The sequence below is a fragment of the Gemmatimonadota bacterium genome, assembly GCA_016719105.1.
GTDB lineage: Bacteria > Gemmatimonadota > Gemmatimonadetes > Gemmatimonadales > Gemmatimonadaceae > SCN-70-22.
In genome coordinates, this window is the sequence record JADKAQ010000002.1 from 1 (window position 1) to 230686 (window position 230686).

General features: G+C 68.6%; 175 protein-coding genes, 4 pseudogenes and 3 riboswitches (1 of these 182 cut by a window edge). Of the genes and pseudogenes, 73 read left to right on the forward strand and 106 right to left on the reverse strand.

Translation table 11 applies throughout. The features are described from left to right. The 4 genes from mmsA to IPN47_03730 form a co-directional block, all read right to left on the reverse strand. Positions 1-1198: CoA-acylating methylmalonate-semialdehyde dehydrogenase (mmsA, locus tag IPN47_03715; GenBank protein MBK9407153.1), on the reverse strand; the 1198-nt coding region annotated here is incomplete at its 3' end. 126 nt (positions 1199-1324) lie between these two features. After that, positions 1325-2587, reverse strand: coding sequence for an amidohydrolase family protein (locus IPN47_03720; protein MBK9407154.1), 1263 nt, complete (start codon positions 2585-2587; stop codon positions 1325-1327). A gap of 19 nt (positions 2588-2606) precedes the next feature. Continuing rightward, positions 2607-3824: an amidohydrolase family protein gene (locus IPN47_03725; GenBank protein MBK9407155.1), complete on the reverse strand. Its 1218-nt coding sequence runs from the start codon at positions 3822-3824 to the stop codon at positions 2607-2609. 99 nt (positions 3825-3923) lie between these two features. Continuing rightward, positions 3924-5105, reverse strand: coding sequence for a histidinol-phosphate aminotransferase family protein (locus IPN47_03730; GenBank protein MBK9407156.1), 1182 nt, complete (start codon positions 5103-5105; stop codon positions 3924-3926). Between the two features lie 334 nt (positions 5106-5439). Here IPN47_03730 and gyrA point away from each other — a divergent pair, with 334 nt between their 5' ends. From gyrA to IPN47_03775, 9 genes are all read left to right on the forward strand, one after another. Further along, positions 5440-7968, forward strand: coding sequence for a DNA gyrase subunit A (gene gyrA, locus IPN47_03735; protein MBK9407157.1), 2529 nt, complete (start codon positions 5440-5442; stop codon positions 7966-7968). A gap of 42 nt (positions 7969-8010) precedes the next feature. Beyond that, complete coding sequence (locus IPN47_03740; GenBank protein MBK9407158.1) at positions 8011-9207, forward strand: 6-bladed beta-propeller; 1197 nt, start codon at positions 8011-8013, stop codon at positions 9205-9207. Positions 9208-9613: 406 nt separating this feature from the next. Further along, positions 9614-12667 (forward strand): SusC/RagA family TonB-linked outer membrane protein, encoded by a 3054-nt coding sequence (locus tag IPN47_03745; protein MBK9407159.1) that lies wholly within the window; start codon positions 9614-9616, stop codon positions 12665-12667. A gap of 38 nt (positions 12668-12705) precedes the next feature. Further along, complete coding sequence (locus IPN47_03750; GenBank protein ID MBK9407160.1) at positions 12706-14022, forward strand: hypothetical protein; 1317 nt, start codon at positions 12706-12708, stop codon at positions 14020-14022. Between the two features lie 258 nt (positions 14023-14280). After that, the gene (locus IPN47_03755) at positions 14281-15336 is read left to right on the forward strand and encodes a threonine/serine dehydratase (protein MBK9407161.1); all 1056 of its coding nucleotides are present in this window, start codon (positions 14281-14283) and stop codon (positions 15334-15336) included. Continuing rightward, positions 15329-16801, forward strand: a complete 1473-nt coding sequence (locus tag IPN47_03760; GenBank protein MBK9407162.1) for a diguanylate cyclase — start codon at positions 15329-15331, stop codon at positions 16799-16801. Before IPN47_03755 ends, IPN47_03760 begins: the two co-directional genes overlap by 8 nt. 52 nt (positions 16802-16853) lie before the next feature. Continuing rightward, positions 16854-18014 (forward strand): sorbosone dehydrogenase family protein, encoded by a 1161-nt coding sequence (locus IPN47_03765; GenBank protein ID MBK9407163.1) that lies wholly within the window; start codon positions 16854-16856, stop codon positions 18012-18014. A gap of 23 nt (positions 18015-18037) precedes the next feature. Then, positions 18038-19705: a M1 family metallopeptidase gene (locus IPN47_03770; GenBank protein ID MBK9407164.1), complete on the forward strand. Its 1668-nt coding sequence runs from the start codon at positions 18038-18040 to the stop codon at positions 19703-19705. Between the two features lie 233 nt (positions 19706-19938). Continuing rightward, positions 19939-21081 (forward strand): saccharopine dehydrogenase NADP-binding domain-containing protein, encoded by a 1143-nt coding sequence (locus IPN47_03775; protein ID MBK9407165.1) that lies wholly within the window; start codon positions 19939-19941, stop codon positions 21079-21081. A 115-nt stretch (positions 21082-21196) separates the two neighbouring features. Here IPN47_03775 and dacB read toward each other — a convergent pair whose 3' ends face one another. Together dacB and IPN47_03785 are read right to left on the reverse strand one after the other, a co-directional pair. Beyond that, entirely contained in the window at positions 21197-23047 is a 1851-nt protein-coding gene (gene dacB / locus IPN47_03780; protein ID MBK9407166.1) for a D-alanyl-D-alanine carboxypeptidase/D-alanyl-D-alanine-endopeptidase, read from the reverse strand. A gap of 47 nt (positions 23048-23094) precedes the next feature. Beyond that, the gene (locus IPN47_03785) at positions 23095-24336 is read right to left on the reverse strand and encodes a DUF5009 domain-containing protein (GenBank protein ID MBK9407167.1); all 1242 of its coding nucleotides are present in this window, start codon (positions 24334-24336) and stop codon (positions 23095-23097) included. Positions 24337-24686: 350 nt separating this feature from the next. Here IPN47_03785 and IPN47_03790 point away from each other — a divergent pair, with 350 nt between their 5' ends. Then, positions 24687-25175 (forward strand): hypothetical protein, encoded by a 489-nt coding sequence (locus IPN47_03790; protein ID MBK9407168.1) that lies wholly within the window; start codon positions 24687-24689, stop codon positions 25173-25175. A 135-nt stretch (positions 25176-25310) separates the two neighbouring features. Here the strand turns inward: IPN47_03790 and IPN47_03795 are convergent, their stop codons facing one another. From IPN47_03795 to IPN47_03825, 7 genes are all read right to left on the reverse strand, one after another. Further along, positions 25311-25640, reverse strand: a complete 330-nt coding sequence (locus tag IPN47_03795; GenBank protein ID MBK9407169.1) for a cytochrome C oxidase subunit IV family protein — start codon at positions 25638-25640, stop codon at positions 25311-25313. Positions 25641-25648: 8 nt separating this feature from the next. Further along, on the reverse strand, positions 25649-26332 hold the full coding sequence (locus IPN47_03800) for a cytochrome c oxidase subunit 3 (GenBank protein MBK9407170.1): 684 nt from the start codon (positions 26330-26332) through the stop codon (positions 25649-25651). A 76-nt stretch (positions 26333-26408) separates the two neighbouring features. Then, positions 26409-28343: a cytochrome c oxidase subunit I gene (ctaD, locus tag IPN47_03805; protein ID MBK9407171.1), complete on the reverse strand. Its 1935-nt coding sequence runs from the start codon at positions 28341-28343 to the stop codon at positions 26409-26411. 45 nt (positions 28344-28388) lie between these two features. Further along, the gene (gene coxB / locus IPN47_03810; GenBank protein ID MBK9407172.1) at positions 28389-29618 is read right to left on the reverse strand and encodes a cytochrome c oxidase subunit II; all 1230 of its coding nucleotides are present in this window, start codon (positions 29616-29618) and stop codon (positions 28389-28391) included. Positions 29619-29961: 343 nt separating this feature from the next. Next, entirely contained in the window at positions 29962-30348 is a 387-nt protein-coding gene (locus tag IPN47_03815) for a hypothetical protein (protein MBK9407173.1), read from the reverse strand. Between the two features lie 9 nt (positions 30349-30357). Next, positions 30358-32064 carry an aspartate ammonia-lyase gene (locus IPN47_03820; protein ID MBK9407174.1) on the reverse strand — a complete coding sequence of 569 codons (1707 nt, stop codon included), beginning with the start codon at positions 32062-32064 and terminating at the stop codon, positions 30358-30360. A 402-nt stretch (positions 32065-32466) separates the two neighbouring features. After that, the gene (locus IPN47_03825) at positions 32467-34551 is read right to left on the reverse strand and encodes a S9 family peptidase (GenBank protein MBK9407175.1); all 2085 of its coding nucleotides are present in this window, start codon (positions 34549-34551) and stop codon (positions 32467-32469) included. Positions 34552-34723: 172 nt separating this feature from the next. On the opposite strand from IPN47_03825, the gene IPN47_03830 reads away from it, so the two are divergent. Both IPN47_03830 and IPN47_03835 read left to right on the forward strand, forming a co-directional pair. Then, a complete protein-coding gene (locus IPN47_03830) occupies positions 34724-35653 on the forward strand; it encodes a sugar phosphate isomerase/epimerase (GenBank protein ID MBK9407176.1) in 930 nt (309 codons plus the stop codon). A gap of 161 nt (positions 35654-35814) precedes the next feature. Further along, the gene (locus tag IPN47_03835) at positions 35815-36891 is read left to right on the forward strand and encodes a N(4)-(beta-N-acetylglucosaminyl)-L-asparaginase (GenBank protein ID MBK9407177.1); all 1077 of its coding nucleotides are present in this window, start codon (positions 35815-35817) and stop codon (positions 36889-36891) included. Positions 36892-37020: 129 nt separating this feature from the next. Here IPN47_03835 and IPN47_03840 read toward each other — a convergent pair whose 3' ends face one another. Next, complete coding sequence (locus IPN47_03840; GenBank protein ID MBK9407178.1) at positions 37021-38436, reverse strand: methyl-accepting chemotaxis protein; 1416 nt, start codon at positions 38434-38436, stop codon at positions 37021-37023. 56 nt (positions 38437-38492) lie between these two features. Between IPN47_03840 and IPN47_03845 the strand changes: the two genes are divergently transcribed. Then, positions 38493-40967, forward strand: coding sequence for a leucine--tRNA ligase (locus tag IPN47_03845; protein ID MBK9407179.1), 2475 nt, complete (start codon positions 38493-38495; stop codon positions 40965-40967). An 83-nt stretch (positions 40968-41050) separates the two neighbouring features. Here the strand turns inward: IPN47_03845 and IPN47_03850 are convergent, their stop codons facing one another. Continuing rightward, the gene (locus IPN47_03850) at positions 41051-41920 is read right to left on the reverse strand and encodes a hypothetical protein (GenBank protein MBK9407180.1); all 870 of its coding nucleotides are present in this window, start codon (positions 41918-41920) and stop codon (positions 41051-41053) included. A 214-nt stretch (positions 41921-42134) separates the two neighbouring features. Between IPN47_03850 and IPN47_03855 the strand changes: the two genes are divergently transcribed. From IPN47_03855 to IPN47_03880, 6 genes are all read left to right on the forward strand, one after another. Further along, positions 42135-43142: an ornithine cyclodeaminase family protein gene (locus tag IPN47_03855; protein ID MBK9407181.1), complete on the forward strand. Its 1008-nt coding sequence runs from the start codon at positions 42135-42137 to the stop codon at positions 43140-43142. Next, the gene (locus IPN47_03860) at positions 43139-44101 is read left to right on the forward strand and encodes a pyridoxal-phosphate dependent enzyme (GenBank protein ID MBK9407182.1); all 963 of its coding nucleotides are present in this window, start codon (positions 43139-43141) and stop codon (positions 44099-44101) included. The genes IPN47_03855 and IPN47_03860 overlap by 4 nt, the downstream gene beginning before the upstream one ends. Before the next feature lie 155 nt (positions 44102-44256). Beyond that, positions 44257-45075 (forward strand): MBL fold metallo-hydrolase, encoded by an 819-nt coding sequence (locus IPN47_03865; GenBank protein MBK9407183.1) that lies wholly within the window; start codon positions 44257-44259, stop codon positions 45073-45075. A 57-nt stretch (positions 45076-45132) separates the two neighbouring features. Continuing rightward, complete coding sequence (locus tag IPN47_03870) at positions 45133-45552, forward strand: hypothetical protein (protein MBK9407184.1); 420 nt, start codon at positions 45133-45135, stop codon at positions 45550-45552. Positions 45553-45666: 114 nt separating this feature from the next. Next, on the forward strand, positions 45667-46890 hold the full coding sequence (locus IPN47_03875; GenBank protein MBK9407185.1) for a PDZ domain-containing protein: 1224 nt from the start codon (positions 45667-45669) through the stop codon (positions 46888-46890). Positions 46891-47140: 250 nt separating this feature from the next. Further along, positions 47141-49381 (forward strand): TonB-dependent receptor, encoded by a 2241-nt coding sequence (locus IPN47_03880; protein ID MBK9407186.1) that lies wholly within the window; start codon positions 47141-47143, stop codon positions 49379-49381. Positions 49382-49410: 29 nt separating this feature from the next. Here IPN47_03880 and IPN47_03885 read toward each other — a convergent pair. The 13 genes and pseudogenes from IPN47_03885 to IPN47_03945 form a co-directional block, all read right to left on the reverse strand. Further along, positions 49411-51341, reverse strand: a pseudogene (locus IPN47_03885) (potassium transporter Kup). A 270-nt stretch (positions 51342-51611) separates the two neighbouring features. Then, positions 51612-52145, reverse strand: coding sequence for a PadR family transcriptional regulator (locus IPN47_03890; GenBank protein MBK9407187.1), 534 nt, complete (start codon positions 52143-52145; stop codon positions 51612-51614). A 209-nt stretch (positions 52146-52354) separates the two neighbouring features. Next, the gene (locus tag IPN47_03895) at positions 52355-53572 is read right to left on the reverse strand and encodes an ABC transporter permease (GenBank protein ID MBK9407188.1); all 1218 of its coding nucleotides are present in this window, start codon (positions 53570-53572) and stop codon (positions 52355-52357) included. A 20-nt stretch (positions 53573-53592) separates the two neighbouring features. Beyond that, entirely contained in the window at positions 53593-55365 is a 1773-nt protein-coding gene (locus IPN47_03900) for an efflux RND transporter periplasmic adaptor subunit (GenBank protein MBK9407189.1), read from the reverse strand. A gap of 95 nt (positions 55366-55460) precedes the next feature. Next, entirely contained in the window at positions 55461-56729 is a 1269-nt protein-coding gene (locus IPN47_03905) for a TolC family protein (GenBank protein MBK9407190.1), read from the reverse strand. Between the two features lie 40 nt (positions 56730-56769). Continuing rightward, complete coding sequence (locus IPN47_03910) at positions 56770-57147, reverse strand: hypothetical protein (protein MBK9407191.1); 378 nt, start codon at positions 57145-57147, stop codon at positions 56770-56772. Between the two features lie 11 nt (positions 57148-57158). Beyond that, complete coding sequence (locus IPN47_03915; GenBank protein ID MBK9407192.1) at positions 57159-57554, reverse strand: hypothetical protein; 396 nt, start codon at positions 57552-57554, stop codon at positions 57159-57161. Continuing rightward, complete coding sequence (locus tag IPN47_03920) at positions 57551-58171, reverse strand: sigma-70 family RNA polymerase sigma factor (GenBank protein ID MBK9407193.1); 621 nt, start codon at positions 58169-58171, stop codon at positions 57551-57553. The genes IPN47_03915 and IPN47_03920 overlap by 4 nt, the downstream gene beginning before the upstream one ends. A gap of 67 nt (positions 58172-58238) precedes the next feature. Beyond that, positions 58239-58835 carry an HDIG domain-containing protein gene (locus tag IPN47_03925; protein MBK9407194.1) on the reverse strand — a complete coding sequence of 199 codons (597 nt, stop codon included), beginning with the start codon at positions 58833-58835 and terminating at the stop codon, positions 58239-58241. Positions 58836-59048: 213 nt separating this feature from the next. Continuing rightward, positions 59049-60593, reverse strand: coding sequence for a DHA2 family efflux MFS transporter permease subunit (locus IPN47_03930; GenBank protein ID MBK9407195.1), 1545 nt, complete (start codon positions 60591-60593; stop codon positions 59049-59051). Between the two features lie 72 nt (positions 60594-60665). Continuing rightward, entirely contained in the window at positions 60666-61775 is a 1110-nt protein-coding gene (locus IPN47_03935; protein ID MBK9407196.1) for an HlyD family secretion protein, read from the reverse strand. Between the two features lie 64 nt (positions 61776-61839). Next, positions 61840-63219, reverse strand: coding sequence for a TolC family protein (locus tag IPN47_03940; protein ID MBK9407197.1), 1380 nt, complete (start codon positions 63217-63219; stop codon positions 61840-61842). Then, the gene (locus IPN47_03945; GenBank protein ID MBK9407198.1) at positions 63212-63979 is read right to left on the reverse strand and encodes a TetR/AcrR family transcriptional regulator; all 768 of its coding nucleotides are present in this window, start codon (positions 63977-63979) and stop codon (positions 63212-63214) included. Before IPN47_03945 ends, IPN47_03940 begins: the two co-directional genes overlap by 8 nt. A 202-nt stretch (positions 63980-64181) precedes the next feature. Between IPN47_03945 and IPN47_03950 the strand changes: the two genes are divergently transcribed. After that, entirely contained in the window at positions 64182-65276 is a 1095-nt protein-coding gene (locus IPN47_03950) for a DUF4097 family beta strand repeat protein (GenBank protein ID MBK9407199.1), read from the forward strand. Positions 65277-65402: 126 nt separating this feature from the next. Here the strand turns inward: IPN47_03950 and IPN47_03955 are convergent, their stop codons facing one another. The 6 genes from IPN47_03955 to IPN47_03980 form a co-directional block, all read right to left on the reverse strand. Then, positions 65403-65561 carry a hypothetical protein gene (locus IPN47_03955; GenBank protein ID MBK9407200.1) on the reverse strand — a complete coding sequence of 53 codons (159 nt, stop codon included), beginning with the start codon at positions 65559-65561 and terminating at the stop codon, positions 65403-65405. 23 nt (positions 65562-65584) lie between these two features. Beyond that, entirely contained in the window at positions 65585-66043 is a 459-nt protein-coding gene (locus tag IPN47_03960) for a peptidylprolyl isomerase (protein ID MBK9407201.1), read from the reverse strand. A 134-nt stretch (positions 66044-66177) separates the two neighbouring features. Then, on the reverse strand, positions 66178-67002 hold the full coding sequence (gene nth / locus IPN47_03965; protein MBK9407202.1) for an endonuclease III: 825 nt from the start codon (positions 67000-67002) through the stop codon (positions 66178-66180). Between the two features lie 109 nt (positions 67003-67111). Beyond that, on the reverse strand, positions 67112-68893 hold the full coding sequence (polX, locus tag IPN47_03970) for a DNA polymerase/3'-5' exonuclease PolX (protein ID MBK9407203.1): 1782 nt from the start codon (positions 68891-68893) through the stop codon (positions 67112-67114). A 59-nt stretch (positions 68894-68952) separates the two neighbouring features. After that, positions 68953-69402 carry a hypothetical protein gene (locus IPN47_03975; GenBank protein ID MBK9407204.1) on the reverse strand — a complete coding sequence of 150 codons (450 nt, stop codon included), beginning with the start codon at positions 69400-69402 and terminating at the stop codon, positions 68953-68955. 2 nt (positions 69403-69404) lie between these two features. Further along, the gene (locus tag IPN47_03980; protein MBK9407205.1) at positions 69405-70304 is read right to left on the reverse strand and encodes an alpha/beta hydrolase; all 900 of its coding nucleotides are present in this window, start codon (positions 70302-70304) and stop codon (positions 69405-69407) included. Between the two features lie 144 nt (positions 70305-70448). Between IPN47_03980 and IPN47_03985 the strand changes: the two genes are divergently transcribed. Continuing rightward, positions 70449-71225: a hypothetical protein gene (locus IPN47_03985; GenBank protein ID MBK9407206.1), complete on the forward strand. Its 777-nt coding sequence runs from the start codon at positions 70449-70451 to the stop codon at positions 71223-71225. A 56-nt stretch (positions 71226-71281) separates the two neighbouring features. On the opposite strand, the gene IPN47_03990 is transcribed toward IPN47_03985, so the two are convergent. Together IPN47_03990 and IPN47_03995 are read right to left on the reverse strand one after the other, a co-directional pair. Further along, positions 71282-72184: a histone deacetylase gene (locus IPN47_03990; GenBank protein MBK9407207.1), complete on the reverse strand. Its 903-nt coding sequence runs from the start codon at positions 72182-72184 to the stop codon at positions 71282-71284. 7 nt (positions 72185-72191) lie between these two features. After that, positions 72192-73523: a M28 family peptidase gene (locus IPN47_03995; GenBank protein ID MBK9407208.1), complete on the reverse strand. Its 1332-nt coding sequence runs from the start codon at positions 73521-73523 to the stop codon at positions 72192-72194. Between the two features lie 206 nt (positions 73524-73729). Between IPN47_03995 and IPN47_04000 the strand changes: the two genes are divergently transcribed. Then, positions 73730-75388 (forward strand): HEAT repeat domain-containing protein, encoded by a 1659-nt coding sequence (locus IPN47_04000; GenBank protein MBK9407209.1) that lies wholly within the window; start codon positions 73730-73732, stop codon positions 75386-75388. A gap of 89 nt (positions 75389-75477) precedes the next feature. Here IPN47_04000 and IPN47_04005 read toward each other — a convergent pair whose 3' ends face one another. The 7 genes from IPN47_04005 to IPN47_04035 form a co-directional block, all read right to left on the reverse strand. Then, the gene (locus IPN47_04005) at positions 75478-76890 is read right to left on the reverse strand and encodes a beta-lactamase family protein (protein ID MBK9407210.1); all 1413 of its coding nucleotides are present in this window, start codon (positions 76888-76890) and stop codon (positions 75478-75480) included. A gap of 95 nt (positions 76891-76985) precedes the next feature. Further along, positions 76986-78053 carry a M20/M25/M40 family metallo-hydrolase gene (locus tag IPN47_04010; GenBank protein MBK9407211.1) on the reverse strand — a complete coding sequence of 356 codons (1068 nt, stop codon included), beginning with the start codon at positions 78051-78053 and terminating at the stop codon, positions 76986-76988. 57 nt (positions 78054-78110) lie between these two features. Then, positions 78111-79028 carry an ABC transporter substrate-binding protein gene (locus tag IPN47_04015; protein ID MBK9407212.1) on the reverse strand — a complete coding sequence of 306 codons (918 nt, stop codon included), beginning with the start codon at positions 79026-79028 and terminating at the stop codon, positions 78111-78113. Further along, a complete protein-coding gene (locus IPN47_04020) occupies positions 79021-79383 on the reverse strand; it encodes a hypothetical protein (protein ID MBK9407213.1) in 363 nt (120 codons plus the stop codon). The genes IPN47_04015 and IPN47_04020 overlap by 8 nt, the downstream gene beginning before the upstream one ends. Before the next feature lie 55 nt (positions 79384-79438). Beyond that, complete coding sequence (locus IPN47_04025) at positions 79439-81121, reverse strand: amidohydrolase (protein MBK9407214.1); 1683 nt, start codon at positions 81119-81121, stop codon at positions 79439-79441. Between the two features lie 86 nt (positions 81122-81207). After that, positions 81208-81870 (reverse strand): OPT/YSL family transporter, encoded by a 663-nt coding sequence (locus tag IPN47_04030; GenBank protein MBK9407215.1) that lies wholly within the window; start codon positions 81868-81870, stop codon positions 81208-81210. A 35-nt stretch (positions 81871-81905) separates the two neighbouring features. Further along, positions 81906-82862, reverse strand: a complete 957-nt coding sequence (locus IPN47_04035; protein ID MBK9407216.1) for a DUF4349 domain-containing protein — start codon at positions 82860-82862, stop codon at positions 81906-81908. 207 nt (positions 82863-83069) lie between these two features. Here IPN47_04035 and IPN47_04040 point away from each other — a divergent pair, with 207 nt between their 5' ends. Further along, positions 83070-84914 carry a M61 family metallopeptidase gene (locus tag IPN47_04040; protein MBK9407217.1) on the forward strand — a complete coding sequence of 615 codons (1845 nt, stop codon included), beginning with the start codon at positions 83070-83072 and terminating at the stop codon, positions 84912-84914. An 88-nt stretch (positions 84915-85002) separates the two neighbouring features. Here the strand turns inward: IPN47_04040 and IPN47_04045 are convergent, their stop codons facing one another. The 16 genes from IPN47_04045 to IPN47_04120 all read right to left on the reverse strand — a co-directional run bounded on the left by IPN47_04045 (position 85003) and on the right by IPN47_04120 (position 110356). Then, positions 85003-87108 (reverse strand): S9 family peptidase, encoded by a 2106-nt coding sequence (locus tag IPN47_04045; protein ID MBK9407218.1) that lies wholly within the window; start codon positions 87106-87108, stop codon positions 85003-85005. Between the two features lie 30 nt (positions 87109-87138). Next, the gene (locus IPN47_04050; GenBank protein ID MBK9407219.1) at positions 87139-88680 is read right to left on the reverse strand and encodes an aminopeptidase P N-terminal domain-containing protein; all 1542 of its coding nucleotides are present in this window, start codon (positions 88678-88680) and stop codon (positions 87139-87141) included. A gap of 21 nt (positions 88681-88701) precedes the next feature. Then, positions 88702-89847, reverse strand: a complete 1146-nt coding sequence (locus IPN47_04055) for an acyl-CoA dehydrogenase family protein (GenBank protein MBK9407220.1) — start codon at positions 89845-89847, stop codon at positions 88702-88704. A 153-nt stretch (positions 89848-90000) separates the two neighbouring features. Beyond that, positions 90001-93135: an efflux RND transporter permease subunit gene (locus tag IPN47_04060; GenBank protein MBK9407221.1), complete on the reverse strand. Its 3135-nt coding sequence runs from the start codon at positions 93133-93135 to the stop codon at positions 90001-90003. 2 nt (positions 93136-93137) lie between these two features. Further along, positions 93138-94337, reverse strand: a complete 1200-nt coding sequence (locus tag IPN47_04065; GenBank protein MBK9407222.1) for an efflux RND transporter periplasmic adaptor subunit — start codon at positions 94335-94337, stop codon at positions 93138-93140. Further along, positions 94334-95575, reverse strand: a complete 1242-nt coding sequence (locus IPN47_04070; protein MBK9407223.1) for a TolC family protein — start codon at positions 95573-95575, stop codon at positions 94334-94336. Before IPN47_04070 ends, IPN47_04065 begins: the two co-directional genes overlap by 4 nt. A 233-nt stretch (positions 95576-95808) precedes the next feature. Further along, complete coding sequence (locus IPN47_04075; GenBank protein ID MBK9407224.1) at positions 95809-97698, reverse strand: sulfatase; 1890 nt, start codon at positions 97696-97698, stop codon at positions 95809-95811. Between the two features lie 124 nt (positions 97699-97822). Beyond that, entirely contained in the window at positions 97823-99133 is a 1311-nt protein-coding gene (locus IPN47_04080) for a HAMP domain-containing histidine kinase (protein ID MBK9407225.1), read from the reverse strand. Between the two features lie 26 nt (positions 99134-99159). Continuing rightward, a complete protein-coding gene (locus IPN47_04085) occupies positions 99160-99849 on the reverse strand; it encodes a response regulator transcription factor (protein ID MBK9407226.1) in 690 nt (229 codons plus the stop codon). A gap of 133 nt (positions 99850-99982) precedes the next feature. Next, entirely contained in the window at positions 99983-101905 is a 1923-nt protein-coding gene (locus tag IPN47_04090) for a bifunctional homocysteine S-methyltransferase/methylenetetrahydrofolate reductase (protein ID MBK9407227.1), read from the reverse strand. Beyond that, a complete protein-coding gene (locus tag IPN47_04095; protein MBK9407228.1) occupies positions 101902-105573 on the reverse strand; it encodes a homocysteine S-methyltransferase family protein in 3672 nt (1223 codons plus the stop codon). Before IPN47_04095 ends, IPN47_04090 begins: the two co-directional genes overlap by 4 nt. Positions 105574-105590: 17 nt before the next feature. Continuing rightward, positions 105591-105667: riboswitch (SAM riboswitch) on the reverse strand. A 137-nt stretch (positions 105668-105804) separates the two neighbouring features. Beyond that, on the reverse strand, positions 105805-106218 hold the full coding sequence (locus IPN47_04100) for a hypothetical protein (GenBank protein ID MBK9407229.1): 414 nt from the start codon (positions 106216-106218) through the stop codon (positions 105805-105807). A 3-nt stretch (positions 106219-106221) separates the two neighbouring features. Beyond that, entirely contained in the window at positions 106222-106494 is a 273-nt protein-coding gene (locus IPN47_04105; GenBank protein ID MBK9407230.1) for a DUF167 domain-containing protein, read from the reverse strand. 21 nt (positions 106495-106515) lie between these two features. After that, entirely contained in the window at positions 106516-107106 is a 591-nt protein-coding gene (locus tag IPN47_04110) for a YggT family protein (GenBank protein ID MBK9407231.1), read from the reverse strand. Positions 107107-107187: 81 nt separating this feature from the next. Next, a complete protein-coding gene (locus IPN47_04115) occupies positions 107188-108630 on the reverse strand; it encodes an aldehyde dehydrogenase family protein (GenBank protein MBK9407232.1) in 1443 nt (480 codons plus the stop codon). A 196-nt stretch (positions 108631-108826) separates the two neighbouring features. Continuing rightward, positions 108827-110356: a glycosyltransferase family 39 protein gene (locus IPN47_04120; GenBank protein ID MBK9407233.1), complete on the reverse strand. Its 1530-nt coding sequence runs from the start codon at positions 110354-110356 to the stop codon at positions 108827-108829. Between the two features lie 232 nt (positions 110357-110588). Here IPN47_04120 and IPN47_04125 point away from each other — a divergent pair, with 232 nt between their 5' ends. Further along, positions 110589-111287, forward strand: coding sequence for an acyltransferase (locus tag IPN47_04125; GenBank protein MBK9407234.1), 699 nt, complete (start codon positions 110589-110591; stop codon positions 111285-111287). A gap of 48 nt (positions 111288-111335) precedes the next feature. Here the strand turns inward: IPN47_04125 and IPN47_04130 are convergent, their stop codons facing one another. After that, on the reverse strand, positions 111336-111539 hold the full coding sequence (locus IPN47_04130; GenBank protein MBK9407235.1) for an acyl carrier protein: 204 nt from the start codon (positions 111537-111539) through the stop codon (positions 111336-111338). A gap of 76 nt (positions 111540-111615) precedes the next feature. Between IPN47_04130 and IPN47_04135 the strand changes: the two genes are divergently transcribed. Both IPN47_04135 and IPN47_04140 read left to right on the forward strand, forming a co-directional pair. Next, positions 111616-113427: an HAD-IIIC family phosphatase gene (locus IPN47_04135; protein ID MBK9407236.1), complete on the forward strand. Its 1812-nt coding sequence runs from the start codon at positions 111616-111618 to the stop codon at positions 113425-113427. Positions 113428-113429: 2 nt separating this feature from the next. Continuing rightward, the gene (locus IPN47_04140) at positions 113430-113855 is read left to right on the forward strand and encodes a VOC family protein (GenBank protein MBK9407237.1); all 426 of its coding nucleotides are present in this window, start codon (positions 113430-113432) and stop codon (positions 113853-113855) included. Between the two features lie 39 nt (positions 113856-113894). Here IPN47_04140 and IPN47_04145 read toward each other — a convergent pair whose 3' ends face one another. After that, positions 113895-115451 (reverse strand): lipopolysaccharide biosynthesis protein, encoded by a 1557-nt coding sequence (locus tag IPN47_04145; GenBank protein ID MBK9407238.1) that lies wholly within the window; start codon positions 115449-115451, stop codon positions 113895-113897. Positions 115452-115652: 201 nt separating this feature from the next. On the opposite strand from IPN47_04145, the gene IPN47_04150 reads away from it, so the two are divergent. Both IPN47_04150 and IPN47_04155 read left to right on the forward strand, forming a co-directional pair. Further along, positions 115653-116801, forward strand: a complete 1149-nt coding sequence (locus IPN47_04150; GenBank protein ID MBK9407239.1) for a glycosyltransferase — start codon at positions 115653-115655, stop codon at positions 116799-116801. Positions 116802-116832: 31 nt separating this feature from the next. Further along, positions 116833-118476, forward strand: coding sequence for a hypothetical protein (locus IPN47_04155; protein ID MBK9407240.1), 1644 nt, complete (start codon positions 116833-116835; stop codon positions 118474-118476). A gap of 100 nt (positions 118477-118576) precedes the next feature. Here the strand turns inward: IPN47_04155 and IPN47_04160 are convergent, their stop codons facing one another. From IPN47_04160 to IPN47_04175, 4 genes are read right to left on the reverse strand one after another with little or no spacing between them, the layout of a single operon-like run. Next, positions 118577-119914, reverse strand: a complete 1338-nt coding sequence (locus tag IPN47_04160) for a glycosyltransferase (GenBank protein MBK9407241.1) — start codon at positions 119912-119914, stop codon at positions 118577-118579. Continuing rightward, positions 119911-120573 (reverse strand): acyltransferase, encoded by a 663-nt coding sequence (locus tag IPN47_04165; protein ID MBK9407242.1) that lies wholly within the window; start codon positions 120571-120573, stop codon positions 119911-119913. The genes IPN47_04160 and IPN47_04165 overlap by 4 nt, the downstream gene beginning before the upstream one ends. Further along, positions 120563-121729: a glycosyltransferase gene (locus IPN47_04170; GenBank protein MBK9407243.1), complete on the reverse strand. Its 1167-nt coding sequence runs from the start codon at positions 121727-121729 to the stop codon at positions 120563-120565. The genes IPN47_04165 and IPN47_04170 overlap by 11 nt, the downstream gene beginning before the upstream one ends. A gap of 43 nt (positions 121730-121772) precedes the next feature. Then, positions 121773-123167: a VanZ family protein gene (locus IPN47_04175; GenBank protein MBK9407244.1), complete on the reverse strand. Its 1395-nt coding sequence runs from the start codon at positions 123165-123167 to the stop codon at positions 121773-121775. A 284-nt stretch (positions 123168-123451) separates the two neighbouring features. Between IPN47_04175 and wecB the strand changes: the two genes are divergently transcribed. The 14 genes from wecB (at position 123452) to IPN47_04245 (ending at position 140873) form a co-directional block, all read left to right on the forward strand. Continuing rightward, entirely contained in the window at positions 123452-124555 is a 1104-nt protein-coding gene (wecB, locus tag IPN47_04180; GenBank protein MBK9407245.1) for a UDP-N-acetylglucosamine 2-epimerase (non-hydrolyzing), read from the forward strand. A 72-nt stretch (positions 124556-124627) separates the two neighbouring features. Next, positions 124628-125761, forward strand: a complete 1134-nt coding sequence (locus IPN47_04185) for a glycosyltransferase (protein ID MBK9407246.1) — start codon at positions 124628-124630, stop codon at positions 125759-125761. Positions 125762-126058: 297 nt separating this feature from the next. Next, positions 126059-126148, forward strand: a riboswitch (cyclic di-GMP riboswitch). A gap of 24 nt (positions 126149-126172) precedes the next feature. After that, the gene (locus IPN47_04190; protein MBK9407247.1) at positions 126173-130231 is read left to right on the forward strand and encodes an Ig-like domain-containing protein; all 4059 of its coding nucleotides are present in this window, start codon (positions 126173-126175) and stop codon (positions 130229-130231) included. Between the two features lie 244 nt (positions 130232-130475). Next, positions 130476-131084, forward strand: a complete 609-nt coding sequence (locus IPN47_04195; GenBank protein MBK9407248.1) for an Ig-like domain-containing protein — start codon at positions 130476-130478, stop codon at positions 131082-131084. Positions 131085-131204: 120 nt separating this feature from the next. Then, positions 131205-132746: a hypothetical protein gene (locus IPN47_04200; protein ID MBK9407249.1), complete on the forward strand. Its 1542-nt coding sequence runs from the start codon at positions 131205-131207 to the stop codon at positions 132744-132746. 161 nt (positions 132747-132907) lie between these two features. Further along, positions 132908-133921 (forward strand): hypothetical protein, encoded by a 1014-nt coding sequence (locus IPN47_04205; protein ID MBK9407250.1) that lies wholly within the window; start codon positions 132908-132910, stop codon positions 133919-133921. After that, the gene (locus tag IPN47_04210) at positions 133921-134385 is read left to right on the forward strand and encodes a hypothetical protein (GenBank protein ID MBK9407251.1); all 465 of its coding nucleotides are present in this window, start codon (positions 133921-133923) and stop codon (positions 134383-134385) included. Before IPN47_04205 ends, IPN47_04210 begins: the two co-directional genes overlap by 1 nt. 162 nt (positions 134386-134547) lie before the next feature. Beyond that, positions 134548-135984 (forward strand): O-antigen ligase family protein, encoded by a 1437-nt coding sequence (locus IPN47_04215; protein ID MBK9407252.1) that lies wholly within the window; start codon positions 134548-134550, stop codon positions 135982-135984. Then, positions 135981-137186, forward strand: coding sequence for a glycosyltransferase (locus IPN47_04220; GenBank protein ID MBK9407253.1), 1206 nt, complete (start codon positions 135981-135983; stop codon positions 137184-137186). Before IPN47_04215 ends, IPN47_04220 begins: the two co-directional genes overlap by 4 nt. Continuing rightward, entirely contained in the window at positions 137186-138250 is a 1065-nt protein-coding gene (gene asnB, locus IPN47_04225) for an asparagine synthase (glutamine-hydrolyzing) (GenBank protein ID MBK9407254.1), read from the forward strand. The genes IPN47_04220 and asnB overlap by 1 nt, the downstream gene beginning before the upstream one ends. Further along, the gene (locus tag IPN47_04230; protein ID MBK9407255.1) at positions 138220-139074 is read left to right on the forward strand and encodes a hypothetical protein; all 855 of its coding nucleotides are present in this window, start codon (positions 138220-138222) and stop codon (positions 139072-139074) included. The genes asnB and IPN47_04230 overlap by 31 nt, the downstream gene beginning before the upstream one ends. A 253-nt stretch (positions 139075-139327) precedes the next feature. Beyond that, positions 139328-139621 carry a polysaccharide deacetylase family protein gene (locus IPN47_04235; protein ID MBK9407256.1) on the forward strand — a complete coding sequence of 98 codons (294 nt, stop codon included), beginning with the start codon at positions 139328-139330 and terminating at the stop codon, positions 139619-139621. After that, a complete protein-coding gene (locus IPN47_04240) occupies positions 139563-140054 on the forward strand; it encodes a polysaccharide deacetylase family protein (GenBank protein MBK9407257.1) in 492 nt (163 codons plus the stop codon). The genes IPN47_04235 and IPN47_04240 overlap by 59 nt, the downstream gene beginning before the upstream one ends. A gap of 81 nt (positions 140055-140135) precedes the next feature. Beyond that, entirely contained in the window at positions 140136-140873 is a 738-nt protein-coding gene (locus IPN47_04245) for a hypothetical protein (protein ID MBK9407258.1), read from the forward strand. On the opposite strand, the gene IPN47_04250 is transcribed toward IPN47_04245, so the two are convergent. Beyond that, a complete protein-coding gene (locus tag IPN47_04250) occupies positions 140870-142117 on the reverse strand; it encodes a glycosyltransferase (GenBank protein ID MBK9407259.1) in 1248 nt (415 codons plus the stop codon). The genes IPN47_04245 and IPN47_04250 overlap by 4 nt on opposite strands. Positions 142118-142327: 210 nt before the next feature. On the opposite strand from IPN47_04250, the pseudogene IPN47_04255 reads away from it, so the two are divergent. Then, positions 142328-143340 (forward strand): annotated as a pseudogene (locus IPN47_04255) (NAD-dependent epimerase). 61 nt (positions 143341-143401) lie between these two features. Here the strand turns inward: IPN47_04255 and cysC are convergent. From cysC to sat, 6 genes and pseudogenes are all read right to left on the reverse strand, one after another. Beyond that, a pseudogene (cysC, locus tag IPN47_04260) lies at positions 143402-144008 on the reverse strand (adenylyl-sulfate kinase). Between the two features lie 143 nt (positions 144009-144151). Next, positions 144152-144538 carry an anion permease gene (locus IPN47_04265; GenBank protein MBK9407260.1) on the reverse strand — a complete coding sequence of 129 codons (387 nt, stop codon included), beginning with the start codon at positions 144536-144538 and terminating at the stop codon, positions 144152-144154. 756 nt (positions 144539-145294) lie between these two features. Next, on the reverse strand, positions 145295-145510 hold the full coding sequence (locus tag IPN47_04270) for a hypothetical protein (GenBank protein ID MBK9407261.1): 216 nt from the start codon (positions 145508-145510) through the stop codon (positions 145295-145297). 69 nt (positions 145511-145579) lie between these two features. Continuing rightward, on the reverse strand, positions 145580-145801 hold the full coding sequence (locus IPN47_04275) for a hypothetical protein (GenBank protein MBK9407262.1): 222 nt from the start codon (positions 145799-145801) through the stop codon (positions 145580-145582). A 178-nt stretch (positions 145802-145979) separates the two neighbouring features. After that, entirely contained in the window at positions 145980-146441 is a 462-nt protein-coding gene (locus IPN47_04280; protein MBK9407263.1) for a PHP domain-containing protein, read from the reverse strand. Between the two features lie 2 nt (positions 146442-146443). Then, positions 146444-148186 carry a sulfate adenylyltransferase gene (gene sat, locus IPN47_04285; GenBank protein MBK9407264.1) on the reverse strand — a complete coding sequence of 581 codons (1743 nt, stop codon included), beginning with the start codon at positions 148184-148186 and terminating at the stop codon, positions 146444-146446. A 501-nt stretch (positions 148187-148687) separates the two neighbouring features. Here sat and IPN47_04290 point away from each other — a divergent pair. Continuing rightward, on the forward strand, positions 148688-150472 hold the full coding sequence (locus IPN47_04290) for a sulfatase (protein MBK9407265.1): 1785 nt from the start codon (positions 148688-148690) through the stop codon (positions 150470-150472). Positions 150473-150520: 48 nt separating this feature from the next. Here the strand turns inward: IPN47_04290 and IPN47_04295 are convergent, their stop codons facing one another. Continuing rightward, positions 150521-151213, reverse strand: a complete 693-nt coding sequence (locus IPN47_04295; GenBank protein MBK9407266.1) for an HAD family hydrolase — start codon at positions 151211-151213, stop codon at positions 150521-150523. Beyond that, positions 151210-152091: a UbiA family prenyltransferase gene (locus IPN47_04300; protein MBK9407267.1), complete on the reverse strand. Its 882-nt coding sequence runs from the start codon at positions 152089-152091 to the stop codon at positions 151210-151212. Before IPN47_04300 ends, IPN47_04295 begins: the two co-directional genes overlap by 4 nt. Positions 152092-152425: 334 nt before the next feature. Between IPN47_04300 and IPN47_04305 the strand changes: the two genes are divergently transcribed. Further along, a complete protein-coding gene (locus IPN47_04305; GenBank protein ID MBK9407268.1) occupies positions 152426-154432 on the forward strand; it encodes a hypothetical protein in 2007 nt (668 codons plus the stop codon). Between the two features lie 152 nt (positions 154433-154584). Here the strand turns inward: IPN47_04305 and IPN47_04310 are convergent, their stop codons facing one another. The 4 genes from IPN47_04310 to IPN47_04325 are packed head-to-tail and all read right to left on the reverse strand — an operon-like array spanning position 154585 to position 159802. After that, positions 154585-155289: a VTC domain-containing protein gene (locus IPN47_04310; GenBank protein MBK9407269.1), complete on the reverse strand. Its 705-nt coding sequence runs from the start codon at positions 155287-155289 to the stop codon at positions 154585-154587. After that, positions 155270-157900: a CotH kinase family protein gene (locus IPN47_04315; protein ID MBK9407270.1), complete on the reverse strand. Its 2631-nt coding sequence runs from the start codon at positions 157898-157900 to the stop codon at positions 155270-155272. Before IPN47_04315 ends, IPN47_04310 begins: the two co-directional genes overlap by 20 nt. Position 157901: 1 nt before the next feature. Further along, the gene (locus IPN47_04320) at positions 157902-158570 is read right to left on the reverse strand and encodes a DUF4956 domain-containing protein (protein MBK9407271.1); all 669 of its coding nucleotides are present in this window, start codon (positions 158568-158570) and stop codon (positions 157902-157904) included. A gap of 32 nt (positions 158571-158602) precedes the next feature. Next, complete coding sequence (locus tag IPN47_04325) at positions 158603-159802, reverse strand: metallophosphoesterase (GenBank protein ID MBK9407272.1); 1200 nt, start codon at positions 159800-159802, stop codon at positions 158603-158605. A 210-nt stretch (positions 159803-160012) separates the two neighbouring features. Here IPN47_04325 and IPN47_04330 point away from each other — a divergent pair, with 210 nt between their 5' ends. Further along, on the forward strand, positions 160013-161479 hold the full coding sequence (locus IPN47_04330; protein MBK9407273.1) for a hypothetical protein: 1467 nt from the start codon (positions 160013-160015) through the stop codon (positions 161477-161479). A 376-nt stretch (positions 161480-161855) separates the two neighbouring features. Next, positions 161856-162608, forward strand: a complete 753-nt coding sequence (locus tag IPN47_04335) for a glycosyltransferase family 2 protein (GenBank protein ID MBK9407274.1) — start codon at positions 161856-161858, stop codon at positions 162606-162608. Positions 162609-162792: 184 nt separating this feature from the next. Here IPN47_04335 and IPN47_04340 read toward each other — a convergent pair whose 3' ends face one another. Continuing rightward, positions 162793-164421 (reverse strand): sulfatase-like hydrolase/transferase, encoded by a 1629-nt coding sequence (locus IPN47_04340; protein ID MBK9407275.1) that lies wholly within the window; start codon positions 164419-164421, stop codon positions 162793-162795. A 371-nt stretch (positions 164422-164792) separates the two neighbouring features. Between IPN47_04340 and IPN47_04345 the strand changes: the two genes are divergently transcribed. After that, on the forward strand, positions 164793-165767 hold the full coding sequence (locus IPN47_04345; GenBank protein MBK9407276.1) for an NAD(P)-dependent oxidoreductase: 975 nt from the start codon (positions 164793-164795) through the stop codon (positions 165765-165767). On the opposite strand, the gene IPN47_04350 is transcribed toward IPN47_04345, so the two are convergent. Continuing rightward, positions 165757-166389 carry an amidohydrolase family protein gene (locus IPN47_04350; protein MBK9407277.1) on the reverse strand — a complete coding sequence of 211 codons (633 nt, stop codon included), beginning with the start codon at positions 166387-166389 and terminating at the stop codon, positions 165757-165759. The two genes, IPN47_04345 and IPN47_04350, sit on opposite strands and share 11 nt — an antisense overlap. A gap of 674 nt (positions 166390-167063) precedes the next feature. Between IPN47_04350 and IPN47_04355 the strand changes: the two genes are divergently transcribed. After that, positions 167064-167270 (forward strand): hypothetical protein, encoded by a 207-nt coding sequence (locus IPN47_04355; protein ID MBK9407278.1) that lies wholly within the window; start codon positions 167064-167066, stop codon positions 167268-167270. Between the two features lie 326 nt (positions 167271-167596). On the opposite strand, the gene IPN47_04360 is transcribed toward IPN47_04355, so the two are convergent. From IPN47_04360 to IPN47_04420, 13 genes are all read right to left on the reverse strand, one after another. Further along, positions 167597-168685 (reverse strand): metallophosphoesterase, encoded by a 1089-nt coding sequence (locus tag IPN47_04360; GenBank protein MBK9407279.1) that lies wholly within the window; start codon positions 168683-168685, stop codon positions 167597-167599. After that, positions 168682-171960, reverse strand: a complete 3279-nt coding sequence (locus tag IPN47_04365; GenBank protein ID MBK9407280.1) for a right-handed parallel beta-helix repeat-containing protein — start codon at positions 171958-171960, stop codon at positions 168682-168684. Before IPN47_04365 ends, IPN47_04360 begins: the two co-directional genes overlap by 4 nt. A 19-nt stretch (positions 171961-171979) precedes the next feature. Beyond that, positions 171980-173149 (reverse strand): hypothetical protein, encoded by a 1170-nt coding sequence (locus tag IPN47_04370; protein MBK9407281.1) that lies wholly within the window; start codon positions 173147-173149, stop codon positions 171980-171982. Beyond that, positions 173149-173835, reverse strand: a complete 687-nt coding sequence (locus IPN47_04375; GenBank protein MBK9407282.1) for a DUF4956 domain-containing protein — start codon at positions 173833-173835, stop codon at positions 173149-173151. Before IPN47_04375 ends, IPN47_04370 begins: the two co-directional genes overlap by 1 nt. A gap of 76 nt (positions 173836-173911) precedes the next feature. Continuing rightward, a complete protein-coding gene (locus tag IPN47_04380; protein MBK9407283.1) occupies positions 173912-174670 on the reverse strand; it encodes a polyphosphate polymerase domain-containing protein in 759 nt (252 codons plus the stop codon). Between the two features lie 40 nt (positions 174671-174710). After that, a complete protein-coding gene (locus IPN47_04385; protein ID MBK9407284.1) occupies positions 174711-176276 on the reverse strand; it encodes a hypothetical protein in 1566 nt (521 codons plus the stop codon). Positions 176277-176283: 7 nt separating this feature from the next. Then, complete coding sequence (locus IPN47_04390) at positions 176284-177708, reverse strand: FAD-dependent oxidoreductase (GenBank protein ID MBK9407285.1); 1425 nt, start codon at positions 177706-177708, stop codon at positions 176284-176286. Then, entirely contained in the window at positions 177701-178663 is a 963-nt protein-coding gene (locus tag IPN47_04395) for a flippase-like domain-containing protein (GenBank protein ID MBK9407286.1), read from the reverse strand. The genes IPN47_04390 and IPN47_04395 overlap by 8 nt, the downstream gene beginning before the upstream one ends. After that, complete coding sequence (locus IPN47_04400; protein ID MBK9407287.1) at positions 178660-179589, reverse strand: glycosyltransferase family 2 protein; 930 nt, start codon at positions 179587-179589, stop codon at positions 178660-178662. Before IPN47_04400 ends, IPN47_04395 begins: the two co-directional genes overlap by 4 nt. After that, positions 179582-181342, reverse strand: coding sequence for a glycosyltransferase family 39 protein (locus tag IPN47_04405; GenBank protein MBK9407288.1), 1761 nt, complete (start codon positions 181340-181342; stop codon positions 179582-179584). Before IPN47_04405 ends, IPN47_04400 begins: the two co-directional genes overlap by 8 nt. After that, positions 181339-182322, reverse strand: a complete 984-nt coding sequence (locus tag IPN47_04410; protein MBK9407289.1) for a GDP-mannose 4,6-dehydratase — start codon at positions 182320-182322, stop codon at positions 181339-181341. Before IPN47_04410 ends, IPN47_04405 begins: the two co-directional genes overlap by 4 nt. Then, positions 182319-183089 (reverse strand): glucose-1-phosphate cytidylyltransferase, encoded by a 771-nt coding sequence (gene rfbF / locus IPN47_04415; protein MBK9407290.1) that lies wholly within the window; start codon positions 183087-183089, stop codon positions 182319-182321. The genes IPN47_04410 and rfbF overlap by 4 nt, the downstream gene beginning before the upstream one ends. A gap of 4 nt (positions 183090-183093) precedes the next feature. Continuing rightward, entirely contained in the window at positions 183094-184416 is a 1323-nt protein-coding gene (locus IPN47_04420; GenBank protein ID MBK9407291.1) for a class I SAM-dependent methyltransferase, read from the reverse strand. 620 nt (positions 184417-185036) lie between these two features. On the opposite strand from IPN47_04420, the gene IPN47_04425 reads away from it, so the two are divergent. From IPN47_04425 to IPN47_04490, 14 genes are all read left to right on the forward strand, one after another. After that, entirely contained in the window at positions 185037-185837 is an 801-nt protein-coding gene (locus tag IPN47_04425) for a glycosyltransferase family 2 protein (protein MBK9407292.1), read from the forward strand. Positions 185838-185850: 13 nt separating this feature from the next. Beyond that, positions 185851-186780 (forward strand): NAD(P)-dependent oxidoreductase, encoded by a 930-nt coding sequence (locus tag IPN47_04430; protein ID MBK9407293.1) that lies wholly within the window; start codon positions 185851-185853, stop codon positions 186778-186780. Next, positions 186773-187273, forward strand: coding sequence for a hypothetical protein (locus IPN47_04435; GenBank protein MBK9407294.1), 501 nt, complete (start codon positions 186773-186775; stop codon positions 187271-187273). Before IPN47_04430 ends, IPN47_04435 begins: the two co-directional genes overlap by 8 nt. Continuing rightward, on the forward strand, positions 187266-188870 hold the full coding sequence (locus IPN47_04440; protein MBK9407295.1) for a GMC family oxidoreductase: 1605 nt from the start codon (positions 187266-187268) through the stop codon (positions 188868-188870). The genes IPN47_04435 and IPN47_04440 overlap by 8 nt, the downstream gene beginning before the upstream one ends. Before the next feature lie 342 nt (positions 188871-189212). After that, complete coding sequence (locus IPN47_04445) at positions 189213-189818, forward strand: hypothetical protein (GenBank protein ID MBK9407296.1); 606 nt, start codon at positions 189213-189215, stop codon at positions 189816-189818. Next, a complete protein-coding gene (locus IPN47_04450; protein MBK9407297.1) occupies positions 189819-190715 on the forward strand; it encodes a glycosyltransferase in 897 nt (298 codons plus the stop codon). Position 190716: 1 nt separating this feature from the next. Next, positions 190717-192237, forward strand: coding sequence for an NAD(P)/FAD-dependent oxidoreductase (locus IPN47_04455; protein ID MBK9407298.1), 1521 nt, complete (start codon positions 190717-190719; stop codon positions 192235-192237). 85 nt (positions 192238-192322) lie between these two features. Further along, complete coding sequence (locus IPN47_04460; GenBank protein ID MBK9407299.1) at positions 192323-193417, forward strand: glycosyltransferase family 4 protein; 1095 nt, start codon at positions 192323-192325, stop codon at positions 193415-193417. Continuing rightward, positions 193414-194691, forward strand: a complete 1278-nt coding sequence (locus IPN47_04465; GenBank protein MBK9407300.1) for a glycosyltransferase family 4 protein — start codon at positions 193414-193416, stop codon at positions 194689-194691. The genes IPN47_04460 and IPN47_04465 overlap by 4 nt, the downstream gene beginning before the upstream one ends. Further along, the gene (locus IPN47_04470; GenBank protein MBK9407301.1) at positions 194688-195698 is read left to right on the forward strand and encodes a GDP-mannose 4,6-dehydratase; all 1011 of its coding nucleotides are present in this window, start codon (positions 194688-194690) and stop codon (positions 195696-195698) included. The genes IPN47_04465 and IPN47_04470 overlap by 4 nt, the downstream gene beginning before the upstream one ends. Positions 195699-195704: 6 nt before the next feature. Further along, complete coding sequence (locus IPN47_04475; GenBank protein MBK9407302.1) at positions 195705-196454, forward strand: polysaccharide deacetylase family protein; 750 nt, start codon at positions 195705-195707, stop codon at positions 196452-196454. After that, positions 196451-197569, forward strand: a complete 1119-nt coding sequence (locus tag IPN47_04480; protein MBK9407303.1) for a glycosyltransferase — start codon at positions 196451-196453, stop codon at positions 197567-197569. The genes IPN47_04475 and IPN47_04480 overlap by 4 nt, the downstream gene beginning before the upstream one ends. Before the next feature lie 23 nt (positions 197570-197592). Continuing rightward, positions 197593-198015 carry a hypothetical protein gene (locus IPN47_04485; protein MBK9407304.1) on the forward strand — a complete coding sequence of 141 codons (423 nt, stop codon included), beginning with the start codon at positions 197593-197595 and terminating at the stop codon, positions 198013-198015. 20 nt (positions 198016-198035) lie between these two features. After that, positions 198036-198329 (forward strand): hypothetical protein, encoded by a 294-nt coding sequence (locus IPN47_04490; protein ID MBK9407305.1) that lies wholly within the window; start codon positions 198036-198038, stop codon positions 198327-198329. Between the two features lie 31 nt (positions 198330-198360). Here the strand turns inward: IPN47_04490 and IPN47_04495 are convergent, their stop codons facing one another. Further along, a complete protein-coding gene (locus IPN47_04495; GenBank protein ID MBK9407306.1) occupies positions 198361-199752 on the reverse strand; it encodes an oligosaccharide flippase family protein in 1392 nt (463 codons plus the stop codon). Positions 199753-199943: 191 nt separating this feature from the next. Here IPN47_04495 and IPN47_04500 point away from each other — a divergent pair, with 191 nt between their 5' ends. Further along, positions 199944-200885: a glycosyltransferase family 2 protein gene (locus IPN47_04500; GenBank protein MBK9407307.1), complete on the forward strand. Its 942-nt coding sequence runs from the start codon at positions 199944-199946 to the stop codon at positions 200883-200885. Positions 200886-201009: 124 nt separating this feature from the next. Continuing rightward, positions 201010-202185: a radical SAM protein gene (locus IPN47_04505; protein MBK9407308.1), complete on the forward strand. Its 1176-nt coding sequence runs from the start codon at positions 201010-201012 to the stop codon at positions 202183-202185. A 159-nt stretch (positions 202186-202344) separates the two neighbouring features. Here the strand turns inward: IPN47_04505 and IPN47_04510 are convergent, their stop codons facing one another. Beyond that, positions 202345-203046, reverse strand: a complete 702-nt coding sequence (locus tag IPN47_04510; protein ID MBK9407309.1) for a sugar transferase — start codon at positions 203044-203046, stop codon at positions 202345-202347. A 165-nt stretch (positions 203047-203211) separates the two neighbouring features. After that, positions 203212-204018 carry a hypothetical protein gene (locus IPN47_04515; protein MBK9407310.1) on the reverse strand — a complete coding sequence of 269 codons (807 nt, stop codon included), beginning with the start codon at positions 204016-204018 and terminating at the stop codon, positions 203212-203214. 614 nt (positions 204019-204632) lie between these two features. Between IPN47_04515 and IPN47_04520 the strand changes: the two genes are divergently transcribed. Then, on the forward strand, positions 204633-205586 hold the full coding sequence (locus tag IPN47_04520; protein MBK9407311.1) for a response regulator: 954 nt from the start codon (positions 204633-204635) through the stop codon (positions 205584-205586). A 209-nt stretch (positions 205587-205795) separates the two neighbouring features. Here the strand turns inward: IPN47_04520 and IPN47_04525 are convergent, their stop codons facing one another. Beyond that, positions 205796-208243, reverse strand: a complete 2448-nt coding sequence (locus tag IPN47_04525) for a polysaccharide biosynthesis tyrosine autokinase (protein ID MBK9407312.1) — start codon at positions 208241-208243, stop codon at positions 205796-205798. Between the two features lie 422 nt (positions 208244-208665). Here IPN47_04525 and IPN47_04530 point away from each other — a divergent pair, with 422 nt between their 5' ends. The 4 genes from IPN47_04530 to IPN47_04545 all read left to right on the forward strand — a co-directional run bounded on the left by IPN47_04530 (position 208666) and on the right by IPN47_04545 (position 213755). After that, on the forward strand, positions 208666-210192 hold the full coding sequence (locus IPN47_04530; protein MBK9407313.1) for a sigma-54-dependent Fis family transcriptional regulator: 1527 nt from the start codon (positions 208666-208668) through the stop codon (positions 210190-210192). Positions 210193-210290: 98 nt separating this feature from the next. Continuing rightward, positions 210291-211373 (forward strand): HAMP domain-containing histidine kinase, encoded by a 1083-nt coding sequence (locus IPN47_04535; protein ID MBK9407314.1) that lies wholly within the window; start codon positions 210291-210293, stop codon positions 211371-211373. Between the two features lie 217 nt (positions 211374-211590). Next, entirely contained in the window at positions 211591-212853 is a 1263-nt protein-coding gene (locus tag IPN47_04540; GenBank protein ID MBK9407315.1) for an aminotransferase class V-fold PLP-dependent enzyme, read from the forward strand. Positions 212854-213290: 437 nt separating this feature from the next. Then, a complete protein-coding gene (locus IPN47_04545; protein MBK9407316.1) occupies positions 213291-213755 on the forward strand; it encodes an EVE domain-containing protein in 465 nt (154 codons plus the stop codon). Positions 213756-213904: 149 nt separating this feature from the next. Here IPN47_04545 and IPN47_04550 read toward each other — a convergent pair whose 3' ends face one another. Then, a complete protein-coding gene (locus IPN47_04550; protein ID MBK9407317.1) occupies positions 213905-215122 on the reverse strand; it encodes a GGDEF domain-containing protein in 1218 nt (405 codons plus the stop codon). 207 nt (positions 215123-215329) lie between these two features. Next, positions 215330-216142, reverse strand: coding sequence for a sulfite exporter TauE/SafE family protein (locus IPN47_04555; protein MBK9407318.1), 813 nt, complete (start codon positions 216140-216142; stop codon positions 215330-215332). A gap of 287 nt (positions 216143-216429) precedes the next feature. On the opposite strand from IPN47_04555, the gene IPN47_04560 reads away from it, so the two are divergent. Further along, positions 216430-217770, forward strand: a complete 1341-nt coding sequence (locus IPN47_04560) for a citrate synthase (protein MBK9407319.1) — start codon at positions 216430-216432, stop codon at positions 217768-217770. Between the two features lie 103 nt (positions 217771-217873). Here IPN47_04560 and IPN47_04565 read toward each other — a convergent pair whose 3' ends face one another. The 5 genes and pseudogenes from IPN47_04565 to IPN47_04585 all read right to left on the reverse strand — a co-directional run bounded on the left by IPN47_04565 (position 217874) and on the right by IPN47_04585 (position 223151). After that, positions 217874-218674: an A/G-specific adenine glycosylase gene (locus tag IPN47_04565; GenBank protein ID MBK9407320.1), complete on the reverse strand. Its 801-nt coding sequence runs from the start codon at positions 218672-218674 to the stop codon at positions 217874-217876. 159 nt (positions 218675-218833) lie between these two features. Beyond that, positions 218834-220018 carry a molybdopterin-synthase adenylyltransferase MoeB gene (gene moeB / locus IPN47_04570; protein ID MBK9407321.1) on the reverse strand — a complete coding sequence of 395 codons (1185 nt, stop codon included), beginning with the start codon at positions 220016-220018 and terminating at the stop codon, positions 218834-218836. 2 nt (positions 220019-220020) lie between these two features. Next, on the reverse strand, positions 220021-220548 hold the full coding sequence (locus IPN47_04575; protein MBK9407322.1) for a MoaD/ThiS family protein: 528 nt from the start codon (positions 220546-220548) through the stop codon (positions 220021-220023). A 107-nt stretch (positions 220549-220655) separates the two neighbouring features. Continuing rightward, a complete protein-coding gene (locus IPN47_04580; GenBank protein MBK9407323.1) occupies positions 220656-221642 on the reverse strand; it encodes a homoserine dehydrogenase in 987 nt (328 codons plus the stop codon). 65 nt (positions 221643-221707) lie between these two features. Further along, positions 221708-221781: riboswitch (SAM riboswitch) on the reverse strand. Between the two features lie 90 nt (positions 221782-221871). Then, positions 221872-223151 (reverse strand): annotated as a pseudogene (locus IPN47_04585) (VWA domain-containing protein). A gap of 209 nt (positions 223152-223360) precedes the next feature. On the opposite strand from IPN47_04585, the gene IPN47_04590 reads away from it, so the two are divergent. Then, a complete protein-coding gene (locus IPN47_04590; GenBank protein ID MBK9407324.1) occupies positions 223361-224587 on the forward strand; it encodes an MFS transporter in 1227 nt (408 codons plus the stop codon). An 84-nt stretch (positions 224588-224671) separates the two neighbouring features. Then, positions 224672-227938: a sialidase gene (locus IPN47_04595; protein MBK9407325.1), complete on the forward strand. Its 3267-nt coding sequence runs from the start codon at positions 224672-224674 to the stop codon at positions 227936-227938. An 81-nt stretch (positions 227939-228019) separates the two neighbouring features. Here IPN47_04595 and IPN47_04600 read toward each other — a convergent pair whose 3' ends face one another. Both IPN47_04600 and IPN47_04605 read right to left on the reverse strand, forming a co-directional pair. After that, positions 228020-229984: a CocE/NonD family hydrolase gene (locus tag IPN47_04600; protein ID MBK9407326.1), complete on the reverse strand. Its 1965-nt coding sequence runs from the start codon at positions 229982-229984 to the stop codon at positions 228020-228022. 156 nt (positions 229985-230140) lie between these two features. Next, positions 230141-230686, reverse strand: the 3' portion of a protein-coding gene (locus IPN47_04605) for a creatininase family protein (GenBank protein MBK9407327.1). Its footprint extends 369 nt past the window's final position; 546 of the gene's 915 nt are visible here — the last part of the coding sequence; the start codon falls outside the window, past its right edge; the stop codon is at positions 230141-230143.

The window sequence follows — 230686 nt, forward strand, 5'->3', positions numbered from 1 at the left end:
AGATGCGCATCGCCGGCGTCACGCCATCGAAGAGGCAACCGCCCAGGAAGTAGCCGTCGTCGTGCGCGCCGTCCGCCAGGCGCAAGCCGCGTCCATCCACCACCAGCGTCGCCCCTTCCTCCACTCCCAGTTGCACGTAGCCGCTCACCTTCTCGTGATGCGCCGCCGTCACCAGCGGCCCCATCTCCATCCCTTCCGCGAGCGACGGCCCCACCTTGAGCGCGCGCACGCGCTCGGCCAGGCGCGCGACCAGTGCATTCGCCGTCTCCTCACCCACCGGGACGGCGACCGAGATCGCCATGCAGCGCTCGCCGGCCGATCCGTACGCCGCGCCCATCAGCGCGTCGGTCGCCTGGTCGAGGTCCGCGTCGGGCATCACGATCAGGTGGTTCTTGGCCCCGCCCATCGCCTGCACGCGCTTCCCGTGCTCGGCGGCCGTCGCATAGATGTACTGCGCGATCGGCGTCGACCCCACGAACGAGACGGCGTCGACGTTGGGGTGCGTGATGAGCGACTCGACCGCGACCCGATCGCCGTGGAGCACGTTCAGTACGCCGGCTGGGGCCCCCGCTTCCACCAGCAGCTCCGCCAGGCGCACCGGCGCCGACGGGTCCTTCTCCGACGGCTTGAGGATGAAGCAGTTGCCGCAGGCGATGGCCGGGGCCAGCATCCACAGCGGCACCATCACCGGGAAGTTGAACGGCGTGATTCCGACCGCCACGCCTAACGGCTGGCGCAGCGAGTACGAGTCGATCCCGGTCGACACCGAGTCGGAGAACTCCCCCTTCATCAGGTGCGGGATTCCGCAACAGAACTCCACTACTTCGAGGCCGCGCTGCACCTCGCCCCTGGCATCGAGGAAGACCTTGCCGTGCTCGCGCGAGATCAGCTCGGCCAGTTCGTCCATGTGACGCTCGATGAGTTCCTTGAAGCGGAACATCACGCGTGAGCGCTTGAGCGCCGACCAGCTCCCCCACTCGGCGAACGCCGTGAGCGCGTTGCGCACGGCCGCGTCGGCATCGTCCCGCGATGCAAACGGCACCGCGGCCGACTGCGCCCCGGTCGAGGGATTGCACACCTCACCCCAACGTTCGACAGCGCTCAGGTGACGCACGCCGCCGATGAAGTGGTGGATGAAGGGGATCGAGTCGTCGGAATCGGCGGCGGTATCGGTGGCGCCGGCAATCGTGGACGTCATGGCGAGAGCATGGTCAGGGGGAAGTGGGGCCAGGCGGCCCTGCCCGGCCGGGAGAAGATACGACTGCGCCGCCCGCGTCGCCTCGGGAGGCGGACGGGCGGCGCGAAATGGTCGAGCGTGGCGCGGCTACTTCTGGAAGACGAGTTCCCCGCCGACGTACACGCGCTGGACCCACGTCTTCACCGAGAGCGGCGGTCCGTCGAGCACGATGACGTCGGCGTCCTTCCCGGCCGTCAGGCTCCCGATCCGGTCGCTCACGCCGAGGATCTCCGCCGGCGTGAGCGTCACCGCGCGGATGACGTCGGCCTCGGCGAGCCCGTATCCTGCGGCGATTGCCGCGTCGACGAGGAGCCACTTGCTCGACCCTGCCGGTGCCAGCGTGCCGAAGGCGCGCGAGAACGAGGCGATCGCCGTCTTCACCCCCGCCTTGATGAGCGCTGTTGCCGTCCCTTCGTCGACCGGCGGGTAGTCGCTCCGGTCCGGGATCTCCTCGTTGCTCACGAACGGATGCGAGACCTGCCCGAGGATCACCGGGACGTTCCGCGCGACCAGCGAATCCTTGAAGAGCTGCGCCGAGGCGGCGCCATCGAGGACGAGGGCGAGGTTGAACTCGCGGGCCAGCCCGAGGGCGCTCCGGATGTCGATGGCGCTCGTCGCCTGGATGCGCGCCGGCAGCTCGCGACGGAGCAGCTTGCCTAACGCTTCCATTCCCAGGTCGCGCGGGAGCGCGGGGTTGGCAGCGTGGTTCCGCTCGTACTCCTGCGCCTTGATGAAGGCCTGGCGCAGCATCGCCACCTCGGCCATGCGCGTCGCCGGATCACGTTGCCGCTGGCGGGCGGCCTGCTTGGGCGGTTCGCCCAGCGTCATGTCCATGGACGCGGGCTCCCGTACGATCACCGAGGCCAGCGTCGCGCCCGCCGTCTTCACCACCGCCCCCTGTCCGCCGATGAGCGCGGCGTCGGCCGGGGCGACGTACATCGTCGTGACGCCGCCACCGAGCACTTCATCGTTGCGCAGTACGCCGGGCTTGCCGGAGCCGAAGGTCCCGAACGGATTGTACCCCTCGATCACGCGCAGTTGCGGCGCGATCGTCTCGGTGGGCTCGTTGAGGTCGGAGTTGGCCACACCCAGCGACGTCATCGCGTCGACCAGTCCGGGGAGGATGTACTTGCCGCGCACGTCCACGACCTCGGCCCCACCCGGGATCGCGACGTTCGCCCCCACGGCGACGATCTTCCCGCCGCGCATGACCACCGTTCCGTTCGGGATCGGGGCGCCGTCCACCGGGACGACCGTTCCGCCGCGCAGGACGATCGCGCGCTCCTGGGCCCGGAGCAGGGCAGGGCAGAGGGTGGCCAGCAATCCGCCAGCCGCAAGCGCCGCGCGCATGGTGCGTCTCGTCGTCATCTTACTTGCCCTCCGGGCGCGAGCGGTCGTACACCACCTGGCCGTCGCCAAAGACCATGTCGACTCGGGTCGACGGCTCGTACCAGGCCCCGTTGAAGATGACGAAGTCGGCATCCTTCCCCACCTCGAGGCTCCCCACGCGATCGGCCACGCGGGCGATCTGCGCGGTGTTGATCGTGATCGCCTTGAGCGCTTCATCCTCGGGGAGACCGTAGCGCATCGCCAGCGCCGCGCAGAGGCGCAGCCACTTCTGGTTGATCACCGGGTGGTCGGTGTGCAGGGCGATCTTCACCCCCGCCTTCCAGAGCGTCGCCGGGCCGGCCATCGCGTCGTCGGTGACGCCGATGCGCGGGCCTAACGGGAGGACGACCGCGCTCACCCCGCGCTTCGCGATCTCGGGGGCCACCTTGTACGCCTCGGTCGAGTGGTGCAGCGTGAGGTCGAACCCGAACTCGTCCTTGAGTCGCAGGAGCGTCATGACGTCGGTGGCGGCGTGCACGTGCGCGCGCACGCGCAGTCGCTTCGCCAAGACCTCGGCCATCGCCTCGTAGCCGAGGTCGCGCGCCGGCGGCGTGCCGGACTTGCCGCCATCCTCCCACTTCTTCGCCGCCGCCATGTACTCCTGCGTCTTGATGAGGTACTGCCGCAGGTTGGCGGCGACCCCCATCGCCGTCGACGGATAGGCGTCGCTGCGCTTGGGTCCCATCGCGAACTTCATCCCGCCCTTGTCGCTCACCAGTCGGCGCGAGAGCGCGTCTCCGAACGTCTTGATCACGATCGCCTGCCCCGAGACGTTCTCGCCGCTCCCCGGGCCCGTGATCACCGTGGTCACGCCGCCGCTCACCGCGTCCTTCCAATCCGGATCGCCCAGGTCGAGGGCGTCGAGGATGCGGTGTTGCGGCCCGATGATCATCGGCCGGTCATTGAGGTCCGTGGGCCGGGCGCCGATGTGCGAGTGCTCGTCGATCATCCCCGGGGTGATCACCTTCCCGGTGGCGTCGATGATGGTTGCGCCCGCGGGAATCGCGACGTCGCGCCCGACCGCGGCGATCTTCCCGTCGCGCACGAGAATCGTGGCGCCGGCGATTGGGGCGCCCGCGGCGGTATGCACCGTGGCACCGCGCACCGCGACGACGCCCTGAGCGCGCGTCGTGGTGCCTGCCGCAGCGAGGAGGGAGGCGGTGCCGACAAGGGTACCGCCGAGCCTAACGAGATTCATCGAGGGACTCCCTGGAGAGGGCGTGGGAGCGCTAAAGAGGGAGCCCGGATCGCGGCTCGGCAAGGGCATCCTGAAGGACGCCTCCCCCCGGTACGGGCCCTATCCCTTCCTCAACACCTCGGCGGCGATGGATAGCGCCTTCTGCATCTCCTCCATCGTCCCGATCGAGAGTCGCATGTGCGTCGTGAGCGGAGGGAAGGCGCGTCCCACGGCGACCCCCCGATCGCGCATCGCGGCGCGAAACGCCATCGGGTCGCGCCGGATGTCGGTGAGGAAGAAGTTCGCCTGCGAGGGGACGACGGAGAATCCGAGCTCCCGCATCGCGTTCATCGAGAAGGTGCGCACCTGCGTGTTGAGCGCCTTCTGACGCTCCACGTGGTCCGGAAGCTCGAGCGAGGCGATCGCGGCGGCCCCGGCAAACGCGCTGATCCCGCTCGGCGTGCGCCACGGTTGCAACTGCCGGATCGTGTCGGGGTGTCCGACGGCGTAGCCCGCGCGGACTCCCGCCAGCCCGTACACCTTGGAAAAGGTGCGGCTCACGATGAGGCGCGGGTTCTTCACCGCGGCGGGGATCGCCGTGCCGTACGTCGGGTCGTCGACGTACTCGAAGTACGCCTCGTCGATGAGGATATGGCTCTCCGGGGAGCGCGCGTTCACCTGCCCTACGAAGTGCAGGAGGTCGCCGATCCCGTGCATCGTCCCGGTCGGGTTGTTCGGGTTGCAGATGAAGAGGAGCCCCGCGCCACGGCACATCTCATACATGGCCTGCAGGTCGATGAACAGCGAGCCGTCGACCCGGATCTCCTCGATCGGGACTCCGTTGCGCCTGGCCACGTCGCTCGGCGTCTCGAAGGTCGGGGCGACCGTCATCAGGCGGCGCTTGGGCGAGGTCAGCGCCTGAGTAATGAAGGCGAGGATTTCCGTCGACCCGCACCCCAGGATGACCGACTCGACCGGGATCTTGTGGTGCGCGGCGATCGTGGCGCGCAACTCGTCCTCCGGCGCGTCCGGGTAGCGCGCCGCCTGCCCGAACATGTGCATCACGGCGTCGATCGCGTTGGAGGCGGGGCCGTACGGATTCTCGTTCGAGTTGAGGAGGATCAGGTCGGCGGTAGCGCCCCCTTTCGTGCGAGACGCCGCACCCGGGCCGGACGCGATGCGCCCCCCTTCGAGTCCTCGCGCCGAGAGCCAGCCCATGGCATGCGCCGCGTGCGGGGCGGCGATCGAGCCCGCGCCGGCGGCGCCGACGGCGGTGAGAAACGAGCGGCGGGAGATGGGCATCGGCATCAGGGCGAGGGTGGCGAACCGCGGTCGAATGTACCCCTCGTCCTCCACCGCGTCGACGCGCGTTCGGGCACCGATGCATCGCGCGATGACCGGCGCGACTCGGCCTTCTCATTCGCCGCCGACGCGCCCGAAACTGCGGGGCGAACAGAGGCCGAAGACCCATCGAGGGGTGGATGTCGGCAACTGGCACGGGGTGGCGGCCAAAACCTGTTCGCAAGTATCGATGCCGCAATGCGTTACGAACTGGCCCGAGAGTTGATTTCCCCCGACGGCCCGGGTACCTTTCGCCCCTCTCGACCACGTGGCTTCGTCCCCGTACTTCGGCCTCATGACTGCGCCTCACCAACGCGAGCGGATCGTCCCCCGGCTCATCGACGAAGAGATCAAGGAATCGTTCATCAATTACTCGATGAGCGTCATCGTCTCGCGCGCCCTTCCCGACGTGCGAGACGGTCTCAAGCCGGTGCACCGTCGCGTGCTGTACGCGATGAACGAGTTGGGCCTCACCCCTGGGCGCCCGTTCAAGAAGTCGGCGACCGTCGTCGGCGACGTGTTAGGCAAGTACCACCCGCACGGCGACTCGTCGGTGTACGACGCGCTTGTGCGCATGGTGCAGGAGTTCTCGCTCCGCTATCCGCTGGTGGACGGGCAGGGGAACTTCGGCTCCATCGAAGGCGACTCGGCCGCCGCGTACCGATACACCGAGGCGCGCCTCACGCAGATGGCCGTCGACATGCTGGCCGACATCGACAAGAACACCGTCGACTTCGCGCCAAACTTCGATGACCGGCTGCAGGAGCCCAAGGTCCTCCCGGCGTCGTTCCCCAATCTCCTCGTCAACGGCTCGTCAGGCATCGCCGTCGGCATGGCGACCAACATCCCGCCGCACAACCTGCGCGAGATCGTCGCCGCTACCATCGCCCTCATCGACAATCCCGAGCTCGACGCCACGGAGCTCCGCAAGTTCGTGAAGGGGCCCGACTTCCCGACGGGTGGTTTCATCTACGGCCGCGCCGGAATCAAGGACTACCAGGAGACCGGGCGCGGCAAGATCGTCATGCGCGCCCGCGCGATGATCGAGGAGAAGGAGTCGAACGGCCGCTCGCAGATCGTCATCACCGAGGTGCCCTACCAGGTGAACCCGATCCGCATCGTCGAGAGCATCGTCGAGCTGGTGAAGGAAAAGAAGCTCGAGGGGATCAGCGACCTGCGCAACGAGTCCGACAAGGACGGCATGCGCATCGTCGTCGAGCTCAAGCGGGATGCAATTCCGCGTGTGGTGCTCAACCAGCTCTACAAGCACACGCAGATGCAGGCGTCGTTTGGTGTGATCATGCTGGCGCTCGTCCCTGATCCGCACACGCGCCAGCTGGTCCCCAAGGTCATGCCGCTCAAGGACGTGCTGGCGCACTACATCGCGCACCGGCACGAGGTCATCGTCCGCCGCACGCAGTACGACCTCGACAAGGCACTCGAGCGCGAACACATCCTCGAAGGATTGAAGATCGCCGTCGACAACATCGACGAGGTGATCAAGATCATTCGCAGCGCCGAGGACACGCCGAGTGCGAGCGCGACGCTGCAGGCGCGCTTCAAGCTCTCCGAGCGGCAGGCCGAGGCGATCCTCAACATGCGCCTCGCCAAGCTCACCGGCCTCGAGATCGAGAAGCTGGAAGAGGAGCTGGCCGAAGTGCAGGCCACCATCGCCGAACTGCGCGGGATCCTGGAGTCGAAGGAACGCCGCCTGGCGTTGATGAAGTCGGAACTGTCGACCGTCGCCGAGAAGTACGGCGACGAGCGCCGCACCGAAATCACCAGCGACGACGGCGAGTTCACCATCGAGGACCTGATCGCCGAAGAAGACATGGTCGTGACCGTGTCGCACTCCGGCTACATCAAGCGCACGTCGATCTCCACCTATCGAAAGCAGCGCCGTGGCGGGACGGGCTCGTCAGGCGCCGACCTGCGCGAAGGCGACTTCATCGAACGGCTGTACGTCGGCTCCACGCACGACTACATCCTCGTCTTCACGGATGACGGGCGCTGTTACTGGCTCAAGGTCTACGAGATTCCGCAGGCGGGGCGCGCGACCAAGGGGAAGCCGATCGTCAACCTGATCAACACGACGCCTGACACGAAGATCCAGTCGATGGTCTTCGTGCGCGACTTCCCGAAGGACCAGTACCTGCTCTTCTGCACCAAGAACGGAACCGTGAAGAAGTCGGCGCTGAGCGAGTATGCCAATCCGCGCTCGACCGGGATCAAGGCGATCAAGATCGAGGAGGGCGACGAGCTCATCGACGTTCAGATCACGCACGGGACCAACGATATCGTGCTGGCCACCAAGCACGGGCTCTCGGTGCGCTTCCATGAGAGCGACGTGCGCGAAATGGGGCGCGACACCACCGGCGTGAAGGGGGTCGAGCTGCGTCCCGATGACCGCGTGGTCGGCATGGTGGTGATCAAGCGCGAAGCCACGTTGATGGTCGTCACGAGCAAGGGGCTCGGAAAGTGCTCGCACATCGACGAGTACCGCGTGCAGAAGCGCGGGGGTAAGGGCATCCTGACGCTCAACCGGACCGAGAAGACCGGCGACGTCGTCGCCCTCATGGAAGTGCTGGCCGAGGACGAGATCATGATCATCACCCGCACGGGAATGGTGATCCGCTCCCCCGTCTCGCAGGTGCGGGTGGCCGGGCGCAACACGCAGGGAGTGAAGCTGGTGAACCTCGACGGCACCGACATTGTGGTCGCGGTGGCGCGTGTGGTCCCCGACGACAAGGATGAAGCAGACGACGGCGCTGACGCGGCGGCCCCGGCCGACGGCGGGGAGCTGAAGCTGGAGAGCGAGGAGTAACAGACCGGCTTTCGGTCGGAGGCTAGCATGACCAGGCACGCGATGACCCGGCCCCTTTGGGGCCGGGTCTTCCAGGGAATTGCAACGGGGAGTTGGCTGCTGGCAACGGCGGTCTGCTCCCCGTTGTGCGCCCAGCAAGTGACGACCACCACGCTCAAAGCCCCCCTCGCCGAGCACCCGGAACCGCTGACGCAGCCAACCGCGCTCCTCGAACTCCGCGATGGTCGCGTCCTCGTCGCCGACTCCAAGGACCGACTCCTCTTCATCTATGACTTCGCCAAGGAGACCGCCACTCAGGTCTCGCGGCAGGGGAGCGGTCCACTCGAGTATCAGCTTCCGAGCGGGATCTTCGATGCGGGCGACTCGATCATCGTGCTCGACTTTCTGCAACAGCGCATGCTGATCCTCGATGACAAGGGGGGGCCGTTGCGCACGCATCGCCTGGTGCCCGCCGGCGATGCAACCGCCGCCATCATCAAGCTCGGGGCCATCTTCGGACTCGATGCCCGAGGGCGCTTCTACTCTGAGTCGCGCGGGCTGACGATGGTGCAGGGGAAGTTGCCAACCGTGAGCGACACCGTCGCCCTGGTACGATGGGCGTCGCTGGGCGGGCGCGGCGATACCCTAGCCGTTCGTGTCGAACACACGCCGCCGCCCAAGATGTCGGGCAACCCGACCGACGGCCTCAATATCAAGCTCTCGATGACCGCCTTCGAGCTTCGCGATTCCTGGGCGCTCTTCCCCAGTGGCGTCGTCGCCGTTGCGCGGGCGTCGGACTACCACACCGAATGGATCGACGCAGCGGGGCGCAAGAAGGTCGGACCCCGCGTTGCCTATACGCCGCTGACCGTGACCGAGGCCGACAAGGCCCTCGCCCGAAAGGCGACGCGTGAAGCCGCCGAGCAGGGACTCAAGCTCGGCGCTTCGATGGCCGCCGGGAGCGGCCAGAAGATGCCCCGGATCAAGATGGATGTGGAGGAGCCGGCGGCCTGGCCCACGGTCAAACCGCCATTCGCGGGCGTCCGGGCCGCGCCGGACGGGCGGCTGTGGGTGACGCGGATGATCGCCGGGGCCAGCGACATCGCCGAGTACGACGTCCTTGCGCCTGGCGGGAAGCTCGAGCGCAAGGTCCGGCTCCCCAAGGACGTCACCTTGCTGGGCTTCGGGAAGGGGGTGCTGTATGGCGTCCGGAAGGACGAGGACGATCTGCGCTACCTGCAGCGCTACCGCGCGCCGTAACGCTCTCGCCCTCCTCTCGCCCTCCTCTCGCCCTCCTCTCGCCCAACGGGCGCGGCGGAGCGGGGGGCATCGCATTCGCAGGTTTTCGGCGGGAATCCCCGCCGGGCATGGCGCACTTTGCTTCGCCTACCCGATCGAGGGGGGGGCTCCCCGGCGGTCGTGACGAGGGGTGATGGTGGAGGGACAAACGGCGCGCCGACGGTACAGGATCCGGCGTTGGGCGGGAATCTGCGACGATTGCACACTCAGATATTGCGACACCCTCGCGGAAGGCGTAGGATAGCGCGCGCTACCCGCCGTTTTTGTATACACAACGGTATGCCCCGAGAATCCGGGGGTCGCCTCCCGCGCTCACGCGCATCCGGATTCGCTTGGACACCTCTCCCCCCCAACCCCAGGAGGCGTCATGAGCAGTTCCCTTGTTCGCGGACTGATGGCCGTCGCTGCGTTGACCGGCCTCGCGACAGCGAGCGTGGGCGCCCAGCAGGGCGCCGGCACTCGCGTCACCGGCCGAGTCACCGACAAAGACGGAGGATTGCCCATCGATGGCGCGCAGGTGCGCGTCGACGGGAGCACGATCGGTACCATCACCAGTGCGGACGGACGGTTCGCCCTGCTGCGACTGCAGCCGGGCAACTACCAGCTGCGCGTGGTGCGCATCGGGTACCTGTCCGACGTGAAGTCGGTTTCCGTCACGGCGAACCAGACGACGACGGTTGACTTCGTCCTCACGAAGGCGCCGTACCAGCTCGAAGCGGTCGTCACGACGGCCACCGGTCAGCAGCTCACGCGCGAGCTGGGCAACTCGATCGCCAAGATCGACGCCGCCGAGCTCGTGTCCAAGGCGCCGATCACGCAGATGCAGGACGTCCTCAACGGACGTACCGCCGGCGTGACGATGATCGCGTCGAACGGGACGGTCGGCGGTGGCGCCCGCGTCCGCGTCCGCGGCCTTTCCTCGGCGTCGCTCTCCAACGATCCCCTCCTCATCATCGACGGGGTTCGCATGGAGCAGGGGAGCCCGGACATCTCGGGCAAGCTCGGCGACACGTACGTGGGCGGCGGCAGCCCCAACTTCCTGAACAACCTCAATCCCGACGACATCGAGTCGATGGAGATCGTGAAGGGCCCCTCCGCGGCAACCCTCTACGGCACCCAGTCGGCCAACGGCGTCATCGTGATCACGACCAAGAAGGGGCGCCAGACGGCGCCGCGCTGGTCGGTGTTCGGCAGCGGTGGCACCTCCGAGAACACCTACGATTACGGCGGCCAGTACTACAACAAGGGCGTCAACAAGGCGAACGGTCGCGAGATCGACTGTACGCTCGCCCGCGAGGCGAGCGGCGTCTGCACGCTGACGCAGCAGTACTCGCGCAACCTGTTGATGGATGCGGAGACGTCGCCGTTCAAGACGGGCAATCGCCAGTCCTATGGCGCGCAGGTGTCGGGCGGCACGGAGTCGCTGCGCTACTTCGTCAGCGGCACGTGGGAAAACGAGATCGGCGTGTTGCAGATGCCCGATGCCGAAATCGACTCGCTGATCGCGAGCCGCGGCACCCCGTCGATCCCGCGTTGGCAGCGCCTCCCGAACCAGCTGGCCAAGACGAGCCTTCGCGGCAACTTCGGCATGCCGGTGTGGGGCAACGGCGACCTGTCGCTCTCGAGCGGCTTCATCTCGTCGTCCAACATCATTCCGCAGACGGGCGACAACCTGTACGGCGTGATCGGCTCCGGCCTGTTTGGCACCGCCAACCCGGCGGCGCCGAACGCGTGGGGCTTCGCGACGCCGGGACAGGCGTTCTCGCGTGCGACGACGCGCGACGTGCGTCAGTTCATCAACTCGATCTCGGCCAACTGGAAGCCGCGCGACTGGCTCGCGACGCGCGCCATCGTCGGCCTCGACTTCATGAACTGGCAGGACGCGGCCAAGATCCGTACGGGCGAGGGCTGCCCGTTCTGCGGCGTCGAGGTCGATGGTCTTCGCGCCGTGAATCGATACAACAACGAGCGCTACTCCGTTGACGCCGGCGCCACGGTCACCAAGACCGTCTGGAACGACTTCAACAGCAAGACCGCGTTTGGTGCGCAGTGGAACCGCGACGGTCGCTTCGTGACGTTCAACAGCGCCAAGGTCCTCCCGCCGGGCGGTTCGACGATCGACGCCGGCGCCCAGAAGACCTCGGGCGAGCAGACCACCGAGTTCGTCACCTTCGGTGTGTACGTGGAGCAGCAGATCGGGTGGAAGGACAAGCTGTTCGTCACCGGCGCCGTGCGCCGCGACCAGAACAGCGCCTTCGGCCAGGACTTCGGCGCCGCGGTCTATCCCAAGGCGACGCTGTCGTGGGTGGCCCGCGAGAACAGCGGGGCCAAGTGGGTCAACAACTTCCGTCCGCGCCTTGCGTGGGGTGTCTCGGGGCAGCAGCCGACGGCCAATGCCTCGATCACCTTCCTCAACCCGGTCACGGCCACGCTGCTCAGCGGCGAGGCACCGGCCGCGGTCTTCGGGGCCCAGGGGAACAACGACCTCAAGCCCGAGCGCTCGCGTGAAATCGAGGGCGGCTTCGACTTCGCCACGCTGCGCAACCGCGTGTCGTTGCAGGTGACGTACTACGACAAGCGCACCGACGACGCCATCGTGCAGCGCGACATCTCGCCGTCGCAGACGGCCGGCCGCGCCATCTTCGACAACGTCGGCGTGGTGAGCAACAAGGGGCTCGAAGTCTCGTTCAACGCCCGCGTGCTCGACTACAACAACCTGCAGTATGACGCCCAGATCGAGGCGTCGTGGAACAAGAACGAACTCGTCTCGCTTGCACCTGGCATCAAGCCGTTCGGCGGCTTCGGCTACCAGAACGCGCCGGGGCGCCCGCTGTTCTCGAACTACTGGCCGAACATGACCGGGTTCAAGGACGCCAACGGCGACGGCGTCATCGTCCCGAGCGAAGTGACCACCACGACCGGGCCGGTCTACGGTGGCCCGAGCGTGCCGAGCCGCACGTTCGCGCTCAACAACACGGTCGGCCTGCTCAAGAACAAGCTCCGCATCAACGGGCTGCTCGACTATCGTGGTGGCAACATCATGCACCAGATCTCCGACGGCTTCGCCTGCGCGTTAGGCCCGAACAACTGCGCCGACACGCACGTGAAGGGGACGCCGCTCGATCGTCAGGCCCGCGCGGTGATCGCCGGCGCCGCCCTGGGCGCCTACTGGGAGAAGGGTGACTTCATCCGCCTCCGCGAAGTGTCGGCCACGTACACGCTGCCGAAGACCGTCACGACGCTGCTCAAGTCGCGTGAGTCGAGCATCGTCTTCTCCGGCCGCAACATCTGGATGTGGACCAAGGAGTTCTCCGGTGCCGACCCCGAGTCGCAGACGCAGGGGACCGACGCCACGCCGTACTCCTTCGTGCAGCTGGGCCAGCCGCGCTACTTCACCGTTCGCGTCAACCTGAACTACTGATGCGTTCCGACCACACGACTAACCGACTGGAGCATGACATGAACACAGTGCTTCCTCGTGTGCGCCGGACCACCGGCCACACCATGAGTCGCGCCGTCCTCGCGCTGGCGCTCGTTGCCAGCGCAGGATGCTCGACGGACAAGATCCTCAAGGTCGACCGCCCCGACATCATCGATCCGGGTGGACTCAGCAACGCCACTGGCGTCACCGCGCTGTATGCGGGCGTCATCGGCGACTTCTCGTTCCTCAACGCCGGTACCCTGGGCATCATCTCCGCCACGGGGCTGCTGACCGATGAGTTCCGGTTTGGCGCCACGCCGCCGGAAGTGCGCCAGATGGACCAGCGGGCCGCGCCCGAATCCAACACGCTCGTCGCGCAGTTCTACCTGCAGACGCAGATGCTGCGCGGGCAGGCCGATCGCGCGTCGGCGGCGCTCAAGGCCGTCAGCGCCACCGACCCGCGCGTCGGCGAAATGGAGGCGATGTCGGGCTACGCACACATCATGCTGGGCGAGATGTTCTGCTCAGGCGTGCCCCTCGGGACCCCGGGAGTCGATGGTACCCCGCAGACGACGACGGCGGTGCTGCAGGCCGGCGTCACGAAGCTGACGGCCGCCGTCACCAGCGCCGGGAGCGACGATCGCGCCAAGAACTTCGCCTCGGTGCTTCGCGGCCGTGGCCTGCTCGACCTCGGCCTCACGGACCAGGCGGCGGCCGCGGTGGCCAGCGTCCCGACGTCGTTCTCGTACACCACCCTGCACTCGCTCGCCTCTGACTATCAGAAGAACGGGTTCCAGGACTACATGAACAGCAACGATGGCATCCTCGTGTCGGATCGCGAGGGGACCAACGGCCTCAACTTCGCCACCGCGCTCGACCCGCGCGTCCCGGTGACGGGCGACGGCTCGCCGTCTGCGTTCGACAAGCAGACGCCGCGCTGGTACTACGCCAACGCGACCTCGTTCACGAGCCCGATGCCGATCGTCACCGGTGTCGAGGCGCGCCTGATCGAGGCCGAGGCGGCGCTCAAGGCGAACAACATCTCGCTGTGGCTCTCGAAGCTGAATGCCGCGCGTGCGCCTTGGGGAATGGCTGCCGTGACCGATCCGGGAACGGCGACGGCTCGCGTCGACCTGATGTTCCGTGAGCGCGCCTTCGCGCTCTTCGCGTCGGGGCATCGCCTGGGTGACCTGCGCCGCCTCGTCCGGCAGTATGGGCGTGGCGCCGAAAGCGTCTATCCGACGGGCGCATACCACAAGGACGGGCTCCAGCTCGGGACCGATCTGCAGTTCATCATCCCGTTGACGGAGAAGAACAACCCCAACTTCACGGGGTGCATCGACCGCAACGCCTAAGCGAGTTTCTCGCTGAGGTGAGGCGTTCGAGCAGCGGGGCGGGGTCCTTCGGGATCCCGCCCCGTTTGCCGTTCCGCCGCACGGCGTTACCGGGCACGGCCTTTGCGCCCTTCGTCGAATGCAACGTGGCCCTACCCGCACCCGTTGCAGGGGCGCACGCATCCACGCGACAGATCGCGCGTGACCCCGCTCACCTCGCAGCCACGCCCTGTATTCGGCGGCGCGTTGGGCAGGTACATTCCTTCGCTGCCTGAGGGGATGGCGTCGCGACTCGCGACGCACTGCTCGCCCTCTCTCTTCACGTCTCTCTCGTCCGCTGCCGTGCCTTCCGCCACGAGCGTCCCCGAATCCGCCGTCGTCTCCCTGAGTGACCTCCGCGCCGCAGCGCATGTGCTGCGTGGAGTGGCGGTGCGCACGCCGCTCCTCCCGTTCGACGCGCTGAGCGACCAGACTGGGGCGACGGTGTGGGTGAAGCCCGAGATGCTGCAGCGTGGCGGGGCCTTCAAGTTTCGCGGCGCCTACACGTTTCTCTCGCAGCTTTCGGCCGCCGACCGCGCGCGTGGGGTCATCGCGCCGTCGTCGGGAAACCACGCACAGGCGGTCGCTTATGCCGCCCGATTGTTTGGTGTTCCCGCCACAGTTGTGATGCCCACGACCGTCACTGCGGCCAAGCGCGGCGGGGCTGAGCGGCTCGGTGCCCGGATCGAATTGGCCGGGACGACGACACGGGATCGAATGGATCGGGCGCTCGAGCTGGTGGCCAACGAGGGGCTCACCCTCGTGCCGCCGTACGACGACGCGACGATCATCGCCGGTCAGGGGACGTCGGGGCTGGAGGTGGCCGAGGACCTGCCGCAGCTGACGACCGTCCTGGTTCCGGTCGGGGGTGGCGGTTTGAGCGCCGGCGTGTCGGCGGCGATCAAGTACCTCGTTCCGACCGCCCGCGTGGTGGGGGTCGAGCCGTCAGGTGCAGCGAAGTTGACGAAGGCGCGCGCCGCGGGTGAACCCGTCGTGCTGCCGCACACAGGGAGCATCGCCGACGGCCTCCTGGCGGTGCGCATCGGGACGACGACGTTCGCGCATCACCAGCGCTTCGTCGACGACGTGGTCACCGTCGACGACGCCGACATGGTGCGGGCGATGCGCCTGCTGCTCGACCGCGCCAAGCTCGTCGCCGAGCCCAGTGGGGCGATCACCGTGGCGGCACTCCTGTCGGGGCGCGTGACGCTCGCGCCGGGCGAGCAGGCGGTGTGCGTGCTGAGTGGTGGCAACATCGAGTGGGACGGGCTCCAGGAGCTGCTGGCGGATGGCTAGTGCACGCATCCTGATCGCCGATGACGATACGGCGATCGTCCAGACCATGACGTGGGTGCTCAAGGAGCATGGGTACGACGTGGTCGCCGCCCACCAGGGAGCACGCGTCCTCGAGCTGATGGAGGAGCGCACTCCCGACCTGGTCCTGCTCGACGTGATGTTTCCCGACGCCGACGGCTACCAGATCCTCGAGCGCATCAAGGGCGACGATCGCTGGCGCGACGTCCCGGTGCTGATGGTGTCGTCGCTCCCGCCAGAAGAGGCGGCGGTGCGCACGCTGGGGCTCGGGGCGGCCGACTTCGTGAAGAAGCCGTTCCGCGTGAAGGAGCTGCTGGCGCGCATCCAGGCACAGCTGCGCATGCGTGCGATCCTGCGGTCGGCCAACGATACGCTGCGCCACGTCGAGGCCGAACTCGAGCGCGTCCGCGAGGAAGCCGAGAACCGGCGGAAGCTGGTCGACATCCTCCATGACGTCACCGACGATCTCTCCTCGGACGAGATCTATCACTTGCTGGCTCGCCGCGTGGCGCGCGCGCTCGACCTCACGCATTGCTCGGTGATCCTGGCACGAGTGGGCGAGCGCCCCCGCGTGGTGGCGACCGCCTTCGAGCAGGCCTCGGCGCGCAACTTCGAGCTCGACCTCGATCGGTATCCCGAGATCCGGGCGGCGCTCGATACAGGGCGTCCGGTGCTGGTCGAGGATGTGATGACCTCGCCGCTGTACGCCGACGTGCGCCAGCGCTGGGTGCGCGACGGGACGATGGTGACCACGCGCTCCGTCATCGCGCTCCCCTTCGCCCTCGACCAGACGCAGGCCGGTGTCTTCTTCCTGCGCCGCGCGCTCAACGAACCCAAACTGACCCCCGAGGACATCGAGTTCGCCGACACCGTGGTGAAGGCGGCGGTCGCGGCGGTGCAGCGCGCCAAGGTGCTGGAGACGACGATGGCCGACAACCGTCGCCTCGAGGTGCTCGCGCACACCGACCCGCTCACCGCGGTGCTCAACCGCCGTGCCCTCACCGAGCGCCTCAACTCGGAGCTGGAGCGCGTCAAGCGCTACGAGACGCAGGTGTCGCTGCTGCTGATCGACATCGACCACTTCAAGCGGGTGAACGACAGCTACGGCCACCTGGTGGGCGACGACGTGTTGACGGACGTTGGCGCGTTGCTGCAGAGCGCGGTGCGCTCGGTGGACGTGGTGGCGCGCTATGGGGGCGAGGAGTTCGTCATCGCCCTCCCCGAGACCGGGCTCATGGGGGCGACGGTCTTCGCCGAGCGCATTCGCGAGCTGATCGAGGAGCATCGCTTCTCGCACGCCGGCGGCAGCGAGTTGCATCTGACGGCAAGCGTCGGCGTGGCCTGCTATCCGTCGCCGGGGCTCGAGACGGTCGAGGACCTGCTCGCCACGGCCGACCAGGCGCTGTACCGCGCGAAGGCCGAGGGACGGAATCGGGTCAGGACCTAGCAGTCGCGAGGCCTCTCGCCGGCGCGGCGCCTTACGTTCGACTGCACTCGTCATGCACCACACACGCGGAGCGGTCATGCATCATCGGCGGTCTGTCCTCCTGACGCTCCTGCTGGCCGGCTGCACCTCGGCCGGGACCTCGCAGGAAGCGCGCGCCCCTCACCTCACGCAGTCCACGCTCGACGGGAAGCTGTGGGTGCCGACGGGGTACGCCGTGCGCGAGTTTGCCCGCGTTCCCGGCGTGCGCTGGATGGCGCTCGGCCCCGACGGGGCGATCTACGTCTCGCGGCCGCGGGATGGCGAGATCGTGCGCCTGCTCGATGCCGACGGCGACGGCGTGGCCGAATCGCAGACGGTGGTGGTGCGCGGCCTCACGCGCCCGCACGGGCTCACCTTCCGCGACGGCTGGCTCTACATCGCGAATACCGGCGCCGTCGTGCGCGTGCGGCTCGACGCCGGCGCGGGGATGGCGGCCGTCGGGACGCCCGAGACCGTCGCGACCTACAGCGCCTCAGGCGGGCACTGGACGCGCACGGTGCTCTTCGGTCCCGACGGCGGGATGTACGTGTCGATCGGTTCGACGTGCAACCTGTGCGAGGAGAAGACCCCCGACCGCGCCGCGGTGATGCGCTTCGACGCCGATGGCAGGAACGGGCGCGTCTACTCCAGCGGACTGCGCAACGCGGTGGGGATGGCGGTACACCCTACCACCGGGGCGATCTGGGTCACGCAGCACGAGCGTGACAACCTCCGGCCGTCGCACGAGGACCTGCCGTACGAGGAGATCAACATCCTCCGCGATGGCGGGCACTTCGGGTGGCCGTATTGTCACGGCGATCGCATCCCCAATCCCGAGTACGGCGACCAGGCGCGCTGCAACACGACCCTTCCCCCGGCCTTCACCATGCAGGCACACTCCGCCCCGTTAGGCATCACCTTCCTCGACAAGGCGACCGCGCTGGCCCCCGAGCTGCGCGGGGATGCCCTCGTCGCCTTTCACGGCTCCTGGAACCGCGACGTCCCCACCGGGGCCAAGGTCGTGCGCCTCACCGTGCGCGACGGCAAGCCGGTGGCGATCGAGGACTTCATCGTGGGGTGGCAGGAGGCGTCGGGCAAGCGTTGGGGGCGACCGGTCGACGTGCTGGTGGCCGGAGATGGCGCGGTTCTCGTCTCCGATGACGTGGCCGGCGTCGTGTACCGGGTGACGCGATGAGCTGCGCTGCCGAGGGACGGCGCGTGACCGCACTCGCGCTCGCCGCGCTCGTGTCGGCGCTCGCCGCCGCGATCCCCATGCCTAACGTCGTCGAGGGGCAGCCGCGCCCGAGCCGCACCGGGGGCAGCCGACCGGGGATCGACGTCCTGCACTACGACTTCCGCGTCGACTTCTCGCCGCGCGGGCTCGACGACACGGTGCGCGTGGCGAGCGTGGTCACGATCGCGCGCACCGCGCGCGCCGACTCGCTCGTGCTCGACCTGCGTCCCGCTATGCGCGTGGATGAGACGCGGGTGAACGGCACCGTGGTGACGACGCGTCGCGACAGCGCCAGCGTCCGCATCCCGCTCCCGGCCGGCGTGCGCGACACGCTGCGCGTGGAGGTGCGCGCGCATGGGCGCCCCACCGATGGCCTCATCGTGCGGCGCGACTCGTCGGGGAGCTGGACCGCCTTCGCCGATCACTTCCCCGACCGGGCGCGCGAGTGGCTCCCCACGGTCGACCATCCGTCGGACAAGGCGACCGTCGAGTGGACGGTGCGCGCGCCGGCCGCCTATCGCGTGGTGGCCAACGGTGAATTGCAGGAGGAGACGCCCGAACCGGCCGCCGGCGGTCGCCCCGAACTGCGCCTCACGCGGTGGCGCTCGGTGCGCCCGCTGTACACCGGGGTGATGGTGATCGGCGTGGCCCCGTTCGCGACCTACGAACTCGGGCGCACGGCGTGCGGGTTGGGTGAGCTCCCGGGGTGCGTGCCGCAGAGCGTCTGGATCACCCCGGATGTGCGGGGCTACATGCCCGGCCCGTTTGGCCGCGCCGGCGACATCGTGGCCCTCTACTCGCGGCTCGTGGGGCCCTTCCCGTACGAGAAGCTCGCCCACGTGCAGAGCTCGACGCGCTACGGCGGCATGGAGAACGCCTCGGCCATCTTCTACGCCGACAAGATCTACCGCGGCCGTACCATGTCGGAGGGGCTCATCGCCCACGAGTCGGCACACCAGTGGTTCGGCGATGCGGTGACGACGCGAGAATGGCCGCACGTCTGGCTCTCCGAGGGCTTCGCCACCTATTTCGCCGCGCTGTGGAGCGAGAGTGCCCACGGCGACAGCGCCTTCCTCGACGACATGCGCCGCATGCGCGAGTCGGTGCTGGCCGACAAGATGGCGATGGAAAAGCCCATCATCGACGAGTCGTTGAGCGACCTGCGGTATGTCCTCAACGGGCTCGTCTACCAGAAGGCGGGCTTCACGCTGCACATGCTGCGGCGCGAGGTGGGAGACAGCGCCTTCTTCCGCGGCATTCGTGCGTACTACGCCAAGTACCGGCATGGCAACGCCCTCACCAGCGACTTCGTCGCGGAGATGGAGCGATCCTCCGGGGCCAAGCTCGATTGGTTCTTCGACCAGTGGATGAAGCGTCCCGGGGTCGCCGACCTCACCGTGGGCTGGCGCTGGGACGAGGTGCGCAAATCGCTGGTGCTGACCGTGTCGCAGGGGACACAGGTTCCCCCCTATCGCCTCAACGTGGCCGTGGACGTCACGGACGCGCGCGGCAAGGTCCAGCGCGTTCGCGTGACCATCCCCGCCGCGCGCGTGGCGACCATTCCGGTGGCGCTCAAGGTCGATACCCCTCCCCGGTCGGTCCGCTTCGACGCCGACGTCTCGCTGCTCGGGCGCCTCAAGGCCACGCCGTAACGACCGTTCCTGGGGGCGGGTCGGGGTTGGCCCGCAGAATGCGCAGGTGAGGCCACGGGCCACGCGTCCGGGCGGCGAGGCCGGGCAGCGCGTCCGGATCACGCGCTCGGACGCGGCGCGGCCCGCGGGACCGGCCCCTGACCCGGGAAGGGGTTTCCCCGATCTCGGATAGGACGGGCGGTCCGGTTAGCTTTACCCCTCACCTACTTCACCACGCAGGAGCACGACTTTTCATGCGGATGCTCGTCCTCGGCGCCGGCCTCCAGGGCTCGGCCTGCGCTTTCGATCTCTTACAGAACGCCGACGTGCAGGAGGTCCGGATCGCCGACCTCCGCGTCGATCATCTTCCGTCCTTTCTGACCCCGTACGTCGGCGGGCGCCTTATCCCGACCAAGCTCGACGTCCGCGATCGCGACGCCGTGCTGGCCCAGATGCGCGACTGTCAGGTCGTGATGAGTGCCATTCCGTACTACTTCAACGAGGCGCTCGCGGCCCTCGCCGTTGAGGGCGGGGCGCACTTCTGCGACCTCGGTGGCAACACCGAGATCGTCTTCAACCAGAAGAAGCTTCACGACGCCGCGAAGGCCAAGGGAGTCTCGATCATCCCGGACTGCGGCGTTGCGCCGGGAATGGTGAACATCCTGGCCCAGTACGGCATCGACCAGCTCGACTCGGTCGATACGGTGAAGATCTTCGTGGGCGGGCTCCCGCAGTTTCCCGAGCCGCCGCTCAACTACCAGATCGTCTATTCGCTCGAGGGTGTGCTCGACTACTACACGACGCTCTCGTGGGTCGTGCGCGACGGCAAGCGGACGCAGGTCAAGGCGCTCTCCGAACTCGAGACGGTCTCGTTTCCGTCGCCGGTGGGCGACCTCGAGGCCTTCCACACCGCCGGCGGGCTCTCCACCATGGCGTTCCGCTATGAGGGAAAGATCCCCACGATGGAGTACAAGACGCTGCGCTACCCTGGCCACGCCAGGATCATGGAAGCGATTCGCGACTTGGGGCTGCTGGAACTCGAGCCAGTCGACGTGAAGGGGGTGAAGGTGTCGCCGCGCGACGTTGCGGTCGCGGTCATGGGGCCCCGCCTCACGAAGAAGAAGCCCGACCTGGTCGCCCTGCGCGTGACTGTGAGCGGGACCAAGGGGGGATCGCCGGTGACGATCGCCTGGAACCTCGTGGATCGTTTCGACGAGCAGCACGGGATTTCGGCGATGATGCGCACGACGGGCTACTCGCTGGCTATCACGGGGCTCTTCCAGGGGCGCGGGCGCATCGCCGCCGGCGTCCACACCCCGGACGAGAGCATGCCGGCCGCCGACTACATCGCCGAGCTGCGCAAGCGCGGCGTGCAGATCGAGGAGACGCGCTCCTAGCGGTGTGCCACGGCGCCGCTTGCGGCGCCGGCCGGACCTGGAACGACGACGCCCCGCGGAAGCCGATGCTCCGCGGGGCGTGTTGCGTACGAGTCGTTAGGCTGATGGGGGAGCGCTACCGGCTCCACCCGGCCAGTGTGGCGCCCATGGCGTCGATCGTCTCGCGGGCATGCCAGCGGTCGCGCCCGTTGTACAGGAACGAGAATGCGAGCAGCTCGCCGTTCTGCGCCGTCACGTAGCCACCAAGGGCGATGACTTCGTTGGTCGTCCCGGTCTTGGCGTGCAGGTTCCCTGAGGCCGGCGTGGCTGTCATGCGACGGCGCAGCATCTCGGACTGTCCGGCCACGGGGAGCGACTGGTGGAACTCGCGTCCCCAGCTGGCGCGGTTGGCGTAGCCGAGCAGTTGGACGAGCGCGCGCGGCGTGATGCGATCGAGCGTCGAAAGTCCGCTCCCATCGGCCGCGTTCACCGCGTCGCCACGCGCCCCGACCCGCAGGGTGAGGAAGTCCCGCATGAGGACATTGGCCCGCTCGGCCGACCCGACACCGTCGGGCGATCCGGGACGCGCCGCGCCGCGTAGCAGGAGCTCGGCGATGTGGTTCACGCTTTCGCGGTTCATGTCGTTCGCCAGCGCCCAGAGCGGCGGCGAGCGAAACATGGCGATGCGCGTCGCGCTGACCGGCGTCTCGCCCAGGCGAAGGGCTCCGTCGACCTCGATCCCCTCGCGCTCGAGTGCCTTGCGGAAGGCGCCGGTCGTGAAGATCGCCGGGTCATCGACGACGACCTGGTAGACCTTGGGTTCGGAGCGCGACCCGATGGTTCCGCGCGCGATGATCGTCCCGTCCGGGGTACGCGAAACGACGAGTCGACCGGTGCGCCCGCCAGACGTCCGCGTATTGTTGACGACCTTGTAGGCGACCGTGGCCGGCTGCAATGTCACGACACCGGCTCCGCCCGACTTCCCCGGGGCGATGACGACGTTGAGCAGGTTCTCGTTGAGCGACAGCGACGACACGCGCGAGGCATAGGAGTCGTCGAGGTAGCGCGAGAGCCACCCGTCGGGGATGCGCTTGGCGTCGAAGGCGCCGGCATCGCCGACGATGTCGCCGCTCACACGCTTGATTCCCGCGTCGGCGACGAGGCGAGCGAGGGCGCGCATCGGTGCGTCGGGCCCTCCCGGCATGTAGCGCGGCGACATCGAGGGGTCACCGCCCCCCTTGAGATACAGCGACCCACGCAGCGATCCGTCGGCATCGACCGTCCCGTCGCGCAGGATGTCGGTCGTGAGCTGGTGGTTCGGTCCCAGGCGCTCGAAGGCGAGCGCGGTGGTGAAGAGCTTGAACGTCGACGCCGGGAGCATCGGGGCATCGGCGCGATAGGAGAAGAGCGTGTCGCCGCGCGAGAGTGACGAGACGACAACCCCCCACACCCCGTTTGTGGTCCGGGCGCCGAGCAGGGTCTGCAGGTCGGCGGCCAGGGCGATCTCTCCACGCGGCGTCGTGTGCCGGAGGACCGGGACGGCCTTCGTCACGCGACGCGCGGACTTGCCGCTCCGACTGGTGCGGCGGCGTGCCGCGCTCGTTCGCGCCGACGCGGACGTGCGTCGCTTGGCCGCAGTCGACTGCTTGGCCGCGGACGACCGCTTGGGTTTGGTCCCCTTGGCGGCGGTCGCGCTGGGCTTCTTCGTGGCGGCGCGCTTGGCAGCGCCCGTGGCGGAGCGCGCGGTCGCGCTCTCACCAGCGGCGATCACCGCGCCGCCTGACGAGTGCCTCGTCTGTCCCGGGGTGCGGGCGGCGAGTGGGGCCGGGGAGAAGGCCAGCGCGGCGGCCAGCGTCGCGGCACCCCCCAACGAGGCGAAGCGCGCCGTGCGAAGGGCGATGCCAGCGAGGCGTGCGATGCCAGCGAAGCGTGCGATGCCAGCGAAGCGTGCGATGCCAGCGAAGCGTGCGAAGGGGCGCGTGCTCATGTCGTCGAGAGCCTCTCCCGCTCCGCGCGGTCGCTGCGCGAAGCCCGTCAGACCTTGAAGAAAATTCGCTTCCGGTGCAGCGCCCCGAGGATCCCAGCCCACAGGAGGACGAAGGTGACTGCGAACAGCAACGACGCGTTGCGTGGCGCGAGCCACGGCGCGTAGAACGTTTCGTAGATCACTCGCTGGATTGGAGCCTGCTCACCATCATGGGGCACGGTGATGACCGAATATATCAGGCGGGCCATCATTCCCGAACCCACAAAGGCAATCATCGGGTTCGTGCCGAACCATGTAAAGGGGCGTGTCCACCACGTTAGGCCTAACACATCGATCACCCAGGTGCACGTGGCCAATGCCACGGCGCCCATCCCGGCGGTGAACAGCACGTAAGAGCTGGTCCAGAGGCTCTTGTTGATGGGGAACGACCAGTGCCACATCAGCCCGGCCACCATGCATAACGACCCCACCGCGAACATCCCCACCAGTCGCTCCTGCAGCGGTTTCCCAGACGCGAGCCACCGTCCCGTGATCACGCCAAGGATCACCGTCCCGATCGCCGGGACCGTGGAGAGGAGCCCCTCCGGGTCCCAGGTCTTCGCCGACCGCCAGACGTGCGAGCCGAAGACCGCACGATCGATGTAGGCCGCCAGCGACGCCGATGGGTCGTCGAGCAGCAGCGCGCCGATCCCACGACCGGGGACCGGGATGAGCGTCATCGCAAACCAGTAGCCGAACAGGAGCACGGCGACCAGCAGGACCTGGCTCTTGAGGGAGCTGCGCAGGGTCAGGAGCCCGCCGCACAGGTACGCGACCCCGATGCGCTGCAGCACTCCTGGGAAGCGCATTCCGGTGATCCGGGTCAGCGGGAAGAAGGGGAAGGCGGCGAGCAGCAGCCCGAAGAGGATGATCAAGAGCCCCCGCTTCACGATCTGCCGCACGATCGCCCCTTCATCGTCACCGCGCGCGCGCCGCGCCTCGAGCGAGAGGTGCGTCGTGATACCGACGATGAAGAGGAAGAAGGGGAAGATCAGGTCGGTCGGCGTCCACCCGTGCCAGGGCGCGTGCCCCAGCGGCGGATAGATGGCCCCCCAGCTCCCGGGATTGTTCACCAGCAGCATCCCGGCGACCGTCATGCCGCGGAAGACATCCAGCGACAGGAGGCGTTCGCGCGCGGGAAAACGACCAGCGGAAGGCGCCGGTGCGAGTGGCTCTGCTTCGGTAGAGGACGCGGGTGCCGATGGTGGGCGAGATGTCGTACTCGAGCCCGGTGGAACGGTTGCCGTCATGACGCGTGAAGCCAGCTCGGCCAGAAAGAAAGTCGCAGGAACGTCCCCGGATACTATCGCCTCGCAGCGGATGAACTGCTACCCTGAAGGGCCGCCCGCGGCTCAGCTGGCTCGAACACCGCCACGCTCCAGCGCTCCGACCGCGCCCAACGCCATCGCACCGGCACCTGCACGAACGGGTGGGAGGCGGCCCCCCGGCAAGGCGAAGCGAAAAGTCGCACCCGCAAGCAGCGTATCGGCCAGCCTGTGTCGCCCGGCGCACCGAGCGGGGAAGGAGACCCACCGCGCTGGGCGACGCGGAGAACACCCGGGTTCGTTCGTCTCGTCGTCGACCGTCAGGAGGAGGACACATGGAGCAGGGACGTGTACGTCGCGAGGGCATCGTTGTGGGGATGCTCGGCGCCACCGCAGTAGTCGTCTGGTTCTTCATCGCCGACGTCATCGCCGGACACCTCCTCTTCACTCCCTACGCGTTAGGGTCGGTGCTGCAGGGATTCTTCGGCGTCGAGACACCGGCCTCGATCCCGGCGACGATCCTCATGTACACGATCTTTCACTACCTGTCGTTCATCGCGGTCGGCCTGGTCTTCTCGGCGATCTTCAATGCCGCCGAGCGTGAACCGTCGATCCTGGCTGGCTTCGCGATCCTCTTCGTGGCCCTGGAGATCGGCTGCCTGGGGCTCACGGTGATGGTGCAGGAGTCGTCGGCGCTGCGGCAGATCGCGTGGTACCAGATCGGCGCGGCGAACCTGGTGGCCTCGGTTGCCATGGGGACGTACCTCGTCCGTCGCCACCGCCACGTCATCAGCCGCGTGGCGCTCTCGCTCAGCGGAGTCTGAGTCGGCCCGCGCCCCCTCCTCGCGAGCGGGCGCGATGAACTATCGAAGAACCAAGGGTGTGGTGCGACCAACGAAAGCGGGCGGCTCCGGTGAGGAGCCGCCCGCTTGTGTCTTGCCCTACCGAACTTCTGCGCCTCAGCCGCCGCCGGCGATGCGGATCGCGATCTTCGAAAAGAGGAAGAGCAACCCGAGCAGCGTGAGGATGGCCACCACCAGCGGCCCGGTGAACAGGGCGCGGAACAGCTTGTGGTCATACTTGAGGTGCATGTAGTACATGACGACGATCGCGAACTTGATCGCGGACATGATCAGCAGCCCCGGGACAAAGGCCTTCGATTGCACCAGTTCCGGGATGTAATAGACCCAGACCTCGACGACCGTGATGAGGAAAAGGATCAGCGCGACCCACTTGTACTCCTTCCACGTCGGGTGGTAGTGCTCGGCGTGTGCGTTGTCGTGCGCCATGAGGGGCCTCAGTCCGGAATGAGGTAGAGGAGGGTGAAGATCGCGATCCAGACGACGTCGACGAAGTGCCAGTAGAGCGCGGCGATATCGACGGCGAGGGCGTCAGACGGCTGCAGCCCTCGCTTGTAGTCGATGGCGAGGAGCGATCCCAGCCAGATCACCCCGGCGGTCACGTGTGCGCCGTGAAAGCCGGTGAGGGTGAAGAACGACGAGCCGAAGAGATTGCGACGGATCGTCAGCCCTTCGTGCACGAACGAGGTGAACTCATAGGCCTGGAAGCCGAGGAAGCCGGCGCCGAGCAGGCAGGTCATCCACAGCCAGAGCTTGGACGACGTGAGCATCTTGTCCCACGCGCCGGCCCCCGGGGGGAGCGGCTTGCCGCGGTTCTCGACCGCGGACAGGGCCAGCACCATCGCCAGCGACGACATGAGCAGGACGAAGGTCGACGCCGAGGTGACCGGGATATTGAGGATCGCCGGGAAGACCTTGCCTGACGAGGGATCGGTCCACGCGTGGTGCGGGAACGGACCGACGATGCTCTTCCCCTTGTAGATCAGGTAGGTGGAGATGAGCGAGGCGAACAGCATGCACTCCGACCCGATGAACGCCCAGATGGCGATCTTCCGGTTGTCGAGACCGGTGGTCGTGTAGTGGTGGCCGTGGCCGTTGGCTGCTTCTGCGCTATGAGACATTGAGAGAGAGCGGAAGACGGGAAGACGGGAAGACGAGAGGACGAGTGACCGCAGGCAGCGTCGCGGGCTCTCCCAGCTAGTGGTGTTCCTCCAGCGGCGTGGTCAGCCAGGCGTAAAGGAAGCCGATCCACATGGCCGCCCCGCCGAGCATGAGCACGAAGGCCGGGATCATCATTCCCTTGGGGAGGAAGAGGAGCCCGGAGAACATCACGATGATGCCTAACGCCACGAAGAACGGCTTGATGGTGGAGGAGGGCATGGGGATGCCGAGCTCCTTCGCCGTGCGCGTTTCCGTCTCGATGTGCATGGGCGCCATGTCGTGCTCGCCCGTCTGCTGGCTCGCCTCGGTCCAGCCGGTGGTGGTGTGCGGGATCTCGGATGTGCGCTCCGGGTGGGTCAGGTCCCACAGCGGGTAGCGCGACGACACCATCGGGATCTTGGCGAAATTGTACTCGGGGGGCGGCGACGGGATCGACCACTCCAGCGTCGGCGCATCCCACGGGTTGGGCCCGCACGGCTCACCCGACGTCTTTGACGAGAAGAAGTTGTAGATGAAGATCAACGTGGCCGGCGCAAGGAGGAATGCGCCGATCGTCGACATCATGTTGAACAGCTCCCACCCCTGCCCGGCATCGTACGTGTAGATGCGGCGCGGCATCCCCAGCATCCCCGAGAAGTGCATGGGGAAGAAGGTGAGGTTCATGGCGATGAGGTTGAGCCAGAAGTGCCAAGTGCCCAACGTCTCGTTCATCTTGCGGCCGTACATCTTGGGGAAATAGTGATAGATCCCCGCGAAGATCCCCATGATCGCCCCGCCAAACAGCACGTAGTGGAAGTGGGCGACAATGTAGTACGTGTCGGTCTGCTGCAGGTCGGACGGCGGCGAGGCGTGCGTGATCCCCGAGATGCCGCCGATGGTGAACATGGCGATGAGGCCGATGGCGAACTTCATCGCCGCGGTGAAGCGGACCGATCCTCCCCACATGGTGAAGATCCAGTTGAAGATCTTCACGCCGGTCGGGATGGCGATGAGCATGGTGGTGAGTCCGAAGACCGTATCGGCGATCGGGCCCATCCCCACCGAGAACATGTGATGCGCCCAGACGCCGAAGCCAAGGAAGCCGATGAGGATCCCGGAGTACGCCATCACGGGGTAACCGAAGAGCGGCTTCTTGGAGTTGGTCGGGAGCACCTCGCTCACCAAGCCGAAGGCCGGGAGGATGAGGATGTAGACCTCGGGGTGGCCAAAGATCCAGAACAGGTGCTGCCAGAGCAGCGGGTCGGCGCCGGCCGAGACCTGGTAGAACGTCGTACCGAAGAAGCGGTCGAACTGCAGGAAGACGAGGGCGATCGTGACGACCGGGAACGACAGGATGATCAGGAACTGGGTGACGAACGACATCCACGTGAACATCGGCATGCGCATCAGGTTCATCCCCGGCGCGCGCATGTTGATGACGGTGGTTGCGAAGTTGAACGAGGCGGCCAGCGACGAGATGCCGAGGATCTGGATGCCGAGGACCCAGAAATCCATGTTGGGGCCCGGCGAGTAGGTGCGCCCGGAGAGCGGGGCGTAGCCGAACCAGCCACCGTCAGGGGCAACCCAGAAGAAGATCGGCAGCGTGATGAACACACCGCCCAGCAGGAAGATCCAGTAGCTGAAGGCATTGAGGCGCGGGAAGGCGACGTCGCGCGCGCCGATCTGCAGCGGGATGAGATAGTTGAAGAAGGCGGCCGACAGCGGCATCACGGCCAGGAAGACCATGGTGGTGCCGTGCATCGTGAACAGCTGGTTGAACTGGTCCGCCGTGAGGACGGAGCCGTTCGGGCGCATCAGCTGCCAGCGCATCAGGATGGCCTCGAGCCCGCCGAGCACGAAGAAGAACAGGGACGTGTGCAGGTACAACGTCCCGATCACCTTGTGGTCGGTGGTCGTGAGCCAACTCATCAGCTTCGAGCGCGACGGCGTCGCACTGGCGGCGTAGGTCGGACTTGCGGCGACAGTAGCCATTCTTTGAGAAGACGAGAGGACGAGAAGACGAGAGGACGAGATGGGCTACTTCAGGCTCAGCAGATAGGCGGTGATGTCGGCGATCTGGTCATCGGTCAATCCGCCGGCCTGCACCGTCAGGTTCATGATGGGGTCGTGCTCGCCCTTGCCTAACGTCTGCATCAACGAGCCGGGCTTCATGGCGCGCGCGTTCTTGATCCAGTGGGCCAGGTGCTTCGGGTCGTTCGGGAAGAGGCCCCCGGCGATCGTGTAGCGCGACCCGATGTGCGTGAGGTCGGGGCCGACGATGCCGAGCGAGCTCGGGTTGCCGCGAATCTTGTGGCACCCGATGCACGCCGAGCGCGAGTAGGTCGTGAAGCCGCGCTGCGCGTCGCCAGCCGCAATCGCCGCGTCGGCAATCGTCAGCCCCGCGGGAATCGGCGTCTGCGGCATCACGTGCGGTGGGATCTTGTCCTTCGGGAACTGCCAAGGCGTAGTTGCGGCTGCCGGAGCGGACGGCGCCGGCTGCGGGGCCGCGCCCTGTGGCGCGGGGTTGCTCGCCGGACGCACCAGCGGCGCGGCGGTGTCGGCCGCCGGCACTGGCGGCGGGAAGACCGCGTTGGCCGCGTTGTGCTTCGCCCAGGTGTCGAAGTCGGCCGGCGCCACCGTGAACACGCGGAACTTCATGTTCGCGTGACTGGCCCCGCAGTACTCGTTGCAACTGCCATTGAACGCCGCTTCGCCCGTCGAGTCCGGCGTGAACCACAGATAGTTCGTCTTGTTCGAGATCAGGTCACGCTTGCCGGCCAGCGCCGGGATCCAGAACGAGTGCAGCACGTCGGCGGTGCGCAGCGCAAAGTTCACCGGGCGTCCGTGCGGGATGTACAGCTCGTTCGCCGTCGTCACCCCATACTCGGGATACCGGAACTCCCACCACCACTGGTGTCCGATCACCTCCACCTGCAGCGACTCGGCCGGGGCCTGCGCCTGCGTCCGGAAGATCGTGCGCACCGTCGGTACGGCGATGAAGACGAGAATCAGCGCAGGTGCAAGCGTCCACGTGATCTCCATCAGCGTGTTACCGTGCACGTGACGGGGCTCGGGGCCCCCGGGGCGGCGCCGGTATTTGATGATCGTAAGGACGAGAATCACTTCCACGATCACGAAGACCACTGTTCCCCAGAACATCATTCTGTTCCAGAGGGCGGTGACGTCGCGGTTGTTGTCCGTCGTGGGGAGGAACGTCGAGTTTGGATAGTTGCCGCCGGAGCAGGCGGCCAACACCAAAAGGGTCACAGCGGCCAACATCACCGCGGCCCCCCGACGCGTGCGGAGTTTCCGGAGCATTCGGATGGGAATGTGGGGCGAATGACACGAGCCCTACCCGGATGGGTGGGGTGTGGAGTCCGGACAAGCTACCGGCCTTACAGAGGCGTCGCAAGAAGCCGTACAGCTCCGGGAGTATTTGCCCCACAACGAGTTAACGTGTTCTAGCCATTCGACTCGTCGGTCCGAATCCGCGTCCGAAAATCAGGGAAAAGGGCTCGACCTTTTCCCCCCGGTCTCTGTTCGGTCCATACGCACGACCGTATGCGCGTCCCTGCGGGTCCTCGCGCCCCCCGCGACGGCCCTCCCCCCGCTACTGCCCCCCCGGCGGGGCGTCATCCTTGGGCTCCGCAATCGCGTGCTTCTCCTTGGTCTTGGTGACCGCGATCTCGAGCTGCGCCCGGATCTGGCCCACGTTCTCTCGGAGGGCGCGCACCTTCATCTGATCGCTCCCGCCGCGGGAGGAGATGAGCAGGAACGAGGTCACCACGTCGGCGATGACACCGAACTGCGGCTTGAGCAACCCCACGAGCGGCGTCCCCGCCCGCATGAGCTGCTGGCGGAACCCCCCGGTATCAGTCTGGGTCTTGACCGCCATGGCGTACCGCTCGACGATCCCGTGGAGGCGCTGCAGCTGCCCCATCGCGTCGTCGAGCGTCTGGAGCTTGATCTGCCCCGCGCCATCCAGCTGGACTGCCACGGCCTCCCCTCAGGTCCCGATCATCGCGGCCGGGTTGAGCACCTCGTCCAGCTTCTCGCGCGTCATGAGGCCGCGCGCCTGCACGATGTCATAGACCCCGCGCCCACTCTCCAGCGCCTCTTTCGCGATCTCCGTCGCCACCGCGTACCCCAGCACCGGGACCAGGGCAGTCACGATCCCGATCGACTCCTCCACGAAGCGCTTCATCCGGTCGGGATTGGCGGTGATCCCCTCGACGCACCGGCTCCGTAGCACCTCGCAGGCGTTGCGCAGCGAGTCGATTCCGCGCAGCAGGCGATAGGCGATCACCGGCTCGAAGGCGTTGAGTTGCAGCTGACCGGCCTCGGCGGCCATCGTCACCGTCATGTCGCCGCCGATGATCTCGAAGCACACCTGGTTCACCACCTCGGGGATGACCGGATTCACCTTCCCCGGCATGATCGACGAGCCAGGCTGCATCGGCGGAAGGTTGATCTCCCCGAAGCCCGTCCGCGGCCCCGAGCTCAGGAGGCGCAGGTCGTTGCAGATCTTGGAGAGCTTGGTGGCGCAGCGCTTGAGGACCCCCGAGAGCTGCACGAAGGCCCCCGTGTCCGACGTTGCCTCCACCAGATCCGGGGCAGTGATCAGCTCCAGCCCCGTCACGTCGGACAGGTGCTTCCGCACCGACTCGGTGTAGCCGGCTGGGGCGGTGATCCCCGTCCCGATCGCCGTGGCGCCCATGCTGATCTCGCGAATGAGCGAGAGCGACTCACCCAATCGGTCCACGTCCTCGAGGATCGTGTGGCCGAAGGCGCTGAACTCCTGCCCCAGCGTCATCGGGACGGCGTCCTGCATCTGCGTGCGCCCCATCTTGAGGAAGGGGGCGAACTCGCTCCCCTTGGCCTTGAAGGCCAGCGCCAGCGTCCGCATCGACTCGCGCAGCTTCTCGATCTCCCCGTGCAGCGCCAGGCGCACCGCCGTCGGATAGACGTCGTTGGTCGACTGCGAGAGGTTGACGTGCGAGTTGGGGTGCAGGCGATCGTAGTCGCCGCGCTTGGCGCCCAGCAGTTCGAGCGCCCGATTGGCGATGACCTCGTTCGCGTTCATGTTGGTCGAGGTCCCGGCCCCACCCTGGATCACGTCGACCAGGAAGTGCTCGTGATGGCGTCCGTGGCGCACCTCGTCGGACGCGCGAACGATCACGGCGCAGCGCTCTTCGTCCAGAAGCCCGAGCTCGAGGTTGGCCTTGGCCGCCGCTTCCTTCACCGCCGCCAGCGCGGCCAGCAACGCCGGAAACTCGCGAATCACGACCCCGGTGATCGGGAAGTTCTCCATCGCCCGGAGCGTCTGGATCCCGTAGAGCGCGTCGTACGGGATCTCGCGCGATCCCAGCAGGTCCTTCTCGGTCCGTGTCGCCGCGCCGGCGAAGCCCAGCCGGCGTCCGCGCCCGACCATGGTGGCGTCGGTGGCGGCCAGGCGGCGCGAGATCGCGCGCGCCGCCCGCCCGACGAGCGCCGCATACAGCGTCGGATTCTCCTTCACGATCACCTGGATGCTCGACCGGGTGAGGATGAAGGCCGACGTCTTCTCGATAGTCTTGGCCGACGTCCCGTGCGGCGTCTCGTCGAGCAGGATCCCCTCGCCCACCGCTTCGCCGGCGCCCAGCGTCGACAGCCGAGTCGGGCGCCCGTTCTGGAGCTTCTCGATCAGGACGCTCCCGCTGATCAGGAAGGCCATGCGCGATCTCGGCTCCCCCTCGGAAAAGAGCGGGGCATCGGGCTCGAACTGTTCAAGCGTCACCAGCTGGGCGAGCTGGTGGAGCGCGGTATCGGTCAGCCCCTCGAGGTAGGGGAGGGCGCGCAGCTGTTCGCGAATGCGGGAGATCTGCATGGGAGGGCGAATCGGGGCTGGAACGAAAGGGGCGCGTGGCGCGCCATGCGGTGAGAACTATCGGGGGGGGAGGCGGGCGTCCAGCCACCTCCCCACACACGCACAGCAAACGACCCGTGCGCCATTGGCGTCACGGGTCGTGTGGACGGCCTGCTGCGGGCGCCGGGCCTCCTTGCGCCTAACGGCCGCGGCCGGCGATTCCGCCAGGCGTCGTCGGCTCCGGGGCGGCGCCCTGCGCCGGGATGGCGCCTACTGCAGCACCTTCTGCTGCAAGGTGAAGCGCGCGATCCACTCGAACTCGCGCTTCATCTTGTCGGCCTGGTGGTAGTACTCGCCCAGCCCGTGTCCCTCGCGCGGATAGAAGACCAGTTCCGCCGTCTTGCCGCGGTCCTTGAGGTTGCGGAAGTACTCCATGGGCTGGCCGATGGGGACACGCTCGTCGGCACCGCCGTGCAGCATGAGCAGCGGCGTCGTCACCTTGTCCGAGTACTGGATGGCCGAGCGTGAGCGATAGAACTGCAGCGACTTGTTGTTGAGCGTCCCGTCGAGCTGGGGCATGCCGTCGTAGAAGGTGCCGATGTAGCCGGGGATGTCGGTGGTGCCGTACATGCTTTCCATGTTCACGAGTCCGGCACCCATCATGGCGGCCTTGAAGCGCCCGGTCTGTGAGACGACCCACCCGGTCATGTACCCGCCGTAGCTCCACCCCGTGACGGCGAGGCGCGTCGAGTCGGCGATGCCGCGCCTGACGAGTTCGTCGACGCCGGTCATGATGTCGCGATAGTCGCCGCCCCCCCAGTCCTTGATGTTGCCGCGCATGAACTTCTCGCCGTAGCCGGTCGAGCCGCGCGGATTGGGATAGAGCACGGCCCAACCCTGGCCGGCCCAGAACTGCCCGGCGTTCCCCCAACTGGCCTTGAAGCCGTTGGTGTGCGCGCCGGTGGGACCGCCGTGCACGTCGACGAGCAGCGGGACCTTCTGTCCGGGCCGATAGCCGACCGGCTTGAGCAGGACTCCCTCGACGCTCCAGCCATCGCTGCTCTTCCACGTGACGACTTCGGTCTCGCCCATGGAGATGCTGGCGAGCTGCGGATTGGTCGTCGTCAGGCGCAACGGGTTGCTGAACCGGTCATCGCTCACGTACACCTCGGCGGGCGACGTGGGGGTATCCATCGCGAAGGCGGCGGTGCGTCCATCGGCGGAGAACGACGGGGCGCGCACCATCGTCTCCTTTGTCAGCGGCGTGACGCGCCCCGACGCGATGTCGAAGGCGAACATCGAGCCGTACACGCGCTCCTGCGCGTTGAACAGGATGGTCGCCCCGTCGGCCGAGAAGCGCATGGCGCCGACGGAGTTGTCGAAGGCCTTGCTCGATACCTCGCGGGCGGTGCGCGTCGCGACGTCGTAGAGCGCGAGGTTCGTGTTCTTGAGCGAGCGCGGGGCGATGCCGTCACCGTTCGCCTTCCACGTCTCGGTGAGCACGCCGAAGGCGAGCGTCTTGCCGTCGGGCGACCACACGGGGGTGCTCTGCGCGATCATCGTGGCCGGGGGGACGACCTTCTCCTTCTCCTTCGAGGCGACGGTGACGAGCCACGCTTCGCGGCGTTCGTCGCGGATCATCGGCGTCGGCGAGGTCAGGAGCGCCAGGCGCGTCCCGTCGGGGGACCAGGTCGGGGCGCCACGTACCGTGAAGTCGCCGCTGGTGATCTTGGTAGCCTTGCGGGTGGCGACGTCGATGACCCAGACGTGCGACATGCGCAGGTCCCCCTCGAACGGTTTGGGGTCGTCGCGGCGGCGGAGCTTGGCTTCGGCGTCGCGCGTGAGCGAATCCGTGGTGAGGTAGGCGATGCGGCTGCCGTCCGGCGACCAGGCGTAGCCGGTGACCCCGTCGCGCGCCGTGGTGAGCGACCAGGCTTCACCGCCAGCTGCAGGGAGGATCCAGAGTTGCGGGCGCGGCCCGTCGTCGCCGGTCGCGGTCCCGCGCGCCGCGATGAAGGAGATGCGGCTGCCGTCGGGCGACCACTGCGGGGCGCTCTCGCCGCGCTCTCCAAAGGTGAGCTGCCGCTGGTCACCGCCCTGGCGCGACACCATCCACACATGCGAGCGCATGTCGTGCCGGTCGCCCTTGCTGGTGTCGCGCGCGGCGGGGTGCTCCCACGCGCTCACGGTGTACACGATGCGCGCGCCATCGGGGGAGAGGGCCACCGCCCCCACGCTGCGCAGCTCCAGCACATCGTCGAGTGTCATGGGGCGCGTTTGCGCCCCCGCGGGGGCCACGCCGGCGAGCAGGACCAGCGCGCTCGTCAGGCGAAGGAAGGGGAGTGTCGCGCGCATTGCGGCCTCGCAAGGAAGGTGATACGGTCTCGGCATCGCCTCGCGCGTGACGTTCCACGCCGCGGGCGAGCGATCGCCGGGGATTCGACACTCTACGCGCACCTCGGCCGGAGCGCTATCCGGCGGCCGGTCGCCGGCCCGCATCACGCGAACCTGAGGAACCACGGGAGCTATGAACCGTCGACGATTCGTCGGACGATGCGCCGCCACGGCGGCTGGAGTGGCGGGGCTGGGGGGCATACCGTCGTCGGCCTTCGGGGCTGGCGCCGCTGGGGGCGGGATCGATCAAGCCTTGGCCGGAGGGGCGGCGGCCTCGCTCTCCCCCGAGGGAGCGGGCGGGGCCCGGCGACTGACGCGCATCGGGTTGGAGCTGTACTCGGTGCGCGATGCCATGCGCCGCGACCCGGAACGCACCATGACGGCGGTGCGCGCCATGGGCTACACCGATGTGGAGCTGCTCTGGAGCTTCGGGAACTTCGGGCGCACGCCGCAGCAGGTGCGGGACGCGCTGACCAACTCCGGCTTGCGCGCCACGTCGGCCCACATCACTCCCGCCGCCGTCCTGGTGGGATGGGCCCGCTCGCTCGACATCGCGCGGCTCATCGGGCACGAGGCACTCGTCGTCCCCAGCTTCACCGTGGACACCGAGCGTTCGCTCGACGATTGGAAGGAGTGGGCCGATCGCTTCAATGCGGCCGGCGAGGTGGCGCGCCGTGCCGGGATCTGGCTGATGATGCACAACGAACCCGGGCACCAGAGGCCGCTGGCGGGGCGCGTGCCGTTCGAGGTCTTCGCGGAGCGCATCGATCCTCGGTACGTGCGATTGCAGCTGGACGTGGGGAACATGACGATGGGGGGTGGCGACCCGATGGCCTTCCTGGCGAAGTATGGCGATCGCTGCTGGAGCTTCCACCTGAAGGACGTGGTGCCCGATCGGAGCGGCGACACCGAATTGGGGAAGGGGACCGTCGACCTCCACCAGTTGCTCGCGGCGGTGACGGACATCGAGCGGAAGACGTTCTTCGTCGAGCAGGAAGGGGCCAAGGACTCGATGGCGAGCGCGCGGCGGGATTTCGAGTATCTCGCGTCGCTCGAATTCTGAAGACGGGAAGACGGGAAGACGGGAGGACGAGATAAGGACCCTCGGAGCGATGGACTCGCCCCCAAGGGTCTTGACCTCACTCGTCTTCTCGTCTTCTCGTCTTCTCGTCTTCCAAGCGACTCGGCCCTACCTTCGTGGGCATCTCCTTCACTCCGCCTGCAATGACTGTTTCCCGTCGAGATTTCCTCACCACCACGGCGACGACCGCTGCCGCCCTCGCGATCCCGGCGTCGCGCAGCGACGCGCTCCCGACTCCCGCTGCCGGTCGCCCGTTGGTCGGCGCCGCCTCGCGCCCCCTCGTGATCGCCTCCGCCAACGGACTCCGTGGCGTCAAGGTCGCGTACGACCAGATCGTGGCTGGCGGCGACACACTCGATGCGATCATCGCCGGCGTGAACATCCAGGAACTGGATCCGGACGACCAGTCGGTCGGGTTGGGGGGATTGCCTAACGAAGAGGGCGTCGTGCAGCTCGACGCGTCGTGCATGCACGGACCGACCCGGCGCGCTGGCGCGGTGGGGTGCCTGGAGGACATCGCCACGCCGTCGCTCGTCGCCAAGGCGGTGATGGACTACACCGACCACATCATGCTGGTGGGGCAGGACGCGCGCCGCTTCGCGGTCAAGATGGGGTTCAAGACGCAGAACCTCCTCACCGAGAAGAGCCGGCAGGACTGGTTGCGGTGGAAGGCGCGCCTGAACAAGAACGACTTCTGGCTCGACCACGACGACGACGTCAAGATCAAGTTCACCACCGGCACGATCAACATGAACGCGTTAAACGCCGGCGGTGACCTCTCTTCGGTGACCACCACGAGCGGGATGGCGTGGAAGGTGCCAGGGCGCGTCGGCGATTCGCCGATCATCGGGGCCGGGCAGTACTGCGACAACACCGTAGGCGCGGCGGGCTCCACCGGGCGTGGCGAGGCAAACATCAAGGTGTGCGGCGCGTTCCTCGCCGTCGAACTGATGCGCAACGGGGCGTCGCCCGAGGCCGCACTCCTCAAGGTCGTCGAGCGCGTGATCGCGATGACCGAGGCACGCCTCCTCGACGAGCGCGGTCGCCCCTACTTCGACCTCAACTTCTACGCCGTCAGCAAGGACGGCCGGTACGCCGGCGTCGCGGCGTACGAGGGGAGCCAGTTTGCCGTCTGTGACGCAAACGGCGCCCGTCTCGAGGCCTGCGCCTACCTCTACAAGCGCAGCGAGCGCCCCACGTCGACGCCGAAGGACAGCTAGCGATTCTCGGCCGGCATTCGCGCGGGCGCACCACGGGCGCCCGCCTCGGGGGCACCACGAGCCGAGCGGGTGCTCGCGTCGGGGGAGGGCGTCCGATCGCCGGCCGGACGCTGCGGTGTTGGCGGCTCGTTAGGCCGGCGAGAGGCGCGACGGCGTCAGCGCCGCGGCCTCACGTGAGTCGCCGGCCTCGCCGCGCGGCGCCTCGCCCGTCATGATCGCCGGGGCGTCCAGGCGCGGCGCCGCGGCCAGCACTGCCCCCTTCTGTGCGGCGCGCGCCAAGGTCCCGGCCAGCGCCGCCACATCCTGCGTGCGGGCCAGCTGCGCCCCGGCCGCCAGGTGCGCCTCGCGCACTACGCTGCCTAACGCGCTCGACTCCTCCACGAACTGGTCGAGTCGCGTCGCCAGCGCATCGGCGAGCGGCCCCGCCGACAGCGGGTCCTCGGCGCTGGCCGTTGCGCTGACGTGCCACGCGCGCTCGTGCTCGCGCAAGGAGATGATGGCGCGCGTGAGGCGCTGGTGCGTCGCCTCGAGCACGCCCCCCCCTTCCATGGCCCCCAGGCGCGAACGTTCGGTGCGCGCAAGCACGTCGTGCACGAGCGCCTCCGTGCGCTCGGCCGCCTCGGTCGAACTCTTGGCCAGCCGGCGCACCTCGCCCGCCACCACCGCGAAGCCGCTCCCCTGCTCGCCCGCTCGGGCCGCCTCCATCGCGGCATTGAGGGCGAGCAGCTTGGACTGGCGCGCCATCTTGCGCACGAGCGCGGCGAACTCGCGAATCTCGTCGGCCGACCGCGCCAACGACTCGAGGTCGCCTAACGAACCGTGCAGCGAGGCGGCGATGCCCTGCACGCGCGCGGCGCTGTCGGTGAGGTCATCGATGGTGTCGCGCACCCCGTCGGCCGAGCGCACGCCGCGTTCCACGACCGCGCGATGCTCGCGCGCCAGCGCCTGCGCGGCCTCGCGCGTGCGCGCGGCGTCGCCCTGCGCAGCGACGGCCGACTCGGCCAGCGCCACCAGCCGATGACCGGCCAACGAGAGGTGCTCGGCGGTGCGCTGCGCCGTCGATGGGAGGGCGCTCGCCTGCGTCGCCAGGTCGGTCGAGCGCGATGCGACCTCGCGCGTCTGCTCGCGCAGCGACAGCAGGAGGTCGCGCACGTGTTGCATCGCCTGCCGCACGCTGCGCGCGATAGGGGCAAAGAGCCCTTGCTGCGGCTCGGGGGTCGCGTTGATGAAGTCGTTGTGGGTCGCCGCATCGAGCGCATCGATGACGCTGCGCGCCCCCTCCCCCGCCGCCGGAGCGGCCATCGCCGCGACGATGAGCGCCGCCAGGACCAGCGCCCCACCGATCGCCGCCCCCAGGAGACCGAGCAGGGTCCACGTCCCCGCGCGCGCCAGTTCGCCGCGCATCAGCCACGCGCACGCCGAGAGCATCACGGCCCCGACGAGACCAGCCACGAGCGCGGCGTTGGACAGGTCGACCGCGGCGCGCCGCCCCGCGTGCTCGGCGGTGCGCTTGTCTGCCTGTTGTGGCCCGCTAGATTGACTCACTCCCAGTCCTCCCGCGCGACAACGGCGCGTAAAGCGCCGTGTGTCATAGACTTACCATGACATCTCCGACCCATCCCGCCAACGCCGGTGACACCGGCGGATACGATCCCACTGCCGTCGAATCCAAGTGGCGTGAGCGGTGGCGCGAACGCGGGACCAACACCACCGACCTGGCCTCGGGCGAGCGTCCGTTCTACGCCCTGATGATGTTCCCCTATCCGTCGGCCGAGGGGCTCCATGTGGGCAACCTCTTCGCCTTCACGGGGAACGACATCTATGGACGATTTCATCGGCAGCAGGGGCACACGGTCTTCGAGCCCCTCGGCTACGACGCGTTCGGCATTCACTCCGAGAACTACGCGCTCAAGGTCGGGGTGCACCCGATGCGCCTCATTCCGAAGAACATCGCCAACTTCCGCCGCCAGCTCGAGCGCGCCGGACTGATGGTCGATTGGGGGAAGTCGGTCGACACCACGGCGCCGGACTACTACCGCTGGACCCAGTGGGTCTTCCTGCAGCTCTACAAGCGCGGGTTGGCCTACAAGAAGAAGGCGGCGGTGAACTGGTGCCCCAGCTGCAAGACGGTGCTGGCCAACGAGCAGGTCGTCGGCGGCGCCTGTGAACGGTGCGGGACCATCGTCGAGCAGCGGCTGCTCGAGCAATGGTTCTTCCGCATCAGCGACTACGCCGAACGCCTGCTCCACAACCTCGACACGATCGACTGGTCCGACACCACCAAGACGGCGCAGCGCAACTGGATCGGCAGAAGCGAGGGGGCGAGGCTGCGCTTCCCGGTCGCCGGGGCGAGCGGGGCGGGGCGGAGCACGGCCGACATCTCCGACATCACCGTCTTCACGACCCGCCCCGACACGATCTTCGGCGCGACGTACATGGTGCTCGCGCCGGAGCATCCGATGGTCGACCTGCTCGCGACCGATGGCCAGCGTGCCGAGGTCCAGGCGTATCGCGACCGTGCGGCCAAGCAGGACCTCGTCTCGCGCAAGACGACCAAGGAGAAGACCGGCGTCTTTACCGGATCGCACGCCATCAATCCGGCCACTGGGAAGGAGGTCCCGGTCTGGATCGCCGACTACGTGCTGATGGAATACGGTACGGGGGCGATCATGGCGGTCCCGGGGCACGACGAGCGCGACTTCGATTTCGCGACCGTCTTCAACCTCCCGATCGTCCGTGTCGTGGCGGCGCCGGACGACACGGCCGCGACGCCACTCGAGTCTGCGTTCACCGACGATGCCGCCGGCCACCTGGTGAACTCCGAGCAGTTCGATGGGCTCCCGGTCGCCGAGGGCAAGAGCGCGGTGACGGCCTGGCTCGCGGAGCGCGGGGCAGGGACGCCGGTGACCAACTACCGGTTGCATGACTGGTGCATCTCGCGGCAGCGCTACTGGGGGCCGCCGATCCCGATCGTCTACTGCGACGCGTGCGGGCCGCAGCCCGTGCCGGAGCAGGACCTCCCGGTCGTCCTCCCCGACATCCCCGACTTCCGCCCCGACGACTCGGGGATCTCGCCGCTGGCGCGCCACGCGGAGTGGTATCACGTCGCCTGCCCGCAGTGCGGGGCCAAGGCGCGCCGCGAGACCGACGTCTCCGACACCTTCCTCGACAGCGCCTGGTACTTCCTGCGCTACCCGAGCGTGGGGCACGACGATGTGCCGTTCGATCCGGCGATCACGAAGAAGTGGCTGCCGGTGAATTCGTACATCGGGGGCAACGAGCACGCGGTGTTGCACCTGCTGTACTCGCGCTTCATCACGATGGTGCTGCACGACATGGGGTACCTGCACTTCGAGGAACCCTTCACCAGGTTCCGCGCCCACGGCCTCATCATCCGCGAAGGGGCCAAGATGTCGAAGAGCCGCGGCAACGTGGTGAACCCCGACGCCTTCATCGACCAGTGGGGGGCGGACTCGTTCCGCACCTACCTCATGTTCCTCGGCCCGTACGAGGAAGGGGGCGACTTCCGCGACGCAGGGATCATCGGCGTCAAGCGATTCCTCGACCGGTTGTGGCTGGCGGCAACGCTGGCGACCGAGGAGGGCACCCCAGATGCGGCCGTCGTGCGCAAGCTCCACCAGACCATCGCCAAGGTGACGAGCGACATCCCGAAGCTGAGCTACAACACGGCGATCGCGGCGATGATGGAGTACATGAACACGCTGCGGAAGGGTGAGCGCACGCCGCATCGCCAGGAGGTCGAGCCGGTGGTCCAGATGATCGCCCCCTTCGCTCCGCACGTGGCCGAGGAACTGTGGGAGCGCTTTGGCCACACCGTGAGCGTCTTCGACAGCGTGTGGCCGGCCTTCGATGCGGAGCTGGCGCGTGAGGATTCTGTGCAGCTGGCGGTGCAGGTCAACGGCAAGCTGCGCGGGACGCTCGCCGTGGCGCGCGACATCACGCAAGCCGAGGCGCTGGCGGCCGCGCTGGCCGATCCGGCCATCGCCAAGTACGTCACGGGCGAGGTCAAGAAGGTCATCTTCGTCCCAGGGCGGCTGCTGAACCTCGTCGTCTGACGCGCGGCATGGCAGGCAAGCGAGCGGGGCCCGGCGCACGCCGGGCCCCGCTTGCATCTGGCGGATGACGCCCACCCCGGCCGTCAGCTGATCGTGAACTCCTTGATCATGCCGTGCGCCAGGTGCGGCTTCCCGTCCTTGGCGTCGGGGAGGAAGCAGACGAACAGGTAGTTCCCCGGCGCCAGGTCGACGGGGACGAAGGCGACGTCGCCCTTCTTCTGGCCAGAGGTCCCGCCCATCGCCTTCGCCGGCGGCGGGCCCGCGAACGTCATCCCCCACTTCAGGAAGTCTTCCTTCGTCTTCCCGGAGTCGAGCTTGGCGATGAACATCTCGTGCGACTGCTGCGCCAGGTTCTCCAGGCGAATCATGTGCTTGCCGGCGGTGAGCGGCGCGGAGAGCGTCCAATCGTAGTCGGTCATCTGCACCGTCACATCGCTCGTCGGTGCGGTCACGACCTCCCCGGTTGGCGCGACCACCGTCAACGCCTTGATCATCCCCTTCGCGACGTGCGGGACGTGGTCCGGCGTGTCGATGAAGCAGATGATCGCGTAGTTCCCCGGCGTGAGGTCACGCACGAGGCTCGACGTTGCCCCCGGCTCCGGCGAGTTTGGACCCACGACGTCCTCGATCCAGGGCGGTGGCGGCGACCCGGGCGCCATGTGCTTGAGCCCCTCGGTGAGGTCGGTGAAGCTCTTGCCGTCCAGCAGGCGCAGCAACTGCACGTGATGGAGGGTCTTGCCGTTGTTCACGAGCTTGAGCGTGACCATGCCGCCGGATACAGTGTCCGGCGCTTCGTACGCGAAGTCGGTGGCGACGATCGTGACCTCGGGGGGGAGCGCGGCGGCCGCGGTGGCGGGGGCCGCGCTGTCGGCGGTGGCGTCGCCGGCCTGTTCACCGCCAGCGCAGGCGGCGAGCACGGCGAGTGAAGCGATGAGCGCTAGAGAAGAGCGCATGCGACAACTCCTGGAGGGAGGAGGGGGCCCCGCAACGTCGCGGGGCGGGAGAGTTGGCGCGCGCATGATGTGCGGCGCGCATGAACATGGCAAGGGGGCGCATCGGCACCTTCCGAACTGGCGATTCTTGAGACAAACTCGCCCGCTTGCCGTTTGACCGCATGGGTCACTCGACCCGTACTCTGCACCTGGCCCCGCGCACACGAACAGGACCATGGCCGACGCCCGCACGCTGATTGTCCCGCACGCCGATGTCGAGCGGTTGCTCCCCATGCCGTCCTGCATCGACGTCATGGCCGACGCGCTCGCCGCCACGACGCGCGGCGATGCGCTCCTCCCGCTACGCCAGGTGCTGCGCCTCCATTCAGGTCGCGACGCCTTTGCTGTCATGCCCGCGGTGCTCGGCAATGCCATCGGTGCCAAGGTCATCACCGTCTTCCCGGGGAACGACGCGACGCCGTACGAGTCGCACATGGGGGTCATCCTCTACTTCGACGACACACACGGTCGCCTGCTCGCGATCATCGATGCGAGCTCGGTCACCGCGATCCGTACCGCCGCTGTCTCCGGACTCGCCACGCGCCTCCTCGCCAACACCGACGCGTCACGTCTCGCGATCCTCGGCGCTGGCGTGCAGGCCATGACGCACCTCGACGCCATGCGCGCGGTGCGCGACGTGCGACGCGTCACGCTCTGGAGCCGCGGCGCGCAGCGCTGCGAGAGCTTTGCACGATGGGCGCGCGAACAACGGGGGGTGGAGGTCACCATCTGCGCGACGGCCGAGGCGGCGGTGCGCGATGCCGACATCATCTGCACCGTCACGGCGTCGCGCGAGCCCGTCCTGCAGGGCGAGTGGGTGGCACCCGGGGCACACATCAACGCCGTGGGAGCCTCCATCGCGTCGGCGCGCGAACTGGATACCGATGCCGTGGTGCAGTCGATGCTCTACGTCGATCGCCGTGAGTCGACGATGAACGAAGCGGGCGACTTCCTCATCCCACGCGAGGAGGGGGCGATCGACAACGGGCACATTCGTGGCGAGATCGGCGAGTTGCTGGTGGGGCGGGCGCAGGGCCGCACCAGCCCCGGGGAGCGTACGCTCTTCAAGTCGTTAGGGTTGGCGGTGGAGGATGTGGCAAGCGCGCGCTTCATCCACGAGCGTGCCGTGGCCACCGACACGGGAACGTGGATCGAGCTGGGCGGCCTGCGCCCCGCCACATGACGCTCCCGCCGATCATCCCCATCGACGCCATTACCGCCGCGCGCGAGCGCCTGCGCGGGATGGTGGTGCGCACGCCGCTCGTGCGCCTGTATCACGACGCGCCGCGCCCCGCGATTCACCTCAAGCTGGAGAATCTGCAGCCCATCGGGTCGTTCAAGCTGCGCGGGGCGGGGAACGCCATGCGCGCCCTGCCGCGCGAGGCGTTAGGCGACGGTGTCTGGACCGCCAGTGCCGGGAACATGGCGCAAGGCGTGGCGTGGTGTGCGCGCGAGATGGGGGTCCCGTGCACCGTCGTCGTCCCGGACCACGCTCCCGACACCAAGGTGCGCGCCGTCGAGCGACTCGGCGGGCGCATCGTGCGACGCCCCTTCGACGCCTGGTGGCAGCTCCTCGTCGATCGCGGATCGCCCGAGTTCCCGGGGCGCTTCATTCACCCGGTCTCCGACGCCGAGGTAATGGCGGGGAACGCGACCGTGGCGCTCGAGATCCTCGAGGACGTGCCCGACGTGGCCGCGATCGTCGCCCCCTACGGTGGCGGCGGACTCAGTTGCGGCATTGCATCGGCGATCCGGCAGCTCGCTCCCCACGTGAAGGTGTATGCGGCGGAGGTGGACACCGCGGCACCACTGGCCCCTGCCCTTGCGGCTGGCGAGCTGGTGCCGACCACGTACACCCCATCGTTTGTCGATGGCATCGGCGGACGCACGGTGCTCGCCGAGATGTGGCCGCTGGCGTCGACCCTGCTCACGGGTTCGATCGTCGTCTCGCTCGCCGAGGTCGCCGCGGCGTGGCGCCTGGTGCTCGAGCGCAATCGCGTGCTGGCCGAGGGCGCCGGGGCGGCGGCGGTCGCCGCGGCGCTCACTGCAGCCGCCGGCGACGGCCCGGTTGTCGCGGTCGTCTCAGGAGGCAACATCGATCCCACCGTCGTCGTGAAGCTCCTGACGGGGGAACTCCCATGATCCGACCCGCCATCCGCTGTGCGTCGCGGGCGGCGCTGCTGCCGTTGCTCCTGGCGGTACCCGCCCGGGCGAACGCCCAGGTGAAGACGGCGCTGGTGGATTCGTCGAAGGCGGCGCGAACGGCGACACCAACGGCGCCACGGACCCGCGTCGTCATGCTCGGGACCGGGAACCCCAATGCCGACCCCGAGCGGTCGGGGCCGGCGGTGGCCGTGGTGGTCGACGATCGCGCCTACCTCGTCGATGCAGGACCGGGGGTGGTGCGCCGCGCCGCAGCGGCCGCGCGCAACGGCGTCGCCGCCCTCGTGGCCGATAAGCTCGACGTCGTCTTCCTGTCGCACTTGCACTCCGACCACACCCTCGGCCTGCCGGACCTGATCTTCACGCCATGGGTCCTGGAGCGGGAACGGCCGCTGCGTGTCTTTGGTCCCACCGGCGTGCGGGAGATGACCGACCACCTCGTCTCCGCCTTCAGCGAGGACATCAAGGTGCGCATCGATGGCCGGGAGCATGCCAACCTCACGGGCTACAAGGTGCAGGCCAGTGTGGTGCGCCCCGGAATCGTCTTCAAGGACGAGAAGGTCACGGTGAAGGCCTTCGCGGTTCCGCATGGTGACTGGAAGGAATCGTTCGGATACCGCTTCGAGACCCCTGATCGTGTGATCGTCATCTCCGGCGATACCAAGGCCAGTCGCGCGGTCGTCGACGCTTGCAACGGCTGTGACCTCCTGGTGCACGAGGTCTACTCGACCGAGCGATTCGCGACACGCCCGGGCAAGTGGCAGGAGTACCATCGCAACGCGCACACCTCGACCGTTGAACTCGCGGCGCTCGCCACGCAGGCGCGCGCGAAATCGCTCCTGCTCTACCACCAACTGTACTGGGGGGCCACCGACGCGGATCTGCTCCGCGAGATGCGACAGGCAGGCTATCGCACCCCGGTGACCTCCGCGCGTGATCTCGGCGTCTACTGAGATGTGCTTGACATGGCCGGTGGGGGCGGGCATCCTGCTCGTCCCCACACCATATCCATGGCATCCACGACTCCGCCGGGCATCCGAAGCGTCATCGCCGTCGCCGCTGGCGTCTTCGTCGGCGGCATCGCCACCGTCGGCGTCGAGGCACTCGGCCATATCCTCGTCCCGCCGCCACCGGGGCTCGACGTAAACGATGCCGAGGCGGTGAAGGCGGCCATGCCCACACTGCCGACGGCGCATTTCCTCCCCATCCTCGTCGCCTATCTCATCGGGCCGACGTTAGGCGCGGCGCTCGCGGCGCGCATGGCGCCGTCGCGCGCCCTCGTGCATGCCGGCGTCGTGGGGGCGTTCTTCCTGGTGGGCGGCATCATGAACTTCCGCGCGATTCCGCACCCCACCTGGTTTGTCGCGCTCTCGATCGTCGCCTTCATCGTCGCGCCGTTCCTCGGCTCCCGGATGGTTGGCAAGCGATAGGACGGGGACTCTGCGGTGAAACGGTTCGTCCCTCGCTGCTAGTCGGCGGCCACCCGGAGTAAACCCCCGGCGCGGCGACCCGTGACCTACCGGGTGAACGCAACCCGGATGATCATGCGTACTCGAATCCTCTCGACAGCCGTGCTCGCGATCGTGGGCGTGAACGCCTCGCTCGCGGCGCAGACGACGACTCGCCCCACTCCCGAGCGCGACGAACCGCGCATCATGACGCGGACGCTCCGGTCGGCCATGCCCGACGATCCCGATCGCCCGCGCCTCGGACTCACGCTCGCCGCGGGCGGGGCGATCGACACCCTGGGAATCCTCGTGGATGAGGTCACCGCTGGAGGTCCGGCGGACAAGGCCGGCATCAAGGCGGGCGACCGCATCGTGTCCATCAATGGCGTGAATCTGCGGCTGGCCGCGGCAGACGCCGAAGACGAGGAGATGCGCGGCGTCACGCAGCGCCGCCTCACACGCGAGTTGGCGCGCCGCAAGGCGGGGGACGACGTCGACCTTCGTCTCCTGCGGGACGGCAAGACGATGGCGCTCAAGGTCAAGACGGTCGCGGCCGACGAACTGCGGCCGCGTACGGCGACGTTCGTGCGCAGTGCGCGCGCCAACCTCGATCGCGCCAGCCTCGGCATCGGGCTCGGCAGCACCGGCAGCAAACGCGACACGTTAGGCATCCTGGTCGCCAGCCTGTCGAGCGACGGTCCGGCTGAGAATGCGGGACTGGAGGAAGGCGACCGCCTGGCGTCGATCAACGGCGTCGACCTGCGGGTCGCGCGTGAAGACGTGGGCGATTGGGCCTCGAGCAATGCCAAGGTGCGCCGCCTGGCGCGCGAGCTGGAGAAGGTGAAGGCCGGCGATGAGGTGGAGTTGCGCGTCTATCGCGCCGGGCAGCCGCGCACCGTGAAGGTGAAGACGGCGGCCGCGCGCGACGTGGACCGGAACGGACGGCAGATGTTCATCATCGGTGGCAACGCGAGTGGTGGCGACTTCGGCGTGACCGTGCCGCCACTTCCGCCGCTGCCGCCCGGTGCCCCCATGGCGCCGATGGCTCCACGTCCGCCGATGCCGCCGGACGCGCCGTCGTTCTACTTCTTCGACGGCGACCGCGAAGGAACCGCGACGCTTCGGCTGTCGCCTCGAATGCGCACCGAGGTCCGTGATCGGACGCGGGAGGCAATCGAGCGCGCCCTCGAACTCGCCCCGCGCGCTCGCACGAAGGTGCGGGTCGAGATGGAGGATGGCGACGACGGGGAGGTGATCTCGAGGCCGGGCCCGCTTCCGCCCAAGGGCGTGACTCGGGTGGTGACCGTGCGCAGCGTCTAGCCTTTCTCGCCGAGCGAGGGACAACCTGCTGGGGGAACGTCGAACAGGGCGGCCGATCGAAAGATCGGCCGCCCCTTTCCTTCTCCGAACAAGCGGGTATTGATTAGCACCGGCTCGTCAATAAGTTAGTCTTTACGAAATTACAGACGAGTGGAGGCTAATGTCGGTGCACCCTTGGGAGTCGACCGGAAGGACGCGAGGCGCAGCTGCTCCGCCGCCGTCGTCGTGGTGGCGGTGCCTCGCGCTGTGGGTGCTCGCCACGACGGGGACGGCGACGCGCGCCAGCGCGCAGACTCGTGCGGACGCCCCGGGGGCGACCGTCACCGGGACGATCATCGGGACGGTACGGGAGGCGAACGGAACTCCCGTGCGCGATGCGACGATTCTCCTCGTCGACGTGCCGCGCGAGCCGGTCACCACCGACGGGTTTGGGCGGTACGTCCTGCGAGCCGTCCCGGCCGGGACCCGCCGGTTGTTCGTCAGCGCCTCCGGCCTGGCACCGGCTCGTCGCGCGGTCACCGTCCCGGCGGGCGATACGGCGCACGTCGATATCGCCCTGCAACGCAGCGTGCTCGAACTCGCCGGCGTCACCGTAAGTGCCACCGCCACCGGTCGTGATCCGCTGGCCGTCACGCAACCGGTCACCACCCTTGGCCCGCGCGAGTTGGAGCGCTCGCTCGGGGCGACGCTCACGCAGACGCTCTCCTGGACCGCCGGCGTGACTGCCCGGTCGCAGGGGCCGGCGGCCACGATGCCGGTCATTCGCGGGCTCACGGGCGAGCGCATCGTCGTCCTGCACGACGGGCAGCGGGCGGGCGACCTCGCGGCCAGCGCCCCCGACCACGGTGTGACCATCGATCCGCTGTCGGCGCGGGAAGTCGAGATCGTGCGGGGGCCGGCGGCACTGCTCCACGGGAGCGCCGCGTTAGGCGGTGTGGTGAACGTGCTGTCCGACGACATCGCGCGCACCGTTCCCGCCGGGCGCCTGTCGAGCCTCACGGTGAACGCCCAGAGCGCCAGCGAGGGGGGAGGCGCACTGCTCGACGTGTCGCAACCGTTCGGCCCGTCGACCGTGCTGCGGCTCAAGGCGGGCGGGCGCTCGCATGGCAACCAGGCGCTGGGCGTCGGCGGGGGGCGCGACGTGCTCGACAACACGAGCATGCGCAACCGGCAGGGGGTCGTCTCCCTCACGCACGTTCGTGATGAGGCGCTCGCCGGCGTGGCGCTGCGCCGCTACGACTTCGAGTACGGCTTGCCGTGGCGTACTGCGGCCGCTGATGGCGTGCGCCTGCGTGGGGCGCGCGACGAAGTGAGCGTTCGCGCCGAGCGTGCCGGGCGGGGGGGCTTCACGCGCTTGCGCCTCGATGCGAGCGCGCAGTCGTATGCGCACGACGAGCGTAGCGCCGCCGGCGAGGTCGCGACCGCGCTGGCGGTGCGGTCGCAGCAGGGGCAGCTGCTCGCGCGGACGCGCGCCGCCGGTCCCCTCCGCGATGGTGCGGTCGGCGTGTCGTTCCTCGCCAGGCGCAACGCCGTCACGGGTGCGCAGGCGCTCACCCCGCCCAACGCCAATCGGGCGCTGGCGCTGTTCGCCTTCCAGGAACTCGCGCCGCTCGCCGGCCGGTTTGGGCTGCGCATGCCGCTTGCCCTCCGTGTGGAGCGCGTGTCGTCGGAGAGCGACGTCACGACGCAGTTCGGCGCGGCCGTCGCGCGCCGTTTCACCACGGTGTCGGCGTCGGGCGGGGTGTCGGTCCCACTCTCGCGCGATGCGTCGATCGCCGTGAATGTCGCGCGCGCCACGCGCGTCCCCTCGCCAGAGGAACTCTTCTCGCGCGCAGGTCACGCCGGAACCGGCGCGTTCGAGATCGGCAATCCGTCGTTGGACGTGGAGGTCACGCGCGGCGTGGACGCCGTCGTGCGCGTGGAGCGGCGTGCGCTGCGCGCGCAGGTGGCGCTTTTCTCGTCCGCCGTCCACGGATGGATCGGCCTCTATCCGTCGGGGCGCGACACGGTGATTGCATCGCCGGGGGGCGCGACCAAGGCACTCCCGCTATTCACCATCTCGCAGCGCGAGGCACGATTGCGCGGGGCGGAGGCGAGCGTCGAGGGTACGCTCGCGCGTCGAGTGGTCGCGTCGCTGACGGCCGACCTGCTGCGCGCCTCGGACGATCGCGGCGGGGCGCTCCCCTACATGCCCCCGGCCCGCGTCGGTGGCGGGGCCCGATGGGACGACGGTCGCTGGCAGTTCGGGGCCGCGGTGCGGCGCGTCCTCGCACAGCGACGCGTCACCGACGGCGAGATCCCGACCGATCCCTTCACCGTTGTCGAGGGGCACGCGGGCGTTCGTCTGGTGGTCGGCGCGCAGGTGCATACACTCATGCTGCGGGGCGAGAACCTCGGGGACCGCTTCTATCGGGACGCCACGAGTCGCATCAAGGACTTCGCCCCAGCCGCCGGGCGCAACGTCTCGCTGCTCTATCGCGTGACGTTCTGACGCGCGACGCCCCCCGCCCGTCGGCCCCGCTAGAACTCGATCTGCGTCCCCAACTCGACCACGCGGTTGGCCGGGATGCCGAAGTACTGCGTGGCGGAGCGCGCGTTCCGCGCCATGATGGAGAACAGCTTCTTGCGCCAACGGGCCATGCCGACGCCATTGGCGCAGATCAGGTCTTCTCGGCCCAGGTAGTACGTCGTGTCCATCCGCTTGGTCTTGATCCCCGCCTCCAGCAGGCGGGCGCGGATGTCCTCGACGTTCGGCGTCTCCATGAAACCGTACGCCGCCTTCACGCGATAGATCCCGTGCTGCAACGGCTCCACCGTGAGCCGCTCGTTGCTCGGGACCTCGGGGACTTGCTGGGCCAGGATCGAGAGCAGGATCACCTTCTCGTGCAGCACCTTGTTGTGCTTGAGGTGGTGCAGGAGGACGACCGGCGTCCCTTCCGACTCCGACGTCATGAAGATCGCCGTCCCCGGCACGCGCACCGGGCCGCCGTGACCGATGCTCTCCACGAAGGTCGCGATGGGGAGCGTGCGGTCCAGGAGCTTGGTGCGCAGGAGCACGCGCCCTCGCTTCCACGTCGTCATCAGGACGAAAGGTCATGAGTGCGATCACCAGCGGGACCCATCCGCCGTGCGGGACCTTGAGCAGGTTGGCGCAAAGGAAGGCGAGGTCGATCATCAGGAATGCACACGATGAGCATCCCGGCCTTTCCAGCGACCAGTTCCACGCGTCCGGGCCATTTCGTAGAACAAAATGTTCGTAATCGCCATCGTCCCGGTCACCGCGACGCCGTAGGCGGCGCCTAACGCGGTGGACGACCGGAACGTCGCCACGAGCAGGAGCGTCCCGACGGCCAGCAGGACGTTGATCTCGGGAATATAGATCTGCCCCGCCTCCTGCTTGGAGGTGTGCACGATGGTCACGCGCGGCGTGTAGCCCAACTGCACCGCCTGCTGCGTCAGCGAGAACGCGCCTGAGATCAGCGCCTGCGACGCGACGATCGCCGCCAGTGTGGCGATGACGAGCAGGGGGATCAGGAACCACTGCGGGGCAAGGAGATAGAACGGGTTCTCCACCGCTTTCGGGTCCCGAAGGAGGAGCGCCCCCTGCCCAAAGTAATTGAGCAGGAGCGCCGGGAGGACGAGGGCGAACCACGCGAGGCGGATCGGACGCTTGCGGCCGAAATGCCCCATGTCGGCGTAGAGCGCCTCGGCCCCGGTCACCGCAAGGACGACGGCGCCAAGCACCACGAACGACCGCATGGGGTGATCGACGAAGAACTCCACGGCATGCCACGGGTTCATCGTCCCACAAGACACGCGGCTGGTCCAGGATGCTCGGCGACGCCAAGCGTCGCAATGCGTCAAGAACCAGGTGAGCATGATCAGGCCAAAGACCACGCCCACCTTGGCGGTCCCGTGTTTCTGGAAGAAGAACAGGACGGCGATGATGGCGAGCGTGGCGGGGACGACGAACCGCTCGAACGCCGGCGCGCCGACCTTGAGCCCTTCCATCGCGCCGAGGACCGAGATGGCCGGGGTGATGATTCCGTCGCCGTAGAGGAGCGCCGCGCCGAACAGGCCCAAGGCGATGATGAGCGCGCTTCGCCTTCATGCGCAGCTTTCCTGTTGCGTCCTGCAAGGATCAGCGCGAGCAAGGCAAAGACCCCGCCTTCGCCACGGTTGTCGGCCCGCATGATGAAGACGATGTACTTGACCGCCACGATCAGGAGGAGCGACCAGAGGATCAGCGACAGGACGCCGTACACGTTCTCGGCAGTGGGTCGCAGTCCGTACTCGGGCTTGAAGCACTCCTGCAGGGCGTACAACGGACTCGTCCCGATGTCGCCGTAGACGACTCCGAGCGCGGTCAGGGTGAGGATACCGAGTCGCTTGCCGGTCGGGTTGGACTCGGCGTGGTGCCGCTGCAGCGGCACGCGGGCCTCGGCGGTCATCGTCCCGGTCGCGGTCATCGACGCAAGAGACGGTGTGGCCTGGCTCTTACTGTCGCCCTCCGCGGATGACGCGGGGGCGGATTCTGCGCTCATTGTGGGTGCGTCGACCGCGGCACGAAGCCGGAGACACTGGGGATGGATCGCTCTTCGTCGTCCGCTCGAGTAAGGCGACGAAAAAACGGGTCACGGCAGTCACCGCGACCCGTCGTCCAATCTAGTGTCGGTCGTCCCAGTTTCCAGCGTGAATGTCACCGCTGGCCGAGGCGCGACCTAGACCCTTGTGCCGCCGACGATCTCGTCGATCTCCCGCGCGGCCCGCTCGAGAATCTCGCGCACCTTGGCGACCTTCTCCTTGTCACGGAAGTAGCGCGAAGCGGAGGCGTAGGTCGCCTTGCCGACCGTCCCCATGGCCCGGTTGATCTCGACCATGCCATCGCTCAGGAACGACGCGCCCAGCTCGGCGATGCGCTCGAAGATGTCATCGACCGCGGACCGATTCTCTTCCAGGTAGCGGCGCCCTTCGTCGGTGATGGTGTAGATCTTCTTCCCCCCTTCCTCGGGGGTGACCGTGGCGTAGCCCAGATCCTCCAGCAGAGAGAGGGTGGGATACACGGTCCCCGCACTCGGGGCGTATGCGCCGGCGAATCGCTCCTCGAGCTCCTTGATGACCTCGTAGCCGTGGCGGGGCTTCTCGGCCAGGAGCTGCAGGATGACGTACTTCAGGTCCCCCTGCTCGAAGATCCGGCCGCCGCGCGGTCCACCGCGCTTGCGTCCACCGGAGCCCCCCCAGACGAAGCCGTACACGTCGGGTCCGAAGCTCCAACGCCCGCGGGACGAGCCCGGGGGATCACACGGTCCGCAATCGAAAAACATGGTTCCTCCGATATATCGTGACGATGTATCGTAAGATATATCGTCACCTCCGATATATCGCAAGATGTATCGCCCGGGGAGATCGAAAAGGGGGAGGCAGCCTCGCGGCGCCTCCCCCCGCTCATGCCACGCGAGCGCGGCTACTCGTAGCGCAGCGCGCTGATCGGGTCGAGCTTCGCGGCACGTCTCGCTGGCCACACGCCGAACACGATCCCGACCAGCGCGGAGAAGCCGAAGGCGAGCATGATCGACTGCGTCGAGATCTGCGTGTTCCACTGGAACGCGCTGCTCAACCAGGTCGCCGCGCCCCCACCCAGCAGGATGCCGATGAAGCCCCCCATCAGGCACAGCACGACGGCCTCGATGAGGAACTGGAACAGGATGTTGAACCGGGTCGCGCCTAACGCCTTGCGCACGCCGATCTCGCGCGTGCGTTCGGTGACCGACACGAGCATGATGTTCATGATCCCGATGCCACCCACCACCAGCGACACGGCGGCGATCCCGGCCAGCAGGTAGGTGAAGACGACGGTCGTCTCGGCAAACGTCGAGAGGAAGTCGGACTGGTTGCGGATGCTGAAGTCGTCCGGGCGCCCCTGCCGCAGCTTGTGCTCGCGGCGCAGGATCTTCTGGATCTCGGCCATCGTCTCGGGGATCTGTTCCTCGCTCTTGGCGAGGACCGAGACGGAGCGGATGCGATCGCTCCCGATGACGCGAAAGCGCGCCGTGTTGAGCGGGATGAGGATCTGGTCGTCGGGGTTCATCCACGGCTGCGACTGCCCCTTGGACTTGAGGACGCCGATGACGGTGAACTGGATGCCGCGAATGCGGATCGGCTCGTCGAGGATGGCGAAGGGCGACTCGAGCCCCATGTTCTTCACGACTTCCGGGCCGACCACGGCGAGACGCGCCTTGGCGTTGTCTTCCTGCGAGCTGAACATGCGCCCGGCCTGCAGCTCGTACTTGCGGACCGTCAGATAGTTGGCCGTTGTGCCGGTGATGCTGGTGTTCGTGTTCTTGTTCATGTACTGCACCTGCATGTTCCGCGACATCTCCGGCTGCACGGCGAGGAACAGGGTGCCACGCTCCTCGAGGGCAGTCGCGTCCTTCATCACGAGCTTGGCGCGATCGTCCATCGACGAAATGCCGCCGCGGCCGAACATCTGCCCCGGCGACACGGTGAGGAGCGTCGTCCCCAACGCCGTGATACGGTCCTTCACCGCCTGCTGGGCCCCGGTGCCGAGGGCGATCATGGCGATGACCGACCCGACGCCGATGACGATCCCCAGCATGGTGAGGAGCGACCGGAGCTTGTTGGCGCGCAGGGCGCCTAACGCGACACGAAAGATTTCGCCGATGAGCATGGATGGCTTCCCGGTTACTGCTTGGGCGCGCTACCGCCGGTGGACCCACTCCCCGACTTCTCCTGCGTCTTCTGCATCCCGGGCATGCCGCCGCCGGTCATCTGGCGGAAGCGGGCGTTGCTCGAGTCGCGCGCGACCTGGATCGCGGCGGCGCCGAGGAGGGCGACCTCATCGCCTTCCTTGAGGCCGGAGAGGACCTCGGTGTAGTCGAAGTTGCCGAGCCCCAGGCGCACCACGCGCGCCTCGAAGCCGGCATTCCCCTTCACGAAGACGACGCCCGGACGCGAGCGCGTGCGCATGGGGAACTCGCCCTGCGGCTGGGGGACGGCTGCCCCGGCCTGCGCGCTCCGCCCTCCCCCCTGTGCCGCGCGTGCGGCTCCACCGGGCGCGTTTGCCGGCGCCTCGCCTGACGCGCGCGGCGTGCCCGACTCGCGGGCCGCCGATGGCCCCGCGCCCTGGGGGGCGTTGGCGGCGCCACCGCTGGTGCGCATCTGGCAGGCGCGCGCGACCTGTGCATCCACGCCTAACGCGGCATACAATCGCTGCGATTCGGTGCGCAGGGCGGCGAAGTCGATCTCACCGCTCTGCATCTTCTGCCGCAGCCCGGCGAGCTGCTGCGCCAGGTCGGGCTTGGCCTTCATGGCGTCCGACACCTTCTTGCAGTCGGCGTCGGTGACCTCGGGGAGCTGCGGACGTCCTTGCTGCGGTGCGAGGTCGACCTCGCCGGGCATCATGCGGCGCATCTCGCGCGGGATCTGCGTACGCTGGCTGCCGCCGGCATCGCCGCGCCCCATGCCACCCATCCCACCCATCGAGGCGAGCTGCGCCTGGATCTGCGCGCTCACCGAGTCCTGGTCGAGGCCCAGCTGGTTGGCGAGCATCGGCGCTTCGCGCACCGTGCGCACGGCATCGTTGGGGACCGCGACGACGTTCTCCCGACGGTCGACCAGCACCGACGCCTCACCGTTCATCCCGGGCTTGAGCAGCCCCTCGGCGTTGTTGAGGTTGATGAGCACCGGGAACATCGTCACGCTCTGCTGCACGACGGCCTGCGGCTCGATCTTCTCGACGGTCCCCTTGAACGGGCGGTCGGGATATGCGTCGACCGTGACGGTCGCCTGCTGCCCCGGCTGCACGCTCCCGATGTCGGTCTCGTTGAAGAGGGCGCGCATGCGGACCTTGCTCAGGTCTGCCATCTTGAGGAGCGTCGTCCCGCCGCCGAAGGCGCTGGTGGCCGACGTGATCACCTGGCCGAGCGAGACGGTCTTTTCGATGATCGTCCCGACAACAGGGGCGCGCACCGTCGCGTCCTCGAGGCGCTGCTTGGCGAGGTCGAGCGAGGTCCGGGCGCGAATCACCGCCGCTTGCGCGTTGGCGTAGTCGAGGCGCGCCGTCTCGTTCTCCTGCGCGGTGATGATGCGCTGCTGGAACAGGTCGTCGGAGCGCTTCTTCTGCGCTTCGGAGACCTGCAGCCTGGCCTCGGCCGCGTTGAGATCCGCGTCGGCCTGATCGTACTGGTTCTGCACATCGCGCGTGTCGAGCTGCACGAGGAGTTCGCCGGTCGAGACCTGCGACCCGGTTTCCACCGTCATCTTCGTGATCTGTCCCGACGACTTGGACTTGACCTCGACGACGTTGATCGGTTCGACCGCTCCCGAGGCGGTGGCGTCGAGGACGATGGTGCGGAGGCCGACGGTGGCCGTGGTGATGGCCAGCTTCTGCTCCACCTTCTTCGCGCAGGCCGCCGAGGCGATCACCGCGAGCAGCACAAGGGACGAACGTTTCACCAGAATTCTCTCGTTGGGGGCGTCCACTTCGAGCGTTGGACGTGCGTGGAAGGCGGGTGTTAGCGAGGCGGGGCGATGGGCAGCGCTACGAACGGCTACGGCAGGTCGCGGCCGACGATCGCCTCGATCTGTGCCTTGGCGAGGCGGGCGTCGTAGCGCGCCTGAATAAGGGCGAACCGGGCGGAGTTGAGCTGTGACTGCGAGGTGAGAATGTCGAGCAGGGTGGACGAACCCAAGGCATAACGCTGGCTCTGGACCCGAAGATCCTCCTCCGCCGCGGTAACTGACGCGATCTGGATCGCCGCGCGTTCCTGCGCCAGCCCGAGCGACCCGATGAGCTGCGTGAGCTGCTGCCGGGCGGTGAGGCGCGCATCGCGAAGCTGGGCTTCGGCATTGCGCTCGGCGACGCTGGTGCGGGTGACGTTTTCCTCTCGCGTGAACCCGTTGAAGACCGGATAGGAGAGCTGAAAGCGGAGCGCGTTGGAGCGCGCATACTCTCCGCCGGTGATATCGAACGACTTGTCGGTGCGGCTCCCCGAGAGGTTGTACGAGACGCTCAGCGTCGGGAGGTACGGCGTCTTGGCGGCGCGGCGCGAGGCGCCGGCGGCGGCCAGTTCGGCCTTGGCTTGCAGGACGGAGGGCGCCCCCTCCAAGGCATTCGCCAGTTCGGCCGAGTCGATCGACACACGCGGCATCTCGCCGGAGGCGACCTCCGCCGCGGTGACCTCGAACGTTGTCCCCACAAGGCGCGTGAGGTTGGCGTTGGCCACCCGCAGCGTGTTCTCGGCGGTCAGGACGGCGAGACGCGCGTTGCCGACCTGAATGATGGATCGAAGCGAGTCGGAGACCGTGGCGGCGCCGGCCCGCACGCGCGCCGTGGCCGACTTGAGCTGCTCGGTACTCTGGGCGAGTTGCGCTTCCGCCGCCGCCCGGGACTCACGGGCCGCGAGCACATTGAAGTACTGCTGCTTCACATCGAGGGCCACACGGAACTGCTGCAGTCGTTCGTTGGACTCGGCGGCGGTGAGGTTGGCGCGGGCGCTTCGCAGGTTGAACAGTCGGCGTCCGCCGTCGAAGAGTTCCAGGCTGGAGTTGAGGCCGCGACTGAAGTTCCACGGGTCGCCGCGGAACGGGACGAGTTGGCCCTGGAAGAAGGTCTCGCCGCCCTGCTTGTTGCTTCCGTAGCTCAGGGAGAGCGACGGAAGGTAGCTGCCGTAGACGGAGCGAATCGCCGCGTCGGACGTTCGGATCTGGCCGCGCGCCTGAATGGCTGCCGGGGCGTTCTGCTGGGCGAGCTTCACCGCCTCTTCCAGCGAAACAGGTCGGGCGCCGCCACTGGCGACGCCCTGGGCCCCGAGACTCAATGGAGTCAGGAGGACAACTGCGAAAAGCCTGCGTATCATTTCACTCGTCTCGATTCGTGCGCGTTGAGTCGTTCAGCTCTTCGATGAGCGCCTGGAACTCCCGTTTTTGTTCCTCGGTGAGGACTCGGCGGATCTGTTCGCGGGCATTTTCCTTGATGGCATCGACCTGCGGGCGAATCGGTTCGGTGAGGGCGCGATACTGCCGGCTGCGGTCATCGAGGATCGAATCGACGGTGTGCTGCTGGTCGCTGGAGAGGCGCAGGCGCTCGGAGAGCGTGGCGAGCAGGTTGGTGGAACCGTTGCCACTCGTGCACACCTGGTCACGCTTCATGTAGCCGTTGGCCGTGAAGCCCAGCACCCCTCCCGTGAGGAAGGCGCCGAGGAGGAACATCAGGGCCAGGTTCTTGGAGTCCTTCATGTCGGCGCGGCTCAGTCGTGCCGGATGAGGTAGCGCAGCGTCGCCTCGCGCTCGGCGCTGCGTTCACTGCGATCGGACTCGGTCAGGAGCGGAATCTCGTTCTGCGCGCCCATGAGCTCCTCGAACGCCATGCGTTGCTGCGTGGTGCGCGTGTGCCACGAGGCAAGGGCGGCGACCAGGGCGGCGGCGGCGGCGGCAGACACGCCGAGACGCACCCAGCCCGGGAAGTACGACCACCACTCCCGCGCGCGCTCTGCTGCCACCGCCTGCATGATGCGGCGTTCCAGCGTGTTCCAGTACGAATCGTCGGTGGGGGCTGCATACAGCTGGCGTAGCGCCCCGGCGACGTCCTCGTCGCGCGAATCGTCGTCCTGCCTCTCGCGGTTGTCACCGCGCACGATGGTCATAGCTGACTCCGAATTTCGCCGAGCGCCTGGCGAAGCCTGGCGCGGGCATGATGAAGGTCGGAACGGGCCGTTCCCTCGGGAATGCCCAGCATCCGGCCGATCTCTGCGTGCTTGTAGCCTTCCAGGTCGTGCAAGACGATCACGCTGCGCTGGCGATCGCCTAACGTCTCGAGCGCCGTGGAGAGGCGTCGCCGGAGCTCGTCGGACTCCGCCGGGTCGCGGAACGGCGAGGCGATCGTGTCGGCCAGCGAGTCAGCATCGCGCACCTTGCGGCGGCGGGTGATGTCGAGCGCCGCGTTGGCCACGATCCGGTGCAGCCAGGCCCCGAAGGCCTGGTCTGGCAGGAAGCGGTGCAGCGCCCGGTAGGCGTGCAGGAATCCTTCCTGGACCGCGTCCTCCGCGTCCTCGTGCGTGATGACGATCGACCGCGCGACCGCGTACGCGCGCCGTTGGTGCAGGCGCACGAGCGCAGCGAAGGACTCGTTCTCCCCTCGCTGCGCGGCCACGACCAGCAGGTGCTCCCGCTCGCGATCAGTCCGTTCGGCGTCGGACATGATCCGGCGGGACGGGATGCTCACGGTGGGGCCGAGCGGGGTCGGGATGAACGCAGTCGTCACAGTCTCTCAGCGTAGTGTCGTCTCCCGTAGAACGCGTCGCGTCGATGCAGTGTTGAGCCGGGGCGCTTCAGGCTGTCGCCGGAGTCCCCGCCAGTCCCAGGTCGGCCGCCTTGGCCTGCATGGCGCCGATGACGAACTGGATGTGCGCCTCGAGTTCGACGCCCAGTTCGGCCGCTCCGTTAATGACATCGTCGCGACTCACGCCCCGGGCGAAGCCCTTGTCCTTCATCTTCTTCAGCACCGACCGGGCATCGACGTCGTGGACGCTCTTGCTCGGCTTGACCAGCGCGGTGGCGGTGATGAGTCCCGTGAGCTCGTCGACGGCAAAGAGTGCCTTGGCCATGCGAGTTTCCCGGGCGACGCCCGAATAGTGGGCGTGCCCAAGGATCGCCTGCAGCACGTCTTCGGGATAGCCGCGCGAGCGCAGGAGGCGCACCCCCTCGGCCGGGTGCTCGGCGTCGGCCAGATGCTCGGCGTTGGGCCAGCGTTCGTAGTCGAAGTCGTGCATCAGCCCGGCCAGTCCCCAGCGTTCCACATCTTCGCCCCACGCGGTGGCGTAGGCCCGCATCGCGGCTTCGACCGAGTACATGTGCTTCCGGAGCGACTCGCTGGGGGTGAATTCGTGCATCAGGGCGAGCGCGTCGTCGCGCGTGGGGAGCGTCATGGGGAGACGGAAGGGGGAGACGGCTGGGCCCGAAGGGCCCCGTGGAGTGGGGACCGACAATTCTAGCGCCTCGGTGGCTCAGCGACCGCCCCCCGGAGGGAGGGGGACCGGGCCGCCGTGCGTCGTGTACGTGTCGCCGGCTCCCGCCCGCGCCCCTGCGCGCACGACGGGCCGGCTCCCTGCGGTCGACGCCAGCCGGTCGCCGGTGCGAGGCTAGTGCGCCGGGGGGGCACCGGCGCCGCGCGCACGCCCGGTGCGCCAGACGAGCAGGAGGGGGAGGGCGCTCACGAGGAGGATCCCGTTCAGGAGGTACACCTTGGAGAAGCCGATGACCGACGCCTGCACGCCGATCTGCCGCGAGAGGATGGCAACCGCCTGGGCCTTGGCGTCGAGGGCGCTGGCGCCGTGCGCCATGGCTCCGCGGGTGAGCAGGTCGAGGCGCTGGAGCGTCTCGGGGTCGGTGGCGCCGACGTGCTCGGTGAGGACGGCCCGCTGCGCGGTGGTCCAGCGCCCGAGCAGCGTCGCCATGATCGCGATGCCTAACGACCCGCCGAGCTGGCGCATGAGGTTGAACAGCCCCGTCCCCTGCGCCAGGTCGCGCGGGTGCAGGTCGGCCATCGAGGCGTTGGTGAGCGGGACGAAGATCAGCCCCAGGGCGAGGCCGCGCAGGATGAGCGGCCAGAAGATGTCGCCGGTCCCGCTGTCGAGCGTGAGGCGCGACAGGAGCCACATCGACCAGAGGAAGCCGAGGGCGCCGATGGTGATGGTGTAGCGCGCGTCGACCTTGCCGCGCAAGCGTGACATCGTGGCCATGACGAAGGCCGACGAGAGCGCCCCCGGGAGGAGCAGGAAGCCGGTCTGCGATGCGGTCAGCCCGTGCAGCTGCTGCAGGAAGATCGGGAGGACGAAGATGCCGCCGTACAGCGAGAGCCCCAGCGCCGCGGCAAAGGCGACGCCGGCGGCGAGTTGCCGGCTCTTGAGGACGCGGAAGTTGATCACCGGCTCGTCGATCGTGAGCTCACGCCAGACGAGGAGGACACCAGAGACGAGCGACGTGGCAGCGAGGACGGTGATGAAGCGCGACTCGAACCAATCGTAGCGTTCCCCTCGCTCGAGCATCCACTGCAACGATCCGATGCAGAGCGCGAGCAGGAAGATCCCGGTGCCATCGATCGTGGACGTGCGCTCCTGGTGCTCGGAGTCCTTGACGTACGACGCGACCATGATGGCCGCGAGGATGCCGAGCGGGATGTTGATGTAGAAGATCCAGGGCCAGTTGTAATTGTCGGTGATCCACCCACCTAACGTCGGGCCGATGGTGGGGCCGACCATGACCCCGATGCCGAACATCGCCTGCCCCACGGCGACTTCCTCCGGTGGGAAGGCCTCGAAGAGCGTCGACTGTGCGGTGGAGAGCAGGGCGCCGCCGCCGATCCCCTGGATCACGCGCCAGCCCACGAGCATCCCTAACGAAGTGGAGGCGCCGCAGAAGAACGAGGCAACCACGAAGAGCAGGATGGAGCCGGTCAGGTACTTCGTGCGCCCGAAGAAGCCGGAGAGCCACCCGGACATCGGGATGACGATGACGTTGGCCACGATGTAGCCGACCGAGACCCACGTGATCTCGTCGACCGTGGCCCCCAGGTTCCCCATCATGTGGGGAATGGCCACGTTCACGATCGAGGTGTCGATGAGCTCGAGCACCGCCGCCAGCGTCACGGCGATGGCGATCTTGTACTTGTGTTTGTACTTGTCCACGTCCGCATCCGCCCGTGCGACGGACGGGAGACGGGAGACGGCAGACGGGAGGGCGGCACTGCTCATGTCCGCCTAACGGGTCTTCACGTGGACGGTGACCGACATCCCGGGGCGCAGCGGGCGGTCGGGGCCGCATCCCGTGGTGATGGCGATGCGCACGGGGACGCGCTGGACGACCTTGGTGAAGTTGCCGGTGGCGTTGTCGGGCGGGATGAGGGCGAACCTCGCGCCGGTCGCGGCGCTGAGCGATTCGACGCGCCCGGTCGCCACGCAGCCCTCGTACGCATCCACGTCGAAGTCGGCCGGCTGCCCCACGCGGAGCGACGCCAACTGCGTTTCCTTGAAGTTGGCGGAGACCCAGGTGTCCTGGTCGTCGACCACCGTGAGCACGGGCTGGCCGGCCTGCACGAGCTGTCCGGCCTCGACCTGCTTGCGCGAGACGTAACCGTCGCGCGGGGCGACGATGCGCGTGTACGTCAGCTGCAACGCGGCGTTGTCACGCACCGCCTGCGCCGAGGCAAGGCGTGCGCGCGCCAGCCGCGTGCCGACCTGCGCATTCTCCACGCCGGCACTCGCGCCGGCCGCCTGTCGCTCCGCCGACTCCAGGTTGGCGGTCGAGGCGCGCACCGCGAGCTCGGCGGCATCGAGTTGCTGTCGGGAGACGATCTGCTTCGCGACCAGCTCCTGCATGCGCCCGAGGTCGGCCTGGGCCTTCTGCAGGTTGGCGCGGGCGGCGGCGACCTGCGCCTCGACCGAGGCGCGCTGGCTGGTCGCGGAGCGCACGACCGTCTCGGACTGCCCGGCGATGCCCTTGCTCCCGGCGACGGCGCGCGCGGCCTCGAGGTCGGCGTCGGCCTGGGCGAGGCGCACGCGGAACTCGCTGTCGTCGAGCACGAGGAGCGTGTCGCCGGCCTTCACGCGTTCGTTCTCGCGTACGCGAATGTCGGCCACGAAGCCTCCGACGCGGCTGACCACGGGGATGATGTGCCCATCCACTTGGGCGTTGTCGGTGGAGGCGTGGGTGCGGCCGAAGCTCCACGAACGCACCCCGGCAGCGATGCCGGCGATCGCGGCGACACCGACGATGCCGAGCACGATGCGCTGGCGTGTCGCGCCGCGCGCAGCGGCGGGTGACGTGGGGGCTGACGGGGGGGGCGCTTCGAGGGGGGCAGCAGTGGACATGACCGATGGCAAAGGGCGGTGACGATCGACGGGGGCGGTGCGCTGGCGAGACGGGATCGTCGCGTCAGCGAAGCGAGCGGGCATCTCCCTGGGCGCGGGCGAGCGAGATGCGCGCGACGTGCCAGGCGGTGAGGGCATCGATCACGAGCGTGCGGGCGGCGTTGAGCCCTAACGACGCGGTGACGACATCGGCGTTGCCCGACACCCCAGCCCGGAAGCGCTCGCGGGCCTGGGCGAGCTCCTGGTCGGCGAGGGCGACGCGCTCACGGGCGGCGTCGAGCTGTTCGCGGGTGGCGGCGAGTTCGTCGCGTGCGCCGCGAACGTCGAGCCCGACCTGACGGGCGAGGTCGCGACGGTGCACCTCGAGTTCGTGCCGGGCCGCGGCCTGCTCCTCGAGGCGTCCTTCGTTGCGGAAGCCGGCGAAGATCGGGACGGAGAGCTGCACCCCCCAGGAATAGGTGCGGAGGTACGACGTGCCGTCGCCGGCGATGGGGCCGTGATCTCCAAAGGCCGACAGCGTGGGAAGCTTGTCGCGCCGGATGGCCCGTTCGGCCTGCGTGGCGGTGACGAGTTGCGCGTCGAGCGCGCGAATGTCCGGGCGCTGCGCCACGGCGAGGTCGAGGTCGCGTGGTGCCGTTTCGGGGAGGGCGAGGGCGGCCAGCGAGTCGGCGGCGATGAGTCGTTCGTCCGGGGCGAGGCCGAGGATGCGCGACAACTCGAGCGCGGCGCGATCGCGCTCGAGGCGAGCGGCCACCTGCTGGGCGCGGATCTGCGCGGCCTGCGAACGGGCGCGCGTCACGTCGAGCGCCACTCCCACGCCGGCCGTGAGCTGGTCCTGGGCGATGCCGAGCAGGTCGGCGGCGAGCGTGGAGTCGGCGCGACGGGCGGCGATCTGGGCGTCGGCACGCAGGAGGCGGACGTAGCCCGCGGCGGCCTGCCCGGCCGCTCGCTCCGCGGCCACGTCGGCTTCGGTGCCGGCGGCGGTGGCGGCGGTGCGGGCCACGCGCAGCCGCTCCAGTGCGCCGGCGTCGAACAGGACCTGCGAGACGCGGGCGCGGAGGTCGGTGCTGAGCACCGGCCCCAGGACCTCACCGTCGGGATTGAAGAAGGAGCTGCCGTCGGCGCCCCTGAAGGCGAAGCCCAAGGTGGCCGTGTTGAAGGTGCGTCCGGCCTCGACCGCGGACGCGGAGATGTTCGGCAGGAGGTCGGCGCGGCGCAGGCGGATGCGCGCCGCGGCCTGTGCGGTTCGCGCGTGCGCGACCTCGACGCCGGCGTTCTGCTCGGTGGCGAGTCGGACGACATCACCTAACGACACGCGGCGCGCGGCCGGTGCCTGTGCGGCGAGGGAGGGGACGGCTGCGAGTGGCAGGAGGAGCGTGACGACCAGGCGCGTGGCGTCACGGCCCCTGCGCCGGGCGGCGCGTGGGGAGCGAGAATCAGGCATCGGGGACGGTCGGGGGCGTCGCGGCCCCGTGAGGCGGGACGAGGCTGCGCAGGGCGAACTCGATGACCGAGTCGCGCACGGTATCGGCGCAGTCGCTCATGCTCGAGTCGAACAGGGTCCGTCGTTCGTACCACAGGGCGTGCGTGAGGAGCAGGGAGGTGACGAGTCGCGCGGTGACGAGCGGGTCGGCGGCGACGAAGTCGCCGCGCGCGATGCCGCGGGCGATGAGGCTTGCCGTCAGGCGCAACGACCGTTCGACGACCTCGTTGCCGTAGAAGCGCATGAGGTCGGGAAAGTGATGCAGCTCGGCGTGCACCAGGCGGTACATCGCGAGGTAGGTCGGGGAGCGCAGGTGGTTCCACTGCATCGTCATGTAGCGCCGCAGGTCGTCGACCCCGGGGAGCTCTTCATGGGCGCGACGTTCGGCGTCTTGCTCCGCGGCCTCGATCACGGAGATGACCTTGGCCTCGACGACCGCGCGGAAGAGTTCCTCCTTGCTCGTGAAGTAGAGGTAGATCGTCCCCTTCGAGACGCCGGCGCGGCGGGCGATCTCGTCGAGGCGCGCCCCTTCGAGACCAGTGTCGCTGAAGACCTCGAAGGCGGCCTCGATGAGCTGGCGGGGGCGTTCCTCCGGGAGTCGACGCCAGCGCGGCGCCGGCGATTCGGCGAGGACGGCGACGGAGGCGGGCGCCTCAGGCGGCGCGGCGGCGCGATCGGCGCCGTGCGCCATGTCGGGGGCGATCATGGGAGCAGAGTCCATGTTAGTGACTGGACGGTAAGTTATTAGCGGCGACCACGGCAGCCGCCCCAACGCGAAGATCTCGCTTAGATGGACGCGATCGGGGGTCCGTCTCGCCTCTCCCTCCACAAACCAACTGCATTCGCTCGCTGTCAGAGGGTCGGGCGCCCGCAATCGGACAAGGCGCCGGACTCACGCTTCTGGGGGATCGATGAACGTGCGCATGAAGCTCCCGACGTTCCTGGCGGCCGCCGTTGCCGCGACGCTGTTCGCGAGCGACCTCGCCCTCGCGCAGGGCGGCGAGCGGCGGCTCCTCAAGGGGAGCCGGGTCGCGATCTACAACCTGGTGGGATCGATCCGCCTCGAAGGGGGGAGCGGGAGCGAGGTGGCGGTCACGGTCGACCGACAGGGGAGCGACGGCGCACGCCTCAAGGTCGAAACCGGCGAGATCGGTGGGCGCGAGACGCTGCGCGTCATCTACCCCGACGATCGCATCGTTTTCGAGCGCCGCAGTGGCGAGAAGGGGAACGGGGGGCGCTGGGGGAACTGGGGGCGTACCCAGGTCAACGTCGCGCGCGACGGGACGTTCGGCGACGGACGTGGCGGATGGGGGCGGGGCGATCGCGTCGAGATCGTCTCGTCGGGGCGCGGATTCCGCGGCTATGCCGACGTCCGCGTCGCGGTTCCCACGGGGACGTCGATCGAAGTCCACCTCGCGGCGGGCGAGGCGGTGGTCACCAACGTCGACGGCGATATCACGGTGGATGTCCAGGCGGCCGACGTCACGACGTCGCACACCCGGGGGGCGCTGCTGCTCGACACCGGCTCCGGTGAGGTGAACGTGAGCGACGCCGAAGGGCGCGTGATCCTCGACTCCGGCTCCGGGGGGGCGACAGTGACCGGGATGAAGGGGCGGGAGCTGCGCCTCGACACGGGGTCGGGGTCGTTCAAGGGGAGCGGGATCGACGTCGAGGAGCTGTGGGGGGATACGGGGTCCGGGCGTGTGCGCCTGTCCGACGTGCGTGCCAAGGTCATCTCCCTCGACAGCGGGAGCGGGTCGGTGGAGGTGGGGCTCCTGTCGGACGTCGACCGGCTCACGATCGACGCGGGGTCGGGGGCCGTGACGGTCCAGGTGCCCGAGTCGTTAGGGGCGGCGGTCGACATCGACTCGGGGAGCGGCGGGATCGACGTCGACGTCGCCATGACCGTGACGCGCCGCGACCGCGACGCCCTGTCCGGGACGATCGGCGACGGACGCGGGCGCATCCGGATCGACAGCGGGTCTGGCGGCGTCACGTTGCGCCGTCGCGCGCGATAGGCGCCGCACGTCCGGGCCGCGGCGCCGATCGCGGTCACGTCCTGCAGCTGTCGAGTAAGGCAAGGGCCCGGGTCGCATGAGCGAACCGGGCCCTTCTCTTCGTCCGGCGGTCGCGGCTGCCGGGTCCTAGTGCTCCGCGGCCGCGGGCGCCTTGCCCGGCTCGTGGCCGGCGAACTTGGCGTTCGTCCACTTCACGATGCCGAAGGCGAGGAGGAAGAGCGCGACGGAGGTGACAATGAGGCCGGTGAACGCGGCGCCCTTGTCGCTCGACTGGTGGTGGGACATGTGATGGCTCTCGAGGGGGGCGATTAGTCGACCTTGGCCGAAATCATCTCGTCATTCTGCTTGATGGTCGGCAGGATGTCGAGGCCAGCGGTGACCTTCCCGAAGACGGTGTGCACGCCGTTGAGGTGGCGGCAGTTGTCGGGATTGAGCACGATGAAGAACTGCGAGCCGCCGGTGTCCTTTCCGGCGTGCGCCATGGAGAGCGAGCCCAACTCGTGCTTGTGCGGGTTCCCCGCCGTCTCGCACTTGATCTTCCATCCCGGGCCGCCGGTCCCCACGGGGCCCTTGGCATGCTCTCCACCCTTGGAGTACGGGTCGCCGCCCTGCACGACGAACTCCGGGATGACGCGGTGGAACTTGGACCCGTCGTAGAAGCCGCTGTTGGCGAGCTTCTCGAAGTTGGCGACGGTGATCGGGGCCTCGGCGTCGTACAGCTCGAGCGTGAGGGTCCCCTTCGAGGTGACAATCGTGGCGGACTTCATGAGGAAGACGGGAAGGCGGAAGGGCAGGACGGTGGGAGAACTGCCTGCAAAGTAACGGGCTGGCCCGAAACGCCAACCGGGAGCGGCGGCCTCGCCCCGTGCAGGGCCACCCGGGGGATCGTCTCGGCCGACGGCTATGCGGGGAGCTGGGCGGAGGGGCAGCGCGGGGCGAGGGTGCAGGCGCCACACCGGGGCTTCCGCGCGTCGCAGACGCGGCGCCCGTGCCAGATGAGGAGGTGCGAGAGCATCGTCCACTGCTCCGAGGGGAAGAGCTGCATGAGCGCCGACTCCACCTTGAGCGGGTCGGTCTCGCTCGTTAGGCCGAGCCGGATCGCGAGGCGTCCCACGTGCGTATCGACCACGACGCCGACATTGATGCCGAACGCATTCCCCAGGACCACGTTCGCCGTCTTGCGTCCCACGCCGGGGAGCACGACCAGCGCCTCCATCCGTGGCGGGACCTCGCCGCCGTGGCGGTCGGTGAGGGCGCCGGCCATCCCGATGAGCGACTTGGCCTTCGCACGGAAGAAGCCGGTGCTCTTGACGATCTCCTCCACTTCGCCCTGCGCCGCCGCCGCCAGGGCGGCCGGCGTGGGGAAACGGCGAAAGAGCTCGGGGGTCGTCATGTTCACGCGCTTGTCGGTGCACTGCGCGCTGAGGATCGTCGCGGCGAGGAGCTGATACGGCGAGTGAAAGTCGAGCTCGCAGTGCGCGTCAGGATAGAGCGCGAGGAGTTCGCGGTAGACGATCGCGGCGGCCTCGGGGGTCGCGTTGCGGAGGGCGGTGCGTGGCCGTGGCTGCGTGGCTCCCGTGCTCTTCCCCGCGGTCTTCCCCTTTTTCGCGGCGTTCGCTTTCGCCGTTGCCGTTGCCGTTGCCGCCGCCGCCGCCGCCGCCGCCTTCGCCTTCGCCGTGACGTTGGTCGTTTCCTTCGCAACAGGCCCCTGAAGCCGCTTGGGCATGGGGGTCGCCTGCTTTCCATCGTTGGACGGCTTCAACGCTGTCGGTCGCCCGCTCGGTGCCGGTGTGGCGGCTGACGCGGCGCGGCTCCGCGTGGCTGGTGGGCGACGACTAGCCGGCATGCGTGAACCCGGTGGACGTAGTGGTCGAGCGCGCGGTGGCGCTGGCGCCGTGACGTCGCGCGTTGGCGAAGGCGATCACGTCGTCGGCGTCGCCGGCGTTGAGCACGTCGGCGCGCGACAACCACCCCTTTCGCGCCACGCCGACGCCGAGTGCCACGTGGTCGAGCCCGGCGACGGAATGGGCGTCGGGGCCGATCTCGATGCGCGCGCCGCGCGCGTGCGCCTCGCGCAGGTGGCGCCAATCCAGGTCGAGGCGATGCGGATCGGCGTTCAGCTCGATCGCCACGCCGACGGCCCCCGCCTTTTCCAGGAGCGCCGAGACGTTGATCGCATACGGCTCGCGCGTGAGCAGGAGCCGTCCGGTGGGGTGTCCGACGATCGTGACGTGGGGGTCGTCCATCGCCTTGAGCACGCGGTCGGTCATCTGTCCCTCGTTCATGCCGAAGCGCGAGTGCACCGAGGCGATGACGTAGTCGAAGCGGTCGAGGATCGTCGCGTCGTAGTCGACGCGGCCGCAGGGGAGGATATCGGCTTCGATCCCCTTGAGCACGCGGAAATCGGACATGGTGGCGTTGACGGCGTCGATCTCGTCGTGCTGGCGCAGGATCGCCTCGCGCGAGAGCCCCCCGGCGTAGAACGCCGACTGCGAGTGATCGCTGACGCCGAGGTAGCGCCAGCCGCGCGCGTGCGCCGCCGCGGCGAGCTCGCGGATCGTCCCCGCACCGTCGGAGTAGTGCGAGTGGCAGTGCAGCACACCGCGGATGTCCGACAGCTGCACGAGTTCGGGGAGCCGGGGGGCCTCGTCCACCTCGCCTAACGCTTCGCGCAGCTCCGGGGCGATGAACGGCAATCCGGCCGCGGCGTACAGCGCCGCCTCGTCGGCGATCGGGATCGCGCGTCCGTCGGCGTCGCGGACGGCGTCGCTGCCGATGGTGATCCCGCGCGCGGCGGCGGCACCGGCGACGCGCACGCAGTGCAACGCACACCCGGTGGCCCACCACCAGGCGACGACGAAGCGCTCCTCGCTCACGCAGCGCAGGTCGAGGCGCGTCCCGTCGTCGTAGCGGATGGTGAGCGACGGGGCGCCGCCCCCCAGCACCTCGCGCACGCCACGCCCATGCGCGAAGTCCGCGGCCACGAGCGATGGCGTGCCGCGGACGGCGGCGACGATGTCGATGTCTGCAATCGTCTCGCAGCGGCGCCGGATCGAGCCGGCCACCTCGGCGCGCAACACATCGGGGTGCGCGCGCACCGCGGCCAGCAGTCGCTCGGCGTCGAGTGCCGCGTGTGGATACAGCACGCGCGCCCCGCTCTCCCGCAGGTTCGCGATCCCGCGCAGCACCTTCTCCGCGGTGCGCTGGCCAAAGTGCGGCAGCGACGCGAGCCGTCCGTCGCGCGCCGCCTGTTCGAGCTCGTGCAGCGACTCGATGCCAAGCCCCTCGTGAATGCGGTGGATCCTCGCCGTTCCCAGGCCGGGGACCCGGAGCATCTCGAGGAGGCCCTCGGGGGTGTTCTCTCGCAGCTGCTCCAGGAACTGCGAATCGCCGGTCTCGGCCACGTCGCGCAGGACGTCGAGGGCGTCCGGGCCGACGGGGCCAAGCACGGCGACGTCGCCCGTGCGCAGGAGCGGGGTGAGGTCGTCGACGGCGAGCAGGGAGAGGGCGCGTGAGGCCGTCTCGTAGGCGCCAGACGCGAGACGCGATTCGCCACGCAGTTCGAGCAGCGTGGCGATTTCGGCGAGCACGTGGGCGGCGGCGCGCGGCGACAGCATGCGCCCAATATACGCCCGAGGTCCGCTCCGTTCCCCCTGCGGCGGGGGACGTCGTCAGCTCAGGCGGTCACGCCTGCGTAGTTGCGCAGCTGTCCGACCATGTCGTGGAGCTTCTTCTCGGTCTCGTCGATCTCCGCGGCGGCCTCTTCGACATCGAGCAGTCCGGCGCGCATCGAGGTCGCCACCTTGTTGAGGTAGCGGATGTTGTTCAGGACATCGTCGGTGACGCGACGCAGGCCGTGGAATCGGCGCTTGTCGCTCTGGGCCCGCCGGAAGCGCAGCGTCAACTCGGCCTGGCTCAGCTGCCGTGCGTGGGAGAGCACCTGTTCGGGCGACTGCCCCGGGATCGCGCCGTGGTCGCGAAGACCGTCGTCATCCCACTCCTCGTCCTCGAACCAGAGGTGCCCGACGTGCTCGATCCCGTCGAACTCCACCGAGAGGGAGACATTGAAGCGGCGTTCGTCGATCTCGACGGTGGTGACGTGGATCTGCTCGATCGGTGCGGTCATGGTCAACGCCCCAGGGCGGCGCTCTCGGAAGTGTCCTCCAGGAATTGCTCGATGGCGCCAAAGAGCGCATCAGGCTGCTCGACGTATGGAACGTGGCCGCTTGCCTCTAGGACGACGCACCGGGCGCGTAAGGCACGCGCCGCGGCCAGCGTCGATTCCACGGGAATCGGGTCCGCCCATCCGTGCACGAGAAGTGTCGGCACGTCGATGGCCGACAGCAGGGGAATGAGGTCGAAGTCGCCGAGCGACTCCCAAACTGATTGTTGCACACGTCCGGTGACGCGAAAGGGGGTCAGGTCCCGGGCGCGCTCGGGGTGCGAGAAGTACCCGGCGACGCTCAGCTCGAAGGTGCGCTGGCGATAGGCGGCCGGGTCGGTCTCCTTGAGCCCACTCGCCGCCAGCTCGGCGCGCAGGCGCGCCACCTCAGGCCCCCCCTGTCGTCGCACGAACTCGGCCTCGAACTCGTCGCGCCAGCGTCGGGACAACGGGGCCGGATCGATGAGGACGAGCCGGTGCGGCGGCGTGAGGGTGTGCCGCTTGGCTGCTTCGAGCGTGTAGAGGATCGCCAGCATCGCCCCCCACGAGTAGCCTACGAGGGTCAGCGGGTGGACGCCCAGCTCCTGCACGACCCGTCCGAGATCCTCGACATGTACCTGCCAGGTGATCGGCGTGGGATCGTCGGTGCGCGAGCGCCCGCCCCCGCGCTGGTCGTAGAAGAGCAGTTCGCTCCGGCTGGCGAGCGTGAGCATCTGCGGCAGGAGGTACTCGTGGTGCGCGCCGGGCCCGCCGTGCAGCACGAGCAGTCGCGACGACGACTCGGCGCCGTAGGCGCACCAATAGAGTGGAACGGCGGTGGAGGCGGTGGCGCCGTCGATGCGGGGAGCAGGGATGGGGAGCGGCATGCGGCAAAACTATGGGGCATCGAGCGCGCTCGCCCCTCCCGCGGCGCTGGCCGTCACCCGGGGAGCGCGCTAATCTGCGCCGTGTCGGCATGCACGCGCGACGCGCGGCGGGCCAGGCGACGAATCGACGCGACGGGAGGATCGATGCGGCGAGTGCGACGGCAGGAGGCGCTGACGGTGGCGCGGCATGTGGTGCGACCGACGACGGCGAGGGGAGCGATGACCGCGGTGCGGGCGGTGGTCGTGATGGCCGCCATCGCCGCTGCACCCCAGGCGACGGCCCGGGCACAGGCGCGGCGGCCAGCCGCGGTGTCGTCGACCGCGGCGGCTCCCGTGGCGACGCTCCCCACCGGATGGAAGGCCCGGCTCGATCCGCAGGAGGAGAAGGCCGGGCGCACGCTCGCCGACGTGAAGGTCGAGGGCGACTCCGCAGCGTTGCACGTGACGGGTGGACCCGCGGCCACGCTCTGGAACCCGGCGGATACCGCCTCGGCCGCCTTCACGGTGTGGGGGAGCTTCACGCAGCGGCGCGCGAGCACTCCGCCGGGCTCGTACGGTCCGTTCATCGGCGGGACGTCGCTCGATGGCAAGGAGTACAACTATCTCTACTGTGCCGTTTTCGGGAGTGGCGTCTTCTCCGTGAAGCACCGCTTCGGCGGCGAGCTGCACACGCTCGTCGAGCGCAAGGCGAGCGGGGCGATCCGGCGCGCCGATGCCTCGGGAAAGGCGAGCAACGCCATCTCGTGGTCCGTCGATCAGTCCAACGTCTCCTGCCTGATCAATGGGACCGCAGTGGCCACCTTCCCGCGCGCGCTCGTCATCGGCCCTGGCAAGCTCGAGTCCACCGACGGGATCTTCGGCATCCATGTCGACCGCGATGTCGATGTGCGCATCGCCGAGTTTGGGCGCCGGCGGCGCTAGACGTGCTCGATTCTGTGTGATTCGTCCGCGCCACGCCGCTCGTCAGGCGTGGTGCGTCAGGCGTAGCCGCTGGCCACGCGTACCGTGCGGCAGTGCACCTCCACGGTGTCATCGATGTTGCGCCCGTAGCCGCCGGCGATGGTGATGGCGACCGGAATCCCCACCTCGCGTGCCGCCTGCAGGACCATGGCGTCGCGCCGCGCGAGTCCGTCGAAGGTGAGGGCGAGTCGGCCGAGTCGATCCCCCTCGTGTGGGTCGGCCCCGGCGAGGTAGACCACCAGGTCGGGCGCGGCCCCGGCGAGGACGCGCGGGAGCGCGTCGTGGAGCCGCGCGAGGTACTCGTCGTCGCCGGTGCCGTCGTCGAGCTCGATGTCCAGGTCGCCGTTCACCTTGTGGAACGGGTAGTTCTTCCCGCCGTGCATGCTGAAGGTGAAGACGTGTGGCTCGTCGGCGAAGATCGCGTGCGTTCCGTTGCCCTGGTGCACATCGAGGTCGATGATCGCCGCGCGCGCGATGCGTCCGGCGGCCAACGCCTCTCGAATCGCCACGGCGACGTCGTTGAAGACGCAGAACCCCTCGCCGTGCGTGGCGAAGGCGTGATGCGTCCCCCCCGCGAGGTTTATCGCGACCCCGAGTTCCAGCGCGGTGCGCACCGCCTGGCACGTCCCGCCCACGGCGCGCAACGAACGCTCCACGAGGTCGGGCGACCATGGGAAGCCGAGCCGCCGCACCTCGGCCGCGGTCATCGTCCCACTCGTCAGGCGGTCGACGTACTCGGGGGTGTGAACGCGGAGCAGCTGCGCACGCGTGACGCGCGGCGGCTCGTGCAAGCACTCCGACGCAACGAGCCCCTCGGCCAGCACACGCTGGCGGAGGCGCTCGTACTTCTCGATCGGAAAGCGGTGCCCGGGCGGGAGGGGGACGACGTAGCGAGCCGACGTCCAGGCGTGCAGCGACATCCGTCCGTTAGCCGGGTCGTCGGCCGAGCGTTACCCGGACCGTGACACGGGCGCCGGCACGCAGCACGACGATCTCCACCTGATCGCCGGGGGCATACGCGAAGAGCGCGTCGGTATACGTATACAGGTCGGTGACGGCCTTCCCCCCCAACTCGACGATCACGTCGCCTTCCTTGAGCCCTCCCGCCTCGGCTGGCGACCCGGGGCGGATCGCCGACAGCCGCAATCCCTTCGTCTCCACGGCCCCCATGTCGGGGACGGAGCCGAGGTACGGTTGCGGACCGCGGCGCGTGGTGGCCCCCATGCGCGACGCGGTCACGGGTCCACGAACGAAGGTCAGGCGCGACGGGCGGTCGGCCAGCGTGCGCGTGATGCGCTCGGCCAGGCCGACGACGCGTGCCATGCCGGCAGCGTTGATCCGTTCCGCGTCGTCGGTGGCGCGATGGTAGTCGTCGTGCAGGTCGGTGAAGAAGTGCAGGACCGGGAGGTTCTTGAGGTAGAACGACGCGTGGTCGGAAGGCCCGGTCCCATCGCCGATGGCGACGATCCTGAACGCCGGCGCGATGTTGGCAGAGTCCACGATGGCGGCGAGTTCGGTCGCCGTGGCGGTGCCGTACACCATCAGCCGGTCGTCGCGCAGACGTCCCACCATGTCGAAGTTGAGCATCGCCTGGACCGAGTCGAGTGCGAACGGCGCATGGTCGACAAACCAGGCGGAGCCGAGCAGCCCGAGTTCCTCGCCGGTAAAGGCGACGATCGCCACCGAACGGGCCGGCGGGCGTGCCTTGAGCAGTCGCGCGAGTTCGAGAATCGTCGCGACGCCGGAGGCATTGTCGTCGGCGCCGTTGCGAATCGCGTCGCGGGCCTCGGGGTCGAGTGCGTTGACGCCGGCTCGCCCGAGATGATCGAAGTGTGCCCCGAGCACGACGACCTGCCCGCGCCGAGCGGGGTCACGACCGGGGATCATGGCGACCACATTGCCGGTGGGCATCTCGCTCGGCAGCCCGGCGCGTCGGGCGACGGCTGACGTCGCGACGAAGCGCTGTTCATAGCCCGGCGCGCAGTCGGCAGGACAGGGCTGCGGACGGATGAGCGGCACGAGGGCGAGCGCGCGGAAGCGGTCTGCGATCCAGGCGCGCGCCGAGTCGTTGCCCGGCGTTCCGGTCAGGCGACCGGCGAAGGCATCGCCGGCCAAGGTGCGCACATCGGCGGCCAGGCGCGCCGAATCGGGGGCCGTCCGGGCCGGAGCCGGGACGCCGGCGCCGTGGCACGCGAGCGCGAGCGGGGTGGCCGCCATCAGGGCGGCAAGAGCGGCGGGGCGGAGCGAGCGGCGAGTCATGGGCACCCGAAGGGTGGCGACAATCGCAAGGATATCGGTGGTGACAGGGGGCGAACAGCGGGAGAGGGGCTGATGCTGCGTGGGGCAAGCACCGGGGGTCGGCCGCGGAAGGAGGTAGGGCACCAAGGTGGGCGAAGTCGTTTCGCCAAGAGGTATTAGCGCGTCCTAGTCTCTACAGGGACTCCGCCTGCCCTTCGCCCCATTCCATGTCGTCGATCCTCGATTCCACCCGGGCCTTCGCCCAGCTGGTTTGGCTCCTGGTCAACCGGGCCTCCTCAACCGATGAGCAGAAGCAGGCGCTGCGCGCGGCCCTTGGCGCGTTGCGCGAGGACGGGAGCGTCCTGTCGTTGGCGGAGCTGCATCGCGCGATCGCCGCGGCCTCACAGCTCGTTCCAGTGCCGGCTGAGGTTCCGTGGCTGAGCGAACTGGCGAAGCGGATGGCGGGGCACTCGGTGGCGTTGTTCGACTTTGCCCCGCAGACGCGGGCAGCCGACGTCCTGGGGGTGGCACGGATCCTCGCGAGCCGTCCCGTGCACGGTGACGAGGGGGCCAACTTCGATGCCCGGGCGAAGGAGCTTCGCCTGACGAGCATCGAGCTCCGTCTCGGGCGCATGGGGTTCGTGCGTCGCGCGACGCCAATCGCGACCTCGCGAATCCCGGCGGCTCCCCCGGCACGTACCCCCGCGATCGGCATGCTGGCGATCGACGGACCGGTGTCGCCGGCGGCGGCACAGGTCCGCGAGCTCGGCATCGGGTCGCCGACGCCGGCCGCGGGGATGGAGCGGATCCCCACGCCGGGGGGGGAGCGCGATGGAGACGAGGATCGGATGGTGGAGGCGGCGTTCTCTCGCAACGGGATGGGGCGGGGGATCGACGACGTCGTGCAGCGCTTGGCCGGTGACCTCACGAAAGAGACGGCGCCACAGCTGCTCGACGATCTCTCGCGGCTGGTGGAGGACTTCGCCCGCGACGGGCATTGGGTCGAGGCGGGGGCGTTGCTGCAACGCGTCGTTGCTCGCGAACCGGAGGTCAGCGACGCCGACGCGAAGCGCGCCTTCCTGATCCACATCCGGCGGCTGTGCAAGCCGGGGATCCTGCGCGGGCTGGCGCAACTCGCGGCCCGGCGTCGCGACCTGCGCGAGGGACTGGTCCCGTTGTTCGTGCGCGCCGGCGATGTCGGGGCCGAGGTGTTGCTCGAGCTGATGGTGTCCGCGACCCTGGCGTCGGAACGCCGCGCGTATCGTTCGATGATCCCTCGCTGCCAGGCCGCGGGTGATCCGCTGGTGCACCTGCTGCAGGACCAGCGGTGGTACGTGGTCCGCAACGCCGCCGAGTTGCTGGGCGAGATGGGGGTACAGTCGAGCGACGCACAGCTCATCACGACGCTCAAGCACTCCGATTCCCGCGTGCGCCGCGCCGCGGTCGGGGCGCTGTCGCGCCTGGGGACGGCGCGAGGGCTGCATGCGGTGCAGCACCTGCTCACCGATGCCAATGCCGGCGTGCGGTTGCAGGCGGTGCATGGCTTGGCGTCCGCGCGCCTGGCCCGCGCGGTCCCGGCGCTGCTGCAGGCGCTCGACAAGGAGGACGATCCCGAGCTGCAGCATGCCCTGCTGCATGCGTTAGGCGCGCACCCGACCGACGCGTCGGTGGAGGCGCTGACGCAGGCGGCGCAGCCGGGGACGCTGCTCAATCGCAAGACCTCGGCCTACCGCCAGGCGGCGGTCCATGCGCTGGGTGATGCCGGGACACCGGCTGCCCTGTCGGTCCTCCGTCGGCTGCAAACCGACAAGGACCGCGAGGTGCGCAGCAGCGTCGAGCGCGCCCTCGTGGCGCACGCACAGGGGACGACGCTCACCGGACGCTAGGGCTCCATGGCACGAGAGGTCGCCGGCGCGCCGGCGACCTCTCGTGCCATCTCCTGCAACTGCGTGTCGCCAGTGGCCGGCCGGCGGTGTCAGGGCTGCCGATCGAGCTGCGAGTAACCGTAGACCATGTCGACCTTGAGCCGGGTGACCTTCCCCCCGTCGCGCACGAAGGTCAACCGCTGCCCGTCGAGGTCCCACGTATCGTTGCCGACATAACGCAACGGGGCCGGCTTGGCGTCGGGACCCATGAGAACCGTGGCGAGCAGCTTCTGCCCCTCGGCGGTGATCTTCACCGTGAGCTGCATTCCGCGCCCGACCCCCGCGTAGGTGCCGGTGAGGTCGCTGAGCGCGGCGGTGTACGGCTGCGACGAGAGCGACTTCTTGCCGAACACCCGGTCGGCAATCGCGGCGACAACCGGGTCGGCGGGGATGCCCGTCGAGTTGGAGAGGACGACGATGACCGCATCCTCGTCGGGGAAGTAGTTCGAGGCGGAGAGGAAGCCGTTGATGCCGCCGCCGTGCTCGATGACGCGATGACCGCGCACCTCGTGGAGCGCGATGCCGAGCGCGTAGCGCAGCTTCGTGCCGTCGTTGAGCGACGAGGGGGTGATCAGCTCCTGGTACGACGAGGGAGGAAGCACCTTGCCCCCGTGCAGCGCGCGGTTCCAGGCGAGCAGGTCACCGGCCGTCGCGCATAACGAGCCCGCGGCGTACGGGTAGGTGTGGCGAATGAAGCCCTTGTTCACGAGCCCCTTCGGGCTCATGTCGTAGCCCTTCACCTTGCCCTTGATGATCGTCGACTCGGAGCAGTAGTAGGAGTCCTTCATCCCGACCTTGTCGAAGATGCGCTCCTTGACGAAGTCCGCGTACGACTTCCCCGAGACCTTCTCGATGATGAGCCCCGCGAGGAAATAGGCAGAGTTGTTGTAGATCTCGCGTTCGCCGGGCTCGAAGTTGAACGGCTCCTTGGCGAAGAGCGCGACGAGCGAGTCCTTGGGGAGGTCGCGCACCATCATCGGCCCGAACTCCGGCATCTCGGTGTACCCCTTGATCCCCGAGGTGTGATCGAGGAGACGCCGGACGCTGATGCGGCGCCCATTGGTGGGGTAGTCGGGGAGGTACTTGGTGAAGTCGTCGTCCAGCGAGAGCTTCCCCTCGTCGCGCAGCATCAGGAGGGCGACGGAGGTGAACTGCTTGGTGACCGAGCCGATTTCGTAGACGGCGCGCCGCGGGGTGGGGACGTCGAGCTCGAGGTCGGCCTTGCCGTATCCCTTGAGGGCGAGCGTGTCCTTGCCCCGCACCACCGCGACCGACAGGCCGGCGGCCTGCCCTTCCTTGAGGAAGGACGTCACGACCGAGTCGATCGCCTTCCCGACTCCGGCGCCGTTGCCCCGCTGGGCGTGGGCGGTAGCGGTGGGGGTGAATGTGGCGGCTACGCAGAGCCCGGCGAACAGGAAGCCGGTTCGGCAGGCGCCGGCGAACGGGAGGCGCGAGGTAAGCATGGTGGCGGGGCGGGAGGGATGGCGGGCGGAATTGTATACAAAATGCTCCGTCCCCTACGCGGGCGCCACTGCCGAGGTTTCGCCGGCGACCGCCGCTACCGGGCGGTGAAGTCCGTCGCCCCCGACACGCTGCGGCACGCCTCCGCGATCAGTTCGGCCGCGCGATCCAGGTCTTCCAGCGAGACCATCTCGTTGGGGGAATGCATGTAGCGGTTGGGGACGGAGACGAGCGCGGTTGCCACCCCTTCGCGCGCCAGGTGGATGAAGTCGGCGTCGGTGCTGGTGTCGCGACCCGCCGCATGCACCGAGAACGGAATGGCCAGCCGGTTGGCGGTGTCGCGCAGGAGCGCGTAGACCACCGGGGAATTGACCGAGCCGCGTGTGAGCACCGGCCCCCCACCCAGCTTGTGTTCCCCGACCTCCTTCTTTTCCGGCCCCGGGTGGTCGGTGGCGAAGGTGACGTCGACCGCGATCGCCATCTTCGGGTTGATGCGCGAAGCCGCGACGAGCGCGCCGCCCCCGTGCAGCCCGATCTCCTCCTGCGCCGTGGCCACGGCGACGACGCGTGCGGCGCCAGGCCGGGCCGCATAACGACGCAGCGCCTCGAAGACGACGAACGCGCCGATGCGATTGTCGATGGACCGAGACGCAATCCGCTGGTTGGGGAGGTCGATGGTCCTGGAGTCGATCACCCCGGCATCGCCGACGCTCAGCACGGCCAGCGCCTCGTCGCGGGAAGCGGCGCCGATGTCGACCCAGAGGTCGGTGATCTTCGAGGCCTTCTCGCGCTCATCGGGCTTCATCAGGTGAATCGGCTTCTTGCCCACGACGCCGACTACGTCGCCGTTGCGCCCGGCGAAGCGGATACGCTGCCCCACGAGGACCTGCGTGTCCCAGCCGCCGATAGGGGCGATGTAGACGAGCCCTCCGTCATCGACCCAGGTGGCGATGACCCCGATCTCGTCGATGTGGCCGGCGAGCATGATCGTCACCTCGTTGCCCCCCTTCACCTCGGCCATGCTGTTGCCGATCACGTCGGCCGAGACCTCGGCGAAGGCAGAGGCGGTTTCGCGCCACAGGCGCGCGGGGGCCGACTCGAAGCCGGAGGGGCCTGGGGTATCGAGCAGCCGCTTGAGGAATGCGACGGATTCGGCAGAAAGCATGAGTCGAAGGCTGGAGAAGCGACAAAGCTACGAGCAGGGGCAAGAGCCACGCCCGCGTTACCCGGGCGAAATTGCCGCCCCGCGATCGGGGAGGAGCGGCGAGAACAGTTTGGGATTGAAGAGCCGAGCCATGATCTCGATTCCGTCGATGAGGCGAGGTCCGGGGCGCGACGTGAAGGCGTTGCCGTCCATGACGACGACGCGGCGATCGCGTGCCCAACGCCACTCGTCGCGTGCGAGCGTGAGCCGCGCCTCGTCACACGCTCGGGCGAGCCCATACCCGCACGGGGCAAAGACGAGTACCTCCGGGTCGGCGTCGCGAAGTTGCGCCACCGGTCGTGGGTACGAGTGTTCGCCCGCGGTTGCCGCGACGTCGATGCCACCGGCTCGGCGCACCATGTCGGGGACCCAGTGTCCCGCCACGTAGAGGGGGTCGGTCCACTCGATCACCGCGACCCGCGGGCGCGGGGCGCGCGCGGCCTTGAGCGTCTCGTGCACGCGGCGCATGCGGGCGCGCAGGCCGGCCACCAGCTCGGCCCCTTCGTCGTCGGCGTCCAGCGCGTGGGCGAGGGTGAGCAGGGAGTCGAGCACCTCGTCCAGGGTCCGCGCGCCTAACGAAACGACGGTCGCCGGGACCGGGAGCGACGCCGCCAGCCGGAACACGTCTCCCTCGGCGACCGCGCAGACGTCGCAGAGTCCCTGGGTGACGAGGATCGAGGGCTGCAGCGCCCGCAGGCGTGCCTCGTCGAGAGTGAAGAGGGCGGCGCCGCTGGCGACGGCGTCGCGCACCGCAAGGTCGACCGCGGCGGCGCTGGCTCCGGGATCGACGATGCTGCTGGTGACCTTCGGCAGGTGCAAGGCCGCTGCCGGATGGTCGCACTCGTGCGTGACGCCCACCAGTCGGTCCCACGCCCCCAGCGCCGCGATCATCTCCGTGGCCGCGGGAAGGAGCGAGACGACGCGCGCCTCACTCACGCGGGGCAGGGAAGGCGAGGAAAGTGAGCACGAGGTAGACGAGGCCGAACGAGTACCACTGGGTGTTGCCGGTGAGGAACCAGACCACCCCGCCCATCAGCGCCACCGCCTCGCCGGCCGCCCAGCCCACGAGGGAGAGCGTCTTCACCTGGGCGGGACGGCGCGCGTTGCGCAGGGCGAAGAAGAGGATCATGCAGGCCGCCATCGAGGCGCCCCAGACGGCGCGTGCCGCCCAGAGCAGCGTGTTGGCGTTGGCCGGATCGAAGGTCGGGGCGTCGCCGCCGCGGCGGATGAACCAGGTGATCCCGCCGAACATCAGGACGCCCGTCGTCATCGCCAGGCGAATCAGCATCATCGGGTTCATGGCGCGTGATAGTGGGAGGAGTGCAGCTGACGGACTGCCTTCATGCTCAATTGGGGACGTGCGTGCGCGCTTCGCGGCGGTACACCGGCTTGCCGGCCACCCAGGTCGAGAGCACGTTGGTCTGGAGGACGAGTTCCGGGGCGATGCGCATGATGTCCTGGTCGAGCACGACGAAGTCGGCATACTTGCCGGCCTCGAGCGACCCGACCTCCTTCTCCATGAACGCCGACCAGGCGGCCCAGATCGTCATCGACTTGAGCGCCTCGTCGCGCGTCATGCGCTGCTCGGGGAACCAGCCGCCCACCGGCCAGTTGTTGTCGTCCTGCCGCGCGATCGACGCATGGAAGGAGATGAGCGGGTTGGACTTCTCCACCGGGAGGTCGCTCCCGTTGGGGATGATGACGCCGCTGTTGAGGAGCGAGCGCCAGGCGTACGCCCCGAGCAGGCGCTGCTGCCCCAGGCGATTGCCGGCCCAGTACATGTCGCTCGTCTGGTGCGAGGCCTGCATCGACGGGATCACCCCCAACTGCGCAAAGCGCGGAATGTCATCGGGGTGGATGATCTGCGCGTGCTCGATACGGAAGCGATGGTCTGCCGAGGGGACGGCGGAGAGGGCCGCCTCGAACTCGTTGAGCACGGTGCGGTTGGCACGGTCGCCGATGGCGTGCACGTTGAGCTGGAAGCCGCGACGGAGCGCCTCGGCGCCCACGCGGCGCACCGCGCCGGCCGGGGTGAGCGTCAAGCCGGTCGTCTTGGCGTCGTCGCTGTACGGTTCCAGGAGCGAGGCGCCGCGCGAGCCTAACGCGCCGTCGGCGACCATCTTGATCGCCTTGATCCAGAGATGCCCGTCGTAGAGCCCGGACTGCGGCCCGCGCCCGAAGTAGTAGGCCAGGTTGGCGCTGTCGCCGGCGATCATGACGTAGTTGCGCAGCGGGAACTTCCCTTCCTTCGCCAACGCCTCGAAGACGTCGATCGACTCCTTCCCCACGCCGGCGTCGTGCACGCTGGTGAGCCCCCAGCGGTTCAGCTCCTGCGTGGCGGCCGTCGCGGCGGCGCGCAGCTCGTCCGTCGAGGGCGGTGGGATGACCTTCTCCACGAGCGACATCGCCGCGTCGACCAGCACGCCGGTGGGGGCGCCGTTGGCGGCGCGCTCGATGCGGCCGCCGAACGGGTCCTTGCTGCTGGCGGTGATCGACGCGGCCTTCATCGCCGCGGCGTTGAGCAGGGCGGCGTGCCCGTCCACACGGAAGAGGAAGACCGGGTGCCCCGGAACGGCGGCACTCAACTTGTCGTGCGTGGGTAAGCGAGTGTCGGCCCAATCGTTCTGGTCCCACGCGACGCCCATGATCCACCGCCCCGCGGGCGTCCCCTTCGCTCGCTCGGCCACCCGGGCGATGATCTCGTCGTACGAAGTGGTGCCGCGCAGGTCGACCGTCTGCAATGCCTGCCCGAGTCCCATCAGGTGCACGTGCGCGTCGATCATCCCCGGGATGACCGTCTTGCCGTCCAGGTCGACGACCTGCGTGCTGCTCCCCTTCATCGCGGTGATGAGGCGCGCCGGCCCGGTGGCGACGATGCGCCCGCCGCGAATCGCCATGGCATCGACGACCGGGCGGTTCTGGTCGACCGTGTAGATGCGGGCGTTGGTGACGATGAGGTCGGGCGCCTGGGCGCGGACCGTGGGTGCAGCGACGCAGAGGGCGGCGGCGATCAGGTGCGAGCGCGTCATCGGATGACCATGGAATAGGCAAACGGGGGACGCGGGAATGCCGCGCCCTCGGGTGCAGGGAATGTGCGTGGTCCGGAGGGGAGGCGCTACGCCCGCTTGCGCCTTGCCACGAGGAACAGCGGCACGGCGATCATGACGAGGTACGCCGCCATCGCGAACGGCGAGTTGGCGCCTAACGCCCCCATCGCCTCTTCCATGTCGAAGGCGCCGTCGAACGGCTTGGCGGCGAGCGCGGCGAGGATGACCCCCATGATGGCACCGCCGGCGATGAGTCCGTACGAGAAGAGGACGCCAGGCCCGCTGTCGGCCTCCGGTTCCTCGCGCTCCTCGGGGCCCAGCTTGCGATCGATGAGCCAGCGCAGCACCCTATCCACGAACATCGTGGCCGAGGTCGAGATGGGGAGGTACGCGTCGACCGCGATGGGGAGCGACGGGAGGCCGAGGATTTCGAGGGCGATGGCGAGGAAGACGCGCGTCACGATCGTCGACTTGGCGCCGTTGAGGAAGTGAATCATCCCGCCCACGAGGAGCGCGGAGGTCACGGCGCCGAAGACGAGGCCGATCTGCTGGCGCTTGGGGGTGGCGCCGACCAGGAAGCCGGTCTTGAGATGCTGCGACGTCGCCGCCGCCACGGCGGCCGAGACGCAGACCACGCCGCCGATGGACAGGGCGAGGACGCGGTGCTCGATCCCGGTCCACCCCACCGCCAGGAACAAGAGTGCGGTCATCAGCACGGTCGCAACCGTCATCCCCGAGATGGGGTTCGAGCTGACGCCGATTGGCCCTACGACTGTGTCTCGCTCGCGCGGAGCACCGGGGCGAGGCGCCGCGGGCGGAAGCGGCGCCAGGCCAGCGCGCCGATGGCGAGGAGCACGGCCACCGGGATGACAGTCCCTAACGAGGCGATGAAGGCGGCGACGAAGCGGACGAAGTTGCGCCACGCGTCCTTGAACGCCTCGCCGAGGATGTTCTCCCCCGGGGTGGGGCTCACGAGCGGGGCGCGCTCGTGCACGGTGACGGTGAGCGTGCTGGTGGCAACGCGCGTCTTGAGGTAACGCAGGCGCCCCTCGTAGCGCTCGATCTCCTCACGCACACGGGCCAGCTCGCGCTCGACGTTCAGGACGTCCTCCAGCTTGCCCGCGCGCGTGGCCAGGAGCGTCACGAGGCGCTCCTCGAGTCGGCGCGCATTCGCGGTGCGGGCCGACAGGTCGACGAACTCCTCGCCGACGTCCTCGGCCGTGGAGTTGACCGTCTCGACCTTGCCGATGGGGCGCAGCCCGGCCAGCGCCTCGTCGTACCGCGCCGAGGGGACCTTGAGCTCGATGGTGGCGCTGCGCACTTCGTAGGCGCCGGCCGACAGCGAGGTGTTGCCGACCCATCCGCCTAACGCGGTGGCGATGCGCTGCACGGCGGCGATGGCGAGTTCGAGCGAGTCGACCTGCACCGAGGCGGTCCCGGTGCGGATGATCATCGACGTCGCCGACGCCGCTCCCCCCTGGGCGGCGGTGGCCTGGTCCAGCGTCGCCTGCGCCCCACCCTCGGCGGACACCTTCTCCGACGAGATTCCGCGCGCCGCGATCGCCTCGGGGGCGGCGACCATGTCCGCGGCAGGGGCGGGGCTCGCGAGGGACGACTCGCTGGGGAGGAGCGCCTGACGGCCCGAGGCACGGTCTCCGCAGGCGGCGACCAGGGCGGCCGCGACGAGTGAGAGCGGGATGAGGGAGCGAAGCGGGCGCGACATGGTGCGTCTCCAGGAGGCTGAGAGGGATGCCCGGCGGGTGATCCGCCGGTCTGGAAGGGAGACGTCGCCCGACGCCGAACTTGCACACGCCGGGTGTCGCTCCCCCGAATCAGCACGCGGCACCGTGCGCGTTCTCGGCTCATGACCGCTCCCCCGACCGTCGCAACCGGGGTGGGTTAGCTTTCCCGCACTTCTTTCCCAGACGTCATGCGATTCCTGTCGCGCCGCGCCGCAGCCCCGCTCCTCGTTCCGTTCGCTTCGCTCGCACTGTCGGCGCCGGTCGCCGGCCAGCGGGGGGGCGCCAAGGCTGCCGACATCTCGGCGCCGGTGAGCGACCTGCGGTACGAGGTGTCCTTCACCAGGGCGACGGCGGCCGAGCGGGTCCTCAAGGTCACGACGCGTTTCGCGGTCACCGGGCGGGAGCCCGTCCTGCTCTCGCTCCCGGCGTGGACCCCCGGGGCATACGAGCTGTCGTTCTTCGCCCGCCACGTCCACCAGTTTGCGGCCACCTCCGACGGCAGGCCGCTCACGTGGGACAAGCTCGACGCCGACACCTGGCGCATTGCACCTGCCGGCGCGAAGGCCGTGACGGTCACGTTCGACTATCGTGCCGACTCGCTGGACAATGCGATGGCGTGGTCGCGCGACGACTTCGCCTTCTTCAACGGGACCAACCTCTTCCTCTATCCCGAGGGGCGTGACCCGGCGTTCGGCGCGACGGTGACCGTCACGACCGAGCCGACGTGGAAGGTGACGACCGGCATGCCGGCGGGCGGGGCGCGCAGCTACAGCGCGCGCAACTACCACGACCTGGTCGACATGCCCTTCTTCGTCGGGGCGTTCGATGTCGACTCGCAACAGGTGCAGGGCAAGTGGGTGCGCGTGGCATCGTATCCCGAGGGGCAGCTGGCGCGCGACGAGCGTCGCACCTTCTGGGAGCAGGTGCAACGCATGTTCCCGCCGATGATCGACGCGATGGGGGGCGACGTGCCGTACGACACGTACACGATCCTCACCGTCTTCGACTCGTCGTCGCAGGGGGGGAGCGCGCTGGAGCACGCCAACTCGCACCTCGGCATCTACACGCCGTACATCATCGGCAACCCCGCATTCCCGTCCATCACGGCGCACGAGATCTTTCACCTGTGGAACGTGAAGCGGATGCGCCCGACCGACATGGTCCCGTACCGCTACGATCGGGCGCAGCCCACCACGTGGCTCTGGGTGAGCGAGGGGATCACCGACTACTACGCCGATCTCGCATTGGTGCGCGGCGGCGTCATCGACTCCACCGACTTCCTGGCGGTGACGACCGGGAAGATCGAGGAGGTCGCCGCGGCCCCCGCCGTCGCGCTCGAGGACGCGTCGCTCTCCACGTGGATGCACCCGACCGACGGGACCGGGTACCTCTACTATCCCAAGGGGTCGCTCGCCGGGCTGCTGCTCGACATCCTCATTCGCGACGCCAGCGACAACGCGGCGGGGCTCGATGACGTGATGCGCGAGGTGTACCAGAAGACGTACAAGACGGGGAAGGGGTTCACCGCCCAGGACTGGTGGGGGGCGGTGACGCGCGCCGCGAAGGGGAAGGGCTTCACCGACTTCAACGCGCGCTACATCGACGGCCGCGAGCCGTTCCCGTGGGGCACCACGTTGCCGCTGGCGGGGCTCAGGCTCAAGGTCGACACGCTGCGCGAGCCGCGCATCGGCGTACTCACGGCGATGGACTCCGCGGGGACGGCGGTGGTCGTCACTGAGCTGGAGCCGGGTGGCGCCGCCGAGGCCGCCGGGGTGAAGTCGGGGGACGAGTTGATCAGCGTGGGCGAGATCCCGGTGGCCGAGGGGTTCGGGACGAAGTTCCGCGCCCGGTACGGAAAGGCCGAAGGGCAGCAGATCCCGCTCAAGGTGAAGCGAGGCGGACGTGAACTCACGCTGACGATTGCGGTGCGCATGTCGATCAGCACGTCGCAGCGGATCATCTTCGACCCCTCGGCCTCGCCCAAGGCGCGGCGCGTGCGGCGCGGGATCATGACGGGGAAGGTCGACCCGTAGCCTCCCGCGCCACGACACGGCGGGGAAACGACGACGGGGGCGCCAGGTGGCGCCCCCGTCGTGCGTTGCATCTGTCGGGATCGGGCGGCTAGCTCGTCACCTTGGGGGCGACGTACTTGGTGATCCACCCCAGCACCTCGTTGTACCACAGGCGCGAGTTCTGCGGCTTGAGGATCCAGTGCCCCTCGTCGGGATAGACCAGGAAGCGCGACGGGACCCCCTGCCGCTGGAGCGCGGTGAAGAGCGATACGCCTTCGTAGTACGGGACGCGGAAGTCCTGCTCGCCATGGATCACGAGCATCGGGGTCTTCATGTCCTGCGCCGACAGGTGCGGCGACCAGCGGCGGTACTGCTCGTCCATCGCCTTCTTCTGCCAGAACGGGCCCCCGAACTCCCAGTCGGTGAACCAGATCTCCTCGGTGGCGCCGTACATGTTCTCGAGGTTGAAGATGCCGGCGTGCGAGACGAGCGCCTTGAAGCGATCGGTGTGCCCGGCGATCCAGTTGACCATGTAGCCGCCGTAGGAGCCACCGGCAGCCGCAACGCGGGACCCGTCCATCCACGGGTTCTTCATCAGCGCGGCGTCGAGCCCCTTCATGAGGTCGTCGTACGCCTTGCCTCCCCAGTCCTTCGTCACGCCGTCGGTGAAGGCCTGCCCATAGCCCGTCGAGCCGCGCGGGTTGATGGCGACCACCGCGGCACCGATCGAGGCAAAGAGCTGGAAGCTCCAGCGCCCGCCCCAGTTGTCGAGCCACGCCCCCTGCGGGCCGCCGTGGATGAGGAAGACCACCGGGTACTTCCTGGCCGGGTCGAAGTTGGGGGGCTTCACGACGAAGCCGTGCACCGAATCGCCTAACGCACCGGCGAACCAGAAGTCCTCGGCCGGGTTGAGCGACAGCTGGGCGATGGCGGCGTCGTTTTCGTGCGTGAGCTGGCGCTCGCGCCCCACGGGTTCGCGCGACGGGATCTCGGCGCGCACCCAGACCTCGGCCGGCGTGTGCGCCGCATCGCGCAACCAGGCCATCGTGCGCCCGTCGCGCGAGAGGGTGAAGCCGACGTTGTTGTTGGCGGTGATCTCGGCCGTGGGGGCGCCGATGGCGACGCCGCTCGCGGTGAGGGCGAAGCGGAAGAGCTTGTCGCGCCCGTGATCGCCGGTCCCGACGAACACGCTTCGACTGTCAGGGGTGAAGAAGTACGATTCGGCGTTGCGGTCCCACGCGGGGGCGACCTCGCGAGCGGTGCGCGCCGCGCGGTCGTACAGGAAGAGGCGCCAGCGGTCGGCCTCGAAGCCGGCGCGCGCCTGTGAGGCGTACGCGATGAAGCGGCCGTCGGGCGAGTAGACCGGGTTCTGGTCGGCCCCCTTGTTGCTGGCGGTGATGACGGTCGGCGCGCCGCCGGTCACCGGCACTGTGTAGACGTTGACGTCGGTGGACCAGGCGTCCTCGCGTCCGGCATCCTTGGCGGTGTACGCCACTTCGCGTCCGTCCGGGGCGAAGGCATACCCTTCGCTGCCACCGAAGGGCGGGACCGGCACGTCATAGCGCGCCCCGGCGGTGAGGTCCTGCAGGGCGCTGCCGTCAGGCGCAACCACGAAGAGGTGCGAGCGCGCCCCCTCGTCCCAGCTCGTCCAGTGGCGATAGAGCAGCGTTTCGGTGACGCGCGCCTTGACCTTGCTGGCGTCCTTGGCCTTGTCGCGCGCCGCGTTGCACGCGTCGTCGCCGCAATCGGGGTAGACCGACGACGTGAAGGCGATGCGGTCGCCGGTGGGCGACCAGACCGGGCCCGATGCACCGCCGTTGAGCGTCGTCAGGCGGCGCGGCGCGCTCCCGTCGGCGGCGGCGACCCACAACTGCCCCTGGGCGATGTACGCCACGCGCGTCCCGTCGGGTGACCAGCGCGCCTCGGTGGCCGGCACCGAATCGTTGGGCCAGCGGCGCGGGGCCCCGCCCGCCACCGGGATCACGTAGGTCGCCGGGAGTCGACGGTTGGCCTCCACATCGGTGGTGCGCACGGCGTAGAGGACGCGCGCGCCATCCGGGGAGAGCTGGGGATCGGCTACGGCGCGCAGGCGAGCGTTGTCATCCCAGGTGATGGCGCGGCGTGCCTGGGCCTGCAGTGGGGTGCTGGCGAGCGGCGAACCGCCAACGAGCGCGGCCGCGGCCAGGACCGAGAGGAGAAGCGAAGGCGATCGCATGGCGAACTCGGTGTTCGGGTGAAACGACAGCTACATCTTCACGCACGCATTGGGGCGCTGGTATCGGGGAGCGGGGCGCGCGTTGTCGGACTTGTACCACTCGACCTTGGCCGCGTCGCGCGCCGGCGCGCCGCGATAGGACCCGCGCATCATCGCCTCGATCTCGTCGGCCTCGCGCGGGAGGCCGCAGCTCACCCACTCGACCCCCTCTTCCGTCACCACATAGTCGTCCTCGATGCGCACGCCGATGTCGGCGTACTTGCGCACCGTGGCCCCGATGGCCGCCACCAACTGCGCGTTGCGGGGCGTCTTCGGGAGGATGTCGAGCAGGTTGCCTCGCACGTAGATCCCCGGCTCGATCGTGAAGGCGCTCCCCGGGTTCACGATCCCCGTGTAGTAGTACTGGTCGGGATCGTGCACCTCGAGGCCGATGCCGTGACCCAGCCCGTGCATGTAGTAGAGCCCTACCTGCGAGCACTGCCGCTGCTGCGTCCCCTCGCCACAGTCGTACGTGGCGTCCGGTGACTCGATGAGGCCGAGTCGTGCGAGCCCGGCGGCGATCACGGCGCGCGCAGAGTCGCTCATCGTGCGCGCCGGCTTCCCCGGCTTGATGTTGCGCTCGGCGGCGGCCTGCGCGTCGCGCACGACCTGGTACACGGCGCGCTGCTCGGGCGTGAAGGTTCCGCTCACCGGAAACGAGCGCGTGATGTCCGCAGCGTAGCCTTGGTACTGCGCCGCTACGTCCATCACGATGATGTCGCCCGCCTTCACGAAGCGGTCGTCCTTGTTGTAGTGCAGCGTGGTGGAGTTCTCCCCGGAGCCGACGATCGAGGCGTAGGCCGGGCGGTCGGCGCCGTTGCGCCGGAACATGTACTCCACCAGCGCCTGGATCTCGAACTCGTTCATCCCCGGCTCCACGGCGAGCATCGCCTCACGATGCGCGTCCATCGAGACGGCGACCGCCTTGCGAATGATCTCCAGCTCGGCCGCGCTCTTGGTGCCGCGCAGTTTGGCGACCACGGTATTGGCGCTGGCGATGGAGAGCGTGGGGCGAGCCGCCCGCAACTCGCGCACGAAGCGGTCGTCGCCGTTCAGCGTATCGCCCCCCTCCGACAGGTCGGCGAGGACGCGCAGCGTCGAGGCGCCGTCGAGCGCCGAGTCGAGCGCGGGCTGGAACTCGCCGATCGGGCGAGCGGCGAGACCGGTGAGCTGACCCGCGAGGGTGGGGCCGTTCCGTTTTCCACTCCACACTTCCTGTGCCGGGTTCTTCCCCTGCACGAAGAGCGTCCAGCGGACGTTGTCCCCCTTGCGGGTCATGAGCAGCGTGGCGTCGGCCTCGCGATAGCCCGTGAGATAGAGAAAGCCGGGCGACTGGAAGAACGACATGTAGTCCTGCACCGGCGATACCGCGCCCCGCGCGACGAAGACGCCGTCGCCCAATTGCTCGGCGAGCGCGGCGCGGCGGGCGGCGTGTTCGGCGAGCGGGACCTGCGCCGCCAGCGGCAACGCGCACAGCGCCGCGAGCGAGAGGGCCGCGAGGAGGGGGGCGGGGCGTGACGCGAGTCGTCGCATGATGGGGGCAGGACGGGTGGGCTACTTCAGCACGGCCTTGGCGATCGTCTGCAGCTGCATGTTGGACGTTCCTTCGTAGATCGTCCCGATCTTGGCGTCACGGTAGAACTTCTCGACCGGGTAATCCTTGGTGTAGCCGTACCCGCCGAGCAGCTCGACGCAGAGCGAGGTGGTGCGTTCGCACACCTGCGACGAGAAGAGCTTGGCCATGGCCCCTTCGCGGGCGATGTCGTGCCCGGCGTCCTTCAGGCGGGCGGCGTTGTACACCATGAGCCGCGCCGCCTCCACTTCAGTGGCCGCCTGCGCCACCTGGAACTGGATTCCTTGGAACTCGGCGAGTGCCTTGCCGAACTGACGGCGTTCCTTCAGGTAGGCAGTCGCTGCGGCGAGTGCTCCCTGCGCGACCCCGATCATCTGCGCCCCAATCCCGATGCGCCCCACGTTGAGCGTATCGATGGCGATCTTGTACCCCTGTCCCACCGTGCCGAGTACGTTGGCGTTGGGGACGCGGCAGTTGTCGAGCAGGAGTTCGACCGTGCTCGAGGCACGGATGCCGAGCTTGTCTTCCTTCTTGCCCACGGCAAAGCCGGGGAATTCGCGCTCGACGATGAAGGCGGTGATCCCCTTGTAGCCGGCGGTGGGGTTGGCATTGGCAAAGACGATGTAGATCCCGGCCTCGGCGCCGTTGGTGATCCACAGCTTGCGTCCGTTGAGGACCCAGTCGTCGCCGTCACGCTCCGCGCGCGTGGCGAGCGCGAAGGCGTCGGAGCCGGACCCTGCCTCGGAGAGCGCGTACGACCCGACGGTCCCCGCGGTGAGTCGCGTGAGGTACTCGGCCTTCTGCGCGTCGGTGCCGTAGGTGCGCAGCGGGTACTCGACCAGCGTGTTCTGCACGTCGACGAGGATTGCGGCCGACGCGTCGACCTTGCTCAGCTCCTCGACGGCGAGGGCGACCATCATCAGCGAGCCGCCGGCACCGCCGTGCGCTTCGTCGACTTCGATCCCCATGAGGCCGAGTTCGAAGACCTTGGCGATGATCGAGGAGTCGACCTTGCCGTTGCGCTCCATCTCCGCCACCAGGGGGCGGACTTCCTCGTCGGCAAAGGCGGCGACAGCGTCGCGAAACAGGAGCTCGTCTTCGGAGAACGTCGTAAGTGGGGCGGTCATGGGAGTGTTGCGGTCGAGTGGGCGCGGCCGGGGCGTTTCGGTGCCGCCATCGGGCCCCGATAATGTAGCGCGCGGAATCCCTGATACGACGACGGGCGCCTCCCTGGGAAGGCGCCCGCTATCGGTGGCGTGGTCAGGCCAGGTGCGGCGATGCTACACGCCGTACTCGCCCGTCGCCGTTCCGGGGAGGGCCGCGACCACCGGCTCGTTCCACCCGGCCTCCTCTGTCGACTTCCGACGCACGCGCCACTTCTCGAGGGCGAGGTAGAGCGTGGGGAGGACGAAGAGGGTGAGGATGGTGCTCGTGATCAGCCCGCCGATGACCACGCTGGCCAGCGGACGCTGCACCTCGCTCCCCGGGCTGTGCGAGAGCGCCATCGGGACGAAGCCCAGGCTCGCCACCAACGCGGTCATGAGCACCGGGCGCAAACGATCGGCAGCGCCGCGGCGCACCGCGAGATCGAGCGGGAGTCCGCCGGCACGCAGCGCGTTCATGTGCGAGACGAGCACGACGCCGTTGAGCACCGCGATGCCGAACAGCGCGATGAAGCCGATGCTGGCCGACAGGTTGAGGTTGAGCCCGCGCAGCCAGAGCACCGCGATCCCGCCGACGAGGGCGAAGGGCACGTTGGTGAGGACGAGGAACGACTGCGTGATGGAGCGGAACGAGGCGAAGAGCAGCAGGTAGATGAGGAGGAGCGCCGCCGGAACGACGATGGTGAGGCGCCCCATCGCCCGTTGCTGGTTCTCGTACTGCCCGCCCCACTCGAGGAAGGTCCCCGCGGGGAGTTGCACCTCGCGGGCGATGCGCGCACGCACCTCCTGCACGAAGCTCCCCAGGTCTCGCCCGCGCACGTTGCTGAGCACGAGCGCTCGCCGCTGCCCGTCCTCGTGGCCGATGAGTTCCGGCCCGGTCGTGGAGACGAGTTCCGCCACCGCCGTCAGGGGGACCATCGCACCGGACGGGGTGCGGATGGTGAGCTGCGACAGCGCCGAGATGTCGTTGCGCTGCGCGTCGGGGTAGCGCACCACCATCCCGATGCGCCGCGGCCCGTCGACCAGTTCGCTCGCCACCTGCGACCCCATCGCCAGCTCGACCGGACGCTGCACATCGGCGACCGACAGCCCGTACTGCGCCAGGGCGTCGCGCTTGATGCGAATGGCGATCTGTCCCGACCCTTCGCTCACCTCGACGGCGGCGTCGGCGTTGCCGGGGATCGTGCTGATGATCGACAGCATCTGCGCGGCCAGGCGCTGGTTCTGCTCGATGTTGTTGCTGACGACCTTGATGCCGAGGTCCGTCTTGATCCCGCTCTCGGCCTCATCCAGTCGCATCTGCAGCGGCTGCGTGAACGAGATCTCGAGGCCGGGGATCACCGCGAGCACCGAGTCGAACACGGTGACCAGTCCGTCCTGGTCTTTCGCCGTCGTCCACTCGTCCTGCGGCTTGAGGATGACGTACATGTCCCCCTCGAACAGCCCCATCGCCTCGGTCGCGAGGTCGGGGCGCCCTTCCTTGGTCACCACCGTCACCACTTCGGGGAACTTCCGGATGATGCGCTCGGCCTGCTGCGACAGCCGGGTCGCCTCATCCAGCGAGATGGACGGGAGACGACGCGAGGTGATCAGGATCGATCCCTCGTTGAGCTTGGGCATGAACTCGGTCCCGATCCATCCTAACGAGGCCACCGCAATGGCGACGAGCACGACCGACACGCCGACGATCTGGAAGCCGCGGGCCAGGATCCACTCCAGTCCATTCGCGTACTTCCGGTTGAGCGACTCGAAGAACGGGCTCGGCTTCTCCTCGTGATGGTGCAGGAGCCAGCCACTGATCGACGGGATGTAGGTGAGCGCGAGCAGGAGCGAGCCGAGCACCGCCGTCACCACCGTGAAGGCCATCGGCTTGAACATGCGCCCTTCCATCCCGTCGAGCGTGAAGATCGGGATGTAGACCGCGACGATGATGGCGATGCCGAACAGGATCGGGCGCCCCACCTCGACCGCCGCCGAGCGGAAGAGCGTGAACCGTTCGCTTTCCCGGCCGTGCTCCAGGCGTCGCACGAAGTTCTCCACCATCACCACCGACGCGTCGACGATGAGGCCGAAGTCGAGCGCACCGAGGCTCATCAGGTTGGCCGAATAGCCGAAGAAGAACATCCCGCCAAAGGCGATGAGCATCGAGAGCGGGATGACCGAGGCGACGATGAGCGAGGCCCGCACGTTGCGCAGGAAGAGGAAGAGCACCGCGATGACGAGGAGCCCTCCCTCGATCAGGTTCTTCGCCAGCGTCCGCGTCGTGCGCCCCACCAGGTCGGTCTGGTCGTAGAACGGGGTGATCTCCACGTGGGCCGGAATCGCGGCGCGGATCTCCTCCATGCGCTCGCGCACCGCCTTGATCACGCGCCGGGAGTCGGCCCCCTTGAGCTTGAGCACCATCCCGCTCACGACTTCGCCGGCGCCGTCCTTCGTGACGGCCCCCTGCCGCGGGAGCGCACCGATCTTCACCTCGGCCACGTCGGCCACGCGCACCGGCATCCCGTTGGCGGAGGCAATCACGATCTGCTCGATGTCGCGCGCCCGGTCCACGCGCCCGAGGCCGCGCAGCGTGTAGCGCTCGCCCCCCGTCTCGAGGTAGGAGCCGCCGAACGACATGTTGTTGTCGGCGAGCGCCCGATGCACGTCATCGATCGTCAGGCGGCGCGCCGTCAGGCGCGTCGGGTCCACCTCGACCTGGATCTGCTCCGTGTACCCGCCCCACGTGTTCACCTCGGACACACCGGGCACGGTGCGCAGGCGCGGGCGGATGGTGTACTCCTGCAGCGTCTTGAGTTCGGTGAGCGAGAGCGAGTCGCTGGTGACCACGTACTGGTACAACTCGCCCATCGGCGTCGAGACGGGGCCTAACGTGGCCTCCACCCCCGCCGGCAACGATCCCTTCGCGTCGTTGAGCCGCTGCTGCACCAGCGTCCGCGCGAAGTAGATGTCCATCTTGTCGGGGAACGGGACCGTGATGAGCGACAGCCCGAACTTCGACACCGAGCGCACCTGGTCGGCCCCCTGGATCCCCATCAGCGAGGACTCCAACGGGTAGGTCACGAGGCGCTCCACATCTTCCGGCGCCATCCCCGGGGCGACGGTGATCACCTCGACGCGCGTCCCCGTGAGGTCGGGGAAGGCATCGAACGGGACGCGCATCAGCGCGAACAGCCCGAGCCCGACGATCGTCAGGACGCCACCGATGACAAACAGCCGGTTGCGGAGCGAAAACTCGATGAGCTTCTGCATGCTCAGCCTCCGCGCCGCTTCAGGATCTCGGCCTTCGCCACCGAGGCCCCGCCCACGATCACGACCGTGCCGGTGTCGACCCCGCTCAGGATCTCGGCCAGCGTCCCGGTGCGACGCCCCACACGCACGCGGATCGCCTGCAGCTGCATGCCCTCGCCACGCGGCGCGGCGGCGATCACGACCGTATCCCCCTCGAATGACTGCACCGCACCCGACGGGACCACCGACACCAGCCCGGCCGCCGCACCCGAGAGCTCTGCATTCGCGAACATCTCCGGCTTGAGGATCGAGCGCGTGTCCTTCACCGCGGCGTGTACCTCGACCGTGCGCGTCAGCGTATCGACCGATGGGAAGACCCGCGACACCGTCGCCTGAAAGCGCTCGCTGGGTGCCGCGCTCACCGTGAAGCTTACCGGGGCTCCGACGCGCGCCGCCGCGGAGGCCGCGTCGGGGACCTGCAGTACCAACGTGAGCGCCGTCGTGCGGCTGACGGTGACCAGCGGGGCGCCCACCAGGACCACGTTGCCGGGTTGCACCTCGCGGGTGATCAACAGCCCATCCAGCGGGGCACGCACGAGCACCCAGTGCGGGTCGACCCCCGCCACCTCGGGGCCGTCGCCCAGCAGGTGCTCCAGGAACTCCTCGGCGCGCGCCAGCTCCGCGGCCGCACTCTCGCGCGTCGCCTCGGCGTCGGTGCGCATCCCGCGCAGCTTCTCGAGTTCCGCCAGCGACAGCGCCTTGAGTCCGTACAGCCGCTCGCCGCGATCTGAGGCGCTCCGCGCCACGCGCAGGTCCGAGTCGGCGCGCGTGAGGTCCGCCTTCGCGCGCGACAGCGCCGCGCGCGCATCCATCATCTCGTGGCTGTGGATCGCCACCAGCAGCTGGCCCTTTCGGACGCGGTCGCCCGGCATCGCGTAGACCTTCACCACGCGCCCCTCGACGATCGAGCCGATCGGTTCCGTGCTCGCCTGGTCGAGCGTGAGGCGACCCGGCGCGCGCCAGGTGTCGCGCCACGCCGCGCGCGTGACCGCCCCCGTCGTGAAGCCGGCGATCTTGACCGACTCGGCCGACAGCAGCGCCGTGTCGGCGGGAGCCGACGTCGCCGCGTCGCCCGTGGCCGGGATGCTTGCCCCCTCGCCCTGGCCGGAACAGCCGACGGCGACGGCGAGGAGGACGGTTCGTGCGAAACGGGGACGCATCACGGCTTCTCCAGGAGCGGCGCCCCAAGGGCGCGATTGAGCTCGAGCGTGGCCAGGTGGATTTCCACCGTCCAGCGCAGGGCAGCGGCGCGCGATTCCGCGCGCGCGCGTTGGGCCTCGACCAGTTCCATCAGCGACAGGGCGCCCTCGCGGTACGCCCCCTCGGCGATCTGCGCGACTTCGGCGGCCCGCGCGTCGATCCCCGCAGTCCCCGCCTCCAGCGCCTCGCGCATCGCCGCCACACCGCGCAGCGCCGCGACCACCTCGCCACGCACGCGCAGTTCGGCATCCCGCAACTCGGCCTGCGCCACGAGCGATTCCCCCTTCGTGCGTTCGCGCAGCCCCTCGTTCCGGCTAAACAGCGGCAGCGGTACGATCACGCCGAGCACCTTGGTGGTGTAGCCGCTCGTCACCTTGTAGCCCGTCACGAGCTGCAGGTCGGGGACGATCCCCCGGCGCTCGGCGGCGGCCCGGTGCTCCGCCTCGCTCGCCGCATGGCGAAAGGCGGCCAGGTCGGGGCGCTGTGCCAGCGCGCGCGTCAGTGCGGTCGGTTCGTCGAGCGCCGTGACCGGGACCGTGGCCGTGGCGAGGCGCGCCAGCGGGGGGAGCGAATCCTCGGGGAGCCCGAGCACCCGGGCGAGATCGCTGCGCGAGCGCGCCGCCTCGATACGCGCCGTCGCTTCGGCGATGCGCGCGCGGTCGGCTTCGAGCCGCGTCCGAATCGCCGCCACCTCGGCCACCGCCCCCTCGCGGAAGCGCGTGGCGTCGAAGCTCGCGATGTTCTCGCGCGCCTGGCGCTCCTCGGTCGCCGCCGAGAGCAGTTCGCTCCCGAGCGCCGCCCGCCAGTAGGCGCGCATCACGTCACCCTCGAGCTGCCGAGCGACGGCGCTCGAATCGGCCCGCCCCCGCGCGACCAGCTCGCCTCCTGCCGATCGCACCGCGAAGCGCCGTCCGGTCACGTCGAGCGGGATCTGCAGCGTGCCGAAGATGTCGGGCTGCAGCGGGCTGGTGAGGTTCTCCCGTCGCCACTCCAGCGTCGGGTTGGGAAAGGCGCCGTCGTTGCGCGCGCGCCCCTGCGCCACCAGGCGGCGGGCGTGGGCCGTCACGGCGAGCGGGCCGCGGGCGCGGGCGATGGCCACGGCCTGGTGAACCGTGAGCGCGGCGTCTGCCCCGCGATCCTGCCCGTGGAGGGGCAAGGCGGAGGCGAGCAGGACGCAGGTCGTGCCAAGGACGAGTCTCATGGCTCGCATCCTACTCCCGGGCAATGAACGGATTGTGAACGACGTTCAGACTTTCTAACCGGGAGGACAACGCTCGGCATGGTCCGAGCGCTGGGCAGGGCCGTCGGGCCGCGCCGCCCGGGTAGGGCCGCGCGCCAGGGCCCCGGGGCGGGATCGGTTGATCGGGCCGGGATTACGGCTGTGGAAACCCGGCGCTGCCCCCGGTGCGTAGCCGCGATGCGGAGAGGAGCGGGCTAGCGCTGCTCCAGCGAGCCGATGCTTCCGGCCGTGCGATGGACCGACGGCGCCTGCGACTGCCAGAGCACGGGTTGAAGGAACGCGCGGGCCGCACGCATCGCGGCCTCACCCCGGGCGTCGTTCGCCAGATCGCGTGTGCCCTCGGGGTCGGCCTCGAGATCGTAGACCTCGAAGTGCGTCGGCGTGCGCACCTGCTCGATGACCAACTGGCCGCCCAGGACGACGCTCCGCCATCCACGGGTCGTGCTGGCGGGCGACTCGGGGGTCCACGTGCCGCTGGAGAACGAGGCGAGGATCGGACTGACAGGGCGCGTGCTGCCGACGGCTGTGGTGTCCCAGTGATGCGACAGGGTGCGTCCGGGGAGCTCGGCGGACTTTGGTCCCATGGCCAGCACGGTCGCGGCGACGTCGCGCAGCGACACGAAGTCCCGAACGCGAAGTCCGGCCGGCGCGCGACCCGGAGCGCGGACCAGCAGGGGGACGTGCAGCAGCTGCGGATAGAGCGTGTTCGCGTGCTCCCACTTCTTGTGTTCCCCGAAGTGCTCGCCGTGATCGGACGTGACGATCACGACCGTCTCGTCGAGCACCCCGCGCGCCTTCAGGGAGTCGAGCAGGGCCCCGAGGTCGTGATCGAGTGAAGCGAGCGACTCCTCGTACGCGTGCAATTCGCCTTGCACCTGTGACGGTGTCATGGCGGCCTTGCCGAGCCGGAAGCCGAGCCCCCCGAGGCCGTACCGTGTCATCTCGTTGCGGCGAACCGAGTCGGGGCCGAAGCGGCCGCGGAACGGCGCCGGTGGGGCATAGACCTCGTGCGCGTCCATGTAGTTGACGACGGCGAAGAAGGGGCGCCGCGCGGTGCGCTGGTCGAGCCACTCCAGCAGCTCCGCGTTTGCAGCTGGGGCGCGTTTCCGGTTCACCGTATCGTATCGACCGAGCACTCGGCGGAGCCGCGGCCAATAGGCCAGCCGTCGGAGCACTGCGGAACTCACGAGCAGCTGGCGGGCGGAGATGCCGTAGTCCCGATACCGCTGGAATCCGCGCTCCAGCCTGACCTCGGTCGACATCATGTAGTTGGCCATGAAGGCGCCGGTCACGTAGCCGTGCCTCGACAGGACCTGGGCGAGCGTCGTCGTCGTGTCGTCGAGCGGGGTGAGCCAGTCGACGGTGAGTTCGTGCGGATAGCGACCCGTGAGCATGCTGGCGTGCGACGGGACCGTCCACGGCGCGGTGGCGATCGCGCGTTCGAAGACCACGGCCGATTGGGCGAGGGAATCCAGGCGTGGGGTCGTCGGATCGCTCGCGCCATACAGGCTCATGCTCTGCGCGCGCACGGTGTCGAGGATGAGCAGCAGGACGTTCGGCGCGTCGCTCGGCGGTGCGGGGAGCGCCGCGATCGCCCGCGCTTCGCGCCCGCGCGGCACGAGGATCATCGTGGCGGCCAGCACCGCGACGGCGCCGCCCAGCGGGACCAACGTGCGGCGGGCGAGCCGGTCGAGCCCCTCGCCGTTCGTTAGGCGCCCCACCTGCGTGCCAACGCCGGCGGCCAGGATCAGCGCCGCCCACTGGCTGAGCTGCGGGAACAGCAGGGTGATCGACCAGGTCGCGAGGAAGGCCAGCGCCGTCGTCGCGAGCTGCAACGCCCGCGCCGGTGACCGGCGCTGGAGCGGATGGAGCGCGGTCGCCAGGACCGTGCCGACGACGAGAAACACCACCAGCCCGGCGAGCGGCGACATCCACGCGATGTGGGCGGGTGCGTAGATCCGCATCCGCCCGAACCACGTATGCTGGACCAGCGGCACGATCCCCTCGACCATTCCGGTCGCGAGCCCCAGCCACGCGGCGCGTACCACGACGCGGCGCGTCGTGGACAGGGATCGGTCACTCACGGGGGCCGCGGGCGGCATGGTGCGAGCGTCAGGTGGGGGCAGTTGACGGTCCGAAACCTGACACCCTAACGCGGCAGCTCAGTCCCGGTCAGGGACCCCGATCACAGTCGACGCTAAGGGTTCGCTAAACAGCGGCGCCAGCCGGGAAGCTCACGCGAAAGCGCGCCCCCCCCAGCACACTCTCGCCGACGGAGATGCGCGCGCCATGCTGATGCGCGATCCACTGCGCAATCGCCAGCCCCAGGCCGCTCCCCTCCGGGGCACGCTGCCGAGCGGCTTCGCCGCGAAAGAAGCGCTCGAATACGTGTTCGCGCTCCGCGGGGGGAATCCCGATCCCCGAATCGTCCACGTCGAGGATGGTGTGCCCCTTGTCGCTGCTCACGCGAACTTCGATGCGCCCGCCGCTCGGCGTGTAGTGCAGGGCGTTATGCAGCAACACCCCCAGCATGCGCCCCGTCAGCCGCACATCGAGGCGCGCCGGGGCCTCGTCGAGCGCCGCGACCTCCAGCGTGATCCCCCGTCGCCGCGCCTCCGCGTGCCACGGCGACAGCGCATCGCTCACCACGTCGTCCAGATAGCACGGCTGCAGCACCGCATCCACGCTCCCGGCGTCGGCCCGGGCCAGCTGCATCAACTCGTCGACGAGCGACGAGGCATGTCGCAGGTCCTCGTGGATTCGTTCAACCGACTGTCGGTCGTCAGGCGACGGCGGGAGGGCGAGTCGCGTCTCGGACTCGCCCAGCATGCGAGCCATCGGCGTGCGCAATTCGTGCGCGGCATCGGCGAGGAATCGCCGCTGTTGCGCGAGCGCCGAGTCGAGCCGGTCGAGCAGGGCGTTGAAGCGTCGCCCCAACCGTCCCAGCTCATCGTGCTCGTCGGCGATGGGGAGTCGCCCGGTCGGCGAGGTCGCGTCGATCTGTTCGGCGGCGGCCGCCATCATCCCCACCGGGCGCAGCGCACGCCCGGTGACGAGCCACCCCGCCAACGCCGCCAGCGCCACCGCGAGCGGGAGGGCCACGAGCGTCGCCTGGTCGATCCGCCGCTGCGCCATCGCCAGGTCGGCCACGCTGACGCGCAGCCGCAACTTCCACCCCGGCGCGAGGGCCGGCTCCAGCGCGGCCACATACGTGCGCACCGGAGGGCGCGGCATGGCGCGCGCGCTCGGAAGCCGGGCCTGCGCGAAGTTCGACGAATCGGGGCGGAGGAACTCGAGCCCCATCCCGGCGAAGACCAGCTCGCCCGCGATGTGCAGCAGCGTGGCGTCGACCTGATGGTACTCCGACAGCTCGGCCCGGAAGAACGAGCGCACCAGGTCGATGTTGCGTTGGACGGCGTCTTCGTGCTGCACCGCGAGCGCGCGACGCGCGATGCCGCGCATCGCGATGACCGACAGGAGGAGGAGGACGAAGACGCTCCCCGCGTACCACGCCGTCATGCGACGGCGAATGCGGGGGCTAGGCCTCACCGGGCGCGTGCGTGTCGCGGTTCCCCGAGTCGATAGCCCGCCCCGCGAATCGTGTGCAGGAGCGGCGATTCGTTAGGGTCGTCGACCTTCTTTCGCAACCGGGCAATGTAGACGTCAATGACGTTGCTCGCGGGGTCGTAGTTGTCATCCCAGGCGTGGGCGCTGATCTTCTCGCGCGTCACCACCTCGCCAGCGTGACGCATGAGGTACTCGAGCACGGCGAACTCCTTGCTCGTCAGCGAAATCTGTCGCCCGTTACGTTCGGCCATGCGCGTCCCCGTGTCGAGGGCGAGCTGGTCGACCCGCAGCGTCGTGGGGACGACCACCGCCGGGCGGCGCAGGAGGGCGCGCACGCGTGCCTCCAACTCGGCCAGCACGTACGGCTTGACCACGTAGTCGTCGGCGCCGAGGTCGAGACCGGCAATCCGGTCCTCGACCGTGTCGCGCGCCGTGGCCATCAGGATGCGGATCGCCGACCCCGACGCCCGCAGACGGCGGCACACCTCCAGCCCGTCGATCCCCGGCAGGCGGATATCCAGCACCGCCACGTCGTATTCGTTCATCGCCGCGAGGCGCATGGCATCCTCGCCCGACGGCGCTACATCGACGGCAAAGCCGGTCTTTCGCAGGTACGTCGCGGCCGATTCGGCGATTCGTGTGTCGTCTTCAACGAACAGGAGTCGCATTCGGGAGGTCCCGGGGCGGGGTGACTGTCGCGCGGCGAGACGATAGCTCACCGGTGCAGTAGATCCTAACCGGATTGAATGAACTCACGATGACTGCCCGGCGGTGAACCGGGCGAAACGGGGGCTCCCCGGGCTATTCGAGCACCCCCAGCGCCAGCGCGACCTTGCCGAAGGGGGCCGAGACCTGCACCCCCTGGACCTCGCTCCGCACGAGGGCCAGCATCTCGCGCGCGATGGCGATCCCCTCGGCGACCGCGTGCTCCGCCGACTGCCGGTTGGCCACGCGCATCCGTTCGAGGATCTCGTCAGGCACCACGACTCCGGGCACCTCGTTGGCCAGGAACTCGGCGTTGCGCAACGAGACCAGTGGCCAGATGCCGGCCACGATCGGGATGTGCGCCCCCCCGATCTCGCGCAGGAAGCGCTCGAGCTGGCGGGGGTCGAAGACCGGCTGCGTGATCGCGAACTCGGCCCCCGCTTCCACCTTGTAGTCGAAGCGTTCGCGCTCCACGGACGGGTCGATCGCCGCCGGGTTCACGCCGACGCCGATGGTGTAGCGTGTCGGGGCGCCGATCGGGTTGCCGCCGGGATCGAGCCCGCGATTGAGGTTGCGCACGAGGTTCGTGAGCCCGATCGAGTCGATGTCGAAGACCGCCGTTGCGTCGGGGTACGGCCCCATTTTTGGCGGGTCGCCCGTCACGAGCAGGAGGTTGTGCAGCCCCATGGCCGCCCCCCCCAGCAGGTCGGAGAGCATCCCCAGGAGGTTGCGGTCGCGGCAGGCATAGTGGCACACCGCCTCGATGCCGACCTGCTGCTCGATGAGGAGCGACGTCATCATCGCCCCCATCCGGCTCTGCGCGCGCGGCCCGTCGGGGACGTTCACCGCGTCTACGCCAGCCACCTTGAGCGCCCGCACGTCCTCGAGCATGCGCGTCGCATCCACGCCGCGCGGCGGCACGATCTCCACCGACGAGACAAACTCCCCGGAGACGAGCTTGCGTCCCCAGTTTGACCGGTCCGCCAGTGGTACTGGTGTCACCCCTGCATGCCGCACGACCCCGCGCTCGCCCCTCGCGAGCGCACTCCCGTCTCCCGTCTCCCGTCTCCCGTCTCGCGAAGAGCGAGGCACGAGCGGTCGAATCCCCTCCACCATCGCATGGATGTGCGCCGGCGTCGTGCCGCAACATCCGCCGATGACCTTGGCGCCGGCCTGCAGCAGGTGGCGCGCGTACGTCGCCATGTACTCGGGGCTCGCCATGTACATCTTGCGCCCCCCGACCTCGCGCGGCATGCCGGCGTTGGGCATCGCGCTCAGCTTGCGACGCGTGACCGCGGCCATGCGTTCGATCGCCTCGAGGATGATCTGCGGCCCCACCGAGCAGTTGAGCCCGATCACGTCGGCGCCTAACGCATCGAGTGAGCGCGCCACGTCCTCCGGTGTCACGCCGAAGACCGTGACGCCCTCCACGTCCACCGTCATCTGGGCGATGAGCGGGAGGGCAGGGGCCACCGCGCGGGCGGCCAGCACCGCCTGCGTCACCTCGTCCAGGTCGGCGAAGGTCTCGAGGATGAGGCAGTCGACCCCGCCGTCGCGCAACGCCGCGATCTGCTCCTCGAACGCTGCGCGCGCCTCCTCCAGGCTCGTCGGGCCATACGGCTCGAGGCGCACGCCTAACGGGCCGACGGCGCCCGCGACCAGCGCCGCATCGCCCGCCGCCTCGCGCGCCACGCGCGCGGCGGCACCGTTGATCGATGCGACCTCTCGCTCCAGCCCGAAGTGCGCCAGCTTGAACCGGTTGGCGCCGAACGAGTTCGTCTCCAGCACCTCGGCCCCCGCCTTCACGTACTCCTCGTGGACCCCGCGTACCAGGTCGGGCGCACGCAGCGAGAGTTCGTCGTAGCACTGGTTGATGAAGACGCCGCGCTGGTAGAGCATCGTCCCCATCGCGCCGTCGAAGACGATCACCGCATCCGGGTCCGTCAGGCGCGCCAGGAGTCGCTCGCGCGTGCGCGTGCCATTCGATACCACGGCGTCGGTCCCGATCGGGGCGCTCATGGTTGCACCGCCGTGGCCGGAGCCTCGGTGCGCTCGCTCCCTTCGCCCCGCACGGCGTAGTACTTCGCCTCGGGGTGATGGACGATCAGCGCCGCCGTGGATTGCTCGGGGATGAGCTGGCGTGCGCTGGTGAGCAGCATGCCTAACGCATCGGCCGGGAGGAGCCGAAAGACCGTGTCGTGGTCGTCCAGGTCCGGGCACGCCCCGTACCCCCACGAGTAGCGCTTCCCGCGCCCCGCTGGTACCCCCAGCTCGGCGCGAATCCGACGGTGCAGCCACTCGGCGGTCGCTTCTGCGGCCTCCACCGCCAGCCCATGTGAATAGAACGCCTCGCTGTATTCCCCCTTCGCCTGCAACGCCTCGAAGCGACGCGTCGCCTCGTCACCGACCGTCACCACCTGCAACCCGATCACGTCGACGTCCCCCGACTCCACCGACCGGAAGTAGTCCGCCAGGCACAACCGCTCCCGTCCCTCCTGGCGCGGGAAGTGGAAGCGCGCGATCTCGCGCAGCGACCCGCCGTCGGCGTCCCACGCGTCGGGGTCGTAGACGATGACGTCGTTCCCCTGCGACTGCACGGGGAAATAGCCGTAGGCCGCCTGCGGGACGAGCCACCCCTCGCGCACCGCCTCCTCCTTGAGGCGCGCCAGCGCGGGCTCGAACTCCGAGCGCACCGTCTCCCGGTACGCATCGCCCGATCCGCGCGCCCCCCACTGCAGGCGATACAGCTCGTCGAGGTCCAGCAGGTCGAAGACCTCGCCTAACGGGATGTCGCGCAGGATGCGCGTCCCGAGGAAGGGCGCCTCCGGCACCGCGTGATCGGCCGAGACGGCGCTGCGCGCGCCAGCCGAATCGCCGCGCGCCATGTCCTTGCCGACCGCGGTATTGAGGAAGACGTCGGACCGCGCGTCGGCCAGCGCCCGGTCCATGAAATCGCGCCGCGTGGACGGGTCCTGCAGCCGGTCCATCGTCTCCAATCCCTCGAAGGCGTCCTTGCAGTAGAAGACGCCGGACTCGTACGGCCGCTCGCCGTCGACGAAGAGCGCCCGGCGCCCGAAGCGCCGGTTGATCGCCGCCCCGCCGATCAGCACCGGCACCTGCACCCCGCGCCGGTCGAGCTCCTGCACGCACATCGGCATCTGTTTGGACGTGCTCACGAGGAGCGCCGAGAGCCCGATGGCGTCGGCGTTCACCTCGATCGCCTTTTCGATGATCGTGTTGACCGGGACCTGCTTCCCCAGGTCGTACACGGTGTAGCCGTTGTTGGAGAGGATCGTGTTCACCAGCGACTTGCCGATGTCGTGCACGTCGCCGTACACCGTGGCGAGCACCACGCGCCCCTTGGTGTATCCCTCCTGCTTCTCGAGGAACGACTCGAGATGCTTGACCGCCTTCTTCATCACCTCGGCGGATTGCAGCACGAACGGGAGGATGAGCTCCCCGGCGCCGAACTTGTCGCCGACCTCCTTCATGGCCGGCAGCAGCACCTCGTTGAGCACCTGCACCGGCCGCTCGCGTACCCCCGCCGCATCGAGCGCCCCCTCGATCCCCTCCTTCTTGCGGTGCACCACCATCCAGTGCACCCGCTGCTCCGGGGTCATCCCTTCGGTCGGATCGGCGCGCTCACTCGTCTTCTCGTCTTCCCGTCGTCCCGACTTCTCGAAGTATTCGATGAAGCGCTGCAGTGCATCCGCGCGCTTGTTGAAGACCAGGTCGTCCGCCAGCTGCCGTTCTTCCGTCGAGATCTCCGCGTACGGCGTCACGTGCGCCGGGTTCACGATCGCCGCGTCGAGTCCCGCCTGCACACAGTGGTGCAGGAAGACCGAGTTGAGCACGGCGCGCGCCTCGGGGGCGAGGCCGAAGGAGACGTTCGACACACCGAGGATCGTCAGGACTCCCGGCAGCTCCCGCTTGATGAGGCGAATCCCCTCGATCGTCTCGTGCGCCGAATCGATCCACTCGGCGTCACCGGTGGCGAGGGTGAAGGTCAGCGCGTCGAAGATGAGATCCGACGACTGCATCTCGTACTCGCCGACGACGATGTCGTGGATCGCGCGCGCCACCTCGAGCTTCCGCTCGCGCGTCTTGGCCATCCCGACTTCATCGATGGTGAGCGCGACGAGTGCGGCGCCGTGCGTGATCGCCATGGGGACGACGGAGTCGATGCGCGCGCGCCCGTTCTCCATGTTGATGGAGTTGATGATCGCGCGCCCCGGGATGTGTTCCAGCGCCGCCTGGATCACGCTCGCCTCGGTGGAGTCGACCATGATCGGCGTCTCGACCGACATCGAGAGGAGCTTGGTGACGGTCGCCATCTGCGCGGCTTCGTCGCCGCGCTCGGTGAGGGCCACGCAGACGTCCAGCACGTGGGCGCCGGACTCCGCCTGCTCGCGCGCGACCTCGAGGATCCCCTCGTAGTCGTCCGCCAGGAGCAACCGCTTGACCTTGCGCGACCCCTGCGCGTTGACGCGCTCGCCCACGAGGAGCGGGGGCGGCGACTGGTGCAGGGTGATGGCCCGCATCGCCGACGAGGCGCGCGGGACGGCGTGGTGCGCGCGGTGCAGGGAATTGGCACCGCCGGGAATGGAATGATGACGGGAGTCGGCGTGCGTGGCGCTAGCGTTGTTGTTGGGGGGGGCCCCCCGCTCGCCGTCCCCCGCTCCCGCCCGCACCCCCAACGCGTCCACCGCCGCACAGATCGCCTGCAGGTGCTCCGGCGTCGTCCCGCAGCACCCCCCCACGATCCGCACGCCGAAGTCGCGCACGAACTCCCCCAGCATCTCGGCCATCGCCGCCGGCTCCAGGGGATACACCGCGTCCCCCGTCCCCGTGTTCAACGGCAACCCCGCGTTGGGAATCACCGACACCGGCCGCGTCGCGTGCTGCGACAGGTAGCGCACCGGCTCGCGCATGTGCTCCGGCCCGGTCGAGCAGTTGAGCCCGATCACGTCCGCGCCTAACGACTCGAGCGTCGTCATCGCGCTGGCAATGTCCGTCCCCAGCAGCATGCGCCCGCTCGTGTCCAGCGTGATCTGCGCCTGCACCGGGATGCGGTAGCCCAACTCGCGAAAGAGCCGCGCAAAGCCGGCCAGCGCCGCCTTCACCTCGAGGATGTCCTGCGACGTCTCCACGAGCAGCACGTCGACCCCGCCCTCGATCAGGTACTTCGCCTGCGTGTAGTAGTCCTCGCTCAACGCCTCGAACGTCACGTTCGAGAGCGCCGGGTCGCTGCTCGACGGCAGCATCCCCGTGGGCCCGATCGACGCCGCGACGAAGCGCGGGCGCTCCGGCGTCGCGTACGTGTCGCACGCCGCGCGCGCCAGCCGCGCCGCCGCCACGTTGATCGCCTGCACCTTGTCCCCGAGCCCCCACTCCTCCAGCCGCCGCGGGGTCGACTGGAAGGTGCACGTCTCGACCACATCGCTCCCCACCGCCAGGAACGACTCGTGGATCGACTGGATCACGTCCGGGCGCGTGAGCACCAGATGATCGTTGCACCCTTCCAGCGACTTCCCGCCGTAATCCTCGGCGGTCAGGTGGTAACGCTGGATGTTCGTCCCCATCGCGCCGTCGTAGACCAGCACCCCGCGCGCGAGCGCGTCCAGGTAGCCGGATCGGACGGGGAGGTGGAAGGCGTTGGCCGTGTGGGACACCGGGTTCCTCTGCATAAAAAAATGCCCGGGCAGTGGTGCGCCGGGCGGGCGCTTTAGCGGAATGTTTTACGTGGCCGCAAGTTGCCGGGAAATCGCCACGATCCATCGATTGTCACCCCGCTGGTGCGCCCGTCACCCGAATGCGCGCCCCCGAGGTGCATGGAGGAATAGCGCGCTGAGGCCCGCCGGACAAGCGCACGGCGCTCGCGAAGCGCCCGCGCCGTTCATCGCCAGGGCCCGCGCTGCCTACGGTGCGCGGCGCGCCGGCGGGGTGTCGAAGCGCACGCGCCCACTCTCGCGTGCCCGTGCCTTGACGTACTGCGCCAGCGCCGCCAGCCGCTGCCGCTCGAGCGGCAACGCGAGGTCGGCCAACGTCTGCCGGGCGATGCCATGCGCCAACGCCAGGTTCCCCACCTGGTCGCTCGTCGTCCGATACAGGACGAAGGCCCCGCCCGACGCGAGCGGGATCCGCGACGCCGCCTCGCCGCTGTCGGCGGCCACCGACTCACGGTCGATCACGACCAGCAAGGGAGCGGCCTGTCGAGCCAACTCCTCGGCTTCCTCCACCGAGTGGGCGACCTTCACCTTGTGCCCAGCGCCGGCCAGCAGTTGGGCCAGCCCCTCGAGCAGGGCGTCGTCGGAACCGATCAGGATCAGCATCGGTCAGCCCTCTCCGGCCAGCTGTGCAACCGCCGCGACGCTCACCCCCAGCGCCTCGACGACCTTCGATCGGGACGACTCCCCCGACACGATGCGGATCATCCGGCGGGGCACGTCGAGCGAATCGGCGAGAAAGTCCACGAGGGCCTCATTGGCCGCCCCGTCCACGGGCGGCGCCTGCAATCGCACCTTGAGCGCTCCTTGCTGAATTCCCGCGACTTCCGATCGCGAGGCACGCGGCTGCACGCGCACCGAGAAGCGTACGCCCTCCCGCACGCTCCTGCACCGTGACCGCGCTCACGTCATCCCTACCAGGAACCCTTCGAGAAGTCCCAGCACCAGGTAGGCGATGATCGGCGTGATGTCGATCATCCCCAACGTCGGCACGATCTGTCGCAACGGCCGTAGGATCGGTTCCGACAGCGTGAAGGCCCAGCGCACCCAGCGGCTGTAGGGAGAGATGCGCACCCACGAACAGATGACGCGCACGATGAGCGCGAAGCGCAGGATGGCGAACGTCCATTGGATCAGCATCCGCAGGATCCCGCGCGACCCGTTCTGGGAGGCGAAGTAGAACGCCCCGATCTGCCCGCGGACGAAGTCGAACAGGCTGAGGAAGACGATCCCGCCGAGGACGACGACCCCCAGCGACCACCACGGGGCGCTCGAGGGCACGCCCCCACCACGCACGATCTGCCGCTCGATCGGCGCCATCAAGGGCTCCACGCTCTCGCGAAAGAAGCGCGCGACCTTGCCGAATGGATTCAGGCGGCGCGTGCGCACCAGCCAGTCCACGAAGCAGACGACGGCGAGTGCTGCACCGATGGCAAACAGCCCCAGACTGAGGGCGCGCCGGACGGCGTCGAGGGCGAGGAGAAACGAGGGCACGGTGAATTCTCGCGGAACGCGCGGGTGGCTTCAAGCGCGCACGGCCAGCCCAAGACGCTGGAGCGCGGCGAATCGCAGGCGTCAGATCGGGCGTTCCGGGCGAAAGAGCAGCTGGAGCGTCTTCGATACCCCCGACAGCCGCGCCAGGATCGACGGCCCATGCGCGAGCCGCACATACGCGTCGCCCCGCGCCGCCGAATCGGCGCCGTACCCGAACCACCAGGCCTGGCGCCAACTCGTGAACAGGTCGTCGACCACGGTGCGCGTTCGCACGCATTCCTCGAGCCCCATCGCCCCGTGCGCGCGCCCGGCGCCGCTCGCCTTCATGCCGCCGTGCGGCACCTCCGCAATCCCGGCCACCAGCGTCACGTCGTTGATCACCACGGTCCCCGCCTGCAGCTGCGCGGCGATGGCACGGGCGCGCGCGCGGTTGCGACTCCAGACGCTGGCGCTCAACCCGAACGGCGTGGAATTCGCCAGCGCGATCGCCTCGGCGTCGTCGCGGACCCGCACGATGGGAAGCAACGGACCGAACGTCTCCTCGCACAGGGCCCGTGCAGCTGGCGGGACGTCGAGCAGCAACGTCGGTGGAAAGACTCCCTCTGGATGCGTCCCGGCCGCACGCCATGCGCGCGCCCCGCGCGCCGTCGCGTCGTCCCCCTGGGCGGCCAGCGTCGTCGACTGCGAGGGTTGGATCAGCGGCCCCACATCAAACGATGCGGTGCCGGCGCCCTTGAGCTGCAGCGACCGCACGCGCTGCTGCATCGCGGCCACGAAGCGATCGTACACAGGGGCCGCCACGTACACGCGCTTGGGGGCCACGCACGTCTGCCCGCCGTTGGAGAACCGCCCCCAGGTGATCCCGCTCGCCGCATGCTCGACGTCGGCGTCGTCGCAGACAATCGCCGGGTCGCTCCCCCCGAGCTCCAGCGCGCAGGGGATGAACCGCTCGGCACAGGCATGCCCCACCTTGCGTCCCGTCGCCACCGAGCCGGTAAAGAAGACCTTGTCGATGTCGGACTGCACCAGCGCGGCGCCGACCGCCCCGTCCCCCTGCAGCACCTGCAGCACATCGGTGGGGACGCCGGCCGCGTGCAGCAGCTCCGCCAGCAGCGCCCCGCACGACGGGGTGAGTTCGGAGGGCTTGAGGACCACCGCATTGCCCGCCAATAGCGCCGGCACCACGACGCCGGCCGGGAGCATGAACGGATAGTTCCACGGCGAGATCACCGCGACCACACCGTGCGGCTCCTGCGCGATCGTGATCCGCTTGCGCCAGAGCGCCAGCGTGGCGGAGGTGAGGCGTCGCGGCGCCAGGAGGTCGGGGGCGAGGCGCAGGTAGAAGCGGGCGAGGTCCAGCGAGGTCGCCACCTCGGTCATCGTCGCCTCGGAGGCCGGCTTCCCGTTCTCTCGCGCGATCAGCTCTGCGACCTCCGCGCGTCGCTCGTACAGCGCCTGGCGAAAGCGCTCGATGAGGCGCGCGCGGGCGTCCACCCCCAGCGCCTGCCACGCGCGCTGCGCCACCGGGCGCGCGCGTAGCGGCGGGCACGGCGTCGGCTGCAACGCCCGGCGCAGCGCTCATGGTGGTTGAAACGGCGGGTGACGCGGCCAGGCTCATCCCTTACCCTCGGGTGAATCGTTCGGTCGTGCGCGCGCTCCGCCTGCACGACCGTCCCTCGGTCGCCATCGCGCCATGGTCCGGCACGTTGCCCCGCCGTCGTCAGCTTCGCCGGCATCGCGCACGCGCAGGAGCGCCGACGAACCGGCAAACTGCCGCACCACGGCAAAGTCGCGGCACGCCCGAGCGAGCAGTGCGTTGTGCTCCCTCGCATACACGCCAACCGGCGTCACCACCGCGTAGCGCACCTGTCGAGCGCGAAGGTACGCGGCGAGCGAATCGGGCGGCTCGCGCAGCCCCCGGTCCTGGTTGATCGACCGCCGACCGGAATGTACGAAGAACGCACGCTCCTTCGAAACGAAGAAGACGTCTCCGGGGGCGGTCGAGTCGCGCACCCAGCGCGCCAGCTGGAGCGCTTCCCGCTCCGGTTCGGAAAAGCAGGCTGGCGAGTCGATCGAATTGCGGCGGTCGCAGGCACGAACCGTCGCGGCGCGTTCCACGTCGCGTACCAGCGCTCCGCCCGTCAGCAGGAGCGTGAGTGCGGTCAGCAGCCCCCCTCTCGCCTTCGGCACATACCGATCGCTCACCCACGCGGCCCCTCCCAGCACCATCAGGAGCAACAGCGGGACGATCGGCGTCAGGAAGCGCCCCGCCTGGAAGCGCCAGACAAGAAGGAGGAGCAGGTACGGCACGAGGAAGGCGATCACCCCCATCCATCGCCGCCACAGCACGACCACCCCCGCCCCCCCGAGCGCGAGCGTGGCCGCGAGCCACCCCGCGTTGTCCACCGCGGTCCCCGCGACGGTCTGGACCGACAGCGCGGTGGGGATGTAGTTGGTGAGCATCACCTTCACGCGCGGTACCATGCGTCCCGCCATGTCGCGCACGAAGTGCAGCCCGGCGTCCCGCCCGCGCAGCCCGAGATCGGCGATGTACAGGCGCCGCGTGTCGGGATCGGGCTGGGCAAAGGTCCACGCGAGCCACGCACCGATCGTCAGAACCCCCAACGCTGCTGAAGAGCGCGGCCCGGCGGTAGCGCTTTCGGGCCACCCAGTAGCCGAAGATCGCCACCACGAAGACCACCCCGGCGGTCCGCGTGAGCGCCGCGAGGTACACCGCGATTCCTGCCAGCAACGCAAACCGGGGCGACTCGTCCTCTCGGGCCAGCGCCCAGAGCGCCAGCATCGTCAACAGGACGAAGGGAGCCTCGGCCATGAGGTTCCCGCCCATCCAGAGCATCGCCGGGTTGATCGCCAAGAGGAGTGCGGCCGGCAGCGCTACGGTGTCACCCAGTACGCGCCGCGTCCCATCGTAGAACAGGAGCAGCGCCCCGGCCGAGCAGAGCGCGACGAAGGCGATGAGGACGTCGAGGTTGTCGCCGAAGGGGGCCCCGACGATGGCCAACAGGACGGGAAAGAGGGGGGGGAAGCGGGCGTGCATCGGCGCCAGCACGTCCTGCACCTCCCGATACGAGAAGTGCCGCAGCTCCTGCGCAAGCAGGAGGTAGGCGGCATCGTCCTCACCCCAGGCAAAGCCGGGGGCGCGAAGCGACCAGGCGGCCACGGCATGTGCGAGGGCGACGACGAGCGCCACCTTCGGGGCCCACTCGTATCGCGTTCCGGCCCTCAGCATCCCGGTCCCCCCGCTCGTTTGGCGCCGCGCACCGCTCGCATCTCCCGTTCTCTCCCGGACGGTCGAGACCGTCAATGCAAGTTGTGAACCTCATCACGGAACCGCCCCGGGCCGCGGAGGTCCGGGGCACGGAAAGTGCCCGAGGCGAGGCGGAACCCCTGTGCCGTCACGAGGGGGCCCCTCGTCGGTCCTACAGCTTGGACCACGCTGCGTTTCTTCGCACCTTTCGCCAATGGCATCGATTCTACTGCGTCGCCTCGCGATGGCCGACACCCCGCAGGGGAAATTCCTGCGGTGGCTCTATCGCGGGGTGATCGACTTCACGCTTCCGACCCCGCGGCTCCTCGTCCGCCCGGTCCTCTACGTCTTTCTCGCGCTCCGGCAGGCGTACTACTTCGTCTTTCGCGTCTTCGTCTGCGAACCGCTCTTCAAGGCGTCCTGCTCCAAGGTCGGCCAGCGTGTCCGCTGCGGCCCGTTCGTGCAGTGGGTGCAGGGGGCCGGTCGCATCGAGATCGGCGACGACGTCGCCATCCACGGGAAGGCGTCGTTCACCTTCGGCAGCCGCTATTCGGATGACCCGGTGATCTCCATCGGATCGCACTCGCACATCGGGCACAACTGCGCCTTCGTCGCCGGGCGGTCGATCACCATCCACGAGTACTGCCAGATGGCGCCCGACGTCGTCGTCTTCGACGTCAGCGGCCACCCGTCAGACCCGGCCGCGCGCGAACGCGGCGAACCGGCCCCCGACGAGTCGGTGAAGCCGGTCGTGATCGAACGCAATGTCTGGATCGGGCGCCGGGCGATGATCTACCCGGGGGTCACGGTCGGCGAGAACTCCGTGATCGGGGCCAACTCGGTGGTCATGAGCTCCGTGCCACCCAATTCCCTCGTCATGGGGAATCCCGCGCGGCGCGTGGGGACGGTCTGACCGACGGTGCCGGGGCGATGGCCCCGACACACCCGTCCCCGCACGAGGTTACGACAGCTGCTGCTGGAAGTGCGCGACGATGACGGGAAACGAACGCAGCGTCGGCATCACGTCGTCGGAGAGATGTACCTCGAACTCTTCTTCCAGGCCGAACACGAGGTTGGCGTGCCCGATCGAGTCCCACCCCGCGACGTCGGACTGCTGCGCAGTATCGGCGATTGAATCCGGAGCAACGTTGAATGTCAGCGCCATGACCTTCCTGACACGCTCCGCGATCGATTCCGGCAAGGTAAACCTCCAAGTTGCATCTGATTAGCCTGACCTGACGATGAAGCTACTCGACGCCCTTCGCATCATCAACGCGCCGTCCGATCCCGACCGTCCGACGCGCGACTTCATACTGGCGACCGGATTCACCCCGCTCGCCCTCGAGACCTTCTTCCACGCCGAACTGCGCGAGCGCGTGGCGGGGGCCAACGTGCGGGTCTCCTCCGGGCGCTTCGGCGACCTTCCCGGCAATCTCGAACGCGCCACCGCGGCCCGCCCCGACGGCGTCGCTCTCGTCATCGAGTGGGCCGATATCGATCCGCGGCTCGGGATGCGCGGGCGCGGCACGCTGACGAACGCCGAGGCGTCGGCCGAACTCCTGGCCAGCGCGGAGGAGTCGCTGACGCGCCTGCAGCGACGCATCGCGGCCCTGGCCGAGGTCGCGCCGGTGGCCGTCGCCCTCCCGACGCTCCCCCTCCCGCCGTACTTCCTCGACCCGTCGCACGTGGTCGGGGCCACGCGACTCAAGCTGCACGCCATCGTCGCCGCCTTCGCGGCGACGGTCGGTGCGCTCCCCCGCGTCCGGGTGGCCGACGTTGCGGCTGCCGGCGTTGCGCCTGACGGCCGAGACGTGGCCTCGGAGCTGCATGCGGGCTTTCCCTACAAGCGCGAGCACGCCTCGCGCGTCGCCGCCGCGCTCGCCCACGCCCTGTGGCCCGCGCCGCCCCGGAAGGGACTCATCACCGACCTCGATGACACGCTCTGGCGTGGCATCCTCGGCGAAGTCGGCATCGACGGCGTGAGCTGGACGCTGGAGCAGGGCGCGCAGGTGCACATGCTCTATCAGCAGGTCCTCGCCAACCTCATGGCGTCGGGCGTGCTGGTGGCCGTGGCCACCAAGAACGACCCCGCGTTCGTGCAGGAGGCGTTCAAGCGGACCGACTTCGTGGTACCTACCGATCGCCTCTATCCGGTGCGCGCGGGCTGGGGGCGCAAGTCGGTGGAGGTCGCGGAGATCCTGCGCGTCTGGAATATCGGCGCCGACAGCGTCGTCTTCGTCGACGACAGCCCGCTCGAGCTGGCCGAGGTGACCGCGGCGCATCCCGGGGTCGAGGGGCTGCGCTTCCAGCCCGACAACCCCGCCGAGGTGGTGGCGCTGCTCGAGCGGCTCACGGCGATGTTCGGTCGCGACGCCGTGCGCGCCGAGGACCTCCTGCGCGCCGAGAGCATCCGCAACGCCGCCGTGCTCCGCGAGGCGGTCGAGGGGCAGGACGCCGACGACGTCGAGGCCTTCCTCGGGTCGTTAGGCGCCCGGCTCACCGTCACCATCAACACCGACACCTCCGACGCCCGCGCCTTCGAACTGGTGAACAAGACCAACCAGTTCAACATCAACGGGCGGCGATACGGAGAGGCCGAGTGGCACCATGCCCTCGAACGCCCAGGCGCGTTCCTGGCCACTGTGTCGTACGAGGATAAGTTCGGGCCGCTCGGCAAGATCGCCATCGTCACCGGGGCGCGTGACGGGGATGGGGCGCGCATCGAGTCGTGGGTGCTCAGCTGCCGGGCCTTCGCACGTCGCATCGAGCACGCCACGATGGACATCCTGTTCGAACGGCTCGGCGTCGATCGCCTCACCCTCGACTTCGTGCGGACGCCGCGCAACGGTCCGTCGGTCGAGTTCGCGGCCATCTTCGGCGACGTGCCCGAGACGAGCGGCGATGTCGTCGTCACGCGCGCCCGATTTGCCGAGGTCTCCCCAACGTTGTATCACGCAAGGTCGGTCAACGCGGAGGACGCCGCCGGCGCGTTAGGCTCGGCCGGGGGCACGTCGACGGCAGGGGCCGGGCAGGCCGCGGCCGGAGGCGCCTGATCGTGCGCCTGCATCACTTGGGGTTCGTCGGGCGTGACCTGGCCACGCTGCAGCGCCGCTTTGGCGCGGAGTGCGAGCCGCTGACGGAGGCGATCGCCGACCCGATCCAGCGCGTGGTGGTGCAGTTTTACCGTGAGCGGGCGAGTGGGGACGTGTGGGAGATCGTTGCCCCGCTCACCACCGTAGAGGACTCGCCGCTCGCCGGCCGCATCGCCCGCGGCGGCGGGCTCGATCATGTCTGCTACGAGCTCGAGGACGGCGACGGGACCATCGAGGCCGTCGTGGCCGCGGCGCGCGCGCAGGGGGCGCAGGTCACCTGCCCGCCGGTGTATGCCGCCGCCTTCGAGCGCCGCGTCGCCTTCGTCCTCTTTCGGTCGGGACGGCTCGTGGAGTACGTGGAACCGCGACCACCGGGCCGCGTCGTCTAGCCCCGCCAGCCGCGTCGGGCGGCGCTAGCGATCCTCACGTCACGCCGTCGCCGCGTCGTCACGCTCCGTCGCCGCGGCCACCGCCGCCGCATCGGCCGCGGCGCCGCCCCCTGTACCGCGCACGCTCGCCAGCAGGCGCTTCATGCGCCCCAACTGCGGATAGACGGTCACCGCACCGTACACCACCACCCCGATGGCCACCAGCGCACCGGTGCGCCACGCATTCGGCATCCCCTGCGGCAGGAGGATGCGCGCGGCCAGCACGGCGGCCGCCATCGCCAGCGCCCCACGCAGCGACGGCCAGAGCACGTGCAGGTACGGTCCCCGTTCCAGCTGGATCGCCGCGAACGTGCGCTTGTACAGCGGGATCGTGAAGATCGGATACACGATGATCCACGCGGCCGCGATCCCCGCCGGACCAAAGCGACTCCCGATGAGGAAGCCGATGGGGAGCGCGACCGCCGTCCACACGCCGAGCCACATCGTCCACTTCGTGTCCCCCTTCACCGTCAGGACCTGGGGGAGGACGGTGACCAGCGACCGGTACGACGCGTAGATCGACAGCAGCTGCAACGGAACGATCGCCGCCGACCACTCCGGGCCGAGGATGAGTCGCACGAACTCCGGGGCGACCAGCGCCAGCCCGAACGTCGCCGGGAGCGTGAGGAACGCCAGCCCTTCCGTGATGTTGAGCAGGATCCCCCGCATGGTGCGGTTGTCGTCCTGCGCCGCGGCGAAGTAGGCCGGCGTCACCCGCGCAATCATCGCGCTGATCTTGTCGATCGGGATGCTGGCGAACTGCCAGGCCAGCGTGTAGGCCCCCAGCACCGACTTGCCGAACACCAACCCGGCCACCGCAAAGTCGGCGTTTGTGTACAGGTACCAGGCCAGGCGGCTGATCAGGACGTGGGAGCTGAACTGTAGCGCGCCGCCGAGACTGTCGCGTCGCGGCCACGCAAATCGCTCCGGGCGCGCCATCCATGTCAGGATCGTGCCAACCGTCTGGCTCACCACCGCGCCAATCACCAGCGTCCACACCCCGAATCCGAGCAGGGCGAAGACCACGTTGGCGATCGCAAACACGACGCTCTGGAGCGTCTCGAGGATGGCCAGGCGGCGAAAGAGCAGGTCACGTTGCAGCTGTGCCGTCGGGACGATGCGCAGCGCCGACAGCACGAACGTTGAACTCATCGCCACGATGATCATCGGCAGCTGTTTCTCCCGATAGATCCATCCCAGCGGCCAGGCGGCGGCACACGTCAGCAACGCCCCCACGACCCCAAGCGCGAGGGCGATGGTGTTGAGCTGGCGGTTCTGCTCCGCGCTGAGCTTCCGCAGGCTGATGATCGCCGTCCCGAGGCCGAACTCCGTGAGCGTGCTCACCAGGCCAAGGAAGACCGACGCCATCCCGATCAATCCATATGGATCGGGCCCCAGCAGATTCGCCACGAGCAGGGTACTCGACCAGCCGAGCAGCTGCGTGGCCCACTTCGCGCCGCCGGTCCAGGCGATGCCGCGAAGCAGCGAACGATCAAGGCCGGCCGCCGGCGGAGGAGCGCTGACCGGTGGGGGCGATTCAGAGACGAGATCTGCCATGTTTTCCAGCCAACGGGAGCAAGCCGCGGGCCAGCGAGCGCCCACGCAGTGGACCACCCCACACGAGCCCGCCGGCCTCTCTTCGGCCGCCCTGCGACGACCGACGATCCCCCCTCCGAACTGTCACGGGTCGGTGCATGGCCTCACCTTGTGGGTGGCACGATCCTTGACATCCGAATCGGGATAAGTCGCATACCGATAATGACCACGACATTGCCCTCCGCCGCGCCCGTCGCCCTGCAGCGCATCGATCGCTTCGTCGGTCGAACCATGAACTGGTTCTACGACCACATGCGATTCGTCCCGCGGCATCGCCCCGTGGTCATCTGCGATGTGCTCGAGAACCGCGCCGAGTTCCCCGAACTCGATGCCATCCTGCTCGACCCTGCCCGTCTCGGGCCCCGCATCTGGAATCGCCTCAACAAGACGTCGCTCTTCCCCCCCGATGCCTCGCGCCTGCGACGCCTGCAGGCCAAGGTCTTCCACTCGCATCTGGGGTACGTCGCGACCGAGGACCGGCGGCTCGTGCACTCGCTCGACCTCCCCTGGGTCGTCTCCTACTACGGCGCCGACGTCTACCTGCTGGGGCGAGACCCCGTCTGGGTTCGCAACTACCAGTGGGTTTTCAAGCGCGCCTCGAAGGTCCTCTCGCTCGGCCCCGCCATGTCCGCCGGACTCGAAGCGATCGGCTGCCCGGCAGAGAAAATCGTCATTCACCCGCTCGGCGTCGACGCCGTTGCGCTGCGCAACCAACCGCGCGTACGCGCTCCCGGGGAGCCCCTTCGCATCCTCTTTGCCGGGACCTTCCGCGAAAAGAAGGGGGCGCGCTATCTCATCGAAGCCGCTCACGTCCTCAAGACGCGCGGCGTCCCGTTGACGCTGACCCTCGTTGGCGATGCCGCTGGACGTCCCGGCGACCAGCAGACCAAGGAGGAGATCTTCTCCCTGCTGGCCAAGTACGGACTCGACTCCGTGTGCACGCAGCACAAGTGGCTCAGCTTCGAGAAGCTCATCGACGTCGGACTCGCGTCGCATGTCTTCGTCGTCCCCAGCGTCACCGCCGAGGATGGGGATGCCGAAGGGTCCCCCGCCGTGATGGGACAGATGATGGCGACCGGGATGCCCACCGTCGCCACGCGACACTCCGACATTCCATACACGTTCGGCCCCTACGCCGATCGTCTCGTCCCCGAGCGCGATCCCATGGCACTCGTCGAGCGCCTGCAGCGCTACTACGACGAGCCCGAGACGATGACCCGCGAGGGGCTGGAGTACCGCGCGCATATCCTGGCGACCTTCGATACGCGGATCTGCGCGGGTGCCCTGAGTTCGGTCTACGACACCCTGTAGCATGCGCGTCGCGACTCCCTCAGCAGCCGAGATGCACGCCGAACCGACGCCACGGGCCTCGGTCGCGCCGGCGTCGCTCTCGCTGGTCACCGTGCTCGCGGTGGCGCTGATCCTGGGGGGATTCGCCACCGTGGCCTGGGTGACGCGCACGCCCGGCGTCACGCACAGCAATGACGACGCGCTGTACATGCTGCTCGGCGACCAGCTCACGCACTTCTCGTATCGCGAGCTCTTCAAGGTCGGCGCCCCGCGGCACGGCCAGTATCCACCGCTCTGGCCCGCGCTGTTGGGCCTCACGCAGTTCGTCACCGGCGGCAGCGAGACGGCGCGCTTTCTCCTGGTGACCGCACTGATGACCGGGGCGCTCGCCCTGTTCTTCGACCTCGCCAGGCGCCTGCTGCCGTTGCGGCTGGCGGTGCTCGTCCTCGCCGCGGCGGCCTGCAACCCGTTCACCATCCTCTCGGCCGGACGGGTGATGTCCGAAGCGGCATTCCTCTTCTGGACCATCCTCTGCCTGTGGGCCTTGCAGCGGGCGCGGGCCTCGGGCGACGACCGGCGCTTCCTTTTCCTGGCGGCGCTCGCAGCCCTGGCCGCGGCGCTCACGCGAACGATCGGCCTCACCCTGCTGGCCGGGGTGGTCGGCGCCTGGCTCCTGCAGCGTCGGTGGCGCTCGGCGGCCCTGCTTGCCACGCTCACCGGCGTTCTCGTGGGGGGCTGGCTTGCCTGGACGCTGTTCAATCACGAAGGGGTGGTCGGGCGCTCGTACGTCGCCGACGCGGCGCAGGTGACGCAGGACAAGTCGGTGGGGAGCGGGACGGCTTCACCGGTGGTCGTGATGGCCCGCAAGGTGGCCCTGCGCGTACGATTGCAGCTCACGGATCTCATCCCGTCGGGGCTCCCGTTTCCCACGCTCGAGGGGACGGTCGTCGACAACGTCGCCTGGCTGCTCGTGACGCTCGTCCTCGGCGCCTTCGGCGCCGCGGCCTACTGGCGACTCCTCCCGGCTGCGATCCTGTACGTGCTCGCATATTGCGCCCTGCTCTCGGTCTGGCCCTGGGCGCCGCGGCGGTTCTTCGTCCCGTTGCAGCCGCTCATCCTCCTCGGCTTTGTGCTCGGGGCCCTCGAGATGCGGCGCCTGTGGAAACCGATGGCGCGGCTCAGCGAACCCCTCGCGGTCGCACTCGTCGCCATCGTGGTCTCGGCTGGCGTGCCGCAAGTCGTGGCCAACGCCCAACAGGGGCTCCGCTGCGATCGCCAGGCCATGTGGACGTCGGACGGCTGCTACAACGCCGACCAGCGCGCCTTCTTTGCCGCGGTCACCTACGCACGCGATTCACTGCCCACGACCGCGCGCTACCTGGTCGAGCGCGAGACCGCCTTCGCCTATCACACCGGGCGCACGGTGCAGCACGCGCAGATGCCGCTCCGCTTCTCGGACGAGGACTTCCGCGCCTACCTCAGGAACGAGCGCATCGAGTACATCGTCCTGACGCGCCTCACCGAGTCCGAGGTGAGCAGCGTCGTCCCGAAGCTGCTGCGCAATTGCCAGTACCTTGCGATCGAGCGCGTCTTCGAGCCCACCGGGCGCATGTACCGGCTGCTGTCCGCACCGGCGCCGGCAGCGGCCAACGCCTGCGCCGACCTGCAGCGCGGAATCGGCGGTCCACCCAGGTGACGACGGCGCGATTCGCCGCTCGTTAGGTCACCGGCATGTCGGCGCCCCGTTTGTGTGGCACCGCCGCTCGCCGCGCGGCCACCGGCATCCCGCCGTCTCGTCAGGCAGGGCCGCCGAACTGCCGCGAGAGCAGCGCCTCGTAGTGGGCGAACTGGACCTCCGTCGTCCACGTCTCCAGCAGGGCGCGATCGGCCGGTCGCCAGTTGTTGATCGGCGCCTCCAGCGCGGCCCGCACGACGGCGTCGATGTCCGGCGTGTCCTCGGTGACGACGAAGTGCCCGTTCGCCCGGCGCAGCATCGAAGCGCTCTCGCCCTTTTCATCGACGAAGGCGACGATCGGCCGGGCGGCGCCCAAGTACTCGTACAGCTTGTTGGGAACCTGGATGGGCTGGCGCTGCGCGAGCAGCAGCAACACGTCGGCGGCGTGCTGCATCGCGAGCGACTCCTGATGCGGGATGCGCCCGCGCAGGCGTACGATCGACGTCAGCTCCAGGTCGTCGACGAGCGACTGCATCGAGATCCCGTCGTAACGTTCGGCCTCGCCCACGAAGTCGACCTGCACCCCTGTCGACGGGAGCGCACCCGCGCGCCGCAGTCGGGCGACGGCGTGCAGGAAGGGACGCGGGTCACGGCCGGCGTACAGGTTCCCGGCGTGGAGCACGCGCACCGGTCCTGCGATCCGCGTCGCGGCCTCGTGTGATTCCAGTCGGTCGATTCCGTTGAGGATCACCACCGGTGCCGGACGTGAAAGCGCCGAGCGCCGAGCGGCGAGGAGCGCCCCGGTCTGTTCGGTCACGGCCACGACCTGCGCGCTGCGCTTCAGGCACAGTCGTTCCAGCCAGCGGTTCACGGCGCTCGCGTACGGGTGCATGTCGCTGGTCGCGGACCCCGCGTAGATCCACGGATCGCGGAACTCGCAGACCCACGGAATGCCGGTGATGGTGCTGGCGACGAGCGCCGCCAGGTGCGTGGAGAACGGCGGCGCCGTGGACACCAGCACGTCGTAGCGTCGATCGTTGGCTGCCTCGACCACGGCGTTGACCATCGGGAGGATCAACCCCTGCTGGTCGTCGGGGAGCCAAGCGAAGGAGAGCAGGAGCGAACGCGCCCGTGCCAGCAGCCCGCTGTGGGCCGGCGCCGACGACAGCGTCGTCGTCGACGTGGTACTGCGCTCGTCGGTGCGCGCCGTCCCCGTCACCAGTGCCTTGGTGCGCAGCAGCCATTCGCGCGGGCTCGGGTGCGGCGAAATGCGCACGATCTCGCGCAACGACTCGCCCCCCAGACCCGCCGCCGCAGGGGTCGCCGTCACGACGGTCACCTCATGCCCTGCCGCCCGGAGCGCCGCCGCGAGCTTCGCCGGGCGCAAGGCCCCGACCTCGGGGGACGGCGCGTAGAATCGCGTGAGCAGGAGGACCCGCATCGGCCGCTTAGGTTTCACGCGCCCCCCTCGCTCGATCCACGCTCGGCGATCACGCGCGCGGGGTTGCCGACGGCGACCGAGCGGGGCGCGAGCGGCTTGGTCACGACTGCCCCGGCCCCGACGACGGATTGCTCGCCGACGTCGTCGGCGACGATCGCCCCATTCCCGATCCAGACGTCACGGCCCACGCTGATGCGACGGTACTCGCCAGGCTGGTGGCGCATGGGAATGTCGAGTCGCGCGATCCCATGCTGACGGGTTCCGCCCAGCAGCGTGACGTTGGACCCCAGCAGCGTGTCGTCACCGATCGAGGCATGGCCGATGTTGCAGAACGGCCCGATGTACACGCCCTCGCCGATCTCGACGTCCGGCGTGGCGATGATCGTCCCGAAGCCGATGCTGACCTCGGCGCCGCAGCGGCGCAGCGTGCGGCGATAGAAGGCGCGCCGGACAAAGCCCCCGATCACCCCGGGCACGAGTCCCAGGAGCTGGCTGACACCCTGCATCGTCACGTCAGCGCGCGACGGAGCGACGGACGCCCACAGGTGGTACCAGGCGACGCAGGGAAGGGCGAGCACGGTGAAGGCCGCGTTGACCGCTCCCTTGATGGGTGCGCCTACCGGAAGGCGCGCGTCGGCGCGCGGCTGCACCACGTGGCCGCCAGACTCAGAGGGCATGACGAGCCGCCAGCGCGCGTTCGTACACGGCTTCGTACGCGCGCGTCATCGCTGCTTCGCTGTAGGCATCGAGCGCCCGCTCCCGTGCGCGCCGCCCCAGGTCGTGTCGAAGCGCGGGCGCCGCGAGCAGCTCGTCGAGGGCGCGCGCGAGCGCCTCCACATCATCGGACGGGACGAGCCGCCCGGCCGCCCCCTGATCCAGCACGGCCACGTTGCCGCCGACCGCGGTGGCCACGCACGGAATGCCCGACGCCAGGGCCTCGAGCAGGCTGATGGAGGTGCCCTCGGAGAAGGAGCAGAGGACGAAGATGTCGAGGTCGGCCACCAGCGGCGCCACCTCGCGATGCTCGCCGGCGAAGCACACGCGCGCGCGGATGCCTAACGCATCCACCAGCGCCTCGAGCTCGCCCCGCAGCTCCCCGTCGCCGATCAGGGCCAGGTGCGCGGTGGGATGGGTGGGTGCGACCCGGGCGAAGGCCTGTAGCAGCAGTCGCTGGTTCTTCACCGGGGCCATGCGCCCCACGTGCCCGATCACCAGCGCGGCATCGTCCACCGCCATCTGGCGGCGGAGCACCGTCGAGTGCGCCCCGGGGGCGAAACGATGCGTGTCGATCCCGTTGAGGATCACCTGTGGGGCCGGATCGGTGACCCCGACGCGCCCGAGCAGGTCGCGCCGCAACGCCTCCGAGACGGTGACGATCGCCGCCGTCCGCTGTGCCGCGGCACGTTTGATGGGGCGCTCGTGCCACGGTTCTTCATCGAGCAGCCCGTGGACCGTATGCACCACGGGGATCCCCCCCGCCAGGCGCGCCGCCCGCGCGGCCTTGAGCCATACGCCGCTGTGCACATGCACGATGTCCGGTCGACGGCTGGCAAACCAACGGGCCAGGTCGCGCGGCCAGAAGTTCGTCAGCACCCCGGGGGCCGGGACGAGCGCGACCGACACACCCTCGGATTGCAGCTGCTCGCCGATCGCGCCGATCTCATGCGTGCACGTCACCCCGACCTCGTGTCCGCGGCGCGCGAGCGCGCGTATGAGCGTCGCCACGACCATCTCCATCCCCGCGGTGACGAGCGACGGTACGACCATCTCGATGCGTCGCGGCGTCGGAGACAGGGCGCCGGCATCCAGAGCACGGGGAGCAGCGGCGGTCATCGCCCCCCTCCGTGCCCGCGTTCATTGAAATGGTATGTGATGCTCACGCGGCCGCGCTCCACGTCTCGGCGACGCCGCGCACCACTTGATGGATGCCAGCGCCCACGATCATCCCGCAGAGCGCCGCCGCAATCTCCAGCGGCACGACGTGCCCCACCGCCACGATCCCCGACAGTGCCATCACCGCGGCCACCAGCGCCACGCGTGCGACGACGCCCCGCGTCCCGTGGCGCGGTGTCTCGTGAGCACGGGGGACGCCCCCCATCAGTGAGGCAAACATGAAATAGCCGATCGGCAGGGTCAGGAGGCAGATCCACACGAAGTTCATCCACGACGACTTGAGGCGTAGCGCATCGGCGAACGGATACAGCAGCGCCCATCCCAATCCCGCTGAGACCAGCATCTCCGAACGATGCTGCCCATTCCGTCCGTCGTATCCGACCGACAGCCGCCCCCTCCCGTACCTCCCCTCCACCGGTGCCGATGCCGAGCCGTACAGCGCGACGTAGTCGAGCGGCACGCTCACCCACGGCTGACGAAGCCGCAGGTCGATCGCGCGAAGCCGCACGCGAAAGCTGACGCTCGTCAGGCCGCGACTCATCCCCGCGACCTCGTCAGGCACGCCAGACGCGGAAGATACTAGCGATAGAATGTCCTCGCACGATCCGGGATTGGTGCGCCCCGTCACACGCAGCTGGCCTCCATCCCACTCGTCGCGCAATGTCGCCGCCGGTACGGCGTCGCCCCGCCTAACCAGCACGTCTCCGTACCTGAAGTCGGTGAGCCACGGTCCGCGGTCGACGACGGGGGGGACGCATCGGTCGAACTCCCGTATCCGATAATGTCCCATGGGGACGATCGGCCGGAACGCGAAGACCGTGATCGCCACGACGACGGCGGCCCCCACCAGCGCGCGCCAGGCCTGCCGCGCCGCCCGACGAGGGTCCGGAAGCAGGAGCTGGCGCCACCGGGTGATGCCCAGCGCTCCGGTCACCCCTCCCAGCGAATTCCAGACGACGTCCCCCAGCGCAGGATACCGGTAATCGACGATCGTCGCCTGTGCGACCTCGATCAGCGTCGATGCCACCAGCGAGACCAGCAACGCACGCGACACCCCCAGGCCGGCCGAGACGAGCGCGGCGCCAAGGGGGATGAAGAGCGCCACGTTCAGCAGTGCATCCGCACCGCCCCCTCCGCCGCACACCAGGCAGCTCCACGGCGGGACGACGTCCGTCGCGTTCGGGGGGACCCCCGTCCGAAGCGTGAGCAGGGCGATTGCTGCCGCAGCGAGGACAATCGCAAGCAGGGACGTCGGACGACGGATGGTACGCTCCCAATGGATGAGGGGGTATGCCGAGATGGCCTGCCCATCACTCGGCAAGATGGAGGCCGACAGCTGTTCGTGGAACGGCCGTATCGCCGTGCGGGCGCGCAACATGCATCGTGCGCTCCCCGGTTATGTTCCGCAGGCGGCGCGACGGGCATCCGGCTCTCCGGCCCCCCCTTTCGCGCCAAGCATGAGGGCGTGCGTTGCGTCACCCCCGGCGGCGTCGTCGCAGGCAGGAACCACCGCCGCCCCGCCGCGGGGACGGGCAGGCACCGTCAAGAACTTCGACAGTTGGAAAGACGATCGGGCATGATGCACCACGGACGTGAAGCCATGGATCACCCACGCGCCACCGCGTTGCGTGAGACGCAGTTCTCCTGTTCGCAGGCGGACGAATGAAGGTGATAGTCGTCGCCGGGGCGCGCCCGAACTTCATGAAGGTCGCGCCGATCCTGCGGACGCTGCGGGAGCGGGGGCACGCCCCCGTCTTCGTGCATACCGGGCAGCACTATGACGAGGCGATGTCGGCGGTCTTCCTGCGCGAGCTGGAGATCGACACCCCCGACTACCACCTCGGCGTCGGCTCCGGCTCGCACGCCGCGCAGACGGCGCGGATCATGGAGAGCTTCGATCCCGTCCTCGAGGCGGTGCGCCCCGACTGGAATGTCGTGGTGGGCGACGTGAACTCGACGCTCGCCGTCGCCTTGGTCGTCTCCAAGCGACGACACGAGTTGGGGACGCGCCTGGCGCACGTGGAGGCTGGCCTCCGCAGCGGTGACTGGGCCATGCCCGAGGAAGTGAACCGGGTCGTGACCGACCGTCTCTCCGACCTCCTCCTCACGCCGTCGCGCGACGTCGTCGACAACCTGCGCGCCGAAGGGCTGTGGAGCGATCGGTGCCAGTTCGTGGGGAACGTGATGATCGACTCGCTCCTCACGTCGTTGCCACGCGCGCGAGCGGCGGCCCCGGCCTTCGCGCGCCACCCCGCGCGTCCATACGTGCTGGCGACGCTGCATCGTCCCTCGAACGTCGACGATCCGGAACGGCTCGCCGGGATCCTGCAGGCCTTCGAGCGCCTCTCGCACGACCTCGACGTCATCCTCCCCATTCACCCACGCACCCGCTCACGCCTCGCGACGTTTGGGCTCGACGCCCTGCTCGCGCGCCTCACGGTGATGGCGCCGCTCAGCTACCTGGAGATGGTGGCGGCGACCGACGCCGCTTCGGTCGTTGTGACCGATTCCGGCGGACTGCAGGAGGAAACGACGGTGCTGGGCGTCCCGTGCGTCACGCTGCGGGCGCAGACCGAACGACCGGTGACGGTCACCGAGGGGACCAATCGCCTGGTGCCGTGGCCGCCGACCAGCGACGGGGTCGTGGCGTCGGTGAGGGAGGCGTTGGCGCGCGGGCGACGTGGCGTGGGTGAGGCAGCCCCGGAGGGGTGGGATGGGGCGGCGAGCCAGCGCATCGTGCGGGCGCTGGAAGAGGCGATGCCGTGAGCGGGAGGTCGGTCGTGACGGCGGGGGGGAGATCGCCGCAGCCCGGGACGCGCTGACGCGCGACGGAGGGCGATGAGTCCGACTGTCTTGTTGGGGGGCGTGGTCGCGGTGGTGTGCGGCCTGGCCACCGTGGCCGTGTGGGGGGGGTATCCCGCCCTCATCCGGTGGCTGGGGCGTTCCCGCCGGCGGTCGCCGGGGGTGTTGCCTGCCTGGTCGACCCTCCCCTCCGTGAGCGTGATCCTGGCGACGCGCGAGCCGGCGCCGGCGGTGGCGGAACGCGTGCGCAACCTCCTCGACACGGCGCACCCGGCCGACCAGCTGCAAGTGGTGGTCGCCATCGACGGCGCTTCCGACCCGGGCGACTACGGGGACGGCGCGTTAGGCGATCCGCGCGTCCGGGTGGTCGTGGGCGATCCCCCTGGCGGCAAGTGGGCCAACCTGAACGCCGGGGTTCGGGCGGCGAGCGGGACGATCCTGGTCTTTGCCGACACGGCGCAGCGCTTCACCCCGGCCACGATCCCGGCGCTGGTCGCGCCGCTGGCGCGACCCGAGGTCGGCGCGGTGACGGGATGGCTGGAGCTGCCGCCGGGGGTGCCGGCGGTGGTGCGCTGGTACTGGCAGATGGAGCGGGGGCTGCGGCGTGACGAAGCCACGCTGCATTCCTCGATTGGGGTGACGGGGGCGGTGTGGGCGATGCGCCGTGCGCTGTGGGCCCCGCTGCCGCCTCAGGTGATCCTCGACGACCTGTACACGCCGATGCGCCTGGTGCTGGACGGACACCGCATCGCGGTGAGTGCCGAGGCGGTGGCGCACGAGCAGCGCGCGCCGGCCCGGGCGGCGGAGTTCCAGCGCAAGGTGCGGACGCTGACCGGGGTCTTCCAGGTGTGTGCGTTCCTCCCGGGAGTGTTGCAGCTGCGCCGCAACCCGGTGTGGGCGCAGTTCGTCGCGCACAAGTTGTTGCGCCTCACGACGCCCTGGCTGGTGCTCGCGGGCGGCGCGGGGGCGGCGCTCGCCGTGGCGGGCGTGGTATGGGCCTGGCAGGGGGCCGCCGGCCTGGCGGGAGGGGCCCTGCTCCTGGCCGGCATGACGCTGCTGCGACCCGTGCGGGCGATCGCCATCCAGCTGGTCGATGCGCTCCACCTGCAGTTCGCCGCGCTGCGCGCGGCGCATAACGCGGCGCGCGGCCGCTGGGACGTGTGGCGCTGACGATTCTGCGCGCTACGTCACACTGGATCACAACAATCGTGTGAAGGTCGTCGCACCGCGCCCCTCGCCGGGGCCGCGGTGTCATTTGTGTGATGCACGCTACCATCGCCCCGTGATGCCACGCGACGCAAATGTGTGTGGTGCGCCCTCTCGTGAGCGCTTGCTAAGTGACACTTTACCAATGAGTTAGCTCGTTACGCTTGAGCGGGCGACTCGTCTTACCACCGAGGGCTGATCCCCCAGCGACGGATCGGAATCCCTCGGGTCGCCCGGCATCCCCACTTCTGGAAACGCCGGTCGCGAGAAGGGCAAACCCGTGGAAACACGGGGACGCAAAGCCGAAGAGCTAAAGCGATACAACATCGCCATGCTGGCTGGGCTACCGAACGCTGAACTTTCTGGAGGCCGGGAATGTCCGCAGTATCGATCCGCCGGCAGGCGACACAGTTCGCCGCTGCGCTGGGTACGCTCGTAACCTTCGCCTGCTCGTCGGGCGATTCGCCATCAGCTCCGGGCAGCACGACGCCCCCGCCAGCTGCTCCCGTCGCCGCCACCCTCGAGGTCCAGACCAACGGCGACTCCATCTTGTTAGGCACCACGCGTGCCTTCGCCGCCCGCGTCCTCGACCAGTCGGGCAACGTCGTCTCCCTCCCCGTCACCTGGCGCAGCCTCACGCCCACCCTGCTCGAGATCGACGCCAACGGCGTCGTCACGGCCATCGCCCCGGGGAGCGCCTCGGTGCTGGCGACGTCGGGCGCCGCGAGCGACACCGGCTTCGTCGTGGTCCGCGCGCAGGAAACGCCGCTCGTCATCAACCCCGACCTCATCCAGATCGTCGAGGGCGATGAACTGCAGCTGCAAGCACAGATCGCCAAGTCGTTAGGTGCCGGCCAGGAAGCGTCGGACGTCGAGTGGATGTCGACCGATCGCGAGGTCGCGACGATCGACTCCGTCGGTCGCCTCGTCGGCCTGGCCGAGGGCGAGGTCACCCTGGTCGCTCGCTACGGCGCCTACACCGCCGTCGCCAACGCCGTCGTCGTCCCGACGACCGTTGCCTCCATCTCCCTGTCGCCGTCGTCGGCCACCCTCAACGTCGGCATCAAGGAAACGATCAAGGCCACCGTCAAGGACGCCGCCGGCCGCATCCTGACCCGCACCATCACCTGGACCAGCTCCGCCCCGGCCATCGCCAGCGTCGCCAGCAACGGCCAGGTCACCGCCAACAAGGTCGGCTACGCCTACATCACCGCAGCGACCGGCGGCAAGTCGTCGTCGGCCACCATCACCGTTCGCTCGAGCCCCGCGCAGACCGTCGCGGTCACCCTCCCCGCCAGCTCGATCGCCGTGGGCGGCACGCAGGTCGCCAAGGTCATCGCCCTCGACGCCGGCGGAGCGCCGGTCGTCGGCGGCCGCGTCTCCTGGCAGTCGAACAACCCGTCGGTCGCCACCGTGGATTCCACGGGGAAGATCGTCGCCCGCACCGCCGGCAAGGCGCGTATCTCCGCGATCGTCGACGCCATCGTCGGCTACGCGGACCAGACCGTGATCGTCCCGGTGGCCACGAGCATCGACATCGTGCCCGACTCTGCCTCGGTCCCGCTGAACGCCACCGCGAAGCTGACCGCGACGGTCAAGGACCAGCTCGGCGTCGCCCTCAAGACGCAGCCTTCCATTACGTGGAGCAGCGTCCAGCCCGCCCTCGCCTCGGTGAGTGCGGCCGGCGTCGTCACGGGCCTCGCGGTCGGAACGGCCACCGTCAAGGCAACCGCGGGGTCGCTCGTCGCCTCCGCCCCAATCAAGGTCACGCAGGTCCCTGTCGCCTCGGTCACCGTGACGCCGGCGCCCGCCACCGTGGCCGTCGACGACACGCTCGCCCTCGCGGCCAAGGCGTATGACGCCAGCGGCAATGTCCTGACGGGGAGCACCTTCAGCTATACGACTTCCGATCCGACCGTCGCCGATGTCTCGCCCAAGGGCGCCGTCATCGGCTTGAAGGCGGGGACCGTCAATGTCACCGTCACCTCGGGCGGCAAGTCCAAGGTCGACGTGGTGACCGTCTCCGCACCGTTCGTCGCCAACGTGGCCGTCACCCTCGCCAACACCGCGCTCAACCCGGGCCAGACGACGGCCGGCAGCGTCACGGTGACGTCGTCGAAGGGGGCCATCATCACCGGTCTCCCGGTGAGCTGGCGCAGCAGCAACGCGGCCGTTGCCTCCGTCTCGTCGGCCGGTGTCGTGACGGCCATCGGGGCCGGCTCGGCGGCGATCATCGCCACGGTGGGAGGCACCGACGGTGTCGCCACCGTCGTGGTCGCACAGCCCACCGCGCTCCCGGTTGCCAAGATCACCCTGACGGCCAACAGCAGCACCATCAACGTGGGGCAGGGGACGCAGGTCGTCGCCACCCTGTTCGATTCGTTAGGTAACGTGCTCGCCGGTCGCACGGTGACCTGGGCCAGCTCCAACGCGAGCGTCGCCAAGTCGTCCGCCACCGGCTACGTCACCGGCGTCGCTGCCGGGACGGCCAGCCTCTCGGCCACCAGCGGCACGGTGACCGCGACCATCAGCATCACCGTCGTGAAGTCGGTCACCGCGACCGGCCCCAAGACGGTCCTCGTCGCACTCTCCAACAGCGCCCTGCCGGTGGGTGGTAGCGCCACCGCGACGGCCACGGTGATCGACTCGGTCGGGAACACGCTGTCGGGTCTCACGGTCACCTGGATGTCGTCGAACAACGCCGTGGCGTCGGTCGACGGCTCGGGCCACGTGACCGCCCTCCTGGGTGGCTCGGCGAACATCTCCGCCACCGTCGTCGGCATCACGGGGTCGGCCCCGCTGTCGGTGACCGCGTCGACCGTGAGCGTGGCCAGTGTTTCGGTCTCGCTCAATCTCTCGACGCTTACCGTTGGCCAGCTCGGGCAGGCCACGGCCGTGGCGCGCGATGCCAACGGCGCCGTCGTCTCCGGTCACCCCGTGACCTGGAGCATCTCGTCAGGTGCAGCGGTCGCGAGCGTGAACTCGACCGGCCTGGTGAGCGCCCTGTCGGCCGGCTCGGCACAGATCATGGCGACCGTCGGTGGCGTGAGCAACGTCGCGTCGCTCACCGTCAATGCGGCCCCCACGACGCCTCCGCCCAGCGGGACGACGGCGGTGCCGCTGATGGTGACCCGTCTCGTGACCGGCACCGGCTCGGTGCTCGTCTCCAACGGCATCCCGCTCCAGCCCGGCATGCTCTTCTCGACCGGCCTGGGCAACGTCCTGCTGCGCATCAACAACGTCGAGGTCCCCATCGCGGTCTCCGCGACGGCCGGTTCGCACAAGGACGGATCGCTGCGCTCCGTGGTCGTGCAGTTCCTCTACAACGTGCCATCGACCGGCGTAGCGGCCACGTTGCACCTGGGTGCGGCGCGCTCGCAGAACATGGCGGCCGTCGCGATTCCGTCGGCTCCGGTGGCCGCGGCGCTCCCGACCGATCCGAACTACCTGATCGCCACGGAGCTCGTCGGGCCGACCGTGACGCAGGCCGCCAGCAAGGCGTTGAGCGGCTCGTGGAACAAGTACGAGAACGACTTCATCACGTACGCGGACAAGCACTGGGCGCTCTACGGCTCCGACTGGGCCAACACCAACTACTACGACCGCGCGCAGATCTACTACGCCTGGTGGGTGCGCACAGGGAACCCGGAGTACTGGCGCCGCGGCACGCTGACGGCCGTCGACTACCGCACCAAGTACCTCGAGCCCAACAACTACAACGTGACGCACCACTGGTCGCAGCTCGAGGGGCTCACCGATCACTACTGGCTCACCGGCGACGCCATGTCGCAGAAGGCCGTGGGCAAGACCGCCGACGTGCTGGCCTCGTACTACCGCAAGGGAGTCCTGGACGACACGAACCACATCGACATGGAGAGCCGCATCCAGGCGCGCTCGCTGCAGTCGATGCTCCTGGCCTGGGAAATCCAGGCGCCCGGTGGGCCCAACTACGGCCCGACCACGTGGGCGACGCACCTCCCCCTGATGCTTGGCCAGATCCTCAAGGCCCAGAACACCAAGGGCGCGTACATGTGGGGCGGGTACTGCCGCACGAGCATCAACTACATGAACGGGCTCCTGAACGACGCGATGATCCGCTACTCGACGCGCTTCCAGGCCGATAGCCGCATCCTTCCGTCGATCAAGGCCAACGCGGATTGGCTGTGGGCCAACCAGTGGCGCACGGACCAGAGCTTCAACTACCAGTCAGCGTACTGCGCACGGAATGGTTCGAGCACGTCGGCTTCGCACGACCTGAACAACCTGTTCGCCACGACCTTCAGCTGGTTGTACAAGCAGACCGGGCAGACCACCTACCGGCAGGCGGCCGACCTGATGTTCGACAGCGGCGTCAAGAAGGCGTACCTCAGCGGCGTCAAGCAGTTCAACGAGGAATACACCGCGTCGTACAAGTACCTCAGCTACCGGCAGTAGGCACAGCGAATCGCTGCACTCAAGGCCTGCGCTCCACCACGGGGCGCAGGCTTTGTGCTTTTTGTGTGATGTCAGGGGGGCTTCAGGCGTCGGTGTCGTCGATGGAAGTGCCGCACGGCACAGCGCGCTCGCGCCTGAGCTCGCACTCTGCTCTCGCTCCCGCGCAGGCATTGCGTGCGGGGCTCATCAACGGGATCTTGTCTTGCCTGCAGCGGCCGTCCTGCAGGACCCTGTCACGAGTCGAATGCGCGCTATCCTGCGGTCCGCCGTTCAGCTGTTGTGCTCGCTCTCGCTCGGCGCGGCCGTTGGCTGCGGCGGTGACGGCGAGCCCCCGCTGCTCTCCACGGGACCGACCAACGACCCCGTGGCGGTCACGATCGCACTTCCGGCCAAGCAACTTCCCATCGGGGCGGAGGTTCAGGCGACGGCAACGGTGTACGACGCCGGGCATCCCGTCGCTGTCCACGGGCTCACCTGGAGCTCCACCGAGACGACGGTGGCCCTGGTTTCCGACTCGGGGATGGTCAAAGCCGTTGGCCCCGGCTCGGCGATGATCCGTGCAACGATCAAGAACGTCTCGGGAGGCGACTCGGTCGTCGTCCTCGCCCCCCCGCCGCCCCCACCGCCCGTCGTCGCTTCGGTGGCAATCTCGCTGAGCGATTCCTCGCTGACGGTCGGCGAGTCGGCCGAGGGTCGCGCGATCGCGAAGGACTCATCCGGTGCAGTGGTCGATGGGCAGGTGGTGGTCTGGGCCATCGATAGTGGCGCGACCATCGCCAGCGTCTCGAGCACCGGCGTGGTCCGCGCGCTCGCGGCGGGGACCGCGTCGTGCGCGGCGCCGTCGGTGCAGTGAGTTCGACCGTCACGATCACCATCGCCGCCGCCCCGCCCCCGCCGCCGCCGCAGCGTCGTCGCCAGCCTCGCCATCGCGATCGGTCTCACGACGCTGCAGGTCGGTCAGGCGACGCAGGCGGTGGCCGTTGCCAAGGACTCGGCGGGGGCTGTCATCACGGGGGAGGTCATCACCTGGAGCGTCGACAGCGGCGCGACGGTGGTGAGCATCTCGACGTCAGGGGTGGTGAACGCACTCGCCGCGGGAAGCGCTCGGATCAAGGCGACCGCAGGGACGGTGAGCGCCCTGGCCGCCATCACGGTCGTCGTTCCGCCCCCCCCACCCCCGGTCAGCGCCACGTCGGTGCCGTTGATGGTCTCGCGCCTGACGGCGGGGGCCGGTTCGGTGCTCGTCAGCAACGCGGTGCCGCTGATGCCCGGGATGCTGACCGTCTCAGGGTTGGTCAACGTGCTGGTGAAGATCAACGATGTGGAGGTGCCGATCTCGGTGACCCCCACCGCCGGCGCGCACAAGGATGGCTCGTTGCGCTCGATCGTCGTGCAGTTCCAGTACGACGTGCCGCCCACGGGGATCGCGGCGACGCTGCAATTGGGGACGGTGCGCTCACAGCACATGTCGGCGCAGCCCATTCCGTCGATGCCCGACGCCGTCGCGCTTCCGACCGATCCGACCTACCTCATCGCCACCGAACTCGTCGGCCCCACGATTTCGCAGGCGACGAGCAAGGCGATGGGCGCGTCGTGGCTCAAGTACGAAAACGACTTCGTCACCTTCGCCGACAAGCACTGGACCACGTACGGCTTCGACTGGGCATCGACCAACTACTACGACCGGGTGCAGATCTACTACGCCTGGTGGGTACGCACGGGAAATCCCGAGTTCTGGCGTCGGGCGACGCTGATCGCCGTCAACTATCGCCAGAAGTACCTGGAACCCAACAACTACGCTTCGTCGCACCACTGGTCGCAGCTGGAAGGGCTGGCCGATCACTACTGGCTCACGGGTGATCCCGCCTCGCAGCGAGCGGTGGGGCGCACCGCCGACGTGCTGGCCTCCTACTACCGAAAGGGGGTTCTGGCGGACACAAATCACATCGACATGGAGAGTCGAATCCAGGCGCGATCGCTGCAGGCGATGCTGCTTGCCTGGGAGATTCAGGCTCCCGGGGGTGGGACCTACACGCCGTCCACGTGGGCCACGCACCTGCCGCTGATGCTCGGCCAGATCCTGCGGGCGCAGAACTCCACGCGCGCCTTCAAGTGGGGCGGCTACTGCCGCACGAGCATCAACTACATGAACGGGCTCCTCAACGACGTGATGATCCGCTATCACGAGCGATTCGCGGCCGACCCGCGAATTCTCCCGTCGATCCAGGCCAACGCCGACTGGCTGTGGACCAACCAGTGGCGGCAGGACCAGAGCTTCAACTATCAGTCGGCCTTCTGCGCGCGGAACAACTCCGGCCCTGGTCAGTCGGTCGACTTGAACGGGCTGTACGTGACCACCTATTCCTGGCTGTACAAGCAGACCGGGCAGTCGTCCTATCTGCAGGCGGCCGACGCGATCTTCGCCTCAGGGGTCAATCGCTCGTACCTGACGGGCGACAAGCAGTTCAACCAGGAATACACCGCCTCGTACAAGTACCTGTTCTACCGGCGATAGGCGGTAGTACTAAGGGCGACGGGGGGAGACGCTCCCCGGAAGGGACCACGGGGGGTCGGGCGGAGCGATCGGGCGAGGGTCGAGGGGATCGGCGGCGGTGCGGTGTAGAATATGCACCGCTGAGGAGCGACCGCCCTCTCACCCCCGTGTTCACGTTCCCGATGTCGACCCCGCTGATTTCCTACCGCCTCGCGCTGCTCCTCGTCTGCTCGGCGCTCCCCATCTCGCGCGGGATCGCCATGCCCTCCACCGCTCCGAGCGGGGACGGGCGCAAAGCCTCCGCCACGCCGGATTCCGTCGCGCTGATCGTGACCCGGCTGACCGGGCAGGCTGGCGAGGCGCTCGTCTCGAGTGCCATCCCGTTGCGGCGGGGGGCAATACGCCCGGACGCCGTGAGCGGTGCGCGGCTGGTCGTGGATGGCGCGCCGGTCGATGCGGCGATCGACGGGACGACGGGGTTGCACGCCGATGGCTCGCTCCGGTCGGTCGTGGTGCAGTTCCGAACCGTGCTGCGCCCGGGCGACCGGGTAACGGCCTGGTTGATTTGGGGGGGGAGCCCGACGGGACCACGGCGTGCCCAGCTGCTCGATATCCCGCCGTATCCGGAAGCGGTCGCCTTGCCGACCAGCGCCGACTATCTCATCTCGACCGACCTGGTGGGCGAGACGGTCTCCGTGGCCGAGAGCCGGCGTGCGGGAGCGGTCTGGACCAAGTACGAGCGCGACTTCGATCAATGGGCCAACAAGCACTGGCTCGGCAACGGAGCCGACTGGGCGGCGGGCAACTACTACGATCGCGTCCAGATCTACTACGCCTGGTGGGTGCGGACCGGAAACATCGAGTACTGGAAGCGCGCGACGCTCATGGCGCTCGACTATCGCACCAAGTACCTCGAGAAGAACAACTACACCAGCTCGCATCACTGGGCGCAGCTCGAGGGGCTGGCGCTGCACTACCTGCTCACGGGCGATGTGCGGTCGCGGGAGGCGGTCGAGCGGACGGCGCAGATCCTGAGCTCCTACTACCGTCGCAACGCGCTCGGCAAGGTGAATCACCAGGACATGGAGAGTCGCATCCAGGCCCGTTCGCTTCGGCGGCGCTGCTCGCCTGGGAGGTCCAGAACGGCGACGCCGGGGCGGGGTACGCGAAAGGGTGGGGACGGGACCTGCCGCTGATGCTGGCGCAGATCCTCAAGGCGCAGCGACCGGACGGCTCGTTTCTCTGGGGCGGCTACTGCACGTCCAGCATCAACTACATGAACGGCATCCTGAACGATGTCCTGATTCGCTACTATACTCGTTTCCGAGCGGACAGCGTCATCGTCTCCTCCATACGGCGGAACGCGGACTGGTTGTGGGCCACGCAGTGGCGCCCGGACGGGAGCTTCAACTACCAGTCGATCCGCTGCGGTCGGAACAACTCGGGGCCGTCGAGCGCCCCGGACCTCAACGGCCTGTTCGTCACGACCTACGGCTGGTTGTACCAGCAAACGGGCGATGGGCGGTACCGGGACGCCGCAGATCAGATCTTCGCGACGATCCAGCGTGGGACCTATCTGCAGGGCTCCAAGCAGTTCAACCAGCTCTACACGACGTCTTACCGCTATCTGGCCTACCGGCGCGGCGGAAAGGCGGGGTGATGAGCCGAGGCTTTATTGGGATGGGGGCGACGGAACCCATCTTGCAATGCAGATGACGTTCGATGCCTGTAACCGCAGGCCCGAGGCACAGATACGACGGCGTAGGCGACCTTCCGAGCGGGACGAATCCAGGTGAGAGCACAGCGAGCGAACGCAATGGCGATGAACGCCCCGACGACCCAAGGGCCTGGACTGGCCGGGTACGCCGAGGAGTTCTACCGCCGTTTCGAGGTCCGGGCGCCCATGATCACCATGGCGCTCATCCTCATCGTCGCCGTCCGCATCCACGAGCTCGTCCCGCTGCTCGCCAAGATCCGCCCTGCGCTCCTGCTGTCCGTCCTGGGGGTGGGGTACCTGTTTACCCGCACCCCGGTGGATATCTGGCGTGCGGCGTTCCGGGAGCCGTTGGTGAAGCTCGTGATCGCCTTCTACGTGTGGGCGATGATCGGCGTGCCGTTCGCGCTGTATCCCGGGCTCGCCGTCGATTCGGTCACGACGCCGGTGGTGACACAGCTCGCGGTGCTCATCGCCCCGCTCCTGTGTGCACCAACCGAGGACAACCTGCGTTGGCTGCAGCGCGTGTACGTGCATGGAATGGCCGCGCACATGCTGGTCGCGTTTGCGGGCGGCGTCATGGAGGGGGGGCGTCTCTACACGTTTGGCGGCGGCCTCGATTCCAACGACTACTCCGCCATGGCGGCGATCACGTTCTTGTTAGGCGCCGGCCTGCTGCAGACGGAAAAAAAGGGGCTGTGGCGCGTGCTGGCGTTCGTCTCCTCGGCCATCCTGGCCCTCGGGGTGGTGAAGAACGGCTCCCGCGGCGGGACGCTTGCCCTTGTCTTCGGTGCGCTTGTCTTCCTGATCGCGTCGCGCGGGTCGCGCCGCTTTCTCTACGCCGTCCTCTTTGTCGTCGGCGGGGTGCTCATCTGGAACGTGTCGCCCTACAAGTTTCGCAAGCGCATGATCGACCTGGTCAGCGGCACGGAAGACTACAACTACACCGAGTACAGCGGTCGAAAACAGGTGTGGGCACGCGCCAACATCTATATCCAGCGCCACCCTGCCATGGGCGTCGGGATCGCCAACTTCCCGATCATGGAAGGACAGTACCTCGAGGAGCATGGCAAAGTCGGCAAATGGTCGGCAGCGCACAACGCCTACTACCAGGCGACGGTCGAACTCGGGCTCCCCGGTGGATCCATGTTCATCGGAATGCTCCTGATCGCGCTGTACAAGGGATGGAGATTGCGACGGTCATTTCGCGACACGGCGTCGGGGGAACGATTGAACCGACCGGAGTACGTCGCAGCGATTGCGGCGTTCGCGATGGCTGCCGTGTTCCTGTCGCACGCCTACTTCTATCTCCTCTACGGCTTGCTCGGGCTGATTGCCTTTGCCTGGCGCGTGGCGGGGATGGATCGTGGGGCCGCTGCGCCGATGGGATCGGCGCCGCAGTTGCAGCCCGTGCCGGCGGCGCAGCCGGTTGCCGCGCCGCAGTACGCCGGCGCCCTCCAGTCGGGTCGCCGACCGGCTGCCACCGCCGGCGGCTGGCGCTCGCGCGCCGGGTGGCCCGGACAGCGCGGACGGTTCGCGCCGTGATCGACACTGCGCGCCCCGGCCACGGGGCGAGCCCGCGCGATGGAGGTAGTGTCGAGGTTCGCGCTGGCGTTGCAGCTGGCGCGGTCCCCTCCGTCGTGGCGGTCATCGACACCGTCATCCTCTCGGGCCCCGGTCGTCAGCTGGTGGCGCAGGCGGTCCTGCAGCGATCGCGCGGCACCGCCTTCCGTATCGTCACCTTCCGGCGCACCGGACGACCGGTCTCGCCCTTCGTGGCCTACGCCGAGGCGCGCGGCGTGCCGTGCGAGGTGATCGAGGAGACCGGGCGCCTCGACATGTCGGTCCTCCCTCGCGTGCGCGAGGCCTTCGCGCGTGCCGGGGCGACGGTCGTGCAGACGCACGGCTATCGCCCTTCGGCGATCGTGCGGTCGTTGCGGGCGTTAGGCTGGTACGCCGGCGGCTGGGTGGGCTTCTACCATGGCGCGACGGCCGAGGACTGGAAGGTGCGCTTCTACGACGCGCTCGACCGTCGCCTCCTGCGCTCGGCCGACCAGGTCGTCGTGATGTCGCGCCCGCAGCTCGCCCTGTTCGAGGACCTTGGCGCGCGTGCGGAGCTGGTCTTCAACGCGGTGCTGGACGAAGGGGCGGTGGCCGGGGCCCAGGGCGGCGCGCCGCTGTTCCCGCCGCCGACGGTCCCGCGCCTTGCCGCGATCGGGCGCCTGAGTCCCGAGAAGGGGGTCGACATCCTCCTCGAGGCCGCGGCGTTGCTCAAGGCCGAGGGAGTTCCCTTCGAGTTGTTCCTGGCGGGCGACGGCCCGGAGCGGGCGGCGCTCGAGGCGCAGGCCGCGGCGCTCTCGTTAGGTGACGAGGTGCGCTTCCTCGGACAGGTCCACGACGTGGGCGCGCTGTATCGCGCCATCGACCTGCTCGTGATCCCGTCACGCAGCGAAGGGCTCCCCAATGTGCTCCTCGAGGCGCTCCGGCACGGCCGCTTCGCGGTCTCGACGCGCGTGGGGGCGGTGCCCGACGTGCTCGAAGGGGCGCGCGCCGGGATCATCGTCCCACCCGAGGATCCGCGCGCCCTGGCCGACGCCATCGCGCGCGGGATCGCCGAACGCGAGGCGCCCGGCGTAGCCGAGGATCGCGAGGCGATCATCGCCCGCTTCTCGCTCGAGTCACGCGTGCGCGCGCTCGAGGCCATTCATGCACGCGTGCGGGCGCACGCCGTCTCCGTCGCCGGCTGATGTGTGGCATCGCGGGCGCCGTCGCGCTCTCGCCCTCCGCCGCCCCGCGGCGCGAGGTGGTGGAGGAAATGTCGCGGTGCATCGCGCATCGCGGCCCCGACGGCGAGGGGTTGTGGACGTCGCCCACAGGGCGCGTGATGATGGCGCACCGACGCCTGGCCATCATCGACCTCGCGACCGGTGACCAGCCGCAGTTCTCGCCTGATGGGCGTTTCGCCCTCGTCTTCAACGGCGAGATCTACAACTACAAGGAATTGCGGGCCGAGCTCGAGCGCGATGGGTGTGCCTTCCGCACGCAATCCGACACCGAGGTGCTGTTGCACCTGATCGCCCGCGAGGGCGATGCCTGTGTGGAGCGCCTGCGCGGGATGTTCTGCTTCGCCGCCTGGGATCGCAGCGAGCAGCTCCTGGTGGCGCGCGATCGCGTGGGGAAGAAGCCGTTCTACTGGTCCGTGCGCGATGGCATCTTCTACTTCGCCTCCTCGCTGGAGGCCGTACACGCCGCGTTAGGTGCCCCGCGCACCCTCGACATGGCGGCGCTGGACGACTACCTCACGCTCGGCTGGGTCCCGGCGCCGCGCACCATCTTTGCCGGGATCCACAAGCTCGAGCCGTCGGTCGTCATGACGCTCGACCAGCATGGCGCACACAGCCGCGTGTACTGGGACCTCGCCGCCGATCGTGACCCCTTCGAGGGATCGCTCGACGACGCGGCCGACGCACTGCTCCCTATGCTGCGCGAGGCGACGCGCATCCGCCTGCGAGCCGATGTCCCACTCGGGATCTTCCTGAGCGGCGGGATCGACTCGAGCCTCGTGACGGCGATGGCGATGCAGGAAGACGCGACGCTGCACACCTACTCCATCCGCTTTGACGACGTCGAGTCGGACGAGCGGCTTCGCGGCACGCGTGGCCGAGCACCTCGGGGCCTCACACCATCATCGACGCCCCCGCGGCCTCGACCGACCGGCTCCCCACCCTCATCCGCCACTTCGGCGAGCCCTTCGCCGACTCCTCGGCGATCCCCACCTCGGTGCTGGCGCAGTACGCTCGGCAGCATGTGACGGTGGCGCTGGGTGGTGACGGGGGCGATGAAGGATTCGCCGGCTACTCGTGGTACCAGACGTTCCACAAGGTGCGCCGCCTGGGCAACATGATCCCCGCCGGGGCCGCCTCGGCCGCGGCGCAGCTGATTGCGCCTGGCGGAGCACGGAGCGCCTTCGCACGGCAGCGCGGCCGCGTGTCGCGCGGCCTGCGCGCGCTCGAACCGGGGAGCGATGCGCAGCGATACGCCGCGCTTCGTACCCTGCTCGGCGCCGCCGAGCGGCGCAGCTTGTACGCCGGTGCGCTGTACGAGCGGCACCGCGCTGGGGCGATCGATCCGTCGGGGATGATCGCGCTGTTCGATCGCACCGAGGGGAGCGCCCTCCGCCGCATGCGGTGGGTCGACATGCGCACGTACCTGGCGGATTGCCTCAACGCCAAGGTCGACGTGGCGACGATGGGAGTGGGGTTGGAGGCGCGCGCCCCGTTGCTGGACCAGGAGGTGCTGCGATTCGGCCTGTCGCTCCCCGATGCGCTCCTGGTCGACGAGCGCGGCGGGAAGGCGGTGCTGCGGACGTTGCTGGCGCGCTACGTCCCGCCGGCGCTCTTCGAGCGCCCCAAGCAGGGCTTCACGCCGCCCGTGCATCGCTGGCTGCGCGAGGGGATGCGCACGCGGCTCATGGAGCTCCCGCAGTCCGAAGCGCTGCGGTCGTTAGGCGTGCTGCGCCCCGAGGGGATCCAGCGCCTGGTCGACGAGCACCTGCACCACGTGCGCGATCATGCCGACCGGCTGTATGCGCTCCTCGTGCTCGACGGCTGGCTCACCTCGGTGTATCGCGCGTGAGCGGCGTGCGTCGGGCCATCGCCCACGCGGCGTGCGGGCTCGGAGTCGATGCCATGGCGCGGCGAGCGCGCGTCCCCTCGCTGCTCGTGGTGTGCTATCACGGGATACGCCCGGACGAGTCGGCGAGTCGCCACTGGCTGCTCCTGCCGCAGTCGGCGCTGGAACGGCAACTGCGCTGGTTGCGGTCGTCGTACGACGGTATCCCATCGACGAGGCACTGGCGCGCTTGTCGGCAGGCGAAGGGCACCGCCCCATGGCGGCCATCACTTTCGACGACGGCTATCGCTCCAACGCGACGCTCGCCCTCCCGGTGCTGCAGGCGCTTGGACTCCCCGCGACGATCTACCTCACCACCGGGCACCTCGACTCCGGCGCCCTGCTCTGGACGACCTGGCTCGATCTCGTGTTGCAGCCGCTGGGTGCGGGCGCCCCGCTGGCTCGCCGATCGCTGCGCCCCCGTGGCGCCTGGACAGGAGGCGCTCAAGCGCATGGCGTCGGGCGATCGGGAGGCGCTCCTTTCGCAGCTCCGCGAGGAGGTGGCGAATGACGCGCGCGTCCAGTCGTCGCTCGCGCGTCACGCCCTCGACTTCGCGATGCTCACCTGGGATGAGGTGCGCGCCGCGGCGCGATCCCGGCTGTTGACCTTTGGAGGACACACGGTCACGCATCCCATCGTCTCGCGGTTGCCTGACGCCGACGTGGAGGCGGAGATCGGCATGTCGATGGATCGGGTGGCCCGGGAAGTGGATGCCATCACACGCACCTTCGCCTATCCCAACGGCCGCGCCATCGACTTCGACGCGCGCGCGGTCGACGCGGTGCGGCGCCACGGTGGAACGGCGGCGGTCTCGACGATCGAGGGAATCAACCGGCGCGATCTCCAACCGTTCGCCCTTCGCCGGCTCGTCGTGGGCGACCGGGACACCGATGATGCCGTCTTTCGGTTGCGCGCTGCGGGGCTTTGGAGCGTGGCGGCATGACGCCGCGCCCGGACGCCGCGGTGCAGGCCCCGCGGCTTTCGCGTAGCGATCCTCACCTGCCAGGACTTTGCGTGGGAGACCGTGGCGGCGCTCACGGCCATCCCCGAGCTGACCGTCGTGGGCGTGGTGCGCGCGCCGCTGCCGCGCCCCGGGCTCACGAACAAGTTGAAGCGCACCTGGCGACGCGATGGGGCCGTGGGTATTGCCGCTGCGGTGTGGCGCACGGCGACGCGAGCGGGGGGGGCGGCCACCGGCGCTCGGCCCGCGCCGGTCCCGGTGCCGGGCGTTCCGCAGCACGAGGTGGCGTCGCTCAACGCCGAGGCGTGCCGGGTGCTCCTGCGGTCGCTCGACCTCGACCTGGCCGTGCTCGACGGGACAAACATCCTCAAGCCGGAGACCTTCGACATACCGAGGCTGGGGAGCATCAACCTGCACCGCGGACGGCTCCCAGCCTATCGCGGCGCACCCCCGGCGTTCTGGGAGCTGATGGCCGGCGAGCGCGAGGTGGGGGTCACGGTGCACCAGGTGAGCGCCGAGCTCGATGCAGGGGCAATCTACGCGGAGGGGACGTGCCCCCTCGACCCGGCCCCGGCCGGTGATCCGGTGGCGTACGCCGACCGCGTCTGGCGCGAGGTCCTGCGCCCGCTGGGATTGCAGCTGATCTGCCGCACGGCGCTCGCCCTCGCACGTGGCGAGGCGGAGCCCCGACCGCAGCCGCACGCGTCGACTCCGGCCAATCGGATCCCGTCTCGTCGGGAGCTGCAACGGCTGCGAGCGGTCGTGGCCGCCCGTCGGCGCGCGGCGGGCGCGACTCGTTAGGTCGCGACGCGCGTCCCGCGCGCGGCCGAGGCGTACGCCGCGTCGAGGCGATCGCCAAGTGGTGCCCAGCCGTACTCGCGCTCGACCAGCGCGCGACCGGCCGCCCCCAGTCGGTCCCGCAGCGCCGGGTCGCCGGCGGCGCGCGTCATCTGTTCGACGAACTCCTGCGGCGTCTCGGCGCGCAGGTAGTGTTCGCCCTCGCGCATCGGGATCCCCTCGACGCCGACGGCGGTCGACACGAGCACGCGCCCCATCGCCAGCGCGTCGAGGATCTTGAGTCGCGTTCCGCCCCCGACACGCATCGGACAGAGGAAGAGCGCCGCGCGCGCCACGTACGGGCGCACGTCGTCGACGAAGCCGGTCACGTCGATGCGCGGGTCGGCGGCGGCCGCCGTGCGCAGCAGGGGGGCCGGCTCACGCCCGACGACGGTCATGCGGTCGAGCACGCCACCCGGCGCCGCCGCGAGCGCCGGCCAGATGTCGGTGGCGAACCACTCCATCGCATCCTTGTTGGGGAACCAGTCCATCCCGCCCAGGAAGACCGCTTCACGCGAACTGGCTTCGGCGACCGGAGGGAGGCGGAAGAAGTCCAGGTCGACCCCGTTGGCCACCACGCATGTCCTCGCCCCCGGGACGATGGACTGCAGTCGCTCGGCGTCGGTGTCGGAAACCATGACGTTCGTCTCGGCATGTAGCGACAGCACGCGCTCCGCCTCCGTCACCTTGCGCGCCTCGCGGGCGTAGAAGGCGCGCGCCGCGCGACTGCCGTTGGCACTCCGGCGCGCCAGCAGGTGCGACTCCACGTTGTGGTGGTTCAGCACGAACGGCGCCTGCAGCTGCTCGACGTAGGGGCGAAGAAAGACCGTGTCGAGGTGCACGACGTCCGGGTGCACGCGCTCCTGGAGCGCCACCAACTGCGACTGCGCTTCCGGGGACCAGTACCAGCGCTCCCAATACGCGCGCGACGACGGCCAGCCGGCGAGCGCGCTCACGGCCCGCGACATCCGGCCCCCACCTTGCGCCGTGGCGACGAGGGTGACGCTCGCGCAGTATCTTTCCAGCCCTTCCCGCGCGGCGCCCAGCGTCTCTTCGGTCTGGGGACCGGTGGGGGAGGGCGGGGCGAGCGCGAGCAGATGCAGCTCACGCCGACTGGCCGCCTCGCGAACCAGGTGGAACGAACGCGCGAGCGCCCCGTGGCCGGTTGCCGGCCACGGAACGAAGTGTGAGAACCACAGAACGGTCATGTCGTCTCGAAGGTCCGCGCGCAGCCCCGGTTTCCCGAGACCGGGGAGTGGTGGCGTCCTGCGCGCGGGCCGAAAGATGGTCCGGTCACACGGACTTCGGGACCCGGGCGACACGGCGGCATTGATTGTGAAACGTCCCGTCGTGCGCGGGCGTCCACCAAGGGTTGGGCGCAACGGCTGCAGTCCAGCAGGCTTCCTCCATCAAACGCAGTGAAGACCATTCTCGTCACCGGCGCGGCCGGCTTCATCGGATTCCACCTGGCGCAGCGCCTTCTCCAGCGCGGCGACCGGGTCATCGGCCTCGACAATCTCAACGAGTACTACGACCCCACCCTCAAGCATGCGCGACTGGCGGAGCTCGAGCGCGAGCCCGGTTTCGGCTTTCATCGCCTCGACCTCGCAGATGACGACGGAATACGCCAGCTCTTCACGAGCTACCGGTTCGACGCCGTCGCGCACCTGGCGGCGCAGGCCGGGGTGCGGTACTCGCTCGAGAACCCGCATGCGTATGTGAAGAGCAACATCCACGGGTTCCTGAACATCCTGGAGGGGTGCCGGCACCATACGGTTCCGCATCTCGTCTATGCGTCGACCAGCTCGGTGTACGGCGCCAACACCGGCATGCCGTTCTCGGTGCACGGCGGCGCCGACCACCCGCTCACGATCTACGCCGCCACCAAGCGAGCCGACGAGCTCATGGCGCACTCGTACGCGTCGCTATTCGGCGTCCCGTGCACCGGCCTTCGCTTCTTCACGGTCTACGGACCGTACGGGCGCCCGGACATGGCGCTCTTCATCTTCCTCAAGGCGATGCTGGCCGGGAGACGATCCCGGTCTTCAACAACGGGGAGATGCAGCGCGACTTTACCTTCGTCGACGACATCGTCGAGGGCTTCGTGCGCGCCATCGACCATCCCGCGACGCCCAATGCCGCGTGGGATGGCAACCATCCCGACCCCGCCACGTCGTCGGCCCCCTACCGGTTGTACAACATCGGCAACCAGTCGCCGGTGCGTCTCATGGACATGATCCGCGTCCTCGAGAAGCACTCCGGCATGACCGCCAGGCTACAGATGCTCCCCATGCAGCCCGGCGACGTCCCGGCCACCTACGCCGACGCCTCCGACCTGCAGCGCGACCTGGGCTTCACCCCGAAGACGACGATCGACGAAGGGGTGCGGCGCTTCGTGGAGTGGTACCGCAGCTACTACAAGGTCGCCTGACCTCGAGCGGGGCGGAGCGGCGCGCGGACCCCACGCGCGCGATATCCGTCAGCTGCACGACCTAGAGGTACCCCTGGCTCGACAGCTTGCGCAGGAGCTCTTCCTCCTTCGTGAGCTGCGGACGGGCCGAGTCGCGCGGGATCACGCCCACCAGTTCGAGTGTGCTGAGCACCTTCCACGCCCCGTCCTCCACCGAGTCGGTGCTCGGCGTGGATGTGCACCTCGGGCGACACCGGCGGTTCGTACGGCGCGTTGATCCCGGTGAACTCCTCGATCTCGCCGCGCCGCGCCTGGCGTACATCCCGTCCGGGTCCGCGCTGCTCGGCGACCTCCACCGGGCAGTCGACGTACACCTCGAGGAAGTTGGTCGTGTTGCGGCGCACTTCATCGCGGGTCGCCCGATACGGCGACACGGCGGCACAGATCGCGATCACGCCGTTGCGCGAGAGGAGCTTGGCCACGTAGCCGATGCGGCGCACGTTCTCCTCGCGATCGGCGCGCGAAAAGCCCAGCCCGCGCGAAAGGCTCTCGCGCACCTCGGAGCCGTCGAGCAGCTCGGTCGCGAAGCCGCGGTCGAGCAGCTGTCGGTACACCTCGTGCGCGATCGTCGACTTCCCCGACGAGGGGAGGCCGGTGAACCAGACGACCGCGCCGGTGCTGTGGGTCATACCAGTCCGATGAGCGGCCACCAGAGCCTGATGCCACCAGGAGGATGAAGATCGAGGCGACGGTCATGAGCCGCCCGCCTTGACGAAGTCGGAGGTCATTGAAGGTAGCCGGAGGCGAAGACGATCGTATTGGGGGGCCGTACTCAAGGGGAGCGTGAAGTCGAGCCCCGCCTCGACGAGACGGCGAGGAGAGGCGCGACCGGCAGCGCCCCAGATTGGTTGGCGAGGGTGAAGGCGAGCGGAAGGACGACTGCCAGGGCCGCCGCATTGCTCATGACTTCGGAGAGGAGCAGCGCGAGAACGGCGGCACCGAAAATCGTCACGAGCGGGCCGGGCGAGTACCCGTCCAGTGCCAGCTGGAGCAGCCAGCTGGCCGCCCCGGTCCTGTCGAGTGCGGCGCCCAGGGCAATGGCTCCTCCGTACATCAGCACGATGTTCCAGTAGACGTGTCGCTCGGCCGTCTCCCACGACAGGGCGCCGAAGACGAACAGGGCGACGGCCCCGAGCAGCGCGATGACGGCGAGGTCCAGCCGCGCGACCGGCGACGCTCACCCACGCGACGATCGTGAGCCCGGAGATGATCGCGACGCCCAGTATTGCGCCGTTTCCTGGGGCCCAGGTTCTTGACCGCGCGCTCGATCGCCCGGGCCGAGCCGAAATCACGGCTCCTGGGGGAAGCACGCTCCGCAGGATGAGCGGCGTGACCGCAACGCCGAGACGACGACTGGGGCGCGGCCGCGACCCACTGAAGCCAAAGGTGCCCGTGCCGTAGTTCTTCTTGAGCATGCCCAGTGCGAGCGCGCGCGAGTGCTGCCGAGGAACGAGGTATTGCTCCCGATCATCGCTCCCCACGCCAACGACAGGAAGAGGGCTTGGCGTAGTCGCTCTCAGCGGGCGCAGGCGCAGGCCTGCCGCGACTTCCATCGCGATCGGGAAGAGCATCGCCGATGTGGCCTGGTTGGGCATCCACATGGTGCCGAACGCCGCCGCCAGCATCATCCCGGTGGCGAAGGCGAAGGGCGACGATTCGAAGCGGCGCAGGAAGAGGAGCGCGAGCGCTTGCTCAGCCCAGTCTCGATGAGCGCGCCGCCGATGAGGAAGACGCCGATCAGGAAGAAGATGGCCGAGCTGCCAAACGGCGGCAAAGGCTCGCTCGGCTTCAAGGCCCCCGCGGCGCCGAGCACGGCGACGGCCAGGAGCCCGGTCACGCCGAACGGGAAGCGCGTTGGTGATCCAGAGCGTGGTGCAGAGCACGAAGACGCTGCAGGCCCGCTTGCCCTCGTGACTCAGGCCCGCGATGGGGGTGCGACGAAGATCCAGAGCGAGGCGGCGACGCCGATCGCCACGAGCGCGCGTTGCCCGATGACCTCCACGACGTGCCGCTTGGGCGCTGGGAGGTTCCGGCGGGAGTCGCGCGCCGTTCCTCCGGCCAGCGGAAAGCCGCTGGCCGAGGCGACGACGTCGCCAGGTCGGCTCGAGGACTCGAGGGAGAAGGCGCCCATGCGGTGGAGGGGAGAGAGTCCGCGGTGGTGAGCGATCGCCCAGTCTGCCGCAGATCGACGGTGCCTGGCTCACCTGCGCCCGGCGGGGAAGCTCCGCCCCGCGATCGCGGTCTTGAGCCGCTCCACGTACGAATAGTGGAGCTTGATGCGCCCCATCAGGCGTCCCTCGTTCACGTCGCCGTGATCGTCGGATCCGCCCGTCACGAGCAGACCGTGTCGCTCGGCGAGCGCCGAGAAGTGCGCCGTCTGCTCCGCGTCGTGCTGCGGATAGAAGACCTCGATGCCATCCAACCCCGCCCGACGAACTGGGCGACTTCGGCATCGGTGAGCCTAGTGCGCCCCGGATGAGCGGCGACGGCCACGCCGCCAGCCGCATGGATCGCGCGGATCGCCTGCTCGGGGGAGACCTTCACGCGCTGCACGTAGCAGCGCCCGCCGTCGAGAATGAGCTCGGGGGTGAAGGCCGACTTCACGTCGGGGACGATCCCCGCCTCGACCATCGCCTTGGCCACGTGCGGTCGACCGATATTGTCGGTGCCGCCGGCAATCTCGACCACGCGGTCGAAGGAGACCGCGTAGCCGAATTCGTTGAGCTTCTGCACCATCCCCACGCGCGGGGCGAACCGTCCGTCGCGCAGCGAGTGGAGCATGTGAGAGAACGGGGCATCGTCGAGGCGATCCCGAAGCCCAGCATGTCCACCTGCCGCTCGTTGTCATCGAGGGTCGAGATCTCGCATGCGGGGATGACTTCGATCCCTAACCGTCGATGCCGCCGCCATCGCCTCGGCCACCCCCCCAAGGTGTCGTGGTCGGTGAGGGCGATGGCGGTAAAGCCCAGCTGGTGGGCCCGACGTACCACCTCCGACGGAGCATCGGACCCGTCGGAGGCGGTGGAGTGCAACTGCAGGTCGGCAAATCGGTCGCTCAGCATGACTACTGGGCCGACTTGTACGCCTCGATGAGGATGCGCGCGAGTTCGGGACGCGTAAACTCCGGCGGCGGCAGTTCGCCCGCCGTGAGCATCTCACGCACCTTGGTCCCCGAGAGGATCACGTGGTGCGTCTTGTCGTGCGGGCAGGTGCGCGTGGAGGCCATGTTGCACGTGGCGCAGTAGAACGTGTGCTCGAACTTGAACGGCGTGATGCCGAGTTCGTGCGCCGGGAACTTGTCGATCAGGACCTGCGCGTCGTAGGAGCCGTAGTAGTTCCCCACGCCGGCGTGGTCGCGCCCGACGATGAAGTGGGTGCAGCCGTAGTTCTTGCGGGCGATGGCATGCCAGAGCGCCTCGCGCGGACCGGCATAACGCATCGCCGCCGGGAAGACCGACATCATCGCCCGGTTCTTCGGGTAGTAATGCTCGAGGATGGCCTCGTACGTCTTCATGCGCGTGTCGGCCGGGACGTCGTCCGACTTGGTCGCCCCAACGAGCGGGTGCAGGAGGAGGCCGTCGACGATCTCCATCGCGACCTTCTGCAGGTACTCGTGGGCGCGGTGCACCGGGTTGCGCGTCTGGAAGCCGACGACGGTCTTCCACCCCAACTCGTCGAAGCGCTGGCGCGTCTCCAGCGGGGTGAGGCGGTACTCGTTGAACTGCTCGTGCACCGGACGGTTGATGACCTGCACCGGGCCGCCGAGCAGCACGTCGCCCTGCGCCATGAGGCGGGCCACGCCGGGGTGCGCGGTCTCGGTGGTGCCGAAGCACTGCTGCGCTTCGCGCGCCTTGTCGTACTCGAAGATGTCGGTGACCTGCATGATTCCCATCAGCTGTCCATTGGGATCACGCAGGGCGATCTCCTCGCCGACCTTGATCGTGGCGGCCTGCTCCTTCGTGACCGCCTTGGTCACCGGGAGCGCCCACACGAGCCCGTCCGACAGGCGCATCGAATCGACCACGGTGTCGTAGTCGGCCTTGCGCATGAAGCCGACGAGCGGCGACAGCGCGCCGACGCCGATCATTTCCAGGTCGCTCGCTTCGCGGTCGTCGAGGTCGAAGTGCTTCAGCTCCTTGGCGTGCTCGATGGCCTGCAGGCGCTTCTCGCCCGTGAGCTCGCGGTCCACGAGGGTGCCGCCGTGAGGCGCAATCGGCCCCGGGACGCGCTTCCCCTGCTCGACGCGCTTGGCCGCTTCGGCACGGTCAGCCGCAATGCCGCCGGCCAGATAGCCCTTTTCCTCGAGGACGCGCATCACCTTGAGCGCGCTCTCTTCGATCGACTCCTTGTCCGTGTCGAGGACGAGTTCGGGATTGGCCGGCTCCTCGTACGGGTCGTTGACCCCCGTGAAGCCCTGGATCTCCCCCGCCATCGCCTTCTTGTACATCCCCTTCACGTCGCGCCCGACGAGGACGTCGAGCGGGGTGCGGACGAACACCTCGATGAAGTCGCCGATTTCCTTGCGCGCGTTGTCGCGCATGCGGGCATACGGCGAGATGAAGCACGACAGGACGACGACGCCGTTGCGCGTGAGGACCTGCGAGACGAAGGTGACGCGTTCGATGTTCTTGTCGCGATCCTCCTTGGAGAAGCCGAGATCACGGCAGAGGCTCTGGCGCACCACGTCGCCGTCGAGGCGCTCCGACAAGATGTGGCGCTCCTGCAACATTTCGTGAACGCGGCGCGCCACGGTGGTCTTTCCGGAACCCGAGAGACCTGTGAACCAGACGGTGACTCCTCTGCTCATTGCATTACCTGTATAAGGGTGGAAATCGGGGGAATCGTCTTCGTAGCGGGCTTTGCCAGCGGATTCGATGGTAAGAATCGGGCCCGCGGGATCGTGTCTCGCAGACAGACTGTTGGCCCCCGCCCGGCGGAACATTGCGCCGGGCGCGCCCAAGTCGTCACTTGGTAGTCCTGATCTTGCAATACCATCGCCGTCAGGAATGCCCGCCCCATCCAGCCCCCCGGCGCACCGTCGGGGGGTGGGTATCTGAGGGGTGGGGTCGCTTCAAAGCCTCCACTGGAGATCTCTCGCGTGTATATCGGCCCCGATTCACTGATGCCGATCGCCTCGGTCTTTGCGGCGATCGCCGGCTTCTTCCTGATGTTCTGGCGGCGTGTGGTTGGGGCGATGCGCTTCATGCTGTCCAAGTTCTCCAAGAAGTCGTAGCCTCCCGCCCGACGTGCCCTCGCGAGCGTGGGTGGCCCCCGCGCGGCGGGTGCAGCACCTCCATTCGATCTCCCGATGACCCCCGCTACTGACGCGGGGCGGTCGCCGTTGCGAATCGTCCGGGTCGCCGGACTCGCGGCCGTCTTCGCCGGGGCAGGGCACGTGCTCGTGATGGGGGCCAAGAGCCTCCTTCTGGGGCAGTTCATCTGGTCCAGTCGCGACCTGGTATGGATGGCACCGGTCGGATACCTCCTGGTCTTCGGCGCCCTAGCCGTCCCGCTCGCGCTCCTCGCCGCCCTTCGCCCACGTTGGGTCCCACAGGCGGCGGTCGTCTTCCTGTACGCGACGGCCGCGGCCTTCTCGGTCGCCCTCCTGTTCCCGCGCATCCACCCGATCGCCTCGCTTCTGGTGGCCATCGGAATCGGCGTACGGTCGGCCCAGTCCGCACGCGATGCGGGAAGCGGCTGGCCACGGCTCGCCCGGAGCGCTGGTGGGACCGTCGCTGCGCTGCTGGCGCTCACCGCTGTCGGCATGCGTGGCATGCGTGCCTGGCGCGACGACGCGGCCTGGCGCGCGCTTCCCGCTTCGGCGGACGGGGCGCCCAACGTCCTGTACATCATCCTCGACACGGTCCGGGCGCGGAATCTCAGCCTGTACGGCTACGCGCGTCCCACGTCGCCCAACATGGCGAGGCTGGCCGCCGAGGGGGTCACCTTCGACTACGCCTTCGCCACCACCTCGTGGACGCTCCCGTCGCACGGATCGCTCATGACCGGGGTCGACGCCAAGGAGCTCTCCGCCGCCTGGTTCGTCCCGCTCGACGACTCGACCCCCGTGCTGGCCGAACGCATGGCGGCGCGCGGCTATCGCACCGGGGGGTTCGTCGCGAATCATGTCTACACGGCCTGGGAGTCAGGGCTCGCGCGCGGCTTCCATACGTACGAGGACTATCTCGTCTCGCTCAAGCAGGTCCTGCTGAGCACCTCGTTGCTGCAGACGGAGCTGGCGTCGGAGCTGAGCGCGGCGCGTCGGTGGTCGGGGCGCATGGCGGCACTGCGTCGCTTCAACCTGCAGGTGCACCCGGCGTTCTACAGCGATCGCAAGCCGGCGGAGCGCGTCGTGGACGAGTTCCTGGCGTGGGAAGGGCTCGCGAGCGATCAGCCATACTTCGCCTTCCTCAACTTCTTCGATCCGCACGAGCCCTACGAACCGCCGGGGCGCTTTCGCACGATGTTCGGTGAAGGAAAGTCGCCGGAGGACCTGTACGACGGTTCCCTCGCCTATCTCGACCAGGAGCTCGGCCGGTTGGCCGACACGCTGCGCGCACGCGGAACGCTCGATCGCACGATCGTCGTGATCGTTGGCGACCATGGCGAGCACCTGGGCGATCACGGCATCTGGGGACACAGCAACAGCCTGTACGAGCAGCTCCTTCGCGTCCCGTTGATCATTCGATTCCCGGGCAGGGTCCCGGCCGGGGTGCGCGTGCGGCAGCCGGTGTCGCTGCGCGACCTTCCCGTCACGCTCCTGTCGCTCGCCGATAGCGCGGCGGCCCCGTCGCTCCCTGGCGTGTCGCTCACCGGGGCGTGGCAGCGTTCCGACTTCCGCGGGAGCGACATCCTCGCCGAGTTGCGCGTGGCGGGACGCCGCAAGATCCCGCCAGGACCGTCGCGCTTTGGCGACCTGCACTCGGCCGTCCGTGACTCGTTGCACCTGATCAGGAACGGTGACGGGTCGGAGGAGCTCTATGACGTGGTGCGCGATGGAGAGGAGCGCACGAACCTCTCGGCCAATCGTGCAGCTGGCGATTCGGTGGTGACCTGGTTGCGCTCGCGCCTCCCCGCGACCGGGAAGAAGTGAGCGCTCCGGTTCCGCGGCGGCACTCGGTGGCCGCGGCGGGTCGGATCGTCAGGTCGCGCTGTGCAGGAGCCAGGCGCTGATCGCGCGGAGGTCGTCGAAGTGCGGGATGTCGTCCGCGGGCGACGCACGTTCGCCGACCAGGGCCACGCGGCACCCGGCGGCGCGGGCGGCCCCGACGTCGACGTCGGGGCGGTCGCCGACATAGAGCGCCGCGTCGGGCCGCACCCGCAGGCGTTCGATGACGTGTCGCAGCCCGGTGGGGTTGGGCTTGAGCACACCGATCTCCGGCTGCTGCGCCCACGCAATCGCATCGAAGGCGAGGTCGACGCCGAGCGCCTCGAGCTTGGCCATCGGGGGATAGTCGGAGAGCAGGGCGGTGCGCAGCCCCTGCCGACGAATCGCGGCGAGCGCTTGCCCCAGACCGGGGCGAGCCGCCGAGCGCACGGCGGAGAGCGGGGCGCGTTCGAACCAGTCCGCGACCACCGCGCGCACCGTCTCCAGGCCTTCCCCCGAGCGCTCTGCCGCCAGCCGCAACTGGTCCTCCGCGAGTGACGTCGACTGGCGTCCGCGCAGTGCCTCGTGGGCGTGCCGATAGTGCCGGAGGATGGCGATCGCATGCATCGCCTCGAGCGGGCGCCGGACGGCGCGCGATACGAGCAGCGGGAGAAACGCCAACCGCATGCGTCGCGTGTCGTACAGGGTGCCGTCGAGGTCGAAGATGACGGCGGCCAGCGGCGTCACTTGGAGGCCAGCAGGAGCGAGAGGATGAAGCAGGCCCCGGTGAGCCACGACACGCGGTCGCGGAGCGCGAAGGCGACCGGGTCGTCGTGCATGGCATCGCGCAGGGTAAAGATCCAGACGCGGGCCTGCCAGTAGATCAGGAGCGGGAGGCCGAGCCAGAGGGCGTCGGGGCGCGCATACAGCAGGAGGGCGTCCTCGCTGGTGACGTACAGGCACCAGACGAGCGCGGTCGCCATGGTGGCTGCCGAACCCAAACTCAGGAGTGCGTTCTGGTCCACCGGGCGATAGGCGCGTCCCGGCAGGCTCTGGTTCTCATCGGCGCCGGCGGCGCGCACCTCGCGCAACTCGCGCACGCGCTTGACGAGCGCCAGCGAGAAGAAGAGGAAGATCGAGAAGGCGAGGAACCAGCGGCTCAATCGCACGTCGGCAATCACGGCACCGCCCACCACGCGCACCGTGTACAGGCAGGCCAGCACCAGGACGTCGACGAGCAGCACCTTCTTGAGCCAGGCCGAGTAGGCGCTGGTCAGGACGGCGTACGCCATCAGCGTGTAGAGGAAGAGCGGCGAGACCCACCAGGCGAGCGCCAGCGCGGTCGACGCACACAGGATCGCGACGATGGCCGCCTGCTGCAGCGAGACCTTGCCCGAGGCGATCGGGCGATGCCGCTTGCGGGGATGCAGTCGGTCCGACTCCACGTCCAGCCAGTCGTTGGCGATGTAGACCGACGAGGCCATGAGCGACATCGCCGCGAATCCACCGGCCAGGTGCGCCAGGAACGACGGGGTGAGCGCGACGTGTCCTGCGCCGGCCGGGAGTACCAGCAGGAGATTCTTCGCCCACTGGTGCGGCCGGAGCATCTTGAGCACAGGAATCATGTCGATTGCGCGGGGCGTGCTGGTGCGAGGACGAGGGGGAGGTGCGATCGAGGGGCGATCGAGGCGCGAGCAGGGCGCGAGCGTCGATCGCCTCTTGGTGCAGATGTGCGGGGCGTGCCACGCGACGCCATCCCTGACGAAACGCGTCGAGCGGTCATGCGTCACGTGAAGGCCGGCCAGTCGGACTGGCGCCTGGTGTGACCCGCGCCGACCGGACCTACCGACAGCGACGCAGTGGGTGGGGGGGTGGCATATTTCGTGCCCGATAGCGACCACGACCGATGCAATTTCCCCCTCGAAAGATCCCCTGTCGCAGCCGCGTCCCTCGGCGCGCATGAACCAGCGCTCCGATAGCGCGGCGCCCGCGCTCGGCTGGATCGCGCTTGCGCTCGCCGGCCAGCTCTCGATCCTGCTCCTGACGCGCGCGGGGCGCACCGTGGGCTATCAGCACTTCGTCCCGCTCGGCGCCTCGTCGGCGCTGGAATGGGGCGCGGCCGGGCTCCTCGTGGTACAGGGGCTCGTCGTGCTGCGGGCCCTCGCGGGGCGGTGGGGGGCGCTGCAGGACATGAGGCGCGCGCTCGCACCGGGCTGGCGACTCCCCGCCGTCGTGGGTGCGGTGGTGCTCACGAGCGCCACCTTGTCGCGCCAGCCGGTCGTGTATGCGCTCGAACTGGTGCTCGCTGGAGCTGCCCAGCTCATGCAGCTGGCGACGGTCGCGTTGGCGGTGGCGGCGTGGCCTTCGCACTGGCGTGAGGCCTTTCGCTCGGCGTCGAGCCGCGTGCTTGGCGATGCGGCGACGGATCCGGCCCCGGGCGGCATCGATCGTTTCGCGCTGGTCACGGCGGCGGTGGCTTCGGCCGTGGCGCTGCTGCTGACGATGATCGTCTACGAGCGGCATCCGCACATCCCGGATGAGGTGGCCTACCTCGTCCAGGCGCGCTATCTGGCGCAGGGGGTGCTCGCCCTGCCGGCCCCACCCGTCCCCGAGGCCTTCAGCCTCGACCTCATGACGCTGGACGACCGGGGGTGGTACTCGATCTTCCCGCCGGGGTGGCCGGCCATGCTCGCCATCGGGGTGCGGCTGGGCGCGGAGTGGTTGGTGAACCCGCTGCTCGCGGGGGCGAACATCCTGCTGGCGTATGTCGTCCTGCGGGCGCTCTTCCCGTTGCGCACGGCCCGCCTCGTGGTCTTGCTGCTGGCGGCGTCGCCATGGTCGCAGTTCATGGCCATGAGCCTGATGTCGCACACCTTCACGCTCACCTGCATGTTGCTTGCGGCCGCCGGGGTCGCGCGCCTGCGCGCCAACGGCACGCTCGCCTGGGGGGTGGCCAGCGGCCTGGCGCTCGGGATGATGAGCCTCATCCGCCCGCTCGACGCCGCGATCGTCGCCGGGCTGCTCGGCCTCTGGTCGTTAGGCGCCCGGTGGCGCGGGCTCCCGCTCGTTCCTTCGGCGGTGATGACCGTGTCGGCGGCGGCCATCGGGGCCCTCAACCTCGTGTACAACCGCGCGCTCACCGGCGACATGCGCAAGTTCCCGGTGATGCTCTACTTCGACCGGCTGTTCGGGAAGGGGAGCAACGACCTTGGCTTCGGCGCCAATCGCGACTTCGGGTGGCGCGGCCTCGACCCGTTCCCCGGGCACGGCCCGCTCGACGTGCTCATCAACTCGAACATGAACCTGTTCCAGGTGAACACCGAGTTGCTGGGGTGGGGGTGCGGCTCGCTCGTCCTGGCGTGGTGGTTCCTCACCTCGTCAGGCAAGCGTGGCGCCGATTGGGGGATGATCGTGACGGTCGTCGCGCTGGTGGCGGCGGAGAACCTGTACTGGTTCTCCGGCGGCCCGGACTTCGGCGCCCGCTATTGGTTCCTCATCATCGTCCCGGTGCTGGTGCTGGTGGCGCGGGGGATCGAAGGGGTCGATGCGGCGCTTCGTGCCCGCGGTGCGCGCGCCGGGATGCTCGAGCCGGCGCTCGTGCTCACTTGCCTCGCCGTGGTCACCTTCGGGCCGTGGCGCGCCGTGGACAAGTACTACCACTACCGTGGCATGCGCCCCGACATCCGCACCCTCGAGGCGCAACGCGACTTTGGAGCGGCGCTCGTGCTGGTGCGCGGCAATCGCCACCCGGACTACCACTCGGCGGCCGTCTACAACGCCGTCCCCCTCGGCGATCCCGAGCGCCCCGTCTATGCGTGGGACCGCGGTGCGGCCGAGCGCGCGCAATTGCTGGCTGCGTATCCCGGGCGTGCGGTGTGGATCGTGGACGGACCGTCGCTCACGGGCGGGGCGTTTCGCGTGCAGGCGGGGCCGCTCACCGCCGCTGAAGTCCTCGCCCGCCCCTGACGATCGGGGAGTTCACCGTGCGCCGACCGCTTCGGGTTGGCGCCGATCACCAGCTCGTCGCCGTGCGGCGCGGTGGATGAACGAACGGGCGCCGCTGCAGCTGGCGGCGCCCGTGGTGGACGAGACGTGCGGTCGTGCGGCCGGCCGCGGGGTCAGCGATAGCCGAGCCGCTGCATCCCGGTCACGTACTTGGAGCTCTTGGTGATCAGGAATGGGAAGGCGTTGCTGATGAACGAGGCGGCGTCGTCGTCCTTCACGGCGTACTTGATCTCGACGATGGTCGTGATGTCGTCGACCAGCAGGCGGCAGGCGCGGTGACGTGGCGCTTCGGCGCTGTAGTACTCGCACTCCGAGTCGATCGTCAGGCGAAAGCGGCGGTCGGCGGACTGGAAGTAGCGCCGCGAGTAGCGGTTCACGAGCGTGGGGCGCAGCGCATCCGTGATGGACGCGATCGATGCCGGCGGCTCCACGTCGCCCAGCCAGTGGGCGAGCGTCCCTACCTCGCTTTCGGCGTTGAAGGCCATCGGTGGGAGCGCCCGCGATTCCTTGGTCCCCACCATCCCGCGCTTGCGCTTGAGTTCGAGCACTGGGCGCGCGACGTCGCCGAACAGGTCACCATACCAACGCGCGCGCACCTTCAGGCGATGGCTGTGCCCCTGCACCGCGTCCCACAGGAGCCGGAGCTCCGGCGTGTCGAAGTAGCAGTTGTTGACGTAGCGCTGCGTGTAGATCTCCGAGAACTGCGCGGGATGCAGCCGCACCAGGTGCTCGATGTTCGCGCGCGAGATGTCGGTGACGAGGAGCTTGCGCTCGTATCGCCCCGACGTCGCGAGCGGATCAACGACTGGCTTTGCCAAACTCAGCGCCATACAACTTGTCGGCTACGTTGGTGAGGTCGGCCGGCATGGCGCGACCGTCGATCTTGAGCGACGAGCCCTGTTCGATGAGGTAGGCGACCTTCTGTCCCTTGATCTCGAGCGTGGTGAACTCGATGATCCCAGGGCCGTACTCCGACTTCTTGCGATAGGCCGTGACGCCGACCTGCCCGCCGATGATGTGCGCGTCGCTGATCATCATGTGCGAGCGGTCCTTCGACGCGATGCCGATGGCGGCGTCGCGCACGTCGATGCGCTTGGCGGTGAGCGTGCTCCCTTCGCCCGCGCTGATCCCCTTGTCGCCGGCGCCCTTCACCTGCACGTCCTCCACCTCCACCACGCTCCCCGAGGCGTCGATGCCGTCGTTGCCGACGTCGAGGAAGCGGGAGTTGCGGATCGGCCCCTTGCCGAAGTCGATGTCGAGGGCGTCGGCCTGCGTGCTGTCGAAGACCACGCCGTCGAGCACGAATGCGGCGCGCATGATGTGCAGGGCGTCCTCGGATCGGTTCTTCGAGAAGCGCGAGTTCCGAATCGTCACCGGGCTCTCGTAGAACTCCACGGCGCCGGTCATCTCCCATCCGCTCTGCTTGGCGTTGGAGAGCCCGAAGAACTGGACGTAGTCGAGCGTGGACATCTCACCCGCCTGCAGTACGATGAAGCCCTGGCCGGTGCGGTCCGACGACTCGATGACGATCGGCTTGTCCTGCTCACCACGCAGGTCGACGGCCGACCACGACAGGACGTTGGCCTTGTTGACGATGTCGAGGCGCGTTCCCGGACCGGCGAAGACGCGATAGCCCGACGGGAAGACCAGGTCGCGGTCCACGCGCCAGCTCCCCGGCAGGATCGCGATGCGGCGCTCGGTGTCATCGATCCTGATGAAGGGGAAGGACGCCGCGTTGGGCGCCAGGCGAATGGCGTTCACGCGGAGCTGCGCGACGCCGAGCCCTTCGTGCGACCAGGCCATCGCGGGCGCCTCGTCGATCTGCTGGCTCCCCACCACCTGGTAGCGTACGCGGAGCGGCGTCTCGAGCGTGTCGTTAGGCCAGGTGAAGCCGCGCGGAACCGGGAAGCGGATGGTGGTGAACTGCATGGGCTGGCTGTCGTCCTTGCCGCCGAGCAACTGCGGCGTGGACGGCAGGACGGTCGTGTCGCGGGCGAGTCCGATGATCCGCAGCGGCAGCGCCTGCATGTTGGCGACGTCCATCACGAGCTCGCCCGGTGCGGCGGTGCGCAGGTACGTCTGCACCGCCTGCGGCGGATGCAACGCGATGCGGATGAACTCCGCGGCGCGGCGCACCGACTGCCAGTCGATCTCCAGCTCCGGAAACTCGCGCCGCAGCATCTTCAGCGACGGGTCGAGCTTGGGCGCGAGCGCGCGCTGCATCTCGTCGACGTAGCCGGCCGCACTCACGCGCTCCAGCTCCGAGACGTACAGGCGATAGAAGGCGGTGTCGGCGAAGAACTGCGAGATGTAGCGACGCGACGTGGGGTCGCGGCGTTCGTCGATCGCCTGCAGCGCGAGCAGCCCCGGCTTGGCCGGAGTGGTGCGGTTGTACGCGTCGAACGAGACCGGCTCGAGGCGCGAGGTGATCGGGTTGTAGTAGAAGCGCGCGTTGGGCCAGTTGCCCACGCCATGCCAGGCGCTGAACAAGTCGCTCAGCGCAAAGAACGTCGCGAGCTTCTTGATGTCGAACGCCTCGGCCACCGTCACCTTGCCGGTGCGGAACGACGAGAGAAGCTGGATAGCGGTGAGGAACTGGTCGCGCCCGGCCGGCGTCGCCAACCACTTGGAGGTCTGGAAGGCGTCGATGTCGGCCGAGAAGTAGCCGCCGGAGCCGGCGACGAAGCCGCGGTCGCGCGGCGCGACCGACTCCTGTCGCGCGAGCTCGCCCCAGAGCACGTCCTCGTTGAATCGGAGGATGGGGCCGTCCTTGCGCTCGTTGTTCTCGACCAATCGCGTCTCGAACACCTCTTCGAGGGCATACAGGCCGAGATCCTTGCCGTTGATCGTGACGTCGACGAAGTCGTAGCGCAGCGCGAGGAGCCCCTCACGACGCATCGCCTCGTGATAGCGCTTCTCGTTGATGAAGTCGCGCGTTTGTGGGTGCTGCAGCGAGAACTGCTTCATCCCCAGGATCGTGCTGTCCGACCGCGCGATGATGCGGAACGACCACTTGTCCCCTTCGAGGTGATCGGTCAGGTCGCCCTTGAGGCGCAGCTTCACCGGGATGGTCTTCCCGGCGAAGCGCACGTTGGCGTTGACCACGTCGGCGTCGGAGACGATGAGGACCTGGCGCTTGAGCGCGACTTCGCGCTGGTGCGCCAGGTTCATGAAATCCTTGTGCTTGATGTCGATGATCAGGCGCTCGGGGGTGGTCGTGAGCCCCTGCACGCGCCGCGTGATGGTGGTGATGGTGCGGGGGGACAACAGGTCGATCGCCCCGCGCAGCACGCCCAGGCGATGGGCCGCCACACCGGCGACGAAGACGACCAGCGTATACCCGATCGCGACCCACCGGCGGGAGGCCGTGGATCGCAGGGTGCCGATCGCCTTGCGCCGCGTTTCGCCTTCGCGCGACTTGATCTTCACGTCAGTTTCCCAGGTCCTCGAGATTCAGGAACGTGACCTTGGCCCCCGCATTCAGCGCGCGAATGTCGGAAGTGGCCTGTTCCAGCTTCTTGTAGTCGTCGAAGTCGAGCTTGAACGAGGCTTCGAGCAGGTTGGCCCCCTCGTCGAAGCGCGTGAGGTGCAGGTCGTTGCTGTGCTTCTCGAGCGTCCCGACGAGCGCGGCGAGCGTCAACCCGGCTGGCTGCGCCGACGACACCGTGAGGTGCAAGTGGCGGACTTCATCGGTGCGCTCGAACTTGCGCTTGGCGATCAAGACCACCGCCACCACGGCGAAGGCGATGAGGGTGACCCAGACCTGGTCGGCGCCGAAGCCGAGCCCCAGCGAGATGACCAGGAAGAGGTAGGTCAGCTCCTCGGGCTCCTTGATGGCGGCGCGGAAGCGCACGATCGAGAGCGCCCCGACGAGGCCTAACGACAGGGCGAGCGAGGACTTCACGATGGTGATGATCACCATCGTCGTCATGCCCAGCAGCACGAAGTTGCGCGCGAAGGCCCGCCGGTTGGAGGGCGACGCACCAAAGGCGATGTACAGCCGTCCCAGGACGAAGCTGAGGCCCGCTGTCAGCAGCAAGTTGATCAAGAACCCCAGGACGGGAATCTTGCCCGTCTGGGTCGCCAGGAATTGCTCCACGCGATGCTCCTATTCGGTCGGGATGGATCGGGTCAGGTGGAACGCGCGGCGGAAGCCGAACGCGCGCGGCCGGCCACAAAGCCGCCGGCAAAGACAACGGCGAGGAGCAGGAATAGTGCCGCCAGACGCTTGGGACTGCCCACCGCGCTCCACAGGCGCTGCACGATGGTGGGCGAGGGTGGGGGCCCCGCGGCCTTCGACTTTGTGGGCCCCTCCGACTCCTCGTCGACCGCCGGGGCCCGGTAGGCCGAGGGGTCGTAGAGCTTCCCCGGATCGCGCCCGGGTCCGAAGGCCTGGCGCCAGCGAGCGGGGGAGAAGGCGTCGGAGCTCAGCGCCCCCACCGTCGGGACCTGATAGCGCACCGAGGCGCCGTCCACCTCGCCGAACACGAAGCTCTCGAACTGCACCGTGCGGATGAGCGAGACCGGAGTCGCGGCCGCCGTCGGCTTGTCGACCATCGCATTGAGCGTCGCGCGGAAGTAGTCGATGCTGTCGCGAACCAGGTGCGTGTACATCGCCGGCCCCAGGTCGCCGGAGAAGACCCCGCGCACCCCGCGCTTCACCAGCGACGGGTGCACCTCGGCCCACCACGGGTCGTCCTCCTCGAACCAGAGCACGTGGTGCATGACGAGGAAGGTGTTGGTCGCTGGCGACTGGGTGAGCGCGTCCTGCACGAACTGCCGCTGCAACGAGTCGAGGCGCAGCGTCTTCGTGAGCTTCTGCGCCGAGGGAACCGGGGCGTTCCCCGTGGGCGTGAACGTCGTGTTGAGCAGCAGGAAGCGCGAGCCACGGAAATCCACCGCGCGCGGGAGCGCGCCGTACCTCTCGAAGAAGACGTCGCGCGTGACCGGGTCGTGGATGTCGTGGTTGCCGGGAACGCGGTAAATCGGGATCCCGAGCGGGGCGAGCTTCGCGTCGACCTTTTCCCATTGCGCGATGACCGCCTTGCGGTCGGTGAGCGCCTTGGGAATCGATCCCCAGATGATGTCTCCGGTGAGGAACAGGAGGTCGGGCTTGAGGCGCTTGAGCTCCGCGACCACCTCATCGAGGCGCGGATACAGCTCGGGATCGCTGTTCCCGCGCATGTGGCCGACGACGGCAAAGGTGAAGCGATTGGCGCTGTCCTGCGCCGCCACCGGGCGGCTAAATCCCAGCGAAAGGGCAAGTCCGGCCAGCGCCGAGCCCCGCCCGATAGAAGCCAGTCGCGCCAGGCGCGATCCAGGGTTGATCATCCGTTCTCCGTTCGATGGCCGATGCCCGCCATAAGCGCCGGTCCGAGGGGGAAAATGGCAGTAACCATGCCACGGGCCGGTCGCCGCGTTGCTCGGTCGTGAGGTGGCGCAGATCCTGCGACGCGTCGCGTTCGCGAGACAGGCGCCCCCTGCCGCTCGTCAGTAGTACGCACTCCCCGGCAGGTGCCGGTACACGCCCTACCCCCCTCCATGACCACCTCGAACACCGGGACGCCACGCTCGCAGCGCGCCACCTGGTCGGTCGCCCTGCTCGCCCTTGGTGCAGTGGCGCTCGCCCTGGCCGCGCTCTACCAGGTTTCGTTCTATCTCCGCATCCCGGTCGACCTGCTGAGCTTTGCCGAGAGCCCGTTCCTCACCGACATCATCAAGTATCGCGAAGGGCTCCCGCTGTATACGCCGGTGGCGGACAACAACTCGTACCCGTACACGCCGGGGACGCAGATCCTCACGTATACGATCGGCGCCGCCTTTGGGCACGGGACCGACATTCCGTTCCTGCGCTACGTGCAGTTCAGCTACGTCTTGCTTGCCGCGCTCGTGGCGGGGCTCGTCGCCGATGGCCTGTCGCAGCTCCTGATCCCGGAAGTGCGTCGCGGCGGACGCGGGCTCTGGATCGTCAGCTGCACCGCGCTGCTCTTCCTCGTGGCGCTCGACCCGCGATTCAACAACTTCGTCCACTCGTTGCATAACGATGGGCTGGCGATGCTGATCTCGATGACCGCGGCGTGGATCGCGGTGTCGCACGCCCGCGGGGCGCGCCGGTGGCACCTCGTCGCCATGGCCCTCCTCCCCGCGCTTGGCTTCCTGGTCAAGCAGAACCAGCTCATGTGGGCGGGGCTCTTCGCGATCTACCTCTGGTTCGAGGGATCGACCGACAAGCGCTGGGTCATCCTCTGGGCGGTGGTCGCTGGGATTCTCGGCGTCGCCGTGATGGGCGGGGCGGTGCTCGTCCTCGGGGAGAATTTCCGCTACTGGATCTTCGGCGCCCTCGGCGACAAGCAGGTTTCGCTGGCGCGCAGCATCCTGCACCTCATCTGGGCCGGACTGTACCTCACCTTCGGCCTGCTCGCCCTGGTGCGGTTCGTCCTGCCGGGACGCTCCCGCGGCGCGACTGCGCTCTGGCTCATGACCGGGGCGTTGTTCGCGCTTACGACGTACACCAGCGGCCTTGGCTGGACGGCCAATCACATGGGGCCGGCGATGATGCTGGCCACCGCCTGGTTCCTGGTCGTCGCGCGGGACGCGTGGCCGGTTCCAACCAATGGCGGGTGGCAGTCGTTGGTCGCTCCGGCGGCCGCGGCGGCGGTGGTCCTGGCCGTGATGGGGGGGCTGGGCGTGGTCCGACTCCCGCGCAACGACGTCTCCCCAGACCTGGCGCGCTACATTGCCGACGTCGACAAGGAATTCGCGGGGATGAACCCGGACAGCGTCCTGCTCGACAACGGATCGTGGCCGTACCTCAAGGCGGGGATCGTCATGAAGGACCGCTCCTCGCCGGTGACGCTCCACGTGACGAACAACCAGAGCTTCATCAACCGCCCCGCCCTCGCCGAGACTATCCAGCGGATCAGGGAGCGTCGATACACCCGGATCCTCGCAAGGGTGATCGACACCGACCAGACCCCGTACGACTTTCATGACCGGGGTCCGGCGTGAAGGCGGCGATTCTCGAGAACTACCAGATCGTGCGGCGGATTCCGGGGTGGCAGGGGTCCAGACCTGGTGGCCGCTCAACCTCCTGTCCGAAGTCGTGGTGCTGGAGCCACGGTCGACCTCGACAGCGCCGCAGTCGGCTGCTCCGGATCCGTCGGCCCCGGCCCCTCGGAGCCCGTAGCGCCTCGGTTCGGAGGGGGGCGGTGCGCCGCGCCGGGCACTCGCCTTGCAGATTTGGACCGTCGAATCGTTGTTCACGCCGCTCGGTCGCCCCCCGTGGACGTCCGCCCGGCCGCCGTTTGGGCTAGCCAATGAGACTTTCGTGAGCGAACGCGCCAGTGGATCGGGCCCCGCGGGCTTTCCCGCCGTGTCCTTCGTAATGCCGGCCTACAACGAGGAGGCCATCGTCGGGCAGACGATCCGGCGGGTCCTCGGCGCGTTCGGCAATGCCGGGATCCCGCTGCAACTCGTCGTGGTCGACAACGGCTCGCGCGACCGGACCGGTGAGATCATCCGGCAGCTCGCGCAGGAACACCCGCAGATCACGCCGGTGCGCGTGGAGAAGAACGTCGGGTACGGCTCCGGGATTCTCTCCGGGATTCCGGCCTGCGTGGCGCCGTGGGTCGGGGTGATCCCGGCCGATGGCCAGGTCGACGCCGAGGATGCGGTGCGACTGTTCGAGGACGCGGTCGCGTCGGGGCTCCCGGTGCTGGCCAAGGCACGCCGCCGGTTTCGGATGGACGGGCCGTCGCGCAAGGTCGTCTCCATCGCCTACAACCTGTTCTTCCGGTCGCTCTTTCCGGGGGTACAGTCGATGGACATCAACGGGCTCCCGAAGCTCATGCCGCGCGAGGTGATCCTGCGCATGGAGCTGACGTCGAAGCAGTGGCTGCTGGACCCGGAGATCATGATCAAGGCGAACTACCTGGGCGTTCGCGTGCTCGAGTACAACTGCTTTGCGCGCATGCGCGGCAACGGGCTGTCGCACGTGAAGGCGACGACCTGCTGGGAATTCTTCGCGGCGCTCCTACGCTTCCGATTCTCCGGCGAGTTCTCCGCCTGGCGTCGCCGCGTGGGCGCATCGCCCACGCTCACCGCTCCCGAGCCGACGACGCGCGCGTCGCTGACCTGATACGCGCCGCCTCGGCGTCACACGCGTCGCCCACCCTGAGTGGACGACGCGTGTTGCATTTGGGCGCTCGGTGTTTGCGGCTGCGGCACGCGAGTGCTGAGCGCGGCGAGCGTGCCCTGATCTACAGTGCTCTGACCCCAGCTCTGACCCGAGCTCTGACCCCAGCTCTGACGAGTTGGTCGACCTAGGGCTTGGGTGCCGGCGGGAGCTGCGCGTCCATGTGCGCGAGGAGTGCTGCGCTTCGTGCGTCCGGCGGCAGCGCGCGCTTGGTCAACGGGTCGGACGACAGGTCGTAGAACTCCGTCGGCTTCCCCGGTTCGCTCCCCTTTCGGAAGAGGAACAGCGGCTCGCGCACGATCGCGTCGTCGTGGCGCCCGTCGTAGCGCAGCGTGATCAGCGCCGAGGCGCCGGGGTCGCGAACCGGCGCGGCGCCGCCGGCGCGCGCCACCGGGAGCGACGTGCCGAAGACGCCGGCGTCGGCGAGGCCGAGCGACTGCGTGATGGTGGCGGCGATCGCGCGAATGCTCACCGGCTGGTCGACCGTGGCCGCAGCGCGCTCGCCCTTCGGGAGCACCACCCACATCGGGACGCGCGTCTGCTCGGGATACAGGCTGGTGCCATGCCCGACGGGATCGTGGTCGTCGGTTTGCGCGGCGCCAAACGACTCGCCGTGATCGGAGACGATGGCGACGATCGTGTTGTCGAGCACTCCTCGCGTGCGCAGCGCCTCGAGCAGCGTTTCCACTTCGCCATCGGCCTGTCGCAACGCGCGATCGTACTCGCCCATGATCTCGCTCGCCGGTGGCTCCGGCGTCCAGGCCGGATGCGAGAGCTTGCGGCGGTGCATCGCCTGATTCACGTCCATCAGGCAGATGTACGCGAAGAAGGGACGGTCGCGATGATCGTCGATGAAGTCGAGGAACTGCGCGCGCACCGTGGGAGCCTGCTTGCCGTATCCCGAGTCGCGATAGCCGAACGCTTCGATCACCGGCTGGGCGACGCGGTACGCGGCGAGGCGGCGGATGATGTCGATGGGGCGATAGGCGTCAAACCGCGCAAAGCCGCGCCCCAGGTGCTCGGGAACGATCCACGCGACGTTGCCCGAGAAGGCGCCGGTGGCGTACCCGCGTGCGCCAAGGAATTCCGGGAGCGTGCTCACGGCGCGACTCATCCCGATGCCGGGCCAGTCGGCACCGTGCGTGAACGTGTGCTGGCCTGTGAGGATCGACGCCTGCGACGGCAGCGACCACGAGGTCGTCGACCAGGCATTCGCGTACCAGGTGCCTTGCGAGGCGAAGCGGTCGATGTTGGGAGTAAGGCTCTCCTGTCCCGCGCGGGCAAATCGGTCGCGCCGCACGGTGTCCAGGACGAGGATCACGACATTCCGGGCGCCGGCGACGGCGGCTGGAAGCGCGCCGACCACACGGCCCTCCCGAAGACGGACCCCGCCCTTGATGGCCAGGGCGATGCACGCCACCAGCACCGGGAGTGCGATCGCGCGTCGCGATAGCGTCGCCGATGCGGCGATGAAGCGCGGCGCGTTGGCTCGGGTCACGATGACGGCGGCGCCAAGCGCGAGCATCAGGGCGCTTGGGAAATACAGCACCTTGAGCGTAATCGCAGGAACGGCGACCGCGCCGAAGACGAGCGTCCCGACCAACAGTACGTCGACCTTGCCCCCCAGTCGCCGCCGCAGCGCAGGCGCCACGAGCGACAGGACGAGTGCGATGACCCCGAAGATCACCGCGTTCACGAGCGGGGCGAGCCAGAGCACGTCCAGCGAGACCTTGTACGGCGACTGGATCGTGGGCACGCCGCGCGCGGCTGCGTGGGCGATGCCTTCGCCCACTCCAGACAGGAAGCCGGCCCCACACGCCGAGCGACACGATGCGGCCGCGCGTCAGGGCCGGCACTGCCGAGGACGAGGTGGGCGTGGAATTCAGCGAAGCGACGGAGGACACGAAACGGGGGTCGGTGTTCGGGGCGGCGAGGCGCGAGGCGCCCAGCGATCGGTGCGGCGGCGTGCGGTAACCGAGACAGACGCCGCACCGGCCAGCCTCGCAATCGATCTACCGTCACCAATCTGCACGATCCGTGCTTCCCGGGGTTGCATGACGTGGGCGCTCGGCGTCTCCTTGGGGGAACGAACCCCCGCCCCCCGTGGCATCCGCAGAACCAGCAAAGGTGATGGCTCCTCTCGATCCCCCAGCGCCCATCCCCGGGCGCGTCGCGATCCTCGGCGCGACTGGCTTCATCGGGCGCTGGGTCGCCGAGGCGGTGAACAGGCGTGGGGATCAATCGCTCCTGCTCGGCCGGGATGTTGGGGCGCTGGTCGCCGCGTACGCCGGCACCGGTGGCGCCGACGGTGGTCGACGCTTCGCCGCCGTCGATGCGCGTGAACCGGAGTCGCTGCGGCCTCAGCTCGACGACTTCGCGCCGTCGCTCATCCTCAACCTGGCGGGCTACGGAGTCGATCGGGGGGAGCGGGATGAGGAGACGGCGTCGCTGGTCAACGCGACACTGCCACGTTGGCTCGCCGAGTGGGCGGCCGAATCGGAGCGCGCCGGTGCGCACGTGGGGTCGGCGTTGGAGTACGGGACGGCGACCGGCGACCTATGCGAGGACACCGTTCCCGCACCAACGACGCTCTACGGCCGGACGAAGCTGGCGGGAACCGACGCGGTGGCCGAGGTGGGGGAGCGGGCAGGGGCACGTGTGATGACGGCGCGTCTCTTCACCGTGTACGGACTGGGGGAGCACGCCGGGCGTCTCCTGCCGTCGATCATCGAGGCGCGCCAGGACGGGCGTACGCTCCCCCTGACCGAGGGGCTGCAGCGTCGCGACTTCGCATACGTGGAAGACGTGGCCGACGGGCTGCTTTGCCTCGCCGATGCACCGACGCGAGCGGGCGAGGTGGGGAATCTCGCGACCGGCGTGCTCACCACGGTGCGGGAGTTCGCGCAGATCGCGGCCGAGGTGCTCGGCGTGGCGTCGTCACAGCTGCAATTCGGCGCCGTCCCCGTGCGTGCCGAGGAGATGGCACACGAGCCCGTGTCGATCGCGCGCCTGCTGGCGCTGACGGGCTGGCGCCCGGAGCCGTCGCTGCCGATCGGGCTGGCGCGGGTCCGCGAGCGCCTCGCCGAGCGCGCTACTCGATAGCTCCCGCCAGCGTCGGCCGCTTGGTCCCGGTCCGCGCCCGCGCCAGCATCTCGCTCTCCTTCGCCTGCTTGCGTGCGAGGTAGCGCCCGTCCCACGTCACGCGCAGCGCTTCGGCACTCGCCACCATGGTGGTGAGCTGCGGGCGCGTGCGGTAGCGGCCACCGACCGCGACGCCGGCGACCTGGCGCAGGTTGCCGATGCGATCGAGCGGGTTGGCGTCGAGCAGGACGAAGTCGGCGACCTTTCCGACGGCGAGCGTGCCGACGCTGTCGGCCAGGCCGCTGAACTCGGCGGGGTGGCGCGTTGCCGTCGCGAGCGCCTGGGCGTTGGTCAGCCCTGCCTGCACCATGAGTTCGAGCTCCTCGACCAGGCTCTCTCCGGGCAGTCGCGAGGTCCCCGGGGCGTCGGTTCCCGCGAGCAGCTTCACGCCCGCGCGCTGCATCTGGGCCACCAGTTGCATCTGACGACCGAACTGTTCCCGCGCCAGCGCCTGGTCGTTGTTCCACCACGACTTGGGTTGCGTGCGGAACTCCGCGGGAAGGAGCGCCGTGCTCCAGCGCGCGATCCCGGTGTCCGGTCGCATGCGCATGATGTCGCGATTGGCGACGAGCGTCGGGACCATCCAGGTGTTGTTGCTGGCGAGCTTGCGCAGCAGCGCCGCGGTGGTGGCGTCGTCCTGAGTGCGTGGCGTGCTCGATCTGCCGGCGGAACACCTCCCACTGCTGGCGGCGGTGCATGCGAATGAGCACGCGATCCCACAGCGACGGTCCGTCGAGCGCCTCGTCGCGCAGCGCGGCGCTGTCGCGCGACGCCGACAGCATGACGTCCATGAGGTGCTCGACCGAGCGAATGCCGAGGTCGGAGGCGCGCGTCAGCCCCAGGTTCGGGGGGACGTGCCCGACGACCGGAAGTTGCGCCTGACGGGCGGCGGTGAAGAGCGCCGGATACAGGTCGGGGCGCAGCTCCTCGAGCTTCACGAAGTCGGCGCCGTTGTCGCGCAGGAGCTGGACAGCCTTGCGGACGGCGGCTTCGTTCGGGTAGCCCTTGGGCCCATGGGGGACCACCGGTTCGCGATCGCCGATCTTGTGGCCGGTCACCAGCATGCGCGGGCCATCCAGCTGCCCCGCGGTGACCCGGCGACGCATCTCCTTCAGGTCGGCCAGCTGCCCGGACATGTCTCGAATCCCGGTGATGCCGCTGGCGAGGAAGTACGGGAAGAAGTAGTCGGCGGCCGCCATGTAGTTGGGGCGACCGTTGGAGAATCGGTCCGACGCGCGTGCCGTCAGGTGCACATGCATGTCCCACAGCCCGGGGATGACGTATCGCCCGGCGCCGTCGATGCGCGTGGTCCCGGCGGGGATCGCGACGCGCCCCGTGGGGCCGATGGCCGTGATGCGGCCGTTGGCAATCAAGATCGTCGTCCCGGGGCGAGCGGCAGCCCCCGTCCCGTCGATCAGTGTGACACCGACGACGGCGAGTCGCGCCGGGGCGTCGGCCCGTTGAGCCGAAGCCACAGGCGACGCTACAGCGAGGGCGATGCCGGCCATCATGACCGTTCCAGCCCGGGTACGAATCATCACAGGAAGCCCCGAAAAACGTGTAGTGCGGGTCATGCGGGCGGTTGAGTGGCGGATCCGCCCAACACCCACGCGCGAAGTGACGATGCCACGAACGACCACGCGCCGCTCATGTCCATGATTCGTGCCACCGTACCTGAGCATCGCCCCCGGACGAGACGACCGGGGTGCCTGCGCGAAACGCCCGGCAACAGGTGCCGGGCGTTTGTCGATGGTTCGCGGGAGCGCCCCGCCGGAAGGCGGGGCAAGTCGTTAGGCGGGGCGTCGGGACGCGCGCCCGAGGAGCACCCCGATGCCGAAGAGCACCAGGACTCCCGCCGCGGCCGCGGCGAGACGCTTGCGCCCCACGTGCGTCAGCAGGCGATTCCAGAGCGGCGGTGGCGGGAGCGGCTCATTCACGATCGCATATCGCTGCGGGGTGAACTGCCCGGACGAGACCTCGGCCACCGTGTGCACCTCGACCTCCACCGCGGGGCCGTCCACGTGGACCTCGAGATAGTTGTCGAAGTTGCTGGACAGGATGCGGCTCGCCAGGCGCATGCGTTGGATCCCCGTCGAGACGTTGTCCTCGATGGAGCTCTGGAAGTACTGCACGCTGTCCCGCGTCATCGTCGAGAACTTGAGCGGGCCGTAATCGCCCGAGAAGACGGCGTCGACACCGGCGCGCGCGAGCGCCGGGTGCAACTCGCGCCACCACGCGCTGCTGTCCGGCTCCCACCAGAGCAGGTGGTGCATGAAGACGAAGGTGTGCGCGAAGCCGGGCTTCGCCAGCTCGGTCTTGAGCCACGCCTTGTGCGTGGCATCCAGGTCCGTTGTGCGCGTGTAGGGCATGCGACGGGTGTCGCCGTCGGCCGGGATCCACGCACTCGAGAGGAGCAGGAGCCGCGCGTCACCGACCGTCACGGCCTGCGGCGGCAGACCATAGCGCTGCCGGTACACGTCACGGCTGACCAGATCACTGATGTCGTGGTTGCCCGGCACGCGATACACCGGGACACCAACGGTCGCCAGCGACGAGTCGATGTAATCCCACTGGCGGTGCAACGACGCGGGATCGATGGGCGTGGCGTCGATGTCGCCCCAGATCGCGTCGCCGGTGAGGACGAGGAAGGCGGGGCGAAGCTTGCGCACCTCCGCCACGAGTTCCGGCATCTTGGCATTCGGCCCCTTGGCGTCACCGCGCAGGTGCCCGAGCACGACGAACGAGTACGAGCCCGAGACCTTGGGGGCCGGCACGGACGCCGGCACGGCGAACGGGTTGGCGGCCGGGACCTGCGCTGCGGCCGGCGTTGCGGTGACCGAGCAGAGCAGCGCGGCGAGCCAACGATGCGAGCGTCTCATGGGATCCTGGAGGCAGGAAGGGAGCCCGACCCGGCGGGAACGACCCGGTAGCCGCGCAGGTCGAGTCGACCGCCGCGCGGCACGGTGAGTCCGGTCGCCTCATCGACGCTGGTGAGCCCCGGGACGGGCGACAACTCGATGGACACCTGGCGATACGAGCCCGCGGGGAGTTCCACCGTCACGAAGCGCGCGGTCTCGGGGTCGCGCCCCACGGTGATCGGGGCGATGACATCGCGGCCCGCACCGCGCACCACGACGCGCGAGCGCCCCAGGTCGCGACCGGCCACTTCCAGGATGAGCGTCCCGCCGTTAGGCAGCGACCAGCGGACGGGGCGCGCGACCGAACCGGCCGCGCGTTGGGCCTCCACGATCAGGGCGTCGCGCCGCTTCTCGACGCGCGAGGTCCCACCGCTGCCGATCCACCCACCCGACACGTCGGCGAAGTTGTCGGTGAACGTCTGCTCGTCGATGGGAAGGATCGGCGACGCCGCGCTCCACGCACTGAGGAGCCCCGGCGTTGCACCGGACGGTGGCTGCACCCCCTCCATCCGGTACAGCCAGGACAGGTCGCCGGTCTCCGCGACGGTGGCGCTGCCGGCCGAGTCGAGCCCCGCGACGCTCGCCAGCGTGAGGCGCGAGAACTCGTCGCGCACGCGCGGCACCTTGTTGCCGCTGAAGATCGTTTGTGCCACCGTCGACCACCCACCCCCGCCGTAGCGCCAGTTCTTGCGGCGCTCGCGCAGCCCGGTCCTGTTGTCGACGACGCGGTTGTGCAGAAGAATGGGATCCGAGCGGTCCTTCACCTCGATCCCGATGCTGCAACGGAAGACGTCGTTGTTGAAGACGAACGGCGTGCTCGCCTCGCCGATCGAGATCCCCTTGTCGCCGGAACCGCTCACACGGTTGCCGATGATGCGCGGCGTGGACGACATCAGGTCGATGCCATCGCCGCCGGAGTTCTCGATCACGTTGTTCACCAGCTCCCCGCTGGAAATGTCGAGGTCGATCGCGTCGGAATTGGCACGCAGCACCGACGAGTGGCGCAGGTAGAAGCGAGAGTGCAGCGCGTGGAACGTGTCGTCGCTGCGCAGGTTGTCGCGGAACGTCGAGTGCTCGATCACCACGCCGTCGGCGCGATGGATGTTGAACATCCCGATGTACTCGACACGATCGACGATGGCGCCTCCCCCCTGCGCCACCTCGACCCAGTGCAGCAGGCTGCTGTCGGCACCATGCCCCTGCAGCGAGAACGTCCCCCACGGGACGCCGGCCTGCTCGGGCATGATGCGAATGGGACGTGACTCGGTCCCCACCGCCAGCACGCGCCCGTGGGACACCAGCGACTGGTCAGGCGCCAGCCGAATGGTCGTCCCCGGTTCGATCACGAGCGTGTCGCCCGCCGGGATGACGAGCGTCTGCGCGAGGCGCACGTCGCCGGCGAGGCGGTGTGTCGTGGGGCGGCGCTCGGTGAAGCGCCAGGGATGCCACGCCGTCCCCTCGCGCACCAGCGCCCCGGATTCCCAGGCGCCCAGCGCCGACGCGCTTCCCGTGGCGCGATTCACCAGCACGGGCGTGAGCGCGGTCGACGGGGCGACGCCCGACAGGAAGAGGCGATAGGGCATGTGCCCGCGCAACACTTCCTTCCCCGCGGGCTCCCACCCCGGGTAGAGCGTGACGGCGCTCGACAGCTGCAGCCGTGCGCCAGTTCCCTCGCGTGCGACGGTCACCGCCACCGCCGGGTCGCCCGCGTCGAGCGCTCCGTTGAGGTTGCGGTCGAGACGAAGCGACACCGCGCCGGTGGGCGCCGCATCCACGGCGAAGGCCACGAGGTCGGCGCCAACCCAGCCGCGCGTCTCGAAGTCGAGCACCATCCCCTCGGCCGACGCGGTCGCCGCGAACACCACGGAGTCCGATTGCATCCGGCGGCGCAGGATCGAGGCATTCTTGTGCAGGAGGCGCATCGATTCGTCGGCGCTCCCCACACTCGGGATCAACTCTCCCCGCAGCCGGTCGTACGCGAGGTACGATGCATAGCGCCGCTCCGCCGACCGCACGAGCGTGTCGGCGCGCGACAGGATCGCGTCGTCGCGCACGCGGCCGGCCACGTCGCGCATCACCGAGTCGAGCACGAACGGGTCGCGCATCAACGCCTGGTACCACGGGTTCACCGGGTGCTGCGGTACCGAGAGGTCGAGCAGGCGCGTGTCCCACGGAATGGGGTGCAGCAACTGCGTCGACGGATCCTCGTAGATCAGCTGGTTGTGAACCGCGTCGTCGTGGTACGGGTCACCGACGAGGAACTGGTAGGAGAAGAGTCGCGCGAACTCGCCACGATCCACGCGACGCATCAGTCGTTCGTGGTCGGCGAACGTCGTCCCGGCGACGTCCTCGAGCAGCAGGCGCAGCTGCCCGGTCCCGGCCGAGGTCACGCGGTCGTTGGCCGACGCGCGTTTCCAGGGGATGACGTTCTCGAAGATGTTGCGGTTCTGCCCCTTGTAGTACGAGCCACGCTCGGCGGCGTCGCCGCTGAAGATGTTCCCCGGCATCCGGTTGAAGGGCCGGAGGAACGACTCGTCGACCACCTCGACAAAGCGATACGTCCCGTAGAAGCGGTTGTTGAGGTAGAGCGCCGTCAGGTCGGTGGAGGGGGCGAGGAGCCCGAACTCCTGCGACAGGCGGTTGGCCAGGTACGAGGGAACGACATCCTTGGCCGAGAGGCCAAACTGGCGGAAGCGCTTGTAAAAGTCGTCGCGCGGCGTGCGCACCGTCATGCTGCGCTTCTCGGTGAGCCAATGCACGCTGTTGTCGCCGCGCTTGCGGATACGCGCGCCGATGAGCGACTTGCCGTAGCGGAGGTCGGCATCGAGCCACTCCCCCCACTTTCCGTCGGCGTCCACCTCCATCGAGTCCCACCGCTCGGCGGGAAGCTCGAGGCGAATCACGCCGGGGGCGGCGTCGTCGGGCGAGAGGCGGTCGCGGAGTCGCAGGCTCTGTGGGAGCGATCGCACGCCGTCGACCCGCGCGCCAAACAGCGAGAGGATGGAGCGACCGTTGGCGAAGTAGTCGTCGTAGTCCTTGCTGTTCGCATAGTCCCGCACCGCCGCGCCATACAGGAAGACGAGGCCGGTGAGCGGGAGGATCGAGAGGAGCAGGGCGTCGCGAAAGCGCAGCCCCTCCCACGCGCGCCGGAGCAGCGACGGGCGAGCACCGGCCGCGGTGCGTGCACCCGCCGTATTCGCGGGGAGCCGGACGTCTGGCGAGGAGGGCGCGCTCATGGGGTTCCTCGTGGGGTCCTCATGGCGCGTCCGGCGGCAGGCCCGGCGGCAGCCAGCGCGGCGAGGCGTACAGGCGATCGGCCGCGTCGTCAGATGCAAAGACGGCGGTCCGTTCACGCGAGGCGGCGAGCGCGGGCCACGCCAGCAGGTTGCGATAGCTCTTGGCGACGATCCCCCACAGCGCCGCGTCCGCCGGCTTGAAGAGGCGCACGCGCAGCTGCACGCGGGTGATCGGTCCATCGATCGACGCCACCGGGAGCGTGAGCGCTGCCGTGGTGTCATTGGGGAGCCAGGCGATCGTGTCGCGCGCCATGTCCGGGGCCACCGTGGCCCCCACATCGAGTGAGTGGCGCGCGCGTCCACCCGGCGTGCCGACGCGCGACGCGGTCAGCACCGCCGCCGAGTCCAGGGCGATGGCGAAGCCGCCGGTGCGGATGCGCAGGGAGTCCGCGCCGTCGACGGGGCGCGCGAAGGCGACCTCCACGTCGTGCGCACGCCCGTCCGTGGGAACGAGCACGCTGATCGCGGTGTCGCCTAACGTGACGGTGACGCGCTGCGGGAAGAAGGCGTCGAGGTATGCTTCCCACGCGGCCACCACCGGCTGGAACTCGCCGCGATCCATGTAGTAGTCGATGTAGCCGCGCACAGCGGGGAGGTGCGCGGGATACGTGCCGAGCGTCGCGGCGTAGCCATTGCGCGCCTCTTCGGCCAGCGCCCACCCGCTCAGCAAGCGTTCGGCCGCCTGGGCGTAGCCGAAGTGGTTCTCGTAGTTGAGCGAGTCGAAGGCGACGAGCCGCTCCCACGTCGCCATCGCGCGCGTGGTCCGCCCGGACTTCTCGTAGCTCAGCGCCAGGAGGCGCAGCAGGTACTCGCGTTCCTTGTCGCGCCCGTGACGGTTGGAGCGCGCCGGAAAGATGCGGTCCAGTCGCGAGAGGTAGGTGACCGCCCCTTCGTAGTCACCGCGCTGGTACAGCGCGACCCCCGCGGCGAGGCGCCGGTTCCAGCGCCCATCCCAGCGGTCCACCAGCGAGGCCATGGTCGTGAGGACGCGCACGCGCACCGGGCGCACGAGCGTCCCGGCGACGCAGCAGAAGGTGAAGACCAGCCACAGCGCCGCCAGCCGTCGCTCGTGGCGACGGAAGAAGAGGACCCACGACGGCGTTGCGACCGACTCCACCACCTGCGTCATCAGACGTCGATGTTCTCCCGCCCCGTGAGGAGCGCGACCTGGCCACCGCCCGACACCTTGCGCAGCTCATCGACGAACGCCGAATCCGATGTGCCCGGCTTGAACTCCACCGAGTACATCAGCTCGACCAGCGTCCCGTCGCGCAGCGTCTCCACGCTCAGCAGCGAGTACTCGCGCAGCGAGCGGTAGAACAGCTCGTTGAACGCCTTGCCGTAGTCGAGCGACGCGGGGACGTGCACCTTGAGCAGCTGCTCCTTGCGCGTCGAGCTCCCGATGCCGAAGCGCGCCATACCGTAGGCCGCGCCACAGGCAAAGAAGGTGTAGACCACCGCGGTGGTGTAGAAGCCGGTCCCCACCGCCATCCCGATCGCCATCGCCATGAAGATGAAGGCGACGTCGCGGGAGTCCTTGACGGGGTTGCGGAAGCGGATGATCGACAGCGCCCCCACCAGCGTGAACGCGCGGGCGATGTTGCTGCCGATGATCAGCATGATGATCGAGACGGTGACGCCGAGCAGCACCATCGCGTGCACCAGCGACACCGAGTAGGAGAGGCCGCGGTGCGACTGGCGGTAGAAGTACGCGAGCATCAGGCAGAGCACGAAGCTCAGCCCGAGGGCCACGAACACTTCCACGAGCCCGAAGGTGTTGCCGGTCGGCGCTCCCTGGCGCAGGAACTCGTCCAAAGGGGTTCTCCGTGTGTGGGGTAGGGCAGGGCCCGGGGGCCCGTTGAGTGTGCGTTGAGCGAGCGTTGAGCGTGCGTTAGGTGTTCTGGCCGCCGTAATAGTACTGGTCGACCGCCGAGCAGTACTTCGACATGCGGACGATCTTGAGCCCGCGCCGGCAAATGGCCTTGGTGAGCCAGATGGGGGCGCGGTGGTCGTACTTGAACTCGAGGACCGTCACGCGCGGGTCGATCACGTAGCGCCCCTCCTCGAACGGGCGCGACAGCGAGAAGTCGGTCGGGTGGTACTGGATCCGCCCATCGAACGTGATGCGCAACTCGGGGTCGAACTGCCCGAAGAGCGCGCGGCGCCGGTAGCGAATCGCCATGCGCGGCGCGAGGCGCAGTCGCTCGATCATCAGCGCCGCCTCGGTCGCCACCGGGTCGCCCTCCACCAGCGCCCAGTTCACGCGGCTCGCACCGTCGCCGAAGGCCGCGATCACCTGCTCGAGTGGCCAGCGCAGGCGGCGCTTCTGCAGCGTCCGGTCCTCGCGCTGCTTGATCTCCACAAAGACGTCCGTCGACGTGCCGTACCGGCGAAAGCGCAGCTTCCGGCGGTACTTCACCCCCTCGACCTTCTCCCAGAAGAACTGGAAGTCCGGCGTGTCCCAGTACACGGAGCTGATCGTGTAGCCCCACTCCGGCGAGTGCGCGTCGGGCTTGGTGTACGGGGCAAACTCCTCCAGGAGCTCCGGCACGCTCCGCGTCGGTACGAGGTACTTGACCTCGAACCGATTCATCGTCTGGCGTTCGCCTGACGAGAGTGCGGATGCCTTGGGGAGCGCCGGTGTCAGCACGGGAAGGGCTGCGGGTGGTCGGTCAAGGACCGCGCGTGGGCTACGCGGCCGAAAGGTGCTTCGCGAACGCCTGGCGCCCGGGACGCCGAATGGTCCAGATGGCCAGGACCATGAGTGCGGCGACGACGTACAGCGGCCATGCCGTCAATCGGAACGGAAGGTAGCTCGCCGTCATCTTCGAGAGTGTCGTCACGACCGGGAGCGAGAGCCCCTCGTGCAGTACCGTGTTGATCGCCTGCAGCACGCCGGCCTGACTGCGCGTCATGGCCAGCGACCAGTCCACGAGGAAGCCGGCGGCCAGCGCGACCGCCGCCACGGTGCGCGGCACGACGCGCACGACATCCACCGCCAGCAGGAAGAGGAACGGGATCACCGGCATGAGATAGCGGATCCCTGTCACCCACTGCAGCCGCGTGTACTGCACCGCACTGAAGAAGACCACGTACGCCAACGTGATGGCCGCGCACAGCAGCGCTTCACGACGCGGCAGCCGCGTCTGTCCGCGCCAGGCGTAGAACGGCCACGCCAACGCCAGCAGGAGGAAGGGCGAGGTGGTGAAGAGTCCGAAGCGCGTGTCGGCGAGCAGCATCCAGAAGAGATCCGGCTGCGGCCCTCCCACGCCCTTGTAGCCCACCTCGATCCACTCCACCGGCGGCATCCAGTTTTGCGGCGGCAGGAAGGCGTTGCCGAACGATGCCCACTGGTAGAACCAGAGCATGACGATCGGGGGGAGCGCGCCGAGCGTGTACCACAGCCCCGTGGGAATGACGTCGCCCCACCCGCGCTCCTCCATCGCCCGCCACACGGCATACACCCCGATCAGCCCGCACGTGATGGCACCGCTGTAGTCCGAGAGGAAGCAGACGCCTCCCAGGAAACCCGACGCCATCAGGCGCATGCGCCACGACCAGCGCTGCGACGCGGTGCGCAGCGGATCCCAGAGCACGGCCAGCCCCATGATCCCGAACAGCCCGATCCCGATGTTCTGGTTGAGGTACGCGGTGCGGAACAGGATCGGCGTACAGAACGCGTAGGCGAACGACAGCCAGAGGCTGGCGCGTTCGCTCCAGCCCATCCCCATCAGGAGCCGCATGACGATCACTGCGCTCAGCGCGGAGAGCGGGGCCATGCAGAAGACCATCGTGATGAAGCCTAACAAGCCGAAGCGAACATCGACGCCCAATTCGCGGGCGCGACGGTAGAACTCCATGCGCTTGGCGCGGGAGTCCTTGTACGCCGCGTCGTCCCCGGCCAGCCCCTTGCGTCCCGCCAGCTCCTTCTCGACCACCACGTCGACCAACGGCTTGAACAGCGCGTACGGAATCGCGCCGATCATCGACATCCCGGGATTGGCGCCGTGGTGCACCCCGCCGTGCGGGGCCTCCGGCGGATTCCGGAAGATGTCCGGGTGCATCTCGTAGTACCGCCCCAGGTCGAACGAGCGGTCGTCGACGATGCTCGTGACGAGGAAGTGCTCGCGCACGAAGTCGGTCGCGAAGTGCAGGCAGAAGATCACCCAGCACGTGAGGAACAGGCGCCACTGGATCCCCGGGGTCCGGGGCGTCGCGGCGCGTGCCGGGGTGCTCGAGGCCGGAGTCGTGGACATGACGCGATCAGTCCTCGACGACATGCGTCTCGAAGTCCCGGCGGTACTCGCGCCACCGCCCCTCGTCGAATCCGGCGGCGCCCATGCACTCCACCGCGGCGTACGCCATGCGCAGCGCGTGGTGCGTGTTGTCGTGGGCAAAGAGCCCCTGGCGCCCGTAGGTCAGGAAGCGTGGCAGCGAGTCGGCCCACCGGTCGAGCGCGTCGAAGTGCTCCTGGTAGCCCGTGAGGTAGATCGGGTACGCCTGCTTGAGGCGGCGCGTGAACACCGCGATGGGCGGCCGTGCGAGCGGCAGCCCCACCGTCTGCAGGTCCGCCGCCACCAGGCGCCCCAGCGCCGCATCATCCAGGCGCCACACCTCGTCGTCCACCTCGCACGGCAGCTCCGCGCACAACACCGTCTTGCCGGTAGGCGGGACCGCGTCGCGGTAGTTCTTGGGCTCCGACAGGCGTGTGATCTTCACCCCGGCTTCGGGGAGGTAGTGTGCGTCGTATTCCGTGAACTGCTCCACGTCGAGCTGCACGTACACGAGGATCATCGCGCGGTAGCGGATCGCCGCCGCGGCCGCCGGGACCGACGCCGGGATCTCCCCCTGGTACGCGCTCGCGACCGCCGTGATCGGAATGGTCGACCAGAGGTAGTCACCTTGCAGCTGCTCGGTCCCGTGCTCGCCCCTGGCCAGCACGGTCCACGGAGCCCGATCGGTCGACGGCGGGATGACCTGCTCCACGCGATGCGAGTAGAGGATCGATGCCCCCTGCTGCTGCGCGGCGGCCGCATACGCGTCGCAGATCTGTCCGAACCCCTGGCGCGGATAGAAGAAGCGCCCAGTCCCCGGCTTCTTGAGTCCGGGGAGCGCGCCAAAGACCTTCTTCATCAATCCGCCGAACGACGACGCCTTCACGCGCTTGCGCGCCTGCACGGCCGAGAGCTTCTCCGGCTCCAGCCCCCAGATCTTGCGCGCGTACGGGAAGTAGAAGTCGCGGCAGATCGTGGGTCCGAGGCTGTTCCACAACACGCCGGCGAAGTTGTCGTCAGGCGTCCCCGTCAGCCCCAACGCCTTGCGCGCCATGTCCACGCTCGACGAAATGGCGAACCCCTTGTCCAGGCGCAGCAGCAGGTCGGCCGGCTTGAGCGGGAAGTGGATCCACTTGCCGCGCAGGCGAATGCGCCCGTGCCGCGGTCGGTCCAGCAGGTCGTCGCCCAACAACCCCTTGATGTCGGCCAGGATGTCGGGATCGCTCGACGGATGCAGGCGGTGGCTCCCGTAGTCGAGGCGCTGACCGCCAAACGGGAAGCTCGAGGCGTTGCCGCCGGGGATGGCGTGTTGCTCGATGACGGTCGCGTGGCCGCGACCGCGACGGTGCAGCTGCAGCGCCGCCCCGAGTCCGGCAGGGCCGGCGCCGAGGATGAGGATGCGCGGATCAGACATTCTGGGCGTGAACCTTCGGATTGGCGGAGAACGAGTCGGAGTTGCCGTTCGAGGGACGGAGGGCCACCCAGGTGGCACCGCCCGCCAGTCCACCGCCGATCAGCACCGTCTGCCAGATGAGCGACGCCGCCACACCGGTGGCGGCCGGGACTCCAAAGGGGAGAAGCAGGGCGGCCAGCGAGGCCTCGCGCACCGCCAGCCCACCAAGGCTGATCGGCAGCAACCCGGCCACCTTCGCCGCCGGCCAGGCGATGAGCCAGACGGAGACGTCGAGGTCGATCCCGATCGCGCGCCCGAGCGCGACGTTCAGCAGGACGAAGCCCCCCTGGATCGCCAGCGAGAGCGTGAGCGCCGTCGCCAGCGCCGAGGGGGTCTTCCACGAATGGCGCAGCGCCACCAGCAACCGCCCGATGGGACGCCGCCACTTGCGCGGCCACGACTTGAGCGGGCGCTGCAGCACGAACGGGAGCCCAGCCATCGCCAGTACCGCCCCCACCACCACGACCACCGTGATCACCTGCCCCCACAACCCGGGCAGCTGGTCGGTCGACAGCAGGAGCCCCAGCGCCAGCAGGATCCCCAGCGCCAGGATGTCCGACAGGCGGTCGGTCACCCCGCCTAACGCCACCGCCGCCGGGTTGCGCGTGATCTTCGACGCCATCGTCAGGCGCAGGATGTCGCCGCCGACGATCGTCGGCAGGCACAGGTTGGTGAAGAGCCCGGCCCCGTAGCACATGACCGCATCGCGAAAGCCCAGCTTGGCCCGCCCCGCGTTCACTACGGTCCGCCACTTCACCACGCCCAGCAGGTGTCCGGCGATGAAGCCGGCCAGGAGTCCCAGCCACACGCGCAGCGACAGGCGCCGGAACGCCTCCTCGAGCTGGGCCCAGGGGAGGACCCAGAAGAGGAGGGCGAGCAGCCCGATGCTGACGGCGGCCTTGGTACGTCCCTTCATCGCTTCTGCGAAATGCGCTGGTTCTGGTCGGCCAGCAGCCCGACCGCCCACACCAGCATCGCCCCGAGGAACGCCAGCACGGCGCTCTCGGAGAGGTTGTCCTTGTAGATGTCGTAGCCGAGCTTCGCCAGCCCCGCGACAAAGAGCGCGGCCCCCACCGGGAGGAAGACCTTGAGCGGATTGAAGTACACGATCGTCCGCACGATCAGGAGCGTGAAGTCGTACGCGTGCCGCGCGCGGATCTTCGAGTTCCCCAGGCGCGCCGCGTAGTCGATCGGGACGTACTCCATCGCGTGTCCGTTGCACGCACACGACAGCGTGATCGTCGTCGTGAACGAGAAGCCCTGCGGCAGGAGGAACTCGTACCGCTCCACCAGCTTCTTGCGCATGAGGCGCAGCCCGGAGTTGATGTCCACCAGGTCACGCTCGGCCAGGTAGCTCGCCAGCTTCTTGAGGAACCACTTGGCGGGACGACGCTCCCACGGAATGCTGACTTCGGCCCCCACGCGCGCGCCGACGACCATGTCGTTCACCTCGGCGCGCGCCAGGATCTCGGGGATCGCGGCGACCGGATACGTCCCGTCGGCATCGGTGATCAGGATCCAGTCGTACTGCGCGTGGCGGATGCCAAGCTTGAGCGCGGCGCCATAGCCCTGGTTGCGCGCGCGACGCAGCACGCGCGCCGGCGTCTTCGCGGCGTTGGCCGACGTGTCGTCCTTCGATCCGTCGTCCACGACGATGATCTCGTACGTCCACCCGCTCTTCTGCATGACCGCATCGACGTCGCGCACCTGGTCGGCGACGTGCGGCCCTTCGTTGTACGCAGGAATCACCACCGACACCTGGCGCGGCGCGGCGGGGAATGACGTGTCGACGATCTCGACGACGGAGCCCTGAAGTGAACCCTGCAATGCGTGATCAGGCACGTGACTTGTCCCGGACGAGAACGACGATAGCTCCACCCCCGACACTCCCCGGAAACACCGCGGCAGTGTCGTAGCGGCCACGCAACCATTCGGCCACGTCGGCCTGCCGCGCCTCGAACAACACCGGGAAGGTGACCACCACCCAGGTGCGCGCGTGCGCGGCTTCCACTTGCTGCAATTCCTCCACCCGCTCCAGCGAATCGGCGGCGACGCCGAGGTAGTGCCGGATCGGTTCGTTCGTCACGCCTAACGTCACCACCGCGTCCCCGGGCACCGACCGCTGCCGCAGGAAGTCCGCCGCGGCCGTGAAATCCTGCTTGGGCCCCCAGGCGCGCGGGACCGTGAAGGCACTGGCCACGACCACCGCCGATGCCCCGGCGATGGCCACGCGACGCGCCAGCGGCATCGCCTCGCGACGCACCGCCGACGCCCCCCACCCCACCAGCGCGAAGCCGCCGCGCATGGCCAACAGCACCGCAAACCCCGCGGCAAAGAAGAAGAAGCGGGGCCACAAGTTGTGCTTGGTCGCCATCATCACCCCGATCGTCGAGACCATCGGCATGATCATGAGCGCCAGGAGCAGCCGCTGTGCCTTGAGCAGCGAGAGCACGCCGGCCGCCAGGACGACGAGCGCCAGGACCACGGCGACCATCCCCCCCGGGACCCCCGCCGCCAGTCGCGCCATCAACTCGGTCACGAACCAGAGCGGGTTCTTCCACACGATGGACGCGGGAGCCGCCCCCTCCGCCACGGGAACGGTCGGCGGGGCGTTCAGGATCGCGTCCGGAAGCTGGGGGAGGACCGGTGAATACAGGAGAATCGAGACCAGCGCGGCTAGCCCGATCGCCGCCAGTCCGGGAACGACCACGTCGCGCGTGGCATCGCCCCGCTCGGTGCCCGGCGTGGACGGGGCGCCAACCAGGCGGGGCGCGACGAGCAGGAGGAGCAGGATCACCGCATGCCCCACCGCGATCAGCGCCCCCGTCAGGTGCACCCAGGTGGCCAGCCCCATGCTCAGGGCGTAGACCCAGGCCAGCTGACGGACGCTCCCCTCGCGTCGCACCAGGCGCAGCAGCGCCTCGGTCGCGACCAGCGAGAGCGCCAGGAGGCCGGTATAACCGCGCGCATTCTGCGAGAACCAGACATGGTGCATCGAGCAGGTCAGGAGCGCGGCGCCGAGCAGCGCCTCCTCCCGCGAGACGACGCGGCGCGCAAGTCGGTAGAACGCCGCGACGCTCGCCACCCCGAGCAGCACCGCCGGCAGGCGCAAGGCGCTCGGGGTGTCGCCGAACAGCGCAATCGACCCCTGTGCCATCAGCGTGTACAACGGATGCTGGTTCTGCGAGTCGTACACCACGAACGTCTCCAGCATCGGGCGCCGGACGTAGGTGAGCAGGGTCGAGATCTCGTCGATCCAGAGCCCGCCGTCGAGGTGTACGAGGCGCAGCGCCAGCGCGACGATCAGCACTGCCGCGAGCGCCACGCGCTCGACGCCATCCCAGGGTGCCGTCAGCGTCGCCTGCGCGGGATGACGTGCGTTGAACCACGAGGTGAGGCGATCGACGACGACCACGCCGATGCCGAACAGCACCAGGGCCCCCTTGAGGCTCCAGGCGCCCAACCGCAAATGCTCCGCGGTCGGCTCAGGGGCGAGCCCCTCGAGCGACCCCGGGACGACAAGCGCCGCGACCGCCGCGGCGGCGAGAACCCACCAGGCGATCGACGGACGCGAGGAGATCCGCGCGCCGCTCACGTCTCCCGACGCTGGAAGTAGTCGCGGTACCAGGCCACGGTCTCGCGCAAGGCATCGTCGAGCGTCCAGTTGGGCGCCCACTGCATGCGCGCGCGCGCCTTGGCACAGTCGAGGTACTGCCGCGAGATCTCGTTGGACGCCTGGTTGAGGATCGTCAGCTGCAGGTCCTCACGCCCCATGATGCGCAGGATCTCGCCCGCCATCTGCGTCACCGACAGCGGCGTCTCCGTCCCGAAGTTGAACGCCTCGCCGATGAAGCCGTCTTCGGGCACCCGCTCGGCGAGCGCGAGATACGCCTGCACCGCATCGCGCACGAAGAAGTAGTCGCGCACGAAGGTCCCGTCGCTGCGGATCACCGGCGAGTCGCCCTTGAGCACCGCGCGAATCGTCCCCGGAATGAGGCGATTGAAGTTGAGGTCACCGCCACCGTACAGGTTCCCGCAGCGCGTGACCGCGACCGGCAGCCGGTACGAGTGGAAGTACGACAGCGTGATCAGGTCGGCGCACGACTTGGAGACGTCGTACGGGTAGCGCCCGATGAGCGGCGCATCTTCGGTGTAGGGGAGCACCGGGTGCTCGCCATACGCCTTGTCGCTCGATGCCACGATGACGCGCTGCACGCGCCCCGCCATCTGGCGCGCCGCCTCAAGCAGGACCCACGTCCCCTTGATGTTGGCCTCGAAGGTCGACAACGGCGACCGCGAGGCGGTCCCCACGATCGTCTGCGCACCGAGGTGGAACACCGTGTCGATTTCGTACTCGTTGAGCGCGCGCAGCGTCGTCTCGTAGTCTTCGAGCTCGCCACGTACCACGCGGCACTTGCCCAGCGTCCCCGAGGTCACCGCTTCGCTATCGGCCACCCAGTCGCGCACGAGGCACACGACCGACGCCTTGCGGCGCAGCAGTTCGGCGACGAGGTGCGAGCCCAACAATCCCGTGGCGCCGGTCACGAGGACGCGGCGTTCGTTCCAGAAGGTCATGTCCAGTTCTTCCAGGGCGCGTGGCCGCTGGCCCAGAGTGATTCCAGCAGGTCGCGCTCGCGCACCGTGTCCATCGGCTGGAAGAAGCCGTCGTGCTTGAACGCCATGAGCTCACCGTCGCCCGCCAGCCGCTCGAGCGGCTCGCGTTCGAGGATCGTCTCATCGTCGCCGAGGTAGTCGAGCACCTTCGGTTCGAAGATGAAGAAGCCGCCGTTGATCCACCCGCCCTCGGCCTGCGGCTTCTCGGTGAAGGCGTGCACCTGGTCGCCATCGAGCGAGAGTCCGCCGAAGCGTGCCGGCGGACGCACCGCCGTGACCGTCGCCAGCTTGCCATGGCGCTTGTGGAAGGCGAGCAGCGCCGCGAGGTCGACGTCCGAGAGCCCGTCGCCGTACGTGCAGAAGAACGCTCCCTCGTGCAGGAACCGTTGCAGCCGACGGACGCGGCCGCCGGTCATCGTCTCCAGCCCCGTGTCGACCAGCCCCACCTTCCAGTCCAGGCGCGACCCGTTCACCACGTCCAGCGAACCGTCGCGCAGGTCGACGAAGAAGTCGCTCTCGCGCAGCGCGAAGTCGCGGAAGTACTGCTTGATGTACTCGCCCTTGTAGCCGCACGCCACGAGGAAGTCCTTGTGCCCGTGCGAGGCAAAGAAGTGCATCAGGTGCCAGAGGATCGGCCGCCCGCCAATCTCCACCATCGGCTTCGGGCGCGTGGACGTTTCCTCTGCCAGTCTCGTCCCCTTCCCGCCAGCGAGAATCACGACACGCATGCGATCAGACGATCCGCGGTGTCGGGATCGGGACGATGAAGCGCCCCCCGCGATCCCGGTACGCCTGCTGCTGCTCCATGATCTCGTCGGCGAAGTTCCACGCGAGGATCAGGACGTAGTCGGGGGACCGCTCCAGCAACGTCTTCGCGTCGAGCACCGGAATGTGCATCCCCGGCGTGTACGTCCCGACCTTGAGCGGATTCCGGTCCACCGTATAGGGAACGAGCGTCGGGTCGATGCCGCAGTAGTTCAGCATCGTGTTCCCCTTCGCGGGGGCGCCGTACCCGGCCACCACCTTTCCGCGACCGTGCAGCTCCTCCAGCATCATGCGCAATGCGCGACGGTGCTCCGAGGCGCGGCGGGCGAACCCCTCCCACGCCGTCAGCGTCGACAAGCCGTTCGACGCCTCCTCTGCCATCATCTCCAGCGCGCGTGCCCCGTGCGTGCTCCGCTTCCGGAACCAGACCCGGATCGAGCCACCGTGCACCCGGACCTCTTGCACGTCATCCACGGCCAGCCCCACCGTCTCGGCCAGATGCGCGAGCGAGGTCACCGAGAAGTAGCACAGGTGCTCGTGATAGATCGTGTCGTACTCGGTCCCCAGCAGCATCTCGCGCGCATACGGAACCTCGACGATCACCGCGCCGTCGTCATCGATCAGCGTCGCAGCGCCCCGCAGGAAGCCCTGCGTATCGTCCACATGGGCGAGCACGTTGTTGCCGATCACCGCGCGCGCCTTGCCATGCGAGGCGCGCAGCTCCGATCCCGCGCGCTCATCAAAGAAGCGGTTGACCGTCGGAATCCCGCGCGATTCGGCGAGCGCCGCGATGTTGCGCGCCGGCTCGACGCCGAGGATCCGTCCGCCGAACTCCTTGAAGCAGCCCAACAACGATCCGTCGTTGCTCGCGACCTCGACGACCAGGTCCTCACGGCCGAGCTGCAATCGGTCGTGCACGGTGCGCGCGTACTCCTTGTTGTGCGCCGCGATCGTCGACGAGGTCCCCGTCACATAGATGTACTCGGCAAAGAGCACTTCGGGGTCGATCACGTCGGCCAGCTGCACCAGCGAGCACGTCGTGCAGAAATAGAGGTCGAGCGGGAATCGCGCCTCCTGCGAGGCGTCGGTCGGAGCGCGCAGGAACGCATTGGCCAGCGGTTGCGCCCCCAGCGACAGGACTCGGTGCAGGGTCGACTGGCTGCACGCGCGGCAGGTCGCGCGCAGGTGATGGACACTATGTCCCCTACCGTCGGTGGCCTGCCAGCGGCTCGGCGCCGGTGTGGGCGAGAGCGTCATCGCCGGAATCCCTCGGCCGACGCGAGCGCGCACGCTCCGGAAATCGGCTTGGGCGAGCGCGAATTGGGGCGTCGGAGCAACATGGGCATCGATGAGAACACGGAACGGAGCGGGGGAGCAGGCGCGACCGGCACGACCGGAGGGTGTTCGACGAACCGACACGCGCGACTTCAGTGACGCATCGACACATCAGCAAGGCCGGTGCCGGGGGAGGGGGGTGAAAGTTCCCCCCTCTCATCAGCCCGACCGTCGACGCCAGTTCCGGTCCCCTGAGACGGTCCTGCTCGGCTAGGGGTAAATAATTGAGGTGTGGCGCGATCACCACATCAGCCGTCGCACGCGCATCGCCCATCCACCCGCGAATTCGGTCAAAATGGGACTGCCGGAGCCCCCATCCGCCCCCGGCAACGGCCGAGGCTGGCCAATTCATGCAGAGGAATTCGGCTTTTGGCCCGATGAGCTGCAACGAGGAGATCCGAAATCAGTGGCCGGATTCTCGCCATGGTCGGGGATGTCGCCGAGCCAAGCGGCAAGAAGTTTCGTGGCCGGGCATTTGCTTAACGACCCACGCCAGCGCTACTGCGCATCCGTCGGGCGATGGGTGGCGCAGCGGATGGAGCGGCGTTCGAACGCACCACAAGGAGATCGAACTGATGGCGGTCTATCAGATTGACGAAGTCGGAGGGTGGGACCGAAATCTGCTCGTCGACGTCGTGATCCCGGTGTTGAACGAGGCCCACGTTCTGGGAAAGAGCGTTGCGACCGTGCGGCAGTTCCTGAGCGAGTCGCTGCCCTGCCGCTGGCGTGTCGTGGTCGTGGACAATGGCTCGACCGACGGCACCGACCGTGTGGCCAAGGACCTGGCGGCCGCGCACGACGACGTTCGCTTCCTCCAGCTGCCGCAGCGCGGTCGCGGTCGCGCCCTGCGCCAGTCGTGGAGCCAGAGCGATGCCGACGTCATGTGCTATACCGACGTTGACCTCTCGACCGAGCTGGCCGCCCTCCCCAAGATGGTGCATTCCATCGTGGTCGACGGCTACGATCTGGCCACCGGATCGCGCCTCCTCCCGGACTCTCGCACGACGCGCTCGTTCAAGCGCGAGTTCATTTCCCGCAGCTACAACCTCTTCATCAAGGCGGTGCTGTGGACGTCGTTCAGCGACGCGCAGTGCGGCTTCAAGGCGATCAGCCGCGCGGCGATGGCCGACTTGATCCCGCAGGTCGAGGATCAGGGGTGGTTCTTCGACACCGAACTGCTCGTCCTCGCCGAGAAGCGGGGCTATACCATTGCCGACATCCCGGTGCAGTGGCTCGAGGACGACGACAGTCGCGTGAAGATCGTCAAGACGGCATGGGACGACATCAAGGGGGTCGGCCGCGTGCGCCTCAAGCTGTGGAAGGAGATGTTCTCTCCCGGCGCCGCGACTGCGCGCGCCGTCCCCAGGCGTCCCTGATCTCCGACCGTCCATGATGGCGGGTACGCTGCCGCCGGTCGTCCTCACCGGGGCGACCGGCCTGCTCGGCCGTCGGGTCCTTCGACAGCTCGCGCGCCTTGCGGCCCCGTCGGTCCACGCCGTCGGACGCCATCCGGAATCGCTCGCCAACACCCCTGACTGGCGCCCGGAGTGGCGTGCCGTCTCCTGCGACCTCGCGCACGAAGGTCTTCCCGCCGGGCTGCTGACGCGTCGATCGGTGGTGCTGCACCTCGCCGCCGCGACCGGCAAGGCGTCGCCCCAGCAGATGCGCGAGGTGAATGTCGAAGGGACGCGCCGCGTTCTGGCGGCGGCCAAGGCGGCCGGCGCTGCGCACTTCATCTTCGTCAGCTCGATCGCCGCCTCGTTCCGCGATCAACGCTGGTACCATTATGCGCACGCCAAGCGCGAGGCCGAAGCGCTGGTGACGGCGAGCGGAATTCCGTGTTCGATCGTCAGGCCCACGATGATCTTCGGTCCCGAAAGTCCCATCGAACGCGCCCTCACCGGTCTCGCAACCGGTGGCGCTCCGATCGTGCTCGGGAGCGGCGAGGTGCAGGTGCAGCCGATCCACGTCGACGATCTCGCGACCTTCCTCGTGGCCTTGGCCGCCGATCTCCCTGTCGGGTCGTCGCCCATGGAGGTGGGCGGGGGCGATCGACTCACCATGCGCGCACTCCTCGCGCGCGTCCGAAGTGCGCGCGGCCTGCCGCCGCGCACGCCGTTCTCGGTCCCGCTCGGAATGCTGCGCCAGCTGCTCGGCGCCGTGGAGCCCGTTGTGGGTTCCCGCCTCCCGGTGTCCGCAGGACAGCTCGCCTCCTTTGTGAACGACGCGACGGCGGCGGCGCATCCCACCGTGTCGCGACTGCTTCCCGATCCGCTCGGCGTCGACGCGATGCTCGCCCTTACGGGGGCCCGTGCCTGATCCAGGGGCGCGCGACGACCGCAGGCCCCCTGAGGGCGCGCTCGACGGCGAGCATGAGCGCACGCTCGCGCGTGAGTTCGGCGTCTTCGCCCGCTACCTCGGCGCACCGTCGGACGACCGGCGGTTGGCCGAGGCATACGTGCGGTGCCATGCCTCGCTGTCGTCGGCCCCCGACGACCGATTCGACGCCTGGCTGCTCGCGTTGGCGCAGGGAGGGGCGCTGCGTTGCGCGCTCGCGGACTGCTACGCCCGACGCACGCGCCCGTTTGGCGTGTTGCGCCGCAAGCTCGTGCTCGCGCTGGCCGTGCTCGAATCGATGCCCCAGACACACGCCGCCTTCGACACCGCCGTTGCGTCGAGCGCCGTTGCGGCGTGGGTTTCACTGGTCGCGTTAGGTGTTCGGTGGGGAGTGACCTCCGTGGCCGCTGTTTTGGTCATCCTCCCGGTCCACCTGACGCTCGCGCGTTCTCCGGCCACGTCGCGACATGGCTAGCATCCTTGTGGTGGGCTCCGGGGCGACGGGCGTTCACTTCGCACAGTCGATGCTGGAGCGCGGGCACGACGTCACGCTCCTCGACGTGGGATTCGAGCGTCCGCTCCCTCCGCAGCCGGCGGCCTCGTTCGCCGCGCTCAAGGAGGAGCTGGACGACGACGGCGCCTACTTCCTCGGCCGTCGCGGCGAGGCCGTCGTCTACCCCTCGGCCCACGCCAAACCGTACGGCTTTCCGCCCAGCAAAGCGTACGTCTTTCGGCGCTCGCCCGGCGAGGAGGTCGTGGAACGTGGATTCCACCCGATGCTCTCCTACGCTCGCGGCGGACTCGCCGAGGCATGGACGGGGGGCTCGTACGAGCTGCGCGACGAGGAGTTCGGCGACTTCCCCTTCGACGGGGACGCCATGCGCCCGCACTACGCGACGGTCGCACGTCGCATCGGCGTCACCGGTGCGCCCGACGACTTGCAGCGATACTCGCCGCTCACGGCGCCGTATCTTGCCCCGCTCGAGCCCGACGCGCACTCCGCCTGGCTCGCCGAGCGGTACTCGCAGCGTCGCGACCGGATCAATGCCCTGGGTTTCCACCTCGGGCGCTCGCGCGTCGCCGTGTTGTCTCGGGATCACGGCGGGCGGCAGGCGTGCGGGGAACTCGGGCGCTGCCTCTGGGGGTGTCCGCGAGGGGCGTTGTATCGCCCAAGCCTGACGCTCGCCGAGTTGCTGACGCATCCGCGATTCACCTATCGCCCCGGGGTGCACGTGCGTCGCGTTCTCCTCGACGCGCAGAACCGCGCGCTGGGGGTGGTCGCGGTGCCGGTGGATGGTGGGAGCGAGACCGAGATCCGCTCGGAGCGGGTGTTCCTCGCGGCGGGGGCGCTGGCCTCCTCGCAGATCTACCTCGAGACGCTCGTCGCGCGGGGCGAAACCGACCCATCGCTCCCGGGGCTCATGGACAACCGGCACGTGATGGTCCCCTTCGTGAATCTGAGGCGGCTGGGGGCGCGCGTCGAAACGGCGAGCTACCAGTTCCACATGCTCGCGATGGCGATCGATACGGGCGATTGGCGACACGACGTGCACGGCCAGATCACCGCGCTCAAGGCGGCGGCGGTGCACCCGATCGTCGCCCCACTCCCCTTCGATCTCGCGACCTCGCAGCGCGTCTTTCGCCGGATGCGCGCGGCGCTGGGTGTGGCCAACGTCTGGCTCTCCGACACCAGGCGCGAGGTCAACCGCGCCCGTCTGGAGCAGCGAGTGGGCTCGGCACCCAAGCTGGTCCTCGAGTACGGGGACGACGCACACGACCTTCGTCAGACCGAGCGCGCCGTCGACACGACGCGTCGCGCCTTGCGGGAGCTGGGGTGCATCGCGCCGAAGGGGATGGTGCAGGTCCTCGCACGAGGGTCGAGCGTGCACTACGCCGGGACCCTTCCGATGACCGGCGACGAGTTGGAGCACAGCTGCCGGGTCGACGGTTCGGTGCGCGGGATGTCGGGTCTCCACGTCGTCGATGGCGCCGGATTCCCGTGGCTCCCGGCCAAGAACATCACCTTCTCTTTGATGGCCAACGCGGTCCGAATCGCCGAACTGGTCGGTTGATCGTCGCGCGGGGAATGCCCGACACCGTCGTGGGTGAAATAGGAAGAAATCGCCGCTTCGTGGCGGCCATCCCACATCGACAGTGCCCGTGTGGCGATGCGTCTACATGCGGAGGGACCCGCGACCGAGCCCGTCCATTCGTATTGTCGAGGTTGGTGCTGTCTTAGTTGTTACAAATCAATGAGTTGCGACTCCAGCCCATTCATCTGGCATGTGCCAGCGCTTCCGGCAATGGGATTGCACTGTGATCTGGCACTCACCAGACGCCATGCGCGTCGAGGCGAGGAGCACCAGGTCGGCTCGCCCCCTCGCGAGCCAGCAATCGACTGACGGAGTCGACACGTGGAACGGGTCACGGAAGGCAACGAGATGGACCGAGCAGAGTCAGGCGCACGCCGCAACACGCAGGGCGCCTCCCTGTCCGTCGTGATTCTCTCGCAGGGCGACTGCACCGATCTCGAGCGTGCCCTCGCCTGCATTGCTTCCCCGTGCCGCCGTCTGGATGCCGAGATCATCGTCGTGCGGGCCAAGTGCCCCGACGATTCGGTCTCATTCGACACGGCGTATCCGAGCGTGCTCTTCCTCGAGGCGCCTGCGGCGTCGTCGCTGTCGGAACGCCGGGAGATCGGCATCAGTCGCGCGGCCGGCGATATCGTGGCGGTGCGCATCGATGGCGACGTCAGCGACACCTCGTGGCTGAGCGCCTTCGAGCGCGTGGTCGTGACGACGGAGGAGTTGCCGTTCGTGGAGCGCGAGACGACGGCCAAGCCGGTGCGTGACGAGGAGTCGAGCGCAGCATCGGAGCGCCGCCGGCAGCGTCCGGTGGCCCGGACGTACGCGGCCGCCCCGTCGCGTCGCGACTGGGTGGCGCAGGCGATGCACGGCGAGAGCGCCGCGCACCTGCACGCCACCGGCGAGCCAGCCGTCGCGCGCGCCCGCGAGATGTAGGTGGCGTCGGCCGAGCTCTCGGTCGTCGTACCGGCGGTCAACGGGGGCGAGGCGCTCCGCGCCACCCTCGAAGCGCTCGAGCGGCAGCGCCAGGACGTCGAGATTGAGGTTCTGGTGGTGAACCGGCTGGGCGTGGAGGCCGGACGGGAGCTGTCCCGCGAATTCGGGCGCGTGCGACTGATCGATGTCGCGGTCGACACCTCGATTCCCCAGATGCGCGCCCTCGCCTTTCGAGCGGCGACGGCCCCCTCGGTCGCGGTCATCGAGGACCACGTCATCGTCCCATCGGGGTGGGCGCGCGCGCTACTGGGCGCCCAATCGGCGTCGACCCCCGTGGTTGGGGGGCCGGTCGACAACGGCGCGACCGGAACCATCGTCGACTGGGCTGCTTTCCTCTGTGAGTACAGCGCCTGTATGCCCCCCCTTCCTGCGGGCGCTTCTTCGTGGCTTCCCGGAAACAACATCGTCTACCCTCGGACGCTGCTGGACCGGTATCGCGCGATCGTGGAGGCAGGCGGATGGGAGAATCGGTTGCATGATGCCATGCGTGCCGATGGAATCCCGCTGACGTGCCGTCCGGACATCGTCGTCAGCCACCGGATGCACTACTCGCTGGGGTTGTACCTCTCACAGCGCTTCCTCTACTCACGGTCGTACGCTGCGGACCGCGCCCAAGGCGCGGGCTTTGCAAGGAAGATTCTACTCCTGCTGTCTTCGCTGGCTCTTCCGCCGGTCCTGTTCGTCCGGACCGTCTCGAGAGTGATCACCAAGCGGCGGTATCTGGGAGCGCTGGTCTGGTCGTTGCCACTCCTCGTTTTCTTCGTCGTCGCCTGGGCAGCTGGTGAAGCCATGGGGACACTCGCTGGGGCAGGGAACTCTCTCTCGAAGGTGCGATAGCTTGAGCGGGACAGCTGAGAATTCACCGCGTCGCGTAGCACAGCTCCAGGCCGGGGACCGGGTCGTCATCATTGGCGGCGGTCCCGCCGGGCTTACGGCCGGCTACCTACTGGCCAAGGACGGCGTGCCGGTGACGGTCCTCGAGGCCGATGACATCGTCGGCGGCATCTCGCGCACCGCGCGCTACAAGGGATTCCGATTCGACATCGGCGGGCATCGCTTCTTCACGAAGATCACCCCGGTCGAGGACCTCTGGAAGGAGATCCTCGGGCCGGAGTTCATCAGCGTGCCGCGCCTCTCCCGCATCCACTACATCGGGAAGTACTTCGACTATCCCCTCAAGGCCAAGAACGCGCTCTTCGGCCTCGGGATCTGGAACACGATCCTCTGTGTCACCAGCTACCTGCGGTGGCACCTGTTCCCCAACCCGGTCGAGGAGAACCTGGAGCAGTGGGTCACCAACCGGTTCGGGAAGCGTCTCTTCGAGATCTTCTTCAAGACCTACACTGAGAAAGTGTGGGGCATTCCCTGCAACGAGATTCGCGCCGAGTGGGCGGCGCAGCGCATCCAGGGGCTTTCGCTGGCGAAGGCAATCCTCAATGCCGCGTCGTTGCAGCGCCGGAGCGATTCGATCAAGACGCTGATCAATGAGTTCCAGTACCCGCGCTTTGGCCCGGGGCAGATGTGGGAGACCGCGGCGCAGAAGATCGAGGAGATGGGCGGGCAGGTGCTGCTCAAGCACGAAGTGTCGTCGCTCGAGATGAAGGACGGGAAGGTCGTCGCCGTGCGCGTCAAGACGCCGGTGGGCGAGCGTCGCATCGAGGGGAATCACTTCATCAGCACGATGCCCATCAAGCATCTCGTGCGCTCGTTCGACCCCGCCCCGCCGGCCGAGATCCTCGCCGGAGGCGATGGCCTCAACTATCGCGATTTCCTCACCGTCGCGGTGATGATCAGCCAGGACAACCTCTTCCCCGACAACTGGATCTACATCCACACGCCGGGGGTGAAGGTCGGTCGCATCCAGAACTTCAACAACTGGAGCAAGGCGATGGTCCCGGGCGCCGGGACCACGTGCCTTGGTCTCGAGTACTTCTGCTTCGAGGGCGACGGCCTGTGGACCAGCAAGGATGAGGACCTCATCGAGCTGGCCAAGAAGGAACTCGCGGCCCTGGGCCTCGTCGACCCGTCCAAGGTCTTCGACGGCACCGTCGTCCGGCAGCCCAAGGCCTACCCCGTCTACGATTCGGTCTACGCCGAACACCTCAACACGGCGCGGTCGTACATCGACGCCATCCCCAACCTCCACACCGTGGGGCGGAACGGGATGCACAAGTACAACAACGCAGACCACTCGATGCTGACCGCGATGATGGCGATTGCCAACATGCGCGGGGCCCAGCACGACGTGTGGGCCGTGAACACCGACTACGAGTACCACGAAGAGCAGAAGCTCGAGCCGGACACCTCCAAGGGCGCCCCCCCGACGTCGACGGCGTTGCCGCGCGCCGGTGTCGCGTGAGCGCGGAGTGCGCATCGGGGTCGACGCCACTTGCTGGGCGAACGCGCGCGGCTACGGTCGGTTCGCGCGAGAATTGATGCAGGCCATGGTCACCCTGGCGCCGGAGCACACGTTCCTCTGCTTCGGCGACCGGCGTGCATTCGACGCCTTCCCGCTTGACGCGCCTAACGTCGAGTGCATCGAGGTCGCCCTCGACGCCTCGCCGACGCTGGCGGCGGCCGCGGACGGGGCGCGCAGCGTCCCCGACATGCTGCGCCTCACCCGCGCGGTGCGCACCGCGGCCCCCGACGTCTTCTTCTCGCCCTCGGTCTACACCTACTTCCCGCTCCCGCTCGGGATGCGCGCGGTGGTCACGATTCACGACGCCATTGCCGAACGCTTTCCGCACCTCACGCTGCCGTCGGCGCGCGCGCGCCTGTTCTGGAAGCTCAAGGTGAAGCTGGCGATCGCCCAGGCCGACGTCGTGCTGACCGTGTCCGAGTACTCGCGCCGCGACCTGCAGCGCGTGCTTGGCATTTCGCCGCAACGCCTGCGCGTCGCGGTCGAAGCGCCGGCCGAGGCGTACCACCCGGTGCCGATCGCCGAGAGTCGTGCCGCGGCGCGCGACGTGGGTGTCCCCGACGGGGCGGGGTGGTTCACGTACGTCGGGGGCTTCAATCCGCACAAGCGCATCGACCTGATCATCCGCGCCCACGCGGCCATCGCGAAGGGCGCGCCCGTTCCGCCGCACCTCCTCCTGGTCGGGACCACCACCGGCGACGTCTTCCACGGCGAATCCGGCCGCCTGCGCCACCTCATTGACGAGTGCGGGACCACGGCGCTCGTGCACTGGACCGGTTTTGTCCCCGACGAACGCCTCCGTCAGCTGCACGCCGGGGCGATCGCCGCCATCCTCCCGTCGGAGTGCGAAGGGTTCGGCCTCCCGGCAGTGGAGGCGGCCGCGTGCGGAGCGCCGGTCATCGCGACCACCGAAAGCCCGCTCCCCGAGTTGCTGGCCGGTGGCGGGATCTTCGTGGTGCCGGGCGACCTTCCCGCCCTCACCGACGCGATGCGCCGCCTCGCGGACGACCCCGCGTTGCGCGCGTCGTTAGGCGCCGAGGCGTTGCGGCGCACGCGACTGCTCACGTGGGAGGCCGGGGCGCGCGCCGCGCTCGACGCCATCCAGGAGGCGGCCGCATGAGCGCGCTCCGCTTCCTCATGATGACCACGTTCTATCCCCCGTACAACTTCGGGGGAGACGGCATCGGCATCCAGCGACTCTCGCGCGGGCTCGTCAAGCGCGGGCACCACGTCACCGTGGTGCACGACGCGGACGCCTACAACCTCCTGCGCGCCGTCCCCGAGCCCGACGTCCCCGATCACGATGACGATCAGGGGGTCGAGGTCATCCGGCTCCGCTCCCGGATTCCGATGGTCTCGGCCGTCCTCACGCAGCAGCTCGGGCAGCCCGTGGTGAATGGTGCGCGCCTCAAGCGCATTGCGCGCGAGGGGAACTTCGACGTCGTGAACTTCCACAACGTCTCGCTCCTCGGTGGCCCGGGCGTGCTGCGCTACGGCGGCGACGCGGTCACGTTGTACATGGCGCACGAACACTGGCTCGTCTGTCCGATGCACGTGCTCTGGCGCCACGGGCGCGAGCTCTGCACCGGGCGCGAGTGCGTGAAGTGCGCGCTCAACTACAAGCGCCCGCCGCAACTGTGGCGCAGCACGGGGCTCCTCGAGCGCGAGCTGTCGCACGTCGACACCGTCATCGCCATGAGCGAGTTCTCGCGCCGCAAGCATCGCGAGTTCGGGTTGGAGCGGGAAATGGAAGTCCTCCCGTACTTTCTCCCCGATCCCGAGACGGCGCACGTCCCGGTGGCCACCGGGGCGTCGCCACATCCGCGCCCCTACTTCTTCTTCGTCGGTCGCCTCGAGCTCATCAAGGGGCTGCAGGACGTCATTCCCGTCTTCCGCGACTTTCCCGACGCCGACCTCCTCATTGCCGGCGACGGCAACTACATGGAGTCGCTGCGTCAGCTCGCCGAGGGGATGCCTAACGTCAAGTTCCTGGGTCGGGTCGCGCCCGACGACCTGCGGGACTACTATCAACATGCGCTCGCCCTCGTGGTCCCGTCGCTCTGCTTCGAGACCTTCGGCATCGTCCTCATCGAGTCGTTCCGCCAGGGAACGCCGGTGCTGGCGCGCCGGTTGGGCCCCTTTCCCGAGATCGTCGAGCAGTCCGGCGGTGGGGAGCTCTTCGAGACCCAGGGCGAACTGCTCGCCGCCATGCGCCGCCTCCAGCAGGACGGCGCGTATCGTGCGCAGCTGTCGCGTGCGGGCTACCGCGCGTACGCCGATCGCTGGTCCGAGCACGTCGTCATTCCGCAGTATCTCGACATCGTCCGGCGCGCCGCGGCGCGCCGTGCGAATACCCGCGTCCTGGACGCACTAGCACAGCTGGAGGTCGCGTGAAGGTCCTCATTACCGGTGGGTGTGGGTTCATTGGCTCCCACCTCGCGGAACGTCTCCTCGATCGTGGCGACCGTGTCCAGGTCCTCGACGACCTGTCGACCGGGAGCATGGAGAACATCGAGCACCTCGTGGGGCGCGAGGGCTTCGCGTACCGCATCGGCTCGGCCCTCGATGTCCCGCTCGTCGCCGAACTGGTCGACAGCGCCGACGTCACCGTGCACCTGGCGGCGGCCGTGGGCGTCAAGCTCATCGTCGAGAAGCCCGTCCACACCATCGAGACCAACGTGCGTGCCACCGAGGTCGTCCTTGGCGCTGCCGCTCGCAAGAAGAAGCTGGTGATGGTGGCGTCGACATCCGAGGTGTACGGCAAGTCGACGACGTTCCCCTTCCGCGAAGACCAGGACCTGCAGCTCGGCCCCACGACGCACTCGCGCTGGGCGTACGCGTGCTCCAAGGCGCTCGACGAATGGCTCGCGCTCGCCTACCTGCGGGAACAGGGGGTGCCCGTCATCGTCACGCGCTTCTTCAACACGGTGGGGCCGCGCCAGACCGGGCAGTACGGCATGGTGCTCCCCAGCTTCGCCGCCCAGGCGCTGCGCAACGAACCCATCACCGTCTACGGCTCTGGCGAACAGTCCCGTTGCTTCGGCCATGTGCGCGATGCGGTCGAGGCGCTGCTGCGCCTCATGGCCGCCCCCGAGGCGATCGGCGAGGTCTTCAACGTCGGCGCGACCCATGAAGTCAGCATCCGGGCGCTCGCCGAGCAGGTGCGCGACGCGGCCGGAAGCGCCTCGGAGATCAGGCTGGTTCCTTACAGCGAGGCCTACGCCGCTGGGTTCGAGGACATGATGCGGCGCGTCCCCGATGTGACCAAGCTGGAGCGCGTGACGGGCTTTCGCCCGCGCACGTCTCTTGAAGAGATCATTCGCGATGTCGTGGCCGACCAGCGCGCGCGGATGATTGCGCACGCCGCTGGGCGTGCCCCCACTGGTGCGGTCCGTCACTAACGCCTGATGCGCGCGATCCTCACATACCACTCGATCGACGAGTCCGGCTCACCGATTTCGGTGAGCCCCTCGGCGTTTCGCGCGCATGTGAGATGGCTCGCGTCGGGAGCGGTCCGCGTCCTTCCGCTCGACGAACTGGTGAAGGCCGACGACCGGATGGATGCGGTCGCGATCACCTTCGACGATGGCTTCGAGAACTTCGCGACCGAGTGTGCCGACCTCCTGGTCGAGCATGCGCTCCCCACCACCGTCTTTGTCGTCCCCGAACACGTGGGACGCACGAACGAGTGGGGGGGAGCGGCGTCGCCGGGAATCCCCACGCTTCCCCTGATGTCCTGGCCCACGCTGCGACGGCTCGCGGAGCGCGGCATCACCCTCGGGGCGCACACGCGGCGTCACCGCGACCTCACGCGCGTGCGTGGCGCGGCGCTGGAGGACGAGGTCGCCGGCTGCGTCGAACGCATGATGGCCGAGGGTGGGATGCGCCCGAGCAGCTTTGCCTATCCGTACGGCGCCGTGGATGACACCTCGGCGTCGGTCGTGCGCGACGTCTACGCGCTCGCCTGTACGACTGAACTTCGCGCGCTGCATCGCGACGACGACCGCGCGCTTCTTCCGAGACTCGACATGTACTACTTCCGCGACCCTGGCCAGCTCGAGGCATGGGGGACGACCGCGTTTCGCGGGCGTCTCTGGCTTCGTGCGCAGGCGCGACGCGTACGACGCCTCGTGCAGGGCGTCGGGAGGGCCGCATGAGCGAGGTGCGCCCCTTCTGTTCGATCGTGATGCCGGCGCACCGCGCCGCGCACCTGCTGCCGCGCGTGCTCGACGCGCTCATGGCGAGCGACTACCCGCGCGAGCGCTGGGAACTCATCGTGGTCGACGATGCCAGCGGAGATGATACGCCAGCCGTGGCGGCTCGTTATGCGGACACCGTCGTGCGCATTCCCGGGACGCCACACGGCCCGGCCTACGCGCGCAATCGCGGTTTCGAGGTCTCGCGCGGCGAGATCGTCATGTTCTTCGATTCCGACGTCGTTGTCCACCGCGACACGATTCGTCGCTTCGTCGAAGTCATGCAGGAGCATCCCGAGTTGGGCGCCGTGTTCGGGTCGTACGACCTGGACCCGGCGGCGGAGAGCTTCGTGTCGCAGTACCGCAACCTGCTGCATCACTACGTGCACCAGCGCAACGCGGGTGAGGCCGAGACCTTCTGGGCCGGCGCGGGTGCGGTACGTCGGGCGGCGTTCGAGGAGGCGGGGATGTACGACGAGTGGCACTTCGCCCGCCCGCAGATCGAGGACATCGAGCTCGGGGGGCGTCTTCGCCAGCTCGGTTACAAGATCCTCCTGATCCCCGATATCCAGGTCACGCATCTCAAGCACTGGACCTTTTCGGGCGTCGTGCGCACCGACCTGCGCGACCGCGGCATCCCCTGGGCGCGACTGATCGCCCACAAGAAGACGGTGATGTCGTCGCGTGAACTCAGCCTCAAGTGGACGGAGAAGCTGAACACGGTGCTCGTCTGGCTGGGGGCACTCCTGCTCCTGATCGCCGCCTGGGAACGGTCCCCGCTCATCGCGGGTATCGCCCTGCTCGGGCCGATGGCGGTGCTGGCGATCAACGCGCGGATGTTCGGCTTCTTCGCACGGGTGCGCGGGCCGATCTTTGCGCTGCGCGTGATCCCGATGCATCTCTTGTACTACATTCTGAACGGGATCTCGTTCGGGATCGGGCTCTTCCTGCATCAGATCGTAGGACCGCCGCTCCCCAATCCCACGGTCGAGGCCTTCGCCGAGGTGGGGGTGCAGCGGTGGCCCCCCGTTCCATCCAAGCATCGTCGGAGCTCGTGGACAGCAGACGCCGAGTAACCGTCAAGACCCGCGGGGAGATCATGCCAAGCAAGTCCGCTGAACGGCGAACGCACTTGCAGGTCGTGGCGAGCCAGTCGGCTCGCTCGACGACGGAGGAGCGCATCCTGCCGGCGCTCGAGCTGGCGTTTGCGCCGCTGCACAAGGCGGCGTTCGGCGTGGCGACCGGAGTGGCGGGGGCGCTGGCCATGGTGATGATCACCGGATTCGTCCTGCTCGTCCCGCGCGCGCAAGGCTTCCCGCTGGAGTTGCTGGCGACCTACTTCACCGGCTATTCGGTGAGCTGGGGTGGGGTGCTCATCGGCGGCGGCTGGGGCTTCCTCGTGTGCTTCGTGGCCGGGTGGTTCGTGGCCTTCTGTCGAAACATGGCGCTGGCGATCACTGCCTTCTCGATTCGCACGCGCGCCGAACTGCAGGAAACCCGCGAGTTCCTGGACCACATCTAGCCCTAACGATTGTGTCGACCATGGCTTCTTCTTCCGAGCGCGACGTGCAGCGTTCGGTGATCGCGCTCAACGCGAGGGCATGGGGCATCGCCTTCGGGCTCGTGCTCGGCGGCGGGCTCCTCCTGGCCACCCTCTTCCTGGTGGTCAAGTCGGGGCCAAACCCCGGGCAGCATCTGCGGCTGCTCTCGGTCTTCTTCCCCGGCTACAGCGTCACCGTGGTCGGGGCGCTGGTCGGCTTCGTGTACGCCTTCGTGCTCGGGTACGCGCTCGGGCGGGTGATTGGCCTGGTCTACAACCGCATCGCCTTCCGGTAATCGCGCGGGACACACGCGGGGCAGCGGTGGGTCAGACGACCAGCTGGATCCCCTGCGCGCGGGAGAGGCGCAGTCCCCCGGTGAGGATCAAGGCGAGGGCGTAGCACGCGCCACCCACCGGGATCGCCACCCAGGGCGACGTGAAGGGGAGCAGTTGCAACGCCCCGACCATCGCCCCCGTGGCCACCGCCGGACGCCACGCCCGCATCACGGGCGGAAGCGGGAAGCCAAGGCGCTTGGCGAAGCCCACCGCCAGCAGCATGCGCACGAACTCCGTGAGGACGGTCGCCAGCGCTGCGCCCATCATCCCCAGTGACGGCACCAGGAGGATGTTGAGGACGATGCTCGCCCCCGCCGATGCCCAGACGGTGTGCAGCAAGAGATCCTCGCGCTTGCGGGCCATGAGGGCGACGACCGATACATCGCGCACCACCGAGATCACCATGGAGCCCAGGAGCACCGCGAGGATCGGCGCGGCGGCGGCGAACGGGGCGCCGAACAGCGTCACCACCAGCGGGCGCGAGAGCATCGCCCCGCCAGCCGCAATCGGCAGCGCCAGCGCGAATACCTTCGCGAACGACGCCAGGTAGAGCTGCCGCTCCTGCGCCGGCTCCCCCGCCAGCCGCGTGAGCGGCGGCAGGAGGCTCATCGAGTACGTGACCCCGAGGTTGAGCAGGAAGCTGATCGCCGTGTAGGCCGCGGCGTACAGCCCGACCATCTCGGCGTTGCGAAAGAGACGCAGGAAGAACAGGTCGGCGTTGAAGACGACGAGTCCCAGGACCGTGCTCCCGACCAGCGGGATCGCGCGCACCATCAGGCGCCGGATCTCGGCCGGACGCCAGCCGAAGGCGAAACGAAGTCCCACTCGGCGCAGCAGCAGGGCGAACCCCACGCAGGCCACCGTGTCGCCGGCGAGCTGCGCGATCGGCATCTGGTGCAGGTCGTCGACGCCGCGCACGGTGAGCAGGACGATGACCAGCGCCAGGAGTTCGCCCGCGGCGCGCACGAGCGCCACGGGAGCGGCCTGCTGGAAGCCGATCAGCACCCAGCGCGTCCCCAACGCCAGCGGAATGAGCGTCAGGCTGTAGAGCGCCACCATCGCCCCTTCGGGCGACGGGAGGACGATCCACGCACCCAGCCCAAACAGCGTGATGCAGGCGGCGGCCAGCGCCATCCGCATGGTGACGATGGAGGGGACGACCACCGGGAGCTGCGTGGGATTGGCGGCGACTTCGTGGACCCCCAGCCCGAAGTCGATCCCCGCGTCCACGATGCGCGAGAGGTACAGGACAGCCGCCGTCGCGAAGGCGACGACGCCAAATCCCTCCGCCCCCAGCACGCGAGCGGCGTACATGGTGACGGCAAAGGCGAAGAGGCGTGCCGCGGCCTCGCCGGCCCCCAGCGATACGAAGCTCCGCGACACCGACTGGTGCGCGTCGTGTCCCTCTGGTGAGCTGCTGTGCGAGCTAGGCAACGGGTGTGGGGCGCGAGGCGTGCATTGTGCAACGGTGGACCGGCGTCACGGGATGGCAAGTCCGGCGCCATCCTGCGTTGGTGCCCTTATCTTCGTCGTTGGCCCCGACCGAAGTCCCCCTCCACGTCGCCCCCTCCGTCGTGAGTGTCACCCGTTTGCCCTCCGTCGATCCTGCGGCACGTCCCTCCGTCGTCATCGCGTCGGCGGGGCGTCTCGATCTGCTCTGGCGTGCGGTCGAAGCGCTCGAGCCCGAGCGGAAGCGCACGGGGGCCCAGCTGGTGATCGCTCGCTCGGCCCCGCTCGCGCAGGAGGCGCTGGTCCGCGAACGACTGGGGGATGCTACCATCGTGTGGAGCCCACCGGGAGCGGGAATCCCGAGGCTGCGCGGGATGGGCCTTGCAGCCGCCACCGGCGATCCCGTCGCCATCACCGAAGATCACCTGGTGGCGGGCGACGGATGGCTCGAGCATCTCTTCAAACACGCCCGCGACGGCGTCGACATCGTCGGCGGGGGGATGCAGAACCGCGTGGGGAGCAATGCCGTGGCGTGGGCGGCCTATCTCTCCGACTACGGCTTCTACAGCTACGCGCGCCCGGCCACCAGCGTGCTGGTGCCGCTCCTCACCATGGCCAACATGGCGTATCGGCGGCGCGACGTGCCGCGCATCGCCGAGTGGTGCAGCGCCGGGGCTTGGGAGAACGTGGTGCACGACCGCCTCGCCGCCGAGGGACGTACACTGACCTTCGCTCCCGAGGCGCGGATCATTCACGACCACTCGTATCGGTTCGCCGAATTCCTCAAGAACCGGTACGAGCATGGCTGGGACTACGCGCGGGCACGGTTGACCGAAAACCCCAAGGCGTTGCGTCTCCCCCTCATCGCCATGACCCCGGTCCTACCGCTGATCCTCCTTTTCCGCATCGCCAAGGCGGCGTCCGGCGAGGATCGGGGGGCATTTCTTCGTGCCCTTCCGCTGACTGTTGCGTTTTTATACGCATGGGCCGCTGGCGAGGCCTTTGGGTACCTGCGAGGGCCGATTCAGCCGGGCGAGGAACTCGGACGGGTGATCGACGCCTCATAGGGAGGCCCCCTGCTGTAGAAAGGGGACCCAAGGCACATGGATTGCAACCGGACCCTTGCCGAGCCCGAGGCGAGCAGGGCGCAACGACGCCTTCGCCCTCCCTCCATTCACTGCGAGAAGCGGAATGAACCCGATTTCACGACTGGCGAGACACGCGCGCCTGACCAGCTACTCTTACCGCGATCTCCCGTCGCCGCCGTTTCTGGTCCTGTTCATCAACAGTATTTGCAACATGAAGTGCGAACACTGTTTCTACTGGACCAGCCTGAACAAGCGCGACGACATGTCGGCGGAGGAGATCTTCGCGCTGTCGGATTCGCTCGGCCACATCGAGAACCTGAACCTGTCCGGGGGCGAGCCGTTCCTGCGGAAGGAGTTCGCCGACATCGTCCGGAAGTTCATCCGCACGAACGGGGTCAAGCAGGTGTACGTCCCGAGCAACGGGTACTACACCGAGCGCACGATCGCGGCGCTCAAGGAAGTCCTCAAGGAGCCGACGCTCGACCTCTTTGCGGTGGAGCTGTCGCTGGACGGGATGCCTGAGTTCCACGACAAGTTCCGCGGTGCCAAGAACGCCTTCCGTAAGGCGATGGAGACCTACGACGCGCTCGTCGAGCTCCAGAAGACCGATTCGCGCCTCCGGATCCACTCCATCTCGACGGCGACCGACGTCAACATGGACGAGATCCGCCGTCTCACGACGTACCTGTACGAGCGCTGCCCGCAGATGGAGCACCACAATCTGGCCATCATCCGCGGCGACCGGAAAAACCCCACGCTCAAGGGGCCGAGCCTTCGTCAGTACGAGGAGCTGTATGAGTACATCCAGCGCCTCTGGCTCCCGCGCGAGGAGGGGCGAAGCGGGTCGCTCGTCGAGCCGATGCTGCAGTGGGCCAAGGTCGAGACGGTCAAGCAGGAGCGCCAGGTGGTCCCCTGCAAGGCGGGGCGCATCTCCGGCGTGGTGTATGCCAACGGCGACGTGGGCGTCTGCGAGATCCACAAGCCGATCGGCAACCTTCGCAACAAGACCTTCCCCGAGATCTGGAACTCCCCGGAGGCCCGTGCCCTGCGCGGCCAGATCGAGCGCAAGGAGTGCTACTGCACCACGGAAGTCTTCATGTGGTCGAGCATCGTGTACCAACCCATGCCGTTGGCGCAGGCGCTCGTGAAGGGAAAGGTGTGGCGCAAGCCGCTTCCGTTGCACCCGTCGGAGCGTGCGAACGTGTCGCTGGCCGATGGCCCCGCCCCGCGGATGGCGGGAGCGGCCGGTACCCCCGACGAAGAGCCGGCGGGCACCTGATCGTCAGGCGCGGCGGGGCGCTGGTGCCTGCGGGCCACCAGCACCTCGCGCGCTGGAACGGTCACCCGACTCCGTCGACGTTCGACCCCGCAACGACGAAGGGCGCGCTTCACTCAGAAGCGCGCCCTTCTCGTATGCTGGTGGCTCGATCGGTCGTGACTACCAGCCGCGGAACTTGAGCAGCACCGACGGAACCGTTTTGAGCATGATCATGATGTCGAGCCAGAGGCTCTGGGTGCGAATGTACTCCAGATCCCAGCGGATCTTGCCGCGCACATCGTCCAGGTTCTGGTCGTAGTGCTGGTTGATCTGCGCCAGGCCGGTGAGCCCGGGCTTCACGCGATGGCGCGCGCGATACTCGGGGATCATTTCGCGCAGGCGCGCGACGATGCTCGGACGCTCAGGGCGCGGACCGACGATGTTCATGTCGCCGCGCACGATGTTCCAGAGTTGCGGGAGTTCATCGAGCCGGAACTGGCGCAGGTAGCGCCCTAACGTCGTGACGCGCGGGTCGTTCTCCTGCGCCCAGACGGCACCCGAAAAACGCTCGGCATCCACGCGCATCGTGCGGAACTTGAAGATCGTGAACACCTGGCCACCAAGATCCTCACTTCGGCGGTCGCGCAGGGCGAGCGTATCGCGCCAGCGGCGATCCAGTCCGACGCGCGCCTGTGCGTAGATGATGGGCCCGCGCGACGTGAGGCGGATCGCAATCGCGATCAGCACCAGAATCGGGGCGATGAGCAGCAGCGCCGCCCCCGCCAACGTTGCGTTCACGAAGCGATTGAGGCGCTCGGAGCGTTCCGCGGGAATGACATCATCCAGATCCTCGCGACGCACGTGCGACGACGCAGCGGTCACCGAGCGAGGACGCTCGACGCCAGCGGCGGCCTCTCGGCCATCCTTGGGTCGCACCGGGCGACGGGACGGAGTGGGGATCCGCACTGGACGATCACCGGCGAACTGCTGCACAGTCGACTCCATACGCTGTCGGCTCAAGCCTGACATCCATCGAGAGCAAGGGGTTTACGGATTGTTGTTGCGAACGAAGATGCGAATGATCCAGAGGAGCGGCCCTGCCACCGCCAGAACTCGCACGATGCCCTGCGAACGCCCACCCGTCGTCTGCACGACCGGCATGAAGATCTCATCGCCGTCGCGCAGGGCGAGATCTCCGACCGTTCGTCCCGTTCGGATCGCGTCCTGGAACTCCTTCTTGTTGATGATGACCTTGCCCGACCGCTTGACCTCGGTGTCTTCGAACTTGGCGTTCTGGCCGAATCCGCCCGATGACATGATCACATCGGTGACGGCCTGATCAGTCGGGAAGGTCTGGAAGCCGTTGCGAGCGATGCCACCCGTCAGGGTGAGTCGAACCATCGCCTGCGCGGTGACCGCCGGACTCTTGAGGAATTTCGAAAGTTCTGCCGTGAGGTGCGTCCCCAATTCCGAATCGAGTACGCCGGCGAGCGAGATGTCCGGGATATTCGGAAGGGAAAGCCGTCGGTCGCCCCGCACGGTGAAGGTGTCGGTGAGCGCCGAGTCGCCGACGACCACGAGGTAGATCCGGTCCCCGGGAAGGAAATCGCCGTTGCGCAGGCGCTGTCGAATCCCCCCCGCCTCAGCGACCAGCCGCTCGCGGGTCTTGGCGTCGGGGGCGACAATGGCCGCCTGCTCGGTGGCCTTCGCGGCCTGCTCGAGTTCGGAGCGCTTGGCCTGACGGCGCCCCTCACCCAGGGATCCCTGGGCTCCAGCGGGAGCGGCCGAAAAGGCCAGCAGGCTGGCGAGGACGATCAGTCCTGCATACGCGAGCGCCGCAGTGCGGCGAGTCATGGATAGGATTCTCATACGCGAGTCACCAGTCTGCACCCTTCGTGCTAACACGTACGACCAAGGCTCCCCCCGCAGGGAAGTCCTCGTTCGTCAGAATGAGGTGAAGGCGCCGCAACGATCTGTCACGGTCACCTCCATGATTGTAGCGCCCGCACCGCAGGGTGTCTCACCCCCGAATGCCGATTCGCCAAATCGCACCGTTCGCCCCCTGATCGATTCGGCGTGCAGGGTGTGGCCTGCACGCGGCGAACTGCGACACCGCACTCCGCAAGATGGACGACTGATCGACGATCTCGTCCCAACTCGACGGTACACATCGCGTTGCCGATGCGTTCCTCGCGCGATCAGCGCGGCGAACCTGGGAGAATTGCCGACAATCGACACGGTGGGGCGAGCGTCAGTCGTCGCGAGCTGGCGCGAACTGTTGCGCGTGCGCATCATGAAGAGCGGTCGTGTACACGGATTGGTAGATCCGGAAGCCGGATTCGGCCGATTCGGCGTTTTGGGCGCCCTCTGCACGACTCCTGCATGTATGCGCGTGACCACTCGACCTGACCAGCGCTTTCTGGTACTTGCCGAGGCCGGAACCCGATCCTCGGAAGTGCGCAACGCCGATGGCCAATCCGCGAACTGACGATTCTCCGCCGCCGCTCGTGCTCCTGGCCAACGACCAGGAGTGGTCGGCGCGATCGCTCGAGACCGTACTTGGCGCTCAGGGCTTCGCGTCGGCGCGCGCTTTCACCGGGCGTCAGGCGCTGGAGTTGGCCCGTCGACTCCGACCGGACGTGGTGATCGCCGATGCGGGGATGCCCGACATCTCCGGTATCGAGATCTGTCAGCGCCTGCGCGACGATGTCGAGTTTCCGCGGTCGACCCCCATCGTGGTGACGACCGCCGGACCCGCCTCCCGCGCCCAACGTCTGGAGGCGTATCGCGCTGGCGCGTGGGAGTTCCTGAGCCAGCCGATCGATGCCGAAGCGCTTCTGCTCAAGCTGCAGCTCTTCGTGCGTGCGCGTCGCGAGATCGATCGATCGCGCGAGGAGTCGTTGATCGACGACGGGACGGGATTGTACAACGTGCGCGGGTTGGCGCGACGCGCCCGGGAGATCGGGGCGGACGCGAGCCGCCGCCGGTCGCCGTTGGCGTGTGTCGCGGTGGGTTCCATCGCCGAGGATGGGGTGAACGGCGAACCGCACGAGCTCGATGTCCGGCTCGCCGAACATGTGTCCGAGGTCTTTCGACGCACGGCGCGCTCGTCGGATGCGATCGGCCGTCTCGGTCGCGGCGAGTTCGCGATCATCGCTCCGGCCATGGATCAGGGTGGGGCGCTGAGGTTTGTCGAACGACTGCAGCATGAACTGGAGTCGACCCCCGCGGTGGTCGACGGGGTGGCGCGGCATCTCAAGGTGCGAGCGGGCTATTGCGCCGTCTCGGATTTCGCCCAGTCGTCGTTTGATGCTGTCGAACTGTTGCTGCGGGCGGCGAGCGCTCTTCGTCAGGCGCGCGGCGCCGAGGCGGTGGACGGCTCCAAGACACACGACCTGCTCGCGGTCCCGTTCATTCCATGATCCAGCGGTGCCGCTGACCGGCGCGCCGCGAACGGTCGGCCGCACCGGATGAGGGGACGCGCCGGCGACGTCAGGTCGCCGGCGCGTCGTGCGTCAGCGGGCGATGCGCCCACGGTCGCGCCCCCATCGGACTCGTGGGAAGTCGGCGGATCCCACAATGCAGAACGGCGCCGTCATCGGCGCCGTTCGCTCGTGTCCTGGCTACCCGCTCAGCCGCGTCGGCTGTCGCCGCCGGCGCCCAACAACGCCGCGCTGCTGGGCTCGGGTTCGTCGATGCCGTAGTAGCCTTCGAGGTAGTGGTAGTACTTGAACTGCGGCATCACGCCGACGTCGTTGAGGATCGCGCCAATGATGCGCACCGGCATGCGATCGAGGACGGTGAGCTTGGCCTGCGCCAGCTTGCGGTCGGTCTCGCCGGCGCGCAGCACGATGAGCATGGAGCCGGTGGCGGCGCCTAACGCGAAGGCGTCGATGCCGGCGCCGAGCGGCGCGCTGTCCACGATGATGGCGTCAAAGCGCGAGCGCAGGTCGTCGAGCAGGATGCGCATGCGCTCCGACGCGAGGAGCTCCGGTCCGTGCTTGCGACGCTTGCCACATGGGACGACGAAGAGGTTCGCGTGATGCTGCGTCGGGAGCACGACCTGCTCGAGCGTCGCCTCGTCGGCCAGGAAGTCCACGAGTCCCGGCGTCTGCTTCAAGTCGCCGAAGACCGCATGCAACTCACCGCGGCGGATGTCGCCATCGACGATCACCGTGCGGAAGCCGCTGTCGGCGAGCGCGGAGGCGAGGTTGGCCGAGGTGAACGACTTGCCGTCGCCCGGCCCGGGGCTCGTGATCGTCAGCTGCACCGGACCCGTGCCGTCGAACGACGTCCGCACGGAGAGGGCGATGCTGCGGAAGGCCTCCACGAGCTGCGTGGCTTCCTCGAGGCGGGCCGTCGCGCTGCGCGGGTTGTTGTACGACGGGATCGCACCGACGATATCGAGCCCGAGTTCGTGCGTTGCCTGTTCGGGGTACCGGAAGCGCTTGTCGAGGCGGTCGAGCAGCAGCGCGAGACCGAGCCCCGCACCAATGCTGACCGCGACGGCGAGGAAGAAGATGCTGAGCGACGTGTCGCTCGTTGGGAAGCGCGGCGCAACCGCCGTGTCGAGCACGCCGACGTCGGACATCGCGCTGCGCTCGGCGAGCCGCGCCGAGACCGCGCGTCCGGCGAGGTCGGCGTACATCGACGAGGCAATGTCCACCTCGCGCTTCAGCTGCATTTCCTGGATCGTGCGGGTGGGGATGCGCTTGATCTCGACCGACGCGCCGTCGACGCGGCGCTGCATCTCGATCTCGCGGCTCTTGAGCTCCGCGTAGGAAGAGGTGATGAGCTGCGGGATGGTCTGCGTCTCGAGCCGTTCGATCTGCGTCTTCTTGTCCTTCACCAGCTGGTGCTGGTCGGTGTACGTCTCCTCGAGCTTGCGAAGGCCGGCCTGCGCCACGTCGAGTTCCTGCAGCGCCTGGCTGAGCTGCGGGTTGGACCCCATGAGCTGCGGGAAGCCGCGCAAGGACTCAATGGAAAGGCGTCCCCCTCGGCCCTTGGAATCATCAATGATGCGTTGCAGGGCCTCGCGATCGCGCTTGGTCTGGTCGAGCGTCGTCTTGTCCGAGAAGAACTGCCCCATCACGGGGTTCAGCGTGCCGGTCACCCCAGGGGAGACGGCGACGTTTTCCGTCGGCTGCACGATCGCGTTGATCTTGAACGCCTCGTAGGCCGCCTGCGCGGCGTTGAGCTGTGATGACGCGAGCTTGAGCTGCTCCTCGATGGTGGTCGAGGACACTTCGAGCCCGGCCTTCTTGAGGCGCTCTGCTTCCGAAATGAACTGGCTGACCAGGACGTTGATCGTGGTGGCCAGGAGAACCGAGCTCTTTCCCTTGAGCTGGAAGAGCAGGAGGTTCGAGTTGAACGGAATGGTGACGTCGAGGTTGGTGGCGAGCGCCACGGATGCCTCGCGCGGGGTCAGCACCTCGAACTTGACCGTGCGGTCGCGTCCAAGCAGGGCACTCGCCGGCTGCCACTGGAAGCCGACGGCACGCCCGATCGAGTCACCGACGGCACCCTTCTCGATGACCTCTTCCTTCTCGGAATCGGTGTCGGGAATGCGGAACAGGGTGTATCGCGCCCCCGAACCATCGACCTCGAGGCGGTACACACCGCTCCTCAGCTTGTCGGAGGGCATGAGCGTGCGCACGACGGCGGTGTCGGCCTCGGTCTCCGGGACGACGTGAAGCGCGAGCCGTGAGACGACCTTGTCCAGCACCGAGAACGACCGAGCGAGCTCGACCCACGCCTGGTCGGACTTGAGGATCCCCGGGGCGTTGACCGGACCGCGGCCGCCCGAGTTGTCCTGAATCCACACCTTCGCCTGCACCACATACATCGGGGAGACGAATCGCGTGAGCAGGAACCCCGCGCCGACGCCGACCGTGATGACCACGAGGATCAGCCACCGGTAGCGCTTGATGGCGGCGAGGGATCGCGAGACGATCTCACCAATCCCCCCCTCAGCCGGAGGCGCCGAGGGCGGCCCCCCCCACTGCGGCATCTGGGAGAAGGTCTCCGGACGCGCCGGGGACGCGTTAGTGACTGGGGAAGGGACGAGATTGGCGGACATGTCAGCGAGGTCTTCGTTTAGATAGCGACGATCTGTAGACGACTATACCGCAAAAAGGGCGCACCTGATGCGGCAGGGCCCCGGTCGGTGCAGGGCCGCCGGCCATGAGAACGCAAATCCGGGCCCATGGTTCCGCACCGTGACGGCCGGGTTGGCTAGGCGTCCTTGTAGGTCGCCCTGTAGATGTGACACAACACGCATGTGGATTGTGACGAACATTAGGTGTTGTCTCCACGCCCGGGTGTAGCTTGACCTCTGCAACTCTGAATCGTATTTAACGCGGTGGGACACTGCAGCGGACATGCTGCGGAGCCGCTACTACAGGTTATCACCTGCGGTAGTACCCGGGGAGGCGGGGAGACGCTCCCACCCGGTGTGTCGCACCGTTACCTCGGCTTTGGACCCGGATCAGGTTGAAATCGATGGCCACTGGTGCACCGTTGCGTGAAGGCGAACGAGGGAACGCGGCCGAGGGCGAGCCCCGCGACCCCCTCTCGATCTCCCCTGAGGTCAAAGCCAACCTGAGCCTGCTCATCGTGGACGACGACCGTACCCTCCGCGAAGGGTGCGCCAGCGTCCTCCAGATGGACGGATTCAACGTCACGACGCTGGGGCGGGGCGACGAAGCGATCGACCTCGTGAAGCGGCGGCGTTTCGACATCGTGCTGGTCGATCTCTATATGACGCCGGTGTCGGGGATGGAGATCCTCAAGGCCACACTCGAGGCCTCGAAGGACACCATCGTCGTCGTGATGACCGGCAACCCGAGCGTCACGACGAGCATCGAGGCGTTGCGGGCGGGGGCGTGGGACTACCTCCCCAAGCCGTTCTCCGCGACGCACCTCCAGGTGCTCGTCGGTCGCGCGTCGCATGCCGTCATGGTCGCCCGCGAAACGCGCGACCTTCGGGTGCAGCTCTCCAAGCAGAGTGGCAACAGCGACAAGATCACCCTGCTCGGCGTCTCCCCCGCATTCCGAAAGGCCGTCGAGCTGGCGCGAAAGGTCGCGAGCACCGATGCGTCGGTGATGATCATGGGAGAGAGCGGAACCGGGAAGGAGGTCATCGCCCAGTTCATTCACGCCCATTCCCGCCGAGCCTCGCGTCCGATGGTGCCGATCAACTGCGCGGCGCTCCCGGAAGGTCTGCTGGAGTCGGAACTCTTCGGACACCGGAAGGGCGCCTTTACCGGGGCGGATCGTGACAAACCCGGATTGCTGGAGATTGCGAACGGCGGCACCCTGTTCCTGGATGAACTGACCGAGATGTCGCTCCCGCTGCAGGCCAAGCTCCTGCGCGTGATTCAGGACGGCGTGGTGCGGCGAGTCGGCAGTGAGAAAGAGGACGCCGTCGTGGACGTGCGCTTCCTCTCGGCGACCAACCGAACGCCGCAGGAGTGCGTGGCGAAGGGGACACTGCGCGAGGATCTGCTGTATCGTCTGCGCGTCGTGCCGATTCATCTGCCACCGCTTCGCAAGCGTCCGGAGGATATCCCGCTCCTCACGAACCACTTCCTCACGCACTACTGGGAGCGGCATCGCGGAACGGGCGAGGCGCAGCCGCGTGTGTCCGAGTCGGCGATCGAGTTCCTGCGTTCGCGTCCGTGGCGCGGCAATGTGCGCGAGCTGCAGAACGTGATCGAGCAGATGGCGGTGCTCACGGAGTCGGGTCACCTCGTCCTGCCGGACGATGTGCCGATCTACGACGATATCGGCACCGAGCCGGCGCAGGGCGGCTTCCCGCCCAACGTGATGAACGAGCCGTTCCACGTGGCCAAGGACAAGCTGATCGCGCATTTCGAGAAGGAGTATCTCGGGCAGCTCATCGCACGGGCCGGTTCGAACATGTCCAAGGCTGCGCGTCTGGCCAACATCGATCGCACGACGCTCTACCGTTTGATGGAGAAGCACGGCTTCCGGCGCGACGACATGAGCGCCCCGCTGGACGAATGACCTCGCAGGTCACCCTCTTACAGCAGCCGGTGAAGACTCAGGCGGGGAAACGAGGTAAGGGACGCGGGAGCGGGACTACATCAGGGAGTGAGGCTGCGATGCCGCCAGCGCCCCCGGTGGAGTCGGGCATCCGGGGCGCCACGTGGCGCGCCCTGACGGCTGCCGCTGCCGAGGTCGCGGCTTCGTGGGAGCCTGCCGAGCACGTGGCGTCGTCGGCGGTGGATGTGCGCGCTGCCCTGTCCGTCGTGCTCGAGTCGTTGCGGCGCACGGTCGCCGACCAGAAGGGCGACTTGGCCCGCCTGCCGGCGTTCGTGCCGGCTCGCCGGCTGCTCGAGCGTCTGCGTCGTGCCTTCCTGGTGCAGGCGGAGTCTCCCGATGTGCGTGCCGAGTCGGAAGAAGTCGTGCGCGTGCTGCGCGCCTTTGAATGGGTGCAGGAGGAGCTCGACGTGGACGCCGCGCATCGGTTTGCCGCGCGGCTGACGGGCAACGATGCGCAACAGCTCGTCGTGGAGATGGCGCACGACATGCGCTCGCCGTTGGGCTCCATCCTGATCCTCGCCGAACGCCTGCGGGCCGGTGCGGGTGGTGAGCTGGCGCCGATCCAACAGCGCCAGTTGGGGTTGATCTACAGTGCCGCCTTCGGGCTGAGTACGCTGGCGGGCGACGTGATCGAACTCGCGCGCGGCGGCACCACGCTGATGGATCAGCAGCCGATCGCCTTCTCCGTCTCCGATGTGTTGCAGTCGATCCTCGACATCCTGCGACCGATGGCCGAAGAGAAGCGACTGTCGATGCGTTGCACGGGGCCGACAGCTGATGTGCGCATCGGACATCCTGCAGCGCTCAATCGCGTCCTGCTCAACCTGGCGACGAACGCGATCAAGTTCACCAACACCGGCTCGGTCGACGTCTCGTGCAAGGAGCTCGATCGCACACGCGTCGAGTTTTCCGTGCGCGACACCGGGCGCGGGATCCCGCCGCACGTGATGAACAACCTCTTCGAGGCCTTCCGTCAGCGGCAGGTTCCGGGCGACTACGCCTTCTCGAGCGCCGGGCTCGGACTCTCGATCTGCCAGAAGCTCGTCGGCGCGATGGGCGGCGCGCTTGGTGTGGATACGGAGTTGGAGAAGGGGACACGCTTCCACTTCATCCTCGAACTCCCCCAGCCGGCGCGCATGTAGTGCTGGCGCCGCGTCCCATTCGCCGGGGCGCGCGAAGGAGCGGACGGCGCTGAGGTTGCGAGGGTACTGACCGTGCGCCGGCCTGTGTTCCGCGTTCTCCGCGGCGGCGCACTCTGGACGGATGCGCGGGCGCGCCGCAGCTTTGTGGCTCTCGCCGTACCTCCCACCTCGCCACGAGGGCAGCATGACCGACCGCCGGGCTTTCATGTCGTCGATGATGCGCGCAGGCGTCGCGCTTCCGACCCTTAGGGCGTCGGCCTTCTCGACCCTGTTTCGCGCCGAGGACCTGGTGCGCGACAAGTCGGCGCTCGCGGCCGCCGAGGACGAGGCGTACTGGTCGCAGATCCAGATGGCATTCGACGACGACCGGACGCTGGTGAACCTCAACAACGGTGGAGTCAGTCCGGCACCGTCGCACGTGATCGACATGATGCTGCGGGACATCCGGTTCTCGAACCAGATCCCGGTCGACCACATGTGGCAGGTGCTGGAACCCCGTGTGGAGACGGTGCGTCGCGACCTGGCGAAGATGTTCGGCTGCGACCCGGAGGAGATGGCGATCACCCGCAACGCCTCCGAGGCCAACGAGACGATGATCCTCGGGCTCGACCTCAAGAAGGGCGACGAGGTGATTGTCACGAACCAGAACTACGGGCGGATGATCACGACGTGGGAGCAGCGCGTACGCCGCGACGGGATCGTCCTCAAGCAGATCTCGTTCAAGGTGCCGCCGCCGTCGGACGACTACATCGTCGACCAGTTCCGCGCCGCCATCACGCCGCGCACGCGCGTCATCGAGGTCACGCACATCACCAACCTCACCGGGCAGATCCTCCCGGTGAAGAAGATCGTGCAGATGGCGCGCGAAAAGGGGATCGAGGTCTTCATCGACGGCGCGCACGCCTTCGCGCATTTTCCCTTCACGCGCGACGACCTGGACGCTGACTACTACGGCACCTCGCTGCACAAGTGGCTGCACGCGCCGATCGGGACGGGCTTCCTCTATGTGCGCCGGAACAAGATCAAGTCGCTCTGGCCGATGATGGGCGCCGCGGCCTCGCAGGACGAGAACATCCGCAAGTACGAAGAGATCGGGACGCATCCGGCGGCCAACCACAACGCGATTTCGCTGGCGGTGGCCTTCAACCGCGGGATCGGGATGGAGCGCAAGGCGGCGCGCCTGCGGTATCTTCGCGATCGCTGGGCCAAGCGCCTGCTGGCGGAAAACTCGCGCTTCCACGTGCTCACGCCGCTGGACGACACGCAGTCGTGCGCGATTGCCTTGGTCAACATCGAGGGGATCGAGACGCCCAAGTTGCAGCAGTGGCTCTGGCACAAGCACAAGGTGATGACGGTGGCCATCGTGCATCCCGAGTTCCACGGGCTGCGGGTGACGCCGAGCATCTACAGCACGCTCGACGAGGTGGACCTGTTCGCCGAGCTGATGCTCAAGGCGTCGCGCACGGGGATCGCGGTCTAGCCGCCATCGCACGGATGGTCGCCGACGCCTCGGCGAGCAGCGCCGACGAGCAGCCGTCGACTATTGGTGAGCTGGCCTGACGCGACCTGACACATTTCCCGCGCCCTCCACCGGCATTGCAGCCGACGGAGGGCGCTCGTCACGAAGGGGCGTACGCCCCACGGAGGAAGCACATGGCATCTGGAGCAAGTGGCGCGGGGCGCGGTCGACCATCGTCCTCAGCGAGCCGGGGGAAGCAGGGGGGGAGGGCGACGAGTGCGGCGAAGGCAACAAAGTCGGTGAAGTCGACGCCGTCGGTGAAGGCGGCCGCACCGCGAACGGCGGCGAGCGGCAGCACCGCCAAGGGGACCAAGGGGGCGAAGCCGAGCAGCGCACCGGTGCCGGCGCCGCTCGCCGAACGCTTTCACCGCTATGCGCTACCGCGCGTGGGCGAAGGGGTGAGGCACTGGCTCTTCAAGACCGAACCCGAGGTGTTCTCGTTCGACGACCTGCTCGCGGCGCCGCGCCAGACGACGTACTGGGACGGTGTGCGGAACTTCCAGGTGCGCAACTTCATGCGCGACCACATGCGCGTGGGCGACCTGGTCTTCATCTACCACTCGAATGCCGAGCCACCGTCGATCGTCGGCATTGCCCGTGTGGCGCGCGCGGCGTATCCCGATCACACGGCCTTCGACGCGGCCGATGCGCACTACGACCCGAAGAGCGACCCGGCGGCCCCCACGTGGATGATGGTCGACGTGCAGGCGGTGTGCGCGTTGCAGCCGGTCGCGCTTCCGGCGCTCCGTGAGGTGGCGGGGCTCGAGGCGATGGAGCTGCTGCAGCGCGGGAGCCGCCTCTCGATCACGCCGCTCACGGCAGAGGAATGGGCGATCGTGGAGCGCCTCGGGCGCGCGACGTAGCGGGGCGTCGCCGATGAACGGGAGTGGGCATGCGCGTCGCGTGCTCGGAGCGCTCCCGATGACGTGGTGCCACGAGCGGCGAACTCAGCCCCCACAGACCGACATGGTGCAGCAGACGGCGTGCTCGCGGCACGCCGCCTGACGTCGGGCTAGCGCGCGACTGCCGGTGCGGCGACGCCCGTTGCACCTGGCGCGGCGGAGACCGTATCACGCCCGGCGCGCTTGGACTGGTACAGCGCGCCGTCGGCGCGCTTGACCCACGCCGACGCGTCGTCGCCCACCGACAGTTCGGCGACGCCGATGGAGAGGGTGAGCAGCGGCGCCGCCGGGGCGTCGGGATCGACCGGCTCGCCAGCCGGCGGCGGCGGGAGTTCGATGGGGCGCAGCTCCTGCACCTGACGGCGCAGGCGCTCGGCCAGCAACTGCGCATTCCCGATCGCCGTCTCCTGCAGGATCACCGCGAACTCGTCGCCGCCGTATCGACAGACGAAGTCGACGCGACGGAGGAAGGTCTTGGACAGGACGTTGGCGACCTGACGGAGCGCCGTGTCACCGGCCGGGTGGCCGAACTGGTCGTTGATCCCCTTGAAATTGTCGACGTCGATCATCATCAGCGACGCCGGCTGCCCCAGCAGGGAATGCAGCTCGATGCTGCGCGAGATGTACTCGTCGAACGCCTTGCGGTTGGCGAGTCCGGTGAGCGGGTCGAGGGCGCTCTCGCGACGAGCGTCCTCGAGTTCGCGCCCGAGATTCTTCAGCTTGTCGGCCAACACGGCAAACTGCTGGCGCTGCCGCTCCTTGCGGTGCGCCATGAGCTGCTCCATCACCGACACCACGGCGAGCGCCTCGCGCTTGATCAGGTCCGTCGAGTTGCTGTCGACGGCGACCCGCATGCGCCCGAGGTGATCGCCGGCGATCCGCGATTCCTCGTGCTCTTCCACCACCACCTGATGGATGGCGGCGACGAAGGCCCACACCACCGAGCGCATGTCGTCGAGCGCGCGCGTGACGTACTTGCTCTCGTCGCGCCTCGTCTCGCCAACGAATTGGGAAAGCCCCTTCCAGTCGCGATAGAAGACACCGGCGGACGGGCGGTCGGCCGGGTGGTCGGGACGCGGCGATCCCATGGTCGCGTGCAGCATCCAGCCGTGCACCAGGCGCCGGATGTCGTCGCCGTTCCGGAAGTCGGTGTCGAAGGCGTACTTGCCGTACGTCTGCAACAGTCCACCGAGGGCGTCGAGGACGATCCCCGTTTCCTTGGAGATCGCGCTATTGTCTTCCGGCTCGGGCGCAGCTGGCGCCGGAGTGGGCGGCGCACTGTTACCGTTGCGTGCGGACTTGCCGCCGAAGAAGGACAACACGCTCATGTGCCGGGAGAGATACGACGCTGCGCCTGGCGGAGATGGAATCGGGAGACACGCGGGTGCCTTCGTGGATCGACAGATCCGTGTGAATTGAGTATCGGCGCACGACGCACTTTTCCGCAGCGTCCGATGTCCGGGCTGCGTCGGCGCGACCATCCCCGTGGCGACCGTGGCCGGCGTGGTGCGCCAGGTCACAGGCGGGGGGCGCGGTCAGGAGAGCCGGTTGACGAAGAGCCAGATGGCGCTGGCGAAGCCGATGGCGATGATCAGCTGCCGTACGCGTTCCTGGGCGACGCGCTGGGCGAGGCGCGAGCCGCCGTAGCCGCCGATCGCCGCGCCGAGGGCCATGGCGAGGGCCACGGGCCAGTCGACGAGGCCGCTGAAGGCGAAGGTGGCGGCCGCCATGAAGTTCGCGCACAGTCCGCCCCAGTTCTTGAGCCCGTTCATCCGGTGGATGTTGGTGAACCCCATGAAGCCGAGCGCGGCGAGCATGAGGATGCCGATCCCTGCCCCGAAGTAGCCGCCGTAGACCCCGACGAGGAACTGGTAGGCGAGCGCCGCCGGAGGGGGCGGGACCAAGGCGGGGTCGGGCGGCTCCGAACCGCCGTGATGGGCGGACGGCGCGTGTGCCCGCAACCATCGCATCGCGGGACGCTGAATGAGGAACAGCCCGGTCGCGCCGAGCACGAGCCACGGCACGAGGGCGTCGAAGCGGTCGGCCGGTGTGACGAGCAAGAGGAGAGCCCCCGCCAGCCCCCCGGCCAGCGACGGAATGGCGAAGCGGACGGCCCAGGCGCGCGCGCCCCGCAGCTCGCCGAGGTAGCCCAGCATGCTGCCGACGGCGCCGGGCCAGAGCGCCACGGTGCTGGTGGCGTTGGCGGTCAGGGCGGGGACGCCGAGGCCGATGAGGGCGGGGAAGGTGAGCAGCGTCCCGCCTCCGGCGACGGAGTTGACGGCCCCCCCGGCGGCGGCAGCGACGACGATCAGGGCGAGACGTGTGAGGTCGGCGGCCGAAGTGGAGATGTGGCGCTCCGCGGTGGACGAGAGTCAGCGTGAGTAGCGGCGACGGTGCGTGTGCTCCCCGCGCGGTTGCGGGAGGCCACGCCACGCCACGCGAGCGAAGAAAGCGCAGCGCACGCCGCTCGGCAATGTTGAGTGGTGATGCATTCGACTAGCTTAGAGGCCACCGCACGAAAGGTCGCCGGCGCGCCGGCGCTGTACGCCGGACAGGCGTCGCCGATCATTCGAGTGATGGCGTGTCGCAGGCACGTTCACCAATCCTCGTAGTGACATCAGCGGAGAACCGGGAAATGAGCACGACGGCGACGTCACAGGCGCCCCAGGCCAGCACCGATGCCCTCGAGATCCGCGACTCGCGGACGGGCAAGAGCTATTCGGTCCCGATCGTCGACGGGACGATCCGCACGAGCGACCTGAAGCAGATCAAGGTCGATGCGGATGACTTCGGCCTGATGGGGTACGATCCGGCGTTCATGAACACCGCATCGTGCCGCAGCTCGATCACGTTCATCGATGGCGACAAGGGGATCCTCCGCTATCGCGGCTATCCCATCGAGCAGCTGGCGGAGAAGGCAAGCTTCCTCGAGGTGGCGTACCTGCTGCGCAACGGGGAGCTGCCGACGCAGCCGCAGTACGACGAGTGGGTGAAGGACATCACGTTCCACACCTACGTGCACGAGAACATCAAGCGCTTCCTCGAGGGGTTTCGCTATGATGCGCACCCGATGTCGATGATGGTGGCCGGTGTCGCGGCGCTCTCGTCGTTCTACCCGGAGGCGAAGGACATCTTCGACAAGCGCCAGCGCGACATCTCGATCATCCGCCTGCTGGCCAAGGTGCCGACGATCGCGGCCTTCGCGTACCGGCACGTGAAGGGGCTCCCCTTCATCTATCCTGACAACGATCTGTCGTACAGCGAGAACTTCCTGTCGATGATCGCGCGCATGTCGGAGCCGCGCTACGAAGCCAATCCGGTCTTCGCCAAGGCGATCGAGATCCTCTTCATCCTGCACGCCGATCACGAGCAGAATTGCTCGACGAACGCGGTGCGCGCGGTGGGCTCGTCGCACGTGGATCCGTTCAGCGCCGTGGCTGCCGGCATTTCGGCGTTGTACGGCCCGCTGCACGGCGGCGCCAACGAGCAGGTGCTGCGCATGATCAGCGAGATCGGTGAACTGAAGAACGTCCCGGCCTTCGTGGAGAGCGTGAAGCAGGGGAAGGGGCGCCTGATGGGCTTCGGGCACCGCGTCTACAAGAGCTACGACCCGCGCGCCAAGATCGTGAAGAAGCTCGCCGACGAGGTCTTCGCCTCGGTCGGGATGGACAAGGACCTGGAGATCGCGATGGAGCTGGAGCGCATCGCACTCTCCGACGACTACTTCATCTCGCGCAAGCTCTACCCCAACGTGGACTTCTACACGGGGCTCATCTACCGTGCGATGAAGTTCCCCACCGACTACTTCACCGTACTGTTCGCGATTCCGCGCGTGGCCGGCTGGCTGTCGCAGTGGGAAGAGATGCTGCTGGACAAGGAGCAGAAGATCGCCCGTCCGCGCCAGATCTACACGGGCTACGACGAGCGCCCGTACGTGCCGACGCTGGACCTCAGCAAGAAGGTCGGCAAGTTCTAGTCGATCGACGGCGTTAGGCAGCGGCACACGCACATGGGGGAGGCGCTCATCGCGCCTCCCCCGCTGTGCATCTGGCGGGTGCGGAATCGCGCGAGGCGTCTCGCTACCGCGCTGAGGTCTCGGCCGCGCGTTCGGCTTGCCGCGTGGCGCAGACGCGTTGCACGGGGCATCGGGCGCAGTGGCGCACGCGCGCCGTGCAGACGAGCGCCCCCAATTCCATGATCGCCTGGTTGTGCGTCCACGCGGTGTTGCCGCGCGCGGGGAGGACCGCTTCGGCAATGCGCCAGAGCTGCGCGAGGTCGCGCGGTCGCTTGGGATTGCGCCTGGGGGCAAAGACACGCGCCAGCACGCGGGCCACGTTCGTGTCGACCAGCTCGGCCCGCGCCTCGAACGCGAATGAGGCGACAGCTCCCGCGGTGTAGGCCCCGACGCCAGGGAGCGCGCGCAGCTCGCCCGGGTCGCATGGGAGCGCTCCATCGCCATCGCGCGTCACGTGTCGCGCGAGCGCGTGCAGGTTGCGGGCGCGGGCGTAGTAGCCGAGGCCTGCCCAGGCCTCGAGGACGTGCTCCTGCGGCGACTCGGCCAGGTGGTGGAGCGTGGGGAAGCGGTCGAGGAACCGGTGATAGAAATCGACCACGCGCGAGACCTGCGTCTGCTGGAGCATGAGCTCCGAGACGAGGATACGGTACGGATCGCGGGTGCGACGCCACGGCAGGTCGCGCCCATGACGGCGGAACCAGGTGCGCAGCCGCTGGGAGAAGTCGCGGGCGACGGCAGGGGGAGGGAGCGTGACCGCGCGCTGCGTCGCGCGTTGTGGGCGTGTCGCGCGATGCTTCGTCGCCACCGTGCTCGCCGCCTTCGTCGCCACCCGTTTCGCCGACGGGGGCTTCTTGCGCGCCGTCATCGGATGGAGTCGAGGAGACGCTGGCGCGTGAGCGAGAGTCGGCAGGCGGGCATGGTCGCGAAACCTAACAAGACGCCCCGCCTCCCAGCGAGGGGGGCGGGGCGCCGAGTGCTGTGGAACGAAAAGACGTGGTGCCGAGCGGTACGTCGTGGGGCAGCGCTAGTACTTGGCCACCGACGGGTCGACATCGTCGGCCCAGCGGAGGATGCCGCCCACCACGTTCCAGACGCGGGTGAAGCCCGCGGCTTGCAGCTGTCGGACGGCCTTCGCGCTGCGTGCGCCGCTGCGGCAGTGGATCACGATGTCGGTCGCGCGATCGAGCGACGAGATGGCATCGCCGAACGTTCCCAGCGGGACGAGGCGCGCCCCGGGGATGCTGGCGATCGCGTACTCGTGGGGATCGCGTACGTCGAGCAGGACGAAGTCGTCCTGTCGCGCGAGCTTCGCCGCGAGCTCGGTCGGGGTGATCTCCAGGACTGGTGCCTCGGTCGGGGTCGCGCCGATGCCGCAGAAGGCGTCGTAGTCGACGAGCGCTTGCAGCTCACGGGTGCCGCAGGCCGGGCAGCTCGGGTCGCGCTTGATCTTCACGGTGCGCTGCCGCGCGCCGAGCGCGTCCACGAGGTTCAGGCGCCCGATGAGCGGCTCGCCGATCCCGAGGATCAGCTTGATCGCCTCGGTGGCCTGCAGGATCCCCACGATCCCCGGGAGGATGCCGAGTACACCGCCCTCCGCACAGCTCGGGACCATCCCCGGAGGCGGCGGCTCGCGGTAGATGCAGCGATAGCACGGCCCCTCGGCGGTGCAGAAGACCGAGACCTGCCCGTCGAAGCGGAAGATCGAGCCGTATACGTTCGGGCGGCCGGTGAGGACGCAGGCGTCGTTGACCAGGTAGCGCGTCTGGAAGTTGTCCGTCCCATCGACGACGAGGTCGTACTGGCGAATGAGCTCCAGCGCGTTGGCCGACGACAGGCGGATGTCGTGCGGCTCGACCGTCACGTGCGGGTTCACCTCGCGCAGCCGGTCGACGGCCGACGCGAGCTTCGTGCGCCCGACGTCGCTGGTGCCGTGCAGGAGCTGGCGGTGCAGGTTGGTGATGTCGACGCGGTCGAAGTCGACGATGCCTAACGTACCGACGCCGGCTGCGGCAAGGTAGAGCGCCGCGGGGGAGCCAAGGCCGCCCGCGCCCACGAGGAGGACGCGCGCCGCCTTGAGCTTGCGCTGCCCCTCGACCCCAACCTCGGGGAGGAGCAGGTGGCGCGAGTAGCGCACGAGTTCATCGCGCGTGAGTTCGGGGAGCGTATCGCCCTCGGAGGTTGCGGTAGTGGGGTCGAGCGTCGCCGACATGTTCAGCCTCCCGCGACGGCCGGGACGATCGTGACGTCATCGCCGTCGGCGACCGTCGTGTCGAAGCCGCCCACGAGGCGCACGTCTTCGTCGTTCAGGTAGAATGTCACGAAAGGATACGGCGCACCATGCGCGTCGCGCAGGCGCGGCGCAAGCTGCGGGTACCGGGTTACGAGCTGGTCCAGGGCGCCGCCGACGGTCGCGCCGTCGATCTCGATGGCGCGGGTGCCGCCGACGTGGGCGGCGACGTTGCGGAGCCTGGGCGCGATGGTTGGGGCGTCCAACACGGTGTCCTGCACGGCCTCGACGGTCTCGAGGCCATGGCCGGAGAGGCAGACGACGACCTCGTCGTCGGGGAGGAGCTTGCCCTGCTCGGCCAGCGTGATCGTGGCGCCGAGCGTGACGCCGCCGGCCGTCTCGGTGACGCGGTCGGTCGTCTCGGCGAGGAGCCGAATCGCGGCGACGAGTTCGGCGGCGCGCGCTTGGGTGAGTCCTTTGCGCAGTTTGGTCGGCACGGAGCGTCCGGCCATCGGCGTCACGACCGCCGTGGGGAGCCGCCAGCCAAGCTGCTCGGCGATCTCGGCGATCTCGGCGATCTCGGCGCTCTCGGCACGCCTTGGCGGAACGAGGGTGGTGCTCATGCCGCGATGCTGCCGGCGGTGGCGCCGACCAGTGCGCGTGAGGCCACCAACAGGTCGCCTAGTAATGCAGACGCCGTGCGGGCACCACCGGCGCCGGCGCCATACCAGACGAGCGGACCGGCGAGCGCGCTGTGGACCTCGACCACGTTGACGACATTCTCGGCGCGGGCCAGGACGTCATGCGGGTGCAGGATCTTGGGTTCGACTCGCAGGTGCAACGTGTCGTCTGCCCATGCCTCGGCGACCAGGCGAACGCGGCTCCCGTGCTCGCGCGCCACACGCACCACGTCGACGATGTTGCCGTTGATTCCCTTGGTGTCGACGTCGTGCACCGTGATCGGTCGACGCCAGGCGAGCGTCGCGAGGATGGCGAGCTTCGCCGCGGCGTCACGCCCGCTGAGATCGGCCTCGGCATCGGCCTCGGCGTAGCCGTGCTCCTGCGCGAGGAGGAGGGCATCGCGGAAGCGTGCGCCGCGTTCGATCTGCGTGAGGATGTAGGTCGTGGTTCCGTTCAGGACGCCGCGCACGTTGTGGATCTCCTCACCGTCCAGCGAATCGCGCAGCGCCCGGACGATCGGGAGGGCGGCGGCGACGGCGGCCTCGCAGTGCAGGAGCGGATGCCGATCGGCGAGCGCTTGCAGCAGCACGCGATCGCCGGCAATGGCCTGTTTGTTGGCGGAGACCGCAGCGGCACCACGAGCGATGGCGCGGCGCAGCCATGTGGCGGCGTCCGGAGAGCCGCTGGCCTCGACGACGAGGTCGACCGATGCGTCGTTGGCGAGCGATTCGGCGTCGTCGTGGATGCGCACGCCGGCCAGCGTGCCGCGGTGCCGATCGGGATGGCGGACTGCGACCTGGGTGAGCCGCAGGCGCGCGCCGAGGCGTTGCGCGAGGCGTTCCTGGTTGGCGTCGAGGGCGGTGGCGAAGGCGGAGCCAACGGTGCCGTTGCCAATGAGCCCGACGCGGAGGACGGGTAGTGCCATGGTGCCTTTTCTCCCCCACTCGCCGGACTCGCAGTCGGGGACACAAAAAAGGCCCGACGGCAAAGCCCCCGGACTGAGTGGCTTTTAGCGAATTGTTTTACGTGGCCGCAAGTTGCCTTAAATCGCCACGAGCTTCAGTTGTGACCGCATGCTAAGGCGCCCGTTTCGGGGGCGCAAGGGGGGAGTCTCGGCACGGACCGCTGGGACTCAAGCGGGGCAGACGGGAGCGCTACGAGACTTTCCGCGTCTTCTTTCGCAGGAAGTCCATCAGGATGTACTGGCCGAGCGTCATCGTGTTGGTGAAGTAGGCCTTGCCGCGACAGATCGACGAGACGTGCTTCACGAACTCCACGAGGGCACGGTCGCGGGCGAGCATGAAGGTGTTGATCACGATCCCGTTGCGCCGGCAGTTGGCCACCTCGCGGATCGTCTCCTGAATCACGTACGCATCCAGCCCCATCGAGTTCTTGTAGATCTGCCCGTTAGGCATGGTGAGGGCGCTGGGCTTGCCGTCGGTGATCATGACGATCTGGCGCATGTCCTTCTTTTGCGCCATCAGGATGCGGCGCGCAAGCTTGAGCCCTTCGGCGGTGTTGGTGTGGTAGGGGCCGACCTGCGCGTGGGCGAGCGTGGCGATGGGGATTTCTTCCGCCGAGTCGTGGAAGAGGACGACGCGGATCGTGTCGCCGGGGAACTGCGTGCGGATGAGGTGCGTGAGGGCGAGGGCGACCTTCTTGGCGGGGGTGAAGCGGTCCTCGCCGTAGAGGATCATCGAGTGCGAGCAGTCGAGCATCAGGACGGTCGCGCACGACGAGCGGTACTCGGCCTGCCGCACCATCAGGTCGGGGTAGTCGATATCGAGCGGCGATTCGAGCGATCCGGTGCGCGCGAGGGCGTTCTTGAGCGTCTCGTTGACGTCGAGGTTGAGCGTGTCGCCGTACTCGTAGGGCTTGCTCGAGGCGTCGGCCTCGATGCCGGTGGCGAGGAACGGGGTGTCGTGGCTGCCGACCGACGACTTGCCTAACGACCCCAGGATGTTGCGGAGCGACTTGTAGCCCAGGAAGTCGATCCCCTTGTCGGTGAGGCGGAAGTTCACGTCGCGCGATGCGGCGCGCGCGAGGCCACCGGGGCCTTCGACCGCCTCGTGCGAGTCCGGCACCTCGGGCGGGGCCTCGAGGTTGAGGTAGCCCTGCTCCATGAGGCGCTTGACGATGTCGTCGAGCAGCTTGGCCAGGGAGGCCTGCGCGTCCTCGTCGTCGTCGCCGGGAGCGCCTTGAGCATCTCCGGGGTGAACTGCCCGCTGTCGATGAGGGCCTGCAGGATGGCCTGCTTGAGGGCGTCGAGCGAGCGGTCGCCGTCTTCGCCGGTCTCGCCCCAGAACGGGTGGTACTGCTGTCCGCCCGCGAAGCCCGACTGCAGCAGGAAGTCCGACAGCTGCTCGAGCAGCGACTCGAGGTCGACCGCGTCGGCGGCCTCGGGGGAGAACTTCGTGTAGGTGTGGGACTTCATGACCACCTCGCTCGAGACCGGGGGCGCAGACGGGGCTGCGCCAGACATACGATACAACACGGGATGCGGCTCCGGCGATCCCTCGAACCCGAGGCGGAACGGGGAATCCGTCACACACGCCGTCGCCGGCGTCCTGGCTGGCCCCGGGCGTCGACGCAGGGTGAAGGCGACCCGGCGACTATTTGCGGGAGGGCCTGTACTTTACGGCCGTGACGACCCCTCGCCGCGCCGTGAATCCGTTCCGGGTGCTCCTCACCCACGCGAACTTCCGTCGCTTCTGGGTCGGGCAGACGCTGTCGCTCATCGGGACGTGGATGCAGTCGATGGCGCAGGGGTGGCTGGCCCTGGAGCTGTCGAACAACGCGTTCATCGTCGGGCTCGTCGCGGTGAGCGGGTCGCTCCCGATCCTCCTCTTTTCGCTGCACGCCGGCGTGATGGTGGACCGGCACGACAAGCTGCGGTTGGTGAAGATCGCGCAGAGCCTCCTGCTCTTCGAGGCATTGCTGCTCTGGTACTTCACCTGGTCGGGGCACATCAACATCCCGGGGTTACTGGCGCTCGCGCTGTTCGGCGGGGCGATTGCGAGCATCGAGATTCCGGCGCGTCAGTCGCTGATGATCGACCTGGTGGGGCGTGACGACCTGCGCGATGCGATCGCGCTCAACTCGTCCGGCTTCAACCTCGCCCGCATCTTTGGCCCGGCCATCGCGGCGGCGATCATCGCCAAGTTCGGGTTGGCCTGGTGCTTCGGAGTGAATGCGCTGAGCTATCTCACCGTGCTCATCGGGCTGTCGCGCATCACCCTGCCGCCGCGCGCCGTCGTGGCGGTGACGCTCTCCCCGATGGAGGGAATTCGCGAGGGGTTGGCGTACGTCGCGGGCAATCGTCGCGTACGCGGGCTCATCGAGGTCATCACCGTCTTCTCCATCCTCGGCAACCCGTACCTGTCGCTCATGCCGGTGATGGCGCGCGACATGTTGGGACTGCAGGCGGATGGCTACGGTGTCATCCTGTCGGCGGTAGGGATCGGGGGGTTGGCGGGAGCGTTGGCGCTGGCGGCGTCGGCGCCGCGGTCGCGCGGGCGCCTGCTGGCGAGTTCGTCGTTCGTCTTCGGGGCGCTGCTTTTCGCCCTGTCGTTCGTACGATCGCCGCACGTGGCGTACGTCCTGTTGCTGTTCATCGGCTTCGTGATGATCGTGAACAACGCGCTGGCCAACACGCTGATGCAGTCCATCGTGCCTGACGAGTTCCGCGGGCGATTGATGGCGATCTACTCGCTCATCGTGGTCGGGCTGCCGCAGGTGGTGGGGGCGTTCGGCGGCGGGGCGGTGGCGCGCGCCTTCGGCGTCGACGCGGCGATCGGCGGCGCGGCGCTGCTCATGCTGGCGTACGGCTGGTGGGCGTTTCGCCGATATCCCGACGTGCGGGAACTGTAGCGGGCTGAGACGGCGCCGCCGCCCGCTGGCGGGGGGCGGGGGGAGGAGGCACTTTCGGGCGTCTCCCACTCCTTGAATCGTCCGATGCCCCAGCTCTACTCGCTCGCTCCCGCGCGCCGGCGCATGGCGCCGCTCGTCCTCGCGCTCAGCCTCGTCGGCGCCGTCGCACCTTCGCTTGCCGCGCAACGCACGCGCCCCACCGTCGCACCGGCGGGGCCGGCGATCGATTCCGCGGCGTGGGCATCGCTGCGCTGGCGACACATCGGTCCCGAGGGAAACCGCGTGACCTCGGTGGCCGGCGTCGCCGGCGACCGCACGACGTACTACGCCGGCGCCGCATCGGGCGGACTCTGGAAGACGAGCGACGGCGGCAATAGCTGGCAGCCGGTCTTCGACGACCAGCCGGTGTCGTCGATCGGGTCGCTCGCCACCGCACCGTCGGACCCGAACGTCGTCTGGGCCGGGACGGGCGAGCCGTTCATCCGCTCGCACATTTCGATCGGGTGGGGCGTGTGGCGCTCGACCGATGCCGGAAAGTCGTTCACCCGCATGGGGCTGGAGCAGACCGGGCGCATTGCGCGCATCGTGGTGCACCCCACCAATCCCGACCTCGTCTACGTCGCCTCGTTAGGGCACAGCTACGGGCCGCAGGCCGAGCGCGGGATCTATCGCACGACCGACGGCGGCAAGTCGTGGGAGAAGGTCCTCTTCGTGAACGACAGCACCGGGGCCTCGGACCTCGTGATGGATCCCAACAACCCGCGGATCCTCTTCGCCGGGATGTGGCAGGTGCAACTCAACACGTGGGGGCGGTTCTCGGGCGGGGCGGGGAGCGGGATCTGGATGTCGCGCGACGGCGGGACGACGTGGAAGCGCCTGACGGGGAACGGGCTCCCGACGACGCCGATGGGAAAGATCGGACTGGCGATGTCGAAGGCGAACTCGAGTCGGGTCTACGCGCTCATCGAAGCGGGCGACGGACTTCCCGCGGTCAACGTTGCCGACACCACGACACGCGGACGCCTCTGGCGCTCCGATGATGGCGGGACCACCTGGCAGGTGGTGAGCTACGACCAGCAGGTGGCGGGGCGCACGCACTACTACAACCGCATGACGGCGATGCCCGACAACGCCGACGAGGCGTACTTCCTCACCGCCAACTGGGCCAAGACGCTGGACGGCGGGAAGACGATTCTCGATCCACCATTCAAGGAAGTGCCCGCAGGCGATCACCATGACGTCTGGGTCGACCCGACCAACGGCCACCGCATGATCGTGAGTCACGACGGTGGCGTCTCGATCACCGAGAATCGCGGCAAGTCGTGGCGGCGCATCCAGCTCCCCATCGCCCAGATGTATCACGTGGCGGTGGACAATCGCATCCCGTACAACGTCTACGGCAACCGGCAGGATGGCCCGTCGACGCGCGGCCCGTCCAACAGCAAGATGGGCGACTACGGGATCACGCGTGGCGCCTGGTCGTCGGTGGGCGGCGGAGAGTCCGGGTGGGCCCAGCCCGACCCGGTCGACACCAACCTGGTCTGGTCGAGTGCCTCCGGCTACGGATCGGTAGGCGGGATCGTATCGCGCTGGGACTTGCGCAGCAACCAGTCGACGCCGGTCGAGGTGTGGCCGCAGGGGACGATCGGGCACGCGGCCGACGAGGTGAAGTACCGCTTCGTCTGGACCTTCCCGGTCACGATCTCGCCGCACGATCACAACAAGCTCTACGTCGGCTCGCAGCACGTGCACGTCACCACCAATGGCGGCCGCTCGTGGCAGGTGATCTCTCCCGATCTCTCGCGCAACGATCGCGCGCGCATGGTGCGCTCAGGCGGCCTCACCCCGGACAACATCGGCGTCGAGTACTCGGGGGTGGTGTTCGCCATCGCCGAGTCGCCGCGCACGGCGGGGGTGATCTGGGCGGGGACGAACGACGGCAAGTTGCACCTGACGCGTGACGGCGGCGCCAACTGGACCGACCTCAGCGCCAACCTCCCGGGGGCACCGACGTGGGGGACGATCTCCAACATCGAGGCATCGCGCTACGACGACGGGACGGCGTGGCTCTCGATCGACGCGCACCAGGCCAACAACCGCGATCCGTTCATCTACAAGACGACCGACTTCGGCAAGACCTGGACGCTGCTCGTCAACGGCATCCCCAAGTCGCCGCTCTCCTATGTGCACGTCGTGCGCGAAGACCCGGTGCGGCGCGGCCTGCTGTACGCCGGGACCGAGAACGGGGTCTATGTCTCGCTCGACGACGGCGCCCGCTGGCAACCGCTCAACAACAACCTGCCGCACGCGCCGGTCTACTGGATCGAGGTGCAGCCGCACTTCAGCGACCTGGTGATCGCCACGTATGGGCGCGGCTTCTGGATCATGGACGATATCTCGCCGCTGCGTGCCCTGGCGCCCCAACTCAAGGCGCAGGGAGCGGCGCTCTTCGCGCCACGACCGGCCTATCGCTTCCTCCCGGTCGAGGTCCCGTTCGCCGACTACGACGATCCGGTCACCGGGACCAATCCTCCGTATGGCGCCGCGCTGAACGTCTGGCTCACGGATGCGGTGAAGGACTCGCTCGTCCTGTCCATCGCCGACGCCAGCGGCCTGGTGGTGCGGCGGCTGGCCTCGATGGGGAAGCCGGGGGTGAACCGCCTCTGGTGGGACCTGCGCAACGAGCCCACGAAGGAGGCGAAGCTCCGCACGGAGAACCCGTACGCGCCCGACGTGCGCTATCCGCCGGAAGGTCGCGCCGCGCCGGGCGTGGCACGCTTCAACATGCTCGTGCCACCGGGGCGCTACACGGTCACGCTCACGGTCGGCGCGCACAGCTCGTCACAGCCGCTCGAGGTGCGCAAGGACCCGGTCTCCGGGGGGAGCGAGGGCGAGATCCGGCAGCAGGTCGAACTCGCCCGTGACATCGCCCGCGACATCGACGCGGTGGTGGACATGGTGAACACGCTCGAGATCGTGCGCAGCCAGGCCGCCACGATCAAGGCGTCGTTAGGTGACGACAGCACGATGGCTGATGTGCGCGTGCGAGCTGACTCGCTCGACAAGGCGATGCGGGCGGTCGAGGAACTGCTCGTCCAGCTCCGCGTCACCGGGCGCGGGCAGGACCTGGTCCGCTACCCGTTCCGCCTCAGCGAGCAGCTCATCTATCTCGGCCAGAGCGTGACGTCGTCGGATTTCGCCCCGACCGAACCGCAGCGTCAGGTGCAGGCCGTGCTCAAGGAGCAGCTGCGTCAGGCGCGCGCGCGTTTCGACGCCGTGATGGCCGGCGACCTCGAGGCGTTCCGCCAGCTCCTGCGCGCACGCAACGTGAAGAACGCGCTCATCTCCTGAGCACGCGTGTTCCCTGACGACACGAAGGGCCGGCCGCCCGCAGGCGACCGGCCCTTTGTGTCTCGTCGTGCCGCGACGCCGTTACGACGCTGTCTTCCGCTTCACCACGGTGAGGCTCAGCGAGGTGGGGTACTTCGCCGAGTGATGCACCTTGTTGTGCGCCACCGGCCCCGACGTCTCGTCGAAGTTCTTCCCGCCGGTGTTCATGTTGCGGTCGAAGCGCGGAAAGTTGGAGCCGGAGACCTCGATGCGCAGGCGGTGCCCGGCCTCGAAGTAGTTGGAGGTCGTCAACGGACCGAGCTTCACCTTGTACACCTTGTCCTTCTCCATCCACACGACCTTGTCGTACCCCTCGCGATAACGCGCGCGCTGGATCGTCTCGTCGAGGTTGTAGGCACGCCCATCGGGATAGACGTCGATCAGCTTGACCGTGAAGTCGGTGTCCTTGACGTCGGTGGAGACGTACAGCGTCAGCTCGACGGGGCCACTGACCTCCATCCCTTCCTTCAACGGTTCGGTCGTGTAGACCAGGATGTCGTCGCGCTGCTCCATCTTCTGCTGGTCGAGCGCTCCGCCCACCACGGCGTTGCCGGTGCAGCACACGTTGCCGCCGTATGACGGGACCGGGTTCATCGGGTCGTAGCTGAAGGCGTCGGGCTTGTCCACCTTGGGCGGCTTGGTCGTGAGGACGCCGTCGCCCTTGGCGGTGTTGGCATTGCCGCCGCTGGCGAGGAAGTAATTCAACGTCTCGGCGCCCGCCGGCGGCCAGCTGTCCGCCGTTTGCCACTTGTTCATCCCCATCGTGTAGTAGCGCACCTTGGGGAGCGTGTCGAGGAGGGCGCTCTTCTCGCCCTTGAGGAAGATGTCGAACCACCCGAAGGTGAGCGCGTCGTAGTCGAGGCGTGCATCACCGACGCTGCGTTCACCGACGATCGTGTTCTCCGTCGCCCGCTTGTAGGCGCAGTGCAGCGTTGGCGCGATCACCGCGTACTGCTGGTTGGCGATCTCGGGGCGCGCGGTCTTTCGCACGTGGTTGTACGTCGCAAGGTTGGGCCCCACGGACACGTCATACCAGGACATGAACCAGAGTCCCGGGACGTTGATGCGCATGTCATCGTGGAACAACCCGCCGCGATACCAGGCGGAATCGTTCGGCGTGCGCTTGATCATCGCGCCGCCAGTCGCAATGCCCGGCATCGAGTCGGCGAAGACGCCGCGCGGCCCGTCGACCGCCTTGAGGATGTCCATCGACGGGAGCGTGCGAAGCCCCTTGCTCCAGTCGACGGGTGGGAGCTGTTGCGCGAGGTCGAACGACTTGGAGAACCGGATGCGCTCTTCCTGCGTGAGGTTGGGTGGCATCATCGGGCGGACCTGGTTCTGCTCGCCGTACAGCCAGGCGATGAACAGCATCTGCACGGCGCCACCGCGATACCAGTTGCCCTGCTCGTAGTAGGGCCCGACCCGCCCGACGCCGGCTCCGAAGCCCTGCGGGATGATCGTCCCCAGCCCCGGCGGTGACTGCGCGGCCACCGCCATCTGCCATTCGGCGGTCGAAGAGCAGCCAATCAATCCGACCTTTCCATTGGCCCACGACTGCGTGGAGATCCACTGGATGGCGTCATATCCGTCGGTGATCGGCGGGCCGAGGATGTCGTAGTTCCCTTCGGAGAAGAAGTGGCCGCGTTCGTTCATGACCACGTAGGCGTAGCCGCGCTTCACGGCCTCGAGCTGCTGGCTCATGTCCGACGGCGCGCCCAGCCGCACGTCCCACCAGTTGAAGTTGTACGGCGTGCGCACGAAGATCGCCGGTACCTTGCTGCTGGCGCTCTTGGGCCGATAGATGTCGGCCTGCATCTTGAGCCCGTCGCGCATGACGACCATCACCTTGCGGTCGACGACGGCGATGCGCTGCAGTTCGCTCTCGAGCGAATCGCGACGGGCGCGGAGCTGGAGTTGGTTCGCTTGCTGCGGGGGCTGGGCCCCCGCCGCGACCGTGGCGAGCAGGAGCGGCGCAACGACGGCGAGCCGAAGGAGAAGGACGCGCATGGACTGTCGGGCGAGTGGGAGAGGGACGAACCAGGGTGCGCTCAACGCTCATCCGGGCGCGGCGCGCTGCAAGAGGGAAACGTCCGCTCCCCGTATAAGGTTGAGGCAAAGACGGCCCCGCGCTCGCACGGGCACGCCGAGCTCGGGTGGCGCCCCCTAGGGGATGGCGGTCCGGCGAAGCGCCTCGATCTCGGCCAGCATCCCGGCGACCTGCGCCTCGACCACCACGCGTCCCTTCTCGCGCGTGGCCAGCGTCGCATTGCCGAAGGTCCCCGTGCGCGACCACACCTTGCCGTCGCGTGCGGCTACGACGGAGTCGCGCGTGAGACCTCCCGCGCCGGGGTGGTAGTCGTCGGGGGCCTTCGCCATCTGCACCACTTCGGGATGCATGTACAGCATCATCGACGTCTCCATCTCGTCGGCGTGCGTCCCTCCTGCCTGCCGCCGCACCGATTCCTCGGCGGCCTTCCCGATGTTCAGGATGTCGGTGTACCGCACGACCAGGCCGCGCGCGGTGAGCGAGTCGCGCGCCGGTCCCAGGGCGCGGAGCGTCGAGACGCCCGTGTTCAGGAGGTAGAAGCGTCGCGGCCCGTGGGCGGCAATCGTGCGCACGATGTCGATCACCATGTCGCGCGCGGTCTCCAGGCGCAACGTCGTAGACCCGGCGTACTCGACAAACGATGGATAGAAGTGGTAGTTAAG

Bases quoted from the DNA above. Each gene is read 5' to 3' on its own strand.
- IPN47_03720 (MBK9407154.1), bottom strand. From the start codon at position 2,587: ATGCGCGCGGCGCTTGCGGCTGGCGGATTGCTGGCCACCCTCTGCCCT.
- IPN47_03725 (MBK9407155.1), bottom strand. From the start codon at position 3,824: ATGAATCTCGTTAGGCTCGGCGGTACCCTTGTCGGCACCGCCTCCCTC.
- IPN47_03730 (MBK9407156.1), bottom strand. From the start codon at position 5,105: ATGCCCATCTCCCGCCGCTCGTTTCTCACCGCCGTCGGCGCCGCCGGC.
- gyrA (MBK9407157.1), top strand. From the start codon at position 5,440: ATGACTGCGCCTCACCAACGCGAGCGGATCGTCCCCCGGCTCATCGAC.
- IPN47_03740 (MBK9407158.1), top strand. From the start codon at position 8,011: ATGACCCGGCCCCTTTGGGGCCGGGTCTTCCAGGGAATTGCAACGGGG.
- IPN47_03745 (MBK9407159.1), top strand. From the start codon at position 9,614: ATGAGCAGTTCCCTTGTTCGCGGACTGATGGCCGTCGCTGCGTTGACC.
- IPN47_03750 (MBK9407160.1), top strand. From the start codon at position 12,706: ATGAACACAGTGCTTCCTCGTGTGCGCCGGACCACCGGCCACACCATG.
- IPN47_03755 (MBK9407161.1), top strand. From the start codon at position 14,281: ATGGCGTCGCGACTCGCGACGCACTGCTCGCCCTCTCTCTTCACGTCT.
- IPN47_03760 (MBK9407162.1), top strand. From the start codon at position 15,329: ATGGCTAGTGCACGCATCCTGATCGCCGATGACGATACGGCGATCGTC.
- IPN47_03765 (MBK9407163.1), top strand. From the start codon at position 16,854: ATGCACCACACACGCGGAGCGGTCATGCATCATCGGCGGTCTGTCCTC.
- IPN47_03775 (MBK9407165.1), top strand. From the start codon at position 19,939: ATGCGGATGCTCGTCCTCGGCGCCGGCCTCCAGGGCTCGGCCTGCGCT.
- dacB (MBK9407166.1), bottom strand. From the start codon at position 23,047: ATGAGCACGCGCCCCTTCGCACGCTTCGCTGGCATCGCACGCTTCGCT.
- IPN47_03785 (MBK9407167.1), bottom strand. From the start codon at position 24,336: ATGACGGCAACCGTTCCACCGGGCTCGAGTACGACATCTCGCCCACCA.
- IPN47_03790 (MBK9407168.1), top strand. From the start codon at position 24,687: ATGGAGCAGGGACGTGTACGTCGCGAGGGCATCGTTGTGGGGATGCTC.
- IPN47_03795 (MBK9407169.1), bottom strand. From the start codon at position 25,640: ATGGCGCACGACAACGCACACGCCGAGCACTACCACCCGACGTGGAAG.
- IPN47_03800 (MBK9407170.1), bottom strand. From the start codon at position 26,332: ATGTCTCATAGCGCAGAAGCAGCCAACGGCCACGGCCACCACTACACG.
- ctaD (MBK9407171.1), bottom strand. From the start codon at position 28,343: ATGGCTACTGTCGCCGCAAGTCCGACCTACGCCGCCAGTGCGACGCCG.
- IPN47_03820 (MBK9407174.1), bottom strand. From the start codon at position 32,064: ATGGCCTTCCTGATCAGCGGGAGCGTCCTGATCGAGAAGCTCCAGAAC.
- IPN47_03825 (MBK9407175.1), bottom strand. From the start codon at position 34,551: ATGCGCGCGACACTCCCCTTCCTTCGCCTGACGAGCGCGCTGGTCCTG.
- IPN47_03830 (MBK9407176.1), top strand. From the start codon at position 34,724: ATGAACCGTCGACGATTCGTCGGACGATGCGCCGCCACGGCGGCTGGA.
- IPN47_03835 (MBK9407177.1), top strand. From the start codon at position 35,815: ATGACTGTTTCCCGTCGAGATTTCCTCACCACCACGGCGACGACCGCT.
- IPN47_03845 (MBK9407179.1), top strand. From the start codon at position 38,493: ATGACATCTCCGACCCATCCCGCCAACGCCGGTGACACCGGCGGATAC.
- IPN47_03850 (MBK9407180.1), bottom strand. From the start codon at position 41,920: ATGCGCTCTTCTCTAGCGCTCATCGCTTCACTCGCCGTGCTCGCCGCC.
- IPN47_03855 (MBK9407181.1), top strand. From the start codon at position 42,135: ATGGCCGACGCCCGCACGCTGATTGTCCCGCACGCCGATGTCGAGCGG.
- IPN47_03860 (MBK9407182.1), top strand. From the start codon at position 43,139: ATGACGCTCCCGCCGATCATCCCCATCGACGCCATTACCGCCGCGCGC.
- IPN47_03865 (MBK9407183.1), top strand. From the start codon at position 44,257: ATGCTCGGGACCGGGAACCCCAATGCCGACCCCGAGCGGTCGGGGCCG.
- IPN47_03870 (MBK9407184.1), top strand. From the start codon at position 45,133: ATGGCATCCACGACTCCGCCGGGCATCCGAAGCGTCATCGCCGTCGCC.
- IPN47_03875 (MBK9407185.1), top strand. From the start codon at position 45,667: ATGCGTACTCGAATCCTCTCGACAGCCGTGCTCGCGATCGTGGGCGTG.
- IPN47_03910 (MBK9407191.1), bottom strand. From the start codon at position 57,147: ATGAAGGACTCCAAGAACCTGGCCCTGATGTTCCTCCTCGGCGCCTTC.
- IPN47_03915 (MBK9407192.1), bottom strand. From the start codon at position 57,554: ATGACCATCGTGCGCGGTGACAACCGCGAGAGGCAGGACGACGATTCG.
- IPN47_03925 (MBK9407194.1), bottom strand. From the start codon at position 58,835: ATGACGCTCCCCACGCGCGACGACGCGCTCGCCCTGATGCACGAATTC.
- IPN47_03935 (MBK9407196.1), bottom strand. From the start codon at position 61,775: ATGTCCACTGCTGCCCCCCTCGAAGCGCCCCCCCCGTCAGCCCCCACG.
- IPN47_03940 (MBK9407197.1), bottom strand. From the start codon at position 63,219: ATGCCTGATTCTCGCTCCCCACGCGCCGCCCGGCGCAGGGGCCGTGAC.
- IPN47_03945 (MBK9407198.1), bottom strand. From the start codon at position 63,979: ATGGACTCTGCTCCCATGATCGCCCCCGACATGGCGCACGGCGCCGAT.
- IPN47_03950 (MBK9407199.1), top strand. From the start codon at position 64,182: ATGAAGCTCCCGACGTTCCTGGCGGCCGCCGTTGCCGCGACGCTGTTC.
- IPN47_03955 (MBK9407200.1), bottom strand. From the start codon at position 65,561: ATGTCCCACCACCAGTCGAGCGACAAGGGCGCCGCGTTCACCGGCCTC.
- IPN47_03960 (MBK9407201.1), bottom strand. From the start codon at position 66,043: ATGAAGTCCGCCACGATTGTCACCTCGAAGGGGACCCTCACGCTCGAG.
- nth (MBK9407202.1), bottom strand. From the start codon at position 67,002: ATGCCCAAGCGGCTTCAGGGGCCTGTTGCGAAGGAAACGACCAACGTC.
- polX (MBK9407203.1), bottom strand. From the start codon at position 68,893: ATGCTGTCGCCGCGCGCCGCCGCCCACGTGCTCGCCGAAATCGCCACG.
- IPN47_03975 (MBK9407204.1), bottom strand. From the start codon at position 69,402: ATGACCGCACCGATCGAGCAGATCCACGTCACCACCGTCGAGATCGAC.
- IPN47_03980 (MBK9407205.1), bottom strand. From the start codon at position 70,304: ATGCCGCTCCCCATCCCTGCTCCCCGCATCGACGGCGCCACCGCCTCC.
- IPN47_03985 (MBK9407206.1), top strand. From the start codon at position 70,449: ATGCGGCGAGTGCGACGGCAGGAGGCGCTGACGGTGGCGCGGCATGTG.
- IPN47_03990 (MBK9407207.1), bottom strand. From the start codon at position 72,184: ATGTCGCTGCACGCCTGGACGTCGGCTCGCTACGTCGTCCCCCTCCCG.
- IPN47_03995 (MBK9407208.1), bottom strand. From the start codon at position 73,523: ATGACTCGCCGCTCGCTCCGCCCCGCCGCTCTTGCCGCCCTGATGGCG.
- IPN47_04000 (MBK9407209.1), top strand. From the start codon at position 73,730: ATGTCGTCGATCCTCGATTCCACCCGGGCCTTCGCCCAGCTGGTTTGG.
- IPN47_04005 (MBK9407210.1), bottom strand. From the start codon at position 76,890: ATGCTTACCTCGCGCCTCCCGTTCGCCGGCGCCTGCCGAACCGGCTTC.
- IPN47_04010 (MBK9407211.1), bottom strand. From the start codon at position 78,053: ATGCTTTCTGCCGAATCCGTCGCATTCCTCAAGCGGCTGCTCGATACC.
- IPN47_04020 (MBK9407213.1), bottom strand. From the start codon at position 79,383: ATGATGCTGATTCGCCTGGCGATGACGACGGGCGTCCTGATGTTCGGC.
- IPN47_04025 (MBK9407214.1), bottom strand. From the start codon at position 81,121: ATGACGCGCTCGCACCTGATCGCCGCCGCCCTCTGCGTCGCTGCACCC.
- IPN47_04030 (MBK9407215.1), bottom strand. From the start codon at position 81,870: ATGACGGTTGCGACCGTGCTGATGACCGCACTCTTGTTCCTGGCGGTG.
- IPN47_04035 (MBK9407216.1), bottom strand. From the start codon at position 82,862: ATGTCGCGCCCGCTTCGCTCCCTCATCCCGCTCTCACTCGTCGCGGCC.
- IPN47_04040 (MBK9407217.1), top strand. From the start codon at position 83,070: ATGCGATTCCTGTCGCGCCGCGCCGCAGCCCCGCTCCTCGTTCCGTTC.
- IPN47_04045 (MBK9407218.1), bottom strand. From the start codon at position 87,108: ATGCGATCGCCTTCGCTTCTCCTCTCGGTCCTGGCCGCGGCCGCGCTC.
- IPN47_04050 (MBK9407219.1), bottom strand. From the start codon at position 88,680: ATGCGACGACTCGCGTCACGCCCCGCCCCCCTCCTCGCGGCCCTCTCG.
- IPN47_04055 (MBK9407220.1), bottom strand. From the start codon at position 89,847: ATGACCGCCCCACTTACGACGTTCTCCGAAGACGAGCTCCTGTTTCGC.
- IPN47_04060 (MBK9407221.1), bottom strand. From the start codon at position 93,135: ATGCAGAAGCTCATCGAGTTTTCGCTCCGCAACCGGCTGTTTGTCATC.
- IPN47_04070 (MBK9407223.1), bottom strand. From the start codon at position 95,575: ATGAGACTCGTCCTTGGCACGACCTGCGTCCTGCTCGCCTCCGCCTTG.
- IPN47_04080 (MBK9407225.1), bottom strand. From the start codon at position 99,133: ATGACGGCGTGGTACGCGGGGAGCGTCTTCGTCCTCCTCCTCCTGTCG.
- IPN47_04085 (MBK9407226.1), bottom strand. From the start codon at position 99,849: ATGCGACTCCTGTTCGTTGAAGACGACACACGAATCGCCGAATCGGCC.
- IPN47_04090 (MBK9407227.1), bottom strand. From the start codon at position 101,905: ATGAGCGCCCCGATCGGGACCGACGCCGTGGTATCGAATGGCACGCGC.
- IPN47_04095 (MBK9407228.1), bottom strand. From the start codon at position 105,573: ATGCAGAGGAACCCGGTGTCCCACACGGCCAACGCCTTCCACCTCCCC.
- IPN47_04100 (MBK9407229.1), bottom strand. From the start codon at position 106,218: ATGCTGATCCTGATCGGTTCCGACGACGCCCTGCTCGAGGGGCTGGCC.
- IPN47_04120 (MBK9407233.1), bottom strand. From the start codon at position 110,356: ATGCTGAGGGCCGGAACGCGATACGAGTGGGCCCCGAAGGTGGCGCTC.
- IPN47_04125 (MBK9407234.1), top strand. From the start codon at position 110,589: ATGGCATCGATTCTACTGCGTCGCCTCGCGATGGCCGACACCCCGCAG.
- IPN47_04130 (MBK9407235.1), bottom strand. From the start codon at position 111,539: ATGGCGCTGACATTCAACGTTGCTCCGGATTCAATCGCCGATACTGCG.
- IPN47_04135 (MBK9407236.1), top strand. From the start codon at position 111,616: ATGAAGCTACTCGACGCCCTTCGCATCATCAACGCGCCGTCCGATCCC.
- IPN47_04145 (MBK9407238.1), bottom strand. From the start codon at position 115,451: ATGGCAGATCTCGTCTCTGAATCGCCCCCACCGGTCAGCGCTCCTCCG.
- IPN47_04150 (MBK9407239.1), top strand. From the start codon at position 115,653: ATGACCACGACATTGCCCTCCGCCGCGCCCGTCGCCCTGCAGCGCATC.
- IPN47_04155 (MBK9407240.1), top strand. From the start codon at position 116,833: ATGCACGCCGAACCGACGCCACGGGCCTCGGTCGCGCCGGCGTCGCTC.
- IPN47_04165 (MBK9407242.1), bottom strand. From the start codon at position 120,573: ATGCCCTCTGAGTCTGGCGGCCACGTGGTGCAGCCGCGCGCCGACGCG.
- IPN47_04170 (MBK9407243.1), bottom strand. From the start codon at position 121,729: ATGACCGCCGCTGCTCCCCGTGCTCTGGATGCCGGCGCCCTGTCTCCG.
- IPN47_04175 (MBK9407244.1), bottom strand. From the start codon at position 123,167: ATGTTGCGCGCCCGCACGGCGATACGGCCGTTCCACGAACAGCTGTCG.
- wecB (MBK9407245.1), top strand. From the start codon at position 123,452: ATGAAGGTGATAGTCGTCGCCGGGGCGCGCCCGAACTTCATGAAGGTC.
- IPN47_04185 (MBK9407246.1), top strand. From the start codon at position 124,628: ATGAGTCCGACTGTCTTGTTGGGGGGCGTGGTCGCGGTGGTGTGCGGC.
- IPN47_04190 (MBK9407247.1), top strand. From the start codon at position 126,173: ATGTCCGCAGTATCGATCCGCCGGCAGGCGACACAGTTCGCCGCTGCG.
- IPN47_04195 (MBK9407248.1), top strand. From the start codon at position 130,476: ATGCGCGCTATCCTGCGGTCCGCCGTTCAGCTGTTGTGCTCGCTCTCG.
- IPN47_04205 (MBK9407250.1), top strand. From the start codon at position 132,908: ATGTCGACCCCGCTGATTTCCTACCGCCTCGCGCTGCTCCTCGTCTGC.
- IPN47_04210 (MBK9407251.1), top strand. From the start codon at position 133,921: ATGCTGGCGCAGATCCTCAAGGCGCAGCGACCGGACGGCTCGTTTCTC.
- IPN47_04215 (MBK9407252.1), top strand. From the start codon at position 134,548: ATGAACGCCCCGACGACCCAAGGGCCTGGACTGGCCGGGTACGCCGAG.
- asnB (MBK9407254.1), top strand. From the start codon at position 137,186: ATGTGTGGCATCGCGGGCGCCGTCGCGCTCTCGCCCTCCGCCGCCCCG.
- IPN47_04235 (MBK9407256.1), top strand. From the start codon at position 139,328: ATGGCGGCCATCACTTTCGACGACGGCTATCGCTCCAACGCGACGCTC.
- IPN47_04240 (MBK9407257.1), top strand. From the start codon at position 139,563: ATGGCGTCGGGCGATCGGGAGGCGCTCCTTTCGCAGCTCCGCGAGGAG.
- IPN47_04250 (MBK9407259.1), bottom strand. From the start codon at position 142,117: ATGACCGTTCTGTGGTTCTCACACTTCGTTCCGTGGCCGGCAACCGGC.
- IPN47_04270 (MBK9407261.1), bottom strand. From the start codon at position 145,510: ATGGGCGCCTTCTCCCTCGAGTCCTCGAGCCGACCTGGCGACGTCGTC.
- IPN47_04280 (MBK9407263.1), bottom strand. From the start codon at position 146,441: ATGCTGAGCGACCGATTTGCCGACCTGCAGTTGCACTCCACCGCCTCC.
- sat (MBK9407264.1), bottom strand. From the start codon at position 148,186: ATGAGCAGAGGAGTCACCGTCTGGTTCACAGGTCTCTCGGGTTCCGGA.
- IPN47_04290 (MBK9407265.1), top strand. From the start codon at position 148,688: ATGACCCCCGCTACTGACGCGGGGCGGTCGCCGTTGCGAATCGTCCGG.
- IPN47_04300 (MBK9407267.1), bottom strand. From the start codon at position 152,091: ATGATTCCTGTGCTCAAGATGCTCCGGCCGCACCAGTGGGCGAAGAAT.
- IPN47_04305 (MBK9407268.1), top strand. From the start codon at position 152,426: ATGAACCAGCGCTCCGATAGCGCGGCGCCCGCGCTCGGCTGGATCGCG.
- IPN47_04325 (MBK9407272.1), bottom strand. From the start codon at position 159,802: ATGATCAACCCTGGATCGCGCCTGGCGCGACTGGCTTCTATCGGGCGG.
- IPN47_04330 (MBK9407273.1), top strand. From the start codon at position 160,013: ATGACCACCTCGAACACCGGGACGCCACGCTCGCAGCGCGCCACCTGG.
- IPN47_04335 (MBK9407274.1), top strand. From the start codon at position 161,856: ATGCCGGCCTACAACGAGGAGGCCATCGTCGGGCAGACGATCCGGCGG.
- IPN47_04350 (MBK9407277.1), bottom strand. From the start codon at position 166,389: ATGGTCCCGACGCTCGTCGCCAATCGCGACATCATGCGCATGCGACCG.
- IPN47_04355 (MBK9407278.1), top strand. From the start codon at position 167,064: ATGTCCCACAGCCCGGGGATGACGTATCGCCCGGCGCCGTCGATGCGC.
- IPN47_04360 (MBK9407279.1), bottom strand. From the start codon at position 168,685: ATGAGACGCTCGCATCGTTGGCTCGCCGCGCTGCTCTGCTCGGTCACC.
- IPN47_04365 (MBK9407280.1), bottom strand. From the start codon at position 171,960: ATGAGCGCGCCCTCCTCGCCAGACGTCCGGCTCCCCGCGAATACGGCG.
- IPN47_04370 (MBK9407281.1), bottom strand. From the start codon at position 173,149: ATGACGCAGGTGGTGGAGTCGGTCGCAACGCCGTCGTGGGTCCTCTTC.
- IPN47_04385 (MBK9407284.1), bottom strand. From the start codon at position 176,276: ATGTCCACGACTCCGGCCTCGAGCACCCCGGCACGCGCCGCGACGCCC.
- IPN47_04390 (MBK9407285.1), bottom strand. From the start codon at position 177,708: ATGTCTGATCCGCGCATCCTCATCCTCGGCGCCGGCCCTGCCGGACTC.
- IPN47_04395 (MBK9407286.1), bottom strand. From the start codon at position 178,663: ATGAAGGGACGTACCAAGGCCGCCGTCAGCATCGGGCTGCTCGCCCTC.
- IPN47_04410 (MBK9407289.1), bottom strand. From the start codon at position 182,322: ATGACCTTCTGGAACGAACGCCGCGTCCTCGTGACCGGCGCCACGGGA.
- rfbF (MBK9407290.1), bottom strand. From the start codon at position 183,089: ATGCGTGTCGTGATTCTCGCTGGCGGGAAGGGGACGAGACTGGCAGAG.
- IPN47_04425 (MBK9407292.1), top strand. From the start codon at position 185,037: ATGGCGGTCTATCAGATTGACGAAGTCGGAGGGTGGGACCGAAATCTG.
- IPN47_04430 (MBK9407293.1), top strand. From the start codon at position 185,851: ATGATGGCGGGTACGCTGCCGCCGGTCGTCCTCACCGGGGCGACCGGC.
- IPN47_04440 (MBK9407295.1), top strand. From the start codon at position 187,266: ATGGCTAGCATCCTTGTGGTGGGCTCCGGGGCGACGGGCGTTCACTTC.
- IPN47_04460 (MBK9407299.1), top strand. From the start codon at position 192,323: ATGGTCACCCTGGCGCCGGAGCACACGTTCCTCTGCTTCGGCGACCGG.
- IPN47_04465 (MBK9407300.1), top strand. From the start codon at position 193,414: ATGAGCGCGCTCCGCTTCCTCATGATGACCACGTTCTATCCCCCGTAC.
- IPN47_04475 (MBK9407302.1), top strand. From the start codon at position 195,705: ATGCGCGCGATCCTCACATACCACTCGATCGACGAGTCCGGCTCACCG.
- IPN47_04480 (MBK9407303.1), top strand. From the start codon at position 196,451: ATGAGCGAGGTGCGCCCCTTCTGTTCGATCGTGATGCCGGCGCACCGC.
- IPN47_04485 (MBK9407304.1), top strand. From the start codon at position 197,593: ATGCCAAGCAAGTCCGCTGAACGGCGAACGCACTTGCAGGTCGTGGCG.
- IPN47_04490 (MBK9407305.1), top strand. From the start codon at position 198,036: ATGGCTTCTTCTTCCGAGCGCGACGTGCAGCGTTCGGTGATCGCGCTC.
- IPN47_04505 (MBK9407308.1), top strand. From the start codon at position 201,010: ATGAACCCGATTTCACGACTGGCGAGACACGCGCGCCTGACCAGCTAC.
- IPN47_04515 (MBK9407310.1), bottom strand. From the start codon at position 204,018: ATGACTCGCCGCACTGCGGCGCTCGCGTATGCAGGACTGATCGTCCTC.
- IPN47_04520 (MBK9407311.1), top strand. From the start codon at position 204,633: ATGGCCAATCCGCGAACTGACGATTCTCCGCCGCCGCTCGTGCTCCTG.
- IPN47_04525 (MBK9407312.1), bottom strand. From the start codon at position 208,243: ATGTCCGCCAATCTCGTCCCTTCCCCAGTCACTAACGCGTCCCCGGCG.
- IPN47_04530 (MBK9407313.1), top strand. From the start codon at position 208,666: ATGGCCACTGGTGCACCGTTGCGTGAAGGCGAACGAGGGAACGCGGCC.
- IPN47_04535 (MBK9407314.1), top strand. From the start codon at position 210,291: ATGCCGCCAGCGCCCCCGGTGGAGTCGGGCATCCGGGGCGCCACGTGG.
- IPN47_04540 (MBK9407315.1), top strand. From the start codon at position 211,591: ATGCGCGCAGGCGTCGCGCTTCCGACCCTTAGGGCGTCGGCCTTCTCG.
- IPN47_04550 (MBK9407317.1), bottom strand. From the start codon at position 215,122: ATGAGCGTGTTGTCCTTCTTCGGCGGCAAGTCCGCACGCAACGGTAAC.
- IPN47_04560 (MBK9407319.1), top strand. From the start codon at position 216,430: ATGAGCACGACGGCGACGTCACAGGCGCCCCAGGCCAGCACCGATGCC.
- IPN47_04565 (MBK9407320.1), bottom strand. From the start codon at position 218,674: ATGACGGCGCGCAAGAAGCCCCCGTCGGCGAAACGGGTGGCGACGAAG.
- moeB (MBK9407321.1), bottom strand. From the start codon at position 220,018: ATGTCGGCGACGCTCGACCCCACTACCGCAACCTCCGAGGGCGATACG.
- IPN47_04575 (MBK9407322.1), bottom strand. From the start codon at position 220,548: ATGGCCGGACGCTCCGTGCCGACCAAACTGCGCAAAGGACTCACCCAA.
- IPN47_04580 (MBK9407323.1), bottom strand. From the start codon at position 221,642: ATGGCACTACCCGTCCTCCGCGTCGGGCTCATTGGCAACGGCACCGTT.
- IPN47_04595 (MBK9407325.1), top strand. From the start codon at position 224,672: ATGCCCCAGCTCTACTCGCTCGCTCCCGCGCGCCGGCGCATGGCGCCG.
- IPN47_04600 (MBK9407326.1), bottom strand. From the start codon at position 229,984: ATGCGCGTCCTTCTCCTTCGGCTCGCCGTCGTTGCGCCGCTCCTGCTC.